Here is a 219,982-nt window from a genome sequence, read left to right on the forward strand (position 1 = left end):
GGCCGGCCGGCCTGAAGGCGGTCGTGCGCGACGCGAGCCGGGTCGACCTCACGCTGCCGTCCGGGTTCCTCCCGGCGCTCGTCACGGTCACGCCGGAAGGCGGCCGCCCGCGGCCGGTGGTCCTGCCGCCGCACCGGACCGTGCCCGTCGTGTTCGGCGACGTCCGCCCCTATCCGCTGGCCGACGCCGCGCTCGGCCGGACCACCTTCCCCGCGGCGCCCCTGCCACCCGGGATGTCGGGCCCCGCGGCGGCCGTGGACGACGACCCGGCGACGGCGTGGCGACCCGGCCCGGGCGGCCGGATGGTCGTCGATCTCGGGGCGGTGACGGCGGTTTCCGCGGTCGAACTGGCCTGGACCCCCGGTCGCCGGCCCGCGGCGAGTGTCGAAACCAGCATCGACGGTGTCACCTACCGGACGGCGGACACCGGGCCGGCGAGGTACGTGGCGGTCCGGACGGGCTGGCGGTCCGGCGACGCGAGCCTCACGCGGATTTCTGTCCGGACTTGATCGATCTCGCACCGCTCGCGGCGGGCCCCGGGGCGAGTACCTTGGCACCACAGGTCTGGGCTCTCCGGGAGGACGGATGCGCGTCACGATCGCCGAGGTCGCCCGCCGCGCACGGGTGAGCAAGACGACCGTGTCGAGGGTGCTCAACAACAAGGCCGATGTGGACGCGGCGACCGCGATCCGGGTGCGCGAGGTGATCGCGGCGACCGGGTACATCCCGAGCGCCGGCGCGGTCGGGCTGGCCCGCGGCGTGACCCGCACGGTCGGGATGCTGGTGCCCGGCCTGACCTGGCCGTGGATGGGCGAAGTGCTGCAGGGCGTCGCCGACGTCGTGGAGTCGAAGGGGTACGGCCTGCTGCTGTCCACCGCCAACCGCGGCGCCGACTCCCTGGAGGAGTTCTCCCGGCAGGTGTCGGCGAAGGCGTTCGACGGGCTGCTGCTCGTCGAACCGCCGGACGCGGTGCGTCACCTGCGCGTGCTGCACGACTCCGGGCTGCCGGTCGTGGTGATCGACGACCGCGGCCGCCGTCCCGCGTTCCCCTCGGTGGGGACGAGCAACCGGCAGGGCGGCGCCGCGGCGGCCCGGCACCTGCTGGCCACCGGCCGCACCCGGCTCGCCACCGTCACCGGCCCGCGCAACTTCGGCTGCACGAGCGACCGGCTCAACGGGTTCCACGACGCCGTGCGCGAAGCCGGCCTGACGCTCGACCCGCGGCTGATCATCGAAGGCGACTTCACCGGCGAAAGCGGCGAGGCCGCGATCCTCCAGCTCCTCGAATCGGGCCCGGAGTTCGACGCGGTCTTCGCGCACAACGACTTCACGGCGGCCGGGGTGCTCGCCGGCCTCCGGAAGGCCGGCCGCGCCGTGCCGGAGGACGTCGCCGTGGTCGGCTTCGACGACATCCCCCTGGCCGCGCACACCCAGCCGCCGCTGACCACGATCCGGCAGCCGTCGCGGGAGATGGGCGAGACGGCGGCCCGGCAGCTGCTCGCCCAGCTGGGTGGGGCACCCCAGCCGGACGAGCCGCTGATCGTGCCGACCTCCCTGGTGATCCGGGAGTCGACTCAGACGGGTCGTGAGTGAGAAACAGTGTTCTGACACCGTTTCTCACTCACGACCACGTGCGCCGAGCGCGGCTTCAGGAGATGGTCAGCAGCCCGGCGACGAGCGTGAGCCGCCGCCGGGACCCGGCCCTCACTGGTAGACCCGCACGTAGTCGATCACCATGTCCTGCGGCAGGACGGTCCCCGCTCCCGGCGGGCCCGGGAAGTCGCCGCCGATGGCGTTGTTCAGGATCAGGAAGAACGGGTGGTCGTAGACCCACGGCCCGCGCGTGCTCTCCACGGTGTCGCGGTCGATCGTCTCGAACGCGTTGCCGTCCACGGAGAATGTCATGTGCGAGGCGTCCCAGTCGAGCCCGAACTTGCGGAACCCGGCGGAGACGTCCTGGCCGAGGTCCAGGGGTGCGCCGATGCCGCCGGCGCCGTTGTAGGCCGGGGCGTGGATGGTCGAGTAGGCCAGGTTCGGCGACTTCCCGACGTGCTCCATGATGTCGATCTCGCCGCAGTTCGGCCACGGCGTGCCGCTGAAGAAGTTCGCGCCCAGCAACCAGAAGGCGGGCCAGAGCCCCTGCGTGCCGGACACCTTGATGTTCGCCTCGACGTGCCCGTAGGTGAAGCTGAACTTGCCCGCGGTGTTGATCCGGCCCGAGGTGTACTGGCAGGTGCCGCTGCCGCTGATCGGGTCGATCGGGCACGCCGACCCCGGCGTCGCCTCGCGGCGGACCTGGATGACGAGGTTGCCGCGGCCGTCCTGCTCGGCGTTGTTGTTGTTCGTGTAGTACTCGAGTTCGTTGTTCACGCCCGGGCCGGTCTCGGCGGTCCACTTGCTCGCGTCCGGGCCCGCGCCCGCGGCGCCGTCGAACTCGTCGCTCCAGACCAGCGTGCCCGGGAAGTGCGGGGCCGGCGGCGCGGGCGGCGGAGTCGTCGGGTTGCCGCCGGTGCCGTAGACGTCGAAGCCCCACAGCGAGTAGCCGTAGCCGTTGGACCGCGCGGTGCCGTACATCCGGACGTACCGGCCGCTGCCGTTGACGGTCAGCGTCTCCTTGAAGCCCTTGCCGGTGGTCGTCGAATAGATCGACGTCCAGTTCGCGCCGTCGTTCGACACCTGGATCTGGTACGCGACGGCGTAGGCCGGGTCCCACTGCAGGACGACCTGGTGCACGGCCGCGACGGCGCCGAGGTCGACCTGGATCCAGCCGGGGTCGACCCAGCCGGTGGTGGCGCTGGTCGCCCAGCGCGTGGCCGGGTCGTGGTCGAACGCCTTCGCCGGCACGCAACCGGGGCACGCGCCGTCGTCCTGGTACGAGGAGGCGGTGCCGGACTTGCCGTACGAGAGCAGGACGTCGCCGGGCTGGGTCGTGCCACCCCCGCCGTAGACCTGGAACTCCCAGAGCGAGTAGCCGTACGGGGTCGCGCGCTGGGTGCCGGTCAGCCGGACGTACCGGCCGCTGCCCGTGACGGTCAGCGTCTGGGTGCCGCCGGTCGCGGTGGTGGTCGAGTACAGCGACGTCCAGGTGGCGCCGTCGGTGGACGCCTGGATCGTGAAGGCCTTCGCGTAGGCGGCTTCCCAGTTCAGCACGACCTGCGACAGCTGCTGGGTCGAACCGAGGTCGACCTGCAGCCACTGCGGGTCGCTGAACGCGCTGGACCAGCGGGTACCGGCGTCGCCGTCGACCGCGGCCGACGCCGGGAAGGCGGCGGACTCGGCCGAGGACGCCGTCACCGGGCGGCCTTGGGAGATCAGGACGGGCGCGGCCTGGGCCACCGGCGCGGTGAACAGGGCGGCCAGGGTCAGGGCGAGGACGGCGAGAACCCGGGTTCTCGGCATGCGGCGTTGCATGGGCACCTCCACGGCGAACCGGCGCCGGGACGTCCTTGCCCCGGCGCGGATCGGCTCACGTGGCCCGCGGCGCGGGTGTGGGACCCGCCCGTCGGCACGCTCTTAGTTCAGGATATAAATAAAGAGCCGTAAAATGTCAACGGCGCTGCGCCGGACGGTCGCGGACCACCCCGGACATTGGTCCGGGAGAACGAATCCGCGCCGGAGCCTTGACTCCGCCGACACCCGCGCTGTTAACTTCCCACCGCTGGTCGGAACCGGTTCCGTGACCGCCACCCGGGATCGCTCCGCCGCGACACGCACCTCTTTCGGGCTGACCGGTTCGCGCCGTCGCACCCACCCCGGCACCGCTCCACCGGCTCACGGCGCCGGGCGGGGCGCCGGACGCGAACCCGCCGCACCACCCGACGCCGGCGCGAGCTGTGGGGCTCGCCCGGTCCGCCGCCGCCCGGCGCTGCCGCGCGGCCCTGCTCCACGTCCTCCCCGATCAGCAGGCAGGCAGATGAGATCAACGACGTTCTCCCCGGCACACCGCCTCCTCGTCCTCGCGACCACCCTCGTCACCGCGGTGACCACCGCGGTGGTGGTCGGCTCCGCACCGGCGCAGGCCGCCGCGTGCGGGACCACGAACCTCGCGCAGGGCCACCCCGCCACCGCGTCCTCCACCGAGAACGGCGGGACACCCGCGTCCGCCGCGGTCGACGGCAACACCGGGACGCGCTGGTCCAGCGCGTTCAGCGACCCGCAGTGGCTGCAGGTCGACCTGGGTTCCGCGCAGCAGCTCTGCGACGTGGTCCTCACCTGGGAAGCCGCGTACGCCACCGCGTTCACCGTCCAGCTGTCCTCGGACGCGACCAGCTGGACGACGGCGTACTCGACCACCACCGGCACCGGCGGCACGCAGGCCGTGCCCGTCACCGGCACGGCCCGCTACCTGCGGGTCCACGGCACCCAGCGGGCGACCGGCTACGGCTACTCCCTCTGGGAAGTCGCCGTGCACGGCACCGGCGGCGGGACGACCATCCCGCCGACCGACCCGCGCAACCCGGACCTCGGGCCGAACGTGTCGGTGTTCGACCCGTCGACGCCGGCCGCGACGATCCAGAACCGGCTGACACAGCTCGCGAACCAGCAGCACACCAACCAGTTCGGCAGCGAGCGCTACGCCGTGCTGTTCAAGCCCGGGAACTACGACGCCGACGTCAACCTCGGCTTCTACGAGCAGGTGGCGGGCCTCGGGCTCTCCCCCGACGACGTCAACCTCAACGGCCACGTCCGCGTCGAGGCGGACTGGCTGCAACAGGGCGACAACCCGGCCAACAAGGGCAACGCGACGCAGAACTTCTGGCGATCCGCCGAAAACCTGTCGGTGACCCTGCCGGCCGGCCAGGTCGAACGCTGGGCCGTCGCGCAGGCCGCGCCCTACCGCCGGATGCACCTCAAGGGCAGCCAGATCCAGCTGTGGAACGGCGGGGACGGCTGGGCCAGTGGCGGCCTGATCGCCGACAGCAAGATCGACGGGCAGGCCGTTTCCGGCTCGCAGCAGCAGTTCCTGACCCGCAACAGCGAGCTGGGCAGCTGGGCGGGCGGCGTGTGGAACATGGTGTTCGTCGGCTCGACCGGCACGCCGCCGGCGTCGTTCCCGAACCCGCCGGAGACCGTCGTCGGCCAGACCCCGGTGATCCGCGAGAAGCCGTTCCTCTACGTCGACGGCTCGGGCAGCTACAACGTGTTCGTCCCGGCGCTGCGGCAGAACTCGTCCGGCACCAGCTGGGGCCACGGCGCCTCGGCCGGCCAGTCGATCTCGCTCAGCGAGTTCTACGTCGCGCATCCGTCCGACTCGGCGGCGACGATCAACGCGGCCTTGGCGGCGGGCAAGAACCTGCTCGTCACGCCAGGCGTGTACCACCTCGACCAGGCACTGAACGTCACGCGCCCGGACACCGTGGTGCTCGGCCTCGGCCTGGCGACGTTGATGCCCACCAACGGGAACGCGGCGATCACGACGTCCGATGTGGACGGCGTCAAGATCGCCGGGCTGCTGATCGACGCCGGGGCGGTGAACTCGCCGGTGCTCGTGCAGGTCGGCCAGCCGGGCTCGGCCGCGAACCACGCGGCCGACCCGACGTCGCTGCACGACGTGTTCTTCCGGATCGGCGGCGCGGCCGTCGGGAAGGCCACGCAAACGCTGGTGGTCAACTCGAACAACGTCATCGGCGACCACATGTGGCTGTGGCGCGGCGACCACTCGAACGGCGTCGGCTGGAACGTCAACACCGCGGCGAACGGCCTGGTGGTCAACGGCGCGAACGTGACGATGTACGGCCTGTTCGTCGAGCACTACCAGCAGTACGAGGTGCTCTGGAACGGCAACGGCGGGCGGACGTACTTCTTCCAGAACGAGATGCCGTACGACCCGCCGGACCAGGTGTCCTGGTCCAGCGGCGGCGGCCGGCAGGGCTGGGCGGCGTACAAGGTGGCCGACTCGGTGACCAGCCACGAAGGGTGGGGCCTGGGCAGCTACTGCTTCTTCCAGACCAACCCGTCCCTTGTGGCCAGTCACTCCTTCGAGGTCCCGAACAACGGCGGAGTGCGGTTCCACAACCTGGTGTCGGTGTCGCTCGGCGGCGTGGGCACGATCGCCCACGTCGTCAACGACACGGGTGACGCGGCGAACACGGCCCACCAGGTGAGCCCGCTGGTCAGCTACCCGTAACCCCGGTCGTGAGTGTTCAGGGCGGTTAGAACCGCCCTGAACACTCACGACCAGCCGCGGCAGACCACGCACGCTCGATGTCCGAGCGGGTCGGTTGCCGGAGGACTGCGGCCACGTACGCGTCCGGGCGGACCAGCCAGGCTTCGCCCGGGCGCGCACCCAGTGCGCCACCCACGGGGATCTCCACCGACCGCACTCCGTCGGCGTCGACGCCGGGGGTGGTCAGCAGCAGGAACCCTTCCCGCGCCAGAGCGCGCAACCGGCCGGCCGGGACGGTCACGTCCGGCAGCAGCACCCCGGGCCCGGGCGGCGGCAACGCCCCGCGTGGCGGGCGTCCGGCGAACGGCCGCCGTGGATCCGGCGTGGTGAGCGGGGAATCGGTGTACCAGAACGGCTCGGCGAGGCGTCCCGAGTCGACCTCGGCGTGGACGCCCCCGGCCAGCACCTCGGCGCGGCGCCGGCGCCGCGCTTCGTCCTGGGGCACCAGGAAGTCCATCGTCGCCGTCGTCACCTCGGCGTTCTCCACCGCGGCCGCGTGCCGCTCGGTGTGGTAGCTCTCCAGCAGCTCCTCCCCCGCGTCCCCGCGCAGCACCCAGGCCAGCTTCCACGCCGCGTTCTCCGCGTCGGCCACGCCCGAGTTCAGCCCACGGGCCCCGAACGGGGCGACGAGGTGCGCGCAGTCCCCCGCCAGCAGGACCCGCCCGGCCCGCATCCGCTCGACCAGGCGCGTGTGGAACCGGTACACCGAGCGCCAGACGACCTCGTACGGCCGGTCGCCGAGGATCGCCCGGATCCGCCGGTCCAGGGCGCCGCCGGTTTCCTCGGCGGCGAGGTCGTAGTCCTCCGGGACCTGCCAGTCGATGCGGAACTGCGAGCCGGGGCACGGGTGGATCAGCACCTGGCGGCCGGGGTTCCACGGCGGGTCGAACCAGAACCGGCGCTCCGCCGCCCAGCCCGGCAGGTCGGCCCGGATGTCGCAGATCAGGAACAGGTCCCGGAACGACACCCCGGCCAGGTGCTGCCCGAGGGCCCGCCGCACGGTGTCGCCGCGGGCGCCGGTGGCGGCGATCGCGTAGTCGGCCTCGATCCGGCGCGGCCCGGCCGCCGTGTCGCACTCGACCACCACCCGCCCGGGCTGGGTCACGCCGGTGACGCGGTGGCCGCGGCGGATGTCGATCAGCGGCTGCGCGGCGATCAGCTCGTCCAGCACCTCCTCGACACGGGCCTGCGAGAGGTTGACGAACGGCGGCAGCGCCGAGCCGCCATCGGGCAGCTTCAGCGAGAACAGCTCGGTGTCGCGGTGGAACGTCCGCGCGGTCGTCCAGGTGAGCCCCTCCTCGGCGAGGCAGCCCGCGCCGAGCGACGCCCAGACGTCCAAAGTGTCCCGTTGCTGGCAGATGGCCTTGGACCCGACGGGGTCGCGCACCTCGTGCTCGTCGACGAGCACCACGGGTACGCCCCAGCGCGCGAGCAGCAGCGCGGCCGTCTGGCCGACCGGGCCGCTGCCGAGGACCGCGACTGTCATCGCGCTAGCCCTGCAGCTGGTCCCAGACTTCGCGGTCGCGTTCGGCCGTCCACACCACCGGCCGCTCGATGCCGCCCAGCTCGTCCCACAGCCGGGAGACGTCGAAGGGCAGGCAGTGCTCGAAGATCGGCCACTGGCCGTACTGGCCGACGAGGGCCGCGTGCGTGCGTTCGAACGCGTCCTTCAGCGTGCCGCCGGCGTCGCGGGCCGCGCCGACCTCGCGGATCATCGTGTCCAGGAAGTGCCGGGTCTGGGCGATGGCGGCGCCGACCGCTTCGCGGCCGCGGCTCACGCCACCGCGTCCGCCGATCAGCGTCTCGGCCCCGAAAGCGCTCACACGGTCCAAAGTGGACGAAGCCCACTCACGGTGGAACGCGTCCCCGGTGTACAGCGCGGCTTCGGCTTCCACGAGGTCGCCGGCGTAGAGGATCTTCTGCCGGGGCAGCCAGGCCACGATGTCGCCTTCGGTGTGGCCGCGCCCGCAGTACTGCAGCACCAGGTCGCCGCGGTCGCCGCCGAGGTCGAGGGTGAGCCGGTCGGAGAAGGTCAGCGTCGGCCAGGTCAGGCCCGGCACCGAGTCCGCCCCCTTCGCCAGCCGCGGCATCCGGCCGAACTCGCTCGCCCAGTCCTCCTTGCCGCGCTCGACGACGAGGGCCCGGGTGTTCTCGTGCGCGACGATCACGTCGGCGTCGAACGCGGACGCGCCCAGCACGCGCACCGCGTGGTAGTGGCTCAGCACCAGGTAGCGCACGGGTTTGTCGGTGTGCTCACGGAGTTTCGCGAGCCATTCGCCCGCGGCGACCGGCGTGGCCAGCGCCTCGAAGCAGACGAGGAAGTCCTCGCCCTCGATGGCGCCGATGTTGGGGTCGCCCTCCGCGGTCAGCGCGTAGACGCCGTCCGCGAGTACTTCGAGGGTCTGCGCCTTCTCCGCCAGGTCGGCCGAAGAGGCGAACGCTTTCTTCGTCACGGCGAGCGCTCCTTTGATCAAAGGTTTGACTACCGCCGGGGCCACAGTAGCCCGGCCGGACCGCCCGCGGAACCCCTTCGCCTAACCTGGGCCGCATGACCGACCGACCGGCCGAAGACCTCGACTACCTCTCGTTCGTCGACTACGCGATCGGGAAGACGAAGGCAGAACTGCCGGACACCGACCCCGTCGCGATGCGCCTCGGCCTCACGCTGCACCGGCTGGCGGGCGCGCTGGTCTACGACTGGGAGTCGACGGTGCACCGGCCGCGCGGCCTGAGCTGGGGCGGGTTCCGGGTGCTGTTCGTGCTGTGGCTGGCCGGCCCGCTCGAGTCCCGCCACGCGGCGCGCCTGGCCGGGATGAGCCGCGCCGCGGTGTCGGCGCTGGTCAAGACCCTCGAGCGCGACGGCCTGGTGACGCGCACCCAGGTTCCGGAAGATCGCCGCGCGGTCCGGCTGGCGCTGACCGAGGCGGGCCACGCCGCGGTGACCGACGCCTACCAGGCGCACAACACGCGTGAGCAGGCATGGGCGGCGTCACTGACGCCGTCGGAACAGACCGTCCTGATCGGACTGCTGGAGAAGCTCACCACGAGCCCGGCGGCCGCGGCGGCCCAGCGGCTGGCCTGAGTCTCAGCTGGCGAGACCGGGCAGGGTGTGCCCGGTCTGCTCGGCCTTCGCGCGCAGGTACCGGACGTTGTTCTCGGTGGCGAAGACCCCGGTGGGCACCCGCTCCCGCACGGCGATCCCGGCTGCCTCGAGCTGGGCGGCCTTGTCCGGGTTGTTCGACAGCAGGTGGACTTGCGTGACGCCCAGCGCTTCGAGCATCTGCGCGGCGACGGTGTAGTCGCGGGCGTCCTCGGGCAGGCCGAGCGCGGCGTTGGCGGCGTAGGTGTCGAGGCCGCCGTCCTGCAGGGCGTAGGCGTCGAGCTTGTTGTAGAGCCCGATCCCCCGGCCTTCCTGGCGCAGGTAGAGCAGGTAGCCGCCGGTTTCGGAAATGCGTTCGACGGCTTCGGCCAGCTGGGGACCGCAATCGCAGCGCGCGGACCCGAAGACGTCGCCGGTGAGGCATTCGGAGTGCGGCCGCACGAGCGGCACGTCCCCGGGGGTGCCGAGGACGAAGGCCAGGTGCTCGCCGTCGTCGGCCAGGCCCCGGAAGGTGACGGCCTCGGCGTCGACCGCGACGCCGCCGTCGAGCCGCAGCGGGATCCGCACCCGCGTCCGCACCTCAGCCGTCATGCCTGCTCCCCTGGGATCGCCCACGTGATCGACCCTACCGGAAGTTCAAATTCGAACATCCGTGATCGCGCCCACCATCACCGGGCAACACCGGCGGATCACCGGTTCTTCCCGCGCGGCCGGGAAAAACCGGTGGCTCCCCGTCGTATCCTCGGCTCATGATCCCCGGTGCCACCGCCGCGTCGTTCCTGCTGGTCGTCGTCCTGGGCGCGATGTCGCCCGGGCCGGACTTCGTCGTCGTCACCCGCTCTTCCCTCACCGGGGGCCGGCGGGCCGGGATCGCCGCCGGGGCCGGGATCGCGCTCGGCGTCTTCGCCTGGGTCGTCGCCATCGCCTTCGGGGTCGCGGCCGTGCTCGCCGCTTCGGCCGTCGCCTTCAGCGTAGTCAAGCTCGTCGGCGCGGCCTACCTCGTGTTCCTCGGCGTGAAGGCGTGGCTGGCCGTGCGGCGCGGGGAGTACCGCGACCTCGGGGACACCCGGGCCGCGATGCCGCTCAAGGCCGGCGCCGCCTTCCGGCAGGGGATCTTCACCAACCTGCTCAACCCCAAGGTCGCCGTCTACTTCCTCGCCCTGCTCCCCCAGTTCCTGCCCGCCGGCGGCTCCACCCTGCAGACGCTCGAACTCGCCGCCATCGCGACCGCCGGCACCGTCCTGTGGTTCTGCGCGCTCGCCCTCGTGGTCGGGGCGCTGAAGCGGTTCTTCAGCAACGGACGCGTCCGGCGCGGCCTCGACGCCGTTCTCGGCAGCGTGCTCGTCGCGCTCGGGCTGAAGGTCGCCGTCGAAACGGCCTGAGGGCCCGCCGGAACGGGCCCTCAGGCGTCACAGCTGGTCGGCCGCCAGCAGTGTTCCTTCCACCCGCGCCCGGATCTTCGCGAACGCGATGTCGCGCGAGGTCGACGTGTCGTCCGCGAACGGCGAGAACCCGCAGTCGTCGCAGGTGCCGAGCCGGTCGGCCGGCAGGTACTTCGCCGCCGCCAGCACGCGGTCGCGGACCTCCTCCGGCGTCTCCACCCGCGGGTCGATCGGGTCGGTCACCCCGATGAAGATCCGCTGGTCCCCCTTCAGGTTCTCGGCGATCACCCCGAGCGCCCGATCCGGGTCGGCCTCGCTGGCGAGCTGGACGTAGAAGTTGCCCGCCTTCAGCTCGAACAGCGCCGGCAGCAGGCCCGCGTAGTCGACGTCGAGGCTGTGCACCGAGTCCTGGTCGCCACCCGGGCAGGTGTGGACGCCGATCTTCGCGCGTTCCTCCGCCGTGAACCTGTCCAGCACCGCGTTGTTGAGGTCGACGAACTGCCGCAGCAGCCCGCCGGACGGGTCGAGCTTGAGCGACAGCCGCCCCTCGGTGAAGTCGATCTGGACGCTGTGCGCCCCCGCGTCGAGGCTGCGCCGGATGTCCGCTTCGGCCTCGTTCACCAGGTCGGCGACGAACTGGTCCTGCGAATACCCGTCGATGCCGTCGCCCGGGTAGATCAGCGAGATCGCCGACGCGGCGATCACGGCCTGCTTGACCGGCTTGTCCGTAAGCGCTTTCGCCCGCGTCAGGTACTCGTCGGCGTGGGTCGCGTAGCGGAACGGGCCCGCGGTCAGCCGCGGCAGCTGCCGGGTGTGCCCGTCGGCGAACGGGATGACGACGCCGTCCGGCGCCAGGGCGGTCAGCCCGGCCAGCGGGTACGTCGCGAAGCTCGGCTTGCCCTGTTCGCCGTCGGACACGACCGGCGAGCCGGTCTCTTCGAACCGGCTGATCGTGTCGGCCAGTGCCCGGCTCTCCAGTTCGGCGAGCGCGGCGGCGTCGATCCGTCCGGCGGCGAACGCGCCGAGCCCCTCGACGAGGTAGCCGGGACGCGGAATGCTGCCGATCGGTTCGGTGGGCAGGGTCATGGAGTCCTCCGCTGCTTGAAGGTCCTGACCGGCCTCGAACCGGCGCGAAGCCGGCCTGACCGGCCTCGTGTCAGGCGAACGTAGCGTGATCCCGAGCGGTCACGGAGCGCGGATCACCCGGTCGGAGCAGCGAAAAGCACGAAATGAGAAGACGTTCGGCGGTTAACCCGGAGGACGATTGGGTATTCGCTCTTGCGATACGGCGGGTTCGGCGCCGAAGGAGTACCCCGATGCTCAGTCACCACGATCGCACCGAGCTCGAGAAGATCGAGCGGAACCTCGAGCTCAGTGATCCCGACCTGGCCACCGCGCTGCGCGACGGCAAGCGCCCGAAGTCGCGCGCGCTGCGCAGCGCCCTGCTGATCACCGTCGACGTCGTCGCCGTGACACTCCTGGCCCTGGGGCTGGTCCTGCCCGACCCCGGGGTCACGCTCTGCGGGATCCTCGCCCTGACCGGCACCGTCTGGACGCACGTGGCGCGGCACCGGATCTGACGTTCTGGGGCAGACTGGGCCCGTGAAGTGGGTCCTGCACGTCGACCTCGACCAGTTCATCGCCGCGGTCGAGATCGCCCGCCGGCCGGAGCTGCGCGGGAAGCCCGTGGTCGTCGGCGGCAACGGCGACCCCACCGAACGCGCCGTCGTCGCGACCGCGTCCTACGAAGCCCGCGAGTTCGGGATCCAGTCCGGCATGCCGCTGCGGATCGCCGCCAAGCGCTGCCCGGACGCCGTCTTCCTGCCCAGTGACCCGCCCGCCTACCTCGAGGTGTCCGAGCGCGTGATGACCGTGGTGCGGGAGTTCCCGGTCGTCGTGGAGGTGCTGGGCTGGGACGAGGCGTTCGTCGGGGCCGAGACCGACGACCCGGAGGCGCTGGCGGTCTCGATCAAGGAGGCCGTGGCCCGCGAGACCGGGTTGTCGTGCGCGGTCGGGATCGGCGACAACAAGCTGCGGGCCAAGCTCGCCACCGGGTTCGGCAAGCCCGGCGGGATCTTCCGGCTGACCCGGGCGAACTGGTGGGACGTGATGGCCGCGCGCCCCACCGAGGCACTGTGGGGCATCGGCGGCAAGACGGCGAAGAAGCTCGCCGAACTGGGCATCGCCACGGTCCTCGACCTGGCCGGCGCCGACCCGGCGGAGCTCGCTGCGCGGTTCGGCCCGAAGACCGGCCCCTGGCTGCGGCTGCTCGGCGGCGGCATCAGCGACGCGGAGGTCAGCGCAACGCCGTACGTGGCCCGCTCCCGCAGCCGCGAGACGACGTTCCAGCGCGACCTCACGGACCCGGCGGAGATGGCCGCCGAAGTGTCGGCACTGGCCAAGCGCGTCGGGCAGGACGTCCTCGACGAGGGCCGCCCGGCCGCGCGGGTCGCGGTGAAGGTGCGGTTCGTGCCGTTCCTGACCCACACGCACAGCATCACCCTGGCCGAGCCGACGTCGGACGCCGACGAGATCGACCGCGCGGCGCAGGAGGTGCTGCGGATGTTCGAGCTGACCCGCGCGGTGCGCCTGCTGGGCGTGCGGGCGGAGTTCCCGCGCGCGGACTCGTGAGTGGTAATCGGGGTTCTAACCCGAATTACCACTCACGACAGGGCTTCGGGCAGGGGGAGCGGGCGGTCCGGGTCCAGTTCCACGCCGACCGCCCGGAGCGTGTGGTCGAGCATCGCCCAGATCGTGCCGCTGAGCTGGGCGGTCAGCTGGTCGAGGGTGAGCGCGCCCGGGTGGTCGAGCCAGCGGGTCGTCGCCGACTCGACGTACCCGACCAGGCCGAACGCGATCGTGTCCGCCGGGGCCGGGTCGCGGCCGAACGCCGTCAGGTAGCCGGTGAACAGGCGGCTCAGGTGGCGGGCGATCGTGCCGCGGACGTCCGTCGGCCCCGGGGCCGCCCGCGCGAGGTAGCGGTGCAGGTGGACGTGCTCGGTCAGCCAGCGCAGGTGCGTCGCGATCACCGTCGAAATCATCTCGTTCGGCGAGCCCGAGGGGTGCCAGAGCGGCTCGAGCTCCGCCTTCACCAGCTCGGCCGCGCGCTGGGCGATGGCCCGCTGGAGGTCCGCCGCGTCGTCGAAGTGCTTGTACAGCCGCGTCCGGGCAACGCCGGCGCGCTCGGCGATCTGTTCGGTCGAGACGTCCGGACCGTGCTCCGCGATCGCCGCCAGGGCCGCGTCGACGAACTCCGCGCGCCGTCGTTCCTGCTGGCCCGCCCAACGCGTCGCCCGTCCGTCGACCTTGGTCACCCGGGAAGCCTACTCACGGCCGGTGAGCGGGTGTAGGCTGCCGAAGTAGCTAGTACAGTGTGTACCCCCTACTTACGGAGGTCGCCATGGGCGTCGAGGCCCAGGACCGGGACGTGACCGCGGCTCGCCTGCTCAAGAGCTCCGCGAAGAACTCCTACGACCCGTACGTGGACATCGACTGGACCGCGCCGCTCGCCGAGGACAAGGCGTACATGCCGCTGGAGCGCGTCTCCCTCTACGGCACGGACCTCTGGGCGAAGCTGACGCCGGAGCAGCGGATCGAGCTGTCCAAGCACGAGATCGCCAGCATCATGAGCGTCGGCCTGTGGTTCGAGATCGTCCTCATGCACCTGCTCGCCCGCTACGTCTTCGACCTCGACGCGCGCACCGAGCACGCGCAGTACGCCATGACCGAGATCGGCGACGAGACCCGGCATTCGGTGATGTTCGCCCGCACCGCCGACCGGCTCGGCGTGCCGCGCTACGGCGTCCCGAAGGTCGTGCACCGCGCCGCGAAGGTGTTCGGGGCGACCGCCGCCGGACCGTCGATGTTCGCCAGCGTGCTGGTCGCCGAGGAGACCACCGACCGGCTGCAGCGGTCGATGATGGACGACGACGGCATCCAGCCGCTGATCCGCTCGGTCAACCGCATCCACGTCGTCGAGGAGGCCCGGCACGTCCGGTTCGCCAAGGAGGAGGTGCTGCGGGAGACCCCGAAGCTGTCGAAGGCGGCGCTGCAGCGGCACCGGCTGCGGACCGCGCTCGTCGCGTTCGGCGTCATCGACAGCATGGTCGACCCGCGGATCTACCGCAGCGTCGGGATCGACCCGCGCGCAGGCCGGGCCGCGGCGCTCGCGAACCCGCACTTCCACGAAACCCGCCGCTGGATGGCCGAGAAGATCGTGCCCTTCCTGCGCGAGGCGGGGCTGATCGGCGGCCGGTCCGAGGGCATTTGGCGGCGCGCGCACCTGATCTGACCCGGCCGCGCGAAATTCCCTTCCCGGGAACGCCACGCCTGCGCCAGGATTCCTGGGTGACCGAGGGCTTCTCGCCGGACTTCCCGCTCGACCCCGCGCCCGGACCACCGCGGACGGTGGTGCCGCGGCCGCGACCGGTGCTCGCCCGCCCCGTGGTCGCCGGCCTCCTCGGCGTGCTCGTCGGCGCGTTCCTGGTCGGCGTGCCGTGGCTGGTGCTGAGCCTGCTCGGCGGGCCGAGCGGGCAAGCCCTGACCGCGCCGGCGAACCTCGGCGGGCTCAGCCGCGCCCAGGACGCGATCGCGAAGCTCGACGCGGTCAAGGGCAAGCCCCAGATCGACCGCATCGCCAAGACCGACCAGGAGACCGCGTCCCGGGTGTCGGCGGCCTACGCCGGCGCCGGCGCGGTGGTCCAGGACTACCAGGACGACGAGCTGCGGCGCGGGCTCCAGCTGATCGCCGTGCGCGCGCCTTCGCCGGAGCTGTTCGCGCCGTACGAGGACGTCCAGGCGCTCGGCGTCGCCAAGCCGGGCACCGAGCTCGTGCGCGTCGGCGCCGTGCAGTGCCTGGTGCACAACGACCCGGTCGCGCCCGGCTCGACCCCGGACCCGGACCGCTCGTTCGTGCTGAACTGCCAGCGCACCGGCCCCGGGCTGACCGTCACGGTGCGGAGCATGGGCACCGACGGCAACCGCGACCCCCAGGAGCTGGCCGGGATCGTCGAGCAGGCGTGGCGGGAGCTCGCGGCATGACCACCATCCGCGTCGCCCGGGCCGGCGACGAAGCCCTGCTCGCCAAGCTCGACGAGCTCACCTGGACCTCGCTGATGTCACCCGCTCCCCCACCGCCGCCCGGTACCCCGTTCTTCGACGAAGGCACCCGCCCCGAGGACGTCCTCGTCGCCGAACACGACGGCGCGGTCGCCGGCTACGTCCGGCTCGCCGAGGGGTTCGCCATTCCCGCCCACCGGCACGTGCGGGTGATCGGCGGGCTCGCCGTCGACCCTGACCGGCGCCGGCTCGGCATCGCGCGCCGGCTCGTCGACGCGGCCGTGGCCGAGGCGCGCCGACGCGGGGCACGCAAGGTGACGTTGCGCGTGCTGGGTCACAACACCGCCGCCCGCCGGGTCTACGAGGTTTGCGGATTCGTCGTGGAAGGCGTGCTGCGGGCCGAATTCCGCGTCGACGGCACCGACGTCGACGACGTTCTCATGGCGCGCTCGCTCGCTTGACAGCTTCCCGGCGGCTTTGCCATCCTGGTTGCGGGCCGAGAGGCGCTGCGACGGAACTCTTTCCGCCACGCTCGGCCCGGACCACGACTCCAAGGGCGCCTCCCGCGAGGGAGGTGCCTTTTGTCGTGGCACACCACCTCCCGAGCGTTCCGCAAACGAGCTCCGGAGTGCACCGAAGAATGAGTGACAAACTCACCCGCCGCAATGGTCTCGACTTCGCCGTCGCCGACCTGTCCCTGGCCGAGGCCGGCCGCACCCAGCTGAGGCTGGCCGAGCACGAGATGCCCGGCCTGATGGCGATCCGCCGCGAGTACGCCGCCACGCAGCCGCTGAAGGGCGCCCGGATCGCCGGGTCCCTGCACATGACCGTCCAGACCGCCGTGCTCATCGAGACGCTCGTCGCGCTCGGCGCCGAGGTGCGCTGGGTGTCGTGCAACATCTTCTCCACCCAGGACGAGGCCGCCGCCGCGGTCGTCGTCGGGCCGGAGGGCTCGGTAGAAGCCCCGGCGGGCACGCCGGTGTTCGCGTGGAAGGGCGAGACGCTCGAAGAGTACTGGTGGTGCACCGACCAGCTCTTCGCGTTCTCCGGCGGCCGGGCACCGAACATGATCCTCGACGACGGCGGGGACGCCACCCTGCTCGTCCACAAGGGAGTCGAGTTCGAGGCGGCGGGTGCTGTCCCGCAACCGTCCGAAGAGGACCCCGAGGAGTACCGGATCGTCCTCGGCACCCTGCGCGCGAGCCTGGCCGCCGACGGCGACCGCTTCACCCGCATGGCCAAGGAGATCCGCGGCGTCACCGAAGAGACGACCAACGGCGTCAAGCGGCTCTACAAGCTCGCCAAGGACGGCGAGCTGCTCTTCCCCGCGATGAACGTCAACGACTCCGTGACGAAGTCCAAGTTCGACAACAAGTACGGCATCCGGCACTCCCTTGTGGACGGCCTGAACCGCGCCACCGACGTGATGATCGGCGGCAAGCGCGTCCTCGTCTGCGGCTACGGCGACGTCGGCAAGGGCGCGGTCGAGGCGTTGCGCGGCCAGGGCGCCCGGGTCGCGGTCACCGAGATCGACCCGATCTGCGCACTGCAGGCGGCGATGGACGGGCTCGACGTCGTGGAGCTGGACGACGTCGTCGCGACGGCCGACATCTTCATCACCACCACCGGCAACTTCGGCATCATCTCGGCGGACCAGATGAGCCGGATGAAGCACAACGCGATCGTCGCCAACGTCGGGCACTTCGACAACGAGATCGACATGGCCGGGCTGGCGAAGCTGCCGGGCATCGTGAAGAAGGAGATCAAGCCGCAGGTGCACGAGTGGACGTTCCCGGACGGTCACGCGATCATCGTGCTGTCCGAGGGCCGCCTGATGAACCTCGGCAACGCGACCGGGCACCCGTCGTTCGTGATGTCGAACTCGTTCACCAACCAGGCCATCGCGCAGATCGAACTGTTCGCCAAGCCCGGCGAGTACGCCACCGACGTCCACCGGCTGCCGAAGCACCTCGACGAAAAGGTGGCCCGGCTGCATCTCGACGCTCTCGGGGTGAAACTCACCAAGCTCTCGAAGGCGCAGGCCGAGTACATCGGCGTCGACGTCGAAGGTCCGTACAAGCTCGATCACTATCGGTACTGACCCGAAGTTGCTCCATTTGCCGCAGTTTGGCAGCACCGGAAACTGGCCATCCTCCCGACGAGAGCGCATCCGCCCGGACGGCACGGAGCCGGGCCGGGTCTCGTGCGAAGGAGTGTGTCAAGTGATTGTCCTCGGTGTGATTCTTCTGGTCATCGGGTTCATCGTGGGTATCCCGGTGCTTTACACCATCGGCATCATCCTCGCGGTGGCCGGCGTGGCACTGGCCATCCTCGGCGGCACCGGCCGCCGGATCGGTGGGCGTGCGCACTGGTACTGATCGGATACTCGCGAACGGCCTGGCACGGCGTCAGCAGCAATGCTCGCCGCGCCAGGCCGTTCGGCCTTCTTTCACCGCGACGAAGGCGATGACGAGGGCCACGAGCGGATCGGCCCACCACCAGCCCCAGAGGGTGTTGAGCAGCAATCCCGCCAGCAGGACCGCGGAAAGGTAAGAGCAGAGCAAAGTCTGCCGCGAATCCGCGACCGCGCTGGCGGATCCCAGCTCCCGCCCCGTCCGTCGTTGCGCGGCGGACAGGGTGGGCATCACGACGAGCGAAACCGCCGCGAGGACCACCCCGGTGACCGAGCTTTCCGGTGCCGCCGCGGTGAAAAACGTCCGCGCGGACTCCGCCGTCACGTAGGCGGCGAGCGCGAAGAACGAAAGCGCGATCAGCCGCAGTGCCCGCCGTTCGCGGGCTTCCGGGTCGCGACCCGAGAACTGCCACGCGACCGCGACCGCCGAAGCGACTTCGACCACCGAATCCAGGCCGAACCCGACCAGCGCGCCGGACGAAGCCGCGGTGCCGGCCGCCAGCGCGACGGCGGCCTCGACGACGTTGTAGGCGATGGTCGCCGTCACGAGCAGCCGGACCCGGCGCACCAGCACGGCCCGGCGGTCCGGGGTCACGGTGACCGGCGTGCAGCAGCCGTCGGAGCACCCGTCCGGCTCGGCGCCCGTCACGCGGGCTCGCATTCTTCCCGTGGTTCCACCGCCAGCACGACCTGGACCAGCTCGCGCAGCGCGTGGCCCAGGTGCGCGTCGGCGATCTCGTACCGCACCTGACGGCCCTCGTAGCCGGCCACGACGAGCCCGCAGCCCCGCAGGCACGAAAGGTGGTTCGAGACGTTCGAGCGGCTCAGCCCGAGCTCGCCGGCGAGCCGCCCGGGATAGGCGGGGCCGTCGAGCAGGGCGGTCAGGATCCGGCAGCGGGTCGGGTCGGAGAGGGCGCGCCCGATCCGGGCCAGCGCCGACTCCCGCGTCTCACAGGTCACCACGCGATGAACTGTACATCGATGACTGACGTATCCACACGGGACACCCCGGAAATTAAAGGGTCCTCCGGCTCCGAGGGGGAGGGAGAGCCGAAGGACCCCGTTAGTGTTAGCACATCGCCAAGCCCGTGTACACAGCTGCATACACGATCGTGTTACGTCCTTGACGTCTTTCTCACGCCGTGAAGGCCTCCCCGGCCGGCGCGCAGCCGGGCGGGAAGGCCTTCACGGATCCTGGCGGGAGGCTCAGGAAGCTTGGCGCAGCAACGGTTTTCCCGGCGCGGTGGCACAACCGCACCCGCTGCCGAGAGCCTGGCAGTCGACGATCAGCCCGTGCCGGACGCGGTCACCGTCCCCGCAGGACAGGTCGGTGCATTCGGCGAACCCGCCTTCGGGGTGCACCACGAGGGTGCCGTGGCAGTGATCGATCCCCGCGTCACAAGAAGCGCACTCCATGACCGGCCCGCCTTTCCGCGTTCGTGCCCGGTGTGCTCGCACTCCTTGGTACCACCGGGAGGACGCGGACGTGGGAGAAGGGCGGCGGCGTGTCGGCATGACCACCCGGACGGGGATCAAGCCGGCTTCGGCGCCCGCTTCCGCGCCGCCGGCTTCTTCTTCGCGGCAGCCGGCTCCTCGTCCTCACCGGACTCCTCCGAAGTGGACCTCGCCCCGCGGGACTTCTTCGCCGCGTCCACACTGGCCTGCAGGGCCGCCATCAGGTCGACCACGTCGGCCTTCGCGGTGACCGCCGCCGGCTTGGTCGTCTCCTCCCCCGCCACCTTGGCCTCGATCATCTCCTCGAGGGCCTCGCGGTAGTGGTCGTGGTACTTCTCCGGCTCGAACACCGGCTCGGCCAGCGACTCGATCAGCGACCCGGCCATGGTCAGCTCCTGCGGCCGGATCTGCGGCGGGTCGTCGCGCAGGAAGGGGAAGTCGGGCTCGCGGACCTCGTCCGGCCACAGCATCGTCGTCATCACCATGACGTCGGCGTGCACCCGCAGCACCGCCATGCTCTCCCGCTGCCGGACGGCGACCTTGGCGATGGCCACCTGACTCGACTTGTGCAGCGCGTCCCGCAGCACGATGTAGGGCTTCACCGCGTTCTTCTGCGGCTCCAGGTAGTACGTGCGGTCGTACTGGATCGGGTCGATCGACTCCAGCGGCACGAACTCCAGCACGTCGATCGTGCGCTGCGACGACAGCGGCAGCTCGGCCATCTCGGCGTCGGTGATCACGACCATCTCGCCGTCGGGCAGCTCGTAGCCCTTGGCGATCTCGGCGTACGGGACCTCTTGGCCGTCGATCGTGCAGAACCGCTTGTACTGGATGCGGCCGCCGTCGGCCTCGTGCACCTGACGGAGCGAGACGTTCTTGTTCTCGGTGGCCGCGTACATCTGGATCGGGATGGACACCAGCCCGAAGGACACCGAGCCCTTCCACATCGCCCGCATGCCACGCACCTCCGAAGTCGCCTTCACGCTACGTAGTTACCGTAGCCCGAATCGTCCCCCGGCGACAGTGTGCCGCACTGGCGATCTAGACCTCTGCCAGGTACTTCTCCCAAAGTGCCGGATCCATGAACCAGTGCTGGAAGTCCGTCGGATCGGTGAACCCGTTCGCGAACCGCCGCGCGACGGCGGGGTTCTGCCCGGCGACGCCGAGGATCTGGAGCACGTGCGGGGGCGGCGGGAGGAGCAGCGCGTTCGTCCATTCGGTGACGTGCCGGGCGTACTCCCAGTAGCGCTCGAACGTGGCGCTCATCCACGCCGCGTCGTACGGCCGGTCACCGTGCTCGACGATCGCGTCCAGGTAGGTCGCCGCGCAGTGGCTGGCGTTGTTCGAGCCCTGCCCGGTGATCGGGTCGTTCGCCACGACGACGTCGGCCATGCCCAGCACGATCGCCCCGCCCGGCAAAGTGCCGACCGGGTTGCGGACCACCGGCGTGTAGCCCCCGGCCAGGGTCGCCTTGGCGTCGGTCAGCTCGGCGTCGCGGCTGCGCTCGTACTCCCACGGCACGAACCGCTTCATCAGGTCGAGGATCCGCGCGAAGTGCTCGGCCGGGCCCGGGCGGTCGTCGAAGCAGTCCAGCGGCCCGCCGGGAACGCCTTCGAAGAAGAGGATGTCGCAGTTCCCGCTCAGCGTGTAGGCGGGGATCATGAACAGCTCGCCGACGCCGGGGACGATGTTGAACCGCACGGCCATCTTGTCCGGGTGCTCCGGCCGCGGGCGCACGCCGTGGGCGTAGGCCAGCGACAGCGCGCGCATCGGTTTCGTGTACGGCGACCGCTCGGGCACGCGGTCGAACAGCTGCACCAGCTCGCCCTTGCCGGCCGAGATGATCACCAGGTCGTACAGCCGGGCCAGTGCGTCCAGTTCGGACGTCATCACGCCGTGGATGACCAGCTTGCCGCCGCGGTCCTCGAACAGCTCCAGCCAGCCGGCCATCTTCACCCGCTGGTCGACCGACTGCGCGATGTGGTCGAGTTCGGCGAACCAGTCCAGCGCGCGGCCGCCGTCCGGTGCGGCCACGGACACGCCGAGGCCTTCGACGTTCACGGTGTCGGCTTCCCACTGGTTGATGCCGAGGTCCCGCTCGTGCTGCAGCGCGTCGTGGAACATGCACTGCGTCGACATCACGCGCCCGTTCCGGATCTCCTCCGGTGTCCGCGCGGACATCACCGTGACGTCGTAGTCCTTCGCCAGCAGCCCGAGGGCCAGCTGCAGCCCGGACTGCCCGGCGCCCACGATCAGGACCTTGCGCATGAAGCTCTTCTCTCCTCGTTCAGGCGTGCGGGGCGCTGCCGGCGAGCTCGCGGCCCGCCGGGCCGGAGAGCACCGCCAGCGACAGCGTGTGGCTGACCAGCTCGGTCAGGGTGGCGATCGTCGAGGCGCGGTCGCGGGCGTCGCAGGTGACCAGCGGGACGCTCGGGTCGAGCGCGAGCGCGTCGCGCACCTCGTCGAGGTCGTGCACCGGCTTGCCCTCGAACTGGTTGACCGCCACCACGAACGGCAGCTCCGAGTCGTTCTCGAAGTAGTTGATCGCCGCGAACGACTCGTCGATCCGGCTGGTGTCGACCAGCACGACCGCACCGAGCGCGCCGCGGCTCAGGTCGTCCCAGAGGAACCAGAACCGCGCCTGCCCGGGCGTGCCGAACAGGTACAGCAGCAGGTCCGGGCGCAGCGTGATGCGGCCGAAGTCCATCGCGACGGTGGTGGTCGACTTGCCGCCGGGCGGGATCTCGTCGACGCCTTCGCCGGCCTCGGTCATCCACGCCTCGTTGCTCATCGGCGGGACCTCGGAGACCGCCCCGACGAACGTGGTCTTGCCGACACCGAAGCCCCCGGCGACGACGATCTTCGCGGAGATCGTCAGCAGATCGCCCTCAGGCGGGGAGCCGCTTGAGCCCATCAAGGATCCTCTCGAGCACGTTGGTGTCGTGGTGGTAGGCGTGCGCGGTGGGGTGGACGAACACCGCGCCCTGGGACGCGAGGTCGCCGATCAGCACCCGCACCACGCCCAGCGGCAGGTCCAGCCCGACCGACAGCTCGGCGATCGAGCACCGCGACCGGGCGCGTTCGTAGAGCGAGCGCGACTCGGGCATGAGCGTGCCGCTCAGCGCCGGGTCGTACTGCGGGACCGAGACCAGCGTCTCCACCAGCAGCTGGTGGCGGGTGCTGGTGCGGCCGCCGGTGAGCGCGTACGCGCGGATCCGGCGGCTTCGCCGCGGCAAGGCGGTGTCCTTCTCGGACACTGAGATCACATCCTTGTCGGCCACGGCCATCACGCCCGGGGCCGGCGCGCGGTGAGCACCTGGCGCAGTTCGGCGCGCACCTCGGGGGTGAGCGCGTGGCCGGCGTTGGTGATGAACTGGGTCATCTCGTAGGCGACCACCTTCATGTCCGCCTCGCCCGAGGTCAGCACCGCGAGCCCGGCACCGGAGCCGATGCCCATGAACAGGAAGTAGCCGTGGGTGAGGCGGATGATGATCTGCTCGCACGCGCCCTTCCCGAACAGCGCCGCGCTGTTGCCGGCCAGGGACAGCAGGCCGCTGGCGATCGCCGCGAGCTGCTCGGCCTCGGCTTCACCGACCGAGTCGGACGCGGTGAGGGGGAAGCCGTCCACGCTCATGATCAGCGCGTGGCTGACGCCGTGGACCTTGCGCACGAAGTCGTCGAGCAGCCAGGCGAAGTTCGCCGGGGCCGGGTGGGGGGCGCTCACGAGGCGGTTCCTCCGGGCGTCTCGTCCTGCTGGGAGCGGTTCTCGGCGAGCGCGGCCCGCTCGCCGTCGGCGAACGCGCCCAGGTCGGCGAGCAGCTGGTCGTGACCGGAACCGGGCGACGCCGGGGCCGGTGGTGGCGGGGGTGGTTCGGGCGCGGCGCCGCGGATGCTGCCGGGCACCCGGCGCGGCAGGCCGTTGGCGGTGGTCCCGCCGGTCTGCTCGACCGGCCGCGGGCGGGGGGTGGGCTTGCGCGGGATCGCGGTGACCGGCTCCTCCCGCGGGAAGGTGCCCGGCCGGCGCCGCGGGGGTCCGCCCACGGCGGCCGGCTCGCCGTCCGGTGCCTTGACCGGTTCGACCGTGACGGTCCGGGTGCCGGACCACGCGTTCTCGGCGAGCTCGGTGACGATGCCGGTGGGCAGCAGCACGGTGGCGACCGTGCCGTGCGGGCTGCGCCGGTCCAGGCGCACGGTGACGTCGTGGCGGGCGGCGAGCCGGGAGACCACCGCGAGCCCCATGTGGCGCGCGGCGGCGTCGTCGAGCTCACCGCCGGCGGCCAGCCGCGCGTTGAGGCCGTCGATGCGGTCGGCCGGGATGCCGATGCCCTCGTCCTCGATCCGGACGAGCACGCTGCCCTGCTCGGTCAGGTGCGCGCTGACGTTCACCGGCGAGCTCGGCGAGGACTGGTTGGCGGCGTTGTCGAACAGCTCCGCCAGCACCCGGCCCAGGTCTTCGGCCGCGAAGCCGACGACGCCGAGGTTCACGGTCCGGCCGATGGTGATCCGGGCGTAGTGGTCGATCGAGGACATCGCCGCGCGCATGACGTCGAGCACCGAGGTCGCGCGGGCGGCGTCGTCGGTGGTCTCCTGGCCGGCCAGGACGCGCAGGTTCTCGGCGTTGCGCCGCAGCCGCGTCGCGAGGTGGTCGAGCTGGTAGAGCTCGGCGAGGCGGTGGTGGTCCTCCTCCCCCGCCTCCAGTTCTTCGAGCCGGGCGAGGAGCTGGTCGAGGAGGTTGAGGTCGCGCAGGGCGACGCTGGCGCAGATCTCGGCCAGCACGGCGTCGTCCGTCGTCGCCTCCGGCACGGTCACCGGCGGCGTCAGCGCCGCGAGCGCCGGGCCCGCCGCGGGCGTGTACCCGGGGTGCTTCGGCGGCGCGGTGAGGAACTGGGCGGCGGCGACCCGCGAGCGGTCCAGCAGGACGCGTGATCGATCCAGGAGTTCCCGGGCCCGGCTGGCCATGTGGTCCACTTCTTCCTTGCTCAGTTCGGACGCGGTGCGACGTGCCGACCCCCGGCGGCGACGACCGACATGCAAGCAGAAAGCCTCGTGACGTGTCCACAACGCGTCCCCGCGCGACTGCGCCGCGTGAGCGAGGATCGGGGGTGTCGCTCCTGGTGAGCGCAGTGCGCTAGTCCATTCGGCTCATTTTTGCAATTTGCGCCTCGCAACAGAGCGCACACGGGTGCCGATACCGCAGGCCGGACGGACGCGCACGACGGATCCATTTGCTGTCCGGTTCGCCCTAATTTTGCGCGCCACGCAATTTTTTGCGGGCCACGCAAGTTTTTCGCTACACTCCGTTCATGCCGCCGGACGAACCACCGAAGCTGACGCTGCGGGAACGCAAGAAGCGCGAGGCCCGCCGGGCGCTCGCGCAGGCCGCGCTGCGGCTCTCGCTGGACCGCGGGCTGGAGAACGTGCGGGTCGAGGACATCGCCACCGAGGTCGGTGTCTCCCCCCGCACATTCAACAACTACTTCTCCAGCAAGGAGCAGGCGGTCTGCTCGATGGTCGTCGACCGCCACGAGGGGATGCGCGAAGCCCTGCTCGCCCGGCCCGAGGGCGAGCCGCTCTGGGAGTCCGTCAAGCAGGCGGTGATCCACCAATATTCGCGTGAGGGCGAGCCGGATCGCGCGTATGTTGCGCGTATCCGGGAGCTGATGGGCCAGCTCATGCTGCGCGGCGAGTTCCTCAACGCCCACGCGGCGGTCGAACGCGTCCTCGCCGAGACCATCGCGAAGCGGGCGGGCGGGGCGGACCACCTGCTGTGCCGGCTGATGGCCGCCACGGTGGAAAGCGCTGTCCGCGTCGCCTTCGTCAACTGGTTCATGAGCGAGGGCGAGCCGTTCCTCCCGACCCTGGAACGGCTGCTGGACGAGCTGGCGACGGGGATGCCCACCCTGACCGGCGGCACCGCGCCGCGACCCGGACCGAACACCACCACCACATCACTGGGGGAACCGTTGTGCTAGTCAAGCTCCTGCGCAGTCACCTGCGCCCGTACCAGGCCACGTTGTGGCTGATCGTGGCGCTGCAGCTCGTGCAGACGATCGCCATGCTCTACCTGCCGACGCTGAACGCCGACATCGTCGACAACGGTCTGATCAAGGGGGACATCGGCTACATCATGCGCATCGGCGCCGTGATGCTCGCCGTCACGCTCGCCCAGATCGCCGGCTCGATCGGCGCGGTGTACTACGGCGCCCGCACGGCGATGGCGGTCGGCCGCGACATCCGCGCCGGCGTCTTCCACCGGGTGCAGGACTTCTCCGCCCGCGAGGTCGGCCAGTTCGGCACGCCGTCGCTGATCACCCGCACCACCAACGACGTCCAGCAGATCCAGATGCTGGTCGTGATGACGCTGACGCTGATGGTGTCGGCGCCGATCATGTGCGTCGGCGGGATCATCCTGGCGCTGAACCTCGACGTGCCGCTCTCCTCGCTGCTGCTGGTGATCGTGCCGGTGCTGGCGATCGCGGTCGGCACGATCATCACCAAGATGCGCCCGGCGTTCCGCCTGATGCAGGAGCGGATCGACAAGATCAACCAGGTGCTGCGCGAACAGATCATGGGCATCCGCGTCATCCGCGCGTTCGTCCGCGACAAGCACGAACGCGAGCGCTTCGACGTCGCGAACGACCAGCTGCTCACGGTGTCGCTGCGCGTCGGCCGGCTGATGGCGCTGATGTTCCCGATCGTCATGCTCGTGATGAACGCCTCCAGCGTCGCCGTGCTGTGGTTCGGCGGCCAGCGCATCGACTCCGGCAGCATGCAGATCGGGGCACTGACGGCGTTCCTGTCCTACCTGCTGCAGATCCTGATGTCGGTCATGATGGCCACGTTCATGTTCATGATGGTGCCGCGCGCGGAGGTCAGCGCCGAGCGGATCAGCGAAGTGCTCGACACCGAGACGAGCGTCCGGCTGCCGGCGTCGCCGGTCACGCCCGGCGCGCTGCACGGCCACCTGGAGCTGTCCGGGGTCGAGTTCCGCTACCCCGGCGCGGAAAAGCCGGTGCTGCAGGACATCTCGCTGATCGGGCGGCCGGGCGAGACGACCGCGGTGATCGGGTCGACGGGCACCGGCAAGACCACGCTGCTGAACCTGATCCCGCGGCTGATGGACGCCACGCAGGGCACGGTGAAGGTCGACGGCATCGACGTGCGTGACCTGGACCAGGCGGTACTGGCCCGCGCGGTCGGGCTGGTGCCGCAGAAGCCGTACCTGTTCGCCGGCACGGTGGCGAGCAACCTGCGCTACGGCAACCCGGACGCCACCGACGAAGAGCTGTGGCACGCGCTGGAAGTCGCGCAGGGCAAGGACTTCGTCGCGGCGATGCCCGAAGGCCTGGACGCGCCGATCGCCCAGGGCGGCACGAACGTCTCGGGCGGTCAGCGGCAGCGCATCGCGATCGCCCGGATGCTGGTGCACAAACCGGAGATCTACCTGTTCGACGACTCGTTCTCGGCGTTGGACTACGCGACCGACGCGGCTCTGCGCCGCGCGCTGGTTTCGGAGACCGCCGACGCGACGGTGATCATCGTCGCGCAGCGCGTCAGCACCATCCGGAACGCCGACCGCATCATCGTCCTCGACGAGGGCCGCGTCGTCGGGACCGGCACCCACCACGAACTCTTCGACGGCAACGAAACCTACCGGGAGATCGTGCTGTCCCAGCTGACCGAACAGGAGGCGGCGTGAGCACCACGGAAGAATCCGCCAAACCCGCCGTCACCGAAGCCGGGGAACGGCCGACCGCCGAGCGGCACAAGAACACCGGAGCCGCGACGGCCGGGCCCGGTCGGTGGATGGCCGGCGGCGCACCACCGGAGAAAGCCCTCGACTTCAAGGGTTCCCTCAAGCGGCTGCTCCGGATGCTGGCCCCGCAACGGCTCCAGCTGATCGGGGTGCTCGTCCTCGGTGCCGCGAGCGTCGCGCTGACCGTGATCGGGCCGAAGATCCTCGGGCAGGCCACCGACGCGATCCTGGCCGGCGTCCTCGGCAGGCAGGTGCCGCCGGGCGTCACCAAGGAGCAGATCGTCGCCGGGCTGCGTGCCCGCGGCGACGGCACGCTCGCCGACATCTACGGGCGCGTGGACCTCGTGCCCGGCGTGGGCATCGACTTCGACAAGGTCGGGCAGATCCTGCTGACCGTGCTGGCGCTGTTCGTGATCGCGTCGTTCTTCGGGCTCGTCCAGGCCCGGCTGACGACGACCCTGGTGCAGAACGCCGTCTACCGGCTGCGCCAGGACGTCGAGGAGAAGTTCGCGCGGCTGCCGCTGAAGTACTTCGACCGCCAGCCGCGCGGCGAGGTCCTTTCCCGCGTCACCAACGACATCGACAACCTGGCGATGTCGCTGCAGCAGACGCTGTCGCAGATCGTCTCGTCGCTGCTGACGGTGATCGGCGTGCTGATCATGATGTTCCTGATCTCGCCGCTGCTGGCGGTGATCGCGCTGATCACGGTGCCGCTCTCGGCCGTCGTGGCGGCGAAGATCGGCAAGCGGGCCCAGCCGAACTTCATCAAGCAGTGGGCGACGACCGGGAAGCTCAACGCGCACGTCGAGGAGATGTACACCGGGCACTCGCTGGTCAAGGTGTTCGGCCGGCGCGAGGAGTCCGCGGCGATCTTCGACAAGCAGAACGAAACGCTGTACGAGGCGAGCTTCCGGGCGCAGTTCATCTCCGGGATGATCCAGCCGGCGATGATGTTCATCGGCAACCTGAGCTACGTGCTGGTGGCGGTGATCGGCGCGCTGCGCGTCGCGTCGGGCAGCCTGACGCTCGGCGAGGTCCAGGCTTTCATCCAGTACTCCCGCCAGTTCAGCCAGCCGGTGACGCAGATCGCCAGCATGGCGAACCTGCTGCAGTCCGGCGTCGCCTCGGCCGAGCGGGTGTTCGCGCTCCTCGACGCCGAGGAGCAGGCACCGGAGCCGGAGCACCCGGAGCGGCCTTCGCCGGTGCACGGGCGCGTCGAGTTCCAGGACGTCTCGTTCCGCTACCTGCCGGACAAGCCGCTGATCGACGACCTGTCGCTCACCGTCGAACCCGGTCAGACGGTGGCGATCGTCGGCCCGACCGGCGCGGGCAAGACCACGCTGGTCAACCTGCTCATGCGGTTCTACGAGCTCGACAGCGGGCGGATCACGCTCGACGGCGTCGACATCGCGAAGATGAACCGCGAGGAACTGCGCGACCAGACCGGCATGGTGCTGCAGGACGCGTGGCTGTTCGGCGGCACGATCGCGGAGAACATCGCCTACGGCGCCGACAACCCGACCCGCGACGAGATCGTCGAAGCGGCGACGGCGACGTACGTCGACCGGTTCGTGCGCACCCTGCCGGACGGCTACGAGACGATCCTCGACGACGAGGGCGGCACGGTCAGCGCGGGCGAGAAGCAGCTGATCACGGTGGCGCGGGCGTTCCTGGCGAAGCCGGTCATCCTCATCCTCGACGAGGCGACCAGTTCGGTCGACACCCGCACCGAGGTGCTGATCCAGCGGGCGATGAACTCGCTGCGCAGCGGGCGGACCAGCTTCGTCATCGCCCACCGGCTCTCGACTATCCGCGACGCGGACGTGATCCTGGTGATGGAGCACGGCCGGATCGTGGAGCAGGGCGACCACGAGACGCTCCTGCACAGCGGCGGCGCCTACTCGCGGCTGTACGCGGCCCAGTTCGCCGAAGCCATGGCGGAAACCGACTGACGCAGGGTTCGCGAAGGCCCTCTCGCCCACCGGCGAGGGGGCCTTCGTCGTCGTGGCCGAACAGGTGAACCGCGCGCGCAGAGCTCAACCGCCGGCGAGGCCGGGCGTTCCGGAGGTGGCGGAGCGATCGGGCTCCACGACAGAGGGGACGACGGATGCGAAACCTTGCCCGGATCGGAACAGCGCTGGGAGCCGTGGCCGTGCTGGCCACGGCGACGGCGGGAGTGGCCTCGGCGGCACCGTCCGGCTTCACGGTCGACGTCCACCACAGCTCCGGGGCACTGGCCACCGCGCTCAGCGGAAGCCTGAGCTGGTCCACGTCGTCGAAGACGGTCACCATCGGCGGCACGAGCCTGTTCGTCAAAGCCGGCGAGTGCATCACGGTGACGGCCACCGGCTACCAGGGGTCGACCAAGGTGACCGACCCCTACGCGTTCCCCGGCTCGAACCAGAAGGCCTGCGCGGACCAAGGCGTCGACGTCACCGGGTCGATCGGAACCCACGGCCTGACCGCGAAGGTGCCGGGCGGAGTGGAGCACGTGGTCATCCGCCTGACGGACTACGACCACCAGATCGGCCACTACGCGAACTGCTACCGCACCGCCTCGGTCTGCCAGTACGGCTGACCGTCACCCGGTACCCTGGACGCTCCCGAGCGGAAGGGGTACCGGGCCCGGCGATGGCGGACAAACTCACCGAGTACCGCGGCAAACGCGGCAAGGACCGTACTCCCGAGCCGTGGCCGGACGGGCCGCCGGAGCCCGGGGACAACGACCTCTTCGTCATCCAGGAGCACCACGCCTCCCGGCTGCACTGGGACTTCCGGCTGGAACGCGACGGCGTGCTCGTGTCGTGGGCCGTTCCGCGGGGCCTGCCACTCACGCCCGGGGTGAACCGGCTCGCGGTGCACACCGAGGACCACCCCATGGAGTACCTCACGTTCGAGGGCGAGATCCCGGCGGGCGAGTACGGCGGTGGCCGGATGACCGTGTGGGACACCGGGAAGTACGAAACCCTGCACTGGAACGACCACAAGGTCGAGGTCGTCTTCCACGGCGAGCGGGCGCGCGGCAAGTACCTCTTCCTCAACCGGCACAACGCCGACGACGACCGCGACTGGATGCTGCGGCGCCTCGATCCGGCCGAGCCGGGGCACGAGGACGCGCCGGAGTTCCTCGAGCCGATGACCGCGGTCCCGGGCGAGCTCCCGGCGGACGACGACGAGTGGGCGTACGAGTTCGCGTGGGGCGGCCTGCGCACGATGCTGCTGGTCTCCGGCGGCCGCGTCACCGCGCACGACGGCTCCGGCGCCGACGTCACCGGCCGCTACCCGGACCTGCACAAGCTGGGCGAAGAGCTGGGATCGACGGAAGTCCTGCTGGACGGCGAAGTGGTCGTGGTGAAGGACGGCAAGCCCTCCCCCGAAGGCCTCGAAGAACGCCGCCGGGCCGGCGATGCCGCGGCGAAGCGCCTCAAGACGTACTGCCCGGTCTTCTACTTCGCCAGCGACGTCCTCCACCTCGACGGCAAGCCGACGCTGGCGCTGCCGTACACCGAACGCCGTGAGCTGCTGGAAGGCCTGCCGGTGGCCGATCGTCACTGGCAGGTCCCCCGCTACTTCCTCGGCGGTGGCGAGGCCGTGCTCGGCGCCAGCCGCCAGCACGGCCTGCCGGGCGTGGTCGCCAAGCGGGCGGACGGCGAGTACCGCCCCGGCTCCGGCGGCTGGCTGTTCGTCGGCAACTGACGCCTGGGCTCGTCTTCCCGGCCGTGGGGGTCAGTCACCGCGGACGAGCACGACCACGCCGGCCACGACGACCACCGCGCCGGCGACGGCGTTGCCGACGAGCGCGGCCGTCGACGGCTGCGTCCCGGCGGCCTGCCGCAGCAGCCACGGGGAAAGCGCCGCCCACGCGCCGAGCACCGGGACGACCCAGCCGAGGAACCGCACGCGCCGGGTCGCGGTGCGGGCGATCGCCAGCGCGATCAGGACCACGCCGACGACGGTGTTGCTGAACGCGAGCACGCCCGCCCCGCCGAACCCGGTGACCCAGGGGGCGAGCACGAGGTACAGACCGGCGAGCAGGACGAGGCCCGCGGCCGCGCCGAGCACGGCGGTCCGCTGCCCACCGGCCGGAGTGCTGTGCGAAGTCATCTCCTCACCTCCTGCCGGAGGGGTACCCGGTGGTAGCGGCCGGTAACCGGGGCCTGCCCGCAGCCCTCGAGACGGGCAGGCCCCGTACCGGGCCTCAGCAGCCGCAGGTGTAGTAGGTGATGTCCCAGTGGTTGCCCTCGTCGCAGTACAGGTTGCCCGAGCCGGCCTTCCACTGCGGGTAGCCGTCGCCCCGGAGGCCGATGTAGCTGAAGGTGTTCTTGATGTAGCTGTCGATGCAGCTGTTGTGCGAGATGTCGACCTTGTAGCCGTTGTAGTGGCTGTAGGTCCCCGACGCGTGGCCCACCTCGGTCCCGCCGGTGATGTTGATCGCGCAGCCGCTGGCCCGCTTCAACGTGATCACGCCGGTGACCGTGGTCTGGTTGATCTGCTCGTAGGACGTGCAGGTCGAGTTGGACCGCGTGGTGCAGCCCCCGCTCGACGAGTGCGTGACCCCGGCGGCGGACAGCTGTGACGCGGCGGCCGACTGGCTGAGCTTCGTGACCTCGACACTCGCCGACGCCGTGCCGATGGTCGCGAAGGCCACCGTCGCGGCCGAAGCGGTCAGTCCCACTGCCACGCGCGCGAGCATCCGTTGTCCCGGCATGCCTTGCTCCTTCTCCTGCGAAGATCCGAACGGCGGCAGCCAAATCGGGACGGCCATAACTTCGCCAAACGGCGCGGCCGCCGGATGCGGTGGCGCCGCCTCAGGTCCTGATCTTCGTCAAGACTTCACGAGTCCGGTCCCGGGCGGGGGATTCACTGGTGACGGCGTCGAGCTCCCGCAGCGCGCGCAGCTCCCACAGCGGGAACCCGAGCTCCTCGAACAGGCCGGCCGACGCCCGCAGCAGCCGCGCGGCCTCCGGCCCGGAGCCCTCGTCCGCGTGGGTCCGGCCGAGGCTGAGCAGGGTGTACCCGGCGCCGCGGCGGTCGCGCAGCTCCCGGAACACCGCCATCGCGACGCGCAGGTGCCACCGCGCGCCCGCCGGGTCCCCCGCGCGGCGGCGGAGCTCGGCGAGGCAGCGGTGGGTGTAGGCGGCGGCGTGCCGGTGCCCGATCTGCTCGAACAGCGTCAGCGAGCGCGTCAGGCAGTGTTCGCCGTCGGACAGCTCGCCCGCCTCGGTGTGCAGGTCGCCGAGGCTGCGCAGGACGTGCGCCTCCCAGTGCCGCTCGCGGGTGCGGACGGCGCCGCCGAGCGCGCCGGTGAGCAGGTCGGCCGCCTGGTCGGAGCCGCCGTGGCGGCGCAGCACGTCGGCGTAGCGCTTGGCGGCCTGGTCGTGCCCGCGGCCGTCGTCGCACTCCCGGGCGAGGAGCATGCTCACCTCGAAGCTCTCGACGGCGCGCCGCACGTCCCCGACGTCCTCGGCCAGCGAACCCAGCTGCGCCGCCGCGGCCGCCTGCCCGTGGCGGTCGCCGCACTCGCGCAGCAAGTCGAGGGCCTCCAGCAGCGCGGCTTCGGCGGCCTGCGCGTCACCGCTGTCGAGGTCGATGTCGGCGAGCGCAGTCAGGACCGCGCCGGTGCCCTGCGGGTCGTCCAGCTGCCGGAAGCGGTTCTCGGCCATGACGAAGTAGTTCCGCGCCTGCCGTCCGCGGCCGTGCTGCAGGTGCACCGAGCCGAGGTTGTACAGCTTTTCGGCTTCCGCGTGCGGGTCCTGGCGGCGGCGGGCCGCGGCCAGGCCGAGCATCGACACGGCGTGGGCGGCGTGGCCGAGCCACGGCGTGCCCGCCAGTGCCGTGCACGCGTCGGCGAGGCGTCCGGTGAGGTCGTGCCAGCCGTGCGCATCGGCCAGCTGGGCGGCCGCGGCGAGGTGGGCGGTCTCTTCGGCCGCCCAGGCCGCCGGGTCGGCCGAAACCTGCCGCAGCGCAGCGGGATCCGGCTTCGGCGAGCCGGCCGGCGGGCGGCCCCTGGCGTGCTCGGCGAGGGCGAGGGTGACCTCGCACGCGCGGCGCAGCGCGACCGCGTCCGTCTCCGGCGGCGGGCCTTCGGTCAGCACGAGCCGGGCGAACGGGGCCACCGCCCAGCGCGTCCCGGCCGGCTCCAGCAGGTGGGCGCCGGCCAGGGCGTCGAGCCGGTCGCGGGCCTCGTCGAGGGGGCGGTCCAGCAGCGCCGCCGCGCACCAGTCCGGGACCGGGCCGGCGAAGGCGGCGAGCAGGCGCAGGAGGTACCGGTCGGGTGCGGGCCGTTCGCGCAGTGCCGACGTCACGGTGGTCCGGACGCCGAGGTCGCCCGTGGTCAGCTCGTCGAGCCGGCGGCGGTCGTCGGCGAGCCGGGCGGCGAGCTCGGCGACGCGCTGGTTCGGCCGCGCGGCGAGCTTCGCCCCGGCGATCCGGACGGCGAGCGCGAGCCCGGCGCAGTGGCCGAGAATCCGGTGCGCGGCTTCGGGTTCCGCGCTCAGCCGGGCCTCCCCCGCGATCGCCGCGAGCAGCGCCCAGGCGTCCTCTGTGGACAGTCCGGTGACCGGGACCGGGCGCGCGCCGCACAGGCCGGGCAGCTCCCGGCGCACGGTGACCAGCGTCGCGCACCCGGGCCCGCTCGGCAGCAGCGCCCGCACCTGGGCCTCGTTCGTGGCGTCCTCCAGCAGCACCAGCAGCCGCCGGTCCGCGGTGTAGCTGCGCCAGAGCCCGGTCAGGCCGCCGCGGTCGGCCAGCTCCGCCGGTGTCGCCCCGAGCAGGCGGAGGAAACCGGCCAGCACGGTCGCCGGGTCGGCGGGGGCACCGTCCGGGCCGCGCAGCGAAGCGGTCAGCTGGCCGTCGGGGAACCGGCGGCGCACCCGCCAGGCCGCCTGGACGGCCAGCGCGGACTTCCCGGCCCCGGCGGCGCCGTGCAGCACGACCGGGCCCGGGCCGCGCAGGGCCCGGCCGACGTCGGCGAGCTCGGCCGCGCGGCCGGTGAAGTCGGGCACCGCGGGCGGGAGCTGGGCGGGCGGCCCGGGTGTCGTCCAGTCGGTGCCGGCGATCCGGCGGTACACCGCGACGAGGTCGTCGCCCGGCCAGACGCCCGCCTCCTCCCAGAGCGCCCGCCGCGTCCGGCGGAGCACCTCGAGGGCCGACTCGCGGTGGCCGACGGCGCCGAGCGCGGACGCGAGCCGGGCGGCGAACCGCTCGTCGGCGGGCCGGGCCGCGACGACCGGGTCGAGCCGTTCGACGACGGACCGGCCGTCGCCGTCCGCGAGTTCCAGCTCGACCAGCTGCAGCAACGCGGCGGAGCGCCGGTCCTCCAGCCACAGCTTGTGCGCCTCGAGCAGCGGCCCGCCCGCGACGTCGGCGAACGCGTCGCCCCGCCAGCACGCCAAGGCCCGTTCGAGCGCGCGCCGACGCTGCGCCCGGTCGTCGGCGCCCGAGGACAGCAGCGTCAGGAAGTCGTCCGCGTCCAGCTCCCCCGGCTCGACGGCCAGCGCGTAGCCCCGCGGTCCCGAGCGCAGGCGCTGCCCGGCCTCCGCGGCCCCGAGCCCCGGCGAGAGCGTCTTGCGCAGCTTCGACACCGTGACCTGCACGATCGCCGCGGCGCTGGAGGGCGCGCCGTCCGGCCACAGCTCGTCGACCAGGGTGTCGCGGCCGACGAACTGGCCGGCGCGCGCGAGCAGGACGGCGAGCAGCCGCCTTGGCTGGGCCGCCGACGGCAGCACTACGGAGGCCGTCATCGGGCCGAGGACCTGGAACCGCACGGCTACACCTCATCCGCGAGATCACCTGATCGAGCGGGCTGAATGTAGCCGTCCGATGCCTGGCATTTCGCTCGATCACCCGGATGGCCGACGACATTGGTTCAGGTGTGCGCGAGCAACTTGCCCAGTAGCTCCGGGTTGTCGGCCAGCCCGGCCCGCAGCGTGTGCTCGCGCAGCGGCTTGAGGTCGCCGTACGGCTGGTTCGCCCAGTCCAGGCCGCCCTGTGGCGGCTCCGGGTCGTACTCGATGGCGAACTGGACGTTCGTCGCGATCTGCCGCCCGGCCAGCCGTTCGACCAGGTGCAGCGCCAGGTCGATCCCGGCCGAGACGCCTGCCGCCGTGATCACCCGGCCGTCTTCGACCCACCGGTCGGCGACCGGCGTCGCGCCCAGGCCGGTCAGCAGGTCCCGGAACATCCAGTGCGTCGTCGCCCGCTTGCCTTCGAGGAGCCCGGCCGCGCCGAGGATCAGGGCGCCGGTGCAGACCGACGTCACCAGTTCGGCGCCCGCGGCCGCGGTGCCCAGCCAGGCGAGGAGGCGCTCGTCCGCCATGGCGCGCAGCGTCGGCACGGTGCCGCCGGGCACCAGCACCGCGTAGGGCGACGGCACCTCGTCGAACGTGTGGCTCGGCGCGACGCTCAGCGGCGTGTCGGTGCCGACCGTGTCCTTCGTGGCGCCCACGACGACGGTCCGGTAGCCCGGGTCCAGCTGGGCCAGGGCGCTCAGCACCTGGAGCGGGCCCACCAGGTCCAGCGGCGTCAGCCCCGGGTAGACGACGAAGGCGAGGGTCTTCTGCTCAGCGGTCATGGCCCTCACCCTGGCCGGGAGTCTCGGCGCGGAAGGCGCCGATGTCCGAAATCCTGCGAACCGCGTCCGAAGGCCGGTCCGGCTGCTAGCGTGCGATCATGGCAGGTTCACCCAGACGGGTCACGATCGTCGGATTCCCCGACGTCGAGCTGCTGGACGTCGCCTGCCCGGCCGACGTGCTCGATGCCGCGAACCGCCACGGCGCCCGCCCGCCGTACGAGATCCGGCTGGCCACGATCGACGGCCAGCCGATCCGCACGTGCTCCGGCCTGATCCTGCAGCCCCACCTGCGGCTCGACCAGGTCGCGGGCGACCTCGACACGCTCGTCGTCGCGGGCGGCTGGGGCAGCACGACGGCGGCGTCCGACGAGCGCGTGCTGGCCCACGTCCGGCGGCTGGCCCAGACCAGCAGGCGGGTGACGTCGGTCTGCACGGGCGCTGAGGTGCTGGCCGCGGCGGGGCTGCTCAACGGCCGCCGCGCGACGACCCACTGGCGCTGGGCGGCGAAGCTCGCGGACGCCTACCCGGCGGTGACGGTGGACCCGGTGCCGCTCTACGTCCAGCACGGCAACGTCTACACGGCCGCCGGGGTGACCAGCGGGCTCGACCTGACCATGGCGCTCGTGGAGGCCGACCACGGGCCGACGCTGGCCCGCGAAGTGGCCCGGTCCCTGGTGACGTACCTGCAGCGGCCGGGGAACCAGGCCCAGGTCAGTCTGTTCCTCGCCGGCCCGCCGCCGGAGCACCGCGAGGTCCGCGACCTGACCGCGTACATCGCCGAGCACCTCGACGAGGACCTCGGCACGCCGGCGCTCGCGGCCCGCGCGGGGATCAGCACACGCCAGCTGACCCGCCTGTTCGACGCGCACCTGGGCACGACCCCGGGCAAGTACGTCCGCACGGTCCGCACCGAGCACGCGGCACGCCTGCTGTCCGGCACCGACCTCCCCCTGGCGACGATCGCCCGCCGCTGCGGCTTCGGCTCGACGGAGACGCTGCGCCAGGCCTTCCTCGACCACTTCGACACCCCGCCGTCGGCCTACCGCCGCGTCCACGTCCGCCAGGCCTACGGCTGATGCCGTGTCGACCCCGCAATCACGCGTGTCGACCCTCCGATCACGCGAGTCGACCTCCGGATCACACCGAGGCCGCGGCGGGCTCGCGTGACCGGGCGGTCGACACGCGTGACTGGAGGGTCGACACGTGACTGGAGGGGCGACACGCGTGATTGAAGGGACGACACGGCGCATCGGGACGAACCGGGCCGTGGGCGGCCCCTCGCGCGGACCCGGGAAACCCGCTGTCAGGATGTGCGGGTGGACCGCCCCGACCTGGACGACGACGCAACCGGCCCGATTCGCCGGATCACGGACGAGGTGTCCCCTTCCCCGGCCCGCGGAGCGTCCGGAACGCCGGGAACGCCCCGGAAGCCCGCCCGCCGGACGCCGCCCGAAGGCACGCGGCGCCGCACCGACACCGGACCGCAGCGAGTCCAGGCGAACGGCGCTCGGCGCGTCCCCGCGGGCGACCAGCGGACCGACACCGGGCCCCAGCGCGCCGCCCGGCGCGGAGACACCGGGCCGCAGCGGGTCCCGGCGGAAACCCAGCCGCGCACGGCGAAAAAGCCCGAACCCCAGCCGGAAACCGGCCACGGGCACGGCCATGGGCACGGGCACGGCCCCGCCGCCCCGGCGTCCAAGCGGGTCCGGCTGCTCCTGATCTGGCTGCTCGCCCCGCTCGCGCTGGCCACCGTCGTCGGCATGATCGTGCTCTACCCGTGGGGCAAACCGGACCCGACGAGCGTCGTCCCGCAGGGCACGCCGGTGGCCGCGAACATCACCGCGACGAACACCGGCCCTTGCCTCGCCCAGGGCCAGGTCCAGGTCGGCGACCAGAGCGACCCGAACGCGAAACCCTGCCTGACGGTCGACCTCACCATGACCGACGGCCCCGCCGACGGGAAGAAGCTCAAGCTGACCGTGCCGATCGAGCCCAGCACCCCGCGGTTCACCGCGGGCGACGCCGTCGTGCTCGCCTACAACGGCGGGAACGCCGGCGACCCCGCGAGCTTCCAGCTGGTCGACTTCCAGCGCGGCACCCCGCTGCTCGTGCTCGCCGCGCTCTTCGCGGTCGCGGTGCTGGTGCTCGGCCGCTGGCAGGGCCTCGCCGCGCTCGTCGCGCTCGGCCTGTCCTTCGTCGTGATCGCGCTGTTCATCCTCCCGGCCATCCTCGCCGGCGAGAACCCGCTGGTCGTGGCCATCGCCGGGTCCGGCGCGATCATGTTCATCGCGCTGTACCTGACCCACGGCCTCTCGGCGAGAACGTCGGCGGCCGTCCTCGGCACGCTCGCCAGCCTCGCCCTCATCGGCGTCCTGTCGGCGATCTTCTCCGCCGCGGCTTCGCTGACCGGGCTCGACGACAGCACGTCGACGCTCATCGGCTCGCTCGGCCACGGCATCGACTCGCGGGGACTGCTGCTCGCCGGTGTCGTGATCGGCGCGCTCGGCGTGCTCGACGACGTCACCGTCACCCAGACCAGCGCCGTCTGGGAGCTCCGCCGCGCCAACCCGGACCTGAGCTGGCAGGAGCTGTACCGCTCGGGCCTGCGGATCGGCCGCGACCACGTCGGTTCGGCGGTCAACACGCTCGTCATGGCCTACGCCGGGGCCGCGCTGCCGGTGCTGCTGTACTCGTCGATCTCCGGCGTCGGGCTCGGTGCGCTGCTCGGCAGCGAGGAGATCGCCCAGGAGATCGTCCGGACGCTCGCCGGCAGCGTCGGCATCGTGGCGGCGGTCCCGGTGACGACGATCCTGGCCGCGCTGATCGCCTCGCGCGAGCCGGCCGGGTACCTCAGCAGCACCACGAAGGCCGTTCCGTCCCACCCGTAACGCCGGAGCACCCCGACCGGACTGGACCAGCGAGAACGCGGTAGGAAGGCGGCAGCCGACCCGGGAGGCGCCATGATGCTGTTCGCCGGACCGCGGTGCCTCGTGCGCGGCGCGCTGCGGGTGGTCACGGCCACCGTCCAGGCCGTCGAGTCCCTGCCCCGCATCGCGGCCGCCCTCGACGACGTCCGCGCCACGCTGCACCACGTCGAGCGGCTCGCCGCGTACATCGCGCAGGAGGTGCCGGAGCTCGTCTACCAGCTCGAGCAGCTCCGCGAGGCGGACGAAGAGCTCAGTCGAGAGTCGCCACGAACCGGCTGACGGCCTCCATCGTGAACCGCTGCACGTACTTGCCCGACGGCGCCACCGACGCCAGCCGGTAGAGCGGGCGTTCCGCCACGCCGGAGCCGCGTGCCTCGGCCTTGAGCTCGGCGACCAGCAGCTCCCCGAACACGAGGCCGTTCGCCTCGACGTTGTTCATCAGCGCGTTCGCCAGCTTCCGCAGCTGCAGGATCCCCAGCTCGCGGCCGCCGGTCCCGGAGAACACCGCGAGGTCCACCTTCGCCACCTTGCCCCGCTGGCCGGCGTTGACCAGCAGGCTCACCGTGCGGGAGCCGCGGACGTCGCCGATCACCAGGTCGAGGCGCGTCGCGGTGACCAGGTCGACCCGGCGCAGCCCCCAGGTGCGCACGAGCAGCGTCGAGCCCTCCAGCCAGACGCGGCGCCGGATGCTGACCGCCATCACGTACAACAGCGGCAGCGCGATCACCAGGGCGACGACCAGCCCGATCACGGTGCCGCCGATCAGGCCCGCGACGCCGCCGAACGCGGCGGCGACGATCACCACCCCGATGAGGCCCGATATCCCGCGGCGCCGGCGCCCGCGCGGGTCCTCCTCGAACAGCGCCAGCCGTTCCGGCGTCTCCTCGGCCATGGTCACGCCCCTGTTCCGGCGAGGAACGGGTTGCCCACGCGTTCCCGCCCGATCGTCGTCGCCGGGCCGTGGCCCGGCAGCACCACCGTGTCGTCCGGCAGGCTCGCCAGCAGCTCACGCACCGACTCCGCGTCGGCGCCGCGGCCGACCGAGCCCGCGAACAGCGTGTCGCCGGTCAGCGCGACGCGCCCGCCTTCGGACGTCTCCAGGCCCAGCACCACCGACCCCGGCGTGTGCCCGGGCAGGTGCCGGACATCGACGGCCAAACCGGCGAAAGTGCCGGTTTCGAGCGGCACGCTGTCGCCGTCGTACAGCTCGGCGTCGCCGGGGTGCAGGTGCAGCGGGACGCCGTGGTCGGCCGTGAGCGACGCGGCCGAAGCGACGTGGTCCGGGTGCCCGTGGGTGGCGACGAGCGCCGCCGGGACGAGCCGGTGTTCGGCGAGCGCGGCGGTCAGCGGCGCGGCCACCTCCTGCCCCGGATCCACGACCACGCACGGGCCACCGGCGGCCTCCGCCAGCAGGTAGCAGTTGGCCTGCAGCGGGCCGCTGCCGAACCCGACGACGAGCACCGAACGCCTCCCGGACTTCCGCGCCGGATGGCGCCGATCACGATCGGGTTGAGACTAGCGGGCCCTGTACATGGTCCTCACAGGCTGTGCCCATACACTGCCGCTACCTCAGACGTGTGACACGAGCGGAAACCTGGAGGGTACGGGGTGGCGACCAACCAGCAGCGCCGCGAAGCTGCGAAGCGCAAGCTCGAGAGGCAGCTCGAGCGCCGATTGGAGCAGCAGAAGCGACGCAGGAGGATCGGCGCTGGTGTCGTCGGCGTGGCCGTGCTCGTCGTGGCGGGCGTGGTGGTGTGGATCGTGAGCGCCAACGGCGGTGACGCCACCGACACCGCGGCGTCGTCGTCGGCCGCTCCGCCGCCGACCGACCTCCAGATCCCGACGCAGCGCACGGCTCTGCCGAAGCGGGCGACGGCGCTGCCGAACCCGACGACGTGCGACTTCAAGGCCGACACGACGGGCAAGGCGCCGAAGAAGGTGAACCTGCCCGACGGCAAGAACGTCCCGTCGACCGGCACGGTGAACGTGACGCTGAAGAGCACCGCGGGCGACATCCCGCTGACGCTCGACCGCGCGCTCGCGCCCTGCGCGGTGCAGAGCTTCATCAGCCTCGCGAAGCAGAACTTCTACAACGACACCATGTGCCACCGGCTGGGCACCGAAGGCCTGCAGATGCTGCAGTGCGGTGACCCGTCGGCCACCGGCGACCCGACCCAGGACGGTCAGGGCGGCCCCGGCTACACGATGCCGGACGAGGCGTTCCCGGAGATCAAGTACGGCCGCGGCATCCTCGCGATGGCGAAGACGTCCGCGCCGAACTCGGGCGGCAGCCAGTTCTTCATGGTCTACGGCAGCGCCGAAGGCCTCCCGGCGGACTACTCGGTGTTCGGCAGCATCAGCGACGAGGGCCTGAAGGTCCTCGACGCGGTCGCCAAGGCGGGCATCGCGAACCCCAACCCGCAGGACGGCACCGGGGCGCCGACCAAGCAGGTGAAGTTCACGGGCGTCACCGTCCAGTAGTGACGGCGCGCCTCGAGCTGAACGGGGACCCGCTCGGCCCGGACGCCTTCGTCGCGGGGATGACTCCTACGGTCACTTCACCGCGATGCAGGTCCGGGACGGGCGGGTCCGCGGGCTCGCGTTCCACCTCGAGCGGCTGGCCACGAGCACCCGCCTGCTCTTCGGCAGCGACCTCGACGTCGACCTCGTGCGGTCCCACGTCCGGCAGGCGATCGCCGGCGAACCCGCGCTCTCGGTGCGGGTCCTGGTGCTCACGCGCTCGTTCGACGAGCCGATGAAGCCGGAGATCCTGGTCCGGACGCTCCCGCCGCACCCGCCCGACCCGGCGCCGCTGCGCCTGGGGACCGTGCGCTACCAACGGGATCTGCCGCAGGTGAAGCACCTCGGCACGTTCGGCTTGATCTACCACGCCCGCCAAGCCGAGCTGGCCGGGTACGACGACGCGCTGTTCGTCGACCCCGCGGGCCGGATCAGCGAGGCCTCGGTCTGGAACGCCGGGTTCCTGGCCGGCGACACGGTCGTGTGGCCGGAAGCCGCGGTGCTGCCGGGGATCACGATGCTGGTGCAGAAGGAAGCCCTGCGCCGGCTGGGTGTCCCCCAGGAGACGCGCGAGGTCCGGCCCGCCGACCTCCGCGAGTTCGACGCGATGTTCGTGACGAATTCCGAGACGCCGGGGCGCGCGGTCGCGTCCGTCGACGACCTCGTGCTGCCGTCCGCCGACCGCGCGGTGGAGCTGCTGGCGCGGGCCTACGAAACCGTGCCCTGGGACGAGATCTGAACCGCGGCTCCGCCCGCCCCGTGTTAAGGGGCAACACCGGGACCCGCCGGGGTCGCCGGGGAGAGGGCGGACCATGCTCGAAAACCGGGTTCCCGCGGTGCGCCGCGTCCTCGGCCGGGCCGGGCAGGCCGGAGCAGCCGGGGTCCTCTTCGCCGTGCTCGCCGGCGGGCCCGCGCTCGCGCAGACCACGCCGCCGCCTCCGGTCAAGTACTACATCGTTCCGCACGCCGACAACCCCGACGACATCACGTTGTTCAAGATCGCCGAGCGGGCCCTCGGCGACGGGCGGCGCTTCCCCGAGATCTTCCAGCTGAACCAGGGCCGGCCGCGGCCGGACGGGACGCCGTTCACCGACCCCACCGCCATCGAGCCCGGCCAGGTGCTGCAGCTGCCCGGCGACGCCAAGGACCCCGCCGTGCAGTTCGGCCCTCTGCCGGCCACTCCCCCGGCCGTCCCGCAGGCGAAACCGGCCGAAGAACCCTCCGGGCTCGGCGTCGGGCTCGCCTCGGCGGTCAGCGGCACCGGTGGCCTGCTGACCGGCCTGCTCGCCGGACTCTGGTGGCGCCGCCGGCCGCAGCTCGTCCCGCCGCCGCCGTTCGAGCCGCAGCACCAAGAGGACGATGACGGCTCCGGCTCGGTCAGCGGCACCCTGCCGATCCCGGTCGTGGTCCCCGAACCGCGGCCGGACGCGACGCCGGAAGTCCTGCTGCGCGAGGAGCCGATCACCGCCGAGCACTCGATCATCGTGCTCGACACCGCCGACACCCAGGTGATCGCCGCGATCCGGCCCGGCGCGCAGTTCCGGTTCCGCTTCGACAAGGAACCGGGCTTCGCCGACAGCTCCACCGTCCTGGTCGTCGACGACGAAGGCGACAGATCGTGACGGATTCCCTCGTGGCCCCCCGTACGTAGCGGGTCACTCTGCGCTGAACGGCTCAACCGGTGCCGGAACGCTGGCCTTCGGCCCGCCGGTGCCGCAATAGTCGAACGATGACCTCGGATCCGTTCGGGACGCTGCGGAAGACGCTCTGGATCGGTGGTGCCCCGTGGACGGGCAAGTCCACCGTCGCCCGGCTGCTGGCCGCGCGCCACGGGCTGGCGACCTACCACCACGACGATCGGGCCCGGCCGGCCACCACCCCCCCCGACGACGTCCCGGCCGGTGACCAGCTGACCGCGTTGCTGGCCGAGTTCCGGCGGCGGTTCGAGTGCGCCCTGGACGAGCTGCGCGCCTGGGAGTCGCCGCGGCCGATCGTCGCCGAGGGCCGGGGGCTGCGGCCGGAGCTGGTCGCGCCGCTCGTGGACTCGCCCAGCCGGATGGTCGTGCTGGTACCGACCGAGCTGTTCCGCCAGCACCAGCTGCGGCACCGCTCCGACGGACCGGCGATCCCCCGGCAGCGGACCCGGCTGACGCGCGACCGGATGCTCGCCGCGCAGGCCGTGCGCTCGGCGCGGGAGCTCGGCATCCGGGTCATCGAGATCGACGGCAAGCTCGATCCGGCCGGCGTCACCGACGTGGTCGACGACCACTTCCGCGCCTATCTCGACGCCTGAAGAGGTTTTCGTCCCGCTCTGTCCGTTGACCGGATGCGGAACGGCCGCCGAAGATCGATGATCGGCACCGTTTCTCCGCGCAGCGAGGGAGCTGGGTTCTTTGGCGTTCCGGAAAGCGATCCGGCCGGTGAGGCGTGCCGTCCCGGCGCTCGTCGTGGCCTGCGCGGCTACCCTGGTCGCCGCGATGCCCGCCGACGCCGCCGACCGCTGGACCGTGAGCCTCACCGGCGCGGTGACCGCCGCGGTCGCCCGCACCGGTGAAGGCGGCCTGACGTTCGCGGTCTCCCGCGGAACCGCGACCGTGCTCGCCCCCGCCCCGCTGGGCCTGCGGACGAAGACCGCCGACCTGACCCGCGACCTGCGGTTCCTCCGCCGCACCGACCGGATCGTGGACGAGCGCTACGCGATGACCACCGGCAAGCGCCTGCAGCGGCACGCGCGGGCGGCGGAAACGACGTTGTCCTTCACCGGCGCCGGCGAAACGCGGCTCGACGTCGTCGTGCGCGCGGCCGCCGGCGGTGTCGCCTACCGCTACGTGCTGCCGGACGGCGGGACGATCACCGGCGAGGCGTCGTCGTTCACCCTGCCCGCCGCAGCGCCGGCGTGGCTGCTGCCCTACTCCCCCAACTACGAGAAGGTCCGCGTCGAGACCACCGCGAGCGGCGCGCAGGCGGGCGACTACGGCTTCCCGTCGCTGTTCGACACCGGCGACGGCGGCTACACGCTGCTGACGGAGTCCGATGTGGACGGCCGGTACTCGGGTGCGCGGCTGGCGCACGCGGCCGGAACCTCCGCGTACGCGATCAAGCTCGCCGACGCCGCCGTCACCGGGTCCGGGCCGTTCGCCACGCCGTGGCGGGTGGCGATCACCGGCGACCTCGCGACGGTCACCGAGTCCACTTTGGTCGACGACCTCGCGCCGCCGTCGCGGCTGGCCGACACGTCCTGGGTCCGGCCGGGCAAGGTCGCCTGGTCGTGGCTGTCCGAACACGACAGTCCGGGCGATCCCGTGCGGCAGAAGCAGTACGCCGCCTTCGCCGCGCGCAACGGCTGGCCGTACCTGCTCATCGACGAGGGCTGGGACGCCTCCTGGGTACCGGACGTCATCCGGTACGCCCGCGCCCGCGGCGTCGAGGTGATCCTGTGGTTCCGCTGGAACACCCTCGACACGCCGGCCGAGCGCGCGAAGTGGCTTCCGCTGGTGAAGTCCTGGGGCGCGGCCGGGATCAAGGTCGACTTCATGGACTCCGACACGCAGGCGCGGTTCGGGTTCTACGACGACATCGCGAAAGCGACCGCGGCGCGGCACCTGATGCTCAACTTCCACGGCGCGACCGTCCCCCGCGGCTTCCAGCGGACCTGGCCGCACGTGATGAGCTTCGAAGCCGTCCGCGGCGCGGAGCAGTTCAAGACGCGGGCCGCGACCAACACGATGTTCCCGTTCACCCGCAACGTCGTCGGCAGCATGGACTACACGCCGACCGCGTTCGTCGTGGCCGACCGGGACACCACGGACGCGCACGAGGTGGCGACGTTCTTCGTCTACGAGTCGGGCTGGCAGCACGGCGCGGACAAGCCGGAGAACTACGAAGCGCGACCGGAGGCCCTGCACACGCTCGACCAGCTGCCGACGGTGTGGGACGAGACCCGGCTGCTGTCCGGGCGGCCCGGGCGGGAGGCCGTGTTCGCGCGGCGCTCGGGTGACCGCTGGTTCGTCGGCGGCATCGAGGCGGGGCCGGCCACGAAGGTGACGGCGCCGCTGGACTTCCTCGGCCAGGGCCGCTGGCTCGCCGACACCCTGCGCGACGGGCCGTCCGGCCTGCTGCGGGAGAAGTCGACGGTCACCGCGGGCGGGCAGCTGACCGTGCCGGTGGCCGCGAACGGCGGGTTCGTCACCGTCCTCTGTCCCGCGCGGCCCGGCCGGGCGTCCTGCGACCAGGAGGTCCGGCAGGTGCCCGCGACCCGGCTGAGCGTCACGCCGCCGACGGCGGAGGGCACCAGTGTCGAGGTCTCGGCGACCTTCGAGCTGCCCCGCGGCGGAGCCTCGCTGTACGACATCGAACTGGCGCCGATCACCCCCGCCGGCTGGCGGGTGACCGGGGAGCCGGTCTTCCGGCCGGTGCTGTCCGCCGGTCAGGCGCTGGCGGGGACTTGGCGGTTCACCGGCGGCCCGGCGGGCACGACGGACCTGCCGGTCGCGGCGACCTACTCTTTCCGCGGCGATCCGGAGCACCGGCCGGTGCACGTCGAGGCCGCCACCAGCGCGTTCATCCCGCCACCGGCGCCCACCGGCACCGCGCTGGTCAGCGGCCTGCCGTTCCTGGCGTCGTCGAACGGCTGGGGCCCGGTGGAGCGCGACCGGTCCAACGGCGACACCGCCGAGGGCGACGGCCACCCGCTGACCATCGCCGGGCAGACCTCCGCGCACGGCCTGGGCACGAACGCGCCCAGCTCGGTGACGGTCTGGCTCGGCGGCGCGTGCACGGCGTTCTCGGCGGTCACCGGCCTCGACGACGAAGTCGGCACGGAAGGCTCGGTGGCCTTCCGCGTCGTGGGTGACGGCCGGGTGCTGGCCGAGACCCCGGTGCTGCGGGACGCCGACGGCGCGGTGCCGGTGACCGCGGACGTCACGGGTGTCCGCCGGTTGACGCTGGAGGTGACCGACGGCGGGGACGACAAGGACTCCGACCACGCCGACTGGGCCGACGCGACGGTGACCTGCACGTGACGGTGATCTTCGTGACCGGCATGTCCGGTGCGGGGAAGTCGACGGCTCTGGCCGAGCTGGCACGGCGAGGCCACCGGGCCGTCGACACCGACCACGGCGGCTGGATCGTGGAGGTCGACGGGGAACCGCTGTGGCGCACCGACCGGATCGACGCTCTGCTCGGGGGGCACGAGCGGTCGGGCGAGCCGCTGTTCCTCTCCGGCACGGTGGCGAACCAGGCGCTCTTCTACCCGCGGTTCGCCGAGGTCGTGCTGCTCAGCGCTCCCCTCGCGGTCATGCTCGCGAGGGTCGCCGCCCGGGCCGGCAACCCGTTCGGGAAGGCGGCCGGGGAACGTGCCCGGATCGTGGCGGACACCGCCGAGGTCGAACCGCTGCTCCGGGCGTCGGCCACCGCGGAGATCGACACCCGGCTCCCGCTCGGCGACGTCGTCGACCGGCTCGTGGCGCTCAGCGGTAGGTGAAGCGCGGCGGCCGCCGCTCCAGGAACGCGGCGACGCCCTCCGCGTAGTCCTCGCCGTGCAGGGCCTCGGACCGGATCTCCTCGACCTCCGCGTCCGAGGTCTCCTGTCCCGCCACGATCTTCTCGATGATCCGGTTCATGCCGCGGATCGACGCCTGCGAGCGCGAGCAGAGCGTCGACACGAACTCCAGCGTCGCAGCCTCCAGGCCGTCGGCCGGGAAGACGTCGTTGAGCAGCCCGATCTCGCGGGCCCGGCCGACCGTGATCAGCTCGCCCGACAGCAGGAAGTACTTGGCGTGCGCCGGTCCGACGAGCGACACCAGCTGGCGTGTCGAGTCGAAGTGGTAGACGATGCCGAGCTTCGCCGGGGTGATGCCGAACCGGGACCCCTCGGCCGCGAAGCGGAAGTCGCACGCCACCGAGACCTGGCAGCCGCCGCCGATGCAGTTGCCCTGGATCATCGCCACCGACGGCTTGCGCATCGCGGTCAGCGCCGCGACCGCCCCCTCGACCGCCTTGTCGTAGCTCGCCGCGCCCTCGGCCGTCGTCCGCAGCTCGCCGAACTCGCTGATGTCCGCGCCCGCCGAGAAGTGCTTCCCCGCGCCCGCGATCACCAGCACCTTCAGCGCCGGATCGGCCTCCACCTCGGCCACCACGTCGGGGATCGCCGACCACATGCCGTAGGTGATGGCGTTCATCTTCTCCGGCCGGGTCAGCGTGAGCCGGGCGACTTCGCCGTCGCGCGTCAGGTCGAATCCGTCGGTCATGAACCGCACCCTAACCGCTCGCCCTGAGCGAAAACTGCGGTGTGTGACACGGTCGTGTCGCTAGCTTGGGGATCATGGCGACGATCGAGGTGGGCGGGACGGCGTTCGGCTACGACGAAGCGGGTGAGGGGCCCGCGGTCGTGCTGCTGCACGCCGCCATCGGCGACCGCCGGATGTGGGACGCCCAGTTCGCCTCGCTCGCCGCCACGCACCGGGTGATCCGCTACGACCGCCGCGGCTTCGGGGAAACCGCGGACGGGCCCGGCGAGTACGCCCACTACGAGGACCTGCTGGCCCTGCTCGATGCCCGGGGGATCGAGCAGGCCGCGCTGGTCGGGGCGTCGATGGGCGGGGCGTGCGCGCTGGACGCCGCCCTGGCCGCGCCGGAGCGGATCACCCGGCTCGTGCTGCTCGGCTCGGGCCTGACCGGGCACACCTGGCCGGACCACATGCAGCGGGACATCGCGCGGCTGACCGCGGAGGCGGTCCCGGCCGAGCGCCTCGCCCGCTACGCGGCGCGCGAGGGCGACGTCGACGAAGCGGACGTGCGTGCCATGGCGGAGGCCAACATCCGCTACCTGGTCGCGGGCCCGGAGCGCGACGTGTCCGTGCTGCCGGCCGGAATGCTCGCGCTGGTAAGGGAAATGTGCGAGCAGGTCTACCGGCACGACTGGACGGCTCCACAGTGGACGGAGCGGATCCCGGACACCCGGCACCGGCTGGGCGAGATCACGACGCCCGCCCTGGTGGTGATCGGGACGGCGGACGCGCCCGGCCTCGTCGAGCTGTCCCACCACCTCGCGGAGTCGCTGCCGGACGCGGAGCTCGCCAAGCTCCCCGACACCGGTCACCTCCCGGCCATGGAACGGCCGGACGAGGTCACCGCCCTGCTGCGGAAGGTCCTGTGACCCGGCTCAGGTGAAGATCTTCTGCACCTGGTCGGTGATCTTCGCGACCAGCTCGGAGAACTGCACCGCCCCGCCCAGCAGGCCCTTGACCTTCTCCCAGCGGCTGCGGACCACCGCCGGTTCCGCGGCGTCACCGGCGCGCAGGTCGCCGGCCAGGTCGGTCAGCGTGTCCTCCAGCACCTCCTGCTTCGCGAGGTCCTTCCCGCGCACCTCGGCCGTCAGCCGCTCGATCAGCTCCAGCAGCGAGGAGACCGTGGCGTCGGTGTCGCCGCCCTCGATGCCGGTCTGGGTGATCCGGCCCGAGTTGTCGCCGCCGATGCTGACCTTGTTCGTGATCCGGTGTCCCATCAGGCCTCCGCTCCGGCCGGCCGGCCGCTCGTCCGGGGCGGGCGCGAGCGCGGGCCGCGCTGCCCGGTCTGGGTGATCGGGGCGCGGTTGTCGCCGCCGATGGTGATGTCGTTGTTGATGACGACCGCCGCCTGCTCCTCGAACTTCGCCGTCGAGAACCCGGCGTCGCCGAGCAGCTTGCCGATCGTCGGCAGCAGCCGGCTTTCGATGATCTTTTCGTACCGTTCGATGTCGACGAGCTGGAAGTAGTCGGTGAAGAGGTTCACCGACGCGAGCTCGCGCAGGGTGCTGGCGGCGCCGTAGCGCTCCGGGTCGAGGACGCCGGCTTCGCGCCTCGGCTGCCGGATCCACGACACCAGGTTCGCGATCCGGCCCGGCAGGCTCGCCGGCAGCTCCAGCCAGCCGAGCAGGCCCTGGCCGAACGGGCGCAGGGACTCCTGCCGCATCTTGTCCACGGCGCGGTACTCGGCCCGGATCGGCGGCAGCATGAACGGCGTCCACTCGACGTACAGCGTCGTGTCGTCCACCGCCAGGTGCAGGAACGTCGTGAGCACCAGGTCCCGGTCCCAGGTCTCCACCTGGAAGCACAGGTAGTAGCGCGCCCACTCCTTCGGCTCCCGCCGGATCCGCTCGACGTCGGCCGCGCCCAGCCGGGTGTGCGGCGGGTACTCGATGTCCGGCAGGTAGGCCGCGGCCTCGGGCTCCCCCAGGTGGTCCACGAGCTCGGCGGCCGGGGTGAACACGGCGTCGGTCACGGTCAGCCCGCCGAGCCGGCGGTCCGGCGAAAGCGCGGCTGAGCGGCGCAGGTCCCCGATCGCACCGCGGATCTCCTCGTACAGCGTCTCGGTGGTGAGCTCGCGACGGTTGGCGGGGTCGCTCTCGTCGTCGTCGACGCGCTCCAGCGGGATCGCCATGGACCAGGAGTCGCGCCGGAACCCCGCGCCCACGAAAGGTTTGTAGCCGCGGTACACCACCAGGGGCGCGCCGGGGGCGCCGGCGAACTCGTCGCCCCGCTGGTAGCGGCCGAGCTGCTCGCGGAAGTCTTCGGTGAACAGCCCGGCGAGGCTGCCGCTGTCGGGAGCGGGCGGGGCGAAGCGCTTGAAGCGCGTCGTCAGCAGGTTCCACAGCGACCAGTGTTCGAAGGTCACGACCATGAGCACGACCACGGCGAGCACGATGCCGATGACGAACCGGGCGGTGTCACCGCCCGACGAGTCGTCGTACTGGACGTCTGCGTAGTACCGGGACGAATACCGGCTCCCGGAGCCGAAGAGCACGTCCCAGTACGCCAGAACCAGCCAGATGAAGACGACGGCGACGGCCGCCACGGCGAGCGTCTTCGGGGTGAACGGCCGCTCCGTCGTGTAGGCGCTCTTGCCCGCCCGCGCGACCACGAGCACGATCGACAGCGCGATCCAGCCGTACAGCATCGGGTTGTCCCACGACAGCCCGACGACGACGGCCATCAGCAGCACGAGCAGGCCGTCGTAGTTCTTCCGGCGCGCCCGCGCCCGCACCGCCTCGGTGAGCACGCGGCCCGCGTCGAGGCCCGGTGACGGCGGGACCGGCCGGGTCGGCTCGACGAGGAACTCCGTGATCGCCCGCGTGCTGTAGCGGGGATCGAGGTAGGAAGCCGCGCACAGGTAGCGCGTGGTGTCGTCGGCCGAGCCAGGGGACATGCTCGCTCCCTCGCGGTTTCCGGAAAGGCGACCCTGCAAGTTGCCGACCGTAGCATGCACAACCGGGACGGACGACGGTATTTCGGACACCGGCAGTGGTCGCGAAATGGTCCTGAATCGAACGCCTCGCCTTGCCGAATACGGACTTCGGGCGGCCCTGGACGGTGTGCGTCGAGCCCGCCGGCCTGTCCGAAGTGGACCGGCCCGGTCTAGCCGGGCTCGATCAGCTGCTCGCTCCAGGCCCGGATGGCCGCCGCCTGTTCGGGCGTGAGCCGGTCGAGGACCAGGCGGCGGATATTGCCGCCGTGCGCGCGGGTCGCGCTCTCCGCTGTGCGGCGTCCTTCGCCGGTCAGTTCGATCCCCGTACGACGGCCGGTGGCGCCGTCCTCGGTCCGCGCCACCAGGCCGCGGTTCTCCATCCGCGTCAGCAGGTGCGCGACGCGGCTCTTCTCCCAGTCGAGCGCGTCGGCGAGCTCGCCGACGCGCATCGGCCGGGTCAGCGTCATCAGCACGCTGAACTCGGCCTTCGAAATACCGCAGTCGCGCTGCAGGCCGCGGTCGAGCTCCCGGGCGAGCAGCCGCTGCGCGCGCATCCAGGTGTCCCAGAACTCCCAGTCCTCGGGGCTCATCTCCGCCATGGCGACAGTCTACGCTAGAGTTGACGCATCAACTCTTAGGGAGGACACCGATGAAGACACTGGTGCGCGGCGGCATGGTGGTCAGCATGGATCCGGCCGTCGGGGACCTCCCGCGCGGTGACGTGCTCCTCGAGGACGGCCGGATCGCGGCGGTGGCCCCCGCGATCGACGGCGGCGACGCCGAGGTCGTCGACGCCACGGGCAAGATCGTGCTGCCCGGGTTCGTGGACACCCACCGGCACACGTGGCAGACCGCGTTCCGCGGCGTCGGGGCCGACTGGACGTTCGACCAGTACCGCACGGCGATGCACGGCACGATCAAGCCTCACTACCGGCCGGAGGACGTGTACCTCGGGAACCTGCTCGGCCGGCTCGAAGCGCTCGGTTCCGGCGTCACGACCATGCTCGACTGGTTCCACTGCGCCGGCCGTCCGGAGAACGCGGACGCCGCGATCGAAGCGCTGCGAGAGGCACCCGGCCACTCGATCTTCTGCTACGGCGCCGAGGGTCCGGACATCGCACCGGAGATCCGGCGGGTGCGGGCGTTGCTGCCGGGCGAAGACATGGCACTGGGCCTGCGTGGCCCGGTCGTGTCCACAATGGAGGAAACCGCCGCGGATGTCGCGCTGGCGCGGGAACTCGGGCTGCGCGTGAGCACCCACGTCCACGGCACCGGCGGGTGGCCGCACGGCGACCGGCCGATCGACGGCATGCGGGAGCGTGGACTGCTCGACGACCGCACGACCGTCGTGCACGGCAACGATCTCTCCGACGACCAGCTGGTGATGCTCGCCGACGCGGGCTGCTCGCTGTCGATCAGCCCGGACGTCGAGCTGAAGATGGGCTTCGAGCCGCTCGTGACCGGCCGGGCGCTGGCCGCCGGGATCCGCCCTTCGCTGTCGATCGACGACTGCCCGTCCACCGGCGGCGACATGTTCGGCGCCATGCGCACCGCGCTGGCCGCCGAGCGCGGCGGCACCACGGCCCGGGACGTCCTCGGGTTCGCCACGGTCGAGGGCGCCCGGGCCTGCGGGCGCGACACCGGCAGCCTCACCGTCGGCAAGGACGCCGACCTCGTCCTGCTCGACGCCGAGGACCTCTCGGTCTTCCCCGTCGGCAACCCGGTCGGCACGATCGTCGCCGCCGGTCACCCCGGGCTGGTGGACAGCGTCTTCGTCGCAGGCAAGGCCGTGAAGCGCGACGGCCGGCTGCTCGGCGTCGACCTGCCCGCCCTGCGTGCCCGGCTGCTGGAGTCGCGCGACCGGATCGCCGCGGCCGCCGGCGTCGCGCTCGACGGCTCCTGGACGCCCTAGGAAGCCGACGTCACGCGGTAGACGTCGTAGACGCCTTCCACGCCGCGGACCACCTTGAGGACGTGGCCCAGGTGCTTCGGGTCGCCCATCTCGAACGAGAACCGGCTGACCGCGACGCGATCGCGGGACGTCGTCACCGACGCCGAGAGGATGTTGACCTTCTCGTCGGCCAGCACCTTCGTGACGTCGGAGAGCAGCCGGTGCCGGTCGAGCGCCTCGACCTGGATCGCGACCAGGAACACCGAGGACGCCGACGGCGCCCATTCGACCTCGACCAGCCGCTCGGGCTGGGACTGCAGGTCGCCGGCGTTCGTGCAGTCCGTGCGGTGCACCGAAACGCCGCCGCCGCGGGTCACGAAGCCGAGGATCTCGTCGCCCGGCACCGGGGTGCAGCAGCGGGCGAGCTTCGCCCAGACGTCGCTGGCGCCCTTGACCACCACGCCGACGTCGTTGGAGCCGCGGCGCCGGGTGACGGTGGACGGCGTCGCGCGCTCGGCGAGCTCCTCCTCCGCCGCGTCGACCCCGCCGATGAGCGCCACCAGGCGCTGCACGACGTGCTTCGCGCTGGTGTGCCCCTCCCCGACCGCCGCGTACAGCGACGAGATGTCGGCGTGGCGCAACTCGGTGGCCACCGCGCCCATCGACTCCGCGGAGACCAGGCGCTGGATCGGCAGGCCGACCTTGCGGATCTCCTTGGTGATGGCTTCCTTGCCGCCTTCGATCGCCTCGTCGCGGCGTTCCTTGGCGAACCACTGCCGGATCTTCGCGCGGGCCTTCGGCGAACCGGCGAACTGCAGCCAGTCGCGGCTCGGGCCGGCGTTCTCCGCCTTCGAGGTGAAGATCTCGACGACTTCGCCGTTTTCCAGCTTGCGTTCCAGCGCGACCAGGCGGCCGTTGACGCGGGCGCCGATGCAGCGGTGCCCGACCTCGGTGTGCACGGCGTAGGCGAAGTCGACCGGCGTCGAGTCCACGGGCAGCGTGATCACGTCGCCCTTCGGCGTGAACACGAAGATCTCGCGCGAGGCCAGCTCGTAGCGCAGGGATTCGAGGAAGTCACCCGGGTCCGCCGCCTCGCGCTGCCAGTCGAGGAGCTGGCGCATCCACGCCATCTCGTCGACGTCCATCGCGTTGCCGTTGTGCGTGCCCTTGGTTTCCTTGTAGCGCCAGTGCGCGGCGATGCCGTACTCGGCGGTGCGGTGCATCTCGTAGGTGCGGATCTGCACCTCGAGGGGCTTGCCGTCCGGGCCGATCACCGTGGTGTGCAGCGACTGGTAGACGCCGAACCGCGGCTGGGCGATGTAGTCCTTGAACCGGCCGGGGACCGGCTGCCACAGGGCGTGCACGACGCCCATCGCCGCGTAGCAGTCGCGGACGTCCTCGACCAGGATCCGCACGCCGACCAGGTCGTGGATGTCGTCCAGGTCGCGGCCGCGGACGATCATCTTCTGGTGGATCGAGTAGTAGTGCTTCGGCCGGCCCTCGACCTTCGCGGTGATCCGCGACGACACGAGGTTGCTGGTCAGGTCGGTGATGACCGACCGCAGGTAGATGTCGCGCGAGGGCGCGCGGTCGGCGACCAGGCGCACGATCTCGTCGTACTTCTTGGGCTGCAGGATGGCGAACGCGAGATCCTCGAGCTCCCACTTCACCGTGGCCATGCCGAGCCGGTGGGCCAGCGGGGCGAGGACTTCGAGGGTCTCGCGGGCCTTGCGGGCCTGCTTCTCCGGCGGCAGGAAGCGCATCGTGCGCATGTTGTGCAGCCGGTCGGCGAGCTTGATGACCAGCACCCGCGGGTCCTTGGCCATCGCGATGACCATCTTGCGGATGGTCTCGGCCTCGGCGGAGGTGCCCAGCTTGACCTTGTCCAGCTTGGTGACGCCGTCGACGAGCTCGGCGACCTTCTCGCCGAAGTCGGCCTTCAGGCTCTCGACGGCGTAGCCGGTGTCCTCGACCGTGTCGTGCAGCAGGGCCGCGACGAGGGTCGTGGTGTCCATGCCCAGCTCGGCGAGGATGGTCGCGACGGCGAGCGGGTGGGTGATGTAGGGGTCGCCGGACTTGCGCCGCTGGTTCCGGTGCAACTCCTCGGCGACGTCGTAGGCGCGCTGCAGCAGCCCGAGGTCGGCGTTGGGGTGGAGCTCGCGGTGGATGACGGCCAGGGGCTCGAGGACCTGCTTGACCGGGGCGGCGCGCTGCGCGGTGATGCGCCGGGCGAGACGCGCCCGGACCCGCCGGGTCGCGGACGGGTTCGGCGCCGCACCGTTCGGCTTCGGCGGCGCGGGCTGTGCCGCCGCCTGCCCGCTCTGCTGGGCGCCCTGCTTCGGGGGCACCGCGGCGTCGAGCTCCTGGCTCACCCGCACCTCCTGCTGCTCGTGCGGCCTTCGGAACACCAGGGTAGCCGCTACGCCTCGCGGCCCTCTCGGGTGCGCCCGTTCAGGGGGATGCCGGGCCGCGGACCAGCGGATTCACCCGGTCGCCCGGCGTGGCGAACCCGTGACTCACGTGATCCGGCGCGTGACTCGCGTGATCGAAGCCGGAACTCGCGAGTTCCGGCTTCGATCACGTGGGTTCCGGCCTGGATCACGTGGGATCCGGGTTCGATCACGCCAAGGAGATCAGCAGACCTGCAGGGCGTGGACCTTGCGGTTCGTCAGGGCGTCCCGGCCGCGCAGAGCCGCCAGTTCCAGGACCACCGACACGCTGTCGACCACGGCTCCCACGTCCTCCAGGAGCTTGCCCGTCGCCGCGACCGTGCCGCCCGTCGCCAGGACGTCGTCGAGGATCGCGACGCGCTGGCCCGGCCGGACCACGCCCGCCGGGAGCTCGACCGTCGCCGTGCCGTACTCCAGCGCGTAGTCCACCCGGCCCGCCACCCGCGGCAGCTTGCCCGGCTTGCGGATCAGCACCACGCCGAGGCCGCGGGCGTACCCGACGGCCGCGGCGAGGAGAAACCCGCGGGCCTCCACGCCGGCGAGCGCCTCGACCTCCGGGTCGAGGGTGCCCGCCAGCGCGTCGGTCACCGCCTTGAACGCACCCGCGTCCGCGAACAGCGGGCTCAGGTCGCGGAACAGCACGCCGGGCTCGGGAAAGTCCGGCACCCCGGCGATCAGGCCGAGGGCGTCGTCCAGGTCCACGTCAGCGCTTCCGCTTGCCCGCGGGCTTGCCGGACGGGCGCTGCTTCTGGATCCGGGCGGGGACGCTGGCCGCGGCCGCGTACGCCTTCTCCTTGCGCAGCTCCTTCGCCAGGGCGTCGTCGTCCGAGGCGTCGAAGTCCTCTTCGCCGGCCGCCTTGCGCTCCTGGGTGACCCGGCGCTGACGGACGCGCTCGGCCTGCTGCTTGTACTTCGGGTCGCGCATCTTGAAGTCGACCAGCAGCGGCGTCGCCAGCGCGACCGACGACAGCACGCCGACCAGGGTGCCGGTGAGCTGCACCAGCGCCAGGTCCTGCAGCGTGCCCGAGCCGAGCAGGACGTACCCGACGATCAGCAGGCCCAGGATCGGCAGCAGCGCGATGAACGCCGTGTTGAACGAGCGCATCAGGGTCTGGTTCAGCGCGAGGTTCGCGGCCTCGCCGTAGGTGCGGCGGGTCAGCCCGAGCAGGCCGCGCGTGTTCTCGCGGACCTTGTCGAACACCACCACCGTGTCGTACAGCGAGAACCCGAGGATCGTCAGCAGGCCGATCACGGTCGCCGGGGTGACCTCGAAGCCGACCAGCGAGTACACGCCGGCCGTCACCAGGATGTCGTGCAGCAGCGAGATGAGCGCCGCCGCGGCCATCCGCGGGTCGAAGTAGATCGCCAGGAAGATGACGACCGCGACGAGGAACACCGCGAGCGCGATCAGCGCCTTCTGCGAGATCTCGCCGCCCCAGGACGCACTCACCGCGCTGTCACTGATCGCCTGCACGCTCGGCTGCTTGTTGCTGCCGATCGGGCCCAGGTCCTGGAACAGGCCCTGCTTGACCTTCGCGACGTCGGCCGCGTCCAGCGTGTCGGTGCGGATCTGGATGGTCGACGCCGCGCCGGAGCCGACCTTCTGCGCCTCCGCGGCCGGGCGGCCGAGCGCCTTCTGGAACGAGTCCTTCGCCTGCTCCTCGGTGATCACGCCGTGGATGCCGGTGGCCGGCATCTGGATCTGCGTGCCGCCCTCGAACTCGATGCCGAGGTTGAAGCCGCGGAAGACCATGGACGCGAGGCACACCAGCACCAGCGCGGAGAAGAAGAGGTACCAGCGCCGGCGCTTGCCGACGACGTCGAACGCACCCGTGCCGACGTAGAGCCGGTGGAAGACGCTTTCCTTCTTGCCGGGCTTCACCGCCGTCTTGGCGTTGCCTTCGGCGTCCGTGCCCAGTTCTTCGACACCCACGTCAGGCCTCCTTCACGTTCGCGCGGCCGACCGTGGTCGACTTCTTACGCTGCGAACCCACTTGCTGCACGGCGCCGAGGCCCAGGTGCCTCGGATTGGACAGGAACGACGACTTGGACGTGGACACCATGGCCACCAGCGGGTGCGTCACCAGGTAGACGACCACCAGGTCGAGCACGGTGGACATGCCGAGGGTGAACGCGAAGCCCTGCACGTCGCCGACCGCGATGACGTACAGGATCGCCGCGGCCAGGAAGCTCACGCCGTCCGAGGCCAGGATGGTGCGCCGGGCGCGGACCCAGCCGCGCGGCACCGCGGACCGGAACGTCCGGCCCTCCCGGATCTCGTCTTTCAGCCGTTCGAAGTAGATGACGAACGAGTCCGCCGTGATCCCGATCGCGATGATCAGGCCGGCGATGCCCGCGAGGTCCAGCGTGTACCCGATCCAGCGGCCGAGCAGCACCAGCACCGCGAAGATCAGCGCGCCGGACAGCGCCAGCGACAGGATGGTCAGCACGCCGAGCAGCCGGTAGTAGAACAGGCAGTAGATGAACACCACCAGCAGGCCGATGCCGCCGGCGATGAGCCCGGCCTGCAGCGAGGCCAGGCCGAGGGTCGCCGACACGGTGGTCGCGTCCGACGACGCGAACGACAGCGGCAGCGAGCCGTACTTGAGGATGTCCGAGAGGTCCTTCGCCTCGGACTGCGTGAACTTGCCGGTGATCTGGGTGTTGCCGTCGAGGATGGCCACCTGGATGTTCGGCGCGGACACGACCTGCGTGTCGAGCACGAAGGCCGCCTGCTGGCCGGTGTTCTTCGAGGTGAAGTCCGCCCAGATCTTGGTTCCCTCGCTCTTGAAGCTGAGGTTCACCACCCACTGGCCGCGCTGCTGGTCGTAGCCCGAGGTCGAGTCGGCGATCTCGGTGCCCGGCAGGAACTCCGGCTCCAGCAGGTACTTGTACGTGTCGTGGTCACCGCAGGCGACCAGCGGCAGCTTCGGGTCGTCGTTGCCCTCGAGGGGGTCCTTGGCGTTGGGCGCGCAGGTGAGCGACGCCATCGCCTTCGCGACGAGCTCCTGGTTCGGCTGACCGTCGGCACCGATCAGCTTCGGGTCCTGGCGGACCGCCTTCGCCGCCTGGATCTCCTTCGCGGTCTCCGCGTCGACGGAGCCGTCCGTCGGGGCCGGGGCCTGGCTCGACGCGGGCGGCGGCGTGCTGCTGCTCGGCGGGGCCGGCGTGGTGCTCTGCTGCTGCGCGGGCGCCGCGGCGGGGGCACCGCCACCACCGGCGGCCGGGCTCGACGGCGGGGTGCTGGAGCTGGCCGGCGGCGCCGAGCTGCTCGGGGCACCCGAGGTCGGCGTGCCCGTGGCCGGCGGCGGCGTGGTCTGCGGCGGCACGACCGGCTGCGTCGCGTTCGCGACGACCTTCCGGAAGCCGAGCTTCGCGGTCTTGCCCAGGTTCTTCGCCTGGTCGCCCTGCTCGCCGGGGACGGTGATGACGACGTTGTTGCCGTCGAGGAGGACCTCGGTGCCGCTGACGCCGATCCCGTTGACGCGCCGCTCGATGATCTGGCGGGCCTGGTTCAGGGACTCCCGGGTCGGCTGGCCCCCGTCGGGGGTGCGGGCGGTGAGCGTGACGCGGGTGCCGCCCTGCAGGTCGATGCCCAGCTTCGGGGTCGGCTTGTGGTTGCCGGTGAGGAACACCAGCGCGTACAGCACGATCACGATCAGGGCGAACAGGGCGAGATAGCGTCCCGGGCGGAGATGCCCGGCTGAAGCTGCCACGGTGCTTCGGTCTCCTCGGACGGGGTGGACCCCAAAGTTGCGGTGCCCGCCCGGAGGGTTACCGGGAGGGACTGTGTGCGATTCACTCCCGGGCACGGGTATGACGGCGGACACGCACGCAGCACCGAGACACTACTCGGTGCTGCGTGAGCCCGGCGTGCGAGGCCACACCGACTTTCGTCGGAGGTTTCCGCGGCCCGCCCAGGGTGCCGCGGGGGTTACTTCTTGCCGTGCTCCAGCGGGGGCGCCACCTGAGCGGTGGTCTGCGGCTCGTCGTCGTTCTTGATGCCGGAGCCCGACTCGATGATCGACTCCTCGGCGGGAGCGTCCGACACCTCGTCGGTGGCGTCCTCTTCGGTCTCGACGACCGGCTCGACCTTCTCGCGGACCGCGAGCCGCAGCCAGGTGGTGACCACGCCGGGGGCGATCTCGATGTCGATCGTGTTGTCGCCGGAGGCGTCGGCGACGGTGCCGTAAAGACCCGAGGTGGTCATCACGCGGTCACCGGGCGCCAGGCTGCTCTGCAGGTCCTGCTGCGCGGCCTGCTGCTTCTTCTGCTTTCGCGTGCTCATCACCAGCGGCACGGCGAGGACGAGCACGAGCAGCAGGGGCAGCAATAGCTGTTGCATGATTCTCCGTTCGACGGACACCGGGCCCAGCCGAAATGTCCGGTTTTTGGGTATGTGCTCCTGTCAAGTGTGCCAGGTACCAGCGCGGACGCCAGCACCCACCCGCCGGTTCCGGCCGCTCAGTCCTGCTCGAACGGCGAGAGCCCGCCCGGGTCGGGGCGCCCCGGGTGGTCGGCGGGCGGCACCAGGCCGAGGTGCTCCCAGGCGGCCGCCGTGGCGACCCGGCCCCGCGGGGTGCGGGCGAGCATACCGGCGCGCACGAGGTAGGGCTCGCACACCTCTTCCACAGTGGTCGCCTCCTCCCCCACGGCCACCGCCAGCGTCGAAATCCCGACCGGCCCGCCGCCGAACGACCTGGTCAGCGCGGTGAGCACCGCCCGGTCGAGCCGGTCGAGACCCAGCTCGTCGACGTCGTAGACGGCCAGCGCCGCGCGGGCGACCTCCACGGTCACCTTGCCGTCGGCGCGGACCTCGGCGTAGTCGCGGACGCGCCGCAGCAGCCGGTTCGCGATCCGGGGCGTGCCCCGCGAGCGCCCGGCGATCTCCTGGCAGCCGTCGCGGTCGATCGGGATGTCGAGGATGGTCGCGGCGCGCCGGACGACCAGCTCCAGCTCGGTGTCGGTGTAGAACTCCATCTGGCCGGTGAAGCCGAACCGGTCGCGCAGCGGGCCCGTCAGCGAACCCGAGCGCGTGGTCGCCCCGACCAGCGTGAACGGCGCGATCTCCAGCGGGATGCTGGTGGCGCCCGGGCCCTTGCCGACGACGACGTCGACCCGGAAGTCCTCCATCGCGAGGTAGAGCATCTCCTCGGCGGGGCGGGCGATCCGGTGGATCTCGTCGATGAACAGGACGTCGCCGGGCGCGAGGTTGGACAGCATCGCAGCGAGGTCGCCGGCCCGCTCCAGCGCGGGCCCGGAGGTGATCCGGATGGCCGCGCCCAGCTCGGCGGCGACGATCATCGCCATCGACGTCTTGCCCAGCCCGGGCGGGCCGGACAGCAGGACGTGGTCGGGCGGCACCCCGCGGCGGCGCGCGCTCTCCAGCACCAGCTCCAGCTGCTCGCGCACGCGCGGCTGGCCGACGAACTCGTCGAGCTTGCGGGGCCGCAGCGTGCCTTCGACGTCGCCTTCGCCGGTCTGGGCCCACGCCGAGAGGGCGTCGTCCTCGTCCTCGGTCACGGCCTCATAGTCCATGAAGGGGCCCTACCGCTTCCGGCCGAGGGTCGCCAGCGCGGCGCGCAGCACGCTGGCCGTCGTGTGGCCGTCGCCGTCGGCGAGGACCTTGTCCACGGCCTGCTCGGCCTGCTTGGCCGGGAACCCGAGCCCGGCCAGCGCCTCGACGACCTCCGCGCGCAGGGCACCGGGTGCGGTGACGGCGGGCAGGTCGCCGCCGCCGAGCGCGGTCACCTTGTCGCGCAGCTCGAGCGTGAGCCGTTCGGCGCCCTTGCGGCCGATGCCCGGCACCGAGGTGAGCACCGTGATGTTGCCCTCGACCAGCGCGGCCCGCAGCTTGTCGGGGTCGAGCACGGCGAGGGTGGCCAGCGCGAGCCGCGGCCCGATCCCGGACACGGTCTGCAGCAGCCCGAACAGCTCCCGCGCGTCGGCGTCGGCGAAGCCGAACAGCGTCAGCGAGTCCTCGCGCACGACCAGCGCGGTGTGCAGCCGGGCCTCCTCGCCGCGCCGCAGGGTGGCCAGCGTCGCCGGGGTGGCCTGGACGGCGAAGCCGACCCCGCCGACCTCGACCACGACGTGGTCCAAGCCGACCGAAAGGACTTCCCCGCGTACCGACGAGATCATCGTGCTGCTCCAGGCTTCTTCGTCTTGGTCATCGTGGCCGGCTTGGCGGCCGTGGTCTTCGAAGCTTGCTTGGCCGCCGCGGCCAGCCGGGCCTTGTGCGTGCGGGCCATCTCGGCCGCCCGCGCTTCGGCTTCGGCGAGCCGGGCGCGCATCGGCTCGCGCCAGAGGTGGCAGATGGCCAGGGCCAGCGCGTCGGCGGCGTCGGCGGGGTGCGGGGCGACCTCGAGGTTGAGCAGGCGCATCACCATGGCGGTGACCTGCGCCTTGTCCGCCCGGCCCGACCCGCTGACCGCGGCCTTCACCTCGCTCGGCGTGTGGAAGACGACGGGCAGGCCCCGCCGCGCGGCGGCCAGGGCGACCACGCCGCCGGCCTGCGCGGTGCCCATCGCGGTCCGGACGTTGTGCTGGGCGAAGACGCGCTCGACCGCCACGGCCGCCGGCTTGTACCTGTCCATCCACCGCTCGACCTCGTCGGAGATGCCGAGCAGCCGGTGCGCCAGGTCGGCGTCGGCCGGCGTCCGCACGACGTCGACGGCGACGCAGCGGACGGCCCGGCCCTTGCCACCGTCGACCACCCCCAGGCCGCACCTGGTCAGACCGGGGTCGACCCCGAGCACCCGCACGCGTTCTCCCTCTCACCGCGAACACCAGTTCGAGCTAGCAGGCTACTTGGCGCGCCTGCGGCAGGATGGGAGACATGCCGCAGCCCTCGGATTTCGTCACCCACCTGGGTCTTGAGCCCCTGCCGGTCGAAGGCGGGCGGTGGGCGCAGAGCTGGCGCTCGGAGACCGGGTCCGCGATCTACTACCTGCTCGTCGCGCCGGAGTTCTCCGCGCCGCACCGGCTGGACCGCGTCGAGGTCTACGCCCACCACGCCGGCGCGCCCGCCGCGATGCTGCTGCTGCACCCGGACGGCTCGGTCGAGCGGCCCGTGCTCGGCACCGACGTCGCCGCCGGGGAGCGCCCGCAGGTCGTCGTGCCCGCCGGGACGTGGCAGGCCACGGTCACGCGCGGGGAGTGGAGCCTGCTCGGGACGGTCGTCGTGCCGCCCTACACCGACGACTGCGTGGAGTTCGCTTCGGCTTCGGAGCTGGCCGAGCGGTATCCGGAAGCGGCCGCCGACCTGCGGATGTTCTAGGGGCCGTCGACGCCGGGGGTCCAGCTCTCCGGGTCACCGCTCCCGGTGAGCACCAGCTGCCACTGGGCGAAACCGTCCGGCGCGTCCGGGTGCCAGGGGAACTTGCCCTCCGGCGTCGCGACGATCAGCTGCAGCGCCGGGAAGTCGCCGTCCGGGTAGATGAGGAACGCTGTGCCGAAGTACTCGGGGTAGTGCCCCTTGTTGACGCGCTCGAGGACGACCGGGACGCCTTCGAAGAAGTCGTCGTAGCGCTTGCCGACCTCGAAGATCTCACCGTTGGCCGCGCGGTCGACGTAGGCGTCGAGCAGGACCTGGCCCATCTGGTCGGGCAGTCCGATCACGACGGCCTCGGGCACGCTGTGCAGCGCCCACGCGCAGGCGGTGAAGCAGTAGCCGGCACCCTCGTCGTCGCCCGCGACCGTGATGACCGCGTTGCCGCGTTCCTTCGCCTGCGTCTCGATCCATTCGATCAAGCGCAGTTCGTCCGCGGAGAGTTCGGCGGTGATGTCGGCGGAAGCGGCGGGGGTCGTCGAGGTCACGGCGCACATTCTGCCTGACGAGCTCGCCCCCGCCCAGTGTCCGGGCCGGAAAGTTTCCGGCCCGGACACCGAAGTGTTGCGGCGTAAGGCAAAACTCAGCCGACTTCGGCGAGCACCTCGTCCGACACGTCGAAGTTCGCGTAGACGTTCTGGACGTCGTCGCAGTCTTCGAGGGCGTCGATCAGCTTGAAGACCTTCTTCGCGCCGTCCGCGTCCAGGGGGACGCTGACCGACGGGAGGAACGTCAGCTCCGCCGACTCGTACTCGAAGCCGGCCTCCTGCAGTGCCTTGCGCACCGGGACCAGGTCGCCGCCCTCCGAAACGATCTCGAAGCTCTCGTCGAGGTCGTTGACCTCTTCGGCGCCCGCGTCGAGAACCGCCATGAGGACGTCGTCCTCCGTCGCGTCGCCCTTCGGCATGATCACGACACCCTTGCGGGTGAACATGTACGCGACCGAGCCCGGGTCGGCGAGGGAGCCGTTGTTGCGCGTGAGCGCGGTGCGGACCTCCATCGCGGCGCGGTTCTTGTTGTCGGTGAGGCACTCGATCAGCACCGCGACGCCGTTGGGGCCGTAGCCCTCGTACGTGATGTTCTGCCAGTCGGCGCCGCCGGCCTCTTCGCCGGCGCCGCGCTTGCGGGCGCGCTCGATGTTGTCCTGCGGGACCGAGTTCTTCTTCGCCTTCTGGATGGCGTCGTAGAGCGTGGGGTTGCCATCCGGGTCGCCACCACCGGTGCCGGTCCGTGCGGCCACCTCGATGTTCTTGATCAACCGCGCGAAGAGCTTGCCGCGCTTCGCGTCGAGGTTGGCCTTCTTGTGCTTCGTGGTGGCCCACTTGGAGTGGCCGCTCATCTCTCCTCCATCTGTTCCGTACCCCGGCCGGGCACCGCGTCTCAGGAAGCCTTCCGCACGAGGTCGACGAACAGCCGGTGCACCCGCACGTCGGGCGTCAGCTCCGGGTGGAACGCGGTCGCCAGCACCGCCCCCTGCCGGACCGCGACGATCCTAGCGGTCTCGTCCCCCACGCCGGGCACGCCGCTGACCGTGGCCAGCACCTCGACGCCGTCACCGGCTTTCTCGACCCACGGGGCCCGGATGAACACCGCGTGCACCGGCCCGCCGTCCACCTCGGCGAAGTCGAGGTCGGCCTCGAAGGAGTCGACCTGCCTGCCGAAGGCGTTGCGCCGGACGACGACGTCGAGCCCGCCGAGCTGCTGCTGGTCCGGCCGCCCGTCGAGGGTCTGCCGCGCGAGCAGGATCATCCCGGCGCACGAACCGAAGGCGGGCATGCCTTCGGCGATCCGCGCGCGCAACGGCTCCAGCAGCTCGAAGCCCTCCAGCAACCGCGACATCGTGGTCGACTCGCCGCCGGGCAGCACCAGACCATCCACTTCGGACAGCTCAGTGGCCCGGCGCACCGGCTTCGCCCGCGCGCCCGCCTCTTCCAGCATCGCGACGTGCTCCCGCACGGCGCCCTGCATGGCGAGCACACCGACGACCGGTTCCGACGACACCCAACCTCCCGAAAGACCTTCCCACCAGCCTAGACGCTCTGACTCCGGGGCTTACCGGCAGGTCAGCCCCGGTCCCGGCACCGCTCCTCCCGCGGCAGCCGTCTTGAACGAGTCGTCCAAGACCTCCGAAGTCCTGAACGACTCGTTCAAGACGTTCGGACCCGCGCCCGCCGAAGCTGCGCCGGCCGGACCCACCCCCGGCCTTCCCGCCCGGGACCTCCGGGCCACCAGCGCCCCAATGTGGCATTGGGTGCGTCCCACGCACCCAATGTGGCGTTCGGTGCGTCCCACGCACCGAACGCCACATTGGGGCGCCGGCAACCGGACAACAACGGCGGCTCAGGGCACCCCGGCCAACCTCAACAGCGCCGCCGTCGCCGCGGCCGCGACGACCACCAGCACGAACGGCGCCTTCCGCCACGCCAGCACCCCGGCCACCAGCACCCCCGCCGGCCGGGCGAAGCCCGCGAACCCGTGGCCCTCCGTCAGCGCGCTGACCGCGACCAGCGCCGCCAGCAGCACCACCGCCGCCAGGGCCATCAGCCGTTCGGCCCGCGGCGACAGCTTCACCCGGCTGCGCAGCACCGGCCCGGCGAACCGGAACGCGAACGTCCCCAGCGCCAGCACCGCCGTGCCGATCAGCAGCTCCACCCCGTCCATCAGCGCGCCTCCTGCAGTTCGGGTTCCTTCGCCGCGATCCCCACCACGACGCCGGCCAGCGCCAGCAGCACCGGGAGCCCGGCCGGCAGGAACGGCGTCGCGGCCAGCGCGACCAGCACGCCCACCAGCACCGGCAGCCGGGCCGCCTGGTCGCGCAGGGACGGAAGGACCAGGGCCAGGAGCACCGCCGGGAACGCCGCGTCGAGGCCGAAGACGTCGGTGTCCTTGATCGCCGATCCCGCGAACGCGCCGGCCAGCACGCCCGCGTTCCAGCACACGAAGATCCCCACCCCGCAGGCCCAGTAGGCCGCGCGACGGCGGTGGGCCTCGTCCTGGGCCATCGCGAACGCCACCGTCTCGTCGCTCATCAGGTGGCTGCCGAACAGCCGGGTCCAGCGCTGCCCGACGACGTCGCCGACCGCGAAGCCGAACGGCAGGTGCCGGGCGTTGGCCAGCAGCCCGGCCAGCACGGCCGCGAACGGGTTGCCGCCCGCGGCCACGATCCCGATGAACATGAACTGCGACGCGCCGGCGAAGACCAGCAGCGACATCAGCATCGGCAGCCACAGCGGGAAGCCCGAGCTCACCGCGATGGCGCCGTAGGACACGCCCACGAGACAATCGGCGACGCAGACCAGGCCGATGTCGCGGGCGAGGCCCCGGTCGAGTGTTCGCCATATCGAACGCATGTGTTCTATGGTGAACGTAGGCCCCCGTGTTCGTCAAGGCGAACAGAACGACCGATGGAGCGAACGGCATGCCGCAGGAAACCACCGGAGCGCCCTTGGACATCATCGCGGCGTCCTTGCGCCGCGAACGGACCCGCGCCGGACTCTCCCTGACCGAGGTCGCGAAGCGCGCCGGCCTGGCCAAGTCGACGCTCTCGCAGCTGGAATCGGGCACCGGCAACCCGAGCGTGGAAACGCTCTGGGCGCTCGGCGTCGCCCTCGACGTGCCGTTCTCCCGGCTGGTCGAGCCGGAGCGGCCGAAGGTCCGGGTGGTCCGCGCGGGCAAGGGGCCGACGGTGTTCGCCGAACACGCCGACTACGCGTGCACGCTGCTGTCGGCGTGTCCCAGCGGCGCCCGCCGCGACATCTACGTCGTCCACGGCGAGCCGGGCACGCCACGGCGCTCCGACCCGCACATGACCGGGGTGGTCGAGCACATCGTGCTGTGCGCGGGCCGGGCGCGCGTCGGCGTGCTGGACGCCCCGGAGGAGCTCCTGCCCGGGGACTACATCTCCTACCCGGGCGACGTCCAGCACCTCTTCGAAGCCCTCGAGCCGGGAACCTACGGCGTCGAGATCTCCGAATACGTCTAGGACGTCACCAGCCGCGCTCGGCCAGCCGGTGCGGCTCCGGGAGCTCTTCGACGTTGATGCCGACCATGGCCTCGCCCAGGCCGCGCGACACCTTCGCGAGGACGTCCGGGTCGTCGTAGAACGTCGTCGCCTTGACGATCGCCGCCGCGCGCTGGGCCGGGTTGCCGGACTTGAAGATGCCGGACCCGACGAACACGCCCTCCGCGCCGAGCTGCATCATCATCGCCGCGTCGGCCGGGGTGGCGATGCCGCCCGCGGTGAACAGCACCACCGGGAGCTTCCCGGCCTGCGCCACCTCGCGCACCAGCTCGTACGGCGCCTGCAGCTCCTTGGCCGCGACGAACAGCTCATCCTCGGGCAGCGACGTCAGCTTCCGGATCTCGCCGCGGATCTGCCGCATGTGCGTGGTGGCGTTGGAGACGTCGCCGGTGCCGGCCTCGCCCTTGGAGCGGATCATCGCCGCACCCTCGGTGATCCGGCGCAGGGCCTCGCCGAGGTTGGTCGCACCGCAGACGAAGGGGACGGTGAACGCCCACTTGTCGATGTGGTTGGCGTAGTCGGCCGGGGTGAGCACCTCGGACTCGTCCACGTAGTCGACCCCGAGGGACTGCAGCACCTGCGCCTCGACGAAGTGGCCGATGCGGGCCTTGGCCATCACCGGGATCGAGACGGCCTCGATGATGCCGTCGATCAGGTCGGGGTCGCTCATCCGCGCGACGCCGCCCTGGGCGCGGATGTCGGCGGGGACGCGCTCGAGCGCCATCACCGCGACCGCGCCGGCGTCTTCGGCGATCTTGGCCTGCTCGGCGGTGACCACGTCCATGATCACGCCGCCCTTGAGCATCTCGGCCATGCCGCGCTTCACCTTGGCGGTGCCGGTGACGGACTGGACGGTGCCACTGGAGGTGGTCTGCTGCTCGGACACGACGGGGCCTTTCCACAAGAAGAACAAGGGGTGACGAGTTCGATCGTAGGTCGGCGGTGGCCCCTTCAAGCAGGCCAGTTCACGGCTATCTCAGGAGTCCACTTCCGGCACGCCCGCGACCAGGACTTCCGCGGCCCGGGTGCGTGCGTAGAGCACGTGACGTCCGGCACGGTGCCCGCTGACCAGGCCCGCGGCCTTGAGGACCCCGAGGTGCTGCGACACGGCCCCGGCGCTGAGCCGGGTCCGGCGGGCCAGCTCGGCGGTGGACGCCGGCGCGGTCAGCTCGGTGAGCAGCATGGCCCGGCTGCGGCCCACGACGGCGGCCAGCGCACCGGGCGCGACGGCGGTGCCGGCCTCCCAGAGCGTGGCGATCCCGCGCGGCGGGTAGCGCAGCACCGGCTGCCACCGCGGGTCGGTCTTGGAGAACACCCGCGGCCAGACGAACGCCGAGGGCACCAGCACCAGGCCGCGCCCGTCGAGCGGCACGGCGGCGTGCAGGTGCCGGTGCGCCACCGTGAGCGTGCCGCCCTCCCAGCGGACCAGCGGGGTGAGGTCGTTGAACAGCTCGGCGGCCCCGCCCTGGGCCAGCAGCCGCGACCGGTACAGCACGTCGGCCTCGAGCAGCGCGCGGATCCGGGGCCAGTCGGGGGCGAGCACGAGGTCCCAGTACTTCCCCATCAGCGTCGCGAGCCGGTCGAGACCGGCTTCGGGGTCGCGGTGGAACCGGTTCACCGCGGGCGTGTGCGGCCCGGCCATCGCGTCCAGCTCGCGCCGGACGAGCCGGGCGGGCACGTCGCGCAGGTCGGCGAGCTCGTCGGCGAGGTCGGGCAACGGCGTCGACGGCGTGCCGGCCAGGAAACCGGGCAGGTGCCGCAGCGGGACGAGGTCGCGCAGCAGCTCGATGTCGAGCCCGGCCGCCTCGAGCGCCGCGGTGGCGCGCTTGACCCACGGCAGGTGCAGGGCGTGTTCCCCCGGCTGGTTCAGGACGCGGACGCTCGCCACGATCTCCCACGCCGGGGAGAAGGCGAACCGGGTGTGCGCCAGGTCCTCTGCGGAGAATGCCAGGTCGAGCACGCGCTGCCTCTCTGCCGACGTCCCGCGAAGTCTATGTCTCTCCCAAGTGGACAGTCGAGTGGGGCGCCGAAAGTCCTTGCGGGAAAGCGAAAATTCCTCGCGGGTCATACTTTCGGGCGACAGCGCGCAGCCGCGGCAGGTTCACCCCGTAGTAAGCCTCGGCCCAGTCGGGCATCTCCGGGTCCAGGTAGTTGACGTAGCCGGTGGTGCCGAACTCCGGCCCGAGCCCGTCGCGCACGGCGGCGAGCGAACGCCGTGCGCCGGCCTCGCTGCCTTCCCCGGGCGCCGCCCCGTGCAGGAACTGGAAGCTGGCCAAGGCCTTCCGGTGCGGGAACGCCGTTTCGCGGGCGCCGACGCGCGCGATCGCGCCGCCGGCCGAGTCGACGAGCGTGTCGACGCCCGGATCGCGGGTCAGCACCTCGGCCACCGCCGCCGGGTCGGCGACCGGTCGCGTCAGCATCCGCGAAGTGCCGACGTACGCCTCCCGGACCGTGGCCTCCCGGGTGTCGAAGGACCGCATCGCGCTCAGGTGGTCGGTGACGCGGCTCCGCCGTCCGCCGGGCGGGGTGCCCACCCGGCGGACGAGGTCGTCGAGCAGCTCGGTCAACCGCGTCTCCGGACCGAGGAACGTCCCGCTGACCCCGGCGCGCCCGGCCGCGAGATCCATGCCCGACCACAGCTCGTCCGGGAGCCCCGGCAGCCACTCCTGCCACGCGCCGAGCAGCGCGGCCTGTGTCCCGTCCGGGAAGTCCAGCGCGAAGGTCGCGACGTCCGCCGCCGGCACGGTCCGGAACGTGAACCCGGTGACGATGCCGAAGTTGCCGCCGCCCCCGCCGCGCAACGCCCAGAACAGGTCCGGCTCCGCCGTCGCCGACGCCGTTCGCACCCGGCCGTCGGCCGTGACGATCCGCGCCGCCTCCAGCTGGTCGCAGGTCAGCCCGTACTTCCGGTCGACGAGGCCGAGCCCGCCGCCGAGGGTCAGACCGGCGATGCCGACCGTCTCGCAGGTGCCGGCGGGCAGCACCCGGCCGCGTGCGGCGAGCGTCGCCGCGATCGGGCCCAGCCGGGCGCCGGCGCCGATCACCGCCCGCCCGTCCGGCCGCACCTCGATGCCGCAGAACCGGCTCAGGTCCACCACGATCCCGCCGTCCACTGTGGAGTAACCGGGGTAGCTGTGCCCGCCGCTCCGGGCGGCGACCGGCAACCGGTGCCGGGCCGCGAAACCGATCACCTCCTGGACGTCCTCGACCCGCGCGGCGCCGACCACGGCCGCGGGCATCCGGTCGTCGTACATGGTGAAGAAACCCTGCTTGGCCTCCGGGTAGCCCGGGTCGCCCGGCCGGAACAGCGGCCCGGAGAGCCGCCGGCGCAGCCGCTGCCAGTCGTCCGGCGGCGGCCACCCCGCCATCCCCGCCACCGGCACCGCTCCGGAAACCCGCAAGAAAGTACGCCTGTCCATGTCGCCCCCCGCCGTCCCCCCAGGCATTCGGCTGGTCCCGGGACCCCTGCCTTGCCGTGACCAGGGTAGCGGGTGTGTGATCGAGGACACACGCCGTACACCAGCCGTTCGCCGAGGAGTCGTCATGGCAGACAAACAAGCCAAGAACGCCGACACCGGGGCCGCCGTCGCTGTGGACGACCCCGCGAAGGTCCGCAACGTGGTGCTCGTCGGCCCGTCCGGCTCGGGGAAGACGACCCTCACGGAGGCCCTCCTCGCGGCGTCGGGCACCGTCCCGCGCGCGGGCTCGGTGGTCGACGGGACGACGGTGTGCGACCACGACCCGGCCGCGGTCCGCCAGCAGCGCTCGGTCGGCCTTTCGGTTGCGCCGGTGCTGCACCAGGGCCACAAGATCAACCTGATCGACACGCCGGGGTACGCCGACTTCGTCGGGGAGCTGCGGGCGGGGCTGCGCGCGGCCGACGCGGCGCTGTTCGTCGTCTGCGCGGCCGAAGGGGTCGACGCGGCGACGGTCGCGGTGTGGGAGGAGTGCGCCGCCGTCGGCATGCCGCGCGCGGTCGTCGTCTCCCGGCTCGACCACCACCGGGCCGACGCGATGGCCGAGATCGCCGCCTGCCAGGCCGCGTTCGGCGCCGGCGTGCTGCCGCTGTACCTGCCCGCGGGCGACGGCCTGGTCGGGCTGATCACCCAGCGGTACTTCGACTACTCCGCCGGATACCCGCCGAAGACCGGCGAGCCCGATCCGGCCGACCTCGAGCGGATGGCCGAAGCCCGCAACGAGCTGATCGAAGGGATCATCGCCGAGAGCGAGGACGAATCCCTGATGGATCGCTACCTCGGTGGCGAAGAGATCGCCGAGGAGACCCTCATCGCCGACCTCGAAACCGCCGTCGCGCGCGGGTCGTTCCACCCGGTCATCCCGGTCTGCGCGACCAGCGGGATCGGCCTGGCCGAGGTGCTCGACGGCATCGTGCGAGCGTTCCCCTCCCCGCTCGAACACCGGCCACCCGACGTCACCACGCCGGACGGCGCAGCGCACGCCGCCATCACCGCCGACCCCGCGGGCCCCCTCGCCGCGGAGGTCGTCCGGACGGCCGTCGACTCCTACGTCGGCCGCGTGTCGCTCGTCCGGGTGTTCTCCGGGACGCTGCGGCCGGAGCGGCCGGTGCACGTGTCCGGGCACGGCCTCGCCGAACGCGGCCACGAGGACCACGACGCCGACGAGCGCGTCGCCCACCTCTACTCCCCGCTCGGCGCCAACCTGCGGGAAGTGCCCTACTGCGTCGCGGGCGACCTCTGCGCGCTGACGAAGGTCGGCTCGGCGGAGACCGGCGACACCGTCTCTTCGCCGGACGAGCCGCTGCTGATGGAGCCGTGGGCGATGCCGGAGCCGCTGCTGCCGGTGGCGGTGGTCGCGAAGACCCGCAGCGACGAGGACACGCTGGCGCGCAACCTGTCCCGCCTGGTCGCCGGCGACCCGACGCTGCGGCTGGACCGCAACGCCGAGACCAACCAGCTGGTGCTGTGGTGCATGGGTGAGGCCCACGCGGACGTCGTCCTCTCCCGGCTGCGGGCGGGCGGCGCGGACGTCGACACCGAACCGGTGAAGGTCAGCCTGCGCGCGACCTTCACCAAACCGGCCAAGGGACACGGGCGGCACGTGAAGCAGTCCGGCGGCCACGGCCAGTTCGCGGTCTGCGACATCGAGGTCGAGCCGCTGCCGCGGGGCAGTGGGTTCCAGTTCGTGGACAAGGTCGTCGGCGGTTCGGTGCCGCACCAGTTCATCCCGAGCGTGGAGAAGGGCGTGCGGGCCCAGCTGCAGAAAGGGCTGACCGACGGGCACCCGGTGGTCGACGTGAAGGTGACCCTGGTCGACGGCAAGGCGCACAGCGTGGACTCGTCGGACGCCGCGTTCCAGACCGCGGGCGCGCTCGCGGTGCGGGAGGCCGCCGCGAGCGGGCACATCACGATGCTGGAGCCCCTGGAGGAGGTGGCGATCCGGCTGCCGGACGAGCACCTCGGCACCGTGCTCGGCGACCTGTCGTCCCGGCGGGGCCGGGTGCTGGGCACCGAAGCCGGCGACGGCGGGCGGACGGTGATCCGGGCCGAGGTCCCGGCGACGGAGCTGCTGCGGTACCTGATCGACCTGCGCTCGATGACCTCGGGCACGGCGACCTTCACCCGCCGGCACGCGAGGTTCGAGCCGGTGCCGGAAGGAATGGCGGTGCACTAGCCAGGCCGGACGACGCGCGTACCCGGCTGGACAACGCGGCGCGGGAAGCCTCTGCCGCCGTGTCGTCCGGCTGCGTACGCGCGTCGTCGGGTCGGGGGCGAGGTCAGCCGGGCCGGTGTGCGCGGTGCAGCGTGGCCGCGAAGTCGAGGGTGATCCCGCCGTCCTCGCCCATCGTGCGGGCGCCGTCCAGGAATCGCGCGTGGAACTCGCCGGCCCGTTCGCCCAGCGCGGCGACCAGCTCGGTGCCGCCGCGCGGCTGCAGCCACTCCCACAGTGCCTCGGGTCCGTCGAGCGGCAACGGCATCTCGATCTCTTCCCGTGCCAGGCCGGTGAATCCCGCTTCGGTCAGCAGCGAGTCGAGGCCTTCCGCGTCCATCGGCCCGGTCCCCGGCGACGGTTCGGGAGCGGGCTCGGCCGGAGAGCCCGGCGAGAAGAACTCGACGCTGAGCTCCTGCAACCAGCTCAGCCGGCCCACCGACTGCCGTTCCAGCGACAGCGCGATCGTCCCGCCGGGCACCAGCATCCGCCGGACCTGGGCGAGCACCGCCGCCGGGTCGTCCAGGACCTGCACGACGAACCCCGCCGTGACCAGGTCGAACGTCGCGTCGGGAAAGTCCGGCGCGGCGGCGTCCATGGTGCGGGCGGTCAGTTCCGGGTGGTCGGCGGCGAGCCGGGCCACCATCTCCGGCGACGCGTCGATCGCCGTCACCGCGCAGCCGCGCGCCAGCAGAGCACGGGCGACCGCGCCGCGGCCGGCCCCGACGTCGAGGGCCCGCGCACCCGGCGGCGGGCCGGCGAACGCGGCGAGCCGGGCGCCGACGTCCCCCACGTAGAAGAAGATCTCCTCGTACCGGTCGGCGATCCGGTCGTACTTCGCCCGCGCCTCGGCAGCTGTCGCCATGGGGGCCGACGCTAGCGACCGTCCCCGCGGCGAGGAACCGCCAGTGGGACGAGCCGGTCAGAAGTCGAAGCCACCCGGGCGGCCGTTGCGGTCGGCCAGCAGCCCGGCGAGCGTCGCCACCGCGATCTCCGCCGGGGTCCGGGAACCGATGTTCAGCCCCACCGGCCGGTGCACCCGGGCGATGTCGGCCTCCGCCACGCCGAGCCCCTGCAGCGCGGCCACGTGCGGGCCCGGGTGCCGCGGGTTGCCGAGCACGCCGATCCACCGCGGCGCCTCGCCGAGCGCGGCCTTCAGGACGTCGCCGAGCTCCGGCCGGTGGTGGTCGGTGACGACCACGTCCGCCGAGGCGTCCAGGGGCGGCAGCGTGGTGCCCGCTTCGATCCCGTCGGGCACGTCGGTGGCGCGCGCGGCGTCCGGCTCGAACAGCGCGACGTGGTAGCCGAGGTCCCGCGCGAACTTCAGCAGGTACCGCGAGACCGGCGAGGCGAAGACGGCCACCAGGGTCCGCGTGTCCGGGTCCGCCGGTGCCGCGCCGTGGGCGACGTCGCAGGTCTCGCTCATGCCGCCCAGTCTGTCAGCCCCCGGCCTGTTCGCCCACCGTCACGCGGAACTGCCAGAGGTCGGTCTTGCCCTTCACGAGCACCAGGTACCCGTCGGTCACGCGCAGCACCAGCCGGTTCCGCGGTGACGACGGCCGCGGCGGCCGGTGCTGTTTGGCCAGCAGGTACGCGTCGTCCTCCGCACTCTGGCGGTCGGGGTACGGCGTCGCCTCCGCGACGCCCCAGCCCCGGCTGTCGCCCATGCCGCCCTGCTCCTCGATGACCACCCACCACGTCGAACTCATGCCGGTCCGACGCGGCCGGGGGCCGCCGGGTTTCAGGTTTCCTCGCCCACCGTCAGCCGGAAGTGGAACGTCGACGTCCGGCCCTCGACGATCACCAGGTACCCACCCGCGACCCGCAGGACCCGCCGCGACTTCGGCGACCACGGGTACACCGGCTGGTGCTCCCGCGCGAGCCGCAACGCCTCGGCCTCCGCCGCCGGCTGATCGGCGAAGGGGAACGTCTCCGACAGCGACCAGTTCCGGCCGTCACCGGCCCCGCGCTGCTCCTCGACGACGACCCACCAGCCCACGTCCTCAGACCTCCGGTTCGGCGAACTCGAAGTACTCCGGCAGCGGCGCGGTGCCCGCGAGCCGGAAGTACCGCACCTTCCGCCGCTGCCGCAGCCGCAGCGTGTCGCGGACGGCGTCGTTGTGGACGCGGCGGGCGATCACCACCCGGTGTTCGGCGTCGGTCAGCTCCTCGGCCAGCTCGGCCGGCAGGCCCGCCCGGTCGACGCGGCTGAGCTGCAGCGTCAGCTCGTTCTCCGCGTCCTCGCGGTCGGCCCGCGGTGCCGCTTCGGCGCGCTCGGCCAGCGTCCGCAGGCCCGTTTCGCCCAGCACCACCGCGACCGCGCGGGCCACCACCGCGCGGCGCGCCAACGCCGCATCGAGCGCGGCCCAGCCCGCGTCCATCCGGACGTGCAGCCGGTCGAGCCGGTTCGCCGTCGCCACCAGGAGGAGCCCGCCCAGCACGACGACGAGCGCCAGGACCGGGAGCAGCCAGCCGAGCACGCTCACCGGGCCGGCTCCCGCTCCGGCGCCGCGACGCGCCGCGGGTCGGCGGCGATGGCCGTCTCGTAGACCCGCAGCACCTGCGTCGCCACCACCGACCAGTCGAACATCGTCACCCGCTCCCCCGCCGCCGCGGCCAGCGACGCCCGCCGCGCCGGGTCGCCGAGCAGCTCGCGCAGGCCGTCGGCGAGGGCCGCCGGGTCGCCGGTTTCGACGAGCATCCCGGCGTGGCCGTCGTCGAGCACCCGCCGGAACGAGTCGAGGCCGCTGGCCAGCACCGGGGTGCCGGCCGCCATCGCCTCGGTGAGGATCATCCCGAAGCTCTCGCCGCCGGTGTTCGGCGCGCAGTAGACGTCGACGCTGCGCAACGCCTGGGCCTTCACGTGATCGTCGGCCTGCCCGAGCAGCTCCAGGTGCGGCGCCAGCTCCGGGCCGGCGTCGCGGCGCAGCTGGTCTTCGTCGCCGCGGCCGACCACGACCAGCCGCAGGTCCTCGAACTCCGGCAGGATCCGCCGCAGCGCCTCCAGGAGCACCCCCATGCCCTTGCGCGGCTCGCCGAACCGGCCGACGAACCCGACCGTGCCACCGGCCCGCGGGTAGCCCGGCAGCGGTGTCGCCGAGGAGAAGAACTCGACGTCGACGCCGTTGGGGATCTCCACGGCGTCGCCGCCCGCGTGCTCCACCTGCACCCGGCGGGCCAGCGCGGACACCGCGATCCGCGCGGTGATCTTCTCCAGCAGCGGCCGCAGCACGGGCTGGAACGCCGACAGCGTGCGCGAGCGCGTGGTCGCGGTGTGGAACGTCGCCACGATCGGGCCGTCCGCGATGAGCAGCGCCAGCAGCGAAAGGCTCGGCGCCGCGGGCTCGTGCAGGTGCAGGACGTCGAAGTCGCCGTCACGGATCCAGCGGCGCACCCGCGCGTAGGACACCGGGCCGAACTGCAGCCGCGCGACCGAGCCGTTGTAGGGGATGCCGAGCGCCTTGCCGGCCGGGTGCACGAACGGCGGCAGGTCCGCGTCCTCGTCGGCGGGCGCGAGCACGGACACCTGGTGCCCGCGCGCGAGCAGCGCCTTCGTCAGGTCGATCACGTGCCCCTGGACCCCGCCGGGCACGTCGAAGGAGTAGGGGCAGACGATCCCGACCCGCATCGGACGCGTGGCCACGCCTCAGCTCGCCTCTTCCAGGCTGACCTGCTCGCCGGCGTCCAGGTCGGCCGGCCAGAACTTCTGCACCATGTGCCAGTCGGCCGGGTGCGCGGCGATGTCGCCGGCGAAGATGTCGGCCAGTGCCTGCGTGGCGGCGGGGACCTCGGCGCGCGCGGTGACGCGGATGCGCGGGTGCAGCCGGATCTGCCAGCCGTCCTCGGTGAACCAGCAGCCGGCCGGGATCAGCGCCGCACCGGTCGTGGCCGCCAGCCGCGCCGGGCCGCCGGGCATCCGCGCGGCCTCGCCGAAGAACTTCACCGGGATCCCGCTCGTGGTCAGGTCGCGGTCGCCGACCAGGCAGACGGCCTTGTTCTCGCGCAGCCGCTTCAGCAGCACGCGCATCGCCGAGCTGTCGCCGGTCAGCGGCACGATCTCGAAGCCGAGCGACTCGCGGTACTCGACGAACCGGCGGTAGAGCGACTCGGGCTTCAGCCGCTCGGCGACGGTCGTGAAGCCGCCGAGGTAGTCGGCCAGCCAGACCCCGGCGATGTCCCAGTTCCCGCTGTGCGGCAGCGCCATCACCGCGCCGTTGCCCTCGGCGAGCGCCGCGTCGAGGTTCTCCACGCCGGTGATCGACCCCGCGACCTTGGCGCTGACCTCCTTCTGGTCCATCGACGGCAGCCGGAAGGTCTCGTGCCAGTACCGGGCGTACGAGCGCATGGCACGCCGGGTCAGCTCGTCCAGCTCGACCGGATCGGCCTGCGGGACGACACGGGCGAGGTTGGCGCGCAACTGCCGCACGCCGCCGGCGTCACGCCGGACGGCGAGGTCCGCGCCGAGCGAGAACACCGTGCTGCCGAAGCCGGCCGGCAGCCAGCCGGCCAGCCGCCACCCGGCCGCGTAGCCGAAGGCGCTCAGCCGCTCGGAGACCCTGCTCATGCGCACGCCTCGCTGACGCTCGGCGCGGCCTGGGCCGAAGGCGCAGTGGTGAATGATTCGCTCGCGGGCTCGCTCATGCCGACTGCTCCCCGGCGGCGGCCTCGCGGGCCGCCTTCGCCACGGCGGCGAAGCGCTGCAGCAGGGTGATGACCGACAGCACGGCCAGCAGCCAGAGCGTCACGTCGACGGTGTACGGGATGCCGAAGCCGTGCAGGCCGGTGCCGACCAGGGCGATGATCAGCCGCTCGGCGCGTTCGACGAGCCCGCCGTCCACCGGCAGGCCGGAGGCGTCGGCGCGGGCCTTGACGTAGGAGATGACCTGGGCGAGCACCAGGCACAGCAGCGCCGCGGCGGCGGCCGGGTGGTTGTCGTCGACGACGAAGCACCACCAGGCGATCGCGGCGAACAGGGCACCGTCGACCAGCCTGTCGCAGGTGGCGTCGAGCACCGCGCCGAACGGGGTGCCGTAGCCGCGGGCACGGGCCATGGCGCCGTCGAGGAGGTCCAGCATGGCGAAGCCCCACACCGTGAAGGTGCCCCAGAGCAGGTAGCCGTTCGGGAAGAAGGCCAGGGCGCAGACGACGGCGCCGGCGGTGCCGAGCACGGTCATCGCGTTCGGGGTCAGCCCGACGCGGACCAGCGCCTGGCCGATCGGATCGGTGACGCGGGAAACGGAGGCACGCGCGAAGATATTGAGCATCGGTTCGTCTGAGACACCTGGCTACGAGGATCGGGTGGGCGATGGCAGCCTATCCACCCGCCCCGGTGAACCCCACGCGCCGCCCCGGCTCAGCCCGATTTCGGCAGCCGGACGACCTCGCCGGGGTACTCCCGTGCCTCTTCCGCGGCCTGGGCGGCGGCGCACTTCGGCGACAGGCGCTGCCGGATCGCGGCGCTGATCTCGCCGAGCGCGGTGACCTGCTCCGGCGTCAGCGGGTCGAAGAGGCTCTCGCGGACGGCCTCGACGTGCCCGGGCGCGGCCGCTTCGAGCGCGGTGAAGCCGGCGTCGGTCAGGACGGCCCAGGCGCCGCGCTTGTCGGTCGGGCAGGCTTCGCGGCGCACCCAGCCGTTGGCTTCCAGGCGCGCGACCGCGTGCGAGAGCCGGCTTCGCGACGCCTGGCGCGCGTCGGCGAGCTCGCTCATCCGCAGCCGGCGGCCGGGCGCTTCCGAGAGCGCCACGAGGACTTCGTAGTAGGTGTGCGGCATGCCCGAGTCGTGCTGCAGCTGCCCCTCGAGGTGCGCGCTGAGCATGCGGGTGGCCGCGTTGAACTCACGCCAGACGCGCTGCTCGTCGTCGCTGAGCCATCGGGTTTCGGACATACCCCCATCATACCCTCGGTTGAACACTCAATCAGGCTTTGCCGGTTACGGCATCCGAGCGTTTTCCGTGGGCGACCGGCGTGTAGTGAATGACTCATTCCTGTCGTCGGGCGACAGGAATGAGTCATTCACGTCGTGTGGTGCCGGGCCCGCGTCACCAGGCGTCGGACAGCAGGTCCCGGGTCTCGCCGAGCAGCTGCGGCAGCACCTTCGTCTGGCCGATGACCGGCATGAAGTTCGCGTCCCCGCCCCAGCGCGGCACGAGGTGCTGGTGCAGGTGCGCCGCGATCCCCGCGCCCGCGACCACGCCCTGGTTGAGGCCGATGTTGAACCCGTGCGCGCCGGACACCGCGCGGATCACCTTCATCGCGTGCTGGGTGAACTCGGCGACCTCGCGCGTCTCCTCCACCGTCAGCTCGGTGTAGTCCGCGACGTGCCGGTAGGGCACCACCATCAGGTGCCCGGGGTTGTACGGGTACAGGTTCAGCACCGCGAACACCTTCTCGCCGCGCGCGACGATCAGGCCCGTCTTGTCGTCCAGGGACGGGATGCGGCAGAACGGGCAGCCGGTGTCCTCGTCGTCGTCCGGCTTGTCCTGGCCCTTGATGTAGGCCATCCGGTGCGGGGTCCAGAGGCGCTGGAACGCGTCCTGGACCCCGCCGCCCTGCTGCTCGACGAGCTCGGGACCGTCACTCACCGAACGACCGTCTCCAGCGCCTCGGCCGACGGCGACGCGTTTTCGCGGCGTTCGACCCACTCCGCGATCGCCTCGACCGCCTTGTCCACCGGCACGCCGTTGATCTGGCCGCCGTCGCGGAAGCGGAACGACACCGCGCCCGCCTCGACGTCCTTCGCGCCGGCCAGCAGCATGAAGGGCACCTTCTGCGTCGTGTGGGTGCGGATCTTCTTCTGCATCCGGTCGTCGCTCGCGTCGACCTCCGCGCGGATCCCCTTGGCGCGCAACGCCTTCTCGACGTCCTGCAGGTACCCGACCTGGTCGGCGGTGATCGGGATGCCGACCACCTGCACCGGCGCGAGCCACGCCGGGAACGCGCCCGCGTAGTGCTCGGTCAGCACGCCGAAGAACCGCTCGATCGAGCCGAACAGCGCGCGGTGGATCATCACCGGCCGCTGGCGCGAACCGTCCGGCGCGGTGTACTCCAGCTCGAACCGCTTGTTCTGGTTGAAGTCCAGCTGGATGGTCGACATCTGCCAGGTGCGGCCGATGGCGTCCTTGGCCTGGACCGAGATCTTCGGGCCGTAGAAGGCCGCGCCACCCGGGTCCGGGACCAGCTCGAGGCCCGAGTCGACGGCGGCCTGCCGCAGTGTCTCGGTGGCCTCCTCCCACTCCCAGTCCTCGCCGATGAACTTGTCGGAGTCGCCGCGGGTGGACAGCTCGAGGTAGAAGTCGGAGAGGCCGTAGTCGGCCAGCAGGTCCAGCACGAACTTGAGCAGCGACCGCAGCTCGCCCGGCATCTGCTCCTTGGTGCAGTAGATGTGCGAGTCGTCCATCGTCAGGCCGCGCACGCGGGTGAGGCCGTGCACGACGCCCGACTTCTCGTAGCGGTAGACCGTGCCGAACTCGAACAGCCGCAGCGGCAGCTCGCGGTAGGACCGCCCGCGCGAGCGGAAGATCAGGTTGTGCATCGGGCAGTTCATGGCCTTGAGGTAGTAGTTCTCCTCGTCGAACTGCACCGGCGGGAACATCGTGTCCGCGTAGTAGGGCAGGTGGCCGGAGGTGTGGAACAGCTCGCCCTTGCTGATGTGCGGGGTGTTCACGAACTCGTAGCCGGCCTCCTCGTGGCGGCGGCGCGAGTAGTTCTCCAGCTCCCGGCGGATGATGCCGCCCTTGGGGTGGAACACCGGCAGGCCGGAGCCGATCTCCTCGGGGAAGGAGAACAGGTCGAGCTCGGCGCCGAGCTTGCGGTGGTCGCGGCGCTCGGCCTCGGCGATGCGCTCGAGGTGGGCGTCCTGCGCCTCGGCCGACTCCCACGCGGTGCCGTAGATCCGCTGCAGCTGCGGGTTCTTCTCGCTCCCCCGCCAGTACGCGGCGGCGACGCGGGTCAGCTTGAACGCGGGGATGAACTTCGTGGTCGGCACGTGCGGACCACGGCAGAGGTCACTCCAGACACGTTCCTTGGTGCGCGGGTCGAGATTGTCGTAGATGGTGAGCTCGCCCTCGCCCACCTCCATGACCTCGGAAGTGTCCACTTCGGACTTGAGGTCGACGAGTTCGAGCTTGAACGGCTCGTCCGCCAGTTCCTTCTTGGCCTCGTCGACGGAGTCGAAAACGCGCCGCGAGAACTGCTGGGCGCCCTTCACGATCTGCTTCATGCGCTTTTCGAGCGCCTGCAGGTCTTCCGGGGTGAACGGAGTGTCAACCGCGAAGTCGTAGTAGAAGCCGTCTTTCACCGGCGGGCCGATACCGAGCTTGGCTTCGGGGAATTGCTGCTGCACGGCCTGGGCGAGCACGTGGGCCGCCGAATGGCGGATGACGCTGCGCCCGTCCTCGGTGTTCGCGGCGACCGGCTCGACCTCGGCGTCGGATTCCGGGGCCCAGGCGAGGTCGCGCAGCTTGCCCTCGGCGTCGCGGACGACGACGACCGTGTCCGGGCCCTTGGTCGGCAGGCCGGCCTCGCGGACCGCCGCCCCCGCCGTAGTGCCCGCCGGTACCACCACGCGGGAGGCGGCCACGGGGGAAACGGGGGGCGACTGCGACACGATGGCTCCTCGGACTGGAGTGACGGAGATGACCCCGACGATGCTAGTCGTCGGCCCGCGCGCGCCTCACGCGCGTCCGCGAACGCCGGACAGGCCGCCTCCGGACGCGGAGGCGGCCTGTCCGGTCGTGGTCAGAGGGTTTCGACGACCTGGTCGAAGTCCAGCCGCGGCAGGCGGTCGAACCAGGGGTTCTCGCCCGGCTTGCCGACGTTCACCACGACCAGCGAGCGCCACTTCTTGTCCGCGAAGAACTCGTCGTCGACGCCCTGGGCGTCGAAGCCGGTCATCGGGCCGGCAGCCAGGCCGGCGGCGCGGACGCCGATGATGAAGTAGCCGACCTGCAGCAGCGAGTTCAGCTTGGCGAACTCGACGCGGCCCTGCTCGTCGGAGAAGTTGTCCTTGACGCCGGGGTTGTGCGGGAAGACCTGCGGGATGTTCTCGTGGAAGTCGACGTCCGCGGCGAGCACGACGGTCAGCGGAGCGGCTTCGGTCTTGTCCCGGTTGCCCGGGGCCATGTGCGGCAGCAGGCGGGCCTTCGCCTCGGCGGTCCGGAGCACCAGCGCCCGCAGCGGCTGGGTGTTCATCGACGTCGGGGCCCACTTGACGAGGTCGTAGATCGCGCGGACCTGCTCCTCGGTCACCGGCTCGGAGCTGAAACTGTTGGCCGTTCGCGCCTCGCGGAACAGGAGGTTCTGGACGTCCGCGGGGACCTGGAGGGCCTCGGCCTGCTCGGCAAAGGTGGTCATGGGGCTGGGTTCCTTCCGTTGGTCGGGTACCCCGTGCAACCAGGTTGAGCGTTGAACTATTTCATGCTCAACCAGTTGTGTGGATCACAACCGGCAGGCGCCCGCACACGAGCGGCGACGCCCCCTCACCCGGCCGGGTACCCAGCCGCGAAACGGGCACGGCCGCCGACCCCCCTTGTCGGGGATCGGCGGCCGTGGTGCGCGTGCGCGGCCCGGGCGGGTCAGTAGGCGCCCTGCCCGCCCATCACCGCGCGGAACGTCTTCCAGAGGATCACCAGGTCGAGCGCCAGCGACCAGTCCTCGACATAGCGCAGGTCGAGCCGGATGGACTCCGCCCACGTGAGGTCGCTGCGCCCGCTCACCTGCCAGAGCCCGGTCAGGCCCGGCTTCACGAGCAGCCGGCGGCGGGCGTCCGGCGCGTACTGCGCGGTCTCCTCCGGCAGCGGTGGCCGCGGGCCGACGAGCGACATCTTCCCGGACACGACGTTGAACAGCTGGGGCACCTCGTCGAGCGAATACCGGCGCAGGAAACCACCCACGCGGGTGATCCGCGGATCACGCTTCATCTTGAAGAGCGGGCCCGCGCCTTCGTTCTCCTGTTCGAGGGTCTTCCGGATTTCGTCGGCGTTCGTGACCATCGTGCGGAACTTGAGCATGGTGAACGTCGCGCCGTCGCGGCCGACGCGGCGCTGGCGGTAGATCACCGGGCCGCGGTCGTTCAGCTTGATCGCCAGCGCGATCACCAGCAGCAGCGGGGAAAGCAGGGTCAGCAGCAGCGCCGAGCCCGCCCGGTCCACGATCTCCTTCACCACGCGGCGGCCGCCGGTGAACATCGGCGCCGTGACGCGCAGCAGGGGCATCCCCAGCACGCCGGTGACGTTGAGCCGGGGCCCGGCCACCTCCATCAGCACGGGCGCCACGACCATCTCCGCGCCGGTGCCCTCCATGTCCCAGGCCAGCCGCTGCAACCGCTTCGGCGTCCAGTACTGGTCCGCGGTGATCGCCACGACCCGGTAGCCGCCGCGCCGCACGTACCGCGAAAGTTCGTCCAGCCTCCCGACCACCGGGACACCGTCGATTTCGCCGCTGTCGCGCTCGGCGCCGTGGCCGGTGAACGTGCACGCCGCCTCGACGCGCCAGCCGACGTGTGCTTCGGACTTGGTGCGCGCGATCAGGTCGGCGACGGTTTCCGGGCTGCCCGCCGCCATCACCGGCAGCAGGCAGAGTCCCTTGGCGCGCTTGCGGTGCAGCACCTGGCGCAGCAGGTACCGCTGCGGGAACGCGACGAGCGCGATCGCCGGGACGACGACGAACACCCAGACCTGGACCTCGAGCGCGCCGAACAGCAGGCCGCCCAGCGCGACCAGGACGGCCGCGGTGATGAAGCCGCGGCCCAGCGTGCGGTACTCCTCCGCCCCTTCGCCGAGCACGCGCGGGCTCCAGGCCCGGCTGACCGGGAGCGAGACGAACACGGCGAGGATCGTCCCGAAGGCGTGCATGTCGTGCGGGGCAACGCGATCGATGACGAACGCGCTGATCGCGATCACCAGCAGCGTTATGAAGACGTCGCTGCCGATGACCCAGGCTCTGTATCTCGCCTCCCAGGCCGCCGGCAGCGCCTTGGGGGGCGGCGTCCCGGCCGCCTCGGCCGGTTTGCCGTCCCGCTGAGCGGGTCGGGGAATGGCCTGGAGGTCGATGTGCGGCGGTGGTTTGCTCACCGTGTACGACGGCCGCACCGACTCTTCCATCTGACCTCCCGGGACCAGGGATTGGCTTGGGTCCGCAAGCACGCTGCGTCACCGGGCGTGATTTCGTACAGTCACCACGACTCGGGTTCGCGCTGTGCCCGCGGTGGGCTTCACACGGCAAGGTATCGGCGACCCTCTCAGCATCGTTACAAGGATTTCCAGCCACATGCAGCGCGTCTTTCCCGCCAGAAAATGGCCGCAAGATAACAAGATGATGACGATGCGTAATAGCGCGTATCCCCACAAAAACTACGGAATGTAGCCAAGAGCGTGATACCCGCACCCGGGTGGACCCACGCTCTTCCGAACGGCCGAACGAGGCCGGGAAATCTACTGTGGACACTGCGGCGCGCCGGTGGTCCACAGTGGACCAGGCCGATCCCCGGACGCCGCCGCGCGGGCGGCCGGTGATCAGCTCGTGACGTTCGTCGCCGAATCGTCACACCCGCGGGTTTCCGTCACAAGTTCTCCCGTCTCGGCCGCGCCGCGGCACACCGAGGATCCCGCGCACGCCTCCCGTGGGGTTCGTTCGACAGAAGACCGCCGCACCGGCAGGCCACAGACGCACGTTCCCGAAGCTCCGGCGACGAGGACGAGAACGCGTCTGACAGCGAATACGGAGGATTCGAACGGATCGTTCACTCCGCTTCGGCGTGGTCAACATCACAATAGGACTACATGCGGGGATCCGAAGGCTCGCCGCCGCGGGAGACTCGGCCCATCGGGCACAAAGCGAGAGCCCTGTCTGCGCATTTCGCAGACAGGGCTCATCAGCTGTCGCGTGGGCGATACTGGGATCGAACCAGTGACCTCTTCGGTGTGAACGAAGCGCTCTCCCGCTGAGCTAATCGCCCGCTCGCGGTGTTGCGGTGAACTTTAGCGTACGACTTACGGGCGCCTGCAAACGGGTGGTCCTCGGCGACCACACTCCGCTTACCGGCGAGTACGGAACGAACAACCCCGAGCTAGCCGGGGTTGTGGCAGGTGGGGGTCGCCCGACGCCACATTCGACATCCGTGCGACGGTGCTATCGCCCGGCGACTAAACCGCGCAGTATGGAGGCGTGGGCCCGCACGGGGCGCGCCGGTCGATCGCGCGCCGTGGGGGTGAACAACGGGCGCAAACGGGGGCTGATGGGCCCGTACGGGTGATATGCGGCTCACCTGCGACGGAATCGGCCTCCCGATGCGTCCCAGTGGTGACGCCCTCGGCCGGGCCGGGCCGGGAAGGGAGACGAAGGGTAGGACGATGCGCAACGATCACGTGACGCTCCGCTCGACGGCGGTCTTCGACCTGCTGGCGCCGCGGACGCCCGCGGTTCCGGTCAAGGTGGAGCTGCGCTACGACACACGCGACCCGTATGCGGTCGTCGCCGCCTTCCGCACCGGCCGCGCCGGCTGGGTCGAATGGGTGTACGCACGCGACCTCCTCGCGGACGGCCTGCTGGCCGACGCGGGTGACGGGGACGTCCGCATCCGCCCTTCCGTCGAGGACCCCGAGTCCGTGCTGATCGAGCTGAACTCGCCGTCCGGGCACGCCATGTTCGAGGCGTCCGCCCAGGAGCTGGCCGACTTCCTCGACCGGACCTACGACGTGGTGCTGCCGGGCAACGAGCACCTGTGGGTCGACGTCGACGACGCGCTCACCCACCTCATCCCCCACGATCTGGCCTGATGACGGGCTTGCAACGGCGGAGTGACACCCCGGTGTCGCCGCCGTTTTCGGGGTCCGATATGGTTTTCACACACCACGGCGACGGGGTGAGGGACAAGGTCGAGGCCTTGGACCTCGGGATCCGGAGCTGTGCAGTGCGGATGTAGCGCAGCTGGTAGCGCATCACCTTGCCAAGGTGAGGGTCGCGGGTTCGAATCCCGTCATCCGCTCGGTAGGCTCTCGAGCCTGGCACGGTGGAGTGGCCGAGAGGCGAGGCAACGGCCTGCAAAGCCGTGTACACGGGTTCGAATCCCGTCTCCACCTCGCGCGATTAGCTCAGCGGGAGAGCGCTTCCCTGACACGGAAGAGGTCACTGGTTCAATCCCAGTATCGCGCACCAGATGTTTTCGCAGGTCAGAAGCCCTGTCCCTCTTCGGAGGGGCGGGGCTTCAGTCGTCGGGTGGCGATGATTTGGCGATAGACCCGGGCCCGATTGCCCGCCGGGCCGCAGGTGCGGGAGCCACGACACCAGCTTTGCCCGCTCCCCCGGAGGTAGGGCGGCCAGCGTTCGTCCAGCGCATCGATGCTCGTACACCATCGCCGGCGTTACGTGGTCGTAGACGCGGGCGAAGGCCGTCATCTTCTGCCCCAGCCGCGCCTCGTCCGGATCGAGCCCGTCCTACTCCGGCCGAACGGCTCCCGCTGGCTGTCCGACAGCTCCTCGTCGGCACCGCGATGCCTGGCGAATCACGTCCCCGTAGGAGCTCTCTTCCGTCCCCGCTCTTCCGGCATCCTTTGTAGACCTTCCCGTCCAGCTCTTTCGACGGCGTCCGGATACTCGGGAAAGTGTCCGCCAAGGCGCAGCCGAGCAGACTGTCCCCTTCGGACTCGACGGACGGCACCCCATCAGAGTCGCGTCGGCCGGCGAACGGGGATACCGACGCGGCTGCCCCAGCTCATCGAGCTGACCGCTGGCCTCGCAGGGACACCCATCAGGTGATCCACAGGTGAACCTCAAGTGAACAACGTCTGGTCTGAATCCGACGTGCACGGCGCCGACCTCGGTGTCCGGCTGTCCGGCGCACCACCCGCGCGCCGCCGGCGGTACCGCTGCGCGGGCATGATCCATTACGGTGGCCGGACCTGGGGGCCGCGACCGCAGGGAGCCGTCATGCCGATCCTCACCACCGTGGCCGACTGGACGATCACCGCGTCCGGCGACTCCGCGACGTTCACCCACGCCTCGGCCGCCGCCTGCTGGGCGCCGCGGGTGTGGAGCGGACGTGGGCTCGCGATCGCCGAGACCGACGTCGCCTCGTTCGACAAGGCGCTGGGCGAAGTGCTGAAGCTGCCCGTCTACTGGCTGGCCCGCGCCCGGCGGGCAGACAGCGGGGCCGGGGACGCCACGGTCTGGTCGGAGCCGCGGTTCGACCCGGACGACGAGTTCGTCTCCATCGCCGGCCCCTGCCGGACCGACGAACCCGCGCCGGGGTACCGGCCTGCCTTCACGTTCGCCATCGATCTGGTCCACCTGCGGGGATTGCGGATCAGGATCGCCGCCTACCGGGCCGCGTCGGCCGGCCGTTGAGGTCGCTGTCGTGATCAGCCGGGTGGATGCCACGAGCGCAAGGGCCTGAGCAAGGCGTTCTTCTTGTAGTGGTGGTCGGCCATGCGGCGGAGGATGTCGTCGAGCGTGGTGACGGCGTCGACGATGTGCGGTCCTTTGTTGAGCATGACGCATTCGGCGCGCACGCCCATCGCGGCGTCGGTGATCTCGGCGCGGGACGGGCGGCCGGTGCGGGCGAGCTGGTCGAGGACCTGGGTGGCCCAGACAACCGGCAGGTGCGCGGCTTCGCAGAGCCAGAGGATTTCTTCCTGGAGTTCGGCGAGCCGTTCGTAGCCGCATTCGACGGCCAGGTCGCCGCGGGCGATCATCACGCCGGTACGCGGGTGGCGCATCGCGGTCAACAGCAGTTCGGGCAGGTTTTCGAACGCCTGCCGGGTCTCGACCTTGAGGATCACGCCGAGCTCGCGGGCACCGTGCCGGTCAAGTTCGGCGAGCAGGTCTTCGACGTCGCCGGGGGTGCGGACGAACGACAGCTGGACCAGGTCGGCGTGGGCGCAGACGAACGGCAGGCAGGCGCGGTCGGCCTCGGTCAGGGCGGGCACCGGCAACTCGGTTCGGGGCAGGTTGATGCCCTTGCCCGCCCGCAGCCGGGATCCGCCGTCGCGGGCGTCGATGATCCGGACGGTGACCGTGTCCGCGCGGGCGTCGACGACGGCACCGCCGATGCGGCCGTCGTCGAACAGGACCGGGTCTCCCGGGCGGGCCGCGTCGAAGACGGCGGGCAGGGTGCAGCCGATCCGGGGCGGCCGTTGGACGGCCACGGGCGCGCAGTCGCGGGTCAGGGTGAGCAGGTCGCCTTCGTGCAGCGTCAGGAACTGCTCGACCGGGGGCAGCGCACCGACTTCGGCCTCGGTGCCGTCGCGCGCCCGCACCACCGTTCCGGTGGTGAGGTAGGCGGTGTGGTGCGTGGTGGCAAGCACTCCGGCCGGGCTCGCCGAGACGATCACGAGCCGGCGGTGGGCGCCCCGGGCGTCGCGGAACCGCAGCCCCTGTCCCGGCTGCAGGGTGGTGAGCTCGGCGGCGTGGATCGGGATCGGCCGGGCGTCGGGCCGCGGGGCCGGGGCGCCGGCGGGGGTGAGCCAGCACCACGCCGGGGCGGTCGGGCGGCCCAGCTGGTCGCGGTGGGGACGGAGCTTGACCACGCGAGGTCCCTCGAGCAGGGGGCCGGTGCGCAGTTTCGGGCCGGCGAGGTCCATCGCGATCCGGCAGGGCCGTCCGGCGTCCCGGGCGGCGGCGCGGACGTGGTCGATCATCGCTGTCCACTGCTCGGGTCCGTCGTGCGCGCAGTTGATCCGGGCGAGGTCCATGCCGGCGCCGACGAGGGCGCGCGTCAGCGTCGGGTCGCGAGCGGCTTCCGCCGGCAGGGTGACCATGACGCGGGTCCGCCGCCGCGCGGGTTCCGGACCCAGCAGGGCGGTGCTGTTGCTGCGGAGGCTGCGCGGACCGGTGATGAATTCGGTGCGCGGCGGGCGTTTCCGCGCTTCGGGGTCACCGGCCAGGGCGACGGCGGCCGCGAAGATGGCTTCGAGGCTGGCGTGGACATGCGGTTCGCTGCGGCCCAGCGAGGACAGGCCCTGCTCGGCCAGCCGGGCTTGGAGGTCGCGCAGGTCCAGTTGCCGCACGGCCCAGTAGTGCGTGAGGTTGCGCGCGCCGGCCGCATGGCCGGGGGCGACTTCGCCGACCCGCGCCGCCCAGTAGGACTCGGCGTCGGTCAGCACGGTGAACAGCTGTCGGATTTCTTCGACGATCACGGAGGATTCGCTGGCGGACGGTGCCTTCGTCACGCGCCCAGCTTCCCCGGCCGGTCCCGGCACGGCCAGGGCACGAGAGTGCCGATGGAGAAGCCTTTCGCCTCTGGCGGCCCGCGACGAAGGTCCCTGGTGCCGGGGGCGCAGGTCCATGTGCCGAGCCGTGGACACTACCTACGGTCGGTGCTGGAAGCGAGAGGATCCCCGCCGAAGGAGCCTGGAGCATGCCCGCTCGTGTCTCGCCCCGCGAACGCCTCGAGATCCGGCTGGTCGTCGCGCGGCTGACCGCGAAGTTCGCCGCCACCCACGCCACCAGCCACATCCAAGACGTCGTCGACGACAGCTACCGCGCTTTCACCGACGCCCGCATCCGCGACTTCGTGCCGTTGCTCACCGAACGACGAGCCCATCGCGAACTCGCGAGAGCGGCGGAGTGACCTCGCGTGCGGCATCCGGGTGACGGGTGTAACCACACGCCGGAACGCGACGAGTCCTCAGGTACGCGGTGCACCGGACACCGGTGACCGGCACGCGAGCGCCCGGGGAGTTTCAATGATCGTGTCAAGCAGCAGCCGTGACCGGCGGTGAATGATGGAACTCACGACCATCGCGCAGCAACGCCCACATGACGTCGACCAGGCGGCGGGCCAGTGCGATCAACGCCTGGGTGTGCCGTTTCCCCTCACCACGTTTGCGCAGGTAGAAAGCCCGGGAGGGACCGTCGGGACGTTTGATCGCCGACAACGCAGCCAGGTAGAACACCCGGCGCAGCCCACGGTGATAGCGCTTCGGCCGGTGCAGGTTGCCCCGCACCCGCCCGGAATCACGCGGCACCGGCGCCAGCCCGGCATAGGCCGCCAGATGCGCGGAACTGCCGAACGCAGCCCGCAGATCACCGCCGGTCCCGGCCAGCAGCGAAGCACCCAGGATCGGACCGAACCCGTCGAGACTGGTGATGCGCCCCGCGTCGGGATGCTCACCAAATCGGTCAGCGAGCTGCTTGCCCAGATCCTTGATCTCCCGATCCAGCTCCAAAAGCTGCCGCGCCAGCCGCGCGATCAGCGGCGCGGTCACCGATTCCTGCGGCAACGCAACGGTTTGCTCGGCAGCGGCAGCAAGGGCCTTGTCCACCATGGACGGAATACCCCTGGCCCACGCACCGTGCTCGTCCAGGTAGGCCGACACACCGGCCGCCCCGGCAGCGCGGATCCCGGCCGGGGTCTGGAAACCGGTCAGCAGCACCAGCGCCGAGCGGGTGGAGTAATCGAACGCCCGCTCCAGCGCAGGAAAAATACTCGCCAGCAGCTCACGGATCCGGTTGACCCCGCGCACCCAGTCAGCCATCAGGTCCTCCCGCCGCGCGGTGAGCACCTGCAGATCGGTCACCACCGCATCCGGGCTGGTGATCGGGGTCAGATCACCGCGCAGACGCGCGGTTTCGGCGATCGTGCGGGCGTCTTTGGCGTCGGTCTTGCCCTCACCGACGAACGCACCGGCCATCCGGTTGACCAGCCGGCCCGGCACCGACACCACCGGCTGTCCGGTGGCCAGCAACAGGGTGATCAGCAAACCGGCCGCACCGGAAGTCATGTCCACTGCCCACACCACCTCGGACGCTTTCGCGGTGGTGCGGGCGATCAGCTGCTCGATCGGGGCCTGCCCGTTGGCCACCTTCCGAGAGAACACGATCTTGCCGGTCTCATCCACCGCGCACGCGTGGTGGAAACCTTTGCCGACGTCGATCCCGACCCACACCTTGCCCACGGCCACCCGGCCTGTCCTCCCGTCTTCCCAGCTCACCCCGTGGACGACCCGCCGGCATCTCCATAAACAGCGACCGAGCGCAGATCTCAATCAGCGGCCAGGGCGTCCAGAACGACAGAGCGGCCACTCCTCAGAAGCCACCTCACGAGGCAAGACATCATCAGCCACACCCCATCGCCCTGGGCATCCAGAACATCCCGTCCTGAACACCAACAATCTTATGGAGGCGTCATGGTCGTCATCGGCACGTGGAATCTGGAGAACCTGTTCCGCCCGGGTGGCGACGGGCCGCCCGACCAGGCCGCCTACGACGCCAAGCTGGCGGCACTGCGCGCCACCATCACGGCGATCGCGCCGGACGTGCTCGCCGTCCAGGAAGTCGGCGACCCCGCCGCCCTCGACGACCTGGCCGCACTGCTCCCCGGCGACTGGACGACCGCGCTGTCGCAGCATCCGGACGCACGCGGGATCCGCGTCGGGTTCCTCTCCCGGCTGCCGCTGACGGTCGTCGCCGACACCGCGGCCCTGGCGCCCAAGCTCGCGCCCGTCCAGGTCGCCGACCCACCCGCCCCGCGCAGCGACCAGCTCGGACGCGGCGCGCTGACCGTCACCGTGGAACCCGAACCCGGCACCACGCTCACCCTCATCACGTGCCACCTGAAGTCCAAGCTGCTCACCTACCCCGGCGGCCGGTTCACGCCCCACGACGAAGGCGAACGTGCCCGCTTCGGCGCCTACGCCCTCTACCGCCGAACCGCCGAAGCCACTGCCGTCCGCGAACTCGCCACCACCTGCCTCGAACCGGATGCCGGTGAACGGCTCGTCGTGCTGGGCGACCTCAACGACGAAGCCACCGCGGCCACCACCCAGATCCTGGCCGGCCCACCCGGCTCGGAGATCGGTACCGCCGGATTCAAGCGCCCCGACGCCGGCGACCGCTGGCGCCTGTGGAACCTCGCCGCACTCATCCCGCCCGACCAGCGCTATTCCCGCATCAACAACGGCCGCCGCGAACTCATCGACCACATCTTCGCCAGCCACGCCTTGCTCGACCCGCTGCCCGAAGTCCACGTCGTCCACGACCACGACCTGCCCTCGGTCACCGACAACCCGTCCACACACGTCAGCCAGTCAGGATCCGACCACGCTCCCGTCGTCGCCTCTTTCACCGCATAGAGGTGTCTTGGCCCTGTTCGCTCCCCCACTGGGGTTCGGCGCCGTCGAGGTCGGATTGCGCGGCACTCGAAAGGCGGGCGGTGCGGCCTTCCGCCCCACCGCCCGCGGGTTCCCGGGTCAGTCCTTCTTCACCGGGATTTCGATCTGACCGGTCGCTTCGGTCTGCGCCACCGGGACCTTCACCTCGAGGATCCCGTCGTGGTAGGTGGCGGCGATCTTCGCGGTCTCGGCACCCCGTGGCAGCGCCACCGTCCGGCTGAAGGACCCGTAGCGGAACTCGCTGCGGCCCTTCTCTTCCTTGCGGGCCTGCCGCTCCGCCGAGATCGTCAGCATCCCGTTCTCCGCCGCGACGTGCACGTCCTTCTCGGGGTCGAAGCCAGGAAGCTCGGCACGCACGACGTACTCGCCCTCCGCGGCCACTTCTTCGATCCGGACCAGGTTGCGCTCGCCGAACGGCCACGCCGCGTCGAACCACTCCGTGAGCCCGGGGAACATCGTCCTCGTCCGAGGAAGCAGTGATGTCATCCTGCCCTCCTTTCCACACGACAATCGTCGGTCCAGGCAACACCGGCCACCCGCTGCGCCGAAGCGGCCGTAATGCCCCGAAAGGCGGGACCAACGGCCTCACCGGAACAGGCCGCGGGCCGGAGCGCGGGTCAGAAAGCTTCGGCGTAGTCCTCTTCGTGCCGCAGCCGGTTCCGCACGGCGACGACCCCCGGGACGGCTTCGGCCAGCCGGACCGCGCGTTCGGCGTCGGCGCCGCCGTGGGCGGTGCCCTCGAGCGTCACCACGCCGTCGTCCACGCGCACGGAGAGCGCCCGCTGCGCGCTGGTTTCCCGTTCCACCACCGCCTTGATCTCGGCGTCCGGTCGGACGAACGTGCGCAGTACGTCCGCGCGAGCAAGAACACCGACCAGCCGGCCCGACCCGTCGACGACGTACAGACGCGGCTGTCTCGCCTGAGCGAGCCGCTGCGCGGCACGTCTGACGGGTTCGTCCGGGTGGACGGTGGGGACCGGCCGGGTCATGAGTTCCCGCGCGCGCGGCCCGCGTCCGCGGACCCGGCGGTGCGTGCCTCCGCGCCGGAACCGCGCGGGGAGGTCGGACTCGGCAACCACCCCGATCGGGCGCGACCGGGCGTCGGCCACCGGAACCGCGCCGATGCGGTACCGGTGGAGCAAGGTGGCCAGCTCCGCCGCCGGGGTGTCCGGGTCGACCGAGACCACCGGCCAGTTCATCAGGTCCGAAACGAGCGGTCCGCGCATGCCCACCTCCACCTCGGGTTCCGGCCACCACGTTAGGCGCTCGCGGCCGGGACCGACGGGGGCCTCGGTCATCGGACGGGCGGGCTTTGGTCCTCGGTTCCGCGCGAACCGAGGCGGAGAAACGAAAGTCCCTTGACCAGGTGACGGTCTGCCCTGGTTCGCACGAGGAAACCGGAACACCATCGACGACCCGACCCGCCGCAGGAGGTGCCCCCATGCGGTTCGCCGACCGCGTCACCGCCGGCCGTCGCCTCGCCGGGCGGCTGCTCCGGTTCCGGGACGAGGACCCCGTGGTCGTCGGCCTGCCCCGCGGCGGCGTACCGGTCGCGTTCGCCGTGGCACAGGCCCTGCACGCCCCGCTCGACGTGATCGTGGTCCGCGAGCTCGGGCTGACCGCGGACCAGCTGACGACCGCGGCCGAGGCCGGACAGGCAGAACTGCGGCGCCGGGCCGTGCGGCGCCGGGCCGTGCGGGCCCGGGTCCCGCTGAGGGGACGGACCGTGATCGTCGTGGACGACGGCGTGGCCACCGGATCCACGGCCCGCGCCGCGTGCCGGGTCGCCAAGGCGCAGGGTGCGGCCCGGGTGGTCCTGGCGGTACCGGTGGCCGCGCCGACGGCCGTCACGGACCTCGCGGCGAGCGCGGACGAAGTCGTCTGCCTGCAGGCACCGGCGGGCTTCCGCACCGTCGGCCAGTGGTACCGGGACTTCCGGCCGGTCTCCGACGAAGAGGTCGAGGACCTGCTCCGGCGGGCCGTCGACGACCGGCCGCTGCGGGACGAGGAGGTCACGCTGCTCCAGGCCGCGGTCACGCTGCCCGGGCACCTGACCGTCCCCGGCGCGCCCACCGGGCTCGTCGTGTTCGCCCACGGCAGCGGGAGCAGCCGGCACAGCCCCCGCAACCAGTACGTCGCCGCGGCCCTGAACCAGGCCGGCCTGGGCACTCTGCTGTTCGACCTGCTCGCCCCCGGCGAGGAACACGACCGCCGGAAGGTGTTCGACATCCCGTTGCTGGCCGGACGGCTCGCCGAGGCGACGCGCTGGCTGAGCGCCCAGCCGGAGGCCGCCGGGCTGCCGATCGGGTACTTCGGCGCGAGTACCGGCGCCGCGGCTGCGCTGGTCGCCGCCACGAGACCGGAAGTCGGCGTCCGCGCGATCGTGTCGCGCGGCGGACGCCCCGACCTGGCCGGCGCGGCGCTGCGCCGGGTACGCACCCCGACGCTGCTGATCGTCGGCGGAGCCGATGACGTCGTCCTGGGCCTCAACCGGCGCGCCCGCGCCGTCATGCCCGGGGAGACCCGGCTGGCCGTCGTTCCCGGCGCCACCCACCTGTTCGGAGAACCCGGTGCGCTCGACCGGGTCACCCTCCTCGCCCGCGACTGGTTCACCACCCGTTTCGCCCGCGAGGCACGAGTCTCGACCGCCGCGCGCGCACCGGGGACCCGTACCGGCTGAACTGGTGCGCGCACCAGGAAAGGAGGAACTGATGGCCGACAGCCACACTCCCACGACCCGCCGTGAACGGGCGGAGAGAGACGTCGCGGCGCTCGGCCGGTGCCGCGAGGAGCACCTGCTCCTGCGTGTGCGCTGCCAGGCCGGCCACGACGTGGCCGCCGTCTACGGCACGGTCCACGGCCCGGTCTTCGTGTCGCGGGCCGCCCACCGCGGGGCGGAACACGTCGACGCGCTCGACGGGAACGGTGAAGACCTGATTCCGGCGTGGTGTGCCTGCGGCACCCGCCGGATCTCCCGGTCGGCCCTGCTGCGGCGGTTCGCCTACCACGAAAGAACCCTCGTCCTGATCTGACCCGAACCGGACCTCGGCCGCCGGTACCCGCTGTGGGCCTCCCCGTTCCCTGATCCGACGGAGATGATGACGATGACCGCGGAAGCCGGCCCGGATTTCCATCCGGAGTACTACGGTCCGGTAGAGCAACAGCCACTCGAGACCGGCCCCTTCGCCGCACCTCCGCCGCCGCGGGTGCGAAGACGACGCCGGCCGATGATGCTCGCCGTGATCCTGACGGCCGTGGTGTTCGGCGCCGCCGGCGGCACGATCGCCCAGATCGTCGCCTCGCACTTCACCGGAGCGGCCGGCACCACGGTGACGGTCGAGCCCGCACAGCGGCTGACCGGCACCTCGCTCGACGTGGCGACGATCGCCGCCCAGGTCGAGCCGTCCGTGGTGAACCTCGCGGTCACGACCTCCCTCGGCCGGGCGGCCGGCACCGGAATCATCCTGACCTCCGACGGCTCGGTGGTCACCAACGCCCACGTGGTCATCGGCGCCACGAGCGTCTCGGTCACGCGCGCCGGATCGACCACGGACCTGCCCGCCGTCGTCATCGCCGCCGACCGCGGTGCCGACATCGCGTTGCTGCGCATCAACGGTGCCGGCGGACTTCCCGCGGCCCGGCTGGCCGACTCCGACAGCGCCAAGGTCGGTGACGACGTCGTCGCGATCGGCAACGCGCTGGACCTCGGCGCCGTTCCGTCGGTGACCCGCGGCGTGATTTCCGGGCTGGACCGCTCCCTGCCCGGCACCGAGACCGACCTCGCGGGGTTGCTGCAAACCGATGCCGCGATCAGCTCGGGCAACTCCGGCGGCCCACTGCTCAACGCGGCGGGACAGGTGATCGGCGTGGTCACGGCGGCGGTCACCAGCAACCACGCGACCACAGCCGAAGCGGTGAACTTCGCCATCCCGATCAACGACGCGCTGCAGGTGCTGAAGGGGTTCGGTGTCACCGTTCAAGGCGGCTGACCGGGAACAAGCCGCTGAAAAGTCCGGACGACCGAACTGGCGCTTCCCCCTTGACGAATTCGGCCCGGGCTGCTCGGCTGAGGTGGCGGGCGACGCGCGGCCCGCCCGCGGTCGACCGTCTGCCGAGGCGTGGCGCGCGCACGACCCTCGTGGCGAGGACCAGTGAGGGATGAGTGTCGAGGTGACCTGATGCATCCAGAAGACCTGACGCAGGCAGAGCAACGGGTTGCCCCACGGTCATTCCGCGCGTCACCCGGTCCGCGCTGCCTCTACTGCGGTGAACCGTGCCCCGCCGGCGATGTCCAAGGGGCTTTGGTGCCGGATTCTTCGGTGATCGATCCGATCTTCTTTTCCCTGGACGGCCAGCGGTACGTCAACGCCTGCTGTCCTGAGCACCTGGCGGCACTGATCGACCACGCCCGGTCGAGCTGGTCGATCGCCGAGCTGTGGTTCGGCCGCCTGTGCCGTGCCAGCAAACAGCCCGGAATGCGGGACGCCGACATGGACCAACTCCGCGCCAGGGCACGGTTGTCGCCGGACGACCTCGAGGCCGCGCTCGCCTGGAATGCCGGGCAGACCGAGCCGATGCTGACCCTGCCGGGCGGCCAGATCCTGCCTTTGAGTCGGTAACGAGCTGTCTCGGCCCCTACGCACCGGTTCGGGACTTTCGGCCCCGGCCTCCCTGCCCCCGCCTCCGTGAGATCCCGCCCGGCGTGACCGTCGACACAGGACTTGGTGCCCGTGCGCCAAGGACTTTCAGCTCTCCATCGCCGCGACGGTGCGGTGTTCAGTGGCCCGTGAGCGCCGGGCTACGACAAGGCGAGGAGAGGCCCATGCAGTACACGCCACCGGGACGACCGGACAGCATCGTCGCCGTGGAACCGCGGTACGAGAACTTCATCGGGGGCAAGTGGCCGGCTCCCGCGGCCGGGCAGTACCGGGTCAACCGGTCACCGGCGACCGCACAGCCGATCACCGAAGTCGCCCAGTCGACCCCGGAGGACGTCGAGTCCGCGTTGGACGCCGCGCACGAGGCGAAGGACGCCTGGGGTGAGGCGTCCGCGACCGAACGCGCCGCCGTGCTCACGGCGATCGCCGACGCGGTCGAAGCGAACGCGGAGATGCTGGCGGTCGCGGAAAGCTGGGAGAACGGCAAACCGGTCCGGGAAACCCTCAACGCCGATGTCCCGCTCGTGGCCGACCACTTCCGGTACTTCGCCGCCGCCGCGCGGTCCGAAGAGGGCCGGACCACCGAGATCGACAAGGACCTGGTCGCCTACCACTTCCGCGAACCGCTCGGTGTGGTCGGGCAGATCATCCCGTTCAACTTCCCGCTGCTGATGGCGGCGTGGAAGCTCGCCCCCGCGCTGGCGGCCGGGAACTGCTCGGTGCTCAAGCCGGCCTCGCCGACCCCGTGGTCGATCCTCAAGCTGATGGAAGTGATCCAGCACGTCGTCCCGCCGGGCGTGATCAACGTGGTCAACGGACCGGGTGGCGAAATCGGCCGCGCGCTGGCGACCAGCCCGCGGATCGCGAAGATCGGGTTCACCGGTGAGACCGTGACGGGCCGGCTGATCATGCAGTACGCCGCCCAGAACCTCATCCCGTCCACCGTGGAGCTGGGCGGCAAGTCGCCGAACATCTTCTTCGCCGACGTCATGGCCCACGACGACGAATTCCTGGACAAGGCCGTCGAAGGGCTCGTGCTGTACGCGTTCAACAAGGGCGAGGTGTGCACCTGCCCGTCGCGCGCGCTGGTCCAGGCCGACATCTACGACGAGTTCATGGCCCGGGCACTCGACCGGATCGCCGCGATCAAGCAGGGCAACCCGCTCGACACCGACACCCAGCTCGGCGCCCAGGTCTCCGCCCAGCAGCTGGAGAAGATCACCTCCTACGTCGAGATCGGCCGGGAAGAAGGCGCGAAGGTCCTCATCGGCGGCCAGCGCGCCCACGTCGGCGGCGAGTTCGACGAGGGCTACTACTTCCAGCCCACCGTCCTCGAAGGACACAACAAGATGCGCGTGTTCCAGGAGGAGATCTTCGGACCGGTGCTCGCGGTCACCAGGTTCACCGACGAGGCCGACGCGCTGGCGATCGCCAACGACACGCTCTACGGCCTGGGTGCGGGCGTGTGGACCCGCGACGGCAACCGCGCCTACCGGATGGGCCGGCGGATCAAGGCCGGTCGCGTGTGGACGAACTGCTACCACCAGTACCCGGCGGGTGCGGCGTTCGGCGGCTACAAGATCTCCGGGATCGGGCGGGAGAACCACCGCATGATGCTGGACCACTACAGCCAGACCAAGAACCTCCTGGTCAGCTACGGCACCGCACCGCTCGGCCTGTTCTAGGGCGGCGCTTCTGAGGTCCGCTGGCCGGGGGTCGTGAGTGAGAAACCGTGTTCTAACGCTGTTTCTCACTCACGACAAGCCGCGACACCAGGCAGGAGGAGCCGATGACCACGCCCCGGAGCGAGCGGGTCACCGCCACGCCGGCGGCGCGCGACGCGATCTCCGCGTTGCGCGCCGCCCGCGGCCCGGTGATGTTCGTCCAGTCGGGTGGGTGCTGTGGCGGCAGCGTCCCGATGTGCTTCCCGGCCAAGGAGTTCCTCGTCGGTGCCGGCGACGTGCTGCTCGGCGAGATCGACGGTGCGCCCTTCTACCTCGACAGCCGGCTCGACGAAGCCTGGGGGCACGGCAGCTACGTCCTCGACGTCGCGGACGGTGACCCCGATGGCTTCTCCCTGCCCGCCGGACCCCGTCGCCACTTCGTCACCCGCGTCCACCTCGACCGGAGCGTTTCCTGAAAGCCGCTGTCGACACCGAGTTCGGCGGCTGACGAGAAACCCGTTGGCGAACCACGGCGAACACCGCTAGCCTGCCGGGAGCCGTGCGAGAGACCGAGGAGGTGGTACCCGTGAACGTAGCGACATGGGTGCTCCCCTGCGGGGTCACGGTCGGGCGATAGGTCGTCCGGGAGCGCCGTTCACCAGCACTCCCGAAAGGCACCACCATGCGGTTCACTTCCGAACAGCGCCTCGACGACGGCGTCCTCGAACGCGGATTCACCCTCGGCGAGGTTCCCGGCATCCTGTGGACGCCCGGATCCCGGTCCGCGCCGGCGCCGCTGATCCTGATGGGCCACCCCGGCGGCCTGCACAAGATGTACCCCCGGCTCGCGGCCCGGGCCCGGCACGCCGCGGCGGAGGGCTACGCCACGGCGACCATCGAACTCCCCGGGAGCGGTGACCGGCCCCCGCTCCCCGCCGTGGACGAGGCCCGGGCCGACCTGCGCCGGGCACTGCAGGCCGGCGAGCCGGTCGCCGACGAAGTCGTCGAGCGGCTCATTCTCCCGCTGGTCGACCAGGCGGTCCCGGAATGGCGGGCCACCCTGGACGCCCTCTTGGACCTGCCCGGGATCGGCGGCCCGGTCGGGTTCGCGGGCGGGGTGATCGCCGTCGCCGTCCGGCTGGCGGTGGTCGAGCCGCGCATCGCGGCCGCCCTGCTGTTCGCCGGGAGTTACGTGCCCCGCGCCATGGTCGACCAGGCCCGGCAGGTCACCATTCCGCTGCTGGTCCTGCTGCAGTGGGACGACGAAGGAAACGACCGGCAGCTGGCTCTGGACCTGTTCGACGCGTTCGGCTCGAAGGAGAAGACGCTGCACGCCAACATGGGCGGGCACACCGGCGTCCCGCAGTCCGAGGGGGACGCCGGGAACTGGTTCTTCGGCCGGCACCTGAGGTGAGGCACGGACGGTAGGCGGTGTCGCGGCGTCACGCCAGCACGAAGTAGCGCAGCCAGAGGTAGGGCGCCGCGACGAGCACCGTGATCGCCGTGACGATCGCGCCCTTCTTGGTGAACTCCCAGAACGAGATGGGTGAGCCGGAGCGGGCGGCGATGCCGAGCATCACGACGTTCGCGCTGGCGCCGACGGCGGTCATGTTGCCGCCGAAGTCCGCGCCGATCGCCAGCGACCACCACAACGCCTCGGAGTGCGCCGGGTCCGGGATGTCGTGGGTGAGCGCCAGCACGAGCGGGCTCATCGTGGCCACGTAGGGGATGTTGTCGATGACACCGGACAGCAGCGCGGAGACGCCCAGGATGAGCATGACCGCGAGCAGGGCGTCGCCGCCGGTGGCGTCGGCGGCCAGCCGGGCGAGCGTCCCGATCACGCCGGTCTTGACCAGCGCGCCGATCATGATGAACAGCCCGGCGAAGAACAGCAGCGTCTCCCACTCCACCCCGGCCAGGTACTGCTTCGGCTCGGTTCCCGAGATCAGCACCAGCACGCCCGCACCGAGCAGGGCGACGACCGACGGCTCGATGTGGATCAGCGAGTGCAGCACGAACGCGGCCAGCACGGCCAGCAGCACGGCCCCGGACTTGAGCAGCAGCTTCGGTTTCTGGATCGCCTCGCGCTCGTTCAGCGCCATGACGTCGGCCACCCGCGCCGGATCGACGGCGAAGGAACCCCGGAACAGCCGGGGCAGCACCAGCGTGAACACGACCAGCTCGATTGCCACGATCGGCGCCAGGTTGACCAGGAAGTCGTTGAACGCCAGCCCGGCGCGGCTGCCGATGATGATGTTCGGCGGATCACCGATCAGGGTCGCCGTGCCCCCGAGGTTGGAGGCGAAGACCTCGGCGATGAGGAACGGCGCCGGCTTGATGTCGAGCCGGTCGCAGACCAGCAGCGTGACCGGGGCGATCAGCAGCACCGTCGTCACGTTGTCCAGGAAGGCCGACGCCACCGCGGTGATCAGCGACAGCAGGATCATGACGCGCAGCGGGGATCCCTTGGCGCGCTTGGCCGCCCAGATCGCCACGTACTCGAAGACCCCGGTCCGCCGCAGGATCCCGACGATGATCATCATGCCGAGCAGCAGGAAGACGACGTTCCAGTCGACACCGGTGTCCTCGGAGAAGAACGCGTCGTCCGACCCGCTGATCCCCAGCGCCAGCACCACCCCGGCGCCGCCGAGCGCGGCGGTCATCTTCGGGATCTTCTCGGTCGCGATGAAGAGGTAGGCGACCACGAAGACGGTGACGGCGACGGCCGTGTTCACGACACCACCGCCCCGGCCGCCGTCAGCGCGGGGTCAAGGCCAGCTCCAGGAGCCGGGAGGCGGAGATGACGCCGAGCAGGGTCCGGCCTTCCATGACCGCGACCAGCGGGCAGCGCAGCCGGGCCATCATGGCGGCGACCTCGATGATGGTGTCGTCGGCGTTCACCCGGGGCAGCTCCGTGGCTTCCTCGGGCAGCAGCGACCGGACGGTCTTGCCACCCAGCTTGTCGACGACCCGGTCGGCCATCGACTCGTCGAGCACGCCCGCCAGCGAAGGGTCGTCGCGCACGTAGCCGGGCACCAGGAACTGCACCACCTCCGAGGCCGGCAGCACCGACTGCGGGCAGCCCGTCCGGTCGGTCACGACCAGGCCGGGCAGCCGCCGCTCGGCCAGCAGCCGTGCCGCGTCGAGGGCGTCGGAATCCAGTTCGACGACCGGGTACTCCTCGGCCATCTGGGCGGCGTGCATCGGCCCAGCGTACGACATCCACGGCGGGAGCGCCGGAGTTCACGGCGCCGGTGGTGGAGCTGAGCGCCATCGGACTCCCCGCGGTCGGTTCGGCCGCCCGCCGTCCGGGTCGGACGCGGACCGGCCGACCAGACTTCCCGGCACTCCTCGCGTAAAGATGCCGCAAAGACCGTCCCGGGGCAACTCGGGCGCGGCGGCTGTCCACTGAGGACAGCACGGTCGCCGGCAGGGGTAGGATGGCCCGCGGAGAGCCGGGAAGCCTGGTCGGCGCGAGGTGCCCACGCGCGAAAGAGGCTTCCATGACGGACACCCAGGCCATCGACGCCACCGGCCTGACCAAGCGCTACGGCGAGGTCGTGGCGGTGGACCGGCTCTCCCTCACCGTCGCTCCCGGCGAGATCCACGCCCTGCTCGGGCTCAACGGCGCGGGCAAGACCACCACGATCCGGATGCTGCTCGGCATGGTCCGGCCCACCGCCGGCCGGGTGTCGCTGCTGGGCACGCGCGTCCGGCCCGGCGCCCACGCGGTCTGGTCGCGCGTCGGCTACCTCGTCGAGACCCCCGCGGCGTACCCGGAGCTGACCGTCACCGAGAACCTCGTGGTGGCCGCCCGGCTGCGCGGGCTGAGCGAGGACGCGCCGGTGTCCGAGGTGATCACCCGGCTCGACCTCGGCGCGTACGCCCACCACCGGGCGCGGACGCTGTCCCTCGGCAACGCCCAGCGGCTCGGCCTGGCCAAGGCCCTGATCCACCGGCCCGCGCTGCTCGTGCTCGACGAGCCCGCCAACGGCCTCGACCCCGCGGGCGTCGCCGAGATCCGCGCGCTGCTCGGTGAACTCGCCCGCGACGGCGTGGCCGTGCTGCTGTCCAGCCACATCCTGACCGAGGTCGCCCGCCTGGCCACCCGCATCGGCGTCCTCGACCGCGGCCGGCTCGTCTGGACGGGCGCCACGGCCGACCTCATCGCCCACGCCCGCCCGCGGCTGACCGTCCTCGTCCGCGACCGGGACGCCGCCGCGGCGGCCTTGCACGCCGCGGGCCACCCCGTCTCGCGGACCGGTGACAACGGCCTCGAACTCGAAGACGAACGCGCGGTCGGCCGTCCCGAGGAGATCGCGACCCTCCTCGTCACCGCGGGCTGCCCGCCGTCGCGGCTCGCGGTGGAGCGGGACGACCTGGAGACCTGCTTCCTGCGGCTGGTGAGCACCTCGTGACCGCCGCGACCGCCGCCGTCCGCGTCGAACTGCTGAAGGCGCGCCGGTCCCGGCTGCCCTGGGTCACCGTGGCCGCCTTCACCGTCGCCGGCGCGTTCGGCGGCCTGGTCATGTTCATCCTCCAGGACCTGCGGCGCGCGCGGTCGCTCGGGCTGCTCGGCACCAAGGCGTCGCTGACCGGCGGCACCGCCGACTGGCCCGCGTACTTCGCCCTGCTCGGCCAGACCGTCGCCGTGGGCGGCACGTTGCTGTTCGGCCTCGTCGTGGTGTGGCTCTTCGGCCGGGAATTCAGCCAGGACACGGTGAAGGACCTGCTGGCCCTGCCGACCGCGCGCACCACGATCGTCGGCGCGAAGTTCGCGGTCGCGACGGTGTGGTCCCTGCTCCTGGCCTGCTACCTCTTCGTCCTCGGCCTGCTGGTCGGAGCCGTGATCGGCCTGCCTCGCTGGTCCGCCGGGGCCGCGCTGCACGGGCTGGCCGGGCTCCTGGTCACGACCGTGCTGGCGGTCCTGCTGGTGACCCCCTTCGCGCTGGCCGCCAGCGCGGGCCGCGGCTACCTCGCCGGTGTCGCCGCGATGATCGCCGCGGTCTTCTCCGCTCAGGTCGTCGCCCTGCTCGGCTACGGGCGGTACTTCCCGTGGTCCGTGCCCGCGCTGTACACCGAGCTCGCCGGCCCCGACCGCGACCCGCCCGGCGCGCTCGGCTTCACCCTCGTCGCGCTGGTGGGCATCGCCGGAGTGGCGGCGACAGCGGCCTGGTGGCGCTACGCCGACCACGACCGCTGACCGAAGCCGCCGCGGTCAGGAGCGTCCCAGCCGCTCCTGTTCGCGGAACCACTCCTGCTGCCAGTGCGCCAGGCGGAAGCGGTCCAGCACCAGCACCACACCGCGGTAGGTCAGCCACAGGAGGAACACCACACCCGCCCACAGGCCCACCGCGAGCACCGCCGAGTCGACGGCCGCCGACGCCGGGGTGAGGGGACGCTCGGCCGGCGAGCCCGAGGCGTCCAGCCAGATCGGGATTTCGTTGCCGGCGACCGTCCCCGACGGGGCGTCGACCTCACCGGTGCGCTGCCGGCCGTCGCGCGTCGTCCAGCTCGCCGCCGCCGGGCCGGACTCGCCCGGGATCCCGCTCCGCCCGGCCAGGCCGACGGCCGGCCCGTCGGCCTGCAGGACCGCCGTCGCGGTGTAGCGCGAAGCGAGCTGTTCGGCGGACCGGGCCGCCTCGCTCGCGTGGAGACCGATGCCGAACAGGACGGCACCAGCCGCGGCGGCGAGTGACAGCAGCAGCACGAACATCAGCAGGACCGCCTGAACCCGGTCCGACGGTCGGGCCACCGTGCCGCGCCCGGGCAGGAGTGTGTGCCGCAGCCGGGTAAGTCGCATCGTCGTGTACATCGCCCCTGCCTTCCTCGTCGCCGAAATGTGCGTTCGCCCAGCATCGCGCGCGGCCCCCGCCGAACCGGAGAGCACGACGTAACGCGGTGCGGGGCAAACGGTCCCGCGCTCCGCGGGCCTTGCGGCCGTCTCCCGCCGCGGTTCCGGTGACTTTGGGCCCTGGCGGCACCGGTCCCGCCGGGCCGACGCTGGAACCCCGCCCGCCGAGCGAGAGGTCAGATATGCAAACGGTCGACGTCGGTGAGCTCTCCGTCGCCGCGTACCGGAAGGTCGCGCCGGACTGGGTCGTGGAACCCCTGCTGGCCGTGGCGGAGCGGCTGCGCGGTGCCCGCGTGATCCATCTGAGCGCCACGCCCTACGGCGGTGGCGTGTCCGAGCTGCTGCGGTCGGCGGTGCCGCTCTACAACGACCTCGGCGTGCACGCGACGTGGAAGATCATCAGCGGCGAGCCCGCCTTCTTCGCCGTGACGAAGAAGCTCCACAACGCCCTGCAGGGTGGGAAAGACCCGATCACGGACGCCGACATCCGGCTCTACGAGGAGAATTCACGCCGCAACGCGGAAGAGATCTCGGCCGATCCGGACTTCGCCGGCTGCGACTTCGTGTTCGTGCACGACCCACAGCCCGCCGCCATACTGTCCTTTTCGGACTTCCGGCGAGGGAAGTCGATCTGGCGCTGTCACATCGACACCTCCCAGCCCGCGCCCAGTGCCTGGGGCTACCTCGGCAAGTTCGTCGAACACTACGACGCCACCGTGTTCACCATGGCGCAGTTCGTGCCCCCGACCCTGTCCCCCGGCCTGGCCGACATCATCTCGCCGGCAATCGATCCCCTCAGTCCCAAGAACATGTCGCTCGACGACCGGACGGCGCACGCGGTGCTCAACTGGATCGGCATCGAGCCCGACCGCCCGCTCGTCACACAGGTCTCCCGGTTCGACCCGTGGAAGGACCCGCTGGGCGTGATCGACGCCTTCCGGCTGGTGCGCCCCGAGGTCCCGGGCCTGCAGCTGGCGCTGGTCGGGTCCATGGCGCTCGACGACCCCGAAGGGTGGGAGGTGTACCGCCGGATCAGCGACGCCACCCGCGCGGACCCGGACATCCACGTCTTCACCAACCTGACCGGCGTCGGCAACGTCGAGGTCAACGCCTTCCAGCGGTTCTCCTCGGTGATGATCCAGAAGTCCATCCGGGAGGGCTTCGGGCTCGTGGTGTCCGAAGCCCTGTGGAAGGGCACGCCGATCGTCGCCGGGCGCACCGGCGGGATCCCGCTGCAGGTCGCCGACGACACGGGCGGGCTGCTCGTCGACTCGACCGACGAATGCGCGAAGGCGCTGCTCGGCCTGCTCCAGGACCCGGGCCGCTCGGCCGCGCTGGGCGCGTCCGGCCGCGAACGCGTCCGGCAGTACTTCCTGCTCCCCCGGCTCCTGCTCGACGAGCTCACCCTGCTCGACGGGCTCGCCCACGACGACCCGCCCGGCGCGCTGATGAGCCGGTTCGACCACCGCGACCCGGTCTGCGGGCTGGGCGTGCCGCCCGGCGCCGGAACACCCAGCGCCATTGCGGACGGGCACACGTACTCGTTCTGCTCGCAGCAGTGCCGCACCGCGTTCCTGCGGGCCCGCTCGGGGAGCGCGTCGTGACGGCCCGGCCGTGGCACGGCGGCGAACTGCGCTGGAACGCCGAAACCGAGGACTGGACCGTGCTCGCCCCCAGCCGCGGGAGCCGCCCCCACAGCGCCGCCGGGGCCGCGTGCCCGTTCTGTCCCGGCCCGGCCGAGGACACCCCGCCCGAGACGTGGCGGCTGCCCGGCGGCGACGTGGGCTGGCGCGTGCGCGCGGTCCCGAACCGCTACGCGCTCTCGGACCGGCACGAGATCGTCATCGAGTCGCCGCGGCACGACTGGGACCTCGCCACCGGGACCGACGGCGAAGTGGCCGACGTGCTCGGCGCCTGGCAGCACCGGCACCGCGCGCTGCGGCCCGCGACCGCCCAGGTCGTCGTGTTCCGCAACCACGGGCTCGCGGCCGGCATCTCGCTGGCGCACCCGCACTCCCAGATCGCGGGCCTGCCGGTGCTGTCGGCGGAGACCCGGCGCGAGCTGGAGACCGCGCGTGTCCACCACCGCGACCGCGGCCGGCTGCTCGCCGGCGAACAGCTCGAAGCGGCGTTGAGCGACGGCAAGCGGATCGTCTTCGCGGACGACCACGTGGTCGCCTACACCCCCTTCGCCCCGATCGCCGCCTACGAGGTCCGCATCCTCCCGCACCGGGCCGGACCGGACTTCGCCGCCGCGGGTGCCGAGGAGATCCGGGCGACCGCGCGGTGCCTGCGGACGATCCTGGCCGCCCTGCGCGCGGAACTGGGCGACCCGGCCTACAACGTCGTGGTGCGGACCGCGCCCACCGGCTACGAGACCGCGCCGTTCCTCGCCTGGTCGCTGCAGCTCGTGCCCCGCCTGGAGACTCCCGCCGGGCTGGAACTGGCGACGGGTGTCCCGGTCACGACGGTGTCGCCGGAACACGCGGCCGCCCGTCTGCGCACCTTGGTCGGCATGGCCGACGTGGGCTGACGGCCGGCGTCCGGCGAACGCGGGGATCCTCAGCGCCGCCGCACGGCGGCCCGCACCAGTGTCACCAGGTTCACCAGCAACCCGATCGCGCTGCCGGTGATGGCGACGACCAGCACGATCCGCGCCGTCAGCGGCCAGTCGAAGGAGGCGCCCGCGAAGTCGAACGGGAACACCTGCCAGATGCGGACCGCGGCGACCAGGCCGGCGCACGCTGTCACCACCCCGCCGAGCGCGGTGAACCATTCGGGGTCGTACAGCACGTAGGCGAGGCTGGTGGCCAGACCGGCCACGAGGGCGAGGTCGGCCACACCCACCACGAGCCGGGTGTCCGCGGTCAGGAACGACGCCGCCTCCCACCCGGGGAAGGCGTTGACCGCGATCAGCAGCACCGCGTTGATCGCGGCGCCGACGAGGTAACCGGTGCGGCGGGCCCGCGAGGACGGGCGGCGCGTCTTTTCGCTGGTGGTCATCGTGGCCTCCGTTCGCACCACGATCGTCGGCCCGCCGCCCCGCCGGGGGCAGGGTCTTGGGTCCACGACCGGGGAGCCGAAAGGCCGCGCTACCGCAGGGGCCGCGCCCGGTGCCCGATCTCCGCGAACAGCTCGCCGACGCGTTCGCGCATCTCGGGCCCGCCGTCGGGGCCGGTCCAGTACCGGCGGACCGCGCCGGCCAGCCGGTAGCAGACGTCGACCGGCACGAGGAAGCAGTCCGTGCCGCGTTCGGTCCCGCGGAACACGATCGCCTCGACGTCCGGCTCGGCCGCGGCCAGCAGCGGGTGGCCCGCGGAGAGCTCCGCCCAGAGGCCGGCGGGCAGGGTCGTCTCGACGGCGCCGGCCGGACCGGGCTGGAACGCGGTGACGCGGGTGCCGCGGCGCAGGAAGAACGCGAAGCCGGCCGGGATCCCGAGCCCGCACCAGTCGAGGCGGACGACCGGGCGCCGGGGGTCCCACAGGTAGCGCTCCGGCACCGCGCGGTACCGCGCCTCCCCGGCCGGGCACCGGGTGGACAGCAGGAAGCACGCGCGGCACGCGCACAGCAGGCCACGGCGGCCGGTGTCGACCACGTGGCAGTGCCGCGAAGCCACCGGTGTCCCGCACAGCTCGCACCGCTCCTGCCGCGCGGAGCGCCGGTCCCGGGCGAACGCGGAGTGCGTGGACCCGGCGTGGACACTCATGACGCTCGCCCTTCCGGTGCGACGCCGGAAGGTGGTCCCATGCCGATCTGGTACAGCGCCTGGGTGGCTTCGGTGACGATCTCGACGCCGGTGATCTCCGGAGCGGCGTCCCGGACGGCGGCTTCGACCGTCGCCCGGCCCGTGCGCCCCGCGGACGAGCAGCCCCGGCTCGCGCCGAGGCTCAGCCGGACCACACCGTCGTCGATGCCCAGGTACCCGACCGCGCCCACCTGCGGGCGGACCCGGTCCAGGGCCCGCCGGACCCGCGCCTGCGCGTCGAGGGGGTGCAGGTCGTGCAGCGCCAGCAGGCTCCCGACGACGTCGTCGGCGGCGATCGCCCCGACCAGTGCCGGGGCGTGCTCGCGCAGGGAGCCGACGATCCGGGTCAGGCCTTCGCCGTACAGGTCCGTCAGCTGCCGGACGATCTCTTCGGCCGGTCGCCGGTTCGGGCCGGCGAGCAGGACGCCCAGAAGTGTCTCGAGGCGTTCTCCGGGGCTCGGGGCAGCGGGGCCGCCGGGCGTGCTCACCGGTCCGCCGCCGTCCGGATCTCCCGCAGGATGCGGATCGCGGACCCGGACACGGTGGTCGTCCCCATCGGGCCGCCGGCGCCGGCCGGGTCCTCCATGAACGGCATGAACTTGTCCGGGAAGCCCGGCATGGTGCAGCCGATGCAGATGCCCCCGACGTTCGGACACCCGCCGACGCCGTTGATCCAGCCCCGCTTGGGCACGTTGCACTTGACCACCTGGCCCCAGCACCCCAGCTTGACCAGGCACTTGGGCGAATCGTGCTGATCGGCGAACTCGTCCTGCTCGTAGTACCCGGCCCGGTCGCACCCTTCGTGCACGGTGTTCCCGAACAGCCACTTCGGGCGCAGAGCCTCGTCGACGTCGATCTCCGGCGCCCGCCCGGACACCTGGAACAGCAGGTGCAGGATGGTCTCGGAAAGGTTGTCCGGCTGCACCGGGCAGCCCGGCACGCACACGATGGGCAGCCCGGCCCACGACCGCCAGTCCCGGCCGAGGTACTCGGGCACGCCCATCGCGCCGGTGGGGTTGCCGGCCATGGCGTGCACGCCGCCGTAGCTCGCGCAGGTGCCGACGGCCAGGATCGCCATCGCCTTGGGGGCCAGCCGGTCGAGCCACTCGCTCGCCGTCACGGGCTGGCCGGTCGCGGGGTCGGTGCCGAACCCGCTCCAGTACCCCTCGGCCTTGTTCGTCTCGTCGGCGATCGAACCCTCGACGATCAGGATGAACGGCTCGAGCTCGCCGCGGTCCGCGCGGTGCCACCATTCGATGAAGCTGTCGGAGCCCCCGTCGGGCCCGCTGTGGAAATCGAGGAACGGCCAGTGCATGGCGACCTCGGGCAGCCCGGGAAGACCGCCGAGAACGATCTCTTCGATACTGGGCTGGGTGGCCGCGGTCAACGCGACCGATTCACCGTCGCAGCTCAGCCCGCCATTCATCCATAAAATATGGACGGTCGGTGGATGATTCTCGGAGTCGTCCGCCGGGCCGTTGCCGGTCTGCGTGGCCCTGAACATCGATGACACCTTTCCGTGCGGCGGCGCGCCGCGTGCGACGTCGGCAGTTCCCCTGCGCAGCCGGGCCGTCCCACCAAGTGACCGACCCGAAGGACGCCCACCGTAGACCCGTCGCGCAGCAGCGGCAAGACTGGCGCAGCGGCATCCCGGACACAGCTGTACGCCGGACGGCGGACAATACCGGCACCCGCGCGTCCGCGTTCCCGGGGCAGCTGGAAATCGCGCCGGCGACTACACTGGGACTTCGGCGGAAGGGGCTTTGATCGTGATGGAATCGGCGGGCCGGGCACACGGCGATTCGATCGAGGTCGTACCGGTCGAAATCGTCAAAAAGATCTTTCCCGCCCGCCCGTCCGCCGTTGCGGGAATCCGGGAATTCGTCCAGCTTTGCCTCACGGACGCGCCGCTCGCCGAGGCCGAAGAGCGCGAAGTGGGCAACACGATCCTCCGGGCCCTGCTGGCCGCGGCCGGCCCGTCCGGCATGCTCGAGGTCTCCTGCCGGAAGTACCCCCAGCGCGTCGAGTTCGACGTGCTCCCGTCCCGCGCCGAGGAGCCGCCCCCGGCGCCCTCGCGGCCGGCCGGACCGGACACGCCCGCCGCCAGCTTCGCCGAGTGGCTGGCCGAAGCACTGCGCGGCCGCGGGATCACGAAGGAGGCCGCCGCCGCAGAGCTGGGCGTGTCGGCGAAGACGATGAGCCGCTGGCTCGGCGGGCAGACCGAGCCCCGGCTGCGCGATCTGCGACGGATCGAAGACCGCTTCGGCGACGTGCGGTTGCGCTGACGGACAGATGTGTCCCGGGACCCCGCGGTGGTGGTGCCGGGCCGGCGCCCTGGCCGCTACTCCTGAGCGGGCTGCGCCGCACCGGCGGGCCGCTGCCGCATGGCCAGCTCGATGGTGCAGCCGGCGACGTCGGAGCTGATGTCGAGCCATTCGCAGATCTGGTCGGTCATCCACAGGCTGGCGCCGGGCCGGGCCGCCGGCCGGAGCCCGTAGAACGCGGGGCCGTCGACCGGCCGGTCGCTGTGCAGCGTGCACACCACCCGGCCCGCGGCCGGCCGCACCCACACGGCCGCCCGGTCGATGCCGTGGTCGAGCAGGTAGGCGATCGCCTCTCCGACGGCGATGCCGAACAGCGTCGCGGTGTCCTCGGACCGCAGCAGGGCACTCGCCCGCTCCAGCACGTGGCGCCGCACGGCGACCAGGTCCCCCTCGAAGCGGAAGAGGTCCGCGGCGGTGCGCGGTGGTGCGTCCGCACCGGCGCCATCGGCTTCCGCCGGTGCCGTGAACTGCGCGGACGGCCGGATCTCGCCGTCCACGACGCACTCGGGGTGCGTGCGGCGGGCGTCCGCGACGACGCCCGCACCGGCGGTCCTGGTGTCGTACGGGCAGATCATCCAGATCCGGGTGCCGGCCAGCGCCACGTTGAACTCCGCCTCGGCCTGCTGCCAGGCGGCTTGGTCGCGGGAGTCCCCGGCCCTGGCCGGCTCGGCGAGGATGCGGACCGCGCCGGTCGGCGCGGTGGACCGGTGGCGGGTCCAGTAGCGGTGCAGCGCGTCGGCCAGCTGCGCCGGCCGCCGCCCGACGTAGGCCGACTCGGCGAAGGCGATGCGGCCGGCGTCGGCGCCCATCGCAGCGTGCAGCAGCTCCAGGTTGGCCGCCGTCGTGGTGACCAGCACCGGCTCACCCCGGCGCAACCCGTCCTGCGCGAACGGCACGGCCACCGCGAGGAAGTCGGCGTCGCTGCCGTAGAGGCAGCCTTGGTGCCGGAAACCTGGCTCCACCCGACCTTTCGGTGCCGGAGCAGCTGCCGGGGTGTTCATGCGCACCGAGCCTCCTGAGAACGTTCTTCACCGGTTGCCCATTCGATCGCGTTTCCCACGGAACGCTTGCGGACCGGTGGGAGCGTACCGGCAACAGCTCGATTCGGCTATCACGAGACGAATTTATTGCACCCGTTCGGAGTATTTGACAGCACTGCACCCGAAGGCGGACACAACCGTCGTCGCGGTACCTCGCGCACGTCGGCCGGGACCGGCTGAAATCTTTGTGGCACATGGGTCTCGGGCCAGATGTGTCCCACCCGGCGGGGCGCCCGACAGTACTGTCCGCACCTCGCCGGAAACGGCCCCGGAAAAATCTCGCGTCCACCTGTTCGAAAAACAATTCATCGGCATTACGGGCAGATGGTGGGAATTGGTCAGCGGTCGCGCAGCACCTCTTGCACCGCCCGGCGCGGCGAGAGCGGATCGGCTTCGGCGGCGTACCCGATGCGCAGGAGCGCCTGCGGGAAGCCGGCGAGCCCGAGGTCGTCGCACAGCGCGGAGCGGACCGCCGGCAGGTGCAGCGGCTGGGTCAGCACCGCGGCCGCCAGCCCGAGGTCGACCGCGGCGAGCCAAGCCCGTTCCATCGCGTAGCCCGCCCGCACGTGGTCGAGCCGGGCGTCGTCCGCGGTGACGAAGATCAGCAGGGTCTCACCGGCCAGGCGGGCCTCGAGTTCGGCGGCGTCCGGAAGTTCCGTCGCACGGCGGACCAGTCCCGCCCACGGCACCGATCCCGCCGGAACCCGGCCGGCGGGCAGGCCGACACCGTGCCGGTGGGAGCGCTCGTCCCGGATCGTCCAGAGGGACAGCTCCCGTTGGTAACCGCCGTCGGCCTGGAAGCTCTCCGCGGCGAAGTGCAGCAGCCTGGCCGTGACAGCGACCTCCCGGCCGGGTCGCAGCGGACGCGCTTCGACGCCCGGCGCCCCGCCCGCGCCGGTGATGGCCCGCACCACCGGCGCCGGCACGGCCACTCCTTCGAAGGGCGCCCGGTGGCTCGCCCGGCGGGCGATGGCCCCGTAGTGGAGGAGCTCTTCGCGCGTGGGCGGTTCGTCGGCGCCGACGACGATCCGCGCCACCAGGTCCGGTTGCCGCTCGTCGGGCAGGAACGCGAGGTCCACCGAGCGGCCGAGCGTGCGGGCCGCGAGCTCGAGGTTGGCCACCGCGGCGCCGCAGGACGCGGCGCGGTCGCGCCCGTCCGGGTCGTGGTGCGGGAGGACGGGTTCGGCGCGTTCCCGCACCCGCAGCTCGCCCGGCGCGACCTCCAGCAGCCAGGGCTGCGTGTTGTGCACCGACGGCGCCCGCATCATGGACCGGACGAGCACCTCGGTCTCGGCCGCCGTCCAGGACCTGCCCTCCACAGTGGACATGGCGGGTCAGCCCGCCCGGCGCAGGAACGGGACACCCGCGGACCACACGTCGCGCCGGTACCGCAGCAGGCGGGCGCTCAGCTCGCTCCGATCGTCCCGCAGGTCCGGCGGCACCGGCGCGGTGTCCGGCGCGCCCGCCGACCGGATCCCGGCCACGAAGCGGCCGACGCGGGGCGGGGCGGGCACGAGCTCGCCGCCGAGGTAGGCGAGCACCAGCAGGTCTTCCCCGGAGTGGGTCTCCATGGCGAACGCCCAGCCGTGGCGCTCGTCCCACAGCAGGGCCATGTCCCGGTCCGGGTGGCGGAGCAGGCGCACGTCCAGCGCGACGTACGCGGACGCGGGGGCGTCGAGGTCGACGGTGCAGGACTCCACGCCCACACCGACCGCGGAGCTCACCGCGGCCAGATAGCCGGTCAGCCCGCGCCGCAGGCCGTGATCACGGTCGATACCGGTCAGCAGGGGAATCACCCTCCATCGCCTCGGGACGTACACCGGCCACATCGGACCGGTTCTCACCAGGCTCCGACGGTACGATCCCGCCCCCCGGGCCGGATGGCGTCGTTCGGCCCCCGTGGGAAGGACTTTGGTCACCTGGGCGCCGCAGCGCCCGCAGCAGGTCCGCCACGACCGGGACGCCGGGCCGGTCGTCGATCCGCCGCAACCCGACCAGCCCGGCGGCGACGACCGCGACCCCGGCGGCGAGCAGCACCACGCGTACCGCCGGGATCCCCGGCGGGACCGCGCCGAACCCGACGAGCACGCTCGTGACGGCGATCGACACCAGCAGCGCGACCCGCCCGCCCGCTTCCACGAACCCGAAGACCCGGCCGCGCAGGTCGTCCCCGACCTCGCCGCCCAGCAGCGTCCAGCCGACTAGGAAAGCCATGCCGGCCCCCGCGCCGGTGCCCGCGCACGCGACCGCCGCCGTGCCGAGGCCCGGTGCCGAGGCCAGCCCCGCCACCGAGATCCCGGCCAGCGCGATGGACAACGCGAACCAGCGACGGCGCGAGAGACCGTGTACGACCGCGGGGCCACCGGCGACGCCGAGCGCCAGCCCGGCGAACAACGCCACGAACAGCAGCGCGAAGGCCACGTCCCCGCCGCCCACGGCCTGCGCGTACCGCTGGGCGGCACCGATCACGACCCCGGCCCCGCCGAACGCGACCAGGATGCCGGTGACCAGCCCGCGCACCGAAGGGGTGCGGCGCACGTACCGCCACGCCTCGCCCAGCTCCCGCCGGATCCCGCTGTGCGCCGGGGCCGGGCCCCGGCCGCTCAGCTCGCGGACGCCCACCGCGAGCACTCCCGCGTTGCCCAGGAACGTCACCGCGTTCAGGAAGAGGGCGGCGGTGACCGGATCGGCCCAGGCGGGCGCCGGGCCGGCGAAGACGAGGTTCGCCAACCCGTGCAGGCCCGCCATGACGAGGGCCGCGACCACCGGGGTGGCGCCGTAGGTGGTGGCCAGGGACAGCCGGTTGGCCGCCTCCAGCCGGTCGCGCGGGACCAGCACGGGGATCGCGGCGTCCCGGGCCGGTGACCACACCATGGCGACGGCTTCGATCAGGAACGTCGCGGCCGCGGCCCAGCCGACGACGACGCCGCGGTCGGCCACGAGCAGCCCGACGGCCGGGATCGAGGCGAAGATCAGGAACCGCAGGAGGTCGCAGCCGATCATCGTGTGCCGCCGGTCGAACCGGTCGGCCAGGACCCCGGCCAGCGGGCCCAGCACCAGTGCGGGCAGCAGGCGCACGGCGATGACCCCGCCGAAGGCCGCGCCCTGGGCAGCCGGGTTGCTGAACCGCCCGGCCGCGAAGGTGGATGTCGCGAGCAGGCCGAGCCAGTCCCCCACGGAGGAGACCGCGAGGACGAGCCACAGCCGCCGGAACGGCCGGATCCGCAGCACACCGGGCACGGCGCACCTCCTTCCGGCCGAGTCTCGGCTGCGCCCCGCGGGGTCACCAGGTCCGTCGGTCCTCCGGGCCGCGGACCTTGGACCCTCCCGGCCGGGCCGGCGTCCGGCCGATGCTGGGCCGATGACGCAGCAGGCATCGCCCGAGGCGCCCGCCACGACGGCCGGGGTGCTGGCCGTGACCGGGCTCCGCAAGCGCTTCGGCGACCGGGTCGCGGTCGACGACGTCTCGTTCGCCGTCGCGGCCGGTGAGACCTACGGGTTGCTCGGGCCGAACGGCGCCGGCAAGACGACGACGATCCGGCTGGTGTGCGGCCTGCTGCGGGCGGACGCGGGACACGTCGTGGTCGGCGGCACCACGGTGAGCCCGGTCTCCACCGCGGGCCGGGGCCTGATCGGCTACGTGCCCCAGGACGTCGCGCTCTACCCGGACCTGTCCGCACGGGAGAACCTCGCCTTCTTCGGCAGGCTCTACCGGTTGCGGGGCCGGCTCCTGCGCGCCCGGATCGACGAGGTCCTCGAGCTGATCGGGCTCGCCGACCGGGCGAAGGAGAAGGTCGAGTCCTTCTCCGGCGGGATGCGCCGGCGGCTCAACATCGGCGCCGGGCTCCTCCACCGGCCGACCCTGCTGGTGCTCGACGAGCCGACCGTGGGGGTCGACCCGCAGAGCCGGCACGCGATCATGGAAAGCGTCCAGCGGTTCGGCGCGGAGGGCATGGCGGTGCTCTACACGACGCACGACATGACCGAGGCGGAACGGCTCTGCGACCGGGTCGGGATCATCGACCACGGCCGGCTGGCCGCCGAAGGGACGCGCCGCGAGCTGGTCGCCCGGCTGGGCGAGCGCGATCGGCTCACCCTCGCCGCGACCGGGGACCTGGCCGCGTTCGCCGCGCTCTGCCGGGAGCTGCCCGGGATCGAGGGCGCCGACGTCGCGGGGACCGAGGTGCACCTGCTCGGGCGCGACGGGCGGATGCTGCTGCCGGAGGTGGTGCGAGTCGCCGGGCGCGCCGGGGTGGTCATCCGGTCGGCCGAGGTGACCGAGCCGGACCTGGAAGCGGTGTTCCTGCACCTGACCGGCACCGCCCTGCGGGACTGACCGTGCGGGCCGCCTTCGTCATCGCCGCCAAGGACCTGCGCGAGCGGGCGCGCGACCGCTCGGCCTGGGCCCTGGGTTTCCTGGCCCCCGTCGCGATCGCCGGGCTGATCAGCTTCGCGTTCGGCGGCGCCGAAACCTTCCACGCCGACGTCGCGGTCGTCGACCAGGACCGCGGCGTCCTCGCCCAGGCCTTCACCGGGTTCCTGGCCGGCCCCGAACTCGCCTCCGTGCTGACCGTGACGCCGGTCGGCGACGCGGCCGAGGCTCGCGCCCGGGTGGATCGCGGCGACTTCGGCGCGGCCGTCGTGATCCCGGCCGGGTTCTCCGCCGCGGCGCACGGCGGCCCGGTCCGCCCGCTGACCGTGGTGACCACTGTGGACAGTCCACTGGCCGGGCAGGTCACCCGGTCGATCGCCGGGAGTTTCACCGCCCAGCTCGACGCGGACCGGCTGGCGGTCGCGACCGCGGCCGCCGCGGGCGCGCCGGCGGGCGACCTGGCCGCCCGGGCCGCCGCGCTGCGGCTGCCGGAGCAGGTCGTCCGGCAGCCTTCGGGGACCCGGACGATCACCGGCGTCGGCTACTACGGCCCCGCCATGGGGATGTTCTTCACCTTCTTCGCCATCGGGTTCACCGCCCGGGGGTACTTCCTGGAACAGCGCAACGGGACCCTCGACCGGATCGCCGTCGCCCCGGTGAGCCCGTTCGCGGTGCTGGCCGGGAAGTCGCTCGCCACCTTCGCCTACAGCGCGGCCAGTCTCGGCACGGTCTGCCTGGTCACCTCCCTGGTCTTCGGCGCCGACTGGGGCCCGCCCGCCGCGGTGGCGGTGCTCGTCGCCGCCGTCGCGCTGAGCGTGGTGTGCCTGACGGCGTTCGTGATCGCGGTGTCCCGCACCGAACGCCAGGCCGACGAGCTCTCGGCGATGCTGGCGTTCGGGCTGGTGCTCGTCGGCGGGAACTTCGTCTTCCTCGGCGCGGCACCGGAGTTCCTGCGCGTACTGGCACTGGGCACGCCCAACGGGTGGGCGCTGCGGGCGTTCACCGACCTCGCGGGCGGGGCGGGCGGCGGCAGCGTGGTGGTGCCGGTGCTGGCGATCCTGGTGATCTGCGCCGTGCTGACGACCGTGGCCGGCCTCGTCCACCGCCGGGCGGTGCGCCGATGATCGCCTTCACCATCGCGGCCGCCTCGCTGAAGCGGATGGTGCGGGACCGCGTCGCCGCCTTCTTCATGGTCCTGCTGCCGCTGGTGGTGATCCTGGTGATCGGCGCGACGGCCGGCGGCCCGGCCACGCCCCGCGTCGGCGTCGTCGCGGCCCCGGGCCCGCTCGCCGCCGGGCTCGCGCAGACGCTGGACGGCACCGAAGGACTGCGCACCAGCGCGTACGGGACGGAACAGGACGCCCGGGACGCGTTGCGGCGCGGCGAAGTCGACGCCGTGGTGCTGATCCCCGGTGACTTCGACGCCCGGCTCGCGTCCGGCCGGTCCGTGGAACTGCCCCTGCTGACCGCGGGGCCGACCGGGAACGCCCAGGGCGCCTGGCAGGCTGTCTCCGCCGGGGTCGCCCGGCACGCGACGGCGGTGCAGGCGGCCGCCTTCGCCGCGACCGAGGCCGGGGGCAGCCTGTCCGCACGGCTGCCTCTCGCCCGCGCGCTCGAGACCACCGTGCCCCGGGTGACGGTGCAGAGTGAGCCCGTCGACGGGAGCGGCTCCGCGCTCCCGGCCGGGTTCGGGTCCAGCGCGCCGACCATGCTGGTGCTGTTCGTCTTCGTCAACTCGCTGGCGTCCGGCGCGGCGATGGTGCAGACGCGGCAGCTCGGCATCCACACCCGAGTGCTGGCCGCGCCGGTGCCGGCCCGCGCCATCGTCCTCGGCGAATCCCTGTGCTACCTCGGGCTCGCCCTGCTGCAGTCGGCGCTGATCATCGCGGCCGGCGCGCTGCTGTTCGGGGTGAGCTGGGGCGACCCGCTCGCCGCGGTGGTGCTGACGGTGGTGTGGGCGGCCGTCGGCACCGGCGCCGGGATGGCCGGCGGCACGGTGTTCCGCACCCCGGAGCAGGCCTCGGCGCTCGGCCCCACGATCGGGGTCGCGTTCGGCATGCTCGGCGGCTGCATGTGGCCGCTGGAGATCGTGCCGGACGCGGTGCGCTCGCTCGGTCACCTGACCCCGCACGCCTGGGCGGTGGACGCGTGGACGGCCCTGCTCGCCCGCGGCGGCGGGCTCGGCGACATCCTGCTTCCCCTGGGCGTGCTCGGCGCATTCGCGGCGCTGCTGCTCACTTTCGCGTCGGTGCGGCTGCACCGGTCGCTGACGACGTGAGGCAGGGGTGCCGCGCCGGGCTTCGGCCGGGAGGACTCCGCGCCGTGCCTTTGTTGTCCGGTTGCCGGCGCCCCAAGGCGGCCTCGGGTGCGTTCAACGCACCGAAGGCCGCCTTCGGTGCGCTTGCGGTGCCTCGGTTGTGCCGAAACCTCGCCGCTCCCGGCTGCCGCACGCGGGCACCGGCAGGGCACGGGTGGCTCCGGGTACGACAGCACGGGCGGCACGGCCACCGGCCGTACCGCCCGTCGTCGTTCGCGGTCAGTCCTTCTTGATCGGGATTTCGACCTGCTTGTCCGCTTCGGGCTTCGTGACCGGAACCGTCACCTCGAGGATGCCGTTGTGGTAGACGGCGGCGATCTTCGTGGTCTCGGCGCCCTTCGGCAGCGTCACCGTCCGGGTGAAGGAGCCGTAGCGGAACTCGCTGCGGCCCTTGTGCTCGGTGCGGGCCTCACGGATGGCCGAGATGGTGAGCAGGCCGTGCTCCGCCGACACGTGCACGTTCTTCTCCGGGTCGAAGCCGGGGAGCTCGGCACGCACGACGTACTTGCCCTCCTCGGCCACCTCCTCGATCCGGACCAGGTTGTGCTCGCCGAACGGCCATGCCGCGTCGAACAGGTCGCTGAGCACGGGAACCCTCGTCCCCGTCCGCGGCAGCAGTGATGTCATCCGAGCCTCCTTTCTCTGATCTCCCCCTCGGCTTCAGGCAACCACCCCCGGACCGGCGCCGATGCGGCCGTACTTCCCCGATCCCGGGGACCAACGTCCCGGGTTCAGGGGGTGCGGCGGCGCAGGGTGGCCGCGCCCAGCAGCAGGGCGAGCACCGCGCAGCCGGCGATGATCGCGACGTTGCGGACCAGCGTCCCGTCGATCGTGTCGGAGCGGGTCACGTGGGTGAGGGCGTCCACCGCGTAGGACAGCGGGAGGACGTCCGAGATCGCGTTGAGCACCCAGCCCATCGAGTCGCGCGGCACGAAGAGCCCGCAGAGCAGGAACTGCGGCAGCACGAACACGGGCAGGAACTGGATCGCCTGGAACTCGGTGCGGGCGAACGCGCTGACGAACAGCCCGAGCGCGGTCCCGAGGAGCGCGTCCAGCACGACGATGAGCAGCAGCGTCCAGACCGACCCGGCGATGTCGAGGCCCAGCCAGGTCAGGGAGATCCCGGCGGCGACGAGCACCTGGAGCGTCGCGAGCAGGCCGAACGCCAGCGCGTAGCCGAAGAGCAGGTCGAGCTTGCCGATCGGCAGCGTCATCAGGCGTTCGAACGTGCCGGTGGTGCGCTCCCGCAGGGTGGTGATCGAGGTGAGCAGGAACATGATCGTGAACGGGAAGATGCCGAGCAGCGCCGGGGCGATCCCGCTGAACTGCCGCTCGGAGTTCAGGACGTAGCGCAGCAGGATCATCAGCAGGCTGGGCACGCCGATGATGAGCGCGACCGTGCGCGGGTCGTGCCGCAGCTGGGTGAGGATCCGGCGGGTCGTGGCGATCGTGATCGAGGCGCTCACCGCGTCGCTCCTTCCCGGCCCTTGATCAGCCGCAGGAAAGCCTGCTCGAGATCGTCCGCGCCGGTCCGCGCCCGCAGCCCCTCCGGGGTGTCCTGGGCGAGCAGTTTCCCTTGGTGCAGCAGGAGGAGCTCGTCGCAGCGGGCGGCCTCGTCCATGACGTGGCTGGAGATCAGCAGGGTGACGCCGGCCGCGGCCAAGCCGTGGAAGAGCTTCCAGAGCTCGTCGCGCAGTTCCGGGTCGGACCCGACGGTCGGCTCGTCGAGCACCAGCAGTTCGGGGGTGCCCAGCAGCGCGACGGCCAGGTTGGCCCGGCCGCGCTGGCCGCCGGAGAGCCGGCCGACCAGCACGCCGGCCGAGGCTTCCAGGCCGGTCTCCGCGATCACGCGGTCCACATCGGACGGACTGGTGCCGAGCACCGCGGCGAAGTAGCGCAGGGCCTCGGTCACCGTGAGATCGGCGTAGATCGCCGGTTCCTGCGTGGCGTAACCGATCCGCCGCCGCAGCTCCGGGCTGCCGGCGGGACGCCCGAGCACGGTCACCGAACCCGACTCGACGATCTGCACGCCGACGATCGAGCGCATCAGCGTGCTCTTGCCGCAGCCGTTGGGGCCCAGCAGGCCCGTCACGGTGCCGCGCCGGACCGCGCAGCCGATGTCGCGCAGGGCCGCCTGTCCGCCGCGGCGGACACGCAGGCCCTCGACGACGATCGCCGGTTCGTCCACGGCGTGCTCCTTCCGTCGGCCTCCATGGTGTGCGCTCCCGGCCACCGGGTCAGGTGCCCCCGGTCCCGCTTCGCGGTGACTTTCGTCCCCGGCCGGGGACTTCCGGCGTCCGGCCGGGGACCTAACGCCCTTCGCCGGGCGTCCGCCGGACGCCGATCCTCGAAGCATGGACACACCCTGGGCCGCTGTGCACGAGACCCACATCGGCGCGGTCTTCCTCGTGGGAGATCTCGCCTACAAGCTCAAGAAGCCGGTCGACCTCGGCTTCCTCGACTTCTCCGCGCGCGAGACCCGCGAACGGGTGTGCCACCGGGAGGTGGAGCTGAACCGGCGGCTGGCGCCGGACGTCTACCTCGGCGTCTCCGACGTCACCGGGCCGGACGGCTCGGTGTGCGACCACCTCGTCGTCATGCGCCGGATGCCCGAAGACCGGCGGCTCTCCACCCTGGTCCGCCGCGGCGCGCCGCTCGCGGCGGCGATCCGGGCGCTGGCCCGGCAGCTCGCCACCTTCCACGCGCGGGCCGCCCGCGGTCCCGGGGTCGACGCCGACGAGACCCGCGACGCCGTCCGGGACCGGTGGCGGGCCAGCTTCGCGCAGGTGCGGCCCTTCCACGGCACCGTGCTCGACCCGGCCACCGCGATCGAGATCGAAGCCCTCACCGAGGAGTTCCTCGCCGGCCGCGAGCCGCTGTTCGACCACCGGATCGCCGAGGGCCACGTCGTCGACGGCCACGGCGACCTGCTCGCCGACGACATCTTCTGCCTGCCCGACGGCCCGCGCGTGCTCGACTGCCTGGAGTTCGACGACCACCTCCGGCACGTCGACGTGCTCGACGACGTCGCCTTCCTCGCGATGGACCTCGAACGGCTCGGCGCCCCGGAACCGGCCGCGCAGCTCGTCGCCGCCTACCGCGAGTTCTCCGGTGACCCCGCTCCCCCGGCGCTGCTGCACCACTACCTCGCCTACCGCGCGTTCGTCCGGGTCAAGGTCGCCTGCCTGCGTGCGGCGCAGGGCGACCCCGAGGCCGCGGAACTGGCCCGTGACTACGCCGGCATCGCGCTGCGGCACCTGCGCCTCGGCCGGGTCCGGCTGATCCTCGTCGGCGGCGCCCCCGGCACCGGCAAGTCCACGATCGCCGCCGGCCTCGCCGACTGGCTCGGCGCGACCCTGCTGCAGTCCGACCGGCTGCGCAAGGAACTGGCGGGGCTGACCCCGGCCCCGCGCCCCGCCGAGGGGTACCGGCAGGGCCTCTACGACACCACGCACACCGACTCGACCTACGCCGAGCTCGCGCGCCGCGCGGGTGCGCTGCTGTCGATCGGGGAAACCGTCGTGCTGGACGCGTCCTGGTCCGCCGCCCGGCACCGCAGGCTCGCCGCGGGCGCCGCCGAACGGGCGAGCAGCCCGGTGCTCGCCGTGCGGTGCGAGGTGCCGGAACCCGTCGCGGTGCACCGGATCACCACCCGGACACCGGAGCTTTCCGATGCCACACCGCAGATCGCGCACCGGATGGCCGCCGACGCCGACCCGTGGCCCGAGGCGCACCTGCTGACCACCACCGGAACGCCGCGGGAGTCGCTCCTGCGGGCGGTGGCGGCCCTGGTGCCCGAGCACCGAAAGTCCCCCGCCGAGAGGCATTCCGGCCCTGCCGACGGCAGGGCGCGCGGTGCGAGGGTCGAACCGGTAGCACACCCCGACCACGAGGCAGGCCGATGATGGAGCGAGGACTTCCCGACGATTTCACCGTCAAGACCGCGGTGGCCATGGCGGTCCGTGCGCCGTCGGTGCACAACTCCCAGCCGTGGTACTGGCGGATCGGGCACAGTTCGCTGCACCTGTACGCAGACCCCGACCGGCTGCTGCCCGAAACCGACCCGGACGGCCGCGACCTGATCCTCAGCTGTGGTGCGGCCCTGCACCACCTCCGGGTGGGTTTCGCCGCGCTCGGTTGGGCCACCGACGTGCGCCGGCTGCCCAACCCGGACGAGCCCGACCACCTCGCGGCGATCACGCTGCGGCGGCGCGAGCCGTCGCAGGACGAGATCGCGATGGCCGCGGCGATCCCCCGGCGCCGCACCGACCGGCGGCGGCACAGCTCGTGGGCCGTGCCCCGCGGGCACGTCGAAGCCATGGCCAAGGCCGCGGCGCTGGAAGGCACCGTGCTGCAGGTGGCCGAGAACTCGGCGCGCTACTACCTGGCGACCGCCACCGAGGAAGCGTCGCGGCGGCACGAAGCCGACCCGGCCTACCGCACCGAGCTGGCCGCCTGGAGCGGACGGCACGTTTCGCCCGACGGGGTCCCGGCCCGCAACACCCCGGCGCCGGACGACACCCCGGGTGCGCTGCGGGGCCGCCCGTTCGCCGACCCGCTCCTGCCCCAGCCGCCCGATGCCAAGGCCGAAGACGACGAAACCGTGCTGCTGGTGCTGAGCACCGCCTCCGACGACCGGATGTCGCGGCTGCGCGCGGGCGAGGCGACGAGCGCCGTCCTGCTGACCGCCAACGCCTTCGGCCTGTCCTCCTGCCCGCTGACCGAGCCGCTCGAGCTCCCGGACGTCCGCGAGACCGTGATCGACCGCGTCACCGGCGGCTCGTTCCCGCAGATGGTGCTGCGCATCGGCTGGGCACCCGCCAACGCCGACCCGCTGCCCGCCACGCCGCGCCGTGACCTCGCCGACGTGCTGCAGCCGCTCGAGGCTCCCCCGAGGCACTTCCAGGCACGCTAGAAAGGACCCTGTCATGCCGTACTGGCACAACTTCGGAGCCATGGGCTGGTTCGGTGGCATCGGCATGCTCGTGCTGCTGGTGCTCGTGCTGGCTTCGCTGGTCACCCTCGCCGTCGTTCTCGGGCGCCGGGCGCCGCAGCCGCCGGGGCCGGGCGACACCGCCCGGCGGATCCTCGACGAGCGGTTCGCGCGCGGCGAGATCGACCAGGAGGAGTACGAACGCCGGCGTGACGCGCTGACGCGAGCGAGCTGACCATGCGCGCCAAGGCGACCCTCACGGCCCTCGTGTGCGGGTTGGTCCTCGCCGGCTGCGGGAGCGACCAAGGTGCGGCACCGGCGCCGGGCAGCACCTCGGCGGCCACCACGCCGCCGAGCGCCGCGACGACGACGCCCGCACCGGCCACGACCACGACGCCCCCGCGCACGACGACGTCACCGCCGGCCACGCCGCCACCGGCGACGCCGTCCTGCGCGGCGACCTCGCGCTGGAGCACCGAAGCGCGGAGTTCCGCCACGATGAGCCGGGACGCGCTGTACCTCGTCCGGGCCGGCCGCCACGACTGCTTCGATCGGGTGGTGTTCGACGTCAACGGCCCGGCGGAGGCCGGGTACGTGGTCCGCTACGTCACGGTCGTCACCTCCGACCCGAAGGGCGACCCGCTGCCGGTTCCCGGTGGTGCGGCCCTGGAAGTCGTCGTCCGGGCACCCGCGCTCGGCACCGACGACTCCGGGCACCAGCCCGGCCGGGTGCTCGCCGCGACCGGCGACACCCTGGTGACCACACCGGGCTGGCCGGCCCTGCGGGCCGTGCGCTTCGCCGGTTCCTTCGAAGGCCAGAGCACGTTCGCCGTCGGCGTGCGCGCGAAGCTGCCCTTCCGCGTCTTCACCCAGGTGGACCCCCGGGACGCGATCCGCCGGGTGGTCGTCGACATCGCGCACTGAAAGGACGTCATGGACCGGCTCAGCCCGCTCGACGCCGCCTTCCTCGAAATCGAGGACGAAGACCCCAGCTCGTCGCTCGCCATCGCCTCGGTCGCCATCGCCGAGGGGCCCGTCCCCGACCAGGACGAGTTCGTGGCGGCCGTGCTCGCCCGGGTGGACGGGATTCCGCGCTACCACCAGAAGGTCCGCATGGTGCCGTTCGACCTCGGGCCGCCGGCCTGGGTCGACGATCCGGACTTCGACCCGGCCGCCCACTTCGGCCGGATCGCGCTCCCGCCGCCGCACGACGAGGCGGCGCTCTGCGACCTCGTCGCGCTCCTCATGAGCGAACGGCTCGAGCGGGACCGGCCGCTGTGGGAGTTCTGGGTCATCGAAGGCCTGCCGGACGGCCGCTGGGCGATCCTGTCCAAGCTGCACCACGCGCTGGCCGACGGCCTCGCGGCGACCCACGTGCAGACGATCCTCTTCGGGGACACCCCGCCCGACAAGCCCGCGCGGCGCGAGGAAGCGCCCGACCCCGGCTCGGCCCGGCTCCTGCTGGAGGCGGCCGGCGCGCTGCTGCGGAACCCGTGGGACCAGGCGCGCCTGATCGCCGGGCAGCTGCTGCACCCGAACCAGCTGGCCCGCCGGCTGAGCGACGCCGCACGCGGCCTCGCCGCGCTGACTTCGGCGCTGCTGCCCGCGTCCCCGACGCCGCTGACCGGGCCGCTCGGGCAGGACCGGCGGTACGCGACCGCCACCGTGGCCCTGGCCGACGTCAAGGTCGCGGCCGTCGGGTTCGGCGTCACGGTGAACGACATCCTGCTCGCCGCCATCACCGGCGGCTTCCGCGAACTCCTGCTGCACCGCGGGGAAACCCCGGCCGCGGACTCCGTGCGCACCCTGGTGCCGGTCTCCGTCCGGCTCGGATCCTCACTGGACAACGAGGTCTCGCTCCTGCTGCCGCTGCTGCCGGTCGACCTCGCCGACCCCGTGCAGCGGCTGGTCCGGGTGCGCGAGCGGCTCGTCGCGCTCAAGGCGGGCAAGGAGGCCGACGCCGGCGCGCTGATCACCGCGTCGGCCGCCCAGGAGCCGTTCGCACCGGTCGCCTGGGCGATCCGCGCCGCCGCGCACCTGCCGCAGCGCAACATCGTCACCGTCACGACCAACGTGCGCGGCCCGGCCGAACCGCTGTCCGCGGTCGGGCGGCCGATCGTCGAGATCTACCCGTACGTCCCGATCGCGCTGCGGGTGCGGACCGGGGTGGCGATGCTCAGCTACGCCGGGCGGGTCACGTTCGGGATCACCTCCGACGCCGGCACCGTGCCGGAGATCGGCGTGCTCGCCAAGGCGATCGAACGCGAAGTCCAGACCCTGCGCGACGCCGTCGCCTGAGTGGGGCGAAGGGGTGCGCGGATGTCGTGAATGACTCATTCCTGTCCTCGGACGAGGTGAATGGGTCATTCACGACATCCGCGGCCGCGTGACCACGGCTACCGGGCCGTCTCGAACTCCGCGGCCAGTCCGGCGACCAGCGCCTCCGGGTCCGGGATCAGCTTGCGGTCCGTGCCGAAGCCGAACCGCACCTGCCCGGCGTAGCTGAAGATGCAGATCGTGATCGCCTGCCGCGCGCTGCACGGCGCCCAGCCGACGATGCCTTCGACCGGCGCGCCGGCCAGCGTCATCGGTGCTCGCGGGCCCGGCACGTTCGTCAGGACCCCGACGGCCTTGCCGGCGAAGAACCTGCTCATCGCCGTGCCGAGCGATTCCGGGCTCTGCGCGATGGCGTACTGCACGCCGAAGGTCAGCACCGGCTCGAACGAATCGCGGATGCGGGCGACCCGGCGGTGCACCTCGGCGAGGCGCTCGGCGAACGTCCGGCGCCCGAGCGGGAGCTGGGCCAGCACGAGCGAGAAGTGGTTGCCCAGGGTGGCCGGCAGCCCGTCGTCGAAGGAGGACAGGCTCACCGGGATCAGCCAGCCGAGGTCGTTCGGCCCGGGCCGGGCGGTGGCGTGCTCGGTGAAGTACCGGTCGAGCGCGCCGGCGACGAGCGCGGTGCAGACGTCGTTGACCGTCGTCCCGGTGTCGTGGCCGATCCGCGCCAGCTCGTCCAGCGGGATCGGCTCGCCCCAGGCGGCGGTCTTCTCGACGCCCGGCTCGCCGTCCCACAGCCCGGTGGCGGTGGAGGGACCGAGCAGGTCCGCGGTCCCGGTGGCGCTGTGCCAGATCGTCGTCGCCGCGCCGGCGACCGCGTCGACCACGCTGCGCGGGCCGCCAGCCAACGCCGCGGCCAGGAACCCGGCGACCGCGCCGGTCGCGCCCACGGCCGCGGTCGCGCCGAGTACCGGCAGCGCCACCGCGGTCTCCAGCACCGGATGCACGCGAGCGGCGCGCTGTTGTGCCTTCGCCCCGCTGTCGCCGAGCGCGCGCAGCATGGCCGCGCCGAGGCGGACCACCGGCTGGGCGACGGCTTCCCGGTGCGGTCCGGCACCGCCGACCTTCGCGTGCGGTGCGGTTTGCCCCTCGATCGGGTCCAGGAGGCTGAACAGCACCTGCGTCAGCCGGATCCCGTCGGCCATCGCGTGGTGGGTGCGGCTGATCAGCGCGCTGCCACCACGGTAGCCTTGCAGCAGGTCGATGGTCCACAGTGGACGATTCGGGTCGAGCGGGCTGCTCCGCCGGGCGGCGACGAACTCCTGCAGCGCCGCCTGGTCCGCGGGCGCGGGCAGGTCCTGCACCAGGACGTGGTCACCGAGGTCGAAGTCGGGATCGGTTTCCCAGGTGATGGCGCGGCCGTGCCGCACGGCCCGCTGCAGGTACACCGGATAGCGGGCCAGCAAACGGTCCGACACCACCGACCGCAGCCGCGCCGGGTCCACCGGGGTCTTCGTCCACAGCACGGACGTGACGAGCATCAGGTTCTCGGGCCGGTCCAGCTGCAGCCACAGGCTGTCCTGCGCGGGCATCCGCCGATGCGGCCCGGCCGGGTTCCGCGTATTCGCCACCATGGTCGCCACACTCCCGTCACACCGGCTCACCTTCACTCTGCGACCCGCGCCGGATCCGGGAAAGGGCCGGAAGTCACCCGTGGGCGCGGACGATTTCCCCTGCCCCGGTCCCCCGCTGCCGCGGCATCGTGGAGGTCTCTGCCGAACCACCCCGGGCGCCTCGGAGGAAACGCATGTCCCCCAACCATGTCGTAGTACTGGGCAGCGGGTTCGCCGGCCTGGAGACCGCGTTCGCGTTGCGCGCGCAGGCGAACCCGGACCGCGTCCGGCTCACCCTGGTCTCCGACCGTGACGACTTCCTGTTCCGGCCCAACAGCATCTACCTGCCCTTCGGGGCCGCCGAAGCGCCGCTGCACGTGCCGCTGGGGAAAGCGTTGCGGCGCCGCGAGATCGACACCCACATCGCGACCGCCGAAGGTGTCGACACCGGCCGCGGCGTCGTGCACACCTCACGCGGCGAGGTCCCCTACGACAACCTCGTGCTCGCCACCGGTGCCGCGATGCGCCCGGAGGAGGTGCCCGGCCTCGCCGAGCACGCCCACACGGTCTGGTCCCCCGGCCGGCTGCACGCGCTGGGCGAGCAGCTGCAGTGGGTCGTCCGCCACGCCGCGCACGGCCGGCTCCAGCAGGTCCTGTTCCTGGTGCCGCCGAACAACAAGTGCGCCGGACCGCTGTACGAGATCGCCCTGATGCTCGACACGTGGCTGCGCCGCCGCGGCGTCCGCGACAACGTCCAGCTGGCGTTCACCACGTTCGAGCAGGGTTACGTGCAGGCGTTCGGCCCGAAGCTGCACGGCGTCGTCGCCGCGGAGTTCGCGAAGCGCGGCATCGACGGGCGCACCGGGGCCGTCCCCGACAAGGTGAGCGAGCTCGAGGTCGCCTACACCGACGGAACCGCGCAGGAGTTCGACCTCCTGGTGGCGTTCCCGCCGCACGTCGCGGCGCAGCGCTTCGAGGGGCTGCCGGCCGACGACCGCGGCTTCCTTTCCTGCGACGCGAGCACGCGCGAGGTGCTCGGGAACCCGGGCGTCTACGCGCCCGGCGACGCCGGGGACTTCCCGGTGAAACAGGCGTTCCTCGCGCTGCTGCAGGCGCAGGCGGTCGCCGGGCAGATCGCCGCCGACGCCGGCGCCCACCTGCCCGGCCCCGGGTTCGAACCGGTGAGCATGTGCGTGCTGGAGATGTTCGACAACGCGACGTTCGCGCAGGTCCCGCTGGCGGTCACCGGTGATTCGGTGGTGGTCGATCCGGCGGCCGCCGAGGCGTACCGCGTCGGCACTTCGCCGGCGTGGCGGCTGGGCAAGAAGGCCCTCGGCACCTATGTACCGGGCCGCTTCCGCGCCGGGCTGCCGGTGCACGCGGGGACCGGCTGGGACGTCATGGCGCTGGGCGTGCGCGGCGCGACCCGCTGGCTGACGCGCTGAGACCCGGCGGCCGTGGTGTCTTGAATGACTCATTCCTGTCCTCGGACGAGGTGAATGGGTCATTCATGACACCACGGCCGTGCGACGACCTCGAGCCGACGCCCGGCTGGCCGGGACGAGCCGGTCATGAAGCGATTCCGGCCTCCCCGGCCCAGCGGTCGGAGCGGCCCGCCGTCATCAGGTCGACGACCGATTCCTTGGTGAGCTCGGCGGTGGTGAACACACCCGCCATCCGGCCCAGGTACAGGACCGCGATGCGGTCGGCCACGTCGAAGACGTCGTTCATGTTGTGCGACACGACGATCACGCCCAGGCCCCGCTCGGCCAGCCGCTGGACGAGGCCGAGCACCACCTCGGTCTGCTGCACGCCCAGCGCGGCCGTCGGCTCGTCCATGATCACCAGCTTCGAGTTCCACAGCACGGCTTTCGCGATCGCGACCGCCTGCCGCTGGCCGCCGGACAGGGAGCCCACCTGCTGGCGGACCGACGTCACCGTGGTGACGCCGAGGCTGTGCAAAGTCTCCTTCGCGGCCAGCTCCATCCGGTCCTCGTCGAGCGTGCCGTGCCGCAGGTGTTCGCGGCCGAGGAACATGTTCTGCACGATGTCGAGGTTGTCGCACAGCGCGAGGTCCTGGTACACGGTCTCGATGCCGAGCGCGGCCGCCGCACGCGGGGTGCGGATGCGCACCGGCCGGCCTTCCCAGGTGAACTCGCCGCTGTCCGGGACGTGGATGCCCGCGATGCACTTGATCAGCACGGACTTGCCGGCGCCGTTGTCGCCGACCAGCGCGGTCACCTGCCCGGCCGGGACGTCGAGGTCGACCCCGGCCAGCGCCTGCACCGGCCCGAACTTCTTGGTGACACCCCGGACGCGCAGGAGCGGTGTCCCGGCCGGCTCGGCGGCGGCCGGGAACTCTGCGGGCCGGTGGGCGGTGGCGGTCACGGCAGGCTCAGATCTTGCCGGACGCCAGCTCGGCAACCTGCCGGCCGAGCAGGGTCTCCGGGGTGTGGGCGGGCGGCGGGATCACCGCGACGGGGCAGGTCGCGTGCCGCAGGCAGGCGCTGCTGACCGAGCCGGCGAGCACCTCGCGCAGCTTGCCCTTGCCGTGGCTGCCGACGACCAGCATCGTCGCACCCTTCGCCCGGTCGGTCAGGACGCTCGCGGGATCGCCGTCCGGGGCCGAGCACCGCGCGGTCACGCCGGCGTGGTCCTTCGTCACGGCGGTCACGATCTTCTCCAGCTCGTGGACGTGTACCCGCCGGGCCTCTTCGAGGGTCCGGCTCACCGAAGCGTCGTCGAGCATCGCGTCGTGCAGCCACACCGTCACGACGTCCAGCTCCGCACCGCTCGCCTCGGCCTGTCCGGCCGCCCAGACCAGGGCGGCCGTGCCCGCGTCCGAACCGTCGACACCGACGACTATGCGGGCCTTCGCGGTCGTTTCCGTCATCACCGCTCCTCTCGGATCGCAGTCCCCTCCGGTGTCTAGCCAACTCCTTCCGGCCGCACCGCGGACCTGGCGTTCTGCCCGATCTGCGATGACCAAAGGCCTTCCGCGAGCACGGCCCGGACCGCGGCCGGGACCGCCGCGGCGACCGGCGCCGAGAGCCCCCGGCCCGGCGTGAAGTCCACGCCCGCGACGCCGAGCACGACCAGCCGCCGCGGCGAGCGCCCCAGGGCCTGCCCGAGCCGGGCGGCGGCCGCGACGTCGAGCGTGTGCCCGCCCCGCCCGGCGCCGGCGGGCAGGCCGTCCGCCCCCGTGCACCGGACGACCTCCCCGGCCGGGAACGCGCCCCGGACGGCGTCGACGACCACCGCGAGGCCGGCGCCGGTCCAGGCGTCGACCAGCGCCAGCGGATCGGCGATCCGCCCCACCACGCGGACCCCGGGCAGCGCCGGCAGCGCGGCGACGACCGCCGGGCCGATCCCGTCGTCACCGCACAGCGGGTTGCCCAGCCCGATGACGACGTCCGTCACCGGCGGATCACCGTCAGGTCCAGGAAGTGGGTGGCGCACGAGATGCACGGGTCGTGGTTGCGGATCACCCGTTCGCAGAACAGCGCGAGCGCGTCGTCGCCCAGGTCGAGCCGGGTGCCCGCCAGGCGGCACAGGTCGTCCTCGATGGCCGCCTGGTTCTGCGAAGTCGGCGGGACGATCGCCGCCGCGGTGACGAGCCCGGCCTCGTCGAGCGTGTACCGGTGGTAGAGCAGCCCGCGCGGGGCCTCGCTGACGCCGTGCCCGGTGCCCGCGCGCGGGGTGATCTCGACGGCGGGCCGGTCGGGCCGCTCGTAGCCGTCGATCAGCCTGATCGCCTCTTCGACCGCGTACACCACTTCGACCGCTCTGACCACAATGGACCGGAACGGGTTCCGGCACTCCGTGCCCAGTCCCGCCTCGGCCGCGGCTTCACGCGCCACCGGGCCGAGCAGCGCCGAGTTGAGCGAGTACCGGGCGAGCGGCCCGGTCAGGTAGCGGCGGCCGTCGAGGCTCGCGTGCAGCGCCGTGGAGTGCGGGACCTGCCGTTCGACGACGTGCTCCGGGAACTCCGCGGCGGGGAACTCCGCGCCGGTGCTCGTGACCACCGTCCCCCGGTCGATCGGGTAGCGCCCCGGCTCGCGCGCCGAGAGCAGGTCGTGGCCGACCTCGTGGTCCGGGAAGTCGAAGCCGGACACCCAGCGCACGACCTCGCGCGCCTGGTCCAGCGCGCCCAGCAGCCGCTCGCGCATCGGGGCGAGGTCCGCCCGCGACGGCACCGAGTAGAACCCGCCGACGCGGACGTTCACCGGGTGGATCGCTCGGCCGCCGATCAGTTCCAGCAGCGCGTTGCCGGTCTTCTTGAGCGCGAGACCGCGTTCGACCGCCTCCCGGTGCCCGGCCGCCATCGCGATCCCGTCCGGGTACCCGAGGAAGTCCGGCGCGTGCAGCAGGTGGATGTGCAGCGCGTGGCTCGAGATCCACTCCCCGCAGTAGAGCAGGCGCCGCAGGTCGGCCAGCGGGCCGTCGAGTTCGGCGCCGCACGCCGCTTCGAGGGCGTTGCACGCGCTCGTCTGGTACGCCACCGGGCAGATCCCGCAGATGCGCGCGGTGATGTCGGGCGGCTCGGTCCAGGCGCGCCCGCGCAGAAGCGCCTCGAAGAACCGGGGCGGCTCGTAGATGTTCAGCTCGGCGGTGTGCACCCGGCCGTCGTCGACGACCAGCCGCAGCGCGCCTTCGCCTTCGACCCGGGCGATCGCGTTGACCACCAGCCGGCGGGCGGTCACGACCGCCGCTCCCGCGACACCGCGGCGAAGTCCGGCGCGGCCGCGTTGAACGTGGCGAAGACCCGGCCGACCGCGGCTTCGTCCATCCCGCACGTCCGCAGGATCGGCAGCAGGGCGGCGGTGTTGGGTTTCGCCATCGGCCCGAAACAGCCGAAGCAGCCGCGGTTGTGCGCCGGGCAGAGCGCGCCGCACCCGGCGTGCGTCACCGGGCCCAGGCACGGCGTGCCGTCGGCGACCGTCACGCAGGTGAGGCCGCGGCGCTTGCACTCGGTGCACACGCTGGTGTCCGGCAGGTCCGGTTTGCGCCCGGCGAGGAACGCGCCGAGGGTCTCCAGCAGCTGGTGCCGGTCGATGGGACAGCCGCGCAGCTCGAAGTCCACCGGCACGTGGGCGCTGATCGGCGTCGAGGTCCCCAGGGTGGAGATGAACTCCGGGCTCGCGTAGACCGACGCGGCGAACTCGGCGACGTCGCCGAAGTTCCGCAACGCCTGGATGCCGCCGCTGGTGGCGCACGCACCGATCGTCACGAGCACTCGCGACTGTTCGCGCACCTCGCGGATCCGCCGTTCGTCGGCCGGGGTGGTGATCGACCCCTCGACGAGCGAGACGTCGTACGGTCCGGGCAGCACCTCGCTGGACGCTTCGGTGAAGGAGGCGATGCGCACCCGGCCGGCGAGGGCGAGCAGCTCGTCTTCGCAGTCGAGCAGGGTGAGCTGGCAGCCGTCGCAGGAGGCGAACTTCCAGACGGCGAGGGTGGGCAGGCTCATGTCACAGCTCCCGGACCAGGAGGAGGGGTTCGGCCTCGGCGTACTTCACGACCGGACCGTCGCGGCACAGCAGCAGCGGGCCGAGCTGGCAGTGCCCGCACAGGGCCGTACCGCACTGCATGTTCCGTTCGAGCGACACGCGGATGTCGGTGGCGGCGAGCCCGGCCCGCAGCAGCACTCGCGCGCTGAAGCGCATCATCGGCTCCGGACCGCACAGGAAGGCGGTCGTCCGGGCGGCCAGCGGCCCCACGCTGGCCAGCGGCTCGGTGACGAAGCCGACCTCCCCGGTCCAGCCGTCGGCGGGCTGGTCGACCGTGCGGCGCACCTCGATCGAGGGTTCCCACGCGGCGAACTCGTCGCGGTAGAGGAAGTCCCCCGGGGTCCGGGCGCCGGCGACCAGGACGACGCGGCCGTAGGCGGCCCGGTCGGCCAGCACCGCGAGCACCACCGGCCGCAGCGGCGCCAGCCCGACCCCGCCGGCGACGATGACGACGTCGCCGCCCCGCGCGGACTCGACGTCCCAGCCGCGCCCGAACGGCCCGCGCACGCCCAGCACCGTGCCCGGTCCGGCGTCGTGCAGGGCGTGGCTCACCGCGCCGACGTCGCGGACGGTCTGCTCGAGGACACCGTCCTCGGTGGACGGGTCGCCGCTGATCGAGATGGCGACCTCGCCGATCCCCCGCGCGTAGAGCATCGTGAACTGGCCGGGCCGGAACCGCGGCAGGGCGTCGCCGGCCGGCACCAGCCGCAGGGTGGCCGTGTCCCGCGTCTGCACCGTGCGCCGCTCGACCCGGTACGGCACCGGCAGCATCGGCTCAGTCACGCCCGCTCCGGTACAGGTCGAGCAGGCGGGCCCGGGTCCCCCGCAGCCGGTGGGCCAGGACCTCGAACAGCGCGCGGGTCAGGGCGTAGCCGAACGCCGGATCCTCGTCGGCGAGCTCACGCAGCAGGCGCCCGTCCAGCTCGGCCGCCGTCACGGTCGTCACCGCCCGGGCGCCGAAGTCCCAGCGGTACGGCGGGACGAGCCACGACCAGCCGAGCAGCTCCCCCGGCCCGAGTGCCTGCACGACGACGTCGCCCCGGCCGGGCACCGCGGTGTCCACCTCGACCCGGCCGCTTTCGAGCACCCAGAGCCGGTCGGCCGGGCGGCCTTCCTCGCACAGGCGTTCTCCCGGCGCGAAGGCGACTTCCCGCGTCGCCCGGGTCAGCAGGGCGGTCTCCGCGGGGGTCAGCCGGGAAAAGGGGGGCAGCGCGGTGAAGCGGTCAACCGCCGACATGGCCGGCTCCTTCCGCGGCGAGCCGGGCCGCCTCGGCGGTGATGTCGATCCCGGCCGGGCACCAGGCGATGCAGCGGCCGCAGCCGACACAGCCGGAGGTGCCGAACTGGTCGTGCCAGGTGCTCAGCTTGTGGCTCATCCACTGCCGGTACCGGCTGTCGCCGGACTCGCGCACGCTTCCGCCGTGCACGTAGGAGAAGTCGAGTTCGAAACAGGACGCCCAGCGTTCGGCGCGCCCGGCGTGCTCGCCGGTCACGTCCGTGACGTCCTCGGTGGTGGTGCAGAAGCAGGTGGGGCAGACCATGGTGCAGTTGCCGCAGGTGAGGCACCGGCTCGCGATCTCGGACCAGACGGGCGACTCGCGCGACTCCCGCAGCAGCGTCCGGAGGTCCCCCGGCGGCATCGCGCGGCCCATCTTCGCGGCTGCCGCTTCGACCCCGGCCCGCGCGCCGGCGACCTCGCCGTCCGCGGCGTCGCGGGTCGTGACCAGCCCGAGCACGCGCTCGCCTTCGGCCGACCCGACGTCGGTCACGAACCGGTGGCCGTCGTCGTCGAGCAGTTCGGTGAGCGCGAGGTCGTAGCCCCCGGACACGCCGGGCCCGGTGCGCATCGAGGCGCAGAAGCACACTTCGCCGGGTTCGGTGCAGTTCGCGGCGATCGTGAACAGCCCCTGCCGCCGCCGCGCGAACGACCCGCTCGCGGCCAGGACGGTGCCCAGCACGGAGATCGCCGCCAGGTCGCAGGCCCGGACGCCGAGGAACGCGTAGCGCGGCGGGTCTTCCTGCACGGCGACGAACTCGCCGTCCGGGCCGGTGTGCCACAGCGGCCGGTGCGGCGGGTGCAGGAAGCGCTTCCAGGACTGGGGTCCCGCCGAATGGCCGAACACCGCCGCGTCCGCCCGGCGGCGCAGCCGGTAGCGGCCGGGCGCGGTCTCCACGCCCCACCCCGCGGGCAGGTCCGCCCCCGAGTCCAGCTCGGCCAGGACGATCGCGTCGTCGCGGGCCACCGGGCCCACGACCCGGTACCCCTCCGCCCGCAGCACTTCGACGAGCCGGTCGAGCCCCGGCCGGTCGAGCACGCGGATGCCGTCGGTCATGGGCTCCCCTTTCGCCGCGTCCAGGAAACCGGGCTTGGACGTGCGGTCCAAGGGCCGAAGGTCACCGGTTCCGCCGGTCCCGGGGGCGTTCGGCCCTCGCCCCGGGGAACTTGGGCCCTACGGGCGGGTGCGGCCGGCGGCGAACCATCGAGGAGGAACGAACGACGACAGGGAGAAGCAGATGACGGTACGGCTCGGGATCAACGGCTTCGGCAGGATCGGACGGGACATCCTCCGGTGCGTGCTGGAGACGCCGGACAGCCCGATCGAAGTGGTCGCGGTCAACGACATCACGTCCCCGGAGATGCTGGCGCACCTGCTCGCCCACGACTCCACCTACGGAAAGCTCCGCATCCCGGTCGAGGTCGTCGACGGCGAGGCGCTGCGGGTCGGTGACCACCTCATCCAGGTGAGCGCGGAGTCCGACCCCACCAAGCTGCCGTGGGGCGAGTACGGCGTGGACGTGGTCGTCGAATCGACCGGCAAGTTCCGCACCCGCGAAGCCGCCGGGGCACACCTGGCCGCGGGCGCGAAGAAGGTCGTGATCTCGGCGCCCGGCAAGGACGTCGACGCGACGATCGTGCTCGGGGTCAACGAGGGCGACTACGACCCCGCGAAGCACCACATCATCTCCAACGCCTCGTGCACGACGAACTGCGTCGCGCCGATGGTGAAGGTGCTGCACTCCGCGTTCGGCATCCGGCGCGGGCTGCTCACCACGATCCACAGCTACACCGGCGACCAGGCGCTGCTGGACCGCCCGCACAAGGACCCGCGCCGCGCCCGCTCGGCCGCCGTCAACGTGGTGCCCACCAGCACCGGCGCGGCCAAGGCGATCGGGCTGGTGCTGCCGGAGCTGGCGGGCAAGCTCGACGGCGTCGCCGTGCGCGTCCCGGTCGAGGACGGCTCGCTGACCGACCTGACCGTCGAGCTGGATCGCCCGGTGACCGCGGAGCAGGTCAACCACGCGTTCGCCGAGGCCGCCGACGGCGACCTCAAGGGCATCCTGCGCTACGCCGACGCCCCGCTGGTGTCCCGCGACATCATCGGCGACCCGGCGTCGTGCGTGTTCGACGCGCAGCTGACGAAGGCCGATTCCCACCTGGCGAAGGTCTTCGGCTGGTACGACAACGAATGGGGCTACGCGACCCGCACCGTCGAGCTGGTGGAGCTGATCGGCCGCTCGCCGCTGTGACGCTCTGCCACGGGTGCCCGCCGGTGACGCAGCCTGGCGGGCACCCGTCCTTCACCGCCGCCCCTGCTCCCGTCGGCTACGGTGAGCGCCTGGATCCACCCGAGGACGGGAGCAAGCGATGACCGGGCACCCCGCTGTCACGTCGATCGACGCACTCGCACCGGATCTGCTCGCCGAAGCCCGCGACCACGGCTCCCGGCGGGCGGCGCGGACGCTGGCGGCCGGCACCTCCCAACGGGTCACTCTCATCGCCCTGGCCGACGGCGCCGACCTGGCCGAGCACGACTCGCCGCCGGCCGCGACGCTCTACGTCGTCTCGGGCACGGTACGGCTGCACAGCCCCAGTGCGGCGTGGACCCTCGACCGCGGGCAGCTGGCGACCATCCCGCCGGAACGCCACGGGCTCACCGCGCTCGGCGACGCCGTCGTCCTGCTCACCGTCGCACTCCGCTAGCGGCCCGGCGAAGGCCGGTCACCGCGCTTCCGCGGCCGCCCCGTCGTCCTGGGTGTACTTCAGCCGGTTCCGCACGGCGACCACGCCCGGCACGGTTTCGGTGAGCCACTCCGCACGTTCCACTTCGCTGCGCCGGTCGATCACCCCGCTGAGCGTCACGACGCCGTCGTCGACCCGGACGTCGACCGCCGAGAGGTCCGCCCAGATCGAGCGCTGCAGGACTTCGCGCTCCACGGTCTCCTTGATCTCCTCGTCCGGGCGCAGGAACGCGCGCAGGACGTCCCGGCGCGCGAGGACGCCCACGAGGTGGCCGGCGCCGTTCACGACGTACAGGCAGCGCAGGTTCGCCTCCACCAGCCGCCGGGCCGCGCCCGACACGGGTTCGTCCTTCGCGACCGTGGGCACGCGCCGGGTCATCAGCTCGCGCGCGGTCAGGCCCTGGGCCTTGGTCCACACCACCAGCCGCCGCAGCCCGCGCTCACGCCGGGCGTCCCGGCTGTGGCGGGCGAGCAGGTCCGCCTCGTCGACGACGCCGATCGGGCGGCGGTGCTCGTCGACCACCGGGATCGCCGCGATGGCGTGTTCGGCCAGCAGGGCGGCCAGTTCCTTGAACGACGTCCCGGGGCCTGCCGACACGACCGGCCGGCTCATCAGGTCGGACACCAGCGGACCACGCATGACTCCACCTCCGTCGAGAACCCTTTTGCGATCAAGTTAGGAGCCTCGGCACGCTTCGCGCGCCGGGCGACGGTCCCCGGCCGAGAGGCCTTTCGCCCCTTTGCGCGGGGACGCCGATGCTCTTGCCTGGAGCGGACGGAAGGGGAACGGCATGGGACACCACAAGCGGTGGCGCGACCTGACCGGCGCGCAGCGCACGGCGATCGGCACCGCGGCGAGCGTGCAGATCCTGCTCGCCGCGGCGGCCTGGTGGGATCTGGCCCGCCGGCCCGCGGACCGCGTCCGCGGGCCGAAGTGGCTGTGGGCGCTGGTGATCGCGGTGAACTTCATCGGCCCGGTGGTCTACTTCTCCTGCGGGCGGGTACCGCCGCGGACGACCAGCACCGGGCAGAGCGCGTAGGACATCAGCGACTGGCTCGTCGACCCGAGGGCCAGGCCGCGCAACCCGCCCCGGCCGCGGCTGCCGACGACCAGCAGCTGCGCCCGGTCGGCGAGGTCGAGCAGCCGTTCCGCCGGCCGCCCGGCCAGCACGACGCGGTCCACGACGACGTCCGGGTACTTCTCCCGCCAGCCGGCCAGGCGCTGGGCGAGCAGTTCGTGTTCGCGCTCCTCCACCGTCGAGCTGTCCATCGTCCACCGGCCTTCTTCGAAGATCGAGGACAGGAACGCCTCGTGCCAGCAGTGGACGGCGATCAGCCGGGCACCCCGCCACGACGCCTCTTCGAACGCGGCCGCGATCGCTTCTTCGCCCGCGGGGGCCCCGTCGACACCGACGACGACCGGTCCCTCGGCGGGCGGTTCGTCGTCCCCGGCGTGCGGCCGCACCAAGGTGACCGGGCACGGCGCGTGCGCGGCCAGCGCGACCGAGACCGACCCGAGCAGGACCCGGCCGAGCGGGCGCAGGCCCGGGGTGCCGAGCACCAGCATCGTCGCGTCCTTCGCCTCGGACACCAGTGCGTCGGCGGGACGTTCGGACCGGAGCGACGTCGTCACCTCGATCCCGGGCTCGGCTTCGGCCGCCGTGGCACGGGCTTCGGCGAGCATGCGTTCGCCCCGCGTGGTGACGGCCGCCTTGACCTGGTCGAACGTCGGGTCGCCCCGGGGGTAGGGCGGGGGCAGCTCGGGCAGTGCGTGAACCAGGCGAAGAGCGAGACGGCGTTCACGCGCGACACGCGCCGCCCAGCGGACCGCCGTGAGCGCCCCCGCCGAACCGTCGACACCCACCACCAGTGCTGAAGCCGAGCCGGTCATCCGCTTCCCCTTTCCCGACGGTGCCTGCGTGCGGAGTCAACCGTCCGAAGCCGCTCGCGGCGCGAGGCTTGCGCCCCGGTTCCGGGGGACTTTGGTCCGTTCCGCGCGGTCCGCGCGAGCCGGCGCCCGAACCGGCACCCAAGGGCCTCCCGGCCGGGGACCTTCGGCCCCAGCCACCCCCGCGTCACCGGCAGAAACTGACCGCAGCACCGAAGAGAACGGAGGTTTCCCCATGTCCATCCGACCGGAAGAGAAGAAAACCACCTCGGGCCACCGGGCCGCCGAACCGGCGCCGGTCGCCGACTTCGTCACCCAGCCCACGGCCGCCGGGAAGACCCTGGCCGTCCTGCGGGTCGTCACCGGGTTCGTGTTCCTGTGGGCGTTCCTGGACAAGCTGTTCGGCCTGGGCTACGCGACCCCGTCGAAGGGCGCCTGGATCAGCGGCGGCTCGCCGACCAAGGGCTTCCTGAGCGGCGTGCACGTCGGCCCGTTCGAGTCGATGTTCCACTCCTGGGCGGGCACCTGGTGGGCCGACTGGCTGTTCATGCTCGGCCTGGGCGCCATCGGCATCGCCGTGATCGCCGGAGTCGGGCTGCGGCTGAGCGCCGCCGCCGGCTCGCTGATGATGCTCATGATGTGGGCCGCCGAATGGCCGTTCGCGCAGAGCATGAGCACCGGCGAAGCGACGCACTCCACCAACCCGATCATCGACTACCACATCATCTACGCCCTGATCCTCATCGTGCTCGCCGCCGCGTCGGCCGGGCACACCTGGGGACTCGGCCGCCGCTGGGCCGACCTCGTCGGCGACCGCAAGTGGCTGCGCTGACAGCGATCCGCTCCACGGGCGCCCGCCGGCCGGCGGGCGCCCTTTCGGCTGTCCCGGTAACGAAGGAGAAGAAATGAAGGCACTCGTCTACGACGGTCCCGGCCGGCGCAGCTGGACCGACCACGCCGAACCCGAGCTCACCTCGCCCACCGACGCGATCGTGCGGGTCGACGCGGTCACCATCTGCGGCACCGACCTGCACATCCTCAAAGGGGACGTGCCCGAGGTCGAGCGCGGCCGGATCCTGGGCCACGAAGCGGTCGGCACGATCGTCGAGACCGGTTCCGCCGTCACCACCGTCAAGTCCGGCGACAAGGTGCTGGTCTCCTGCATCTCCGCGTGCGGCCGGTGCGAGTACTGCCGGTCCGCGGCCTACGGCCAGTGCCTCGGCGGCGGTGGCTGGATCCTCGGCCACACCACCGACGGCGTCCAGGCCGAGTACGCGCGCGTCCCGTTCGCCGACACGTCGACGTACGTGCTGCCGTCCGGCGTGAGCGACGAGTCGGCGTTGATGCTGGCCGACATCGTGCCGACGTCCTACGAGGTCGGCGTCCGCAACGGCGGCGTCAAGCCGGGCGACACGGTGGTGGTCGTCGGCGCCGGGCCGATCGGCCTCGCCGCGATCACGAACGCCCAGCTGTTCGCGCCCAGCACCATCATCGTGGTCGACAAGGAACCGGCCCGCCTCGACGCGGCGAAGTCCTTCGGCGCCGACGTCATGGTGCAGCCCGGCGACGCGGCCGCCGCGGTCGCCGAAGCCAGTGGCGGGCTCGGCGCGGACGTGGCGATCGAAGCGGTCGGCGTCCCGGAGACGTTCGAGCTGTGCACGAAGCTGGTCCGCCCGGGCGGGCACGTCGCGAACGTCGGCGTGCACGGCGCCCCGGCGACCCTGCACCTCGAGGAGCTGTGGATCAAGAACATCACCATCACCACCGGGCTGGTCGACACCTCCAGCACGCCGATGCTGCTGCGGATGCTCGCGGCGGGCCGGCTGGAGACGAGCCGGTTCATCACCCACCGGTTCGGGCTCGACGAGATGGACGAGGCCTACGACGTCTTCGCCCACCCGCAGGACAGCAACGCACTCAAGGTCGCGCTGTTCCGCAGCTGAGCACCGGAGTACCCCGAAGCGGCCTTCGCTGCGTCCGACGCGGCGAAGGCCGCTTCGGTGTCCGCACCCGGGCTTCCCGCGGCCGGGCACACGGCGAAGCGGCCACCGTCCGGAATGGACGGTGGCCGCTTCGCCGCGCTTCAGTTGTGCGGCTTGTTCGGGCTCAGCACCCCGACCGGCCCGGGAGGCATCGGCGACACACCGCGGTCGTCGAACTGGCCCTTCAGGGTCTGCCGCACCTCCACGACCCCGTCGACCCGGCGGATCAGCGCCGTGATCACCGGGATCATGCTCGTCCGTTCGACGGTGCCGTTGAGCGTGACGATGCCGTTGTGCACCGCGACGTACAGCGAGGCCGGGTCGAGCGCCATCTCGCGCAGCAGCACCTCGTCCCGGACCTCGTCCCGGATCTCCTGGTCGGTGCGCAGGAACACGCGCAGCAGATCGGAGCGGGACACCACGCCGACGAGCTTCCCCTCCTCGTCGACCACCGGCAGGCGGTGGAAGTGGTGCTGCTCCAGCAGTTTCGCGGCGACCGTGACGTCGTCGTCCGCCCGGACCGTGACCGCGGGGGCGGTCATCAGGTCCGCCGTGAACGCGGCGCCCGCCTTCCGCTTCGCCTGGCGCGCACCCGGCTTGAGCAGGCCGTGCGGGGCTTCGTGCTCGAGCAGGTCACCCTGCGAGACGACGCCGAGCACCCGCCCGTCGGAGTCCACCACGGGCGCCCCGCTGATGTTCCACGAGGCCAGCAGGACCGCGACGGCCTTGAACGGCGTGTCCGGCCCGACGGTGGCGGCGTCGGTCGTCATGACCGAACCCACCTTGCGACGGCTGGGCATTTGGATCTCCTTCACAGCAGCGGTCCGGGGTAGTAGGTACCCGCGGGTTCGTGCGCCGGTGCCGTTTCCTTCTCGGGCTCGGCGACGGTCCGCGCCGGGATGACCACCACGGGGCAGCTCGCCTCGCGCAGGCAGTGCTCGGCGACCGATCCGACGAGCAGCTTCAGCAGCCGGCCGCGGCCGTGGCTGCCGAGCACGAGCATCGCCGCGGTCTTCGAGGCCTCCTCCAGCGCCACCGTGGCCGAGTGCTCGACGAGCTCGGCCCGCACGGCCACGCCCGGGTGCTCGGCCCGCACCTCGCCGACGATCTCGTCGAGCTGCCGCCGCTCCCGGTCCAGGACCGTCTCCGGCGAACCGGCGACCGCCGCACCGAGGTCGTAGACCGGCTCGAACGTCCACGCCCGCAGCGCGACGACCTGGCGGCCGCTCTCCGCGGCCTCCGACACCGCCCAGCGCAGGGCGGCCACGCTGACCGCCGAATGGTCCACGCCGACGACGATGTCGCCCTGGTTTGCCGTTGTCATGGGGTTTCACCTTCTCCTCGTTCTCAAGAATGGGTTTTGCGGTCTTGTTCGTGGAACCACTCCTGCTGCCACTGGGCGAACCGGAAGCGGTCGAGGGAGAACACCGCGAGCCGGTAGCAGGCGGCCAGCAGTGCCAGCGCACCCAGCCACAGCCCGAGCCCGACGCCGACGGCGTCGATGAGGACGCCCGCGGCGCTCAGCGGCGGGTCCACCGGGTTGCCGGCGCGATCCACCCAGACGGTCAGCGTCTCGCCCTTGAGCGTGCCCTGGTCGGCCAGGACCTTGCCGACGTGGCGGGTCCCGTCGGGGACCACCCACGTGGCGTCGGTCGGTGCGGCGTTCCCGGCGACTCCGGCTCGCGAGCTCACCGTGATGTCCGGCCCGTCGGCGAGCAGGGTCGCCGTCACCGGCGTGCGCTCGCCGAGCTGCTGCGCGGACTCGTTCTGCTGCCGCACATAGGTTTCCGAGCCGATACTGGCGGCGACCGGCAGCGCGGCGAGCGCGAGCAGCACCACGAAGACCAGCAGCCCGGCCTGGAACCGGTCCGAGGCCCGCGCCACCGACCCGCGGCGGGGCAGGACGGTGCGCCACATCCGCGCGATCGGGTTCGACGACGTGCTCATGGTTCCTGCCCTCTCCGGTCGGAAGTTCCTGGTACGACCAGGATCATCGATTTCCGGCGTCGGCCGAAGAGGCCTTGGACCCCGGAGTGCGGGGACCGGCCCACCCTCCTCGGGAGGTCCTCCGACGGCGCACCGGGGACTTAGAGGTTGTCTCATGTGGTGAGTTTGCGGAGTCTCTTGTAGCACGTGAGGCTGGCTCCGAGAATGAGGAAGGCAAGGAAGTGCTCAGCTTTGCGTTCGTAGCGCAACGTGAGGCGCCGGTATCCGGTGAACCAGGCCATCGTTCGTTCGATCACCCAGCGGTGCCGGCCGAGCTTGTCCTTGGATTCGATGCCTTTGCGGGCGATGCGGACCTTGATGCCGCGGTCGCGGACCCAGCGCCGCAGGCCGGGCTGGTCGTAGGCCTTGTCGGCGTGCAGCTTGGCCGGCTTGCGCCGCCGCGGACCACGACGGGACTTGATCGCCGGGATCGCCATCACCAGCGGTCTGAGGGCGTGGCTGTCGTGGGTGTTGGCCGCGGAGACGGCGACGGCAAGCGGCAGCCCGGCGCGATCGGACAGGGCATGGATCTTCGAGCCGGGCTTGCCGCGGTCGACTGGGCTGGGCCCGGTCAGAGATCCCCCCTTTTGGCCCGCACGCAGGCACCGTCCACGATCGCGCGGCTCCAGTCGATGAGGCCCTGGCTGCCGAGCTCGTCCAATAGCGCATGATGCAAGCGTCGCCACAGCCCGGCTTTGGTCCACTGACCGAAGCGGCGGTGCGCGGTTTGGAACGGCACCCCGAACGACGGCGGCAGATCCCGCCACGCACATCCACTGGTCAGCACATACACAATCGCCGTGAACACCGCGCGAGCGTCCACCGGCGCCGTGCCACCACCCTGCGGACGCGGCGCGAATACCGGGATCAACGGCTCCACCAACGCCCACAGCTCGTCCGGCACCAACCGCAGCGACAACCGATCCACCACAGCCAAGATCATCGCTTACCAGCGCCCGATCACCACGTAAGACACGCTCTTAGGACCCTGTGCCGCGACCCGATCGGCCGGGGATGGTCGGGAAACCCGAGGGAACGGAGCACCACCATGCGCGCACGCGACATCATGACCACCCCGACGTTCGCGTTGACGCCGTCCGCGACGCTCGAAGAAGCCGCCGAGATGATGACCCGCCACGGGTTCACGACGATGCCGGTGGTCGACGCCGACGGGCAGCTGATCGGCCTGCTGTCCGAAGAGGACATCTTGCGGGCACCGGTTCCGCCCGGGGACCCCGACACGGGCGTGATGCTCGACGGCGGGCCGCGCACCGTCGGCGCCGTGATGCGCAAGCAGGGCCTGGCCCTGCGGGGCGACACCGACGTGCAGGAGCTGGCCGGGCTGATGACCGACGCCGAAGTGCGCTCGGCGCCGGTCGTCGAAGACGGCCGCGTCGTCGGCATGGTGACCTTCCGGGACGTGCTGCGCGCCACGGCCGGGCGCACCTGAACGTCACCCCGCCGTGACGCCCGGGCCGGTGCGGTGGGTCACGACTTCCTCGACCGGGCGGCGGGCCGTGAGCCGGGTCGGCGAGCCGTAGCCGATGCGCAGCAGGGTGTGCGGCTGGCCGAGCCCGGTGAAGATGTGGTCGAGCGACTCCCGCGTCCGCGAGGTTTCGAACGGCTGGGACAGGAACGACGTCGCCAGGCCTTCGGCGGTCGCGGTGAGCAGCACCCGCTGCATCGCCATCCCGGCCCGGACCTCCGCGTGCGGTCCCCGATCCCGGGTCAGCACCACCCCGAGCAGGGGCTCCTGCTCGTACTCGCGCGGCGGCAGGTCCTCGTTCTCGTGCGACGCGCGCAACGTCACGATCCCCGGCCCGGACGGGGGCGGCCCGGACGCGGCCCGCGGCACGCCGTCGGGGCTGTCGGGCTCCCGGTGGGTCCAGAACGCCGCTTCCGCCCGGAAGGCCACGTCGTCCGCCTGCAGTGCCTCGGCCTGCCGGACCAGCGACGCCACCGTGCTGTAGCGGCCGGAGACGTTCAGGTACTCGATCTGCCCGCCCTCCTGCAGGGCCGCGGACTTCAGCGCGGTCCGCGCCGCGGACGGCACCTCCTTGTCCAGCATCGGACGGCGGTTGGTGTGCCGGCGGAACACGGCTTCGGCGAGCTTGCGCTCGAGCGCGGTGGCCTTCTGGTTGCCGTCGAGCCGGATGACCGCGACCAGGTCGGGCTCGGCCGGGTCCGGCAGCATCCGGACGACCGCGGCGAGCCCGTTGGCACGCAGGCAGATGAGGAGGTTGAACGCGGCCGCGCCGCAAGCGAGCCGGGCCTCGCGCCCGTGCGGGTCGGCGATGCCCAGTACCCGGTCGCGGTCCAGCCACACCTCGACCACCTCGTGCTCGACGACGAACCGCCAGGGCTGGGTGTTGTGCGGCGAAGGCGCGCGCACGGCCGAGGCGAGGGCCTGGTCGAACACGGCGGGCAGCGGTCGGGTCATCGCGGGCTCCGGATGGCTGGGGGGCGAACACCCCCAGCATCACCGGCGGCCCCGCTCCGCGGCGATGGTCGCGCGTCACGACCCGGAGGGACCAAAGACCCCCGGCCCCCGTTGCTGAGACCGGTTTCAGCCGGCCGGTGGGATGCTCGACCGGCGCGAGCGGAGGGCCGAACCATGGACCGGCGAGCAGTGCACGAGGCGTGGGAGCGCGACCGCGCCACCCTGCACGAGCTGGTGGCCGCCGCGACGGCCGCCGATCTGCGCCGCCGGTCGGCGGGAACCCGGTGGACCAACCAGCAGCTGCTCTTCCACCTCGTGTTCGGCTACCAGATCGTGCGTGCCCTGCTGGTGCTGGTCCGCCTCTTCGGCCGCCTGCCCGACCCCGTGAGCCGCGGGTTCGCCGCCGTGCTCGACGCGGCCACTCCTCCCTTCCACGTGATCAACTACCTCGGGTCCTGCGGCGGCGGCCTGATCGGGCCCCGGCGCGCGGCCGCGTGGCTCGACCACATCATCGCCTCCCTGCACCGCAGCCTGGACCGGACCTCCGAAGCCGACCTCGCCCGCGGGATGCACTACCCGACCCGGTGGGATCCCTGCTTCCGGCCCACCATGACGATGGCCGACGTCTACCGCTACCCGAGCCGGCACTTCGCCCACCACCGGCAGCAGCTCACCCTCGACCGGTAGCGGCTCAGCACAGCACGCGTTCGCCGTCTTCCGGGACCACCGCGCACCAGCCGGCCTCCGCGTGCAGGGCCTTCGCCAGCGCGTGCGACGGCTCGGGCTCCCCCTCGACGACGAACGCCGTCTCGGGAGGAGGCGTCGCGATCGCCCACTCCAGCACCTCCGCCGGCCCGGCGAACTCGCCGGTGCTCCCCAGCGCGGTCACCTCGGCCCGCACCGGCACGTACCGGCCGTGGATCTTGAGCTGGCGGGCCCCGCTCGCGAGCTGCGCCGCGCGGGTGCCCGGCGCCGGGCGGCCCAGCAGGGCGACTCCGGTGCGGGGGTCCGGCAGCAGCGCGGCCAGGTGCGGCAGCACGCGGCCGGAGTCCGCCGTCTCGAGGCCGGCCACGATGATCGACGGCCGGTCGGGAACCTGCTCGACCAGCTCCGCGGGAACGCGGACGCGTCCGCCACGGTGCAGCTCGTGCCAGTGTTCGCGCTCGGCGCGCTGGTGGACTTCGACGGCCGAGAGACCGGCGGGGCTGTCCAGTACCACCGGCGTCGCCGGGATCTCCCCGGCGGCCGCCAGCTCGGCCAGCATGGTCAGCAGCCCCTCGCCCCCGGCCGCGGCCGCCGGGACGAGGACGTGGCCACCGCGGTTCACCGCCCGGCGCACCGCCGCGGCGAACCGGCCGGCCAGGTGGCCGTCGCCGGGCGGGGGCGGTGCGGCCAGCACCAGGGCGTCGGACCGCGGCCGCGGATCGGGCGGGCGCAGCCGCGGGTGCTCCGCCGCGCCGAGCGGGCCGGCGAACACCACCGAACGGCCGCCGGCCCGGATCCGCACCCAGGCCGCTCCGAGCCGGCCGCCGGCGCGGCCGAACTCGAACTCGGCACCGTCGAGCTGCTGCAACGTGCCGTATTCGACCGGCCGCACCAGGGCGACCGCCCGGGGAACGTCCTCCGGCCGGAAAGGCGGCACGGCCGGGCCGGGGCCGGCCCAGCCGCCCGCCTCGGCGGCGAGCGCGTCCTCGGCGAACTGCTTGGCGGCGTCGGACAACACGATCGGGAGCAGTGCGGCGGTTCCCGGTGTCGCGAACACCGGCCCGTACCAGCCTTCGGCGGCCAGCTGCGGCAGGAACCCCGCGTGCCCGAGGTCGGCGCTCGGCAGGATCACCGCGCCGGCCGCGTGCAGCTCGTCCGGGCAGGGCGAGAAGTTGCGCCGCCACAACGCGTCCGGACCGGCGAACAGCCCGCAGCCGACCAGGACGCGGATGCCGGGCAGCTCGAGGAGGTGGCGGGCGCCGGTCGCCCCGCCGAGGAAGGTCAGTGCGGGGTCGAGGTGCGACAACGGACGGTGACCGGTCACGTGGAGCGTCCCCGGCCACGGGCTGGTGCGGTAGCGCGCGGACGCCCGGCGGGCGGCGCTGAGCGCGGCGGCCCGGGATCCCTGGTGGGTAGCGGACATCGTTCCTTCCCTTCGCCTCAGCCGGCGACGTCACGCCGCCGGAACCCCGCCACGGCCGCCGCGACCAGCACCGCGCCCAGCGCGGTCAGCCAGAGCAGCGGGGCGGCCTGGACGGCCGCGCCCGGCAGCTTCGGCGAGTGGGTGAACGGCGACAGGTCGAGCACCCACTGGTCCAGCTTCAGCAACGTGCCGAACTCGCCGAGCAGCAGGAACGTGGTCAACGCGATCCAGGCAACCGCGACCGCCCGCGCCACGAAGCCGAACAGCGCCGCCGCGATCCCGGCGAGCACCCAGACGGCGGGCAGCTGGGCCAGCGCGGCGCCGACCAGCCGGGTGATCTCGGTGCCGGGCGAGCCGAGGCGGATCCCGTACGCCAGCCCGGCCATGACACCCAACGACGTCAAGAGCAGCACCGGCGCGGCCGTGGCGAGCAGCAGGTACCCCGCCAGCAGGTGGCGGCGGTCGAGCGCGGTGGCCAGCAGCGGTTCGACCCGCAGCGCCCGCTCCTCGCTCCGCAGGTGGACCAGGACGGTGATCGCGTAGGCCGCGGTGATCACCCCCGCCATCGCGAACTCGGCGGCGAGGAAGGCGTTCTCGAGGGCCTGTTCCCCGCCGAGTGCGGTGATCAGCGCCCGGGCACCGTCGCTGTCGAGCATCTTCCCGACGTTGCCCGCGAGACCGCCGAGGACGAGTCCGATCAGGACGTACCCGGCCAGCCAGGCGGCCAGGTTCGCGCGGTTGAGCCGCCACACCAGGCCCCACGCACCGCGCAGGGAGCCTTCGGCGTGCGCCGGGCCCGCCCGGTCCGGCAGCAGCCCGGCGTCGATGTCGCGGACGCGGGCCAGCGCGACCGCCACGGCGAGCAGCGCGGCGGCGGCGAGCGGCGGGACGACCAGGACCCACCAGACGTCCCCGGCGTAGGGCCGGACCTGCTCGGTCCACCCGATCGGCGACGCCCACGTCAGCCACTTCGGGCCGGCGGAGTCGCCCACCGCCCGCAGGAAGTACGCCGCGAGCAGCGCGACGACGGCCAGGCCCGAAGCGGCTCGCGCGCTCTTGGTCAGCTGGGCGGTCACCGCGGCGACCCCGCCGAAGACCAGGCCGGCGCCCGCCCAGCCGAGACCGAACGCCAGCGAACCCGCCACCGGCAGACCCGCCGCCGCGAGCCCCATGCCGCTGAAGAGACCGATGACCAGGCTCGACACCGACGTCACCACGACACCCGCCGCCAAGCCGGCGAAGCGGCCGACCACGGCGGAGCCCAGCAGCTCGCGCCGGCCGGCCTCCTCCTCGGCCCGGGTGTGCCGGACGACGGTGAAGATCATCAGCAGCGAGATCAGGGCCGCGCCGAACGCGGTCAGCTTGAACACCGCGGTCGCCCCCAGCGTCGGTGCGTGGACCGGGCCGTAGAGCGCGACCAGGGCCGGGACCGAGTTGATGCTGTCGGTCGCGGCCCGCTGGTCTCCGGCGGCCGGGTAGACCGCGGCGGTCGCCGCGGCGGCGGACGCCGCGACGAAGGTGAACACCGCGGCCCACACCGGCAGCCGGACCCGGTCCCGGCGCAGCGCCAGCCGGACCAGCGCGCCGGTCCCGGTGAGCGAGTTCACGCCGGCACCGCCGTCCGGTCCGGTTGGGCCCGGTAGTGGCGCAGGAACAGCTCTTCCAGGGTGGGCGGGTTGCTGGTGAGGCTCCGGACCCCGGTGTGGCTCAGGAACCCCAGCACGGCCGCCAGCTCCGCGTTGTCGACGGTCAGCCGCACCTGGTCGCCGTCGACGGTGCAGTCGTGCACCCCCGGCAGGTGCGCCAGCCCGTCCACGGCCCCGGCCAGCCGGGCGGTGATCGTCGTCCGGGTCAGGTGGCGGAGCTCGTCGAGGCTGCCGGAATCCACCAGCCGGCCGCCGCGGATGATGCTGACGCGGTCGCACAGCGCCTCCGCCTCGGAGAGGATGTGGCTCGACAGCAGGATGGTGCGGCCCCGGCCGCGCTCCTCGCGGACGCACTCCCGGAAGACCTCCTCCATCAACGGGTCGAGCCCGGCGGTGGGCTCGTCGAGCAGCAGCAGCTCGACGTCCGAGGAGAGCGCCGCCACGACGGCGACCTTCTGCCGGTTGCCCTTGGAGTACGCACGGCCCTTGATCCGCGGGTCGAGCTCGAAGCGATCGAGATACCGCCGGCGGCGCTCCGGGTCCAGCCCGCCACGCAGGCGGCCGAGCAGGTCGATGACCTCGCCGCCGGTGAGGTTCGGCCACAGCGAAACCTCACCGGGGACGTAGGCCAGCCGCCGGTGCAGCTCGACCGCGTCCCGCCACGGGTCGCCGCCGAGCAGCCGCATCTCGCCGGCGTCGGCACGCAACAGGCCCAGCAGCAACCGCAGCGTGGTGGTCTTCCCGGCGCCGTTCGGCCCGAGGAAGCCGTGCACCTCTCCGGTTTCCACGGTCAGGTCGAGGCCGTCCAGCGCCGTCGTCCGGCCGAACCGCTTGCGCAGCCCGGTGATCTCGATCGCGGCGGTCATCGCGTGCTCTCCAGCAGGATCCGGCGCTCGGCCGAGGCGATGGCCGCGCGGGACGGCCCGAGGACGTCCGGGTTGACCGAGATCGAGGTGATGCCGAAGCGCACCAGGTGCTCGGCGAAGCCCGGCTTGGTCGAGGGCGCCTGACCGCACAGCGACGAGGTGATGTTGCGGTGCCGGGCGATGCGGACGATCTTCTCGATGGCGTCGAGCACCGCCGGGTCGGCCTCGTCGAACAGCTCCGCGCACTGCGCCGAGTCGCGGTCGACGCCGAGCATCAGCTGGGTGAGGTCGTTGCTGCCGATGGAGACGCCGTCGATGCCCATCCCGGCGTACTCGGGCAGCCAGTGCACGACCGACGGGACCTCGGCCATGATCCAGCGGTGCAGGCCGCGCTGGCGGCCGAGCGGGCTGGCGTCGACCAGTTCGAGGCACTCCTCCAGCTCCCACTTGGTGCGGACGAACGGGATCATCAGGTGCAGGTTCGGCGTCTGCTCCCGGACGCGGGCCAGCGTCTCGAGCTCCAGGGCGAACAGGTCGCGCTCGCGGACGTAGCGGTAGCAGCCGCGGTAGCCGATCATCGGGTTGCTCTCGACGGGCTCGAACGCCTCGCCGCCGGCCAGGCCCCGGAACTCGTTGGTGCGCAGGTCGGTCGCGCGGTAGACGACCGGGCGGGTGCCGAACGGCCGGGTGATCTTCAGCAGCGACTCCGCCATGTTGTCCACAAAGGACCGCTCCTCGCCCTTGGCGAGCAGGTCCCGCGGGTGGCGGCCACCGAGCGCCTCGGTCAGCAGGAACTCCGCGCGCAGCAGCCCGACGCCGTCGACCGCCTGGGCGGCGACCTCTTCGGCGTGGTCGGGCATCGCGAGGTTGACGTACAGCTTGGTGCCGATGGCTTCCGGCGCCACCGGAGCGGTGACCGGCTCGGTGTGCGCCGGCGCCTTCTTGATCGCTCCGGCGTGCACCTCGCCCTTGGTGCCGTCGACGGTGACCAGGCTGCGGTCGGCCAGGACGCGGGTCGCGTCCCCGGTGCCGACGACGCACGGCACCCCCAGCTCGCGGGCGACCACGGCGGCGTGGCAGGTCATCCCGCCGCCGTCGGTGACCACGGCGGCGGCCCGGCGCATGGCCGGCACCCAGTCCGGGTTGGTCATCGGCGCGACGAGCACCTCGCCGTCCCGCAGGTGTTTCGCCTCGACCGGGTCGTGCAGCACGCGCACCGCGCCGCTGCCCTCACCCGGCGACGCCGCGAGCCCCGTGACGAGGGCTTCGGTCGTCACCGCCGTCACCGGCGGCAGCGTGGTGATCGGGCGCGACTGGACCAGGAAGACCTCGTCGTCGGCGATGGCGAACTCGATGTCCTGCGGCACGGCGTAGTGCTCCTCGACCCGCGTCGCCATCCGCGCCAGTTCCAGCACCAGGGTGTCGCTCAGGACGCGGCGGCCGCCCGCCGGCTCAGGCAGCTCGATCGTGACGTCCCCGCCCCCGGCCTCGGCGACGATCTTGTGGGTCTGCTTGCCGACCCGGACCGAGTGGATGAGCAGATCCTTCTTGCCGACGACGTAGGTGTCCGGCTCGACGGCCCCGCTGACGATCGCTTCGCCCTGGCCGAACACGGCTTCGATGACGACGCGGTCGAGGTTGCCGGTCCGCGGGTCGGCGGTGAAGATCACGCCGGAGCGCTCCGACTGGATCATGCGCTGGACGACGACCGCGATCGCCGGCTCACCGGTGAACCCGCGGCTGGCGCGGTAGCTGACCACCCGCGGGCTGAACAGCGAGGTCCAGCAGTCGACGACGTGCTCGGCCACCGCGTGGTCACCCCAGATGTTCGTGTAGGTGGCGTTCATCCCCGCGAAGGAGGCCTCGGCGCCGTCCTCCCCCGTCGCCGACGACCGGATCGCCACCGGCGTGGAGGTGCCCAGGCCCCGGTAGGCCTCGGCGATCTCGTCCCGCAGTTCACCGGTGAGCCCGGCGAGGCGGACGAGGTCGCGCATCCGGTCGCACTGCTCGGCCAGCCCCGCGGTGTCGTCGACGTTGGCCACGGCCTTGGCGTGCAGGTCGGCCAGTTCGGCGCGGACGCCGGCGTGCTCGAGCGCGGCCCAGTAGCCGTCGCGGGAGATCACGAAGCCGCCCGGCACGGTGAAGCCGGCGGAAATCAGCTCGCCGAGGTTGGCTCCCTTGCCGCCGACGGTCTCGTCGTCGGAGAGGCGGATCTCGGCCAGGTCGCGTACGTAGGTCATCGGAGTCCTCCTGAGGGTCCGTCGGGGAACAGTTCGCCGAGCGGCAGCCGCGGCGAGGGGGCGGCCGGAACCGCGGGGTAGCCGAACCGGAAGATCGCCTGCGGTATGCCTGGCAGGGCCAGCTCGGAGACGAGCCGCGCCCGGAAGCCCGTCAGGTGCAGGGGCTGGGTGAGCACCGAGCCGACGAGCGCTTTCGCCGTCGCCGTCAGCCAGACGCGCTGCAACGCGGCGCCGGCGGCCAGGTGGTCGGCGCGGGTGTCGCCGTCGGTGCAGAGGAAGAGCAGGTTCTCCTCGGCCAGCCGCTCGGCGAGCACGACGTCGTCGGGCACCGGGGTGCCGCGGCGAACCAGGCCGGCCGCCGGCGGGATCTCGGCGCTCAACGCGTCTTCGGGGACGCCGTCGCCGATCGCTTCCCGGCCGTGGGTGTGCGCGGTCCACAAATCCAGCTCACGCTGGTAGCCGCGGTCCTCGCGCAGGACGCGCGTGGCGAACCCGAGCAGCTGGGCCAGTCTGTCGAGGCGACCGGGCGCGACGACGCGCACGCCGGTCGTCTCGCCGGCGGCGATCAACGCGGCGTGCACGGCTGCCGGCACCCGGCCGTGGTAGAAGCGGTGCCGGTGGCTGCGGCGGCGGCCGATGGCCCGGTACAGCGCGAAGTCCCGGGCGGAGGCCGCGCGCGGGCGGCCGATCGTCACCGTGGCCACGACGTCGTCGTGGAGCTCGACGTGGCAGTCGCGCCCGAGCACCCGCACCGCGAGCTCGAGGTTGGTGAGGGCGGCACCGCAGGACAGCAGGCGGTCGCGGCCCCGTGGGTCGTGCCGGCTCAGCTCGACGTCCCGGCGCTCCAGCAGGTCCACCTCCGTCCCGCGGACGAGCAGCTGCCACGGCTGGCTGTTGTGCACCGAGGGCGCACGGCTCACCGCGCGGGCGAGCGCGCCGATCTGCTCGTGGGTCAGGCCTGCCGGTGCTGCGGCGGTCATCGTGGTCACTCCCGTACGCGGAGTCGGGCGCCCCGCCGCCAGTCATGGTGGCCCCGCCGCCGATGCGGGCACCGGAGCACAAAGTCCCCTGCTCCAGCGGAATTCGGCCCCTACCGGCCACGTCGGCCGCGAGCGCACGATCGCGGTGAACACCGAAGAGAAGGAGAGACCTGCCATGACTTCGCCGAAACCGCGCACGGGCCGCGTGATCGTCGTCGGCACCGACGGCACCCCCCGCGGCGACGCGGCCTTGAGGTGGGCGCTCGACGTGGGCGCGCACGCCGGGGACGTCGTCCGCGCCATCCTCGTCCGGCCCCGGGACACGCTGCTGCCCGGGACGTCCTTCGCCATCCAGCCGCACGGCCGCGTGCCGGAAGCCGGCTATTCCCTCGACGACCACATCGCCGGCCTGGGTGTCGAGACGGAGGCCACGGTCGAGACGCGCACGGTCCACGGTGACCCGGCGACCGAGCTGGTGACCGCCTCGGCGGACGCGGACCTGCTGGTCCTCGGCACCCACCGCGGCGGCGCGGTGACGGACCTGGTGCTGGGCAGTGTCGGGCGCGAGTGCGTCCGGTTCTCCCGCTGCCCGGTCGTGGTCATCACGCCCGAGGCCGCCCACCGGCTCGCGCCGGCCTGAGGAGCGCCGGATCGACCGCCGGGATTCCCCTCGCGCCGCGGGAATCCCGGCGGCGGCCGTTCGTGCCGACGGAAGTCAGGACTTTCCTCGCTTGCGAGTGGCGAAGCCGACCAGCAGCAGCGCTTGCGGAATTCCGGGCAGCAACGACTCTTCGGCGTGGCGCGCCCGCTCGCCCGGTGCCAGGAGCGGCAGCGGCACCGGCCGGGACGCGAACCCGCGGACCGCCGCCGCCAAGCGGGTCGTGTGGAGGGCCGCGCCGGCCAGGACGTGGTGGCGGCGGCTGTCGCCGGGGGTGGTGATCAGCAGGGGCGACTGCCCGGTGAGGTCGGCGCCGAGCTGCTTGAGCGTCGGTGCCCATTCCGGGCGGACGAGCCGGACGGTGGTGTCCGGCCAGAAGTCGTCCGCCGCCAGCGCACCGAGCACGGCGAGACTGACCGGGCGCAGCGGCGGGCTCGCCGGTGGCTCGTCGAGCTTCCGCAACGAGACGTACCGCGCCCACTCCGCACTCGCCGGGGTCCGGGCGGCACCGGCACGGACCACGGCGACGACGTCCGGCCGGTCCGGGTCGGCCGGGAACGTCACCACGGGTTCCCGGCCGAGCACGCGCAGGACGGTCCAGGCGGTGGAGACGGCCGCGCCGCAGTCGAGCAGGCGCGCGGCGCCGCCCCGGTCGCGGCGGCCGCCGGACAGCTGCTCCGCGACCACGATCTCGTCGGGCCGGACCTCGACCACGCAGTGGGTGGGGCCCAGCCGCACCAGCGCGTCGCCGAGGACGGCGCGGGAGGACTGGTCCCACCGGAACCCGGGAGCGATCATCTGCCGACGCCGAGGTGTCTGCCGGCGGCCCGGCAGGTGGCCAGCAGCCCGTCGACGTCGATCACCGTGACGCGGTTCTCCAGGCCGGGCGGCACCTCGGCCCGCACGTCCGGGTCCGGGGAGACCAGCGCGACCGGCACGTTGTCCCGGATCCCGCAGACCACCCCGTACTCACGGGCGGTCAGTTCGGGGCCCTGGCCGCGGACGTCGACGACCAGGTCCGGCTGGGCGAACGGTTCGTCCAGCGGGCACCGGCCACCGGGCGCGAGGGCGCGGCAGAGCCCGGCGCGGCTGTGGCACCGGCTGACCAGGCAGCCGGCGTCGCGCAGGGGCTGGACGAGGAAGTCGGCGTCCCCGAAGGACGCCTCGGTCAGCAGGACGTGCATGACTCACCTCACGGTCACTCGGGCAAGCGCTTCTTCGGCGCCGCGGGCCAGCTCCAGGTCTTCCCGGGGCAGGACGATCAAGGCGGGCACGGGCGAGTCCGCCGCGGTGACGATCCGGTCGACGTCGGTGTGCGGGACGTCGGCGGCGTGCAGCCCGAGCACTGTCAGTCCACTGAGGACGGACGTGATCACGTCCGGCTGGTGCTCGGCGACCCCGCCGGTGAACACCAGCGCGTCCAGCCGCGACAGGCTCGTCGCGGCCGCGCCGATCTCGCGGCGCAGCCGGTGCCGGTAGACCTCGAGCGCGACTTCGGCGTCGCGCTCCCCGCGGTTCGCCGCGGCCAGCACCCGGCGCAGGTCGCCGTTGGTGCCGGTCATCCCGGCCAGCCCGGACCGGTGGAACAGCGCGTCGGCCATCTCGGCCGGGCTCATCGGCGCCGTCTGCATCACGTGCAGCAGCAGGCCCGGGTCGACCGAACCGGACCGGGTCGCCATCATGGCGCCCTCCAACGGGGTGAAGCCCATGCTGGTGTCGACGCCGTGGCCGTCGCGGATCGCGGTCACCGACACCCCGGCCCCGACGTGGGCGCAGACGATCTGCAGCTCCTCCGGCGTCCGGCCGAGCAGTTCCCCGGTGCGCCGCAACGCGTGCTCACAGGAGAGACCGTGGAAACCGTAGCGGCGCAAGCGGTTCTGCGCGGTCCACGCCCGCGGCAGCGGGTAGCGGGCCGCCGCTTCGGGCATCCGGGCGTGGAAAGCGGTGTCGAAGCAGGCCACCACCGGCACGTCCGGCAGCAGGCGCCGGACCTCCCGGGCGACCGTCAGCGCCAACGGCTGGTGGTTCGGCGCGAGCGAGGTGAGCCGTTCGAGGTTCGCCAGCAGCGCGTCGTCCACCCGCGCGGGCGCCTTCTGCGAGCCGCCGTGGACGAAGCGGATGGCGATGGCGTCCACATCGGACCAGCGGCGGACCGCCTGGGCGACCGCACCGGGGTCGGCCAGGTCCCACGCCGTCCAGCCGACGGCGGTGCCGTCGGCGACGAGCGAGACCTTCATGCTCGACGAGCCCGGGTTCAGGGTCAGGACACGCACGGCTTTCCTCCGGTTTCAGTCGCGCAGGTGGCGCAGGAACGGGTCGGCGGACGCGGGCCGCTCGAAGCGGGCCCGCACGTCCAGCGCCACGCACCCGTCGGGGCGGACCCGCACCGGGTTGAGGTCCAGCTCGGCCAGTTCGGGGACGAGCTCGGCGAGCCGGCTGACCTTCAGCAGCAGCTCCCGCACCGCGGCCCGGTCGAGCTGCCCGGACGCCCAGAGCGCTTTCGACGCGCGCAGGCCGTCGATCAGCAGATCGGCGTCCGCGCCGGCGAGCGGGGCGAGCCGGGCGGCGCGGTCGTCGATCAGGTCGGTGTCGACGCCGCCGAGGCCGAACACGACCAGCGGGCCGAACACCGGGTCCGAGCGCACCCCGACCAGCACCTCCCGGCCCGGCTCGGCCATCGGCTGGACGGTGACCCCGCGCAGGGCGGAGCCGAACCGGGACCGCAGGGTGCGGAACGCCTCCATGATGCGGTCGGCGCCGCGCACGTTCAGCAGCACGCCCCCGCCCGCGGACTTGTGCAGCAGCCCCTCCGCGTCCGCCTTCAGCACGACCGGCGAGTCCAGGGCGGCGGCCGCGGCGTCCATCGAGTCGCCTGCTTCCACGTACCGGGTCTCCACCATCGGAATACCGGCCAGGCGCAGCAGCTCGACCGCGTCCGCGGGCGCCAGCCAGCCTTCGCGCCCGGTGGCGAACGCCCGCAGCGCTTCCGGATCTTCCGGCGGGGCAAGAGCTTCGTCGTCGGCCTCGGGCCGGTTCAGCCACTGCTCGTAGCGGACGAGCCGGGCCAGCACCGCGGCGGCCGCGGCCGGGTCGTCGTAGCACGCGGTCACGCCGCTGCGGGCGCCCGGGACGAGCGGGGCGACGCGGGCGCGCTGCCCGGGCCGCACCGCGAAGACGGTCTTGTACTCCGGCGGGAGCACGGTGGCGAGCGCGGCCCCGGGGTCACCGGCGGCGGTCGGCACGGTCGCGGCGATCACCGCGTCGACGCCGTCGTCGGCGAGCACGGCGCGCAGCGCGTCGGCGAACACCTCCGCGGAGACGGCCGCGGTCGTGTCGACCGGGTTCGCCACCGCGGCTTCGGCCGGGAGCACCTTCGCGAGCCGGTCCCGGGTGACCTCGGACAGCTCCGCCATCACCAGGCCCTCCCGCTCGCAGGCGTCGGCCGCCAGCACCCCGGCCCCGCCGGCGTTGCTGACCACGGCCACGCGCGGACCGCCCGGCAGCAGCTGCCACGCCAACCCGGCGATGACGTCGATCAGCTCGGCGACGGTGTCGACGGCGATGACGCCGGCCTGCTCGAACAGTGCGTCCCGGGTGACGGCCGGGGTGGCCGCGGCCGCGGTGTGCGAAGCGGCGGCGCGCTGCGCGGTCCCGCCGCTGCCCGACCGGACGGCGAGCACCGGACGGGTGCGCGCCAGCCGGCGCGCCAGGCGGCTGAACTTGCGCGGGTTGCCGAAGGATTCGAGGTAGAGCACGGCCAGCTCGGTCCGGCGGTCGGCGGTCCACCACATCAGCAGGTCGTTGCCGCTGACGTCGTACTTGTCCCCGGTGGAGACCAGCGTCGACATGCCGAGGCCGAGGTCGCCGAGCGACTCGGCGAGGGCGATGCCCACCCCGCCGGACTGGGTGACCACGCCGATGTTGCCCGGCCGGACCGGGGTGGCGAGGAAGGTGAGGTCGTAGGGGCAGGCCGGATCGGTGGAGACGACGCCGAGGCAGTTCGGGCCGACCAGCCGCATGCCGTACTCGCGCACGGCCGCGTGAACGCGTTCGCCCGCTTCGGTGCCGGTCAGCCCCGAGGAGATGATGACGAGCGCGCGGACGCCCCGTTTCCCGCACTCTTCCACCGCTTCGGCGGCGGCCGGCGCAGGCAGGCACACCACGGCCAGTTCGGGGGTGCGGTTCAACGCGGCCACGGACGGGACGCTCGGCACGCCGAGGATCTCGCCGGCGTGCGGGTTGACCACTTCGATCGGCTCCGGGTAGCCGGAGGCGACGAGATTGGCCAGGATCGCGTGCCCGACCGAACCCGGGCGCCGTCCCGCGCCGATGACGGCGATCGAGGACGGCTTGAACAGGTGCGTCAGGCTGGCCGCGTCGGCGACCGAGTCGCGCTGCAGCACCGCCTCCAGGTAGGTGGCGTCCTCTTCGAGGTTCATCACGACGTCGCGTTCCGGGCCGCCGACACTGGCTTCGAACCGGAGGCCGAGGTCGGCGAAGACGCGGATCACCTTGGCGTTTTCGGCGAGCACTTCGGCGATGAACCGCTTGAGGCCCGTCTTCCGGGCGTGCGAAACGAGGTGTTCCATCAGCAGTGTCGCGACGCCCTGCGTGCGCAGGTCCGCGTCCACGACGAGGGCGACTTCGGCGTCCGTGGTGTCCTTCAGGACTTCGTAGTTCGCGACCCCGACGAGCTCACCGTGCCGGTAGCAGCCCACGGCGTAGTGCCCCGGCCCCGGGGCGGCGGCGATCTCCGCCGCCAACTTGTCCAAAGTGGACGGGCGAGCCCCGAAGAAGCGGAAGTAGGTGTCCTCCTGGGTGAGCCGGGTGTGCAGGGCGAGCACCTCGACGGTGTCGGCCGGGTGCAGCGCGCGCACGAGCACCACGTCGCCGCCCGCGAGCAGGGCCCGGGAGCCCGCCTCCACGCTCATCGTTTCTCCTCAGGCATGAGGGTGGGCGCGGCGGGCCAAGGCGCCGCGCCCACCGCAGGTCGCCTAGCTCTTGGTGACCTGGATCTTGACGTGCTTGTCACGCGGGTGCTCCGAAACCGGCATCGTGATCTCGAGGATGCCGTCGGTGTACGTCGCCTTGACCTTCGCCGGGTCGGCCCCGGCCGGCAGGCTGACCGTGCGGCTGAAGGTGCCGTAGTAGAACTCGCTGCGGCCCTCCACGCTCTCCTTCGCCTCCCGCTCGGCGGCGATGGTGAGCAGACCGTTGTGCGTGGTCACGGAGATGTGCTTCTCGGGGTCGAAGCCGGGCAGCTCCGCACGGACGAGGTACTTGCCGTCCTCAGTGGACTCCTCGATCCGCATGGGATTGTGCTCGGCGAACGGCCACGGGTTCTCCAGCCACGCCGCGATGCTCGGCAACGCCAGACGTGAACCCGGTACCAGGGCAGTCATCGAAGTTTCTCCTTCCTCGCGGCGACGGGCGCCGCCCCCCAAGGAGACCTCGGATACCCGGTCCGGCGCCGCGGCCGGACTACCCGAACCGCGAGGACCTTCGTCACCGGAGGATCGCCAGGGGACCAACGACCCTGTGCTCCGTCCGGTCGTGCTGTCACCCTCGGCGGCACGGGGAGAAACGGAGCAGGAGAGATGGACCACCCGGCAGAGACCTGGAGCTTCGACGTCGCGGTCGAGCACGGACCGCACCGGACCCGGGCGCAGATCGTGCTGCACACCCCCGAGGGACACGAGTTCTCGGGCGTGGGCCTCGCCCACCGGGCCGGGCCCGCCCGGATCGCCGGTTACCTGGCGCTGGGCCGCGCGATGTCCGACCTCAACGAAGAACTGGTGGAAGCCGCGACGACGGAGCTGGAGGCCGAAGCGGGCCGCGCCTGGAGCAGCTGACACTCAGCCGACCGGCGCCGACCACTCCACCACCACGCCGCCGTCCGGGCCGCTGCCGAGCGAGAACGTGCCGCCCACCGCCTCGGCGCGGTCACCGAGGTTGCCGAGCCCGCTCGGCGAGACGTCGGCGGGGATCCCCTTGCCGTCGTCGGCCACGACGATCCGCAGGACGTCGTCCTTCACCACGACCGACACCGACAACGCCGAGGCCTCCGCGTGCCGGACGGCGTTGCTGACCGCTTCGCGCACCACCGCCTCGACGTGCTCGGCCAGCTGCGTGGGCAGGGTGTCGATCGAGCCGGACATGCTGACCGTCGGGTGCACCGGCGCGTCGTCGGTCAGCTCGGCGATCGCGTCGTGCAGCCGGTGCCGCAGCCGCAGCCCGGTCTCCCCCGCCGCGCCGCCGTGCAGGTCGAAGATCGCGGTGCGGATCTCCTGCACGATCTCGTGCATCTGCTCGATGCTGTCCCCGAGCCGCTTCTGCAGCTCCGGCGACTTCGTCCGCCGCTGGGTGCTCTGCATCGACAGGCCCACCGCGAACAGCCGCTGGATGACGTGGTCGTGCAGGTCACGGGCGATCCGGTCGCGGTCGCCGAGCACGTCCAGCTCGCGGGCGGCCCGCTGCTGCGCCGCCAGCTGCAGCGCCAGCGCCGCCTGGTCGGCGAACGACGCCACCACCGACAGCTGGGCCGACTCGAACGACGCCGTGCCCGGCTCCCGGACGGCGATGAGCACGCCGGTCGTGCGGTCGCCCGCCCGCAGCGGCACCACCAGGGCCGGCCCGAAGCGGTGCTCGCCCAGCTCGAGCTCGCCGACGCTGCGCGGCGTGCGGTCCCGGTAGACGGCGCCCGGCAGGCTGTCGAGGTCGATGTGCAGGCCCGACAGCTCGGTGGCCCGCGCCCCGGCCCGGACGGTGACGGTGAGGTCGTCGACCTCCTCGCCCCAGTCTTCGTCGACGTCGAGCCGGCCGGCGTTCGGCAGCGCGAGCATCGTGAGGTCGGAGCCGGTCAGTTCCAGAGCCCGGCTGGCGATGGTGTTCAGCGCCTCGGCCGGGTCGGTGCCACCGAGCAGCTCGGTCGTCACCTCACTCGTCGCGGCCAGCCACTGCTGGCGCACCCGCGCCTGCTCGTAGAGGTGCGCGTTCTCGATCGCGATCCCGGCCGCGGCGGCCAGGGCCTGCACGACGACCTCGTCGTCGTCGGTGAACGGCTCGCCGTTCTTCTTCTCGGTCAGGTACAGCCGGCCGAACACCTCGTCGCGCACGCGCACCGGCACGCCGAGGAAGGAGTGCATCGGCGGGTGGTGCGCCGGGAAGCCCACCGACGCCGGATGGGCCGAGATCTCCTCCAGGCGCAACGGCTTCGCCTCTTCGATGACCACGCCGAGCACCCCGTGCCCCTCCGGCAGGTCCCCGATCAGGCGGCGGGTCTCGTCGTCGATCCCGAGGTAGATGAACTCCGACAGGGAGCCGTCTTCGGCGAGCACCCCGAGTGCGCCGTACTTCGCCTCGCCGAGCTCGATCGCGGCCTGCACGATGCGCCGCAGCGTCGTGTCCAGCTCCAACCCGGACGCGACCGCCAGTACGGCGTCGAGCAGACCGTCCATCTTGTCGCGGGTGCCGATCAGCAGCTCGATGCGATCCTGCAGGTCACGCAGCACCTCCCGCAGCCGCAGGCCGGACAGCGTCCCCGCCATCCGCCGGGACCCGTACTCCGGCCGCTGTCCGGGCTCGTTCACCGACACCTCGTCCACGCCCTCCGCATCGTCCACTCCGGCCCTCGCCGCTTGTGACCTTCGCCCCTTTTCGCAGCCCTTTGTGACGAGAGATTGTCGGGAGAAGCTACTGGAACCACAGTGTGCCGCGCGTCGGCACCAAGGGGAAACCATGACACTACCCATCACCTCGATCGGCCTGCTGGACTCCGATCAGGTGAAGTCCGTGATCGGCGCGGCGGTACTCGCACCGTCCACGCACAATACGCAGCCCTGGCGGTTCCGCTGCACTCCCGCGGGCCTCGAGCTGCACACCGATCCGGACCGTGCCCTGCCCGTGGCCGACGCCGACCAGCGGGAGCTGCTGCTCTCGTGCGGGGCCGCGCTGTTCAACCTGCGCACCGCCATCCACGCCTTGGGCGCGCACCCGGCCACCACCCTGCTGCCGCGTCGCGACGACCCCACGCTGCTGGCCGTCGTCCGGCCGTTCGCGGTCCGCAAGCCCGACCGCCGGCTCGTCGAACTGGCGGGCGCAATCCCCCGCCGGCACACCAACCGCACCCCGTTCGAGGCGACGATCATCCCGAAAGCACTGGTGGCCGAGCTGCGCCACGCGGCCGAGGTCGAGCAGGCCTGGCTGCCCCGGCTGGACGCGCACCAGCTGGAGACGCTGCGGGAGCTGGTGCACAAGGGCCACCACGCCCAGGTCGCCGACCCGGCGTTCCTCGCGGAGTGGCGACACTGGACCGGGCGCGACCCGGGCAGCCGGGACGGTGTCCCCGAATACGCGGCCGGCGCGATGCCCTCGGACAACGGCGGGTGGGTGCTGCGGGACTTCGGCGCGCGGCAGCGCGGCCGGTCCGACGAATCCGAGCCGCTGGTCGTGGTGATCGGCTCCTTCGACGACGCCAGGATCGACCGGATCCGGGCCGGTCAGGCCATGCAGCGGGTGCTGCTGACGGCCACGGCGGCCGGGCTCGACGCGTCGTTCATCTCGCAGCCGGTCGAGGTCCCCGCGGTGCGGACGGAGCTGCGCAGCCTGCTCGGCGGCGGGCTGTGGCCGCAGATCGTGCTGCGCCTCGGCCGTGGCGCACCGGTGCCGTGGACGCCGCGGCGGTCCCTGGCCGACGTCATGCTGGAGCCGGACTGGCTCAGCGCCTGAAGGTCGCATCCGGGGCGCTGAAGGTTCCCTTCAGCGCGTTTCGGCGTGGGTCCGGCTCAGCCGCCCTGGTTGCGCAGCTCGGTGGCCAGGACCGCGGCCTGGGTGCGGCGCTCCATGCCCAGCTTCGTCAGCAGCCGCGAGACGTAGTTCTTGACCGTCTTCTCGGCCAGGAACATCCGCTCGGAGATCTGCCGGTTGGTCAGCCCCTCACCGATCAGCTCCAGCAGCTTCTTTTCCTGGTCCGAGAGGTCCGCGAGCGGGCCCTTCTTGGCCTGGCTGTCGCGCAGCTTCGCCATCAGGGCGGCCGCCGCGTGCGCGTCGAGCAGGGACTTGCCCGCGCCGACGTCCCGGACCGCCGAGACCAGGTCCATGCCCTTGATGTCCTTGATCACGAACCCGCTCGCGCCGGCCATCACCGCGTCGAGCATCGCCTGCTCGTCGGTGTAGGAGGTGAGCATCAGGCACTTGAGGTCGGGCAGCTTGGAGCGCAGCTCACGAGCCAGCTCGATGCCGTTGCCGTCGGGCAGCCGCACGTCCAGCACCGCGACGTCGGGGTTGAGCGCCGGAATCCGCGCCAGGGCCTGCGACACGCTGCCGGCCTGGCCGATCACGGTGAGGTTCTCGTCCTCGTCCAGCAGGTCGGCGACGCCACGACGGACCACCTCGTGGTCATCGACGAGAAAAACCCGGAGCATCCCGACCTCCTGTGCACGGAAAAAGTACGACGGAGATCAGAGTACGACCACAGGGCCCCCAGTGGCAGGGACCCGGGACCGTCGCGGAAGTGACCAAGGACCCTCTCGCCGGAGGGCCCGCGGACCGGATGCTGCCGGGGTCAACACCGTCCGCGCGAGCAGGAGAACCGGATGAGCGCCCTGGACATCGCCCGATGGCAGTTCGGGATCACCACCGTGTACCACTTCATCTTCGTCCCGTTGACCATCGGGCTGTCCTTCCTGGTCGCCGGGATGCAGACCGCCTGGGTGCGCACCGGTGACGACAAGTACCGCCGGATGACGAAGTTCTGGGGAAAGCTGTTCCTCATCAACTTCGCCATGGGCGTGGCGACCGGCATCGTGCAGGAGTTCCAGTTCGGGATGAACTGGTCGGACTACAGCACGTTCGTCGGCGACATCTTCGGCGCGCCGCTGGCCATCGAGGGCCTGCTGGCGTTCTTCCTCGAGTCGACGTTCCTCGGCCTGTGGATCTTCGGCTGGGACAAGCTGCCGAAGAAGCTGCACCTGGCCACCATCTGGCTCGCCGCGACCGGCACCCTGCTCTCGGCGTACTTCATCCTCGCCGCCAACTCCTGGATGCAGCACCCGGTCGGCTCCGCGGTCAACCCCGCCACCGGCCGCGCGGAGCTGAAGGACTTCGGCGCCGTGCTCACCAACTCCACCGCCGTCGGCGCCTTCGCCCACACCGTCACCGCGTGCTTCCTCACCGCCGGCATGTTCGTCGTCGGGATCAGCGCGTGGCAGATCAAGCGGCAGCGCAACGTCGACGTCTACCGGCCGTCGATGAAGCTCGCGCTGGTCACCGTCCTGATCGCCAGCCTCGGCGTCATCGTCACCGGTGACCTGCAGGCCCGGCTGATGACCGAGCAGCAGCCGATGAAGATGGCCGCCGCGGAAGCGCTCTACGACACCGTCGCGCCCGCGTCGTTCTCGCTGTTCACCGTCGGCTCGCTGGACGGCTCGCAGGAGAAGTTCAGCATCCGCGTGCCCGGTGTGCTGTCGTTCATGGCCACCGGCAGCTTCGACGGCCGCGTCGAGGGCATCAACGACCTGCAGGCCGCCGAGCAGCAGCAGTACGGGCCCGGCGAGTACCGGCCGAACATCCCGGTGGCCTACTGGACGTTCCGCCTGATGATCGGCTTCGGCTTCCTCTGCCTGCTGATCTCGCTGGTCGGCCTGTGGCTGTTCCGGCGCGGCCGCACCCCGCGCGCCCGCTGGTTCTTCCCCGTCGCGACCGCCGGGATCGCCCTGCCGTTCCTGGCCAACAGCGTCGGCTGGATCTTCACCGAGATGGGCCGCCAGCCGTGGTCGGTGTTCGGCGTGCTGAAGACCGCGAACTCGGTCTCCCCGACGGTTCCGGCGGGCACCGTCCTGACGTCGCTGATCGTGTTCACCGTGCTCTACGGCGTGCTCGCGGTCGTCGACGGCGTCCTGATGGTCCGCTACGCCAAGGCCGGACCTCCGCCGCCGGAGGCACCGCGCGAAGACGCCGATTCCGACGAGCCGCGTCCCGCGGCCTTCGCCTACTGAGACGCCGGAGACCGTCATGGCCCTCACCGACATCTGGTTCCTGCTCATCGCGGTCCTCTGGACCGGCTACTTCGTCCTCGAAGGCTTCGACTTCGGCGTCGGCACGCTGCTGCGGATCCTCGGCCACGACGACACCGACCGCCGCGTGCTGATCAACACGATCGGCCCGGTCTGGGACGGCAACGAGGTCTGGCTGCTGGTCGCCGGCGGCGCCACCTTCGCCGCGTTCCCGCTCTGGTACTCGAGCCTGTTCTCCGGGTTCTACCTCGCCCTGCTGCTGGTGCTGGTCGCGCTGATCCTGCGCGGCGTCGCCTTCGAGTTCCGCGGCAAGATCGACAGCCCGCGCTGGCGCAACACCTGGGACTGGATCATCGTGTTCGCGTCGGCGGCACCCGCGCTCCTGTGGGGCGTCGCCTTCGGCAACATCGTGCACGGCGTTCCCCTCGACGCGCAGCACCACTTCACCGGCACGTTCTTCACCCTGCTCAACCCGTACGCGCTGCTCGGCGGACTGGCCACGCTCACGCTGTTCACCTTCCACGGCGCGGTCTTCCTCGCGCTGAAGACGACCGACGCGCTCCGCGACCGGGCCCGCACGCTGAGCCGCGCGCTCGGCGGCGCGGCGTTCGTGTTCGGCGGTGTCTTCCTCGTCGCCACCGCCGTCGAGCACGGCGGCTGGACCTGGCTGTCGGCGACGGTCGCCGCGCTGCTGCTGGCCGCGGGCGTGCTGTTCGCCGCCGGTGAGCGCGACGGGTTCGCCTTCGCGAGCACCGCGGGGACGATCATCGCCGTCACCTTCACGCTGTTCTGGTCGCTGTATCCGGACGTGCTGCCGTCGACGACCGACCCGGCGTTCAGCCTGACCACCACGAACGCGTCCTCGACGCACTACACCCTGCAGATCATGACCTGGGTCGCCGTCGCGTTCACCCCGATCGTGCTGGCCTACCAGGCCTGGACGTACTGGGTGTTCCGCAAGCGGATCAGCCGGGCCTCGATCCCGGCCGGCGGCGGCCTGCCGGCGGGCCGCCGGTGAAGCCCCTCGACCCGCGGTTGCTGCGCCACGCGAGCGCGGTCCGGCCGTTCGTCCTGGCCTGCGCCGCGCTGGGCGTGCTCACCGCGATGCTGGTGCTCGCCCAGGCGGAGCTGCTGGCGAAGACGATCACGTGGGCCTTCCTCGACGGCGTGACGCTGCGCGCCCTGCTGGTCCCGGTCGGCATGCTGCTGCTGGTCGTGCTCGCGCGGTCCGGCATCGCGTGGGTGTCGGAGACGACCGCGCACCGCGCCGCCGCCCGGGCGCTCTCGCAGCTGCGGGAGGCCGTCATCGGGGCGGCGCTGCGGATCGGCCCCCGGCAGGCGGACCGCTCCCCCGCCGAAGTCGCGTCGCTGGCCACCCACGGCGTCGACCGGCTGGAAGGCTACTTCGCGCGCTACCTGCCGCAGCTGCTGATCGCCTCGGTCGTGCCGCTGGTGGTCGGCGTGCGGATCCTGGCCGCCGACTGGGTCGCCGCGGTGATCGTGGGCTTCACGGTGCCGCTCATCCCGGTCTTCATGATCCTCATCGGGCTCTACACCCAGCGCGACGTCCGGCGCCAGTGGACGACGCTTTCGGTGCTGGGCAACCACTTCCTCGACCTCGTCGCCGGGCTGGCCGAGCTGACCGCGTTCGGCCGCGCCCGCGCGCAGATCCGGTCGCTGCGGGAGATCACCGAGAAGTACCGCACGCAGACCCTCCGCACCCTGCGCGTCGCGTTCCTGTCCGCACTGGCCCTGGAGCTGCTGGCGACGCTGTCGGTCGCGGTCGTGGCCGTGTCGGTCGGGCTCCGGCTGCTGGCCGGTGAGCTCGACCTGCGGACGGCGCTCGTCGTGCTGATCCTCGCGCCCGAGGTCTACCTGCCGCTGCGGGCGGTCGGTGCCCGGTTCCACGACAGCGCCGAAGGCCTGGCCGCGGCCGAAGAGATCATCGCGCTCGCCGGCACGCCCGCCGGCGACACCGGCACCCGCACGGTGCCCGACCTCACCCGCGTGGCCGTGCGCTGCGAGGACGTGACGGTCGAGGGCCGGTCCGGGCCGGTTCTGGACGGCTTCACCCTGCGCATTCCCCCCGGCGAGGTCGTCGGGGTGACCGGACCGAGCGGGGCGGGCAAGTCGACCCTGCTCGACGTCCTGCTCGGCTGGCGGCGGCCCGAGCGCGGCCGGGTCCTGCTCGGCGAGACCGACCTGGCCGAGATCGGCCGCGCCACCTGGCACCGGCACCTCGCCTGGGTGCCGCAGCAGCCGCACCTCGTCGCCGGGACGGTGGCGGAGAACATCCGGCTGGGCTCCCCCGACGCGAGCGACGGCGCCGTGCGTGCGGCCGCGGACGCCGCGGCCCTCGACGTCCCGCTCGCCACCGTGATCGGCGAGCTCGGCGCCGGGCTGTCCACCGGGCAGCGCCGCCGGGTCGCACTGGCCCGCGCGGTCCTGCTCGACCGGCCGCTGATCCTGCTCGACGAGCCGACCGAAGGCGTCGACGCCGAGACCGAGACCGCCATCCTGGACCGGCTGCCGGCGGTGCTCGCCGGCCGGACCGCGGTGATCGTCAGCCACCACCCCGCGGTGCTGGCCCGGTGCGACCGGGTCGTCACCCTCGGCGGACCGGCGGCGGTTCCCGCTCCGGCGGCCGCTGCGGTCCCGCTGCCGTCCGCACCCGCCCGCCCGGCCGCGGCCGCCGTCGAACTGTCCACTGTGGATTCTTCGTCCTCGAAGTGGCGGCCGCTGCTGGACGCCGTGCGCCCGCACCGGTGGCGTCTCGCGCTCGCCTGCCTCGCCGCCACCGCCGCCCTCGGCTGCGGCGTCGCGCTGACCGCGACGTCGTCGTGGCTGATCGCCAGTGCTGCGCTGCACCCGCCGGTGCTGAGCCTGATGGTGGCGATCGTCGCCGTGCGGACCTTCGGCCTGGCCAAGGGAATCCTGCGCTACGTCGAGCGGCTCCTGTCCCACGACGTCGCGCTGCGGGCGCTGACCGAGCTGCGCGTCCGGGTGTGGGACCGGCTGGTCCGGATCGGTCCGGCCCGCACCGCCCGGCTGCGCCGCGGCGACCTGCTGCACCGCCTGGTGTCCGATGTGGACAGCCAGCAGGACGTGCTGGTCCGCGGCCTGGTGCCGGGGATCTCGACGTTCGCGGTGCTCGCCGGGACGGCGGTCACCCTCGGGGTGATCCTGCCCGGCGCCGGGTTCGCGGCCGCCGCCGGCCTGTTCGCCGCCGGGGTGCTCGCCCCGCTCGTCGCCGCCCTGACGGCCCGGCGGGCGCAGCGCGACACCGCCCGGCTGCGCACGGACCTGACCGCGGGCACCGTCGAGCTGCTGCAGGCCTCGGCCGACCTGATCGCGTACGACGCGGCTTTCCGCCGCCACTCCCGGTTGCGCGAGCTCGACACCCACCTCACCACGCTCGCCCGCCGGTCCGCCGTGCGCCGCGGGCTCGGCTCCGGAATCGCGACGCTCGGGGTGGGCCTGACGTCCCTGTCCTGCCTCGCGCTGGGCATCCTGGCCGTGCACGCGGGCACCATCCCCGGACCCGCGCTGGCCGTGCTGGCGCTGACCCCGCTCGCGACGGCCGAGCTGGTGGCCGGGCTGCCGGAAGCGGCGCAACGGCTCCTCGGCGCCGGGCACTCCGCGCGCCGGCTCGCCGAGCTGGCGGCCGTGCCCGCGGCACGGACCGAACCCGCCGCCACCGCGCCCGCCGCGGCCCACCTGGCCGCCGAGCGCCTCGCCGTCCGCTGGCCGGACGCCCGCGAAGACGCCGTCCGGGGTGTGGACCTGAGCATCGGCCCGGGCCGGCGGCTGGCGCTGACCGGCCGGTCCGGCGCGGGCAAGAGCACGGTGATCGCGGCGCTGATGCGCTACCTGGACCCGTCGTCCGGCCGCGTCCTCCTCGACGCCACGGACACCCTGACGTTCGACGGCGACTCGGTGCGGGAGCAGATCGCCTGGTGCGGGCCGGACACCCACCTGTTCGACAGCACCCTGCGCGAGAACCTCCGCCTGGCCCGGCCGGCGGCGTCCGACGACGAGCTGCGGTCCGCGCTCGGCCTGGCTCAGCTGGGCGGGTGGCTCGACCGCCTGCCGGACGGCCTCGACACCCCCCTGGGCGCGCACGGCACGCCGGTGTCGGGCGGCGAGCGCCAGCGCATCGGCGTGGCCCGGGCGCTGCTGTCGGACCGCCCGATCCTGCTGCTCGACGAGCCGACGGCCCACCTCGACGCGCCCACGGCCGCGGCACTGGCGGCGGACGTGCTGACGGCGACGGAGGGCCGCTCGACGCTGGTGGTGACGCACCGCCCCGCCGACTTCGCCACGCTGCCCACGGTGGACGTCACGGCGGCACGCTCCCTGGACGCCGCTTGAGGCACCGCCCGCGGCGTCAGGACAGCGGCACCCACCAGATCAGCTCGCGCTCGCGCACCTCGGACACGCCGCCCCGGCGGGCGGCCAGCTCGGCGAGCGTGGTCAGCTCCGCCTCCGGTGTCTCGCCGAGCGGGCTGCCGCCGTCGTGGGCGAGGGCGACGCTCAGCCGCTCCGCGCCCGAGCGCACCGCCACCAGGACCGACCCGGCGCCGGTGTGCCGGGCGATCAGCCGCAGGCCCTCCCGCAGCGCCGTGACCAGCTCGTCCGCCAGCTCCTCGGACGCGATCGTGTCGAGCTTGCCCGAGAACTCCGTCGAAGCGGTGAGCCCGAACTCGGCGCCGGCCTCCGACAGCACCTCCAGCACCCGGTCGTGCACGGTCGCCGTGGCGCGGGGCAGCACGTCGTCCAGCTGGAACACCGTCTCGCGGATCTGGGTGATCACCGTGTCGAGGTCGGCGATCGCCGTCCGCACCCGGCGCGCGACCACCTCCGAGCGGGCCGCTCCGGCGGTCGTCTGCAGGGACAGGCCGATCGCGTACAGCCGCTGGACCACCTGATTGTGCAGCTCGGCCGCGATCCGGTCGCGCTCGTCGTAGAGCTCGTTGCGCTGCTGTTCGGCGCGGGCGTCGGCCAGCTCGATCGCCACCGACGCCTGGCCGGCGAACCCGGCCGCCATCTCGAGGTCGTCGGCGGTGAACCCCGGCCGGCCGATCTTCCGGGCCGCGGTCAGCACGCCGGTCACCTCACCGGCGCCGGTCAGCGGGACCACCAGCACGGCGTCGAGGTCCGTGCGCAGCGGCGCCGACACCTCCTGCCGGGACTGCCGGTCGATCCACGACCCCACCACCGGGGCCCCGCTGGTGAACACCTGCCCGGACATCGTGCCCTCGACGTCGATGACACGCCCCTCCAGCTCGGCCGCGCCGTCGCCGACGGCGACCTCGATCCGGAGCCCGTCGCCGTCCGGGCGCAGCACGGTGACCAGATCGGCGTCGGCGAGGTCGCGGGTGTGCGCGGCGATCAGCGCCAGCGGGCGGCCCGAGCGGGTCGAGAGCAGTTCGCGCATGATCGCCGTCGACGCCGCCAGCCACTCCTGCTGCTTGCGCGCGGTTTCGTAGAGCCTCGCGTTGTCGATGGCCTGCCCGGCGGTCGCGGCCAGGGCGAGCGCGAGCTGCTCGTCCTCCGCGGTGAACTCGCCGTGCCGGCACTCGGTGAGGTAGAGGTTGCCGAACACCACCCCGCGCACGCGGATCGGCACGCCCAGGAAGCTGCCCATCGGCGGGTGCTCGTCGGGGAAGCCGGACGAGCGGGGGTCGTCGCCGATGTTCGCCAGCCGGATCGGGCGCGGGTCCTCCACGACGGCTCCGAGCAGCCCTTTGCCCTCCGGCAGCCGCCCGACCCTGGCCACCGTCTCGGCGTCCATGCCGACGTGGACGAACTCGGCGAGCTGGCCGTCCGGCCCGATCACGCCGAGCGCCGCGTACCGGGCGCCCAGCAGCTCTCTCGCCGCCTCGACGATCCGGCGCAGCAGCGTCGGCAGCGCGAGGTCGCCGGTCACCATCTGGCTCGCGTGCAGCAGGCCGCGCAGCCGGCCCTGGGTGCCCATCACCTCCTGGGCCCGCTCGACGAGCTGCCCCAGCAACTGGTCCAGTTCCATGCGTGGAAGATCGGGGAACGTCAGCCGTTCCGCCTCTCCACGCTCACGATCTCCACCCGCCCGGCTCACATCGACCACTCCCGGTTCGCCCGCCGGACGCCCCCGGCGGTACCCGGGGACCAGTTTCCCTCCCCTTGGCGGGTGATGGTCAAGTCGATATGCGAGCCGATTCCGTGAATTTTTCACGGAAGCCGGCGCTCAGGAGATTTTGCAGACGGCGTACCAGGTCCGGCGGCCCAGGCGCTGGACCGCCAGCAGGAGGTGCTCGGCCCGGCGGTACAGCTCCCGCAGCCGCATCTCACGCCGCGGGTCCGGCTCGGTCTCCAGCCCCGCGATCGCCCGCCGGTAGGCGTGTTCCGCCACGTCCAAAGAGGACACCGCAGCGTCGGCACGACCCGCGGCGTCGGTGCTCGGCAACAGGTCCAGCGCAGCGTGCAGCATGTCGAACGCGGCGACCGCGGTCAGCACCATGGCGCGCAGGTGGTCGTCCGGCGGCGTGCGGGACAGGTCCGACTCGCGAACCAGCATGTACGCCGCGTCCGCGATTTCGCCGAGCCGTTCGGCCAGTTCGAAGACGTCTTCGGCCTCGATGGGCGTGCTGAACGCCTCGCGGACCGCCACGAGCACCTCGCGCCGCTCCGCCGCCTGGACCAGCAGCGGGGTGTGCAGCTCGCCGCCCACCGGCTCGCCCCGGACCCAGCCGGCCAGGGTGGTCAGCACCTCGGAGACCGTGTCGGCCTGGTCCCGGAGGCGCCCGAGGACGTCCGGGTTGTGCGGCAGGAACCAGGTCTTGGGCAGCTTCACGCGAACCACCTCCACAGCGGGAGCGCGGCGGCCCCCAGCACGGCACACGCCGGCAGGGTGACCAGCCACGCGGAACAGATCTCGCCCACCACCGCCCACCGCACGTGGTGGGCGTGGCGGCTCGCGCCCGCACCGACCACCGACGCGGCGACGACGTGGGTCGTGCTGACCGGGGCACCGGCGGCGGCCGCGGCGAGGATGACCGCGGCCGAGCTGCCCTGGCTCGCCAGGCCGTCGACGGGGCGCATCCGGTAGATGCCGCGGCCGACGGTCTTCACCACCCGCCAGCCGCCGGACGCGGTGCCGAGCGTCAGGGCCGCCGCCGCGGCGAGCTTCACCCACAGCGGGACGGCGAAGGCGCCGAGGTGCCCGGTGGCCACCAGCAGCAGGGTGATGACGCCCATCGACTTCTGGGCGTCGTTGGCGCCGTGGCTGAACGCCAGCGCACCGGCGCTCACCCACTCGGCACGCCGGAGCGCGACGTCCGCCCGGCGGCGCGCGCGGCGCAGGGCCCGGCGGGCGAGGCGGTCGGCGGCCGCGCCCAGCCCGGCGCCGAGCACCGGGGAAAGGGCGAGACCCACCAGCACCCCGAGCACCCCCGCGACGTGGAAGCCGTCGACGCCGCCCCAGCGGATCCCGGCCAGGCCGGTCGACACGAAGCACGCCCCGACCAGGCCGCCGACCAGCGCGTGCGAGGAACTGGAGGGCAGCCCGCGCCACCAGGTCAGCAGGTTCCAGGCGATGCCCGCGGTGACGGCGGCGCCGACCGCGGGCAGGACGTCCGCCGCGGGCAGCCGGACCACCCCGCCGACCGTGTCGGCGACGGTGGTGCCGGCCAGCAGCGGGCCGGCGACGTGGCACACCGCCGCCAGCAGCAGGGCGGCGCCGGGGGTGGCCGCGCGGGTGGCGACCAGCGCGGCCACCGAGTTCGCGGAGTCGTGGAACCCGTTGGTGAAGTCGAAGACCAGGGTGATCGTGACCGCCACGGTCAGCGCGACCGCGGCGGTCACGGCTCAGCCCTCCCAGGTCCAGTCGCGGATCTCGGGCAGGTCTTCGCCGTGGACCCGGATCCAGCGCCGGTGCCGGCCCTGGGCCTCGGTCATCCGCTGCCGCAGCACGCCGGCCGTCGCGACCAGGCCCGGCACCCGGTCGATCACGTCGATCACCAGCTGGAACCGGTCCATGTGGTTGAGCACCAGCATGTCGAACGGCGTGGTCGTGGTGCCGTGCTCGGTGTAGCCGCGCACGTGCATCCCCGCGTGGTTCGACCGGCGGTAGGCCAGCCGGTGGATCAGCCACGGGTAGCCGTGGTAGGCGAAGATCACCGGCCGGTCCGGCGTGAACAGGGCGTCGAACTCCCGATCACCGAGCCCGTGCGGGTGCTCGGCTTCCGGCTGCAGGCGCATCAGGTCGACGACGTTCACCACCCGCACCGCCAGCTCCGGCAGTTCTTCCCGCAGGATCTTCGCCGCCGCCAGCACTTCCAGCGTCGGGGCGTCGCCCGCGCAGCCCAGGACGACGTCCGGCTCCCGGTCGGTGTGCGTGCTGGCCCACTCCCAGATGCTCACGCCCCGGGCGCAGTGCAGCGCGGCCTGTTCGGCGTCGAGCCAGTTCGGGCTGTCGTTCTTGCCCGCCACGACGACGTTCACGTAGTCCCGGCTGCGCAGGCAGTGCGCCGCGACCTCGAGCAGGGTGTTCGTGTCCGGCGGGAAGTAGATCCGCACGACCTCCGAGCTCTTGTTGGCGATGTGGTCGACGAACCCCGGGTCCTGGTGCGAGAAGCCGTTGTGGTCCTGGCGCCACACGTGCGAGGTCAGCAGGTAGTTCAGCGACGCCACCGGGCGCCGCCACGGGATCTGCCGGTGCACGCGCAGCCACTTGATGTGCTGGTTCACCATCGAGTCGACGATGTGCACGAACGCCTCGTAGCAGTTGAACAGCCCGTGGCGCCCGGTCAGCAGGTAGCCCTCCAGCCAGCCCTGGCACAGGTGCTCCGAGAGCACCTCGAGCACGCGGCCGTCCGGGGACAGGTGCTCGTCGACCGGTTCGACCGCGGCCTGCCACTGCTTGCCGGTGACGTCGTAGACCGCGTCGAGCCGGTTGGACGCCGTCTCGTCGGGACCGAACAGGCGGAAGTTCGCCCGGTCGGCGTTGAGCGCGAAGACGTCGCGCAGGAAGCGGCCCAGCGCCCGGGTCGGCTCCGCCAGGGTCGCGCCCGGGGCCGGGACGCCGACGGCGTGGGCCGCGGTCTCCGGCAGTGTCAGCGGGCGCAGCAGGATGCCGCCGTTGGCGTTCGGGTTCGCGCCCATCCGGCGCTCCCCCGCCGGGATCAGCGCCGTGACGTCCGCGACCGGGCGGCCGTGGTCGTCGAACAGCTCCTCCGGCCGGTAGGAAAGCAGCCACTGCTCCAGCTGCCGCAGGTGGTCCGGGTTGTGCCGGACCTCGGCCAGCGGCACCTGGTGCGAGCGCCAGGTGCCCTCGACCGGCAGACCGTCCACCACGGACGGACCGGTCCAGCCCTTGGGGCTGCGCAGCACGATCATCGGCCACGCCGGCCGGTCGTGGTGGCGGCGGATCACCGCGAGGTCGGCGACCGCCGAGTCGAGCGCGGCGGCCATCGCCTGGTGCATCGTCTCCGGGTCGCTGCCTTCGACGTAGATCGGCTCGTAGCCGTACCCGCGCAGCAACGCGTCCAGCTCGGCCGGTGCGATGCGGGACAGGACCGTCGGGTTGGCGATCTTGTAGCCGTTGAGGTGCAGGATCGGCAGGACCGCGCCGTCGCGGACCGGGTCGAGGAACTTGTTGGCGTGCCAGGACGTGGCCAGGGGGCCGGTCTCGGCCTCGCCGTCCCCGATCACGCAAGCGACCAGGAGACCCGGGTTGTCGAACGCCGCCCCGTAGGCGTGCGCGAGCGAGTAGCCGAGCTCGCCGCCTTCGTGGATCGAGCCGGGGACCTGCGGGGCGACGTGGCTGGGCACGCCGCCGGGGAACGAGAACTGCTTGAACAGCTCCCGCATGCCGTCGGCGTCCTGCGTGACCTCGGGCCACGCTTCGGTGTAGCTGCCTTCGAGCCACGTGTTGGCCAGCAGCGCCGGGCCGCCGTGGCCCGGGCCGGTGACGAACATGGCGTTCAGGTCGTGGGTCAGGATGGCCCGGTTGAGGTGGGCGTAGACGAAGTTGAGGCCGGGTGAGGTCCCCCAGTGCCCGAGCAGCCTCGGCTTGACGTGCTCGGGGCGCAGCGGTTCGTGCAGCAGCGGGTTCGCCATCAGGTAGATCTGGCCGGCCGCGAGGTAGTTCGCGGCCCGCCAGAGAGCGTCCACCTGGGCGAGCTCGGTGCTGCCGAGCACCGCGGGCCGGGCGTCGAGCGCGGTCACTTCTTCCGCTCCGGGCGGACGACCAGCACCGGGCACTGGGCGTGCTGGACCAGCGCCTGGCTGGTCGAGCCGAGGAGCATCCCGGTGAAGCCGCCACGGCCGTGGCTGCCGACGACGACCAGCTGCGCGGTCTCGCTCTCCTTGAGCAGGACGTGCCGTGGCCGGTCGCGGACCAGCTTCCGGCTGATCTCGACGTCGGGGTACTTCTCCTGCCAGCCCGCCAGCCGCTCGACGAGCAGCCGCTGCTCGCCCTCTTCCAGGGTCTCCGGCTGGGTCAGGATGCGGGCCGTGCCGCGCGTGTCCTCGTAGGTGATGTCGTTCCAGGCGTGCACCGCGACCAGCGGGGCGCCGCGCAGCGAAGCCTCCTCGAACGCGATCGCCAGCGCCTGCTCGCTGTTCGGGCTGCCGTCGATGCCGACCACGACCGGGCCGGAGTCCGGCACGGCGGTCGAATCGTGCCGGCCGCGGACGATCGCCACCGGGCAGTGGGCGTGGCTCGCGACCGTGGCCGCGGTGCCGCCCACCAGCATCCCGGTGAAGCCCCCGGTCCCGGTCCGGCCCACGACGAGCAGCCGGGCGTGCCGCGACTCGTCGATCAGCATCGGCACGGGCGGTTCGTTCGGCAGCTCCGACCCGATCACGAGGTCCTTGTCGACGGACGCGGCGAGGCTCCGGGCGTCGGCGACGACCCGCTCGCCGTCGGCCCTGATGGCGTCGAACAGCGCTTCGGCACTGGCGCCGGGCAGGCCGCCGCCGTAGTACAGGCCGGTCAGCTGCAGCCCGTGCACGATCCTGAGTTCCAGGTGGCGCAGGGAAGCGATCTTCGCCGCCCAGGCGACGGCGGCGGTCGAGCCCGCCGAGCCGTCCACGCCGACGGTGATCCTCGGTTCGGTGGTGCTCATCGGTTCTGCTCCTCACCCGCGTAGGCGGCTTCGGCGGCGACGACGCCGGGCACGGCGAGTGCCAGCAGCTTGGCGACGTGCCGGTCGGTGTCGTCGTCGTACTGGTCGACGATGTGGACGTAGCCGTCGCGGACGGCGATCTTCCAGCGGCCGCTGCCGCCGTAGATCTCCAGCCGGTGCTTGACGTCCCGGGCGATGTCGGTGTCGTCCCGCGCGAGCACGCGGACGACGTCGCCGCGGGTGACGATGCCGACGACGGTCGAGCCGTCGACGATCGGCATCGCCCGGATCCGGGCGTCCACCAGCGCCTGGCACAGGTCGGCGATGTCGGTGCCGGTGCTCATGGCGGTGACGGGGCTGGTCATCACGTCCTGGACCGCCCGGCCCGCGACGGTGGCTTCGTGGTGCTCGTGGGCGTGCCGGGGGTCCACCGGGACCCGGCCGCGGATCAGGTCGGCTTCGGTGACGATGCCGATCAGCTCGTCGTCGTCGTCGACCACGGGAAGGGCGGTGAAGCCGTGCATCGACAGCAGCTCGGCCGCCTCCTTGGCGGACGTCCACGGGTGCACGGTGATCACCGGCGAGGTCATCAGGTCGCGTGCGCGCATCGGATGTTCCTTTCGTGTCGCCTCCCAACCTAGGAAGGCGGGACCCGGGTCACCGCTGGCGTCGGTCACCGGTCGCGGGGACTTACGTCCCTTCGCGGACTCACGTCCACAAAGGACGAAGGTCCTTCCGCAGCGCGTGCCAGGCCCCCGGCAGGGCCTCGGCGCAGTGGGCGGCCGCGGCGGCCTCGCCGTCGTGGACCGGGCCTTCCCGGACGCCCAGCTCGCGCAGGTGCGCCTGGGCGACGACCGCGTCCTGGAACTCGCCGAGCAGGTCCTGGAACTCGTGCAACGCGACCTTCGCGCCGGCGGCCTCCAGCGCGTACCGCAGGCGCTTGGCGGCCTTCCGCACGTCGTGGACGGCGCGGTCGCGGTCCGGCCCGGCGGGCAGCGCGGCCACCCGGGCCACCCGGCCGTCGACCTCCGCGGCCACGACGTGGGCCAGGCGGGGCAGCACCTTCGCGGCGGGACGACGGGCCGCCTTGCCCCACCGGTACCGCGGCTCTTCGCTCAGCACCAGTTCGAGCACGTCCAGCGCGTTCAGCAGCTGCACGTAGCGACGGCTGTCGAGCGCGCGCAGCGCCCGGGTTTCGGCTTCCTCCGCGAGAGCCGCGAAGTAGGCGTCCGAAGGCTCGTCCGCCCACGGGCGCGAGCGCGCCCATTGGACCTCGGTGTCGCGGGCCGGGGCGAGTTCGCCGCCGAGCCAGCGCAACGCGCCACTGACCTCCCGCAGGAGCTTGCGCCCGCCCAGCACCTTCGCGTACGCGGAGAAAACGCCCCGCAGCCGTCGCGCGGCCACGCGCATCCGGTGCACGGCGTCGGGCCGGCCCTGCCGGACGGCCAGGTCGGCGGCGGCCAGCGCGGCCAGTTGCGCGCGGACGTACGCCAGGACCACGGCGCGAGCCGAGCCGTCGGGCGGCCGCGGCGGCGCGGCGATCCGGCTCCCCAGCGCCGCGCGCAGCTCGGCGACGCCACCGCCGTCGAGGTTCGCGACCGGCACCAGCTCGTCGTCGCGGGTGTAGGCCCGCACCAGCCCGGACAGGGCCGGCGGCACACTGGACTCCGATCCGGAGTGGCACACCGGCCCGTCCGGGGTGTCGAGCCGCCACCGGCCGGACCGGACGCTCAACGCCAGGCCGTTTCGGAGCAGGCGCAGGCCGTCCGTGTCGAAGAACACGGTGTCCGCGATCGTCGTGGTCATGGCTCCGCCAGCCGGTGCCGGGCAAGCAGCGCGAGCCCGAACAGCACGACCACGAGCCCCGCGGTCACCCACTGGACCGGGACGCGCACGCCGATCAGCCCGAACTGGATCGCCAGCCAGCCGGTGAGCACCGCGCAGGCGGCCAGCGCGGCACCCGGCGCGCGGAAGTCGGCCCGCCAGGCGAACACCGACGCCCAGGCCAGCGTCCCGCCGACGACGAGCACGAGCGCGATCCCGGGCAGCACCCAGCTGGTCAGGCCGAGCGGCGCCAGCCACTCCACCGGCATCGTGAACCCCGGCGCCCCGGCGATCAGCGAGATCCCGCCGTACAGCGCGCTCACGGCGAACAACGTCTCGAACGCGGCCAGCAGGCGCATCGTGGCGCGGGTCCGCAGGGTGGTCACGCCCCGCTCCCGGTCCGCTGGGGCCGCACGACCGCCACCGGGCACGGCGAGTGCGCGATCAGCGCCTGGCTCGTCGAGCCGAGCAGCATGCCGGTGAACCCGCCACGGCCACGGCAGCCGACCACGATCAGCTGGGCGTGCTCGCCGCGTTCCAGCAGCGTCCGCACGGGCCGCCCGCGCGTCACCTCGATGTCGATCGCCACGTCCGGGTACTTCACCTGCCAGCCGGAGACCTGCTGGGCGAGCTTGTCCCGTTCCTCCTTCTCGATCTCCGCCGGGTCCTCCTGCATCGGGTGCGGCCGGAGCATGCCGTCGGCGAGGACGTCGCTCCAGGTGTGCACCGCGACGAGCCCGGTGCCGCGCAGTCGCGCTTCCTCGCAGGCGAACGCCAGTGCGGCGTCGCTGTCGGGCGAGCCGTCGGCACCGACGACCACCGGCCCGGTGACCGGCGGCGGGTCGTGCGGGGTGCGGCCGCGGACCACGACGATCGGGCAGTGCGCGTGCGCCGCCACCGAAACGGCGGTGGAGCCGACGAGCAGGCCGGTGAACCCGCCGAGCCCGCGCGAGCCCAGCACGATCAATTCGGCGTGCCGCGACTCCTGGGTCAGCGCGGTGACCGGGCTCCATTCCCGGGCGGCGGTGGTGATGTCCAGGCCGGGGTGCTCGGCCAGGACCGCGTTCCGCGCCTCGGCGAGCCAGGCTTCGGCCCGCTCGGCCAGCCCGGCCCGGACCTGTTCCTGGGTGCCGAACGCGACCGGGGCCTTCACCTGCGGCAGGGCGTAGACCTGCACCAGGCGCAGCGGGCGGTCGCGGCGGCGGGCCTCGGCGCCGGCCCAGACCGCGGCCGCCACCGCCGAGGACGAGCCGTCGACCCCGGCGACGATCGCGCCCTCAAGGAAGCCGGGCATGGCTGTCCTCCTCGTGGATGGTCCGCTGGACCCGGCCGAAGCGGGTGCGGGCCCGCTCTTCTTCGGCCTGCTCCTCGTCGGCGGTCAGCACGACCGCGTCGGGGCCGGGGAAGACCGTCGACACGTGGTCGTCGGCCGTCCAGCGGACGACGTACGGGGGCGTGCCGTCGGCCGAGTGGACCTCGATGATCCGGCCCCGCTGCTCGGGTGCGTCGACCCGGATACCCTTGATGACGAGCCAATCGCCCGGCTTCGCGTGCATGGTCTTCCCTTTCTCACGTATCCACAGTGGACGGTTCAGGGGCGGACGGAGCGCCCGGCCGCCGCGAGGCGCGGTTGGCGGCGACCCCGATCAGGAGGGCGCCCGCGGCCAGCGCCACGACGCCGGCGACCAGCAGGCCGAAGGCGATCCAGCCGAGCGCCGGCGCGGTCGCCCCGGCTTCGGCACGCACGGAGACCCCGCGCGAGCCGTCGGCGTTCATCACGACCGCGGTCCACTGCCCGTCGAGCACCGGCCAGCCGATGCTCTGGGTACCCGCGCCGGACGCGTTCGCGACCCAGATCCCGGCGTCGCCGGGCGGGACGGCCGGGGCGCCGCCCGGGTGGATCCGGTCGCCGGTGCGGCGATCGGCACCGCCGAGCGTCGTGTACTCGGTGCCGGCCAGGTACTGCGCGACGGCGTCGGAGCGGCCGATGCCCACGAAGACCGGGCGGCCGTCCACGCTCGTGGCCCGGACCCGGACGTCGCCGACGACCGCCGTGAAGTTCGGCGCTCCGGCGAGCCCCTGCACCTGCACCGGATCCGTCGCGACGGCGTAGCCGCTCGCGACGACGGTGGTCGACGCGCTCAGGTAGCCGTCGGCGTCCCGCTGGGTGCGGTCGGCCCACAGCAGTGCGCCGCCGCCGGTCAGCAGCCCCATCGCGCCGAGCACCAGCACGGCCCCGGACACCACGGCGACGATCCGCCCGGCGGTCCAGCTCCCGGTCGGGACCGGGTGGGGCTGCGCGTGGGGTTGCGGGTGCGGCGGTTCGTGGCCGGCCTCGGCGCCGCCCATGTCGAGGCGGAACGGCGGGTACTCGTCGGTCATCAGCGACACGTAGGCCGCGACCCGCAGCACCCAGCGGTCCATGCCGAGCACGAAGTCGAAGATCGGCCGCGGGTAGCGGCCGGTGACCAGCAGCACCACCCCGGCGACCAGGACCAGCACGCCCACCAGCCCACCGGCCGCCCAGTTGAAGGTGTCGTCACCACCGCCCGCGCGCAACACCAGCCAGCTGCCGCCGCCCACGAACAGGCCCACGACGATGAAGTGCGGGATGGCCAGCAGCCACCACTTCACCAGCACCAGCCCGCGCGAAAGCTTTTCGGGGTAGGCGATTTCGAGCCGGGCCGGGTAGTCCGGGACGTCGGCGAAGGTGAACGGCGGGTACCGGTCGGTGCCGAGCGCGGCGTAGGAGTAGTACTGCACCCGCCAGCTCCAGCGCAGCACGCCGGAGGTGAACTCGAAGAGCGGGCGCGGGTAGCGGCCGGTCACCAGGATGGCGAAGAACGCGGCGATCGTGACGAACGGGTAGGCGAACCACAGGAACGCCAGGACGAGGTAGTGCGGCACCGCCAGGATCCACTTGACCAGCCACAGCCAGCGCGAGAGCGGCTCGTCGAGGGTCGCTTCGACCCGGACGGGGTAGGTCCTCGGGGTGGTCATGACGCGCTCCTCACGACTTGGGCCAGTGTCGAACCGATGTCCCGGCCCCACGCGCGGATCGAGGGCCAGTCCCGGTTGTCGCCGTCCGCGACGCGCAGAGCCGTCACGACGGCGCGTTCCGGGAAGTGCAGTGCGTGCCGGTCGATCTTCCCGCCGAACAGCCGGTGCCCGCGGGCCCCGAGCCGCCGGACCAGGTCCTCGACCACGACCGGCGCTTCGGCCGGCTTGTGCTGCTCACCGATCGGACCGCTGGAGAAGAGCCAGACCGGCACCCGGCGGAGTTCGTCCGAAAAGGACTCGGCGAGCTTGCGCGCCGGTTCCAGCCAGTGTCCCATGTAGACAGCACTGCCGATGATCACGGCGTCGAAGCCCTCGACCGAGTGGACGAGGCCGGCGTCGCGGACCTCGACCAGCGACGCCGCCCCGGCCTCGGTCAGCGCGGAGCCGACCGCGTTGGCGACGTTCTCGGCGATCTCCCTGGTGGCGCCGTGGCGGGTGGCCACCGCGACGAGGACCTTCATGTCGTCACCGTCGCTTCTTCCCAGAGCTCCACGCCGACGACGCCGTAGACGGTCTTCGCCAGTGCGGTCACCACGCGCCGCTCGGCCTCGTCGGTGAAGGCGCCGCGGATGGTCACCATGCCGCCCGTGACGGAGATCGTCCAGCGGTCGCGGTGACCGGCGTAGTCGGTCAGCAGCGCGTTGAGGTGCGAAGCGATCGAATCGTCCTGGCGCACCAGCGGGCTGAGCATGTCGCGGCGGCTGACGATGCCGACGAGCACGCCGTCGTCGACCACCGGGACGCTGCGCAGGCGGTCGCCCAGCATCCGCCGGGCGATCTCGGTGACGTCGGTGTCGAGGCCGACGGTCTTGGCCGGCGTGGTCATCACCGAGCCCACGAGCACGTGCGGCGCCGGGCCTTCCCCGGCGACGCCGCTGCGGAGCGCGTCGGCCTCGGTGAACATGCCGAGCACGGCGTCCTCGGCCCCCACCACCGGCAGGGCGGCGACGCAGTGCTCGGTGAGCATCACGATGGCTTCGCGGACCGGCGTTCCCGGGCCGACCCGCACGACCGGCCTCGTCATGATGTCGCGTGCCTTCATGGCGGTTCCTCACTTCGGTTCAGTGCACGACCGCGACCGGGCAGGTCGCGTGCGCGAGCAGGGCGTTCCCGGTCGAGCCCAGCACCCCGCCGGCGACCGGGCCGCGGCCTCGGGTGCCGACGACGATCAACCGGGCGTCGGTGGCGGCGTGCAGCAGGGCACGCGAAGGAGTCCGGTCCCGCACGGCCTGTGCGGTGATCTCCAGCGCCGGGTACTTGCGGGCCCAGCTCTCGACGTGCGTTTCCAGGTTCCGCTGTTCGGCGGCCTCGTCGTCGCCGTGGAAGGCGTGCACGACGAGCACCGGCGCCCGGCGGGCCGCGGCCTCCTCGAGACCGAACCGCAGGGCGTGCTCGCCCGCCCCGGTCGGGTCCAGCCCGACGACCACGGGACCGCCCGGTCGGGAGTGCCCCCGCACGACCACCACGGGGCAAGCGGCCCCGGCGGCGACCCGCAGGGCCACCGAGCCGATCAGGGCGCCCCGCAGGCCGCCCAGGCCGTGGGACCCCAGGACGACGAGGCCGGCGTCAGCCGACTCGGCCAGCAGGAGGTCGACGGCGAGCCCGAGCCGGACCTGGGTCTCGACCTGGATTCCCGGAGCCGCTTCGCGGGCGATCTCGGCGCCGCGGCGGAGCGCGCGGTGGACGTGCTCGAGCAGCAGTTCCGACTCGTCGTGCGCCCGGGGCGGCACCGCTTCGAAGACACAGGCGTGCAGCAGCCGCAACGTCGTGTCCCGGTGCGCCGCTTCCATGGCGGCCCAGCGGATCGCGGCGAACGAAACGGCCGAGGCGTCGACCCCGGCGACGACCGGCCGGGTCGCGGTTGCACTCATCGGGTCCTCCTGCCGTCGCGGTGTGCTCGCGGCCCAGCATGGCGCGGCGCGTACTCGCCGGTCAGAGCACGAAGTCCCTTTCACCGGGGACCAAATCCGCCTGCCTGCCGGGCGGCGTTCGCCGACGCTGGAACGATGACCGGACCTGACCTCCTGATCGACCACTTCCTCCCGCACCCGCACTTCGAGCTGGTGCGCACCGCCATCGTGGACGCGCCGGTGAAGGAGACCTACGCCGCCGCGCGTGCCCTCGACTTCACCGACGTCCGCGGCGGGATCGTGTCCGTCGCCGGCTGGGTGCGCATGCTGCCCCAGCGGTGGCGCAACCGGCGGCACGGCCCGCCACGGCAGCCGACCCGGCTCACCCCCGACGACCTCGACGCCGGCTCGGAGTGGGTCCTGCTCGGCGACCGGCCGGGCAGCGAGTTCGCGCTGGGCGTCGCGGGCAAGTTCTGGAAGCCGGTGATCCCGTGGCGGCGCGTCGGGGCCGAAGACTTCGCCGGGTTCGGCGAACCCGGCTACGGCAAGATCGTCATGGCCGTGTCGGCCGTGCCGTACGGCCCGCACCGCACGCTGCTGACGGTGCACACGAGGTTCGCGATGACCGACCCGGAGAGCTGGCTGAAGTTCCGCCGCTTCTGGCGCGTTTCGCGGCCCGCGATCGCGTCGTTCCACACGGCCCTGGTCCGCACGGTGGCCGCGAACGCCCGGGAGCGGGCGCTCGCGGCCTACGCGCGGTCCGATCAGGACTGACGTTCCTCCGCCGGCCGCCGCGGCTCGTCCTCGGCGGCCGGGACGACGTCCTCTTCGTTTTCCTTGATCGCGCGGTGTTCGGCCGCGTGCAGGTAGCGGCCCAGCTTCGGGCCACGGCGGCCGCGCTCGGCGACGTCCCGGCGGGCCTCGGCCTCGATGGCCGCTTTTTCCTTGTCGTCCATCGTCTTCCTCCTCGGTTCAACGCGGCAGCAGGCTCGCCGCGTGGTCGGGAACGTAGGTCTGCAGCCGCCGGTCCGACCGGAAGTAGCCGGTCGATTCGGGGCGCGGCGGCAGCGAAACCGCCTGGCGGGGCACCTCGTAGTAGGGCACGCTCGAAAGCAGGTGCGCGATCATGTTCAGCCGCCCGCGTCGTTTCTCCTCGCTTTCCACCACGTACCACGGCGATTCGGCGGTGTCGGTGTGGACGAACATGTCGTCCTTCGCCCGCGAGTAGTCCTCCCAGTGCGTCACGGACTGCAGGTCGATCGTCGAGAGCTTCCAGCGGCGCATCGGGTCGTCGATCCGGGCCCGGAACCGGCGTTCCTGCTCGTCGAGGCTGACCGAGAACCAGTACTTGCGCAGCAGGATGCCGTCGTCGACGAGCAGGCGTTCGAAGATCGGGCACTGCTGCAGGAACCGGCGGTGCTCCTCGGGGGTGCAGAACCCCAGCACCCGCTCGACGCCGGCGCGGTTGTACCAGCTGCGGTCGAACAGCACGATCTCGCCCGCCGCGGGCAGCTGCTCGATGTAGCGCTGGAAGTACCACTGCGTCCGCTCCCGCTCGGTCGGGCTCGGCAACGCCGCGATCCGCACGACCCGCGGATTGAGGTGCTCGGTGACGCGCTTGATCGTGCTGCCCTTGCCGGCGGCGTCGCGCCCCTCGAACACCACGACCAGGCGAGCCCCTTCGTGGCGCACCCACTCCTGGAGCCTGACCAGCTCGGCCTGCAGCCGCAGCAGCTCCCGCTCGTAGACCGGGCGCGGGATCCGCGCCTTCCTCTTCTGGGCCATACCCCGACGCTACGAAACCGGCACCCCCGCGGTCTGCGGCCGGACGTCGGCGCGGCCGGGGCCTTTGGTCCTTTCGCCGGAGGCGCTGCGGCCCTCGCGCGCGCCCGCTCGGGGGAGGACGGTCGGAGGATGCAAGCCACCTTCCCGCTCGGGCGCCCGGCCGGTGTCCGGGTCGGCGCGCACTGGTCCGTGCTCCTGATCATGGCCCTGCTGGCCGAGCTGCTGGCGCAGTCCCTGCTGCCGGAGGCCGTGCCGGGACAGTCCGCGCTCGTGTACTGGGCGACCGGCATCGCCGGCGCCGTGGTGTTCCTCGCCTCCCTGCTGGCGCACGAGCTCAGCCACGCGCTCGTGGCGCGGCGCCGGGGCGTCGCCGTCGACCGCATCACGCTGTGGCTGTTCGGCGGCAGCACGGAAATGTCCGGCGAGCTGCCGAGCCCCGGCACGGCGTTCGCGGTCGCCGTCGCCGGTCCCCTGGCGAGCCTGCTGGCCGGCGGCGCGTTCCTCGGCCTCGGCCTGCTCCTCCCCGCCGCCGTCCCCGCCGTCGTGGTCGTCGCCTTGACCTGGCTGGGCTGGACGAACCTCGTCCTGGCGGTGTTCAACCTGCTTCCCGGCGCGCCGCTGGACGGCGGCCGGGTCCTCCAGGCCATCATCTGGAAGCTCACCGGCGACAAGCGGCGGGCGCAGGCCGCGGCCGCCCGCTCGGGCAGCGTCCTCGGCTTGCTGCTCGCCGGTGCCGGACTGGTGGAGCTGCTGTGGTTCGGCAGCTTCGCCGGGCTGTGGCTGGTCGGTATCGGCTGGTTCCTCGGCTTCAGCGCCCGCGCCGAGTTCGCGGCCGGCCCCGCGCGCGAGGTGCTCGGCCGGATCCGGCTCGGCCAGGTCATGACCCCGCACCCGGTGACCGCGCCGGGCTGGTTCACCGTGCAGGCGTTCGTCGAACAGGCCGCCGCCTGCCGGCAGCGCACCTTCCCGGTCGTCTCGTTCGACGGCCGCCCGGTCGGGGTCGTCAGCCTGGCCGCGCTGGCCCGGGTGCCGGAGCAGGCCCGCACCTCGACCCGGGTCGAGGACGTCTGCGTCAAGCCGCCGCTCTGCCTGGTCGCCGGGCCCGACGTCCCGCTGACGACGGTCCTGTCGCGGACCGGTGCCCGGCCGGGGCAGGACCTGGTGCTGGTGGTCGAGAACGGCGTGCTCGCCGGTGTCGTGAGCCCGGGCGACATCGCCCGCACGCTCGAACTGGCCGTGCTCGGGACCGAAGCGCGGCGGCCGACCGTCTAGTGTCGCGCGTTGCATGAGAGCCCGGCCCGTGCAGGCCCCGGCCGCGCAGCAGTGAATGACCCATTCACCTCGTCCGGCGACATGAATGACTCATTCATGTCGCCGGACCAGCCGCCGCGACGCTCGGCAGATCCGGGTCCGATGCCCCGACGCCACCTTGGCGCGCAGGGCCGGGCCGCTGTCAGCGAACCTCAGACGCGCCGCACTAGTGGGGTGGCGCGGTCCACCGTGGCCGACCCGCGAACCGGCGCACTCCCCCGGCCGAGGCTGCGCGGGCCCGGTCCCTCCTGCGGCGCCCGGCTCACGCCGACGGGAGCGTGAAGTACGCTTCCTCTTCCTGCGCGAAGTGCAGGGTCAGCACGGCGTCCAGCCCGTAGAGCGTGGCACGGAGGTCGTCGACCTGGTCGGGCTGGATCCCGTCGGGCGCCTCCTCCAGGTGCCGCTGCACCCGGCGGGCGAGCCGGCCGATCTCGGCGTGCTCGCGGCTCATCGTGACCGTTCCCTCCGGCCCGCCGAGCGCGGGGGCCAGCGCCGGGTACAGCTCGGTCTCCTCGGCTTCTTCGTGCGGCAGCACCTGTTCGGTCAGCAGCCGGGCGGCCGTGCGGACGGCGTCGTCCGCGGCGGCCGTCGCTCCTTCGGCCAGCGCGTCGGCCGCGTGCCGGACCGCGGTTCGCGCGGGGAGCAGCCGCTCGTGCTCGGACTCGAACCGCCGCACCAGCGCGGCCGGCGCCGGGCCGCCGATCTTCGGGCCGCCCAGCGCGCGCAGCGCGTTCAGGATCACCGCGACGTCGATCGCCTCCTGGACCAGGGCCCCGGCGACCGGGACCAGGAAACCCCAGGCCGCGGCGAGCATGGCCACGACGGACAGCAGCGTCCCGGCCACCGCGCTCTGCACGGCGATCCGGTGCGAGCGGCGGGCGATCTCGGCGGCGTCGGCGAGCCGGTCGAGCCGGTCGTCGAGGATCACCGCGTCGGCGGCCTGCGCGGCCGCGGTGGCACCCCGCGAGCCGAGGGCGACGCCGACGTCCGCGGCGGCCAGGGCGGGCGCGTCGTTGACGCCGTCCCCGGTCATCACGGTCACCCCCTGTGCGCTCGCGGCTTCGACCGCGCGGAGCTTCTCCGCGGGCGTCACCTCGGCGTGGACGTCGTCGAGGCCGAGCATCGCGGCCACTTCCCGCGCGTTGTCGACGCGGTCGCCGGTGAGCAGCCGGACTTGGCCGATCCCGGCGGAGCGCAGGCGCCGCATCGTGCGCGCGGCGTCCGGCCGGATCGGGTCCTTCGCGAGCAGCGCGGCGATCGGCTCGCCGTCGGCCTCCACCCACAGCACGGACGCGAGGTCGAGCCGCCCCCGGCGGGCCGCACCGCGCGCCCAGCCGGGCAGTCCGGCCTCGGCGGGTGGCCGCCCGACCCGGACGTCGCAGCCGCGGACCCGGCCGGCGACACCGGATCCGGGCTGTTCCGACACGTCCTCGGCGGGGACCGGGCCGGCGCCGGCCGAAGCCGCGGCCCGCACCACGGCCGCGGCCAGCACGTGGGGCGAGTACTGCTCCACCGCGGCGGCGAGGGCGAGGACCTCGGCGGCGTCGTGGCCCGGCGCGCAGATGACGTCGGTGATCTCGGGCCGGCCCCGCGTCACGGTGCCGGTCTTGTCCATCAGCAGCACCGTGGCGCGGCCGAGGGCCTCGATCGCGGCGCCGTCCTTGACGACGACACCGGCCTTCGAAGCCCGCGACATGCCTCCGGTGATCGCGATCGGGACGGCCAGCAGCAGCGGGCACGGCGTCGCGGTCACCAGCACCGCCACGGCCCGGCCGGGTTCGCCGGTCAGTGCCCAGGCCACGGCCGCGATCAGCAGGGACGCGGGCAGGAACCACATCGCCACGCGGTCGGCGATGCGGGCCACGCTCGCGGTGCGGGCCGCGGCTTCTTCGGCGAGCAGCACCACACCGGCGTAGGTGCTGTCGGCGGCGGCTGCGCTCGCCCGCACCACGACGGCGGCCCCGGCGTTGACGACTCCACTGTGGACGGTGTCGCCCGCGGGCCGGGCCACCGGCAGGGGTTCGCCGGTCAGCGCCGACTCGTCCAGGGTCCCGCCGGCGGGGAGCACGCCGTCCACCGGCACGACCTCGCCCGGCAGCACGACGATCAGCTGCCCGGGACGCACCTCGCCGACCGGCACGGTCTCGTGCCCGGTCGCGGTGCGCAGGTGCGCCACGCTCGGCGCCCGGTCGAGCAGCGCGGTGAGGTTCCGGCTGGCCCGCCGCTGCGCGCCGGCCTCGAGCACCCGCCCGGTGGCGACCATCGCCGCGACGATGGCCCCGGCCAGGTACTCCCCGACGGCCACGGTGGCCGCCAGGGCGAGGACGGCCAGCAGGTCGGCGCCCCACCGCTTGGCCCGCAGGTCGGCCGCGACCCACACCACCGCCGGGCCGAGGGTGACCACGTCCGCCACCGCCCACACGACGTTCGCGGCGGTGCCCGCCCCGGCCCACCACGCGGCACCGCCGGCGGCGGCGAGCACCAGGACCACCGCCAGCAGCGCGACCTCCCGGAGTCGCGACGGGCCGCCCTCAGCCCGCACGCCGGACCTCGTGGCCGGTGGTCAGCATGGTGACCAGAGACTCCGGCAGCAGCGTCAGCACGTGGTCGAGCTGTCCCGGCGAGCAGAGCTCGTCGAGCGCCGACGTCACCACCGCGGCCACCGGCGGCACCTCGGCCCGGGTGATCCCGCCGGAGCCGGCGAACCGCGCGACGAAGCCGGAAACGCCGTAGCGGGTCGGCACGTGGCTCGGGTTCCAGCCCTCGTAGAACACCCCGCGCAGCAGTTCGGGCAGCTGGGCCGCGAAGTGCGCCGCCGCCTCGACGGTCAGCCGGTCGCGGACGGTGTGCAGCCACGCGCGGAGCACGCGGTACGCGAGCTGCCGGTCGTCGGTGCCGAGGCGGTCGCGCACGACGGCCAGCCAGGTGTGGGCGGTGTTCTCCGCGTGGGCGAAGGGATCGTTCGGGTGTGGCACGGTTTCCTCCCGGCGGGACGGATCGGACGTCCAGCGTCGGACGCTCGCGGCGGCCGGGAAAGAGTCCAAGGGCCTCAACCCCCGGGCCCGTGCGGGCCCGGAGGGCCCCGCACCCGAAGCACTTCGGCCCTGGGGCCCCGCGGCTGCCACGACGAGCATGGGGTGCAGAACGATCCAAGGAGGATGCGATGGACCAGAACCTGCCCGACGCGTACACGGTGAGGTCGGCCATCGCACTGGCTGTGCGCGCACCGTCGGTGCACAACACCCAGCCGTGGGACTGGCGGTTCAGCGGCCGCACGGTCGAGCTGCGCGCCGACACCAGCCGTCGCCTCCGGCACACCGACCCCGACGGGCGCGACCTGCTCGTCAGCTGCGGGTGCGTGCTGCACCACTTCACCGTCGCGGCCGCCGCGCTCGGCTGGGCCGCCCAGATCGAACGGCTGCCCGAGCCCGGCGTGCTGGCCCGCATCGTGCTGGTGCCCCACGACACCCGCGACGGCGACGTCGCACTGGCCGCGGCCATTCCCCGGCGCCGGTCGGACCGCCGCCGGTTCCCCGCGCGCCCGCTGCTCGTGCGGGACGAGGTCTTCCTGGCCAAGAGCGCCACCGACCACGGCGCGCTGTTGCGGTTCCTGGACGACGCTCCGCAGCTCTCGGCGTTGACCGGCGCGGCCGTCGCGGCCCAGGAACTCCACCGGGCCGACGCCGACTACGGCATCGAACTCGCGGCCTGGAGCGGCCGGCGCTACAGCCCCGACGGTGTGCCGGCGCAGAACGCGGTCCAGGCGGCCGGCGCCGCACCGCGGGTCCGTGACTTCGCCGACGCGCAGCTCGCCGACACCACCGAACCGGACGGCGCGCTCCTGGCGGTGCTGGCCACCAGGGGCGACGAACCGGCCGACCGGCTCCGTGCGGGCGAGGCGGCCAGTGCGGTGCTGCTGACCGCGACCCGGCTGAACCTCGCGTCCTGCCTGGTCACCGAGCCGCTGGAGCTGACCAGCACCCGCGGCCTGGTGCGCGACTGCGTCCTCGGCGGTGCGCTGGAGCCCCAGCTCGTCGTGCGCGTCGGGTACCTGCCGGAGGGCGCGGCCCCGCTCCCGGCGACCCCGCGCCGCCCGATCGGCGAGGTCCTGCGGCCGCTGGCCCACCCCTACGGCACGGGGCTTCCGGTCCCGGCCGAGCTGCGCGGCCACTGAAAGCCGGCCAAGGCCCTTCGGCGTGACCATCCCGCCGAAGGGCCTTTCCTGCTGCCGCACAAGACGAGAAGAAGGCCTCCGTCCACTGGGGACGGAGGCCTTCCGCTGCACTCAGGCCACGTCGTTCCAGACGTAGTCCAGGCGGTTGCGCACCTCGACCACGCCGGACAGCTCCTGGATCAGCCGCGTCACCGGGTCGATGTCGCTGCGCCGCTCGACGCGGCCGACGACCGTGACGATCCCGGCCCGCACCTCCACCCGGACCCGATCCGGCCCCAGGTTGAGCCGCTCGCGCAGCACTCCCTCGCTGACCTCGCGCTCGAGGTCGGCGTCACCTCGGGTGAAGACCGCGATCAGGTCGCGGCGGGACAGCACGCCCACCACCTTCCCGTTGCGCAGCACGAACAACCGCCGGACACCGCTGCGCGCGAACTGCGCCGCCGCGGCGGCGAAGGTCGCGCCGGCGTCGATGGTGACGGCCGGGCTCGTCATCAGGTCCTTCGCGAGGCAGGCCTTCGCCTTCCGGGCCATCCGCCGGTCGCGCCACCGGGGCTTGCGGTCCTCCCACAGGTGCGGGAGCAGGTCGGCCTCCGAGACGACACCGACGAGGGCACCGGTCTTGTCGACCACGCCGACCGCGCTGATCCCGTTGCCGGTGAGCAGTTCGGCGATGTCCTTGAACGGCGTCTGCGGGGAGACGGTGATCGGGTCGGCGGTCATCACCGCGGACACCGTGCCGGGGTTCATGTTCACTCCTCTTTCTCGGTACGGACGACCATGACGGGGCAGGCCGCGTGGTGCAGCAGTGCCTGGCTCGTCGAGCCGAGCACCAGCCCGGTGAAACCACCGCGGCCCCGGCTGCCGACGACGACCAGCTGGGCGCCGCGGCTCGCGGAGAGCAGCCGGTCGCGCGGCCGGTCGTGCTCGACCCGGCGCTCGACCCGGACGTCCGGGTACTTCTCCTGCCAGCCGGCGAGCCGCTGCGCGAGCAGACGTCGGCCCGAGTCCCGCAGGGATTCGCCCTGGAAAGCGACGTTGCCGTCGCTGAACAGGCCGGCGGTGTCGCCGTCGTGCCAGGTGTAGAGGGCGACGAGCGGGGCGTTGCGGACCGAGGCCTCCTCGAAGGCCCAGGCGATCGCCGCTTCGCTCAGCGGGCTGCCGTCGGCGCCCACGACCACCGGGCCGTCGACGCTCTCCGAGCCGCGCACGACCACGACCGGGCAGTGCGCCTTCGCGGCGAGGTCGACGTCCGGCGAGCCGCTGAACAGTCCCGCGATCGCGCCGACGGGCTCGCCGGTGACCAGGATTCGCGCGCGTTCGGAGACCTCCAGCAGACCCGGGACGGGCCCGCGGTCACTGGCCTCGGTGGCGACGTCCAGCCCGGGCACGGCGGACTCGAGCGCCGCCCGGGTCCGGCGCAGCAGCGTGTCCGCTTCCGCCTCTTTGACGGCCAGCCAGTCCGACGGCGGGTACACCTTGCCGCCGAACGCGGTGTCTTCGTAGCCGTAGGCGGTGAAGACCAGCAGGGACGCATGCCGGCGGGCTGCTTCCCCGGCCGCCCACAACGCGGCCGCCGCGGCGGTTTCCGAACCGTCCACGGCGACGACGATCGGCGGGTTTCCGGTAGCGCTCATGACGTGTTTCCTCCGGGTTCCGGTGCGCGGACCACGCATCCGGACCGACGGTAGGTCGGGGCCGCGGCCGGCTGCTGCGGTCGTCGGCCACCGGCACGAAGGACTTTCGGCACCCCGCGCGGAGTCCTTGGCCGCTCCCGGGTGGGCGTCCCGCGAGCGCATCGTGGGCCGGAGGAGGTTCCCGTGATGCAACCCGAATGGCGGGACGCGGTGGCGACCGTACCGGTCCTGCTCACCATCGCCCTGTACGTCGACTACTTCCCGGACGGCACCGCGCTGTGGGTGCACGGTGCGCGCGCGATGGCGGCCACCGCGCTCGTGCTCGGGCTGGTCGCCTTCCTGCTCGGCGCGGGCCGGTGGACCGGGCCGGCGCGGTGGGTCAGCGCCCCGCTGGGCACGGCCGCGCTGCTGTGCGCCGTCTTCACCCTCGTCACCGGCGACGGCCTCACCCTCGCCCTGCTGGTCGGGCTGATCGCGGCGCTGTGGCTGGTCTCGACCGTCCGGCACCTGCGGACCCCGGCCGGACGGCCGTGACCGTCCGGCTGGTCGTCGCCTCAGGTCGCCCGCAGCACGGCCGCGCCGTTCACCCGGTCCGCGGCCAGGTCCGTGAGCGCCTCGTCCGCTTCGGCCAAGGCGTACGGCACCGTGCTGACGCTCAGGTGGTGGGCTCCGGCGAAGGCCAGGAACTCCCGCGCGTCGGCCCGGGTGTTCGCCGTGACACTGCGCACCTGACGCTCCTGGAACAGGTGCTGCTGGTAGTTCAGCGGCGGGATGTCGGACAGGTGGATGCCCGCGACGGCCAGCGTGCCGCCGCGGTCCAGCGCTGCCAGCGCGGGCAGGACCAGCTCGCCGGCCGGCGCGAACAGGATCGCCGAGTCCAGGGGCTCCGGCGGTGGCTCGGCGGCGTCCCCGGCTGACGCGGCGCCCAGCTCGAGCGCGAGCTTGCGGGCTTCGGCGCTGCGGGTCATCACGTGCACGGTGGCGCCGCGGGCGATGGCCACCTGTGCCGTCAGGTGGGCGCTGCCGCCGAAGCCGTAGATCCCCAGCCGGCCGCCGTCGGGCACTTCCGCCCGGGCCAGGGCGTGGTACCCGATCAGCCCCGCGCACAGCAGCGGCGCGAGCTCGTCGTCGGTGTAGCCGCCGGGCAGCGGCAGCGCGTACGCCGCCGGGACCACGGCGAACTCCGCGTAGCCGCCGTCGGCGTCCCAGCCGGTGTACCGGGACTCGGGGCACAGGTTCTCCCGGCCGCGCCGGCAGTACCGGCACCGCCCGCAGGTCCCGCGCAGCCAGGCGATGCCGACGCGGTCACCGGTCGCGAAGCCCGTGACCTCACCGCCGGCGCCGACCACCTCGCCGACGACCTCGTGGCCCGGCGTCACGCCCGGCCGGTGCACCGGCAGGTCACCTTCCGCGACGTGCAGGTCCGTCCGGCACACACCGCACACGAGCACCCGCACCAGCAGTTCGCCGGCCGCGGGGCGGGGCACGGGCACCGTCGACCGGTCCAGGGGGCCCGAAGCCATCGGCCCGGGCCGGGAGACCCGCCACGCGGTCATCGTCGTCGGCAGCTTCGTCACGGTCGGCCTCCTCGATCACCGGCGTTCCCCGCCAGGATGGCCGCTTCGCGCGCGTGCCGCGACTTCCCGTGGTCCTCCCGACCGGGGACGTTCGCCCCTTCTTCCCGGCCCGCCGATCCGCGATCGTGGGCGGGAATGGATCACCCGCGACTCCTGGGAGCGAGCGTCATGTCCCGAACGGCCCGGTCCGGCCCGCCGCCCACGCCCGCGCCCCCGTCGAAACCCGAGTCGCCCAAGTGGGCCCGCGGCGGCTGGCTGCTCACCGCGGTCATGCTGCTCACGCTGGCCGCCATCGTGGCCCCCGCGTTCTGGACTTCGCCGGCTCCGTCGGTGAGCTACACCGAATTCCTGTCCAAAGTGGACGCCGGGCAGGTCGAGTCGGTGACGATCGACGACGAGGGCGCGGTCGACGGCGTCCAGCGCGGCGGGGCCACGTTCACCAGCCGCGTCCCGACCGCGCTGGACCCGGGGCAGCTGGAGTCGAAGCTGCGCGAGAAGAACGTGAAGATCACCGCCACGAAGGCGAGCGGCTCCTTGCTCTCGGGGTTGCTGGGCTACCTGCCTTTCCTGCTGTTCTTCGGGTTCCTCGTGTGGGCCGGGATGCGCGCGCAGAAGGCGGCCGGCGGGATGGGCGGGCTCGGCGCGGGCGGCTTCGGCCGCGCCAAGGCCAAGATCATCGAGGCGCAACGCCCGACCACGCGCTTTTCCGACATCGCCGGCTACGAAGGCGTCAAGCAGGAGATCGGCGAGATCATCGGCTTCCTGCGCGACCCCGCGCGCTACGCCGCCGCCGGGGCCAAGGGCCCGCGCGGGGTGGTCATGGTCGGCCCGCCCGGCACCGGCAAGACGCTCTTCGCCCGGGCCGTCGCCGGGGAGGCGAGCGTCCCGTTCCTGTCCATCACCGGCTCGGCGTTCGTCGAGATGTTCGTGGGCGTCGGGGCCTCTCGCGTGCGCGACCTGTTCGAGGAAGCCCGCACCCGCGCGCCGTCGATCATCTTCATCGACGAGATCGACGCGGTCGGCGGCCGGCGCGGCACCGGTGGCGGTCTCGGCGGCCACGACGAGCGCGAGCAGACCCTCAACCAGCTGCTGGCCGAGATGGACGGCTTCGACCAGAGCAGCGGCGTCGTCGTCCTCGCGGCGACCAACCGGCCGGAGACGCTCGACGCGGCCCTGCTGCGGCCGGGCCGGTTCGACCGCCAGGTCACCGTGCCGCTGCCCAACCAGGCCGAGCGGGCGGCGATCCTGGCCACCCACATCGACGGCAAGCACCTCGACCCGGACGTCGACCTCGACGTCGTCGCCCGCGGCACCCCCGGCTTCTCCGGCGCCGACCTGGCCAACCTCGTCAACGAAGCCGCGATCAACGCGGTCCGGGACGATCGCACCGTGCTCACCGCGGCCGACCTCGCGGCCGCCCGGGACCGGGTGCTGCTGGGCCGGCGCGACAGCTCGAACGCGCTGCTGCCGGAGGAGCGGCACTCGGTCGCGGTGCACGAGTCCGGCCACGCGCTGGTCGCCGCGCTGTGCGAGCACGCGGACCCGGTGGCGAAGGTGACGATCCTGCCCGCCGGGATGGCGCTGGGCGCCACCGAGCAGCTGCCGGAGGCCGAGCGGCACCTCTACCGCGAGAGCTACCTGGCCGACCTGCTCACTGTCCGCCTCGGCGGCCGGGCGGCGGAGCTGGTGGTGTTCGGCGAAGCCTCCACCGGCGCCGCGAACGACCTCGCCGGCGCCACCGCGCTGGCGGCGAAGATGGTGACGGAGTTCGGCATGTCGCCGTCGCTCGGCCCGGTCGGCTACGGCTCGGCAGACGGCCACGACGCCCGGCCCGAGCTGCTCGGCCGGCCCTATTCGGAGGAGACCCAGCGGGCCGTCGACGAGGAGATCGCCCGGCTCGTCCGCGCCGCGGAGGACCGCGCGACCACGCTGCTGCACCGGCACCGGCGGGCCCTCGACAGTCTGGCCGGGCAGTTGCAGGAGCGCGAGACCATCGACGGCGACGTGGTGGCGGCGGTGCTGCGCGACGAGCTCATCCCGGTGGACGAGCAGGCGGGCTGAACCCGCTCAGCCCGCGTTCGTCAGCCAGTCCCGGTAGCCGCGCACCGCGGTCGGCAACGTCGGGAAGATGCGCTCCTCCCCCACCTTCGCCACCAGCCCCGCGGCCACCAGGTCGTCGCGCAGGTCCTGCTTCACCCGCGCCATGGCGAACACGACACCCCGCCGGCCGAGCTCCTCCCGCAGCCGGTCGAGCGCGTCGGCGGCGGTGACGTCCAGCTCGACGTTCGCCTCGGCGTTGAGCACGAACCACCGCGGCTCGCCGCTGCCGGCCGCGGCGAGCGCGCGGCGGCGGAAGTCCTCCGCGTTGGCGAAGCACAACGGCGCGTCGTAGCGGTAGACGACGAGGCCGGGTTCGGTGGTCGCCTCCGGGTAGTCGTCGACGTCGTGCATCCCGGCCAGGCCCGGCACCGTGCCCAGGATCCCGTCGTGCGGCCGCGCGATCCGGCGCAGCAGGTCCAGGATGGACAGTCCGACCGCGGCCAGGACGCCGTAGAGCACACCGAGGCCGAGCACCCCGGCGGTGGTGAGCAGGGCGAGCACCAGCTCGCTGGGCCGGAACCGGGCGAACCGCCGCAGCTCCCGGACGTCGACGAGGTGCAGCGCCGCGAAGACGACCAGCGCGCCGAGGGCCGCCTTCGGGAATTCCGCGAGCAGCGGCCGGGCGAACAGGACCGTGAGGACCACGGTGGCCAGCGCGACGAGCGAGTGCAGCTGCGTCCGGCTGCCCACCGCCACGCCCAGCGCCGTGCGGCTGGCGCTGCTGCTGACCGGGAAGCCGTGCAGCAGCCCGGCCGTCACGTTCGCCGCCGCGAGCGCCCGCAGCTCCTGGCCGGCGTCGATCTCCTCGCCGCGGCGGGCCGCGAACGCCCGCGCCGTCAGCACGTTGTCGGAGAACCCGACGATCGCGATGCCCACGGCGGGCAGGATCAGCTGCCCCACGTCGGCGGCGGAGATCCCGGACACGGCGGGCGGCAGCCCGGCGGGCAGCGCACCGACGACGTCGAAGCCGGCCGGGGCGAGCACGGCGACCGCCACCGTGGCCAGCACCATCGCGGCCAGCGGCCCCGGCAGCCACGGCACGAACCGCTCGAGCGCGTACAGCACGGCCAGCACCGCCGCCGCCAGCGCCACCGTCGGCCAGTGCACCCGGTCGAGCTGGGTGAAGAACGAGCCGAGGTCGTCGAGGAACGCCTCGCCGTGGACCGGCACCCCGGTGACCTTCCCGAGCTGGCTGGCGACCATCAGCGCCGCGATGCCGGCCATGTACCCGGTGAGCACCGGCTTCGACAGGAGTTCGGCGAGGACGCCGAGCCGGGCCAGGCCGGCGGCCAGGCACAGGCAGCCGACCACGACCGCGAGCACGGCGGCGAGCGCGGCGTAGTGGCCGGCGTCGCCGGCGGCGAGCGGGGCCAGGACCGCCGCGGTCATCAGCGCGGTCGTCGACTCGGGCCCGACCGACATCTGGCGCGAAGAGCCGAGCAGCGCGTAGACGGCCAGCGGGCCGATCGACGCCCACAGGCCGGCCACCGGCGGCAGCCCCGCCACTTCGGCGTAGGCCATCACCTGCGGCACCAGGTAGGCCGCGACGGTGACTCCCGCGACGACGTCCCCGCGCAGCCAGGCCCGGCGGTACCGCCGCAGGCGCGCGAGCCCGGGGAGGGCCGTGGAGAGGTTCACGGCCCGAGGATGCGGGCCGGGCGTGCGCACCGGCTGCGGCCGGAAGTCCTCCCGGCCGGTGACTTCCGGCCGCGGCGGGCGGACGGATGACGTGCCTACCGTCGGAGCACAACCGCTTCAGGAGTCGCCGATGACCACCGCACCCGTTCTGCCGATCGTCACCGGAGTGGACGGATCCGTCGAGTCGCTCGACGCCGTCCGCTGGGCCGCGCGCGCCGCCCACCTGCACGGCGCGCCACTGGAGATCGTGTACGCCCTCGACTTCTCCGCACTGCTGGCCGGCGGCGTCGTGCCGCCGCCCGAGGAGATGAAGGACGTGCTGCGCATCCGCGGCCGCCGGTACCTGCGCGCCGCGGCGGAACTCGCGGCCGCCCAAGGCGTCCCGGAAGTGGTCACCCGGCTCGATCCCGACCGCGCCGCGCAGGCGCTCATCGACGCGTCCCGGAAGGCGTCGCTGCTCGTGGTCGGCTCGAGCGGGCACGGCAAGCTCACCGGCCTCCTCGCCGGCTCGGTCGCTTCGGCCGTCGGCGCGCACGCCTCCTGCGACACCGTCGTCGTCCGCGGCGACACCTGGGACGAACCGGGCGCGGCGGAACGACCGGTCGTCGCGGGTGTCGACGGCGGCGAAGCGAGCACGCGGATCCTCACGGCCGCGTTCGCCGAGGCTCGCGTGCGCCACGCCCCGCTGGTCGTGGTCCACGCGGCCGCCGACGAACCCCAGGCCCGCGAGCCGGACCGGGCCGCCCTCGCCGACGCCGGGCACCGGCTGCTGACCGAGCGGCTCCGCGGCCACGACACCGAAGGCGTCGCGGTCGAGGAGGTCGTGGTCCAGTCCCACCCGCGCCGCGAGCTGATCGAGCGCAGCGCGACCGCGCAGCTGGTCGTGCTGGGGACCCGCGGCCGCGGCGGGTTCCCCGGGCTGCTGCTCGGGTCCACCGGCCAGGCGCTGCTGCACAACGCGGCCTGCCCGGTCTACCTCGTCCGCGGCGCCTGAGGACGCTGCCGGCCGCACCGCGGCGACGGCAGCCTGGTAGTCCAACGCGGCCGGCGGTGAGCGGCGAGCCGGGTCCTGGCGGGCTGTTCGCACGGTGCCGCGGCGCACTGCACCCAATGCGGCGTTCGGTGCGCCCCACGCACCCAATGCGGCGTTCGGTGCGCCCCACGCACCCAATGTGGCGTTCGGTGCGTTTCCGCGCGCCCCGAGGCGTCCGAAAGTCCTCACCCCGACGGGCCTTGTCCCCTCCGGATCCGGGGCCCCCGGGCCCCGCGAACCGGGGCGGTCCGGCCCTCGTCGCCAGATCCCGTACGACGGAACCTGGGTTCAGACGAAAGTGAGGCACATCATGGACAGCCAGCACTCCCCCCGCGGATTCGCCCCGGCGACGACTGCCGAGCCGACGTCCGAGCCCATCGCCCCGCGCCGCAACCGCCGGGACCGGCTCGCGCTGCGGCCGGCCGACTTCGTCGCCCCCCGCTACGCCGACGTCTCCGACCGCCGCTTGGCCCAGACGCTGACCGCGGAGGACCGGTCCGAAGAGGACGGTCTGGACCCGCTGGAGCGCGTCACCTGCCGGACGCACCGGCGCTGGCTGCACGACTGCGTGTCGTCGCCGCTGCACGTCGTCATCGTCACCGGCACGCGCTGGTGCCGCAAGTGCGAGTGCGCGCTGAACGTCGCGATCGACCAGCTGGCCGGCGACGTCACCGTGCGCTGCCCGTCCTGCGGCGAGACCCCGGCCACCCGCGCGACCCGCCAGCTCGTCCGCGCCTGCCGGGCCAGCCTGGCCACCGCGGCCGACCGCTGATGTCCGCGAGCCGGAGCCGCCTGTACCGCAGTGGTGTCCTCGAGCGGGAGAACCTCTCCGTCGCGGAAGCCACCCGGCACCTCGCCGACCCGGCCGTGACGCTCTGGCTGGACATCGACGCCCCCACCGCCGCGGACCTGGCCGCGCTCACCACCGAACTCGGCCTGCACCCGCTCGCCGTCTCGGCCGTCCTCGACGAGGACCACCAGCGGCCGAAGCTGGTCCACTACGACCACCACTCGTTCCTCGCCGCCTACGCGGTCCGGCTGGACCCCGGCGACGGTGTGCTCGCCGCTTCGGAACTCGACGCGTTCGTCACCGACCGCGTGCTGGTCACCTTGCACCGCAACAACACCGCGGACATCGACGCCCTCGCCGAGCGGTGGGACAGCACGCCCGAACTGGCCAAGAGCGGCACCGGCTTCCTGCTGCACGGCCTGCTCGACCTGCTCGTCGACGGGCACTTCGACGCGCTTCAGGCCCTCGACGAGCAGGTCGAGGAGCTCGAGGACCTGGTCTTCGCCGACCAGACCGACGTCACGGACCTGCAGCGCCGCGCCCTGCGGCTGCGCAAGAGCCTCAGCCGGCTGCGGCACTTCGCCCTGCCGATGCGGGAAATCGTCGGTTCCCTGATGCGCCGGGAAGTCCGCTCGGTCGACGACACCCTGCTGCCGTACTTCCAGGACGTGTACGACCACGTCCTGCGCGTGACGGAGTGGACGGAGTCGCTGCGTGACCTGCTGGCGACGATCCGCGAAACGCAGCTGAGCATCCAGGGCAACCGGCTCAACTCGATCATGAAGAAGGTGACCAGCTGGGCCGCGATCATCGCCGTGCCCACCGCGATCACCGGTTTCTACGGCCAGAACATCCCCTATCCCGGGTTCGCCCAGGCGTCCGGGGTGTGGGTCTCGACGCTCGCCATCCTGGTCATCTCGACGACGTTGTACGTCCTGTTCAAGCGCCGCGACTGGCTCTGAACCCCCGTCGAGGGAAACACGGGCCACCGCCGGGCGCCGGGCGGGCCGGCCCTGGTCCAGGTCAAGTACTCGGACGGCCGGTGGCGGACGCGGTCCCGCCGCCGCGCCCACCGCCGGGGACTGGCCGAGATGACCACCTACCCGATCGACGAGTTCTGGCGGATCGCACAGCGGTGCGGGTTCGCGCCCCAGGCCGTCCACCTCGTCCCGCGCAACGAGCTCGACGAGCGCTACGCCTACTTCTTCCTGCTCCGGGAACCGGATGCGGGCTGACGGGGGCGAAGTCCGCGCCGCGCCGGGCGTTCGCCTCTGCGGGCCGGGAGCGCGCGGACGTGTACTGGACGGATGGCGACCGGCGACGATCGGGCGGCGCGAACCGGCTGCTCCCCCGCCTGCTCGGGTCCGGGTTTTCCCCGCTCCTGAACGGAAGGCTCTGCGCCCTGCGCTATCCGGCGGCCCGCGCGTCGACGCCGGTCGTGTTCCCCGTGCAGTACGCCGGGCCAGGCGCGGAGATCCTGGTCATGGCCGGGAACCCGGACGGCAAGCGCTGGTGGCGGCACTTCCGCGGCGGCGGCCGCTTCCCGCGCGTCCGCCTGACGCCGGACACCCCGATCGTCGGCTTCACCGTCGGCGCGATGCCGCCGCTACGCGGGCGCGGCGACGGCGGTGGCGGCCTCCTTCGCCTACTTCATCGGGCTCACGCCGAGCACCGGGGCCGCGCTGCTGCGCAGCTGGCCCCCCTCTGCTCCTCTGGCCGGCCGCGGCGATCCTCGGCCTGGCCCTGCTGTGCTCGATCGGCTTCGCCCGATGGCTGGTCCTGCGCCGCTCCGTTCCCCGTTCGGCGCGCTGGATCGCCACCACGGCCGGTGCGTGGCTGCTCGGCCTGGCGGTCTTCCTGGGCGTGACCATGCCGCTGTGGCAGCCCGGGCAGAGCCTGCCCACCACGATCGCGATCGGGATCCTCGGCGGCCACCACGTCCGCGGTCACCGCGCTCGCAGTGCGCCGCCTTCCCGGCCTGAGCTGATCCCCCGCCGGGCCGCCACCCGGTGCCAGATCAGCTTGTCCGCCTCCACCACGGCGAACGCCACGACGGCCGCACCCAGGACCCACAGCCAGGAGCGCACGCCGACCGGCGCCGTGTGGAACCACGTGTTCATGACCGGGACGTAGGTCAGCAGCAGCTGGAGCCCGGCCGTGAGCCCGACGCCGAGCGCGAACATCCGGCTGCGGCCGGGCCAGGCGAGCAGCACCGGCCGGTCCAGCGACCGGCAGCTGAGCAGGTACGCGGCCTGCACGCCCACGAACACGTTGATCGCGCTCGTGCGGGCCTCCGCGAGCGACAGCCCGGCGGCCAGCTCGGCCCGGTAGGCCGCGAAAGCCGCCACCACGAGCAGGAGCGACACGAGCACGACCCGGCGCAGCAGCGCGGCGGTGAAGAGCGGACGCTTCGGCGGACGCGGGGGCCGCCCCATGATGCCGGCCTCGGTGGGCTCGAACGCCATCGTGAGCCCCAGGAACACCGCGGTCGTCATGTTGATCCACAGGATCTGCACCGGCACGATCGGCAGCGTCGCGCCGAGCACGATCGCCACCAGCACGACCATGCCCTCGCCGATGTTGGCCGGCAGCGTCCACGCGATGAACTTCCGCAGGTTGTCGAAGACGCTCCGGCCTTCCCGCACCGCCGCTTCGATCGAGGCGAAGTCGTCGTCGGTCAGCACCATGTCCGCGGCCTGCCGGGCGGCGTCGGTGCCGTTGCGGCCCATCGCGACGCCGATGTCCGCACGGCGCAACGCCGGTGCGTCGTTGACGCCGTCGCCGGTCATCGCGACCACGTGGCCGCGCCGCTGCAACGCCCGCACCAGCTGCAGTTTCTGCCCCGGCGACACCCGCGCGAACACCTGCGTGGCCGCCACGGCGTCGTCGAATTCCGCTTCGGGCAGCTCGGTCAGCTCGGCGCCGGTGAGCACCCGCGCCGCCGACGGCGTGTCCACCAGCCCGACGGCGGCGGCGATCGCGCGTGCGGTCCCCGCGTGGTCGCCGGTGATCATCTTCACGTCGATGCCCGCGCTCCGGCACGCCGCGACGGCGGCGACCGCCTCCGGCCGCGGCGGGTCGTGCATCGCCTGCAGCCCCAGCAACGTCGGCGCGGAACCCGGCGTGAACCGGGCGAACGCGAGCACCCGCAGGCCCCGCCCGGTCAGCTCCCGGTGCACCCGGTCCAGCGCGGCCGCGTCGAGCGGGCGGACCCCGTCGGGCGTGCTCTCGTCCGCGCACCGCGCCGCCACCTCCTCGACCGCGCCCTTGAGGTAACCGACGGCTCCGTGCACCGTGGTCATCATGCGGTTCTCGGACTCGAAGGGGACCGTTTCCGTGCGCGGCGCCGCGGCCCGGATCGCCTCGGGATCCAGCCCGGCGGCGAGCGCCGATTCGAGCAGCGCGATCTCCGTCGGGTCCCCCTCGCCGATTCGCGCGTCGTTGCAGAGGACCCCCGCGACGAGGCACTCGCGGGCCTCCGCCGGGGAGACCACCCGGCCGGCGACGGCGAAGGCGGTCACGGTCATCCGGTTTTGCGTGAGCGTGCCCGTCTTGTCGGTGCAGATCACCGTGGTGCCGCCGAGTGTCTCGACCGCGGGCAGGTTCCGCACGATCGCGCCGCGCCGCGACATCCGCACCACGCCGATGGCCAGCACGATCGCCACCGCGGCCGGCAGTCCTTCGGGGATCGCCCCGACGGCGAGCGCGACGACCGCGGTGAACATCTCGGGCACCGGCGTACCGCGGAAGACCCCGAGCGCGAAGGCCGCGACGGCGACCGCGACGATCGCGACGCTCAGCTGCCGGGAGAACCGGGCGAGCTTGCGGGTCAGCGGGGTGGCGACGACCTCCGCGGTGGCCACCAGGTGCTGGATGTCACCCAGCTCGGTTGCGCCACCGGTCGCCGTGACCACCGCGCGGGCCCAGCCGCGCGTCACCAGCGTCCCGGAGTAGGCGCACCCGGTCCGGTCGGCGACCACGGCTTCCTCCACCACGGCGTCGGCGGACTTGAGCACCGGCACCGACTCCCCGGTCAGGGCCGACTCGTCGACCTCCGCCAGCCGGACGTCCGTGAGCCGGACGTCGGCCGGGACCCGGTCCCCCGCGGCCAGCTCGACGACGTCCCCGGGAACGAGCCGGACGGCCGGGATCCGCCGGAGGGCGCCGTCGCGCAGGACGATGGCTTCGAGCGGCACCATCCGCGACAGCGCTTCCAGGGCCCGTTGCGCCCGGGACTCCTGCACGAAGCCGATGACCGCGTTGAGCACCACGACCCCGCCGATCACCCCGGCGTCGACGTACCCGCCGAACGCCGCGGTCACCACGCCGGCGAGGATGAGGACGTAGATGAGCGGGTCGTGGAACTGGCGCAGCAGCCGGAGCAGCGGCCCCGGCCCGGAAGGCGCGGTCACCGCGTTGGGACCGAAGCGCTCGAGCCGGGCTTCGGCTTCTTCGGTGCTCAGCCCCTGCTGCGGGTCGACGCCCAGTTGCCCGGCGATCTCGGTCGCCGGGCGGGAGTGGAACGCCTCGGGGTGGGCGGTGGTCTTCACCGGGCTGCCTTCCGTTCCTGGTCTTCGCCCCGCGTCACCGCGGCCAGCCGCCCGGCGAACTCCGCCGGCGTGTCCGATATCGCGCGCAGAGCGCGCTGCCGCTCCGCGCCGCCGCCCCGCGACGTGAGCGCGCACCAGCCGGCCAGGACGTCCTCGAGGTCGCCCGTCGCCCGCAGCGCGGGCCGGACGTACGCGAGGAGGTCCTCGGCCAGGCCTTCGTGGCCCACGGGGGTACCGGTCAGCACGTCGACGCCCGGGCCGGCGAGGCCGTACCGCGCGGCCGCCCGCAGCGCCCGCTCGACGAGCGCGTCCGGCACGCGCGGCGGCGGCGCCCCGCGGCGTTCCTCGGCGAGTGCGGTGACGACCAGGCCTCGCACCAGGCCGGCGAGCAGCACCGCGTCCTCCACGTCGAGACAGACGTCGGCGATCCGCACCTCCACCGTCGGGTGCCGCGGGGACAGGCGGGCGTAGAAGTAGACGCTGCGGGCGTCGATCGCCTTCTTGCGGCGGATGGCGCCGTCGACCGCCGCGTCGTAGTCGGCGACGTCGCGCCACTCGCCCGGCGGGCGGGCCGTCGGCCAGCGCGACCACAGCGGGTACCGGGCGCTGGCCCACCCGGAGTCCAGCCCGTCCACGTACGGCGAGTTGGCGCTGATCGCCAGCAGGGCACCGAGCCACGGCCGCAGCCGCGCCAGCACCCGCACCCCGGCGGCCCGCGACGGGACGCCGACGTGGACGTGGCAGGCGCACGTGCCCGCCTCCCCGACCAGCGCGGGGAAGCGGTCCGCCAGCTTGCGGTAGCGCGGATCGGCCGTGACCCGCGAGGCCGTGCCGAACGGGGCCACGCCCGTGGCCAGCGCGACGCACCCGGCGTGCTCCGCGGCCTCGGCCAGCCGGCGCCGCAGCCGGATCAGGTCCGCGCGTACCCCGGACAGCGACCGGCACACGCCGGTCGCCGTCTCCACCTGGAACCGCAGGAACTCCGCCATCACCCCCGGCTCGTCCGCCAGCAGCTCCAGGACTCGCGGTGCCGCCGCGGCCGTGGCCCCCGACCGCGGGTCCACGAGCACGAACTCCTCCTCGACACCGACCGTGTCACCCCCGTCGTCCACGACCGGCCTCAGGACACGGTCCGGCGCGCGGCCGCGCCGAGCGCCGCGCCCCAGGCCTCGGCGCGCTCCAGCTCACCGGGCGCGGGGCCGGCGTCGGCCGGGTCGGTGCCGACGAAGAAGCTCTCGGCGGGCGCCGCCAGGCGGCACCCGAGCCGGCGCAGCCGCTTCGCGACGCCGAGCGACGCGGCGCCGGTGAGCACGCGGGGCTTGTCGAGGCGGGTGTCGAAAGCCGCGACCGGGAGCCCCTGCGGAACCGGCCCGAGGGAGTCCAGCCACTCGCGCACCCCGGTCTCCGACCGGGTGGGGTGATCTGCCTGCTGTGCGGCCGACTTCCGCGTCGCGGCGCGGCTCATGCCGTGCACGTGGGTGGGGCCGCCGACGACGAGCAGGTCGACGCCGGTGAGGTCCGCCGGCGCGTTGTCGACGTTGACCACCTCGGCGGCCATCCCTTGCGCGACGGCTCGGGCGATCTGCTCGGTGGCGCCGAACATCGACTCGAAGACGACGACGATGCGCATGCCTGCCTCCTCAGTGATCCAGCCGGACGGACTTCTGGGTGAGCTCTTCGATGTCACCGGCAGCGCACTCGAGCAGGTTGTGCGCGAGGTCGCTCAACGCGCGCGACGCCGCGAGCTCGTCGCCGATCTCGGGCACGTTCCGGTCGGCCGGGTTGAGCCGGGCCGTGCCGACGCCGGAGATCCGGGTGTCGTCGGCCGTGTGCAACCGGGCCGTGGCCCGGGTCCGGCCGTCGTTCTCGTCGATGATCAGCTCGACGCGCCAGCGCTTCTCCTGCATGACTACCTCCTCGTTCAAGATTCCTCGGGCACCATTTCGATGGCGCCACAGGGACATTCGGCGACGCAGATCCCGCACCCCTTGCAGTAGTCGAGATCGATCGCGTACTTGTCGCCCGGCTCGAGCTTGATGACGGCGTTGTCCGGGCAGACGCCGTAGCAGTTGTCGCATTCGAAGCAGTTGCCGCAGGACAGGCAGCGGCGAGCCTCGAACAAGGCCGTCGACGCGTCCAGGCCACCCTTGATCTCGTCGAAGGTGGACACCCGCCGGGACAGGTCGAGGTGCGGCCGGACGGTCCGGTCGGCGTCGCTGTAGTACCAGGTGTTGAGGTTCTCGAACGTCGCCGGGCGCGGGGCGGGCGGCTCGGTGGCGACCGCGCCGCGCAGCCAGGCGTCGATCTCCCTGGCCGCCTTCGCGCCGTGTCCCACCGCGACGGTCGCGGTCCGGCCGGACGGCACCATGTCACCGCCGGCGAAGATGCCCGGGTGCCCGGTCATCAGGCCCGGGCCGACCCGCACGACCCCGTCCGCGTGCTCGACGTCCGCCAGACCGTCCACAAGGGACAGATCGGCGTCCTGGCCGAGGGCCAGCACGACGCTGTCGGCGGCGAGCCGCTCGAATTCGCCGGTCGGCTGGGGGAACCCGGATTCGTCGAGCTGCATCTTCTCGACCGTGATGCCTTCGCCGTCGATCTCGCTGATCGTCGACAGCCACCGCATCGCGACGCCTTCTTCGGCGGCCTCGGCCACTTCGGACTCGTGCGCGGGCATCCGGTCACGCGTGCGCCGGTAGACGACCACGGCGTCGGTCGCGCCGAGCCGCTTCGCGGTGCGGGCGGCGTCCATCGCGGTGTTGCCCCCGCCGTAGACCGCCACGCGGCGGCCGAGCAGCGGCCGTTCCCCTTCTTCCATGCCGTGCAGCAGCGAAACGGCGTCGAGCACGCGGGCGGAGTCCCCGGCCGGGATGTAGGCGCGCTTGCCGACCTGCGCCCCGACCGCGAGGAAGACCGCGTCGAAACCACCGTCGGCCATGGTCTTCGCGGCATCGGTGACGCGGGTGTTCTGCTCGAACACGACACCCATGGCGCGGATCCGCTCGATCTCCGCGTCGATCACGTCGCGGGGCAGCCGGTAGCGCGGGATGCCGTAGCGCATCATCCCGCCGGGCGCGGCCTCCGCGTCGCGGACCGTGACGGCGTGCCCGAACCGGGCCAGGTGGTAGGCGGCGGAGAGGCCGGCCGGGCCCGCGCCAACGACGAGCACCCGCTTGCCGGACGGGTCCGCGACGGGGATCGTCCAGCCCTGCTTGATGCCCTCGTCGCCGAGGAAACGTTCGACGGAGTTGATCCCGACGGCCTCGTCGAGCTGCCCGCGGTTGCAGGCGCTCTCGCACGGCCGGTAGCAGATCCGGCCGAGCACGGCGGGCAGCGGGTTGTCGGCCATGATCCCCCGCCACGCGTTCTCGTAGTCCCCCGATTCCGCGTGGTAGAGCCACTTCTGGATGTCCTGGCCGGCCGGGCAGGCCTGGTTGCACGGCGGCAGCAGGTCGACGTAGACCGGCCGCTCGGTGCGCCACGCGCCGGTCTTGTTGGCCCGGCTGGACCCGACGTCGAGCGTGATCGCGAACGGCTTCTCGTGCTCCATCTCAGTCCTCCCCGAGCAGGTCGTAGCGGCGGATGTTGCGGTCGGCCTGCGCCTGGATCCGCGCGATCACGTCGGTGCGCGGCCGGTCGCCGAACAGGTGCGCGTACCGCGTCTGGCGCCGCAGGTAGTCCTCGACCGGCACGCGGCGGCGGATCTTCGACGTCGCGACGATCTCGCCGTGCTCGGCCTCGAACACCGGGAACAGCCCGCTTTCCTTGGCGAGGCGGGCGATCAGGATGGTGTCGTGGGACGCGCTGCCCCAGCCGAGCGGGCACGGCACCAGGACGTGCAGGTAGCGGGCGCCGCGGAACTCCATCGCCCGCGTCACCTTCGCTTCGAGGTCGCGCAGGTCCGCGACGGTCGCCGTCGCCACGTACGGGATCTCGTGCGCCAGCGCGATCATCGGGACGTTCTTGCCCTGCCCGAACACGGCGCCGGGCTCCGGTCCGACGGCCGGCGTCGTCGCCGTGCGGGCCGCGGCCGGGGTCGCCCCCGAGCGCTGGACGCCGGTGTTCATGTAGGCCTCGTTGTCGTAGCAGATGTAGAGCACGTCGTCGTTGCGCTCGAACATCCCGGACAGGCACGCGAAGCCGATGTCGACCGTGCCGCCGTCGCCACCCTGGCCGACCACGCGGACGTCGGTGCGGCCCTTGGCCTTCATCGCCGCCGCGACCCCGGTGGCGACCGCGGGTGCGTTGCCGAACAGCGAGTGCAGCCACGGGATCCGCCACGACGTCTCGGGGTACGGCGTCGAGAAGACCTCCAGGCAACCGGTCGCGTTGACGGCGACCATCCGGTTCCCGGTGGCGCGCATGGCCGCGTCGAGCGCGTACCGCGCGCCCAGTGCCTCCCCGCAGCCCTGGCAGGCGCGGTGCCCGCAGTCGATCGAGTTGATCCGCTGCCGGTCGGACTGCACGCTGCGCTGGTCGGCACCGAGCAGCCGGCCGCCGACCGCGAAGCTGCCGGTCTGGTAGAACTTGATCGGCGTCACCGCCATGTCATCACCCGATCCGTGAGGCGACCGCACCGAGGTCGCGCAGGAGGTTTTCGGCTGTGGGGCCCGAGCGCCGGGTGGCGGCGAGCCGGCCCAGCTCCCGGTCGATCAGCGTGCGGTCGAGGTCGAGGAACGTCAGCGGCGGCAGCCGGTCAGCTGCCCGCAGCACGCCGTCCAGGGAGGCCTTGGTGACCGCGCGGCCGCCGAGGCCCGCCACGACCGTGTGGACGTGCGTCGCGGGCGCCGCCGCGACGACGTTCTGCGTGACGATCCCGCCGACGCCGGGTTCGAAGGCGCGCTCCAGGACCACGACGTGCCGGGCGTGCCCGACCGCCGCGCGGACGGCGTCGGCCGGGAACGGCCGGAAGCAGGTCAGGCCCAGCACGCCGACGCGCAGGCCGGCTTCGCGCAGTTCGTCGACGGTGTCCTTGAGCGTGCCGAGCACCGAGCCGAGCGCGATGACGATCGTGTCGGCGTCCTCGGTGCGGTACGCGCGGGTCAGCCCGCCGGAGTTGCGGCCGAACGCCTCCGCGAAGCGGTCCGAGACGTCCGGGACGAGGTCGAGGGCTTCCATCAGCCGGGCGTGGGCGAGGTAGCGGACCTCGGTGAACGCCTCGGGGCCGACCATCGCCCCGATCGACGACGGTTCCGCCGGGTCGAGGACCTGGCGGGGCTCGTAGGGCGGCAGGAAGGCGTCGACTTGCTCCTGGTCCGGCGTGTCGACCTGTTCCCACGCGTGGGTCAGGACGAATCCGTCCATGCACACCATCACCGGGGTCGACAGTTCCTCGGCGATCCGGAACGCCTGGACGTGCAGGTCCGCGGCCTCCTGGTTCGTCTCCGCGTAGAGCTGGATCCAGCCGGCGTCGCGCAGCGCCATGCTGTCGCTCTGGTCGTTCCAGATGTTGATCGGCGCGCCGATCGCCCGGTTCGCCACCGTCATCACGATCGGCAGGCCGAGCCCGGAAGCGTTGAACACCGCCTCGGTCATGTACAGCAGGCCCTGGCTCGCGGTGGCGGTGTAGGCCCGCGCGCCGGCCGCGGACGCACCGATGGCGACCGACATCGCCGCGAACTCCGACTCGACGTTGACGAATTCGCACGGCTCGAGCGCGCCGGACTTCACCAGCTCCGCCAGGCCCTCCACGATGTGGGTCTGCGGCGAGATCGGATACGCGCAGACCACCTCCGGGCGGCACAGCGCGACCGCGTCGGCGACGGCCTTGGATCCTTCAATCTGCCTGAGCACGAGTCAGTTCCCCCCGTTCCGCACGCACGAACCCGTAGGCCGCGGTGGCCGCGGCGATGTTGCCGTCGGCCTTCGCGCCGCTGAACCGGCCGGAGATCGCGGTGATCACCGAGCGCAGCTCGACGACGCCGGTCAGGGCGGCGAACCCGCCGAGCAGCGCCGCGTTCGGCATCGGGCGGCCGAGGTGCTCGAGCGCGAACTCGGTGGCCGGCACCACGAGCAGCTGCTCGCGCCGGAACCCGCGGACGAACTCCCCCAGCCCCAGTTCCTCGAAGCTGTGCGCGGAGTTCACCAGCAGGTAGCCCTCGGGCTTCAGGCCCTCGAAGACGTTCACCTGGTGCAGCAGGGTGGCGTCCTGGATGATCAGCGCGTCGGGCCGCACGATCGGTTCCCGCGTGCGGATCACCCGGTCGGCGATCCGGCAGAAGGAGACGACCGGCGCGCCCGTGCGTTCCGAGCCGAAGCTGGGGAACGCCTGCGCGTGCCGCCCTTCGGTGAACGCGGCGACCGACAGCAGCTCGGCCGCGGTCACCACGCCTTGGCCGCCGCGGCCGTGGATGCGGACCTCGGTCGTGCTCATGTGCTCGGGTACTTGGCGAGGATGTCGCGCAGCGCCGCGACGAACCGCAGGGACTCGTCGTGGTCGCGCTGCCAGACGTTGCGACCGAAGATCAGCCCGGTCGCCCCGGCTTCCATCGACTCGCGCGCCTTCTCGAGCATCGCCTCGTCACCGGCCTTGCCGCCACCGGAGACGAGCAGCAGCGTCCGCCCGGCCGACCGGACGACCGCGTCGATCGCCTGCTGGCTGGTCGTTTCCTTCGCGTACGGGGCGGGGACGTTGTCGATCTTCGTGGGGTGCGGGAAGTTGACCTTGACGACGTCGGCGCCCAGCTCGGACGCGGTGCGCGCGGCGTAGTCGACGGCGTAGAACGAGTCGCGCCCGCCCTTGCCCTCGATGGCCGAACCCCGCGGGTAGGCCCAGACGATGAGCGGCATGCCCAGGCGGTGCGCGTCGGCGCGGACCTGCCGCAGCTGCGCGAAATCCTGTTCCTGCGCGGGAGTTCCGACGTAGAGGGTGTACCCGACGGCGTCCGCACCGAGCCGGACCGCGTCCTCGACGCTGCCGTGCAGCGGGGACAGCGCTTCGGCGTCGGACGGGATTTCGGTCTTGCCGTTGAGCTTCAGCACCAACGGCAGCTCACCCGCGTAGTCCCAGTAGAACTTCTCGGCCAGGCCGATCTGGATCGCGATCCCGTTGAACCCGCCTTCCAGCGCGAGCTTGAGGATGTACTTCGGGTCGCCCGCGGCCGGATTGGCGAAGAAGTCGCGGGGCCCGTGCTCCAGGCCCTGGTCGTAGGGCAGGAAGAACGCGGTCCCGTTGCGCAGGCCGTGTTCGTGCAGGATGCGGTGCAGGCGCGTCTTCTTGCCGGTGTTCAGGCCGAGTTCGGCCAGTGCGGGACGGTGCGCCATGGCGGCCTCCGGAATCGCTGGTTCGTGGTGTGCCCAGCACACCGCGCGGCGTCCGCCCCGCGCAGCGGCCGAACGCCACCGATGCCCGAGGCGGGGGGCCGGGACACCGAGGACCTTGGACCCTTGCGACGACGGCCCCGTCGGCGGCCAGACTTGCCGGGGGGAACTCACCCGGGAGGTCGTCGTGAAGGTTGATGAACTGCTCACCAAGGCCAAGGACGGGCTCGAGACCAAGATGGTCTACGGCGAGCCGTACGAGACCGACGGGGTCACCGTGATCGTGGCCTCGACGGTCAGCAGCGGCGGCGGTGGCGGAGACGGCCGCGACCAGAACGGCCGTTCCGGAGAGGGCGGCGGGTTCGGCCTGTCCGCCAAGCCGGTCGGCGCGTACGTGATCAAGGACGGCAAGCTGCGCTGGGAGCCGGCGGTCGACGTCAACCGCCTGCTGGCCACGGTCGGCGCGATCGTCATCGCCGCGCTCTTCGTCGCGACGCGCCTCGCGAAGCTCAAGTACCGCGCGGAGTCCCCCGCCGACGAGTCCTGACCCGCAAGTCGCTACCCGCGCTGGCCGTGGTCCGGGTCCTCGGCCCGGACCGCACCGGCGCCCCGGACCCGCTCGCTGAGGCAGGCGGCGATCGCGGCGGGCTGCGCGGCCCGCTCCTGCAGGGTCCGGGCGATCTTGGCCAGCACCGCGGTGAACTCCCGGACGTGCGCCGGCTGGGCCCGCTCGACGGACGCGTAGACGTCGTCCCGGAAGATCTCGAACATGGTTTCGATGGCGGCGCGCCCGGCCGGGGTCAGCACCACCAGGACACTGCGCCGATCGGTCGGGTGACGTTCGCGCCGGGCCAGCCCGGCCAGCTCGAGGCGGTCCAGGAGGGCGGTCACGCTCGCCGAAGCGATGCCCAGCCGCTTCACCAGCATCGACGGCGGGATCGGCCCCCGGTGCAGCAGTTCGCCCAGCGCGGCTGCCTCGTGCACCCCCACGCCGAGCGCGGACGCCATCGCCCGCCGGTACTCGTCGGTGGCCACGATCACCGCTCGCAGCTGCTCAGCCAGTCGTTCCATACCCGCTCACCACAGAAGATCAGATATCAAGCACCTAGATAAACTAGATACTAGACCAGCTAAGGTTTTCGTGCAGCGACGCCACCGATGATCAGCCACCCGAGCCACGCCGGAACGAGAGCCGATCACCATCGCGCCCGCGCAAAGATAGGGCAGGAATACCGAATTGGCAGCCCGCCACGCCGACCGGAAAAGGGGGCCGCCGCCGAACGGTCCGCGACCGGCCGCGCACAATTGTCCTCCGCCCCGGGTGACGTGCTCATTTCCCCAGCTCCGCACCGGCGCGGCCCGCCGACACGAAGTGCCGGCAACCCGTTCGGCCGCATCCGAAGCGGACAACCACCCCCGGGGGAACCGGCACCGCTCGGCCGCCCCCGGGAACCGCGGAGATTCTCGGTTTCCGAGAATAACCAGGCCCGAGAAGCGAGACACCCGGGAGCCGCGGCAGCCCGTCCACCCCCGCATCCCACCTCACGAAGACCGCGTTTCCCGGCCCGAAATTTTCCGACGGAAACGAACCTGAGTCGTATTTCAACGATAAAATCTTTGCATTCTGAGAATCTCGGCTCCACTTTCCGATCCACCGAGAAGCGAATTTCCGAAAGCTCGGTTATCATCGTCGGCGGAGTCGTTTTCGAGGAGATTCACTGATGCCGGACAGACCGTTTCCCGAACCTGCCGCCCCGCAGCCGGAGGTCGCCGCCCTCCGCCGTGAGCGAAATCGCTGGCTGCGCCGGGAAGCCAACCTGGCCCTGGGTCACGACGGAGCGGACGCGGCAGCGGCCCAGCAGGCCCGGACCGCTCATCTCGTGCTCACCTACGCCCTCGCGGTCATCGAGCAACGCCCCGCGGTCATCGGCTCCTTCGCCGACCTCACCCGGCAGCGTGCGGCCGGGGCCGAGACTCGCGGCAGTACGCCGGCTCGCTCCGGCACCGAAGTCCGGTACCCCTAGGGACTTCCCGGATCCGGCCGTCGATCGGCCTGCTCGTCCCCGGCGGCCCGGCGCGGCGGCCGGTCGACGACGACCGGGACCGCCCGGACGTCGTGCACCACCGTCACCCGCGCCGATCGCGCAGCACGACACGCGGGGTCGTCTTCGACGTGGAAGTACCCGGTCAGCGGGGCGAGCAGGGGATGCGTCTCGTCTCGGTACTCCCGCACCACGTGGTCGCCGTTCGGGCTGATCGGGTACCAGCACCGCTCGCAGAGCATCACGTCGTGCGCGTCCATCGTCGACACCGTCCCGCTCGGATCACCGTGCTGCCGGCGGCCCGCGGGGGGCCAGACCGCCGGCAGCAGTTCCCTGGGTGCGTCACCCCGGGCGGAGGGGGGAGGGCGAGCCCGGGACGACCCGTTCAGGGTGGCAGCCCGGCCCGCGCGGCCGGAGCCGCCGAACGGGGCAGGATTTTCCGGAGAATTTCGGAAATCGAGAATGGTTCCTATCGAACAGCGGCGGTTTTCCGAAGTTCCGCCGGTCCTGAAAAGTCGTGACGAACACGCAACGTCCGGCGGCACCGGAACTGCCATGCTGGTCGCGGCCAGACGACTCGAGCCTGGGCACGCCCGGACCCGGCAGGGGGCCCGGACCCCGTTTCACCCACGTGGAGGCGGCGGTGCACACGGTACGACGGCACATTCTCGACGGGCAGGCGGAAAGCTCCGGTGGGACGATCCCCGCGCCACGCGGAGCGCGGATCTGCGACGGCTGCGGGCAGGCGATGGCGCCGGAACGCGTGGTCGTGTCCCTGGTGCCGGACTCCTCCGTCGTGGACGAGTTCGACCCGGGCTGCGACGGCTGGCGCCCGGTGACGGTCTGCTGCTCCGAACACCTCCACCTGCTCAGCGACCGCGGCCGGGAAGCGTGGATCGACGAGCAGCTCTGGCTGGGCAGGCTCGGCCGGGCCAGCACCCGGCCGGGGCTGCGCCGCGCGAACCTGGCCACCATCGCCTGCCGCGCGTCCCTCACCCCCGAGCAGCTCCGGCGGACGCTGGCCTGGAACGCGGCCCGTTCCGTCCCGGCCACTTCCCTGCCCGGTGGCCAATCCCTCGCCCCCGGCCGGGAGTGAACCCGGCCGGCGCCACCTCCCGGGTGCCTACTCGTCGTCCCCGGCCAGGGCGGCGTCCGGCGGGTACACCCAGGTGATGGCCAGCGACCCCAGGCCGCGGGCCACCAGGTCCTGCCGGATCTGGTGGGTGGTGCAGCCGCCGTAGACCAGGCGGGTCAGCCGCAGCGTCCCCGCGTCGCGCGTGGGCAAGGCGACCAGGCTGAGCACGCCGTCACCGAACGAGTAGTGCTCGACCTGCTCACCGGGACCCGCGTACTCCGCCTCGATCAGGGTTTCGTAGTCCTGGCTCCCGTTCTCGGACAGCGTCGCGTACAGCTCGTCGACGAGGGCCTTGACCTGCGGTGGGTGATCCAGGTGGTGGGTGATCAGGGTGCTCCGCCGCCAGCTCCCGTCGTCGTGCGCTCGCGAAGACACGTTCGCTCCTCTCGTCCGCGGCAGGCGTGCCGCCGCGGCACCGGGGGACTTCGGCGACGAGAGCCGGCGAGCCTTCAACGGCGAAGAGCCCGGCGGCGGACGAACCCGATGACGGCGGTGCCCGCGAACAGCACGATGCCGATGATGGCCAGCCAGACCAGGCCCTTGAACGCGAACCCGATGACGGCCGTGATCAGCCACAGCACCAGCAGAACAACGATCAAAATCATCATAACGACCTCCTGGTCGACGAGAACGACATCCGGTCCACCGTTCGCTCTCGCGTCAGTGGCTTCTCACGCGGCCTTTCTTCCGCGCGTCTTCGGCCCGCAGGGGCGCGCCGACCTCGTGCAGGTAGCGCAGGATCTGGCCGTAGGACATCAGCAGGCCGCCCTCGCTGTAGCTGATCCCCCTGCTCACGCAGAACGCCTGCACCAACGGCTGAGCTCGCCGCAGCGTCGGGCGCGGCATGCTGGGGAACAGGTGGTGCTCGATCTGGAAGTTCAGCCCACCGAGCGCGAAGTCCACCCACGGCCGGCCGGTGACGTTGTGCGAGGTCAGCACCTGCTTGCGCAGGAAGTCCAGCTTGTTCTCCTTGGTCAGCGTCAGCATCCCCTTGTGGTTCGGGGCGAAGGAGCACCCCATGTAGAGGCCCCACAGTCCCTGGTGCACGGCGATGAACACGAACGCCTTGCCGGGCGAAAGGACCAGGAACACCGCGCCCAGGTAGGCCACGATGTGGACCGTCAGCAAGGTGGCCTCCACCCACCGGGCCTTCAACCCGCCGCGCCACACGGCCTTGATGCCCGACCAGTGCAGGTCAAGCCCCTCCAGCAGCAGCAGCGGGAAGAACAGGAACGCCTGGTACTTCGCCATCCACCGCAGGAACCCCTGCTTCGCGCGGCTCTGCCGGGGGGTGAAGGCCAGCGCGGCGATGTCGATGTCGGGATCGGCACCCTCGACGTTCGGATTGGCGTGGTGGCGGTTGTGCTTGCCGACCCACCAGCCGTAGCTCATCCCGACCAGCCCGGCCAGCCCGATCCCCACCGCGTCGTTCGCCCGGCGGCGGGGGAAGATCTGCTTGTGCCCGGCGTCGTGGCCGAGGAACGCGATCTGGGTGTACGCCACGGCCAGGAACGCCGCGGTGAACAGCTGCCACCACGTGTCGCCCAGCACCGCGAAGACCACCCAGGCGCCGGCGAAGACCAGCAACGTCAGGCTGCCCTTCACCGCGTAGTACACCGGACGGCGGCGCATCAGCCCGGCTTCCTTGACGATGCCCAGTAGTTCGGCGTAGTCGCTACCGTGTTTCGGACCCGGTCCCCGCCGGGTCGAAGCGGATACGGAGTTCATGGTTCGACCTCCTGTCGTGCTCTCAGACCGGCGCCCGCAGGCGCCCGCCCTCCGCTTCCCACCGCTGCCGGGCCGACGCCAGGCCGTCGGCGGCGAGCAGTGCCTCGGGGCTCTCGACGTTGCCCGCCTCCGCCGCCCTCCTCAGCACTTGGCGGGCGGTCCCCGGTTCGGTGCCGGGCGGCACCGTCAGCAGGGTGAGCCGGCGCCGGCCGCTCGCCCCGATCACGGTCACGGTGTCCGGGTGCTGCGAGCGGAACCCTTCCAGGCGCACCACCCGGCCCTCGATGGTCAGCCGGCGGCCCGGGGGGTCCCAGGCCGCCAGGTTGTAGGTGACCCGCTCGACGGTCCCCAGCCGGCCGGCCAGCGCGGCGACGAGGTCCGGCAGCTCGGCGGCCAGGCCGGCCGTCCGCGGCCACCAGGCACCGTCCACGAAACCGGCGGAGGATCCGGCCGGCTTCACCGACAGCCGATGCCGCGGGTCCGTCTCGGCGAGTGTGCCGTTGCCCATGACGACCTCAGCGGACTTTCTCGGGAATTTCCTCGAGCGTCCTCAGCAGCCGGATGGCCAGCGCGTGCGCTTCTTCGGCGGACAACGACGAATTGTCCTTCACCACGTCCTCGACGAGCTTCACGCGCTGCTCGTAACGGGACACAAAAACGGTTTCCATACCCATCCTCTTCTCTCCTCGTGATGCACGCTGAGCGACTATGCCGACGCCGGAACCGGGCCGCCGTTGGCCGGCGTCTCCTGCCGGGGAACAGCCGGCGCCGGGGCCGTCACCGCCGCATCCGGCAGAGCCGGAACCGCCGCGGAGGCCGACTCGGCTTCGCGCGCCAGGAACGTCCCGAGCTCACCGATGGTGCTCATCAGCGGCGCGGGGAACACGACCGTCGTGTTCTTGTCCACGCCGATCTCCACCAGGCTCTGCAGGTTCCGCAGCTGCAGCGCCAGCGGGTGCGCCATCATCGTGTCCGAGGCGTCGCCGAGCGCCGCGGCGGCCTGCGACTCGCCCTCCGCGTTGATGATCTTGGCTCGCTTCTCCCGCTCGGCCTCGGCCTGCTTCGCCATCGCCCGCTTCATCGACTCCGGCAGCTGGATGTCCTTCAGCTCCACCAACGTCACCTCCACACCCCACTCGGTCGTGGTGACGTCGAGGATCTGGCGGATGTCGGAGTTGATCGCGTCCGTCTCGGACAGCGTCTCGTCCAGCGTGTGCTGCCCGACGACCTTCCGCAGCGTCGTCTGTGCGATCTGGTCGATCGCCGCGTACACGTTCTCGATCGCGACGACCGACTTGGTCGCGTCGACCACCCGGAAGTACGCCACCGCGGAGACGTCCACGCTGACGTTGTCGCGGGTGATGATGCCCTGCGACTGGATCGGCATCGTCACGATCCGCAGCGACACCTGCCGCAGGACGTCGACGATCGGGATGATCAACCGCAATCCCGGCTCCCGCACCCCGATGACCCGGCCCAGCCGGAACAACACACCTCTCTCGTACTGCTTCACGATCCTGATCGACAAGCCCAGCAGGAGCAGGACGACCACGGCGATCGCGCCGATGATCCAGCCGTTCATGGTGAATCTCCCGTCTCAGGTGGAACGTTGCCACCGGAACTCCTCCGGCGGTTCACGACGCGTCCGCGGCCACGGGCCGCACCACGAGCAGCGGACAGGTCGCGTGGTAGAGCAGGGCCTGGCTGACCGGCCCCAGCACCATTCCCGAAAAGCCTCCTTGCCCCTGGCTTCCGACGACCAGCAGCTGCGCGTCCGCCGAGTACTCCAGCAGGCAGCGCACCGCGCGGTCGCGAGCCACGACCGTCCGCACCGCCACGCCGGGGTGCTTCTGCCGCCCGCGGTCCAACCGCTCGGCCAGCGACTCCCGTTCACGGAGCTCGAGGTCTTCCAGCGCCGCGATGTGCCGGCGGGCGTGGGCGTAGGCGCTGTCGGAGGTGAACCAGAGCCAGGCGTGCACCACGACGAGGTCCGCACCCCGCGACGCCGCTTCTTCGAAGCCCGCCGCGATCGCCAGGTCGCTGCTCACCGAGTCGTCGACCCCGACGACCACCGGCCCGGGCCAGGACACCGAGCCCGAGCGGCCGCGGACGACCGCCACCGGGCAGTGCCCCTGGGTGACGAGGGCGACCGCGGTCGAGCCGGCGAGGATCCCGGGAAAGCCGCCCAGCCCGACGGCCCCCACGACGACCAGCCGGGCGGCGCGGGACACCTCGACCAGGCTGGCGACCGGCGAACCGGCCGCCAGGTCGAGCTCGACCGCGAGGCCGGGGCGGTGGGCCAGGACGGCGGCCCGCGCCTCGTCGAGCCACTCGCGCCCATCCGATTCCAGGGCGGCCGAGAACGCCTCGGGCAGCGCGGCGGCGGAATGGGCCGGAACCGGCTGGGACACCGCGTGCACCAGGCGGAGCGGCAGGTCACGACGGCCGGCTTCGTCCGCCGCCCAGCGGGCCGCCGCCACGGCCTCGACCGACCCGTCCACCCCGGCCACGATCGGCCGAGGTGGACCGGTACCGTCTCTGTGCGACATTCTCTCGTCCCGAAGTCCAGGCGGACGGCCGTCATCCGGCGACCGTGATCCCAGCCAAGCTCGCGGACGTGGTCGCGGCTATGGCCGGAAGTCACCGTTGCCCAGGACCTCGGCCACCCGTGATCGTCCGGCACCCGAAGCGGGCCGAAGGTCCCGCCGCGGCGGGACGGACGACTCTAGGCCCGCTCCGGCGCCCGCCGGAAACTCCCGGCATGCAGACCCACGAGATCCAGCTGCACAACCGGAACGAGCAGCCCACCGCCGTCGTGGAAGCGACCCTGCCGGTCGCGCAGATCGGGCCTTGGCTCAGCGGGCAGTACGGCACCGTCGCCAAAACCCTGGCCGCCCACGGGCAGGCACCGATCGGACCCCCGTTCGCGCGCTACCACCCGGTCGCCGAAGGCCGGTTCCGCGTCGAAGCGGGGTTCCCGGTCGCCACCGCCATCGAAGCCGCCGACGGCGTCCGTCCGTCGACGCTGCCGGGCGGCCCGGTCGCCGCGACAGTCCACATCGGACCGTACGACGCGATGGAGTCCGCCTACGGTGCGCTCGCTTCGTGGGTGCACGAGCACGACGGCGAACTCGCCGGGGACGCCTGGGAGGTCTACCTGACTTCCCCGGCGGAGCACCCCGATCCGAGCACCTGGCGCACCGAGGTCGTGCAGCCCTACCGGATCCACTGAACCACAGCCAGCCGCCGTCGACGTCCGGCACGGACCGACCGGCAGATCGGACGACGATGGCAGTACAGGAGCACGCCGAGCACGCGGAAGACGCCCCCTCGGGCGGCCCGGACCCGGCTCGCGGCAAGGAGTTCACCCACCGGTTCGGCCTGCCGACCGCGACGGCGCTGGTGGTGGGGTCGGTCATCGGCACGGGCGTGTTCGCCCTGCCGTCGTCACTGGCCCCCTATGGCATGTCGAGCCTGCTGGCCTTCGTGCTGGTCACGCTCGGCGCACTGGCCTTGGCGCTGGTGTTCGGGTGGCTCAACAAACGAGTGCCGGGCTCGGGCGGGCCCTACTTGTACGCCCGGGACGCCTTCGGCGACTTCGGCGGTTTCGTCACCGCGTGGTCGTACTGGCTGACCGCCTGGGTCGGCAACGCCGGCATCGCGGTCGCGTGGGTCGGCTACGTCGAAGTGTTCGTCAACAAGAGCCACAACCCGTGGTGGTCGATCGTCATCGCCCTGGTCGGGCTGTGGCTGCCGGCCGCCGTGAACATCTCCGGGATCCGCAACCTCGCGTGGTTCCAGCTCGTCACCACGGTCCTCAAGTTCGTGCCGCTGGTGTTCATGGCCACGATCGGGCTGTTCTTCGTCAAGACGAGCAATCTCGGTTCGTTCAACCCCAGCGGGCTGTCCTGGCTCGGTGCCCTCTCCGCGGCAGCCGCGATCGCGCTGTTCAGCTACATCGGCCTCGAGACCGCCTCGGTCGCCGCCGGACGCGTCCGCGACCCGCAGCGCAACGTGTCCCGGGCGACCGTGCTCGGCACCCTGGTCTGTGCCCTGGTGTACATCCTGGGGACCGTCACGGTGTTCGGCACGGTCGGCCGCCAGACGCTGGTGGACTCCACCTCGCCGTTCTCCGATTCCGCCACCGCCATCTTCGGGGCGAGCTGGGCCGGGCAGGCCATGGCCGTGGTGGCGATCGTGTCCGGCCTCGGCTGCCTGAACGGCTGGACGCTGATCTGCGCCGAGATGCCGATGGCCGCGGCCCGCGACCGGCTGTTCCCGACCCAGTTCGCCAAGCTGAGCAAGAAGGAGATCCCGGTGTTCGGCATCGTGGCCGCCACCGTGCTGGCGTCGGTGCTCACCGCGTTCGGCTACTGGAGCTTCGAGGCCGTGTTCACCAACGTGGTGCTGCTCGGCGTGTTCACCGCGGTGATCCCCTACCTGTACTCCGCCGCAGCGCACCTCTACTGGCTCATCGTCCAGGGCCGCGCGCTGAACTGGCCCCACCTGGTCCGCGACCTGGTCGTGACCGCCTTCGCGCTGGTCTTCACCTTCTGGGCCCTGGCCGGCAGCGGGTACCAGGCCGTGTACTACGGCGTGTTCGTGTTCTTCCTCGGCATCCCGGTCTACGTCTGGATGAAGTCCCAGCGCAAGGAATATGGCGAAACACCCGTCCCGCCCATCCGCTACCCCGCCGACAGCCCGTACTTCCTGCCCCCGGAGCAGCCATGACCTTCGCCGTGCATTCGGAGGTCGGCCGGCTGAACCAGGCCATCGTGCACCGGCCGGGGCTCGAGCTGACCCGGCTCACCCCGCGCAACATCGGCGAACTGCTCTTCGACGACGTCCTGTGGGCCAAGCAGGCGAAGCAGGAGCACGACGCGTTCGCCGAAGCCCTGCGGGACAAGGGCGTCCGCGTGCACTACTACGGCCGGCTGCTGGCCGAAACACTCGCGCTGCCCGAGGGCCGGGCCTTCGTGCTGGACCGGGTGTGCACGCCCGAGATCCTCGGGCCCGCGCTGGTCGCGCCGCTGCGCGCGCTGTTCGACGACCTCGACGGCGACAGCCTCGCCGAGTACCTGGTGGGCGGCGTGCTCAAGGCCGACCTCCGGCCGCTGCGCACGCACAGCCTGCGGTGGGAAACCCTCGCCGCCGACGACTTCGTGCTCCCGCCCCTGCCGAACCACCTGTTCCAGCGCGACGACTCCTGCTGGGTGTACGGCGGGGTGTCGGTCAACCCGATGGCGAAGCCCGCGCGACAGCGGGAATCACTGCACACCCGGGCCATCTACCGCCACCACCCGATGTTCGCCGGCGCCGGGTTCCTCACCTACTACGGTGACGACGACGTCAGCCACCAGCCGGCCACCATCGAAGGCGGCGACGTGCACGTCCTCGGCGACGGCGCCGTCCTCATCGGCATGGGCGAGCGCACCACGCCCATGGCCGTGGAGATCCTCTCCCGGGCGTTGTTCTCGACCGGCCAGGCCCACACCGTCGTCGCCGTGGAGCTCCCGCGCTCCCACGCGACGATGCACCTGGACACGGTGATGAGCATGGTCGACCGCGCCACCTTCGTCGTCTACCCCTACTTCGACCGCAGCGCCCGCAGCTGGACCGTCACCGCCGGCGAAGAACCCGGCACCCTGCGCGTGCACGCGAACCGCGACCTGTGGCACACCCTCGCCGAACTCCTGAAGGTCCCCGAGGTCACGGTGCTCAGCACCGACGAGGACATCCGGGCCGCCGAGCGCGAGCAGTGGGACGACGGCACGAACTACCTCGCCGTCGCCCCGGGGGTCGTCCTCGGCTACGAGCGCAACGTCGCCACCAACACCATGCTGCGCAAGCACGGCATCGAAGTCGTGACCATCGCCGGCAGCGAACTGGGCCGCGGCCGCGGCGGCCCGCGCTGCATGACCTGCCCGATCGACCGCGACCCGAGCTGAACGGATCCGACATGGCCTTCAACCTGCGCAACCGCAGCTACCTGACCGAACTGGACTTCACCCGGGAAGAACTCGTCTTCCTGCTCGACCTGTCGGCCCAGCTCAAGTCCGCCGCCTACGCCGGGATCACGCGCGACCGGCTGGCCGGCAAGCACCTGGCGCTCATCTTCGAGAAGTCCTCCACCCGGACCCGGTGCGCGTTCGAGGTCGCCACGGCCGAAGAA

At 72.5% G+C, this 219,982-nt stretch carries 225 protein-coding genes, 4 tRNA genes and 1 riboswitch (2 of these 230 only partly in view); of the genes, 88 read left to right on the forward strand and 141 right to left on the reverse strand.

The window, feature by feature from the left end; translation table 11 throughout:
- Positions 1-509, forward strand: partial view of a discoidin domain-containing protein gene (locus QRX60_RS40465; RefSeq protein ID WP_285996746.1) — the 3' portion only. The gene continues 2,542 nt to the left of window position 1, outside the view; only the last 509 of its 3,051 coding nucleotides appear in the window; its start codon lies beyond the left edge, outside the window; its stop codon occupies positions 507-509.
- A 76-nt stretch (positions 510-585) separates the two neighbouring features.
- Positions 586-1,593: a LacI family DNA-binding transcriptional regulator gene (locus QRX60_RS40470; RefSeq protein WP_285996747.1), complete on the forward strand. Its 1,008-nt coding sequence runs from the start codon at positions 586-588 to the stop codon at positions 1,591-1,593.
- 111 nt (positions 1,594-1,704) lie between these two features.
- On the opposite strand, the gene QRX60_RS40475 is transcribed toward QRX60_RS40470, so the two are convergent.
- Positions 1,705-3,399: a discoidin domain-containing protein gene (locus tag QRX60_RS40475; protein WP_285996748.1), complete on the reverse strand. Its 1,695-nt coding sequence runs from the start codon at positions 3,397-3,399 to the stop codon at positions 1,705-1,707.
- Between the two features lie 514 nt (positions 3,400-3,913).
- Between QRX60_RS40475 and QRX60_RS40480 the strand changes: the two genes are divergently transcribed.
- The gene (locus QRX60_RS40480) at positions 3,914-6,127 is read left to right on the forward strand and encodes a discoidin domain-containing protein (protein ID WP_285996749.1); all 2,214 of its coding nucleotides are present in this window, start codon (positions 3,914-3,916) and stop codon (positions 6,125-6,127) included.
- A gap of 25 nt (positions 6,128-6,152) precedes the next feature.
- Here QRX60_RS40480 and QRX60_RS40485 read toward each other — a convergent pair whose 3' ends face one another.
- Positions 6,153-7,652 carry an FAD-dependent monooxygenase gene (locus QRX60_RS40485; protein ID WP_285996750.1) on the reverse strand — a complete coding sequence of 500 codons (1,500 nt, stop codon included), beginning with the start codon at positions 7,650-7,652 and terminating at the stop codon, positions 6,153-6,155.
- Between the two features lie 4 nt (positions 7,653-7,656).
- The gene (locus QRX60_RS40490) at positions 7,657-8,619 is read right to left on the reverse strand and encodes an MBL fold metallo-hydrolase (protein ID WP_285996751.1); all 963 of its coding nucleotides are present in this window, start codon (positions 8,617-8,619) and stop codon (positions 7,657-7,659) included.
- Between the two features lie 95 nt (positions 8,620-8,714).
- Between QRX60_RS40490 and QRX60_RS40495 the strand changes: the two genes are divergently transcribed.
- Positions 8,715-9,248, forward strand: coding sequence for a MarR family winged helix-turn-helix transcriptional regulator (locus tag QRX60_RS40495; RefSeq protein ID WP_285996752.1), 534 nt, complete (start codon positions 8,715-8,717; stop codon positions 9,246-9,248).
- A 3-nt stretch (positions 9,249-9,251) separates the two neighbouring features.
- Here the strand turns inward: QRX60_RS40495 and QRX60_RS40500 are convergent, their stop codons facing one another.
- Complete coding sequence (locus QRX60_RS40500; RefSeq protein WP_285996753.1) at positions 9,252-9,857, reverse strand: GTP cyclohydrolase II; 606 nt, start codon at positions 9,855-9,857, stop codon at positions 9,252-9,254.
- A 158-nt stretch (positions 9,858-10,015) separates the two neighbouring features.
- Here QRX60_RS40500 and QRX60_RS40505 point away from each other — a divergent pair, with 158 nt between their 5' ends.
- Positions 10,016-10,648 carry a LysE family translocator gene (locus QRX60_RS40505; RefSeq protein WP_285996754.1) on the forward strand — a complete coding sequence of 211 codons (633 nt, stop codon included), beginning with the start codon at positions 10,016-10,018 and terminating at the stop codon, positions 10,646-10,648.
- 27 nt (positions 10,649-10,675) lie between these two features.
- On the opposite strand, the gene QRX60_RS40510 is transcribed toward QRX60_RS40505, so the two are convergent.
- Positions 10,676-11,734: a cobalamin-independent methionine synthase II family protein gene (locus QRX60_RS40510; protein WP_285996755.1), complete on the reverse strand. Its 1,059-nt coding sequence runs from the start codon at positions 11,732-11,734 to the stop codon at positions 10,676-10,678.
- A gap of 230 nt (positions 11,735-11,964) precedes the next feature.
- Here QRX60_RS40510 and QRX60_RS40515 point away from each other — a divergent pair, with 230 nt between their 5' ends.
- Together QRX60_RS40515 and QRX60_RS40520 are read left to right on the forward strand one after the other, a co-directional pair.
- Complete coding sequence (locus QRX60_RS40515) at positions 11,965-12,228, forward strand: DUF3040 domain-containing protein (RefSeq protein ID WP_285996756.1); 264 nt, start codon at positions 11,965-11,967, stop codon at positions 12,226-12,228.
- 22 nt (positions 12,229-12,250) lie between these two features.
- Positions 12,251-13,279 (forward strand): DNA polymerase IV, encoded by a 1,029-nt coding sequence (locus QRX60_RS40520; protein ID WP_285996757.1) that lies wholly within the window; start codon positions 12,251-12,253, stop codon positions 13,277-13,279.
- 32 nt (positions 13,280-13,311) lie between these two features.
- Here the strand turns inward: QRX60_RS40520 and QRX60_RS40525 are convergent, their stop codons facing one another.
- Complete coding sequence (locus QRX60_RS40525) at positions 13,312-13,962, reverse strand: TetR/AcrR family transcriptional regulator (protein WP_285996758.1); 651 nt, start codon at positions 13,960-13,962, stop codon at positions 13,312-13,314.
- A gap of 86 nt (positions 13,963-14,048) precedes the next feature.
- Between QRX60_RS40525 and QRX60_RS40530 the strand changes: the two genes are divergently transcribed.
- The 5 genes from QRX60_RS40530 (at position 14,049) to QRX60_RS40550 (ending at position 18,084) form a co-directional block, all read left to right on the forward strand.
- Entirely contained in the window at positions 14,049-14,939 is an 891-nt protein-coding gene (locus tag QRX60_RS40530; RefSeq protein WP_285996759.1) for an AurF N-oxygenase family protein, read from the forward strand.
- A gap of 56 nt (positions 14,940-14,995) precedes the next feature.
- On the forward strand, positions 14,996-15,688 hold the full coding sequence (locus QRX60_RS40535; RefSeq protein ID WP_285996760.1) for a hypothetical protein: 693 nt from the start codon (positions 14,996-14,998) through the stop codon (positions 15,686-15,688).
- A complete protein-coding gene (locus QRX60_RS40540; protein WP_285996761.1) occupies positions 15,685-16,167 on the forward strand; it encodes a GNAT family N-acetyltransferase in 483 nt (160 codons plus the stop codon). The genes QRX60_RS40535 and QRX60_RS40540 overlap by 4 nt, the downstream gene beginning before the upstream one ends.
- A gap of 31 nt (positions 16,168-16,198) precedes the next feature.
- Positions 16,199-16,275: riboswitch (S-adenosyl-L-homocysteine riboswitch) on the forward strand.
- Positions 16,276-16,346: 71 nt separating this feature from the next.
- Entirely contained in the window at positions 16,347-17,807 is a 1,461-nt protein-coding gene (gene ahcY, locus QRX60_RS40545; RefSeq protein ID WP_285996762.1) for an adenosylhomocysteinase, read from the forward strand.
- 121 nt (positions 17,808-17,928) lie between these two features.
- On the forward strand, positions 17,929-18,084 hold the full coding sequence (locus tag QRX60_RS40550; RefSeq protein ID WP_285996763.1) for a hypothetical protein: 156 nt from the start codon (positions 17,929-17,931) through the stop codon (positions 18,082-18,084).
- Positions 18,085-18,114: 30 nt separating this feature from the next.
- Here QRX60_RS40550 and QRX60_RS40555 read toward each other — a convergent pair whose 3' ends face one another.
- The 9 genes from QRX60_RS40555 to QRX60_RS40595 form a co-directional block, all read right to left on the reverse strand.
- Positions 18,115-18,780 carry a cation transporter gene (locus QRX60_RS40555; protein WP_408630173.1) on the reverse strand — a complete coding sequence of 222 codons (666 nt, stop codon included), beginning with the start codon at positions 18,778-18,780 and terminating at the stop codon, positions 18,115-18,117.
- Positions 18,765-19,082 carry a Cd(II)/Pb(II)-sensing metalloregulatory transcriptional regulator CmtR gene (gene cmtR / locus QRX60_RS40560; protein ID WP_285996764.1) on the reverse strand — a complete coding sequence of 106 codons (318 nt, stop codon included), beginning with the start codon at positions 19,080-19,082 and terminating at the stop codon, positions 18,765-18,767. Before cmtR ends, QRX60_RS40555 begins: the two co-directional genes overlap by 16 nt.
- A 243-nt stretch (positions 19,083-19,325) precedes the next feature.
- Positions 19,326-19,535, reverse strand: a complete 210-nt coding sequence (locus tag QRX60_RS40565) for a hypothetical protein (RefSeq protein ID WP_285996765.1) — start codon at positions 19,533-19,535, stop codon at positions 19,326-19,328.
- 116 nt (positions 19,536-19,651) lie between these two features.
- Entirely contained in the window at positions 19,652-20,530 is an 879-nt protein-coding gene (gene ku, locus QRX60_RS40570) for a non-homologous end joining protein Ku (RefSeq protein ID WP_285996766.1), read from the reverse strand.
- A gap of 85 nt (positions 20,531-20,615) precedes the next feature.
- Positions 20,616-21,842 carry a styrene monooxygenase/indole monooxygenase family protein gene (locus QRX60_RS40575; RefSeq protein WP_285996767.1) on the reverse strand — a complete coding sequence of 409 codons (1,227 nt, stop codon included), beginning with the start codon at positions 21,840-21,842 and terminating at the stop codon, positions 20,616-20,618.
- Between the two features lie 19 nt (positions 21,843-21,861).
- A complete protein-coding gene (locus QRX60_RS40580) occupies positions 21,862-22,488 on the reverse strand; it encodes a GTP-binding protein (protein ID WP_285996768.1) in 627 nt (208 codons plus the stop codon).
- Positions 22,463-22,861 carry a DUF742 domain-containing protein gene (locus tag QRX60_RS40585; RefSeq protein WP_285996769.1) on the reverse strand — a complete coding sequence of 133 codons (399 nt, stop codon included), beginning with the start codon at positions 22,859-22,861 and terminating at the stop codon, positions 22,463-22,465. The genes QRX60_RS40580 and QRX60_RS40585 overlap by 26 nt, the downstream gene beginning before the upstream one ends.
- Entirely contained in the window at positions 22,861-23,298 is a 438-nt protein-coding gene (locus QRX60_RS40590) for a roadblock/LC7 domain-containing protein (protein WP_285996770.1), read from the reverse strand. Before QRX60_RS40590 ends, QRX60_RS40585 begins: the two co-directional genes overlap by 1 nt.
- The gene (locus QRX60_RS40595; protein ID WP_285996771.1) at positions 23,295-24,533 is read right to left on the reverse strand and encodes a sensor histidine kinase; all 1,239 of its coding nucleotides are present in this window, start codon (positions 24,531-24,533) and stop codon (positions 23,295-23,297) included. Before QRX60_RS40595 ends, QRX60_RS40590 begins: the two co-directional genes overlap by 4 nt.
- A 344-nt stretch (positions 24,534-24,877) precedes the next feature.
- Here QRX60_RS40595 and QRX60_RS40600 point away from each other — a divergent pair, with 344 nt between their 5' ends.
- The 5 genes from QRX60_RS40600 (at position 24,878) to QRX60_RS40620 (ending at position 31,026) form a co-directional block, all read left to right on the forward strand.
- Positions 24,878-25,546, forward strand: a complete 669-nt coding sequence (locus QRX60_RS40600; protein ID WP_285996772.1) for a TetR/AcrR family transcriptional regulator — start codon at positions 24,878-24,880, stop codon at positions 25,544-25,546.
- A complete protein-coding gene (locus QRX60_RS40605; RefSeq protein ID WP_285996773.1) occupies positions 25,540-27,273 on the forward strand; it encodes an ABC transporter ATP-binding protein in 1,734 nt (577 codons plus the stop codon). Before QRX60_RS40600 ends, QRX60_RS40605 begins: the two co-directional genes overlap by 7 nt.
- Before the next feature lie 107 nt (positions 27,274-27,380).
- Complete coding sequence (locus QRX60_RS40610) at positions 27,381-29,282, forward strand: ABC transporter ATP-binding protein (RefSeq protein ID WP_286003802.1); 1,902 nt, start codon at positions 27,381-27,383, stop codon at positions 29,280-29,282.
- A 155-nt stretch (positions 29,283-29,437) separates the two neighbouring features.
- Positions 29,438-29,908 (forward strand): hypothetical protein, encoded by a 471-nt coding sequence (locus QRX60_RS40615; protein WP_285996774.1) that lies wholly within the window; start codon positions 29,438-29,440, stop codon positions 29,906-29,908.
- Between the two features lie 53 nt (positions 29,909-29,961).
- Positions 29,962-31,026, forward strand: coding sequence for a DNA polymerase ligase N-terminal domain-containing protein (locus QRX60_RS40620; protein WP_285996775.1), 1,065 nt, complete (start codon positions 29,962-29,964; stop codon positions 31,024-31,026).
- Positions 31,027-31,056: 30 nt separating this feature from the next.
- Here the strand turns inward: QRX60_RS40620 and QRX60_RS40625 are convergent, their stop codons facing one another.
- The 4 genes from QRX60_RS40625 to QRX60_RS40640 all read right to left on the reverse strand — a co-directional run bounded on the left by QRX60_RS40625 (position 31,057) and on the right by QRX60_RS40640 (position 35,902).
- Complete coding sequence (locus QRX60_RS40625) at positions 31,057-31,434, reverse strand: SPW repeat protein (protein WP_285996776.1); 378 nt, start codon at positions 31,432-31,434, stop codon at positions 31,057-31,059.
- Between the two features lie 94 nt (positions 31,435-31,528).
- Positions 31,529-32,038, reverse strand: coding sequence for a hypothetical protein (locus QRX60_RS40630; RefSeq protein WP_285996777.1), 510 nt, complete (start codon positions 32,036-32,038; stop codon positions 31,529-31,531).
- Between the two features lie 100 nt (positions 32,039-32,138).
- Positions 32,139-35,096, reverse strand: a complete 2,958-nt coding sequence (locus QRX60_RS40635; RefSeq protein ID WP_285996778.1) for an AfsR/SARP family transcriptional regulator — start codon at positions 35,094-35,096, stop codon at positions 32,139-32,141.
- Positions 35,097-35,197: 101 nt separating this feature from the next.
- On the reverse strand, positions 35,198-35,902 hold the full coding sequence (locus QRX60_RS40640; RefSeq protein WP_285996779.1) for a DJ-1/PfpI family protein: 705 nt from the start codon (positions 35,900-35,902) through the stop codon (positions 35,198-35,200).
- A gap of 98 nt (positions 35,903-36,000) precedes the next feature.
- Between QRX60_RS40640 and QRX60_RS40645 the strand changes: the two genes are divergently transcribed.
- From QRX60_RS40645 to QRX60_RS40655, 3 genes are all read left to right on the forward strand, one after another.
- Positions 36,001-36,978 (forward strand): GlxA family transcriptional regulator, encoded by a 978-nt coding sequence (locus tag QRX60_RS40645; RefSeq protein ID WP_285996780.1) that lies wholly within the window; start codon positions 36,001-36,003, stop codon positions 36,976-36,978.
- Positions 36,979-37,218: 240 nt separating this feature from the next.
- Positions 37,219-38,790: a YibE/F family protein gene (locus QRX60_RS40650; RefSeq protein WP_285996781.1), complete on the forward strand. Its 1,572-nt coding sequence runs from the start codon at positions 37,219-37,221 to the stop codon at positions 38,788-38,790.
- Between the two features lie 72 nt (positions 38,791-38,862).
- Entirely contained in the window at positions 38,863-39,108 is a 246-nt protein-coding gene (locus tag QRX60_RS40655; RefSeq protein WP_285996782.1) for a hypothetical protein, read from the forward strand.
- On the opposite strand, the gene QRX60_RS40660 is transcribed toward QRX60_RS40655, so the two are convergent.
- On the reverse strand, positions 39,080-39,721 hold the full coding sequence (locus tag QRX60_RS40660; RefSeq protein WP_285996783.1) for a hypothetical protein: 642 nt from the start codon (positions 39,719-39,721) through the stop codon (positions 39,080-39,082). The two genes, QRX60_RS40655 and QRX60_RS40660, sit on opposite strands and share 29 nt — an antisense overlap.
- A gap of 2 nt (positions 39,722-39,723) precedes the next feature.
- Positions 39,724-40,290, reverse strand: a complete 567-nt coding sequence (locus QRX60_RS40665) for an MBL fold metallo-hydrolase (RefSeq protein ID WP_285996784.1) — start codon at positions 40,288-40,290, stop codon at positions 39,724-39,726.
- A 147-nt stretch (positions 40,291-40,437) separates the two neighbouring features.
- Between QRX60_RS40665 and QRX60_RS40670 the strand changes: the two genes are divergently transcribed.
- The 6 genes from QRX60_RS40670 (at position 40,438) to QRX60_RS40695 (ending at position 46,831) form a co-directional block, all read left to right on the forward strand.
- Complete coding sequence (locus tag QRX60_RS40670) at positions 40,438-41,310, forward strand: peptidylprolyl isomerase (RefSeq protein WP_285996785.1); 873 nt, start codon at positions 40,438-40,440, stop codon at positions 41,308-41,310.
- 85 nt (positions 41,311-41,395) lie between these two features.
- On the forward strand, positions 41,396-42,088 hold the full coding sequence (locus QRX60_RS40675; protein ID WP_285996786.1) for an aminotransferase class IV: 693 nt from the start codon (positions 41,396-41,398) through the stop codon (positions 42,086-42,088).
- Positions 42,089-42,161: 73 nt separating this feature from the next.
- Positions 42,162-42,971, forward strand: a complete 810-nt coding sequence (locus QRX60_RS40680; RefSeq protein ID WP_285996787.1) for a hypothetical protein — start codon at positions 42,162-42,164, stop codon at positions 42,969-42,971.
- A 107-nt stretch (positions 42,972-43,078) separates the two neighbouring features.
- Positions 43,079-43,642 carry a P-loop NTPase family protein gene (locus QRX60_RS40685; RefSeq protein WP_285996788.1) on the forward strand — a complete coding sequence of 188 codons (564 nt, stop codon included), beginning with the start codon at positions 43,079-43,081 and terminating at the stop codon, positions 43,640-43,642.
- Positions 43,643-43,769: 127 nt separating this feature from the next.
- Positions 43,770-46,370: a glycoside hydrolase family 97 catalytic domain-containing protein gene (locus QRX60_RS40690; RefSeq protein WP_285996789.1), complete on the forward strand. Its 2,601-nt coding sequence runs from the start codon at positions 43,770-43,772 to the stop codon at positions 46,368-46,370.
- On the forward strand, positions 46,367-46,831 hold the full coding sequence (locus QRX60_RS40695; RefSeq protein WP_285996790.1) for an AAA family ATPase: 465 nt from the start codon (positions 46,367-46,369) through the stop codon (positions 46,829-46,831). Before QRX60_RS40690 ends, QRX60_RS40695 begins: the two co-directional genes overlap by 4 nt.
- Here QRX60_RS40695 and QRX60_RS40700 read toward each other — a convergent pair.
- Complete coding sequence (locus tag QRX60_RS40700; RefSeq protein ID WP_285996791.1) at positions 46,818-47,597, reverse strand: enoyl-CoA hydratase/isomerase family protein; 780 nt, start codon at positions 47,595-47,597, stop codon at positions 46,818-46,820. The two genes, QRX60_RS40695 and QRX60_RS40700, sit on opposite strands and share 14 nt — an antisense overlap.
- A 74-nt stretch (positions 47,598-47,671) precedes the next feature.
- Here QRX60_RS40700 and QRX60_RS40705 point away from each other — a divergent pair, with 74 nt between their 5' ends.
- A complete protein-coding gene (locus QRX60_RS40705) occupies positions 47,672-48,505 on the forward strand; it encodes an alpha/beta fold hydrolase (protein ID WP_285996792.1) in 834 nt (277 codons plus the stop codon).
- Between the two features lie 6 nt (positions 48,506-48,511).
- On the opposite strand, the gene QRX60_RS40710 is transcribed toward QRX60_RS40705, so the two are convergent.
- From QRX60_RS40710 to QRX60_RS40720, 3 genes are all read right to left on the reverse strand, one after another.
- Positions 48,512-48,853, reverse strand: coding sequence for a hypothetical protein (locus tag QRX60_RS40710; protein ID WP_285996793.1), 342 nt, complete (start codon positions 48,851-48,853; stop codon positions 48,512-48,514).
- Entirely contained in the window at positions 48,853-50,532 is a 1,680-nt protein-coding gene (locus tag QRX60_RS40715; RefSeq protein WP_285996794.1) for a hypothetical protein, read from the reverse strand. Before QRX60_RS40715 ends, QRX60_RS40710 begins: the two co-directional genes overlap by 1 nt.
- 209 nt (positions 50,533-50,741) lie before the next feature.
- Positions 50,742-51,170: a MarR family winged helix-turn-helix transcriptional regulator gene (locus QRX60_RS40720; RefSeq protein ID WP_285996795.1), complete on the reverse strand. Its 429-nt coding sequence runs from the start codon at positions 51,168-51,170 to the stop codon at positions 50,742-50,744.
- A 50-nt stretch (positions 51,171-51,220) separates the two neighbouring features.
- On the opposite strand from QRX60_RS40720, the gene QRX60_RS40725 reads away from it, so the two are divergent.
- Positions 51,221-52,483: an amidohydrolase family protein gene (locus QRX60_RS40725; protein WP_285996796.1), complete on the forward strand. Its 1,263-nt coding sequence runs from the start codon at positions 51,221-51,223 to the stop codon at positions 52,481-52,483.
- Here QRX60_RS40725 and QRX60_RS40730 read toward each other — a convergent pair.
- From QRX60_RS40730 to ruvC, 8 genes are all read right to left on the reverse strand, one after another.
- A complete protein-coding gene (locus QRX60_RS40730) occupies positions 52,480-54,834 on the reverse strand; it encodes a RelA/SpoT family protein (RefSeq protein ID WP_285996797.1) in 2,355 nt (784 codons plus the stop codon). The two genes, QRX60_RS40725 and QRX60_RS40730, sit on opposite strands and share 4 nt — an antisense overlap.
- A 261-nt stretch (positions 54,835-55,095) precedes the next feature.
- Positions 55,096-55,614, reverse strand: coding sequence for an adenine phosphoribosyltransferase (locus QRX60_RS40735; protein ID WP_285996798.1), 519 nt, complete (start codon positions 55,612-55,614; stop codon positions 55,096-55,098).
- A 1-nt stretch (position 55,615) separates the two neighbouring features.
- Positions 55,616-56,845 (reverse strand): protein translocase subunit SecF, encoded by a 1,230-nt coding sequence (gene secF, locus QRX60_RS40740; RefSeq protein ID WP_285996799.1) that lies wholly within the window; start codon positions 56,843-56,845, stop codon positions 55,616-55,618.
- A gap of 1 nt (position 56,846) precedes the next feature.
- Positions 56,847-58,628: a protein translocase subunit SecD gene (gene secD, locus QRX60_RS40745; protein ID WP_285996800.1), complete on the reverse strand. Its 1,782-nt coding sequence runs from the start codon at positions 58,626-58,628 to the stop codon at positions 56,847-56,849.
- A 218-nt stretch (positions 58,629-58,846) separates the two neighbouring features.
- Positions 58,847-59,257, reverse strand: coding sequence for a preprotein translocase subunit YajC (gene yajC / locus QRX60_RS40750; RefSeq protein ID WP_285996801.1), 411 nt, complete (start codon positions 59,255-59,257; stop codon positions 58,847-58,849).
- 119 nt (positions 59,258-59,376) lie between these two features.
- Positions 59,377-60,450: a Holliday junction branch migration DNA helicase RuvB gene (ruvB, locus tag QRX60_RS40755; protein ID WP_285996802.1), complete on the reverse strand. Its 1,074-nt coding sequence runs from the start codon at positions 60,448-60,450 to the stop codon at positions 59,377-59,379.
- Positions 60,451-60,459: 9 nt separating this feature from the next.
- Positions 60,460-61,053 carry a Holliday junction branch migration protein RuvA gene (gene ruvA, locus QRX60_RS40760; protein WP_285996803.1) on the reverse strand — a complete coding sequence of 198 codons (594 nt, stop codon included), beginning with the start codon at positions 61,051-61,053 and terminating at the stop codon, positions 60,460-60,462.
- Positions 61,050-61,676 (reverse strand): crossover junction endodeoxyribonuclease RuvC, encoded by a 627-nt coding sequence (gene ruvC / locus QRX60_RS40765; protein ID WP_285996804.1) that lies wholly within the window; start codon positions 61,674-61,676, stop codon positions 61,050-61,052. Before ruvC ends, ruvA begins: the two co-directional genes overlap by 4 nt.
- 74 nt (positions 61,677-61,750) lie before the next feature.
- Between ruvC and QRX60_RS40770 the strand changes: the two genes are divergently transcribed.
- Positions 61,751-62,191, forward strand: coding sequence for a cupin domain-containing protein (locus QRX60_RS40770; protein ID WP_285996805.1), 441 nt, complete (start codon positions 61,751-61,753; stop codon positions 62,189-62,191).
- Here QRX60_RS40770 and QRX60_RS40775 read toward each other — a convergent pair.
- The 5 genes from QRX60_RS40775 to QRX60_RS40795 all read right to left on the reverse strand — a co-directional run bounded on the left by QRX60_RS40775 (position 62,188) and on the right by QRX60_RS40795 (position 65,592).
- Complete coding sequence (locus QRX60_RS40775; protein ID WP_285996806.1) at positions 62,188-62,739, reverse strand: DUF4262 domain-containing protein; 552 nt, start codon at positions 62,737-62,739, stop codon at positions 62,188-62,190. The genes QRX60_RS40770 and QRX60_RS40775 overlap by 4 nt on opposite strands.
- Positions 62,740-62,825: 86 nt before the next feature.
- Positions 62,826-63,581, reverse strand: coding sequence for a YebC/PmpR family DNA-binding transcriptional regulator (locus QRX60_RS40780; protein ID WP_160696230.1), 756 nt, complete (start codon positions 63,579-63,581; stop codon positions 62,826-62,828).
- Between the two features lie 41 nt (positions 63,582-63,622).
- On the reverse strand, positions 63,623-64,243 hold the full coding sequence (gene pdxT / locus QRX60_RS40785; RefSeq protein ID WP_285996807.1) for a pyridoxal 5'-phosphate synthase glutaminase subunit PdxT: 621 nt from the start codon (positions 64,241-64,243) through the stop codon (positions 63,623-63,625).
- A gap of 339 nt (positions 64,244-64,582) precedes the next feature.
- On the reverse strand, positions 64,583-64,903 hold the full coding sequence (locus QRX60_RS40790; protein WP_026468097.1) for an AzlD domain-containing protein: 321 nt from the start codon (positions 64,901-64,903) through the stop codon (positions 64,583-64,585).
- The gene (locus QRX60_RS40795) at positions 64,903-65,592 is read right to left on the reverse strand and encodes an AzlC family ABC transporter permease (protein ID WP_285996808.1); all 690 of its coding nucleotides are present in this window, start codon (positions 65,590-65,592) and stop codon (positions 64,903-64,905) included. Before QRX60_RS40795 ends, QRX60_RS40790 begins: the two co-directional genes overlap by 1 nt.
- Before the next feature lie 68 nt (positions 65,593-65,660).
- Between QRX60_RS40795 and QRX60_RS40800 the strand changes: the two genes are divergently transcribed.
- A complete protein-coding gene (locus QRX60_RS40800; protein ID WP_285996809.1) occupies positions 65,661-66,224 on the forward strand; it encodes a helix-turn-helix domain-containing protein in 564 nt (187 codons plus the stop codon).
- Between the two features lie 4 nt (positions 66,225-66,228).
- Here QRX60_RS40800 and pdxS read toward each other — a convergent pair whose 3' ends face one another.
- The 3 genes from pdxS to QRX60_RS40815 all read right to left on the reverse strand — a co-directional run bounded on the left by pdxS (position 66,229) and on the right by QRX60_RS40815 (position 69,682).
- Positions 66,229-67,149 (reverse strand): pyridoxal 5'-phosphate synthase lyase subunit PdxS, encoded by a 921-nt coding sequence (gene pdxS / locus QRX60_RS40805; RefSeq protein ID WP_285996810.1) that lies wholly within the window; start codon positions 67,147-67,149, stop codon positions 66,229-66,231.
- Positions 67,150-67,239: 90 nt separating this feature from the next.
- Positions 67,240-68,223 carry a DUF5937 family protein gene (locus tag QRX60_RS40810; protein WP_285996811.1) on the reverse strand — a complete coding sequence of 328 codons (984 nt, stop codon included), beginning with the start codon at positions 68,221-68,223 and terminating at the stop codon, positions 67,240-67,242.
- 31 nt (positions 68,224-68,254) lie between these two features.
- On the reverse strand, positions 68,255-69,682 hold the full coding sequence (locus QRX60_RS40815) for an FAD-binding oxidoreductase (protein ID WP_285996812.1): 1,428 nt from the start codon (positions 69,680-69,682) through the stop codon (positions 68,255-68,257).
- Between the two features lie 124 nt (positions 69,683-69,806).
- On the opposite strand from QRX60_RS40815, the gene QRX60_RS40820 reads away from it, so the two are divergent.
- Positions 69,807-71,915: an elongation factor G-like protein EF-G2 gene (locus QRX60_RS40820; protein WP_285996813.1), complete on the forward strand. Its 2,109-nt coding sequence runs from the start codon at positions 69,807-69,809 to the stop codon at positions 71,913-71,915.
- A 103-nt stretch (positions 71,916-72,018) separates the two neighbouring features.
- Here QRX60_RS40820 and QRX60_RS40825 read toward each other — a convergent pair whose 3' ends face one another.
- The 14 genes from QRX60_RS40825 to QRX60_RS40890 all read right to left on the reverse strand — a co-directional run bounded on the left by QRX60_RS40825 (position 72,019) and on the right by QRX60_RS40890 (position 83,904).
- Positions 72,019-72,816 carry a class I SAM-dependent methyltransferase gene (locus QRX60_RS40825; RefSeq protein ID WP_285996814.1) on the reverse strand — a complete coding sequence of 266 codons (798 nt, stop codon included), beginning with the start codon at positions 72,814-72,816 and terminating at the stop codon, positions 72,019-72,021.
- Positions 72,817-72,873: 57 nt separating this feature from the next.
- On the reverse strand, positions 72,874-73,377 hold the full coding sequence (locus QRX60_RS40830; protein ID WP_285996815.1) for an XdhC family protein: 504 nt from the start codon (positions 73,375-73,377) through the stop codon (positions 72,874-72,876).
- Between the two features lie 13 nt (positions 73,378-73,390).
- Positions 73,391-73,660 carry a hypothetical protein gene (locus QRX60_RS40835; protein ID WP_285996816.1) on the reverse strand — a complete coding sequence of 90 codons (270 nt, stop codon included), beginning with the start codon at positions 73,658-73,660 and terminating at the stop codon, positions 73,391-73,393.
- A 32-nt stretch (positions 73,661-73,692) separates the two neighbouring features.
- On the reverse strand, positions 73,693-73,950 hold the full coding sequence (locus tag QRX60_RS40840) for a hypothetical protein (protein WP_285996817.1): 258 nt from the start codon (positions 73,948-73,950) through the stop codon (positions 73,693-73,695).
- 4 nt (positions 73,951-73,954) lie between these two features.
- Positions 73,955-74,437 (reverse strand): NUDIX hydrolase, encoded by a 483-nt coding sequence (locus tag QRX60_RS40845; RefSeq protein WP_285996818.1) that lies wholly within the window; start codon positions 74,435-74,437, stop codon positions 73,955-73,957.
- Complete coding sequence (locus tag QRX60_RS40850; RefSeq protein ID WP_286003803.1) at positions 74,434-75,579, reverse strand: glycosyltransferase family 4 protein; 1,146 nt, start codon at positions 75,577-75,579, stop codon at positions 74,434-74,436. Before QRX60_RS40850 ends, QRX60_RS40845 begins: the two co-directional genes overlap by 4 nt.
- Positions 75,580-75,597: 18 nt before the next feature.
- Positions 75,598-76,515 carry a phosphatidylinositol mannoside acyltransferase gene (locus tag QRX60_RS40855; protein WP_285996819.1) on the reverse strand — a complete coding sequence of 306 codons (918 nt, stop codon included), beginning with the start codon at positions 76,513-76,515 and terminating at the stop codon, positions 75,598-75,600.
- 73 nt (positions 76,516-76,588) lie between these two features.
- Positions 76,589-77,215 carry a phosphatidylinositol phosphate synthase gene (gene pgsA, locus QRX60_RS40860; protein ID WP_285996820.1) on the reverse strand — a complete coding sequence of 209 codons (627 nt, stop codon included), beginning with the start codon at positions 77,213-77,215 and terminating at the stop codon, positions 76,589-76,591.
- Positions 77,216-77,304: 89 nt separating this feature from the next.
- Positions 77,305-77,835 carry a MarR family winged helix-turn-helix transcriptional regulator gene (locus tag QRX60_RS40865; RefSeq protein WP_285996821.1) on the reverse strand — a complete coding sequence of 177 codons (531 nt, stop codon included), beginning with the start codon at positions 77,833-77,835 and terminating at the stop codon, positions 77,305-77,307.
- A gap of 154 nt (positions 77,836-77,989) precedes the next feature.
- Positions 77,990-78,532 (reverse strand): HIT family protein, encoded by a 543-nt coding sequence (locus tag QRX60_RS40870; protein ID WP_285996822.1) that lies wholly within the window; start codon positions 78,530-78,532, stop codon positions 77,990-77,992.
- The gene (gene thrS / locus QRX60_RS40875) at positions 78,529-80,556 is read right to left on the reverse strand and encodes a threonine--tRNA ligase (protein ID WP_285996823.1); all 2,028 of its coding nucleotides are present in this window, start codon (positions 80,554-80,556) and stop codon (positions 78,529-78,531) included. Before thrS ends, QRX60_RS40870 begins: the two co-directional genes overlap by 4 nt.
- 131 nt (positions 80,557-80,687) lie before the next feature.
- Positions 80,688-81,302 (reverse strand): malonic semialdehyde reductase, encoded by a 615-nt coding sequence (locus tag QRX60_RS40880; RefSeq protein ID WP_285996824.1) that lies wholly within the window; start codon positions 81,300-81,302, stop codon positions 80,688-80,690.
- A 221-nt stretch (positions 81,303-81,523) separates the two neighbouring features.
- Entirely contained in the window at positions 81,524-83,050 is a 1,527-nt protein-coding gene (locus QRX60_RS40885; protein WP_285996825.1) for a sugar transferase, read from the reverse strand.
- 782 nt (positions 83,051-83,832) lie between these two features.
- Positions 83,833-83,904, reverse strand: a tRNA-Val gene (locus QRX60_RS40890).
- A gap of 394 nt (positions 83,905-84,298) precedes the next feature.
- Here QRX60_RS40890 and QRX60_RS40895 point away from each other — a divergent pair.
- The 5 genes from QRX60_RS40895 to QRX60_RS40915 all read left to right on the forward strand — a co-directional run bounded on the left by QRX60_RS40895 (position 84,299) and on the right by QRX60_RS40915 (position 86,291).
- Positions 84,299-84,724 (forward strand): SsgA family sporulation/cell division regulator, encoded by a 426-nt coding sequence (locus tag QRX60_RS40895; protein WP_033293569.1) that lies wholly within the window; start codon positions 84,299-84,301, stop codon positions 84,722-84,724.
- Positions 84,725-84,860: 136 nt separating this feature from the next.
- Positions 84,861-84,933: transfer RNA gene (locus QRX60_RS40900), tRNA-Gly, on the forward strand.
- 23 nt (positions 84,934-84,956) lie between these two features.
- Positions 84,957-85,027 (forward strand) — tRNA-Cys (locus QRX60_RS40905).
- Between the two features lies 1 nt (position 85,028).
- Positions 85,029-85,103, forward strand: a tRNA-Val gene (locus QRX60_RS40910).
- A 771-nt stretch (positions 85,104-85,874) separates the two neighbouring features.
- Positions 85,875-86,291, forward strand: a complete 417-nt coding sequence (locus QRX60_RS40915) for a hypothetical protein (RefSeq protein ID WP_285996826.1) — start codon at positions 85,875-85,877, stop codon at positions 86,289-86,291.
- 14 nt (positions 86,292-86,305) lie between these two features.
- On the opposite strand, the gene QRX60_RS40920 is transcribed toward QRX60_RS40915, so the two are convergent.
- Positions 86,306-88,114 carry a pyruvate kinase gene (locus tag QRX60_RS40920; protein ID WP_285996827.1) on the reverse strand — a complete coding sequence of 603 codons (1,809 nt, stop codon included), beginning with the start codon at positions 88,112-88,114 and terminating at the stop codon, positions 86,306-86,308.
- A 188-nt stretch (positions 88,115-88,302) separates the two neighbouring features.
- Between QRX60_RS40920 and QRX60_RS40925 the strand changes: the two genes are divergently transcribed.
- Positions 88,303-88,515 carry a three-helix bundle dimerization domain-containing protein gene (locus QRX60_RS40925; protein WP_285996828.1) on the forward strand — a complete coding sequence of 71 codons (213 nt, stop codon included), beginning with the start codon at positions 88,303-88,305 and terminating at the stop codon, positions 88,513-88,515.
- A gap of 124 nt (positions 88,516-88,639) precedes the next feature.
- On the opposite strand, the gene QRX60_RS40930 is transcribed toward QRX60_RS40925, so the two are convergent.
- Complete coding sequence (locus QRX60_RS40930) at positions 88,640-89,848, reverse strand: IS110 family RNA-guided transposase (RefSeq protein ID WP_285995415.1); 1,209 nt, start codon at positions 89,846-89,848, stop codon at positions 88,640-88,642.
- A 225-nt stretch (positions 89,849-90,073) separates the two neighbouring features.
- Between QRX60_RS40930 and QRX60_RS40935 the strand changes: the two genes are divergently transcribed.
- Positions 90,074-91,018 (forward strand): endonuclease/exonuclease/phosphatase family protein, encoded by a 945-nt coding sequence (locus QRX60_RS40935; protein ID WP_285996829.1) that lies wholly within the window; start codon positions 90,074-90,076, stop codon positions 91,016-91,018.
- 117 nt (positions 91,019-91,135) lie between these two features.
- On the opposite strand, the gene QRX60_RS40940 is transcribed toward QRX60_RS40935, so the two are convergent.
- Entirely contained in the window at positions 91,136-91,543 is a 408-nt protein-coding gene (locus tag QRX60_RS40940) for an Hsp20/alpha crystallin family protein (protein ID WP_285996830.1), read from the reverse strand.
- A gap of 131 nt (positions 91,544-91,674) precedes the next feature.
- Entirely contained in the window at positions 91,675-92,283 is a 609-nt protein-coding gene (locus QRX60_RS40945; protein WP_285996831.1) for a CBS domain-containing protein, read from the reverse strand.
- 215 nt (positions 92,284-92,498) lie between these two features.
- Between QRX60_RS40945 and QRX60_RS40950 the strand changes: the two genes are divergently transcribed.
- The 7 genes from QRX60_RS40950 (at position 92,499) to QRX60_RS40980 (ending at position 98,793) form a co-directional block, all read left to right on the forward strand.
- A complete protein-coding gene (locus QRX60_RS40950; protein WP_285996832.1) occupies positions 92,499-93,737 on the forward strand; it encodes a phosphoribosyltransferase family protein in 1,239 nt (412 codons plus the stop codon).
- 31 nt (positions 93,738-93,768) lie between these two features.
- Positions 93,769-94,089, forward strand: a complete 321-nt coding sequence (locus QRX60_RS40955; protein ID WP_285996833.1) for a hypothetical protein — start codon at positions 93,769-93,771, stop codon at positions 94,087-94,089.
- A 207-nt stretch (positions 94,090-94,296) separates the two neighbouring features.
- A complete protein-coding gene (locus tag QRX60_RS40960; protein WP_285996834.1) occupies positions 94,297-95,046 on the forward strand; it encodes a S1C family serine protease in 750 nt (249 codons plus the stop codon).
- A 330-nt stretch (positions 95,047-95,376) separates the two neighbouring features.
- Positions 95,377-95,676 carry a hypothetical protein gene (locus QRX60_RS40965; protein ID WP_285996835.1) on the forward strand — a complete coding sequence of 100 codons (300 nt, stop codon included), beginning with the start codon at positions 95,377-95,379 and terminating at the stop codon, positions 95,674-95,676.
- A gap of 203 nt (positions 95,677-95,879) precedes the next feature.
- Complete coding sequence (locus QRX60_RS40970) at positions 95,880-97,400, forward strand: aldehyde dehydrogenase family protein (RefSeq protein ID WP_285996836.1); 1,521 nt, start codon at positions 95,880-95,882, stop codon at positions 97,398-97,400.
- A gap of 104 nt (positions 97,401-97,504) precedes the next feature.
- Complete coding sequence (locus tag QRX60_RS40975; protein WP_285996837.1) at positions 97,505-97,855, forward strand: DUF779 domain-containing protein; 351 nt, start codon at positions 97,505-97,507, stop codon at positions 97,853-97,855.
- A gap of 206 nt (positions 97,856-98,061) precedes the next feature.
- Positions 98,062-98,793 (forward strand): dienelactone hydrolase family protein, encoded by a 732-nt coding sequence (locus QRX60_RS40980; RefSeq protein WP_285996838.1) that lies wholly within the window; start codon positions 98,062-98,064, stop codon positions 98,791-98,793.
- Between the two features lie 28 nt (positions 98,794-98,821).
- On the opposite strand, the gene QRX60_RS40985 is transcribed toward QRX60_RS40980, so the two are convergent.
- Together QRX60_RS40985 and QRX60_RS40990 are read right to left on the reverse strand one after the other, a co-directional pair.
- Positions 98,822-100,114: an ArsB/NhaD family transporter gene (locus QRX60_RS40985; protein WP_285996839.1), complete on the reverse strand. Its 1,293-nt coding sequence runs from the start codon at positions 100,112-100,114 to the stop codon at positions 98,822-98,824.
- 22 nt (positions 100,115-100,136) lie between these two features.
- Positions 100,137-100,583, reverse strand: coding sequence for a CBS domain-containing protein (locus QRX60_RS40990; RefSeq protein ID WP_285996840.1), 447 nt, complete (start codon positions 100,581-100,583; stop codon positions 100,137-100,139).
- A 299-nt stretch (positions 100,584-100,882) separates the two neighbouring features.
- On the opposite strand from QRX60_RS40990, the gene QRX60_RS40995 reads away from it, so the two are divergent.
- Together QRX60_RS40995 and QRX60_RS41000 are read left to right on the forward strand one after the other, a co-directional pair.
- A complete protein-coding gene (locus tag QRX60_RS40995; RefSeq protein WP_285996841.1) occupies positions 100,883-101,797 on the forward strand; it encodes an ABC transporter ATP-binding protein in 915 nt (304 codons plus the stop codon).
- Positions 101,794-102,582, forward strand: a complete 789-nt coding sequence (locus QRX60_RS41000; protein ID WP_285996842.1) for an ABC transporter permease — start codon at positions 101,794-101,796, stop codon at positions 102,580-102,582. The genes QRX60_RS40995 and QRX60_RS41000 overlap by 4 nt, the downstream gene beginning before the upstream one ends.
- A 15-nt stretch (positions 102,583-102,597) precedes the next feature.
- On the opposite strand, the gene QRX60_RS41005 is transcribed toward QRX60_RS41000, so the two are convergent.
- Positions 102,598-103,182 carry an Rv1733c family protein gene (locus QRX60_RS41005; protein WP_285996843.1) on the reverse strand — a complete coding sequence of 195 codons (585 nt, stop codon included), beginning with the start codon at positions 103,180-103,182 and terminating at the stop codon, positions 102,598-102,600.
- Positions 103,183-103,415: 233 nt separating this feature from the next.
- On the opposite strand from QRX60_RS41005, the gene QRX60_RS41010 reads away from it, so the two are divergent.
- Together QRX60_RS41010 and QRX60_RS41015 are read left to right on the forward strand one after the other, a co-directional pair.
- Positions 103,416-104,837: a glycosyltransferase gene (locus QRX60_RS41010; protein ID WP_285996844.1), complete on the forward strand. Its 1,422-nt coding sequence runs from the start codon at positions 103,416-103,418 to the stop codon at positions 104,835-104,837.
- Complete coding sequence (locus QRX60_RS41015; RefSeq protein ID WP_285996845.1) at positions 104,834-105,766, forward strand: galactose-1-phosphate uridylyltransferase; 933 nt, start codon at positions 104,834-104,836, stop codon at positions 105,764-105,766. The genes QRX60_RS41010 and QRX60_RS41015 overlap by 4 nt, the downstream gene beginning before the upstream one ends.
- A gap of 29 nt (positions 105,767-105,795) precedes the next feature.
- On the opposite strand, the gene QRX60_RS41020 is transcribed toward QRX60_RS41015, so the two are convergent.
- The 4 genes from QRX60_RS41020 to QRX60_RS41035 all read right to left on the reverse strand — a co-directional run bounded on the left by QRX60_RS41020 (position 105,796) and on the right by QRX60_RS41035 (position 108,483).
- On the reverse strand, positions 105,796-106,236 hold the full coding sequence (locus QRX60_RS41020; protein WP_285996846.1) for a hypothetical protein: 441 nt from the start codon (positions 106,234-106,236) through the stop codon (positions 105,796-105,798).
- Between the two features lie 89 nt (positions 106,237-106,325).
- A complete protein-coding gene (locus QRX60_RS41025; protein WP_285996847.1) occupies positions 106,326-106,940 on the reverse strand; it encodes a DUF5947 family protein in 615 nt (204 codons plus the stop codon).
- Positions 106,937-107,467 carry a NifU family protein gene (locus QRX60_RS41030; RefSeq protein ID WP_285996848.1) on the reverse strand — a complete coding sequence of 177 codons (531 nt, stop codon included), beginning with the start codon at positions 107,465-107,467 and terminating at the stop codon, positions 106,937-106,939. The genes QRX60_RS41025 and QRX60_RS41030 overlap by 4 nt, the downstream gene beginning before the upstream one ends.
- Complete coding sequence (locus QRX60_RS41035; RefSeq protein ID WP_285996849.1) at positions 107,464-108,483, reverse strand: NADH-quinone oxidoreductase subunit B family protein; 1,020 nt, start codon at positions 108,481-108,483, stop codon at positions 107,464-107,466. The genes QRX60_RS41030 and QRX60_RS41035 overlap by 4 nt, the downstream gene beginning before the upstream one ends.
- A gap of 268 nt (positions 108,484-108,751) precedes the next feature.
- Between QRX60_RS41035 and QRX60_RS41040 the strand changes: the two genes are divergently transcribed.
- Positions 108,752-109,264: a helix-turn-helix domain-containing protein gene (locus QRX60_RS41040; RefSeq protein WP_286003804.1), complete on the forward strand. Its 513-nt coding sequence runs from the start codon at positions 108,752-108,754 to the stop codon at positions 109,262-109,264.
- A 56-nt stretch (positions 109,265-109,320) separates the two neighbouring features.
- Here QRX60_RS41040 and QRX60_RS41045 read toward each other — a convergent pair whose 3' ends face one another.
- The 4 genes from QRX60_RS41045 to QRX60_RS41060 all read right to left on the reverse strand — a co-directional run bounded on the left by QRX60_RS41045 (position 109,321) and on the right by QRX60_RS41060 (position 113,583).
- Positions 109,321-110,265: an MEDS domain-containing protein gene (locus QRX60_RS41045; RefSeq protein WP_285996850.1), complete on the reverse strand. Its 945-nt coding sequence runs from the start codon at positions 110,263-110,265 to the stop codon at positions 109,321-109,323.
- A gap of 416 nt (positions 110,266-110,681) precedes the next feature.
- Positions 110,682-111,671 carry an Acg family FMN-binding oxidoreductase gene (locus tag QRX60_RS41050; protein WP_285996851.1) on the reverse strand — a complete coding sequence of 330 codons (990 nt, stop codon included), beginning with the start codon at positions 111,669-111,671 and terminating at the stop codon, positions 110,682-110,684.
- A gap of 6 nt (positions 111,672-111,677) precedes the next feature.
- Entirely contained in the window at positions 111,678-112,139 is a 462-nt protein-coding gene (locus tag QRX60_RS41055) for a DUF6292 family protein (protein ID WP_285996852.1), read from the reverse strand.
- Complete coding sequence (locus QRX60_RS41060; protein ID WP_285996853.1) at positions 112,108-113,583, reverse strand: MFS transporter; 1,476 nt, start codon at positions 113,581-113,583, stop codon at positions 112,108-112,110. Before QRX60_RS41060 ends, QRX60_RS41055 begins: the two co-directional genes overlap by 32 nt.
- A gap of 121 nt (positions 113,584-113,704) precedes the next feature.
- Between QRX60_RS41060 and QRX60_RS41065 the strand changes: the two genes are divergently transcribed.
- The 3 genes from QRX60_RS41065 to QRX60_RS41075 are packed head-to-tail and all read left to right on the forward strand — an operon-like array spanning position 113,705 to position 116,993.
- Entirely contained in the window at positions 113,705-114,679 is a 975-nt protein-coding gene (locus QRX60_RS41065) for an ABC transporter ATP-binding protein (protein ID WP_285996854.1), read from the forward strand.
- 2 nt (positions 114,680-114,681) lie between these two features.
- On the forward strand, positions 114,682-115,839 hold the full coding sequence (locus QRX60_RS41070) for an ABC transporter permease (protein ID WP_285996855.1): 1,158 nt from the start codon (positions 114,682-114,684) through the stop codon (positions 115,837-115,839).
- Complete coding sequence (locus tag QRX60_RS41075; RefSeq protein WP_285996856.1) at positions 115,836-116,993, forward strand: ABC transporter permease; 1,158 nt, start codon at positions 115,836-115,838, stop codon at positions 116,991-116,993. Before QRX60_RS41070 ends, QRX60_RS41075 begins: the two co-directional genes overlap by 4 nt.
- A gap of 258 nt (positions 116,994-117,251) precedes the next feature.
- On the opposite strand, the gene QRX60_RS41080 is transcribed toward QRX60_RS41075, so the two are convergent.
- The 3 genes from QRX60_RS41080 to QRX60_RS41090 form a co-directional block, all read right to left on the reverse strand.
- Positions 117,252-117,659, reverse strand: a complete 408-nt coding sequence (locus QRX60_RS41080) for an Hsp20/alpha crystallin family protein (protein WP_285996857.1) — start codon at positions 117,657-117,659, stop codon at positions 117,252-117,254.
- A 104-nt stretch (positions 117,660-117,763) separates the two neighbouring features.
- Entirely contained in the window at positions 117,764-118,498 is a 735-nt protein-coding gene (locus QRX60_RS41085; protein WP_285996858.1) for an ABC transporter permease, read from the reverse strand.
- Positions 118,495-119,220, reverse strand: coding sequence for an ABC transporter ATP-binding protein (locus QRX60_RS41090; protein ID WP_285996859.1), 726 nt, complete (start codon positions 119,218-119,220; stop codon positions 118,495-118,497). Before QRX60_RS41090 ends, QRX60_RS41085 begins: the two co-directional genes overlap by 4 nt.
- Positions 119,221-119,386: 166 nt before the next feature.
- Here QRX60_RS41090 and QRX60_RS41095 point away from each other — a divergent pair, with 166 nt between their 5' ends.
- From QRX60_RS41095 to QRX60_RS41115, 5 genes are read left to right on the forward strand one after another with little or no spacing between them, the layout of a single operon-like run.
- Positions 119,387-120,937: a bifunctional aminoglycoside phosphotransferase/ATP-binding protein gene (locus QRX60_RS41095; protein ID WP_285996860.1), complete on the forward strand. Its 1,551-nt coding sequence runs from the start codon at positions 119,387-119,389 to the stop codon at positions 120,935-120,937.
- Complete coding sequence (locus QRX60_RS41100) at positions 120,937-121,947, forward strand: Acg family FMN-binding oxidoreductase (protein WP_286003805.1); 1,011 nt, start codon at positions 120,937-120,939, stop codon at positions 121,945-121,947. The genes QRX60_RS41095 and QRX60_RS41100 overlap by 1 nt, the downstream gene beginning before the upstream one ends.
- Positions 121,948-121,960: 13 nt before the next feature.
- Positions 121,961-122,200, forward strand: coding sequence for an SHOCT domain-containing protein (locus tag QRX60_RS41105; RefSeq protein ID WP_285996861.1), 240 nt, complete (start codon positions 121,961-121,963; stop codon positions 122,198-122,200).
- A gap of 2 nt (positions 122,201-122,202) precedes the next feature.
- Complete coding sequence (locus QRX60_RS41110) at positions 122,203-122,889, forward strand: AMIN-like domain-containing (lipo)protein (RefSeq protein ID WP_285996862.1); 687 nt, start codon at positions 122,203-122,205, stop codon at positions 122,887-122,889.
- A gap of 9 nt (positions 122,890-122,898) precedes the next feature.
- On the forward strand, positions 122,899-124,263 hold the full coding sequence (locus tag QRX60_RS41115) for a wax ester/triacylglycerol synthase family O-acyltransferase (RefSeq protein ID WP_285996863.1): 1,365 nt from the start codon (positions 122,899-122,901) through the stop codon (positions 124,261-124,263).
- A gap of 98 nt (positions 124,264-124,361) precedes the next feature.
- Here the strand turns inward: QRX60_RS41115 and QRX60_RS41120 are convergent, their stop codons facing one another.
- Positions 124,362-125,834 carry a WS/DGAT domain-containing protein gene (locus QRX60_RS41120; protein ID WP_285996864.1) on the reverse strand — a complete coding sequence of 491 codons (1,473 nt, stop codon included), beginning with the start codon at positions 125,832-125,834 and terminating at the stop codon, positions 124,362-124,364.
- A 215-nt stretch (positions 125,835-126,049) separates the two neighbouring features.
- Between QRX60_RS41120 and QRX60_RS41125 the strand changes: the two genes are divergently transcribed.
- Positions 126,050-127,300, forward strand: coding sequence for an NAD(P)/FAD-dependent oxidoreductase (locus QRX60_RS41125; protein WP_285996865.1), 1,251 nt, complete (start codon positions 126,050-126,052; stop codon positions 127,298-127,300).
- 124 nt (positions 127,301-127,424) lie between these two features.
- Here QRX60_RS41125 and QRX60_RS41130 read toward each other — a convergent pair whose 3' ends face one another.
- The 8 genes from QRX60_RS41130 to QRX60_RS41165 are packed head-to-tail and all read right to left on the reverse strand — an operon-like array spanning position 127,425 to position 133,698.
- On the reverse strand, positions 127,425-128,243 hold the full coding sequence (locus QRX60_RS41130) for an ATP-binding cassette domain-containing protein (RefSeq protein ID WP_285996866.1): 819 nt from the start codon (positions 128,241-128,243) through the stop codon (positions 127,425-127,427).
- 7 nt (positions 128,244-128,250) lie between these two features.
- Positions 128,251-128,748 carry a universal stress protein gene (locus tag QRX60_RS41135; RefSeq protein ID WP_285996867.1) on the reverse strand — a complete coding sequence of 166 codons (498 nt, stop codon included), beginning with the start codon at positions 128,746-128,748 and terminating at the stop codon, positions 128,251-128,253.
- 35 nt (positions 128,749-128,783) lie between these two features.
- Positions 128,784-129,275 (reverse strand): hydrogenase maturation protease, encoded by a 492-nt coding sequence (locus tag QRX60_RS41140; protein ID WP_285996868.1) that lies wholly within the window; start codon positions 129,273-129,275, stop codon positions 128,784-128,786.
- A complete protein-coding gene (locus tag QRX60_RS41145) occupies positions 129,272-130,558 on the reverse strand; it encodes a Ni/Fe hydrogenase subunit alpha (RefSeq protein ID WP_285996869.1) in 1,287 nt (428 codons plus the stop codon). Before QRX60_RS41145 ends, QRX60_RS41140 begins: the two co-directional genes overlap by 4 nt.
- Positions 130,555-131,325, reverse strand: a complete 771-nt coding sequence (locus QRX60_RS41150) for an NADH-quinone oxidoreductase subunit B family protein (protein ID WP_285996870.1) — start codon at positions 131,323-131,325, stop codon at positions 130,555-130,557. The genes QRX60_RS41145 and QRX60_RS41150 overlap by 4 nt, the downstream gene beginning before the upstream one ends.
- A 1-nt stretch (position 131,326) precedes the next feature.
- Positions 131,327-132,148, reverse strand: a complete 822-nt coding sequence (locus tag QRX60_RS41155; RefSeq protein ID WP_285996871.1) for an FAD/NAD(P)-binding protein — start codon at positions 132,146-132,148, stop codon at positions 131,327-131,329.
- Complete coding sequence (locus QRX60_RS41160) at positions 132,141-132,602, reverse strand: Crp/Fnr family transcriptional regulator (RefSeq protein ID WP_285996872.1); 462 nt, start codon at positions 132,600-132,602, stop codon at positions 132,141-132,143. The genes QRX60_RS41155 and QRX60_RS41160 overlap by 8 nt, the downstream gene beginning before the upstream one ends.
- Entirely contained in the window at positions 132,589-133,698 is a 1,110-nt protein-coding gene (locus tag QRX60_RS41165) for a 4Fe-4S dicluster domain-containing protein (RefSeq protein WP_285996873.1), read from the reverse strand. The genes QRX60_RS41160 and QRX60_RS41165 overlap by 14 nt, the downstream gene beginning before the upstream one ends.
- Positions 133,699-133,879: 181 nt before the next feature.
- Between QRX60_RS41165 and gap the strand changes: the two genes are divergently transcribed.
- Together gap and QRX60_RS41175 are read left to right on the forward strand one after the other, a co-directional pair.
- Positions 133,880-134,893 carry a type I glyceraldehyde-3-phosphate dehydrogenase gene (gap, locus tag QRX60_RS41170; protein WP_285996874.1) on the forward strand — a complete coding sequence of 338 codons (1,014 nt, stop codon included), beginning with the start codon at positions 133,880-133,882 and terminating at the stop codon, positions 134,891-134,893.
- A gap of 118 nt (positions 134,894-135,011) precedes the next feature.
- A complete protein-coding gene (locus QRX60_RS41175) occupies positions 135,012-135,347 on the forward strand; it encodes a cupin domain-containing protein (RefSeq protein ID WP_285996875.1) in 336 nt (111 codons plus the stop codon).
- Positions 135,348-135,365: 18 nt separating this feature from the next.
- On the opposite strand, the gene QRX60_RS41180 is transcribed toward QRX60_RS41175, so the two are convergent.
- Positions 135,366-136,025, reverse strand: coding sequence for a CBS domain-containing protein (locus tag QRX60_RS41180; RefSeq protein ID WP_285996876.1), 660 nt, complete (start codon positions 136,023-136,025; stop codon positions 135,366-135,368).
- A gap of 151 nt (positions 136,026-136,176) precedes the next feature.
- Between QRX60_RS41180 and QRX60_RS41185 the strand changes: the two genes are divergently transcribed.
- Positions 136,177-136,425, forward strand: coding sequence for a PLD nuclease N-terminal domain-containing protein (locus QRX60_RS41185; RefSeq protein ID WP_285996877.1), 249 nt, complete (start codon positions 136,177-136,179; stop codon positions 136,423-136,425).
- Here QRX60_RS41185 and QRX60_RS41190 read toward each other — a convergent pair.
- Positions 136,368-137,276 carry a universal stress protein gene (locus tag QRX60_RS41190; RefSeq protein WP_285996878.1) on the reverse strand — a complete coding sequence of 303 codons (909 nt, stop codon included), beginning with the start codon at positions 137,274-137,276 and terminating at the stop codon, positions 136,368-136,370. The two genes, QRX60_RS41185 and QRX60_RS41190, sit on opposite strands and share 58 nt — an antisense overlap.
- A gap of 232 nt (positions 137,277-137,508) precedes the next feature.
- Here QRX60_RS41190 and QRX60_RS41195 point away from each other — a divergent pair, with 232 nt between their 5' ends.
- Together QRX60_RS41195 and QRX60_RS41200 are read left to right on the forward strand one after the other, a co-directional pair.
- Complete coding sequence (locus QRX60_RS41195) at positions 137,509-138,105, forward strand: DoxX family membrane protein (protein ID WP_285996879.1); 597 nt, start codon at positions 137,509-137,511, stop codon at positions 138,103-138,105.
- 73 nt (positions 138,106-138,178) lie between these two features.
- Positions 138,179-139,216: a zinc-dependent alcohol dehydrogenase family protein gene (locus tag QRX60_RS41200; RefSeq protein WP_285996880.1), complete on the forward strand. Its 1,038-nt coding sequence runs from the start codon at positions 138,179-138,181 to the stop codon at positions 139,214-139,216.
- Between the two features lie 140 nt (positions 139,217-139,356).
- Here QRX60_RS41200 and QRX60_RS41205 read toward each other — a convergent pair whose 3' ends face one another.
- The 4 genes from QRX60_RS41205 to QRX60_RS41220 all read right to left on the reverse strand — a co-directional run bounded on the left by QRX60_RS41205 (position 139,357) and on the right by QRX60_RS41220 (position 142,184).
- Positions 139,357-140,055, reverse strand: coding sequence for a CBS domain-containing protein (locus QRX60_RS41205; RefSeq protein ID WP_285996881.1), 699 nt, complete (start codon positions 140,053-140,055; stop codon positions 139,357-139,359).
- Between the two features lie 11 nt (positions 140,056-140,066).
- Positions 140,067-140,579: a universal stress protein gene (locus QRX60_RS41210; RefSeq protein WP_285996882.1), complete on the reverse strand. Its 513-nt coding sequence runs from the start codon at positions 140,577-140,579 to the stop codon at positions 140,067-140,069.
- Positions 140,580-140,602: 23 nt separating this feature from the next.
- Positions 140,603-141,202, reverse strand: coding sequence for an Rv1733c family protein (locus QRX60_RS41215; protein WP_285996883.1), 600 nt, complete (start codon positions 141,200-141,202; stop codon positions 140,603-140,605).
- A 152-nt stretch (positions 141,203-141,354) separates the two neighbouring features.
- Positions 141,355-142,184 (reverse strand): IS5 family transposase gene (locus QRX60_RS41220; protein WP_408630145.1). Its coding sequence is split into 2 segments (ribosomal slippage): positions 141,355-141,830 and positions 141,830-142,184, totalling 831 coding nucleotides; the frame shifts between segments, so codons are not numbered across the junction.
- A 105-nt stretch (positions 142,185-142,289) separates the two neighbouring features.
- Between QRX60_RS41220 and QRX60_RS41225 the strand changes: the two genes are divergently transcribed.
- Positions 142,290-142,691, forward strand: a complete 402-nt coding sequence (locus tag QRX60_RS41225) for a CBS domain-containing protein (protein WP_285996884.1) — start codon at positions 142,290-142,292, stop codon at positions 142,689-142,691.
- Between the two features lie 3 nt (positions 142,692-142,694).
- On the opposite strand, the gene QRX60_RS41230 is transcribed toward QRX60_RS41225, so the two are convergent.
- Entirely contained in the window at positions 142,695-143,681 is a 987-nt protein-coding gene (locus QRX60_RS41230) for an Acg family FMN-binding oxidoreductase (RefSeq protein ID WP_285996885.1), read from the reverse strand.
- A 174-nt stretch (positions 143,682-143,855) separates the two neighbouring features.
- Here QRX60_RS41230 and QRX60_RS41235 point away from each other — a divergent pair, with 174 nt between their 5' ends.
- Entirely contained in the window at positions 143,856-144,368 is a 513-nt protein-coding gene (locus QRX60_RS41235; protein WP_285996886.1) for a DinB family protein, read from the forward strand.
- A 4-nt stretch (positions 144,369-144,372) separates the two neighbouring features.
- Here QRX60_RS41235 and QRX60_RS41240 read toward each other — a convergent pair whose 3' ends face one another.
- Genes QRX60_RS41240 through QRX60_RS41260 form a run of 5 tightly spaced genes read right to left on the reverse strand, consistent with a single transcriptional unit; the run spans position 144,373 to position 151,541 of the window.
- Positions 144,373-145,809, reverse strand: coding sequence for an MBL fold metallo-hydrolase (locus QRX60_RS41240; RefSeq protein ID WP_285996887.1), 1,437 nt, complete (start codon positions 145,807-145,809; stop codon positions 144,373-144,375).
- 17 nt (positions 145,810-145,826) lie between these two features.
- Positions 145,827-147,416: an ABC transporter permease gene (locus tag QRX60_RS41245; protein ID WP_285996888.1), complete on the reverse strand. Its 1,590-nt coding sequence runs from the start codon at positions 147,414-147,416 to the stop codon at positions 145,827-145,829.
- On the reverse strand, positions 147,413-148,321 hold the full coding sequence (locus QRX60_RS41250) for an ABC transporter ATP-binding protein (RefSeq protein WP_285996889.1): 909 nt from the start codon (positions 148,319-148,321) through the stop codon (positions 147,413-147,415). Before QRX60_RS41250 ends, QRX60_RS41245 begins: the two co-directional genes overlap by 4 nt.
- A complete protein-coding gene (ppsA, locus tag QRX60_RS41255; RefSeq protein ID WP_285996890.1) occupies positions 148,318-150,561 on the reverse strand; it encodes a phosphoenolpyruvate synthase in 2,244 nt (747 codons plus the stop codon). Before ppsA ends, QRX60_RS41250 begins: the two co-directional genes overlap by 4 nt.
- A complete protein-coding gene (locus tag QRX60_RS41260) occupies positions 150,558-151,541 on the reverse strand; it encodes an Acg family FMN-binding oxidoreductase (protein WP_285996891.1) in 984 nt (327 codons plus the stop codon). The genes ppsA and QRX60_RS41260 overlap by 4 nt, the downstream gene beginning before the upstream one ends.
- Before the next feature lie 175 nt (positions 151,542-151,716).
- Between QRX60_RS41260 and QRX60_RS41265 the strand changes: the two genes are divergently transcribed.
- Positions 151,717-152,181, forward strand: a complete 465-nt coding sequence (locus tag QRX60_RS41265) for a universal stress protein (RefSeq protein ID WP_285996892.1) — start codon at positions 151,717-151,719, stop codon at positions 152,179-152,181.
- Positions 152,182-152,256: 75 nt separating this feature from the next.
- Here QRX60_RS41265 and QRX60_RS41270 read toward each other — a convergent pair whose 3' ends face one another.
- The 5 genes from QRX60_RS41270 to QRX60_RS41290 form a co-directional block, all read right to left on the reverse strand.
- Positions 152,257-152,997, reverse strand: a complete 741-nt coding sequence (locus QRX60_RS41270) for a hypothetical protein (RefSeq protein WP_285996893.1) — start codon at positions 152,995-152,997, stop codon at positions 152,257-152,259.
- On the reverse strand, positions 152,994-153,383 hold the full coding sequence (locus tag QRX60_RS41275; protein ID WP_285996894.1) for a hypothetical protein: 390 nt from the start codon (positions 153,381-153,383) through the stop codon (positions 152,994-152,996). The genes QRX60_RS41270 and QRX60_RS41275 overlap by 4 nt, the downstream gene beginning before the upstream one ends.
- Before the next feature lie 3 nt (positions 153,384-153,386).
- Positions 153,387-154,472 carry an acetate/propionate family kinase gene (locus tag QRX60_RS41280; protein WP_285996895.1) on the reverse strand — a complete coding sequence of 362 codons (1,086 nt, stop codon included), beginning with the start codon at positions 154,470-154,472 and terminating at the stop codon, positions 153,387-153,389.
- A 15-nt stretch (positions 154,473-154,487) separates the two neighbouring features.
- Positions 154,488-157,130 carry a bifunctional GNAT family N-acetyltransferase/acetate--CoA ligase family protein gene (locus tag QRX60_RS41285; protein WP_285996896.1) on the reverse strand — a complete coding sequence of 881 codons (2,643 nt, stop codon included), beginning with the start codon at positions 157,128-157,130 and terminating at the stop codon, positions 154,488-154,490.
- 63 nt (positions 157,131-157,193) lie between these two features.
- Positions 157,194-157,601, reverse strand: a complete 408-nt coding sequence (locus QRX60_RS41290; protein ID WP_285996897.1) for an Hsp20/alpha crystallin family protein — start codon at positions 157,599-157,601, stop codon at positions 157,194-157,196.
- Between the two features lie 195 nt (positions 157,602-157,796).
- Here QRX60_RS41290 and QRX60_RS41295 point away from each other — a divergent pair, with 195 nt between their 5' ends.
- Positions 157,797-158,051: a dsRBD fold-containing protein gene (locus tag QRX60_RS41295; protein ID WP_285996898.1), complete on the forward strand. Its 255-nt coding sequence runs from the start codon at positions 157,797-157,799 to the stop codon at positions 158,049-158,051.
- A gap of 3 nt (positions 158,052-158,054) precedes the next feature.
- On the opposite strand, the gene QRX60_RS41300 is transcribed toward QRX60_RS41295, so the two are convergent.
- Entirely contained in the window at positions 158,055-159,746 is a 1,692-nt protein-coding gene (locus QRX60_RS41300; RefSeq protein WP_286003806.1) for a GAF domain-containing protein, read from the reverse strand.
- Between the two features lie 190 nt (positions 159,747-159,936).
- Between QRX60_RS41300 and QRX60_RS41305 the strand changes: the two genes are divergently transcribed.
- Entirely contained in the window at positions 159,937-160,926 is a 990-nt protein-coding gene (locus QRX60_RS41305; protein ID WP_285996899.1) for an Acg family FMN-binding oxidoreductase, read from the forward strand.
- Between the two features lie 56 nt (positions 160,927-160,982).
- Here QRX60_RS41305 and QRX60_RS41310 read toward each other — a convergent pair whose 3' ends face one another.
- Positions 160,983-161,621, reverse strand: a complete 639-nt coding sequence (locus QRX60_RS41310; protein ID WP_285996900.1) for a response regulator transcription factor — start codon at positions 161,619-161,621, stop codon at positions 160,983-160,985.
- 171 nt (positions 161,622-161,792) lie between these two features.
- On the opposite strand from QRX60_RS41310, the gene QRX60_RS41315 reads away from it, so the two are divergent.
- Genes QRX60_RS41315 through cydD form a run of 3 tightly spaced genes read left to right on the forward strand, consistent with a single transcriptional unit; the run spans position 161,793 to position 167,582 of the window.
- The gene (locus QRX60_RS41315; RefSeq protein ID WP_285996901.1) at positions 161,793-163,193 is read left to right on the forward strand and encodes a cytochrome ubiquinol oxidase subunit I; all 1,401 of its coding nucleotides are present in this window, start codon (positions 161,793-161,795) and stop codon (positions 163,191-163,193) included.
- A 16-nt stretch (positions 163,194-163,209) separates the two neighbouring features.
- Positions 163,210-164,229 (forward strand): cytochrome d ubiquinol oxidase subunit II, encoded by a 1,020-nt coding sequence (gene cydB, locus QRX60_RS41320; RefSeq protein WP_285996902.1) that lies wholly within the window; start codon positions 163,210-163,212, stop codon positions 164,227-164,229.
- The gene (gene cydD / locus QRX60_RS41325; protein ID WP_285996903.1) at positions 164,226-167,582 is read left to right on the forward strand and encodes a thiol reductant ABC exporter subunit CydD; all 3,357 of its coding nucleotides are present in this window, start codon (positions 164,226-164,228) and stop codon (positions 167,580-167,582) included. The genes cydB and cydD overlap by 4 nt, the downstream gene beginning before the upstream one ends.
- A gap of 16 nt (positions 167,583-167,598) precedes the next feature.
- Here the strand turns inward: cydD and QRX60_RS41330 are convergent, their stop codons facing one another.
- The 14 genes from QRX60_RS41330 to QRX60_RS41395 all read right to left on the reverse strand — a co-directional run bounded on the left by QRX60_RS41330 (position 167,599) and on the right by QRX60_RS41395 (position 181,074).
- The gene (locus QRX60_RS41330) at positions 167,599-169,239 is read right to left on the reverse strand and encodes a GAF domain-containing protein (protein ID WP_285996904.1); all 1,641 of its coding nucleotides are present in this window, start codon (positions 169,237-169,239) and stop codon (positions 167,599-167,601) included.
- Between the two features lie 198 nt (positions 169,240-169,437).
- Positions 169,438-170,043 carry a DUF47 domain-containing protein gene (locus tag QRX60_RS41335; protein WP_285996905.1) on the reverse strand — a complete coding sequence of 202 codons (606 nt, stop codon included), beginning with the start codon at positions 170,041-170,043 and terminating at the stop codon, positions 169,438-169,440.
- Positions 170,040-171,053: an inorganic phosphate transporter gene (locus QRX60_RS41340; protein WP_285996906.1), complete on the reverse strand. Its 1,014-nt coding sequence runs from the start codon at positions 171,051-171,053 to the stop codon at positions 170,040-170,042. The genes QRX60_RS41335 and QRX60_RS41340 overlap by 4 nt, the downstream gene beginning before the upstream one ends.
- 3 nt (positions 171,054-171,056) lie before the next feature.
- Positions 171,057-173,417, reverse strand: a complete 2,361-nt coding sequence (locus QRX60_RS41345; RefSeq protein WP_285996907.1) for a phosphoketolase family protein — start codon at positions 173,415-173,417, stop codon at positions 171,057-171,059.
- A complete protein-coding gene (locus tag QRX60_RS41350) occupies positions 173,414-174,319 on the reverse strand; it encodes a universal stress protein (protein ID WP_285996908.1) in 906 nt (301 codons plus the stop codon). The genes QRX60_RS41345 and QRX60_RS41350 overlap by 4 nt, the downstream gene beginning before the upstream one ends.
- The gene (locus QRX60_RS41355; RefSeq protein ID WP_285996909.1) at positions 174,316-174,927 is read right to left on the reverse strand and encodes a CBS domain-containing protein; all 612 of its coding nucleotides are present in this window, start codon (positions 174,925-174,927) and stop codon (positions 174,316-174,318) included. The genes QRX60_RS41350 and QRX60_RS41355 overlap by 4 nt, the downstream gene beginning before the upstream one ends.
- A 100-nt stretch (positions 174,928-175,027) precedes the next feature.
- A complete protein-coding gene (locus QRX60_RS41360; protein WP_285996910.1) occupies positions 175,028-176,125 on the reverse strand; it encodes a CHAD domain-containing protein in 1,098 nt (365 codons plus the stop codon).
- Positions 176,122-176,529, reverse strand: a complete 408-nt coding sequence (locus QRX60_RS41365) for a hypothetical protein (protein ID WP_285996911.1) — start codon at positions 176,527-176,529, stop codon at positions 176,122-176,124. Before QRX60_RS41365 ends, QRX60_RS41360 begins: the two co-directional genes overlap by 4 nt.
- The gene (locus tag QRX60_RS41370; RefSeq protein ID WP_285996912.1) at positions 176,526-177,437 is read right to left on the reverse strand and encodes a universal stress protein; all 912 of its coding nucleotides are present in this window, start codon (positions 177,435-177,437) and stop codon (positions 176,526-176,528) included. The genes QRX60_RS41365 and QRX60_RS41370 overlap by 4 nt, the downstream gene beginning before the upstream one ends.
- Positions 177,421-177,699: a DUF1918 domain-containing protein gene (locus QRX60_RS41375; RefSeq protein ID WP_285996913.1), complete on the reverse strand. Its 279-nt coding sequence runs from the start codon at positions 177,697-177,699 to the stop codon at positions 177,421-177,423. Before QRX60_RS41375 ends, QRX60_RS41370 begins: the two co-directional genes overlap by 17 nt.
- Positions 177,700-177,712: 13 nt before the next feature.
- Positions 177,713-179,143 (reverse strand): DUF4389 domain-containing protein, encoded by a 1,431-nt coding sequence (locus QRX60_RS41380; RefSeq protein WP_285996914.1) that lies wholly within the window; start codon positions 179,141-179,143, stop codon positions 177,713-177,715.
- A complete protein-coding gene (locus tag QRX60_RS41385; RefSeq protein WP_285996915.1) occupies positions 179,140-179,664 on the reverse strand; it encodes a flavodoxin domain-containing protein in 525 nt (174 codons plus the stop codon). Before QRX60_RS41385 ends, QRX60_RS41380 begins: the two co-directional genes overlap by 4 nt.
- A complete protein-coding gene (locus QRX60_RS41390; RefSeq protein WP_285996916.1) occupies positions 179,661-180,245 on the reverse strand; it encodes a CBS domain-containing protein in 585 nt (194 codons plus the stop codon). Before QRX60_RS41390 ends, QRX60_RS41385 begins: the two co-directional genes overlap by 4 nt.
- A gap of 19 nt (positions 180,246-180,264) precedes the next feature.
- Positions 180,265-181,074: a universal stress protein gene (locus tag QRX60_RS41395; RefSeq protein ID WP_285996917.1), complete on the reverse strand. Its 810-nt coding sequence runs from the start codon at positions 181,072-181,074 to the stop codon at positions 180,265-180,267.
- 135 nt (positions 181,075-181,209) lie between these two features.
- Here QRX60_RS41395 and QRX60_RS41400 point away from each other — a divergent pair, with 135 nt between their 5' ends.
- Positions 181,210-181,827, forward strand: a complete 618-nt coding sequence (locus QRX60_RS41400) for a hypothetical protein (protein WP_285996918.1) — start codon at positions 181,210-181,212, stop codon at positions 181,825-181,827.
- Here QRX60_RS41400 and QRX60_RS41405 read toward each other — a convergent pair.
- Both QRX60_RS41405 and ppk2 read right to left on the reverse strand, forming a co-directional pair.
- Positions 181,818-182,009 carry a hypothetical protein gene (locus tag QRX60_RS41405; RefSeq protein ID WP_285996919.1) on the reverse strand — a complete coding sequence of 64 codons (192 nt, stop codon included), beginning with the start codon at positions 182,007-182,009 and terminating at the stop codon, positions 181,818-181,820. The genes QRX60_RS41400 and QRX60_RS41405 overlap by 10 nt on opposite strands.
- 16 nt (positions 182,010-182,025) lie before the next feature.
- Complete coding sequence (ppk2, locus tag QRX60_RS41410; protein ID WP_285996920.1) at positions 182,026-182,838, reverse strand: polyphosphate kinase 2; 813 nt, start codon at positions 182,836-182,838, stop codon at positions 182,026-182,028.
- Positions 182,839-182,967: 129 nt separating this feature from the next.
- Between ppk2 and QRX60_RS41415 the strand changes: the two genes are divergently transcribed.
- Positions 182,968-184,110 (forward strand): site-2 protease family protein, encoded by a 1,143-nt coding sequence (locus tag QRX60_RS41415; RefSeq protein WP_285996921.1) that lies wholly within the window; start codon positions 182,968-182,970, stop codon positions 184,108-184,110.
- A 301-nt stretch (positions 184,111-184,411) separates the two neighbouring features.
- Here QRX60_RS41415 and QRX60_RS41420 read toward each other — a convergent pair whose 3' ends face one another.
- Together QRX60_RS41420 and QRX60_RS41425 are read right to left on the reverse strand one after the other, a co-directional pair.
- A complete protein-coding gene (locus QRX60_RS41420; RefSeq protein WP_285996922.1) occupies positions 184,412-186,691 on the reverse strand; it encodes a heavy metal translocating P-type ATPase in 2,280 nt (759 codons plus the stop codon).
- Complete coding sequence (locus tag QRX60_RS41425) at positions 186,681-187,124, reverse strand: DUF2267 domain-containing protein (RefSeq protein ID WP_285996923.1); 444 nt, start codon at positions 187,122-187,124, stop codon at positions 186,681-186,683. Before QRX60_RS41425 ends, QRX60_RS41420 begins: the two co-directional genes overlap by 11 nt.
- A gap of 188 nt (positions 187,125-187,312) precedes the next feature.
- On the opposite strand from QRX60_RS41425, the gene QRX60_RS41430 reads away from it, so the two are divergent.
- Positions 187,313-188,323 (forward strand): Acg family FMN-binding oxidoreductase, encoded by a 1,011-nt coding sequence (locus QRX60_RS41430; RefSeq protein ID WP_285996924.1) that lies wholly within the window; start codon positions 187,313-187,315, stop codon positions 188,321-188,323.
- A gap of 111 nt (positions 188,324-188,434) precedes the next feature.
- On the opposite strand, the gene QRX60_RS41435 is transcribed toward QRX60_RS41430, so the two are convergent.
- Both QRX60_RS41435 and QRX60_RS41440 read right to left on the reverse strand, forming a co-directional pair.
- Complete coding sequence (locus QRX60_RS41435; RefSeq protein WP_285996925.1) at positions 188,435-189,070, reverse strand: CBS domain-containing protein; 636 nt, start codon at positions 189,068-189,070, stop codon at positions 188,435-188,437.
- A 2-nt stretch (positions 189,071-189,072) separates the two neighbouring features.
- On the reverse strand, positions 189,073-189,957 hold the full coding sequence (locus QRX60_RS41440; protein ID WP_285996926.1) for a universal stress protein: 885 nt from the start codon (positions 189,955-189,957) through the stop codon (positions 189,073-189,075).
- Positions 189,958-190,143: 186 nt separating this feature from the next.
- Between QRX60_RS41440 and QRX60_RS41445 the strand changes: the two genes are divergently transcribed.
- A complete protein-coding gene (locus QRX60_RS41445; RefSeq protein WP_286003807.1) occupies positions 190,144-190,491 on the forward strand; it encodes a hypothetical protein in 348 nt (115 codons plus the stop codon).
- A 20-nt stretch (positions 190,492-190,511) separates the two neighbouring features.
- Here the strand turns inward: QRX60_RS41445 and QRX60_RS41450 are convergent, their stop codons facing one another.
- The gene (locus tag QRX60_RS41450) at positions 190,512-191,513 is read right to left on the reverse strand and encodes a zinc-binding alcohol dehydrogenase family protein (protein ID WP_286003808.1); all 1,002 of its coding nucleotides are present in this window, start codon (positions 191,511-191,513) and stop codon (positions 190,512-190,514) included.
- 189 nt (positions 191,514-191,702) lie between these two features.
- Here QRX60_RS41450 and ftsH point away from each other — a divergent pair, with 189 nt between their 5' ends.
- Positions 191,703-193,595, forward strand: coding sequence for an ATP-dependent zinc metalloprotease FtsH (gene ftsH, locus QRX60_RS41455; protein ID WP_285996927.1), 1,893 nt, complete (start codon positions 191,703-191,705; stop codon positions 193,593-193,595).
- 6 nt (positions 193,596-193,601) lie between these two features.
- Here ftsH and QRX60_RS41460 read toward each other — a convergent pair whose 3' ends face one another.
- Positions 193,602-195,272 carry a SulP family inorganic anion transporter gene (locus QRX60_RS41460; protein ID WP_285996928.1) on the reverse strand — a complete coding sequence of 557 codons (1,671 nt, stop codon included), beginning with the start codon at positions 195,270-195,272 and terminating at the stop codon, positions 193,602-193,604.
- A gap of 130 nt (positions 195,273-195,402) precedes the next feature.
- Here QRX60_RS41460 and QRX60_RS41465 point away from each other — a divergent pair, with 130 nt between their 5' ends.
- The 4 genes from QRX60_RS41465 to QRX60_RS41480 all read left to right on the forward strand — a co-directional run bounded on the left by QRX60_RS41465 (position 195,403) and on the right by QRX60_RS41480 (position 198,330).
- A complete protein-coding gene (locus tag QRX60_RS41465; RefSeq protein WP_285996929.1) occupies positions 195,403-196,266 on the forward strand; it encodes a universal stress protein in 864 nt (287 codons plus the stop codon).
- 349 nt (positions 196,267-196,615) lie between these two features.
- Complete coding sequence (locus QRX60_RS41470; RefSeq protein ID WP_285996930.1) at positions 196,616-197,077, forward strand: hypothetical protein; 462 nt, start codon at positions 196,616-196,618, stop codon at positions 197,075-197,077.
- Positions 197,077-198,057, forward strand: coding sequence for a magnesium transporter CorA family protein (locus tag QRX60_RS41475; protein WP_285996931.1), 981 nt, complete (start codon positions 197,077-197,079; stop codon positions 198,055-198,057). The genes QRX60_RS41470 and QRX60_RS41475 overlap by 1 nt, the downstream gene beginning before the upstream one ends.
- A gap of 129 nt (positions 198,058-198,186) precedes the next feature.
- Positions 198,187-198,330, forward strand: coding sequence for a hypothetical protein (locus tag QRX60_RS41480; protein WP_285996932.1), 144 nt, complete (start codon positions 198,187-198,189; stop codon positions 198,328-198,330).
- A gap of 711 nt (positions 198,331-199,041) precedes the next feature.
- On the opposite strand, the gene QRX60_RS41485 is transcribed toward QRX60_RS41480, so the two are convergent.
- From QRX60_RS41485 to QRX60_RS41525, 9 genes are read right to left on the reverse strand one after another with little or no spacing between them, the layout of a single operon-like run.
- Entirely contained in the window at positions 199,042-201,645 is a 2,604-nt protein-coding gene (locus tag QRX60_RS41485) for a cation-translocating P-type ATPase (protein ID WP_285996933.1), read from the reverse strand.
- A complete protein-coding gene (locus QRX60_RS41490) occupies positions 201,642-202,757 on the reverse strand; it encodes a carboxylate-amine ligase (RefSeq protein WP_285996934.1) in 1,116 nt (371 codons plus the stop codon). The genes QRX60_RS41485 and QRX60_RS41490 overlap by 4 nt, the downstream gene beginning before the upstream one ends.
- Before the next feature lie 8 nt (positions 202,758-202,765).
- On the reverse strand, positions 202,766-203,275 hold the full coding sequence (locus tag QRX60_RS41495) for a flavodoxin family protein (protein WP_285996935.1): 510 nt from the start codon (positions 203,273-203,275) through the stop codon (positions 202,766-202,768).
- A gap of 10 nt (positions 203,276-203,285) precedes the next feature.
- A complete protein-coding gene (locus QRX60_RS41500) occupies positions 203,286-203,552 on the reverse strand; it encodes a DUF1876 domain-containing protein (RefSeq protein WP_285996936.1) in 267 nt (88 codons plus the stop codon).
- 14 nt (positions 203,553-203,566) lie between these two features.
- The gene (locus QRX60_RS41505; protein WP_285996937.1) at positions 203,567-205,195 is read right to left on the reverse strand and encodes an NAD(P)-binding protein; all 1,629 of its coding nucleotides are present in this window, start codon (positions 205,193-205,195) and stop codon (positions 203,567-203,569) included.
- A gap of 1 nt (position 205,196) precedes the next feature.
- Positions 205,197-206,192 (reverse strand): thiamine pyrophosphate-dependent enzyme, encoded by a 996-nt coding sequence (locus QRX60_RS41510; protein ID WP_285996938.1) that lies wholly within the window; start codon positions 206,190-206,192, stop codon positions 205,197-205,199.
- A 4-nt stretch (positions 206,193-206,196) separates the two neighbouring features.
- Positions 206,197-207,438, reverse strand: a complete 1,242-nt coding sequence (locus tag QRX60_RS41515) for a transketolase C-terminal domain-containing protein (RefSeq protein WP_285996939.1) — start codon at positions 207,436-207,438, stop codon at positions 206,197-206,199.
- Entirely contained in the window at positions 207,422-208,018 is a 597-nt protein-coding gene (locus QRX60_RS41520; protein WP_285996940.1) for a 2-oxoacid:acceptor oxidoreductase family protein, read from the reverse strand. Before QRX60_RS41520 ends, QRX60_RS41515 begins: the two co-directional genes overlap by 17 nt.
- A complete protein-coding gene (locus tag QRX60_RS41525; protein WP_285996941.1) occupies positions 208,015-208,908 on the reverse strand; it encodes a class I fructose-bisphosphate aldolase in 894 nt (297 codons plus the stop codon). Before QRX60_RS41525 ends, QRX60_RS41520 begins: the two co-directional genes overlap by 4 nt.
- Positions 208,909-209,092: 184 nt before the next feature.
- On the opposite strand from QRX60_RS41525, the gene QRX60_RS41530 reads away from it, so the two are divergent.
- Complete coding sequence (locus QRX60_RS41530; RefSeq protein WP_285996942.1) at positions 209,093-209,452, forward strand: spore germination protein GerW family protein; 360 nt, start codon at positions 209,093-209,095, stop codon at positions 209,450-209,452.
- A gap of 11 nt (positions 209,453-209,463) precedes the next feature.
- Here the strand turns inward: QRX60_RS41530 and QRX60_RS41535 are convergent, their stop codons facing one another.
- Positions 209,464-209,976 (reverse strand): MarR family winged helix-turn-helix transcriptional regulator, encoded by a 513-nt coding sequence (locus tag QRX60_RS41535; protein ID WP_285996943.1) that lies wholly within the window; start codon positions 209,974-209,976, stop codon positions 209,464-209,466.
- 650 nt (positions 209,977-210,626) lie between these two features.
- Between QRX60_RS41535 and QRX60_RS41540 the strand changes: the two genes are divergently transcribed.
- Positions 210,627-210,929, forward strand: a complete 303-nt coding sequence (locus QRX60_RS41540) for a hypothetical protein (RefSeq protein WP_285996944.1) — start codon at positions 210,627-210,629, stop codon at positions 210,927-210,929.
- On the opposite strand, the gene QRX60_RS41545 is transcribed toward QRX60_RS41540, so the two are convergent.
- A complete protein-coding gene (locus QRX60_RS41545) occupies positions 210,926-211,207 on the reverse strand; it encodes a hypothetical protein (protein WP_285996945.1) in 282 nt (93 codons plus the stop codon). The two genes, QRX60_RS41540 and QRX60_RS41545, sit on opposite strands and share 4 nt — an antisense overlap.
- A 383-nt stretch (positions 211,208-211,590) precedes the next feature.
- Between QRX60_RS41545 and QRX60_RS41550 the strand changes: the two genes are divergently transcribed.
- A complete protein-coding gene (locus QRX60_RS41550; RefSeq protein ID WP_285996946.1) occupies positions 211,591-212,043 on the forward strand; it encodes a hypothetical protein in 453 nt (150 codons plus the stop codon).
- A gap of 27 nt (positions 212,044-212,070) precedes the next feature.
- Here the strand turns inward: QRX60_RS41550 and QRX60_RS41555 are convergent, their stop codons facing one another.
- The 7 genes from QRX60_RS41555 to QRX60_RS41585 form a co-directional block, all read right to left on the reverse strand.
- Positions 212,071-212,457 carry a hypothetical protein gene (locus tag QRX60_RS41555; protein WP_285996947.1) on the reverse strand — a complete coding sequence of 129 codons (387 nt, stop codon included), beginning with the start codon at positions 212,455-212,457 and terminating at the stop codon, positions 212,071-212,073.
- A 74-nt stretch (positions 212,458-212,531) separates the two neighbouring features.
- Positions 212,532-212,690: a hypothetical protein gene (locus tag QRX60_RS41560; RefSeq protein WP_286003885.1), complete on the reverse strand. Its 159-nt coding sequence runs from the start codon at positions 212,688-212,690 to the stop codon at positions 212,532-212,534.
- Between the two features lie 52 nt (positions 212,691-212,742).
- The gene (locus QRX60_RS41565; protein WP_285996948.1) at positions 212,743-213,810 is read right to left on the reverse strand and encodes a fatty acid desaturase family protein; all 1,068 of its coding nucleotides are present in this window, start codon (positions 213,808-213,810) and stop codon (positions 212,743-212,745) included.
- 22 nt (positions 213,811-213,832) lie between these two features.
- Entirely contained in the window at positions 213,833-214,318 is a 486-nt protein-coding gene (locus QRX60_RS41570; RefSeq protein ID WP_285996949.1) for a DUF5994 family protein, read from the reverse strand.
- Between the two features lie 7 nt (positions 214,319-214,325).
- The gene (locus QRX60_RS41575) at positions 214,326-214,484 is read right to left on the reverse strand and encodes a DUF6307 family protein (RefSeq protein ID WP_285996950.1); all 159 of its coding nucleotides are present in this window, start codon (positions 214,482-214,484) and stop codon (positions 214,326-214,328) included.
- A 32-nt stretch (positions 214,485-214,516) separates the two neighbouring features.
- A complete protein-coding gene (locus tag QRX60_RS41580) occupies positions 214,517-215,392 on the reverse strand; it encodes a slipin family protein (protein WP_285996951.1) in 876 nt (291 codons plus the stop codon).
- Positions 215,393-215,444: 52 nt separating this feature from the next.
- The gene (locus QRX60_RS41585) at positions 215,445-216,359 is read right to left on the reverse strand and encodes a universal stress protein (protein ID WP_285996952.1); all 915 of its coding nucleotides are present in this window, start codon (positions 216,357-216,359) and stop codon (positions 215,445-215,447) included.
- Positions 216,360-216,571: 212 nt separating this feature from the next.
- Between QRX60_RS41585 and QRX60_RS41590 the strand changes: the two genes are divergently transcribed.
- The 4 genes in view from QRX60_RS41590 to argF are tightly spaced (at most 56 nt apart) and all read left to right on the forward strand, a layout consistent with a single transcriptional unit that may run on beyond the window.
- Positions 216,572-217,042, forward strand: a complete 471-nt coding sequence (locus QRX60_RS41590; protein WP_285996953.1) for a GyrI-like domain-containing protein — start codon at positions 216,572-216,574, stop codon at positions 217,040-217,042.
- 56 nt (positions 217,043-217,098) lie between these two features.
- Positions 217,099-218,541 carry an APC family permease gene (locus QRX60_RS41595; RefSeq protein WP_285996954.1) on the forward strand — a complete coding sequence of 481 codons (1,443 nt, stop codon included), beginning with the start codon at positions 217,099-217,101 and terminating at the stop codon, positions 218,539-218,541.
- The gene (locus QRX60_RS41600) at positions 218,538-219,758 is read left to right on the forward strand and encodes an arginine deiminase (protein ID WP_285996955.1); all 1,221 of its coding nucleotides are present in this window, start codon (positions 218,538-218,540) and stop codon (positions 219,756-219,758) included. Before QRX60_RS41595 ends, QRX60_RS41600 begins: the two co-directional genes overlap by 4 nt.
- 11 nt (positions 219,759-219,769) lie before the next feature.
- Positions 219,770-219,982, forward strand: the 5' end (the start) of a protein-coding gene (argF, locus tag QRX60_RS41605; RefSeq protein WP_285996956.1) for an ornithine carbamoyltransferase. The gene runs 789 nt beyond the window's last position; only the first 213 of its 1,002 coding nucleotides appear in the window; it begins with the start codon at positions 219,770-219,772; the stop codon falls past the right edge of the window.

This window comes from Amycolatopsis mongoliensis (assembly GCF_030285665.1).
GTDB lineage: Bacteria > Actinomycetota > Actinomycetes > Mycobacteriales > Pseudonocardiaceae > Amycolatopsis > Amycolatopsis mongoliensis.

Excerpts from the sequence above, each read along its gene's own strand:
- QRX60_RS40470 (WP_285996747.1), top strand. The coding sequence starts at position 586 with ATGCGCGTCACGATCGCCGAGGTCGCCCGCCGCGCACGGGTGAGCAAG.
- QRX60_RS40475 (WP_285996748.1), bottom strand. The coding sequence starts at position 3,399 with ATGCCGAGAACCCGGGTTCTCGCCGTCCTCGCCCTGACCCTGGCCGCC.
- QRX60_RS40480 (WP_285996749.1), top strand. The coding sequence starts at position 3,914 with ATGAGATCAACGACGTTCTCCCCGGCACACCGCCTCCTCGTCCTCGCG.
- QRX60_RS40485 (WP_285996750.1), bottom strand. The coding sequence starts at position 7,652 with ATGACAGTCGCGGTCCTCGGCAGCGGCCCGGTCGGCCAGACGGCCGCG.
- QRX60_RS40495 (WP_285996752.1), top strand. The coding sequence starts at position 8,715 with ATGACCGACCGACCGGCCGAAGACCTCGACTACCTCTCGTTCGTCGAC.
- QRX60_RS40500 (WP_285996753.1), bottom strand. The coding sequence starts at position 9,857 with ATGACGGCTGAGGTGCGGACGCGGGTGCGGATCCCGCTGCGGCTCGAC.
- QRX60_RS40505 (WP_285996754.1), top strand. The coding sequence starts at position 10,016 with ATGATCCCCGGTGCCACCGCCGCGTCGTTCCTGCTGGTCGTCGTCCTG.
- QRX60_RS40510 (WP_285996755.1), bottom strand. The coding sequence starts at position 11,734 with ATGACCCTGCCCACCGAACCGATCGGCAGCATTCCGCGTCCCGGCTAC.
- QRX60_RS40515 (WP_285996756.1), top strand. The coding sequence starts at position 11,965 with ATGCTCAGTCACCACGATCGCACCGAGCTCGAGAAGATCGAGCGGAAC.
- QRX60_RS40530 (WP_285996759.1), top strand. The coding sequence starts at position 14,049 with ATGGGCGTCGAGGCCCAGGACCGGGACGTGACCGCGGCTCGCCTGCTC.
- QRX60_RS40540 (WP_285996761.1), top strand. The coding sequence starts at position 15,685 with ATGACCACCATCCGCGTCGCCCGGGCCGGCGACGAAGCCCTGCTCGCC.
- ahcY (WP_285996762.1), top strand. The coding sequence starts at position 16,347 with ATGAGTGACAAACTCACCCGCCGCAATGGTCTCGACTTCGCCGTCGCC.
- QRX60_RS40555 (WP_408630173.1), bottom strand. The coding sequence starts at position 18,780 with ATGCGAGCCCGCGTGACGGGCGCCGAGCCGGACGGGTGCTCCGACGGC.
- QRX60_RS40565 (WP_285996765.1), bottom strand. The coding sequence starts at position 19,535 with ATGGAGTGCGCTTCTTGTGACGCGGGGATCGATCACTGCCACGGCACC.
- ku (WP_285996766.1), bottom strand. The coding sequence starts at position 20,530 with ATGCGGGCGATGTGGAAGGGCTCGGTGTCCTTCGGGCTGGTGTCCATC.
- QRX60_RS40575 (WP_285996767.1), bottom strand. The coding sequence starts at position 21,842 with ATGCGCAAGGTCCTGATCGTGGGCGCCGGGCAGTCCGGGCTGCAGCTG.
- QRX60_RS40580 (WP_285996768.1), bottom strand. The coding sequence starts at position 22,488 with ATGGGCTCAAGCGGCTCCCCGCCTGAGGGCGATCTGCTGACGATCTCC.
- QRX60_RS40585 (WP_285996769.1), bottom strand. The coding sequence starts at position 22,861 with ATGGCCGTGGCCGACAAGGATGTGATCTCAGTGTCCGAGAAGGACACC.
- QRX60_RS40595 (WP_285996771.1), bottom strand. The coding sequence starts at position 24,533 with ATGGCCAGCCGGGCCCGGGAACTCCTGGATCGATCACGCGTCCTGCTG.
- QRX60_RS40600 (WP_285996772.1), top strand. The coding sequence starts at position 24,878 with ATGCCGCCGGACGAACCACCGAAGCTGACGCTGCGGGAACGCAAGAAG.
- QRX60_RS40610 (WP_286003802.1), top strand. The coding sequence starts at position 27,381 with ATGGCCGGCGGCGCACCACCGGAGAAAGCCCTCGACTTCAAGGGTTCC.
- QRX60_RS40615 (WP_285996774.1), top strand. The coding sequence starts at position 29,438 with ATGCGAAACCTTGCCCGGATCGGAACAGCGCTGGGAGCCGTGGCCGTG.
- QRX60_RS40620 (WP_285996775.1), top strand. The coding sequence starts at position 29,962 with ATGGCGGACAAACTCACCGAGTACCGCGGCAAACGCGGCAAGGACCGT.
- QRX60_RS40625 (WP_285996776.1), bottom strand. The coding sequence starts at position 31,434 with ATGACTTCGCACAGCACTCCGGCCGGTGGGCAGCGGACCGCCGTGCTC.
- QRX60_RS40630 (WP_285996777.1), bottom strand. The coding sequence starts at position 32,038 with ATGCCGGGACAACGGATGCTCGCGCGCGTGGCAGTGGGACTGACCGCT.
- QRX60_RS40640 (WP_285996779.1), bottom strand. The coding sequence starts at position 35,902 with ATGACCGCTGAGCAGAAGACCCTCGCCTTCGTCGTCTACCCGGGGCTG.
- QRX60_RS40645 (WP_285996780.1), top strand. The coding sequence starts at position 36,001 with ATGGCAGGTTCACCCAGACGGGTCACGATCGTCGGATTCCCCGACGTC.
- QRX60_RS40655 (WP_285996782.1), top strand. The coding sequence starts at position 38,863 with ATGATGCTGTTCGCCGGACCGCGGTGCCTCGTGCGCGGCGCGCTGCGG.
- QRX60_RS40660 (WP_285996783.1), bottom strand. The coding sequence starts at position 39,721 with ATGGCCGAGGAGACGCCGGAACGGCTGGCGCTGTTCGAGGAGGACCCG.
- QRX60_RS40675 (WP_285996786.1), top strand. The coding sequence starts at position 41,396 with ATGCAGGTCCGGGACGGGCGGGTCCGCGGGCTCGCGTTCCACCTCGAG.
- QRX60_RS40680 (WP_285996787.1), top strand. The coding sequence starts at position 42,162 with ATGCTCGAAAACCGGGTTCCCGCGGTGCGCCGCGTCCTCGGCCGGGCC.
- QRX60_RS40685 (WP_285996788.1), top strand. The coding sequence starts at position 43,079 with ATGACCTCGGATCCGTTCGGGACGCTGCGGAAGACGCTCTGGATCGGT.
- QRX60_RS40700 (WP_285996791.1), bottom strand. The coding sequence starts at position 47,597 with ATGACCGACGGATTCGACCTGACGCGCGACGGCGAAGTCGCCCGGCTC.
- QRX60_RS40705 (WP_285996792.1), top strand. The coding sequence starts at position 47,672 with ATGGCGACGATCGAGGTGGGCGGGACGGCGTTCGGCTACGACGAAGCG.
- QRX60_RS40710 (WP_285996793.1), bottom strand. The coding sequence starts at position 48,853 with ATGGGACACCGGATCACGAACAAGGTCAGCATCGGCGGCGACAACTCG.
- QRX60_RS40715 (WP_285996794.1), bottom strand. The coding sequence starts at position 50,532 with ATGTCCCCTGGCTCGGCCGACGACACCACGCGCTACCTGTGCGCGGCT.
- QRX60_RS40720 (WP_285996795.1), bottom strand. The coding sequence starts at position 51,170 with ATGGCGGAGATGAGCCCCGAGGACTGGGAGTTCTGGGACACCTGGATG.
- QRX60_RS40725 (WP_285996796.1), top strand. The coding sequence starts at position 51,221 with ATGAAGACACTGGTGCGCGGCGGCATGGTGGTCAGCATGGATCCGGCC.
- yajC (WP_285996801.1), bottom strand. The coding sequence starts at position 59,257 with ATGCAACAGCTATTGCTGCCCCTGCTGCTCGTGCTCGTCCTCGCCGTG.
- ruvB (WP_285996802.1), bottom strand. The coding sequence starts at position 60,450 with ATGGACTATGAGGCCGTGACCGAGGACGAGGACGACGCCCTCTCGGCG.
- ruvA (WP_285996803.1), bottom strand. The coding sequence starts at position 61,053 with ATGATCTCGTCGGTACGCGGGGAAGTCCTTTCGGTCGGCTTGGACCAC.
- QRX60_RS40770 (WP_285996805.1), top strand. The coding sequence starts at position 61,751 with ATGCCGCAGCCCTCGGATTTCGTCACCCACCTGGGTCTTGAGCCCCTG.
- QRX60_RS40775 (WP_285996806.1), bottom strand. The coding sequence starts at position 62,739 with ATGTGCGCCGTGACCTCGACGACCCCCGCCGCTTCCGCCGACATCACC.
- QRX60_RS40780 (WP_160696230.1), bottom strand. The coding sequence starts at position 63,581 with ATGAGCGGCCACTCCAAGTGGGCCACCACGAAGCACAAGAAGGCCAAC.
- QRX60_RS40790 (WP_026468097.1), bottom strand. The coding sequence starts at position 64,903 with ATGGACGGGGTGGAGCTGCTGATCGGCACGGCGGTGCTGGCGCTGGGG.
- QRX60_RS40795 (WP_285996808.1), bottom strand. The coding sequence starts at position 65,592 with ATGCGTTCGATATGGCGAACACTCGACCGGGGCCTCGCCCGCGACATC.
- QRX60_RS40800 (WP_285996809.1), top strand. The coding sequence starts at position 65,661 with ATGCCGCAGGAAACCACCGGAGCGCCCTTGGACATCATCGCGGCGTCC.
- QRX60_RS40815 (WP_285996812.1), bottom strand. The coding sequence starts at position 69,682 with ATGGACAGGCGTACTTTCTTGCGGGTTTCCGGAGCGGTGCCGGTGGCG.
- QRX60_RS40820 (WP_285996813.1), top strand. The coding sequence starts at position 69,807 with ATGGCAGACAAACAAGCCAAGAACGCCGACACCGGGGCCGCCGTCGCT.
- QRX60_RS40825 (WP_285996814.1), bottom strand. The coding sequence starts at position 72,816 with ATGGCGACAGCTGCCGAGGCGCGGGCGAAGTACGACCGGATCGCCGAC.
- QRX60_RS40830 (WP_285996815.1), bottom strand. The coding sequence starts at position 73,377 with ATGAGCGAGACCTGCGACGTCGCCCACGGCGCGGCACCGGCGGACCCG.
- QRX60_RS40835 (WP_285996816.1), bottom strand. The coding sequence starts at position 73,660 with ATGAGTTCGACGTGGTGGGTGGTCATCGAGGAGCAGGGCGGCATGGGC.
- QRX60_RS40850 (WP_286003803.1), bottom strand. The coding sequence starts at position 75,579 with ATGCGGGTCGGGATCGTCTGCCCCTACTCCTTCGACGTGCCCGGCGGG.
- QRX60_RS40855 (WP_285996819.1), bottom strand. The coding sequence starts at position 76,515 with ATGAGCAGGGTCTCCGAGCGGCTGAGCGCCTTCGGCTACGCGGCCGGG.
- pgsA (WP_285996820.1), bottom strand. The coding sequence starts at position 77,215 with ATGCTCAATATCTTCGCGCGTGCCTCCGTTTCCCGCGTCACCGATCCG.
- QRX60_RS40865 (WP_285996821.1), bottom strand. The coding sequence starts at position 77,835 with ATGTCCGAAACCCGATGGCTCAGCGACGACGAGCAGCGCGTCTGGCGT.
- QRX60_RS40880 (WP_285996824.1), bottom strand. The coding sequence starts at position 81,302 with ATGACCACCTTTGCCGAGCAGGCCGAGGCCCTCCAGGTCCCCGCGGAC.
- QRX60_RS40885 (WP_285996825.1), bottom strand. The coding sequence starts at position 83,050 with ATGGAAGAGTCGGTGCGGCCGTCGTACACGGTGAGCAAACCACCGCCG.
- QRX60_RS40895 (WP_033293569.1), top strand. The coding sequence starts at position 84,299 with ATGCGCAACGATCACGTGACGCTCCGCTCGACGGCGGTCTTCGACCTG.
- QRX60_RS40915 (WP_285996826.1), top strand. The coding sequence starts at position 85,875 with ATGCCGATCCTCACCACCGTGGCCGACTGGACGATCACCGCGTCCGGC.
- QRX60_RS40925 (WP_285996828.1), top strand. The coding sequence starts at position 88,303 with ATGCCCGCTCGTGTCTCGCCCCGCGAACGCCTCGAGATCCGGCTGGTC.
- QRX60_RS40935 (WP_285996829.1), top strand. The coding sequence starts at position 90,074 with ATGGTCGTCATCGGCACGTGGAATCTGGAGAACCTGTTCCGCCCGGGT.
- QRX60_RS40940 (WP_285996830.1), bottom strand. The coding sequence starts at position 91,543 with ATGACATCACTGCTTCCTCGGACGAGGACGATGTTCCCCGGGCTCACG.
- QRX60_RS40945 (WP_285996831.1), bottom strand. The coding sequence starts at position 92,283 with ATGCGCGGACCGCTCGTTTCGGACCTGATGAACTGGCCGGTGGTCTCG.
- QRX60_RS40950 (WP_285996832.1), top strand. The coding sequence starts at position 92,499 with ATGCGGTTCGCCGACCGCGTCACCGCCGGCCGTCGCCTCGCCGGGCGG.
- QRX60_RS40955 (WP_285996833.1), top strand. The coding sequence starts at position 93,769 with ATGGCCGACAGCCACACTCCCACGACCCGCCGTGAACGGGCGGAGAGA.
- QRX60_RS40970 (WP_285996836.1), top strand. The coding sequence starts at position 95,880 with ATGCAGTACACGCCACCGGGACGACCGGACAGCATCGTCGCCGTGGAA.
- QRX60_RS40975 (WP_285996837.1), top strand. The coding sequence starts at position 97,505 with ATGACCACGCCCCGGAGCGAGCGGGTCACCGCCACGCCGGCGGCGCGC.
- QRX60_RS40980 (WP_285996838.1), top strand. The coding sequence starts at position 98,062 with ATGCGGTTCACTTCCGAACAGCGCCTCGACGACGGCGTCCTCGAACGC.
- QRX60_RS40990 (WP_285996840.1), bottom strand. The coding sequence starts at position 100,583 with ATGCACGCCGCCCAGATGGCCGAGGAGTACCCGGTCGTCGAACTGGAT.
- QRX60_RS40995 (WP_285996841.1), top strand. The coding sequence starts at position 100,883 with ATGACGGACACCCAGGCCATCGACGCCACCGGCCTGACCAAGCGCTAC.
- QRX60_RS41005 (WP_285996843.1), bottom strand. The coding sequence starts at position 103,182 with ATGCGACTTACCCGGCTGCGGCACACACTCCTGCCCGGGCGCGGCACG.
- QRX60_RS41010 (WP_285996844.1), top strand. The coding sequence starts at position 103,416 with ATGCAAACGGTCGACGTCGGTGAGCTCTCCGTCGCCGCGTACCGGAAG.
- QRX60_RS41020 (WP_285996846.1), bottom strand. The coding sequence starts at position 106,236 with ATGACCACCAGCGAAAAGACGCGCCGCCCGTCCTCGCGGGCCCGCCGC.
- QRX60_RS41025 (WP_285996847.1), bottom strand. The coding sequence starts at position 106,940 with ATGAGTGTCCACGCCGGGTCCACGCACTCCGCGTTCGCCCGGGACCGG.
- QRX60_RS41035 (WP_285996849.1), bottom strand. The coding sequence starts at position 108,483 with ATGTTCAGGGCCACGCAGACCGGCAACGGCCCGGCGGACGACTCCGAG.
- QRX60_RS41040 (WP_286003804.1), top strand. The coding sequence starts at position 108,752 with ATGGAATCGGCGGGCCGGGCACACGGCGATTCGATCGAGGTCGTACCG.
- QRX60_RS41050 (WP_285996851.1), bottom strand. The coding sequence starts at position 111,671 with ATGTCCACTGTGGAGGGCAGGTCCTGGACGGCGGCCGAGACCGAGGTG.
- QRX60_RS41065 (WP_285996854.1), top strand. The coding sequence starts at position 113,705 with ATGACGCAGCAGGCATCGCCCGAGGCGCCCGCCACGACGGCCGGGGTG.
- QRX60_RS41075 (WP_285996856.1), top strand. The coding sequence starts at position 115,836 with ATGATCGCCTTCACCATCGCGGCCGCCTCGCTGAAGCGGATGGTGCGG.
- QRX60_RS41080 (WP_285996857.1), bottom strand. The coding sequence starts at position 117,659 with ATGACATCACTGCTGCCGCGGACGGGGACGAGGGTTCCCGTGCTCAGC.
- QRX60_RS41095 (WP_285996860.1), top strand. The coding sequence starts at position 119,387 with ATGGACACACCCTGGGCCGCTGTGCACGAGACCCACATCGGCGCGGTC.
- QRX60_RS41100 (WP_286003805.1), top strand. The coding sequence starts at position 120,937 with ATGGAGCGAGGACTTCCCGACGATTTCACCGTCAAGACCGCGGTGGCC.
- QRX60_RS41105 (WP_285996861.1), top strand. The coding sequence starts at position 121,961 with ATGCCGTACTGGCACAACTTCGGAGCCATGGGCTGGTTCGGTGGCATC.
- QRX60_RS41110 (WP_285996862.1), top strand. The coding sequence starts at position 122,203 with ATGCGCGCCAAGGCGACCCTCACGGCCCTCGTGTGCGGGTTGGTCCTC.
- QRX60_RS41115 (WP_285996863.1), top strand. The coding sequence starts at position 122,899 with ATGGACCGGCTCAGCCCGCTCGACGCCGCCTTCCTCGAAATCGAGGAC.
- QRX60_RS41120 (WP_285996864.1), bottom strand. The coding sequence starts at position 125,834 with ATGCCCGCGCAGGACAGCCTGTGGCTGCAGCTGGACCGGCCCGAGAAC.
- QRX60_RS41125 (WP_285996865.1), top strand. The coding sequence starts at position 126,050 with ATGTCCCCCAACCATGTCGTAGTACTGGGCAGCGGGTTCGCCGGCCTG.
- QRX60_RS41135 (WP_285996867.1), bottom strand. The coding sequence starts at position 128,748 with ATGACGGAAACGACCGCGAAGGCCCGCATAGTCGTCGGTGTCGACGGT.
- QRX60_RS41150 (WP_285996870.1), bottom strand. The coding sequence starts at position 131,325 with ATGAGCCTGCCCACCCTCGCCGTCTGGAAGTTCGCCTCCTGCGACGGC.
- QRX60_RS41160 (WP_285996872.1), bottom strand. The coding sequence starts at position 132,602 with ATGTCGGCGGTTGACCGCTTCACCGCGCTGCCCCCCTTTTCCCGGCTG.
- QRX60_RS41165 (WP_285996873.1), bottom strand. The coding sequence starts at position 133,698 with ATGACCGACGGCATCCGCGTGCTCGACCGGCCGGGGCTCGACCGGCTC.
- gap (WP_285996874.1), top strand. The coding sequence starts at position 133,880 with ATGACGGTACGGCTCGGGATCAACGGCTTCGGCAGGATCGGACGGGAC.
- QRX60_RS41175 (WP_285996875.1), top strand. The coding sequence starts at position 135,012 with ATGACCGGGCACCCCGCTGTCACGTCGATCGACGCACTCGCACCGGAT.
- QRX60_RS41180 (WP_285996876.1), bottom strand. The coding sequence starts at position 136,025 with ATGCGTGGTCCGCTGGTGTCCGACCTGATGAGCCGGCCGGTCGTGTCG.
- QRX60_RS41185 (WP_285996877.1), top strand. The coding sequence starts at position 136,177 with ATGGGACACCACAAGCGGTGGCGCGACCTGACCGGCGCGCAGCGCACG.
- QRX60_RS41190 (WP_285996878.1), bottom strand. The coding sequence starts at position 137,276 with ATGACCGGCTCGGCTTCAGCACTGGTGGTGGGTGTCGACGGTTCGGCG.
- QRX60_RS41195 (WP_285996879.1), top strand. The coding sequence starts at position 137,509 with ATGTCCATCCGACCGGAAGAGAAGAAAACCACCTCGGGCCACCGGGCC.
- QRX60_RS41200 (WP_285996880.1), top strand. The coding sequence starts at position 138,179 with ATGAAGGCACTCGTCTACGACGGTCCCGGCCGGCGCAGCTGGACCGAC.
- QRX60_RS41205 (WP_285996881.1), bottom strand. The coding sequence starts at position 140,055 with ATGCCCAGCCGTCGCAAGGTGGGTTCGGTCATGACGACCGACGCCGCC.
- QRX60_RS41210 (WP_285996882.1), bottom strand. The coding sequence starts at position 140,579 with ATGACAACGGCAAACCAGGGCGACATCGTCGTCGGCGTGGACCATTCG.
- QRX60_RS41215 (WP_285996883.1), bottom strand. The coding sequence starts at position 141,202 with ATGAGCACGTCGTCGAACCCGATCGCGCGGATGTGGCGCACCGTCCTG.
- QRX60_RS41225 (WP_285996884.1), top strand. The coding sequence starts at position 142,290 with ATGCGCGCACGCGACATCATGACCACCCCGACGTTCGCGTTGACGCCG.
- QRX60_RS41230 (WP_285996885.1), bottom strand. The coding sequence starts at position 143,681 with ATGACCCGACCGCTGCCCGCCGTGTTCGACCAGGCCCTCGCCTCGGCC.
- QRX60_RS41235 (WP_285996886.1), top strand. The coding sequence starts at position 143,856 with ATGGACCGGCGAGCAGTGCACGAGGCGTGGGAGCGCGACCGCGCCACC.
- QRX60_RS41240 (WP_285996887.1), bottom strand. The coding sequence starts at position 145,809 with ATGTCCGCTACCCACCAGGGATCCCGGGCCGCCGCGCTCAGCGCCGCC.
- QRX60_RS41250 (WP_285996889.1), bottom strand. The coding sequence starts at position 148,321 with ATGACCGCCGCGATCGAGATCACCGGGCTGCGCAAGCGGTTCGGCCGG.
- ppsA (WP_285996890.1), bottom strand. The coding sequence starts at position 150,561 with ATGACCTACGTACGCGACCTGGCCGAGATCCGCCTCTCCGACGACGAG.
- QRX60_RS41260 (WP_285996891.1), bottom strand. The coding sequence starts at position 151,541 with ATGACCGCCGCAGCACCGGCAGGCCTGACCCACGAGCAGATCGGCGCG.
- QRX60_RS41265 (WP_285996892.1), top strand. The coding sequence starts at position 151,717 with ATGACTTCGCCGAAACCGCGCACGGGCCGCGTGATCGTCGTCGGCACC.
- QRX60_RS41270 (WP_285996893.1), bottom strand. The coding sequence starts at position 152,997 with ATGATCGCTCCCGGGTTCCGGTGGGACCAGTCCTCCCGCGCCGTCCTC.
- QRX60_RS41275 (WP_285996894.1), bottom strand. The coding sequence starts at position 153,383 with ATGCACGTCCTGCTGACCGAGGCGTCCTTCGGGGACGCCGACTTCCTC.
- QRX60_RS41285 (WP_285996896.1), bottom strand. The coding sequence starts at position 157,130 with ATGAGCGTGGAGGCGGGCTCCCGGGCCCTGCTCGCGGGCGGCGACGTG.
- QRX60_RS41290 (WP_285996897.1), bottom strand. The coding sequence starts at position 157,601 with ATGACTGCCCTGGTACCGGGTTCACGTCTGGCGTTGCCGAGCATCGCG.
- QRX60_RS41295 (WP_285996898.1), top strand. The coding sequence starts at position 157,797 with ATGGACCACCCGGCAGAGACCTGGAGCTTCGACGTCGCGGTCGAGCAC.
- QRX60_RS41300 (WP_286003806.1), bottom strand. The coding sequence starts at position 159,746 with ATGGCGGGGACGCTGTCCGGCCTGCGGCTGCGGGAGGTGCTGCGTGAC.
- QRX60_RS41305 (WP_285996899.1), top strand. The coding sequence starts at position 159,937 with ATGACACTACCCATCACCTCGATCGGCCTGCTGGACTCCGATCAGGTG.
- QRX60_RS41310 (WP_285996900.1), bottom strand. The coding sequence starts at position 161,621 with ATGCTCCGGGTTTTTCTCGTCGATGACCACGAGGTGGTCCGTCGTGGC.
- QRX60_RS41315 (WP_285996901.1), top strand. The coding sequence starts at position 161,793 with ATGAGCGCCCTGGACATCGCCCGATGGCAGTTCGGGATCACCACCGTG.
- cydB (WP_285996902.1), top strand. The coding sequence starts at position 163,210 with ATGGCCCTCACCGACATCTGGTTCCTGCTCATCGCGGTCCTCTGGACC.
- QRX60_RS41330 (WP_285996904.1), bottom strand. The coding sequence starts at position 169,239 with ATGGAACTGGACCAGTTGCTGGGGCAGCTCGTCGAGCGGGCCCAGGAG.
- QRX60_RS41350 (WP_285996908.1), bottom strand. The coding sequence starts at position 174,319 with ATGAGCACCACCGAACCGAGGATCACCGTCGGCGTGGACGGCTCGGCG.
- QRX60_RS41355 (WP_285996909.1), bottom strand. The coding sequence starts at position 174,927 with ATGCGCGCACGCGACCTGATGACCTCGCCGGTGATCACCGTGCACCCG.
- QRX60_RS41360 (WP_285996910.1), bottom strand. The coding sequence starts at position 176,125 with ATGACCACGACGATCGCGGACACCGTGTTCTTCGACACGGACGGCCTG.
- QRX60_RS41370 (WP_285996912.1), bottom strand. The coding sequence starts at position 177,437 with ATGCCCGGCTTCCTTGAGGGCGCGATCGTCGCCGGGGTCGACGGCTCG.
- QRX60_RS41375 (WP_285996913.1), bottom strand. The coding sequence starts at position 177,699 with ATGCACGCGAAGCCGGGCGATTGGCTCGTCATCAAGGGTATCCGGGTC.
- QRX60_RS41380 (WP_285996914.1), bottom strand. The coding sequence starts at position 179,143 with ATGACCACCCCGAGGACCTACCCCGTCCGGGTCGAAGCGACCCTCGAC.
- QRX60_RS41385 (WP_285996915.1), bottom strand. The coding sequence starts at position 179,664 with ATGAAGGTCCTCGTCGCGGTGGCCACCCGCCACGGCGCCACCAGGGAG.
- QRX60_RS41390 (WP_285996916.1), bottom strand. The coding sequence starts at position 180,245 with ATGAAGGCACGCGACATCATGACGAGGCCGGTCGTGCGGGTCGGCCCG.
- QRX60_RS41395 (WP_285996917.1), bottom strand. The coding sequence starts at position 181,074 with ATGAGTGCAACCGCGACCCGGCCGGTCGTCGCCGGGGTCGACGCCTCG.
- QRX60_RS41400 (WP_285996918.1), top strand. The coding sequence starts at position 181,210 with ATGACCGGACCTGACCTCCTGATCGACCACTTCCTCCCGCACCCGCAC.
- QRX60_RS41405 (WP_285996919.1), bottom strand. The coding sequence starts at position 182,009 with ATGGACGACAAGGAAAAAGCGGCCATCGAGGCCGAGGCCCGCCGGGAC.
- ppk2 (WP_285996920.1), bottom strand. The coding sequence starts at position 182,838 with ATGGCCCAGAAGAGGAAGGCGCGGATCCCGCGCCCGGTCTACGAGCGG.
- QRX60_RS41415 (WP_285996921.1), top strand. The coding sequence starts at position 182,968 with ATGCAAGCCACCTTCCCGCTCGGGCGCCCGGCCGGTGTCCGGGTCGGC.
- QRX60_RS41430 (WP_285996924.1), top strand. The coding sequence starts at position 187,313 with ATGGACCAGAACCTGCCCGACGCGTACACGGTGAGGTCGGCCATCGCA.
- QRX60_RS41435 (WP_285996925.1), bottom strand. The coding sequence starts at position 189,070 with ATGAACCCCGGCACGGTGTCCGCGGTGATGACCGCCGACCCGATCACC.
- QRX60_RS41440 (WP_285996926.1), bottom strand. The coding sequence starts at position 189,957 with ATGAGCGCTACCGGAAACCCGCCGATCGTCGTCGCCGTGGACGGTTCG.
- QRX60_RS41445 (WP_286003807.1), top strand. The coding sequence starts at position 190,144 with ATGCAACCCGAATGGCGGGACGCGGTGGCGACCGTACCGGTCCTGCTC.
- QRX60_RS41450 (WP_286003808.1), bottom strand. The coding sequence starts at position 191,513 with ATGACCGCGTGGCGGGTCTCCCGGCCCGGGCCGATGGCTTCGGGCCCC.
- ftsH (WP_285996927.1), top strand. The coding sequence starts at position 191,703 with ATGTCCCGAACGGCCCGGTCCGGCCCGCCGCCCACGCCCGCGCCCCCG.
- QRX60_RS41465 (WP_285996929.1), top strand. The coding sequence starts at position 195,403 with ATGACCACCGCACCCGTTCTGCCGATCGTCACCGGAGTGGACGGATCC.
- QRX60_RS41470 (WP_285996930.1), top strand. The coding sequence starts at position 196,616 with ATGGACAGCCAGCACTCCCCCCGCGGATTCGCCCCGGCGACGACTGCC.
- QRX60_RS41475 (WP_285996931.1), top strand. The coding sequence starts at position 197,077 with ATGTCCGCGAGCCGGAGCCGCCTGTACCGCAGTGGTGTCCTCGAGCGG.
- QRX60_RS41480 (WP_285996932.1), top strand. The coding sequence starts at position 198,187 with ATGACCACCTACCCGATCGACGAGTTCTGGCGGATCGCACAGCGGTGC.
- QRX60_RS41495 (WP_285996935.1), bottom strand. The coding sequence starts at position 203,275 with ATGCGCATCGTCGTCGTCTTCGAGTCGATGTTCGGCGCCACCGAGCAG.
- QRX60_RS41500 (WP_285996936.1), bottom strand. The coding sequence starts at position 203,552 with ATGCAGGAGAAGCGCTGGCGCGTCGAGCTGATCATCGACGAGAACGAC.
- QRX60_RS41505 (WP_285996937.1), bottom strand. The coding sequence starts at position 205,195 with ATGGAGCACGAGAAGCCGTTCGCGATCACGCTCGACGTCGGGTCCAGC.
- QRX60_RS41510 (WP_285996938.1), bottom strand. The coding sequence starts at position 206,192 with ATGGCGGTGACGCCGATCAAGTTCTACCAGACCGGCAGCTTCGCGGTC.
- QRX60_RS41520 (WP_285996940.1), bottom strand. The coding sequence starts at position 208,018 with ATGAGCACGACCGAGGTCCGCATCCACGGCCGCGGCGGCCAAGGCGTG.
- QRX60_RS41525 (WP_285996941.1), bottom strand. The coding sequence starts at position 208,908 with ATGGCGCACCGTCCCGCACTGGCCGAACTCGGCCTGAACACCGGCAAG.
- QRX60_RS41535 (WP_285996943.1), bottom strand. The coding sequence starts at position 209,976 with ATGGAACGACTGGCTGAGCAGCTGCGAGCGGTGATCGTGGCCACCGAC.
- QRX60_RS41540 (WP_285996944.1), top strand. The coding sequence starts at position 210,627 with ATGCCGGACAGACCGTTTCCCGAACCTGCCGCCCCGCAGCCGGAGGTC.
- QRX60_RS41545 (WP_285996945.1), bottom strand. The coding sequence starts at position 211,207 with ATGGACGCGCACGACGTGATGCTCTGCGAGCGGTGCTGGTACCCGATC.
- QRX60_RS41560 (WP_286003885.1), bottom strand. The coding sequence starts at position 212,690 with ATGATGATTTTGATCGTTGTTCTGCTGGTGCTGTGGCTGATCACGGCC.
- QRX60_RS41565 (WP_285996948.1), bottom strand. The coding sequence starts at position 213,810 with ATGAACTCCGTATCCGCTTCGACCCGGCGGGGACCGGGTCCGAAACAC.
- QRX60_RS41570 (WP_285996949.1), bottom strand. The coding sequence starts at position 214,318 with ATGGGCAACGGCACACTCGCCGAGACGGACCCGCGGCATCGGCTGTCG.
- QRX60_RS41575 (WP_285996950.1), bottom strand. The coding sequence starts at position 214,484 with ATGGGTATGGAAACCGTTTTTGTGTCCCGTTACGAGCAGCGCGTGAAG.
- QRX60_RS41580 (WP_285996951.1), bottom strand. The coding sequence starts at position 215,392 with ATGAACGGCTGGATCATCGGCGCGATCGCCGTGGTCGTCCTGCTCCTG.
- QRX60_RS41585 (WP_285996952.1), bottom strand. The coding sequence starts at position 216,359 with ATGTCGCACAGAGACGGTACCGGTCCACCTCGGCCGATCGTGGCCGGG.
- QRX60_RS41590 (WP_285996953.1), top strand. The coding sequence starts at position 216,572 with ATGCAGACCCACGAGATCCAGCTGCACAACCGGAACGAGCAGCCCACC.
- QRX60_RS41595 (WP_285996954.1), top strand. The coding sequence starts at position 217,099 with ATGGCAGTACAGGAGCACGCCGAGCACGCGGAAGACGCCCCCTCGGGC.
- QRX60_RS41600 (WP_285996955.1), top strand. The coding sequence starts at position 218,538 with ATGACCTTCGCCGTGCATTCGGAGGTCGGCCGGCTGAACCAGGCCATC.